Source organism: Microbacterium sp. MYb66, from assembly GCF_002979435.1.
Lineage (GTDB): Bacteria > Actinomycetota > Actinomycetes > Actinomycetales > Microbacteriaceae > Microbacterium.
Map to the genome: position 1 here is coordinate 226,347 of NZ_PCOV01000002.1, position 226,070 is coordinate 452,416.

Consider the following 226,070-nt stretch of genomic DNA (forward strand, 5'->3'; position numbering starts at 1 on the left):
CGCTGCACCAGCACGAAGAAGATCATGACCGGCACGGTGATGATGGTCGAGGCGGCCATGATGCTGCCCCAGTCGTTGGAGTGCAGGCCGAAGAACGACTTCAGACCGATCGAGACCGTGTACTGGTCGGTCTGCGCTCCGAGGATCGTCATGGCGAAGATGAACTCGTTCCACGCCGTGATGAAGCTGAAGATGCTGGTCGCGACGAGGCCGGGCATGACCAGCGGCAGCAGCACCGAGCGGAACATCCGCCACCAGCTGGCGCCGTCGATGTATGCAGCCTCTTCGAGCTCGACCGGGACCGCGGCGACGAATCCGCGCAGCATCCAGATGCCGAACGCGAGGGAGAGGGCGACGTAGACGACCATGAGGCCGAGGATGCTGTTGAGCAGGCCGAGGCTCTTGACCTGGAGGAACAGCGGGATCACGAGAGCCTCGAGCGGCACCATCTGCACGACGAGGATCATCATCAGGATCATGGTGCGGAACTTGAACTTGAAACGCGCGACCGCGACGGCGGCGAGCAGACAGACGAGCGCGCTCACGAGGACCGTGACCAGCGCCACGATCGCGGAGTTGCGCAGGTAGGTGCCGAAGCCGCCGTCGGTGAGGACGAACGCGAAGTTGTCCCACGTGAACTCCTGCGGGAGCAGCGACTGCCCACCGCTGGAGGCCTTGCCGTCGAACGCGCTGGAGACCATCCAGTACACGGGGAACAGCGTGAAGATCAGGACGGCGGCGACCGCGATGCCGAGTCCGATGCGGGAGCGGAGCCTGGGACGCGGGTTCACAGCTCGTCCTCCTTCATGAGGGAGCGGATGTAGACGATCGTGATTCCGATCAGCACGAGCGTGAGCAGCACGGCGAGCGCCGCACCGAAGCCGTAGCGGTTCTGCCCGAAGGACTCCACATACGACCAGACACCGAGATTGAGCACCTGGCGGTTGCCTCCGCCACCGCCGGGCATCAGATACACCTGCGCGAAGACCTTGAAGTCCCAGATGGTCGAGAGGATGATCACGACCGAGAAGACGGGCTTGAGCGTGGGGAAGATGATCTTCCAGAACCGACGCCACGCGCCGGCGCCGTCGAGGGCCGCGGCTTCGAGCATCTCCTTGGAGACGCCGAGCAGGCCGGCGAGGACCGTGATCGCGACGAACGGGAATCCGTGGTGCACGACGTTCAGCAGCACGATGGCGTAGAACGACCACTGGTTCGTGAACCAGTTGACCGGCTCGCTCATCAGGCCGAGGTCGGTGAGCACCGAGTTGAAGATGCCGCGATCGGCATCGAAGATGAAGGTCCAGACGTAGGTGCCGGTCACCGCGGGCATGGCCCAGGCGACCATGATGCAGCTGGAGACGATCACACGCCAGGTGGTGCCGAGGCGCGCGAGCAACAGGGCGACAAGCGTGCCGACGGCCACGGTGACGAAGACCGCGACGGCGGCGAACCCGACCGTGTTGGGCAGCACCACCGTCCACAGAGTCGGGTTGGTGAGCGCCTCGACGTAGTTGTCGAGACCGATCCAGTTGTTCTCCCCGGTGTTGATCTCGCGCAGACCGTAGTCCTGCAGCGAGTAGAGGAACACCTGGACGAGCGGCCAGAGCATGAGCACCGCGAGGATGGCCAGCCCGGGCGCGAGAAGAAGCCAGGGGCGGGCCGCGACGATCGAGAGACCGCGACGCTTCCGGCCGCCGGCCACGGAGGCGGAGGGGGACTCCGCCTTCGTGGCCGGCAGTGGCGCTTGCACCATCGACATGGAAGGGATGCTTCCTTACTGGTTGAGCAGTTCGGTCATCTCGGCAGCGGCGTCCTTCGTCGCGGTCGCGACGTCCTTCTGTCCGCTGAGGATGGCCTGGATCATGGAGTTGGTCGTCTTCTTCGCCTGCACGGCGCCGAAGTTCGGGGTGACCGGAACGGATGCTCCGCCGTCGACCATCTGCTCGGCGAACGGTGCGACGAGCGGGTCGGTCGAGGCGAGTGCCTCCTCCATCGCGGACTGGACGCCCGGGAAGTAGCCGGTCTCGTTCGACCACTGCTCGGCGAACTCGCCGGTGCTCATGAGCTTGACGAACTCCCACGCGAGGTCGGCGTTCTTGGTCGTGTTGAAGACCGAGAGGTGCGATCCGCCGAGCACGGAGGGAGCGATGCCGCCGTCCTCACCGGGGATGACCGCGGCGCCGATCTTGCCCTCGAGGTCGGGGTTCGCCTCGATGAGCGACTTCGGCGTCCACGAGCCCGAGAGCATCATGGCGACGTTGCCCTGCGTGAACGCGTCACGGAGGTCGGTCTCCTTCCAGGTGGTGGCACCCGCGGAGGAGAAGCCGTGCTCGGTGGCGAGGCCCGTGTAGAACTCGATGCCCGCCTGCGACTCCTCGCTGTCGAGCTCGCTGGTCCACGTCTTGCCGTCCTTCGTGGCGATCTCGCCGCCGGCGCCCCAGACCCAGGGGTAGACCTGGAACTCGGCGTCGCCCGCGACCGGGAACGGCAGCATGTCGGGCTTGGCGGCCTTGATGGCCTCACCTGCGGCGACGATGTCGTCCCACGTCTTCGGGGCCTCGAGACCGAGTTCCTCGAACACGTCGGCGCGGTAGACGATCGAACGCACGCCGGCGTACCAGGGCATGCCGTACAGCTCTTCGTCGTAGGTGCCCGCGACCGCGAGACCCTCGACGAGGTCGTCGCGCAGGCCCTTCTCGGCGTCGACGTACTCGTCGAGCGGGAGGAGCGCGCCGGCATCGGCGAACTCGGCGGTCCAGGTCGTGCCGGTCTCGGCGACGTCGGGGGTCGTGCCGCCGGCGATGGAGGTCACGAAGCGGTCGTGGGCGTCGGCCCACTGGATCTCCTCGATGTTGACCGTCGCCCCGGTCTCCTTCTCGAAGGCCTCGGAGACCTTGTCGTAGAAGGCGGTCGCGTCAGGGTTGGTGCCCTTCATGATCCAGACGGTGAGCTCCTGGCCTTCGCCGTCGGCAGAGCCGTTGTCGCTGCCGCCGGCGCAGCCGGCGAGGGCGAGCGTGGCCACGGCGCCGAGCGCCACGGCCGAGAGAATGCGCTTGTGCATTGCGGGGATCTCCTCTTTGAAAAGTCCTGGCAAGCATCGGGTACTCACCGGGGGTTAGGAAAAAGTATCCACGACTAACTAATTACCTGCAAGTTCCTCTCACAATCGTCACGCGGCCGTAACATCGGCCTCCCGGCGCCTTCTCCCAGGGATTGCCCAGGCTCGACCTGCGGTCCGCCCGAAGGTCCCGCCGGTAGGCTCGCGGGCATGCTCCGCCGCGAAGACGAAGCCGACCGTGCCACGGTCGCGCGCCATGCGACCCTGCCGACACCCAGCGCCCTCTCGACCCTGCTGAAGTTCCTGGGAATCGCCCTCGGCGTCGTGACGGTCTCCGCCGTCGCCGTAGGGGCCTTCCTCTTCGTCGACGTGTTCAACCGGGTCGGCGACGACGCGGTCGCACTCGAGGGTGCCCCCGAGGTCGACCCGCCGACGCTCGGCGCCTATCCCGCCGACAAGGCGTTCAGCATCCTCATCATCGGCACCGACGAATGCGGAGCGAAGGCGACGGAGCTGTTCGCCGAGCGATGCTCCGAGGCCGACGAGGGCAGCCGCAACGACGTCAACCTCCTCGTGCACGTGTCCGCGGAGCCGCGCAACGTGACGGTGGTCTCGCTCCCCCGCGACCTGGGCGTCGAGGTGCCGGAGTGCACGCGTCCGGACGGGTCCGTGGCCTCGGCGATGTCGAAGGCGTCCATCAACTCGCTCTTCGACCATGCCGGTCTGTCCTGCGTCGCGAAGACCGTGAGCGAGATGGGCGACATCCCGATCGAGTTCGCCGCGAAGATCAGCTTCGACGGAGTCATGGCCGTCACCGACGCGATCGGCGGTGTGGAGGTGTGCATCGCCGGCAACGGCATCCGCGACCGGCACACCGGCATCGACTGGCCAGCGGGCAACCGCATCGTCTCGGGGGTCGAGGCGCTCCAGTTCATCCGCACCAGACACGGCGTCGGCGACGAGAGCGACCTGGCGCGCATCTCGAACCAGCAGCAGTACATGTCGCGGCTCGCCAAGAAGGTGCTCAGCGAGGAGACGCTCACCGACCCGCCCAAGGTGCTGCGCCTCGCCAGCGCGATCGCCGACAACATCGACCCCAGCGATGAGCTCAGCAACCCCGTCCGCCTGGCCCAGCTCGCGCTCGCGCTGAGAGACGTGCGGTTCAGCGACTTCGTGTTCGTGCAGTACCCGAACGTGACCGACCCCGACGACGATGACAAGGTCGTTCCGAACGAGGTGGCCGCCGACGCGCTGTGGGCCGCGGTGAAGTCGGGTCAGCCGCTCGAGCTCACGGGAGACGTCACCACGCACCGCGGCGTCGAGCTCGTGACGCCCGCTCCCGAGGAGGCGCCGGACCCGAACGCGACAGCGGCACCCGAGGTCAGGACGACGCTGCCGCCGGACATCTCGGGACAGACCCTGGAGCAGGAGACGTGCTCGGTCGGCAATCAGCGGTGAGCCCGGCGCCCAGCGCGTAGGCTCGTGCCCATGGGCCGGACGCGATCGAGAGACACCGAGCATCCGCAGGCTCGACTCGATCACGGCGGCATCGCGCGCATCGTGCCGTCGGAGTTCACCAGCGGCTTCGAGCTGATCGTCGACGACACCCCGCAGTCGCACGTCGACCTCGACGATCCCACCCACCTGCACTTCGAGTACATCGTGCGGATGGGAGCAGTGATCGACCAGCTCCCGGAAGGACCGCTCACCGCCGTTCACCTCGGTGCCGGCGCGCTCACGATCCCCCGCTACATCGACGCCTCGCGTCCCGGGTCCCGCCAGCAGGTCATCGAGCTCGAAGCCCCGCTCGCCCAGCTCGTCCGCGAGCATCTTCCGCTGCCGAAGGGCGCGGCCATCCGGATCCGGATCGGCGACGCCCGTGAAGGCGTGCGCCGCCTGCCGGGTGCCCTGCGCGCGACGTGCGACCTCGTCGTCTCCGATGTCTACTCGGGGGCGCAGACGCCCGCTCACCTCACGAGCGTCGAGTTCTACCGCGAGCTCGCCGAACTGCTCGCACCCCGCGGCGTGCTGCTCGTGAACGTGGCCGACGGTCCCGGCCTGGCATTCGCCCGCCGCCAGGCCGCGACCATCGCGGAGGTGCTTCCGGAGATCGGCATCCTCGCGGACACGCAGGTGCTCAAAGGACGGCGGTTCGGGAACCTGGTGATCGCGGCATCCGCTTCTCCGCTTCCGACCGAATGGCTGCCGCGGATGCTGGCGGCCGGACCCCACCCCGCGAAGATCGCCCAGGGCGCCGAAGTCGACGCGTTCGTGCAGGGCGCGCGCGTCGTCACGGACGCCGATGCCGTCGCCTCCCCTCGCCCCGACGCCTCTCTCTTCCTGCGCTGAAGCCGCCCTCGCCGGGCTCATCGACGACGCATCGACGGCCCCGGCGAGGACCGGAATGGATCCCGAGCGGCGTGTCGAGGACCGGATGCCGCGACCAGGGCGCGCCGCCCCGACGAGTGCGTGACCGGAAGGCACACTGGACGGGGACGCTGCGGAAGGAGAGCAATGAGTTTCATCCGGGGATACGACCAGGAGACCCTCCGCGAGGTGGTCGATCTCGATGAGTGCGCGAGGCGTCTCGCGGAGATCGAATCGCAGCGGAGCCTGCCCGCCCTGCTGGAGCGGGTCTGGCTCCTGAAGGTGCTCGACCGGCTGGACGAGTCGCTCGCGCTGGCCGACGAGACAGTGCGCCAGGCGCGTATGGCCGGCACTCGCAAGGACGTGCTGCGGGCGCGGGTGCTGCACGCCACGGTCCTGCAGTACCGAGGTGCGCACGCCGCCGCCGAGCAGGAGCTCGCGACCTGCGCGACCGAGGCCGAAGGACAGCGGTGGCTGTCGATCGCGGCCTTCGCGTATCAGCATCACGGGAAGAACGCCTACGACGCCGGCGACTACGAGACCGCCCGCGAGAGCTTCAAGCTCTCGCTGTTCCTGCGGCGCGAGTCCGGTGCCGAGGACAGTGAACTCGAGACGGCGCTGCTCGCAATCGAGGCGGCCGAACGCCGCCGTCCGTCCCAGCTCGTCGCCGGCTGAGCCCTCATGCGACCGCGATGTCGGTCGCATGCCTTAACCTGAGCGCATGGCGGAACTCGACCGTGTGCGCGTCTGGGGCGAAGCACTGATCACGCTGCATCTCGATGACAGCTGGAGCTTCGGCTTCGACCATGCCAAGCGTCGTGCCGGACAGTGCGACTACACGAAGAAGCGCATCACCGTCTCCCGCTATCTCGCCGCGCGCTTCGACGACGACGAGATCCACCAGGTGCTGCTGCACGAGGTCGCGCACGCCCTCGCCGGTCACGCGGCCGCCCACGGCCCGGCGTGGAAGCGCGTCGCGCTCGACCTCGGCTACGTCGGCGGCACCACACATCACGGCGAGACGGCGGTCGAGCTCGCCCCCTGGGTGGGCAGCTGCCCCGCGGGACACGTCACCTACCGGCACCGCCGCCCCACGCGAGCGACCTCGTGCGCCCGCTGCTCCCGAACGTTCGACGCCAGGCACGTGTTCGCGTGGACGCGCCGGGAGATCTCCACCGACGCCAAGCTCGCCGCACAGATGCCGCGCTGAGAGCAGTTCAGGCCGGCGAACCGTCGAGGTCCTCGGATCCCTCGTCCGCTGCGTCCGCCGTCGTCGAGCTGCGGCGTCGACGCAGCAGCGCCGCGACGGCACGCCACCCCACCAGGAAGACGCCGAGCACGAGGGTCGCCACGATGATGAAAGGCGCCTCGGCCGTGTCGCCGCTGAGCACCCGGACGAGCATCCCGCCGGCGACCGTCACGATCCAGACGACTGCTCCCCACAGCACCGACCACGGCCGACGCGGCCTGCCGGGGAGCAGCGCGGCGACGAGGTGCCCGACGAGCAGGGCGACCAGGAAGGGCCAGGCGGTGAGCAGGAACCCGGCGGGGTTCTCGTCGTGCGACGCGCGACCGATCGCGGCGAAGATCAGTACGAGCACGACGTCGACGATGACAGCGGGGAGGTACCTCATGCCACGACCCTACGTGGCCTGAGCCGCAGGAGCGCCTGCCCCGCGGCATCCGGCGGATTTCTCCGTGACGGGAAGACGATCCCGCCACGAGAGTCCGCCCCCGCAGGAGTCCTCCCGGACGTTCCGGCCTCACTCGAAGCGCGTGAAGGATCCCTCGCGCAGCACCGGCACGACATCGACGGCGTCGAGCACGGCCGCCTCGGCCACCGACGTCGGCACCAGGCCGGATGCTTCGATGCGGTCGGTGGCATCCACACCGGCGGCGAGCTCGCGACCGGATCCGCTCGCACCGATCATGTGCCGCAGCGCCCCGCGAAGCGCACGGAAGCCCTCGGCAGCGACCGCCGCATCCGGTGCGGTGTGATCGATACCCCGATCCGAGAGGGCGAGGATGATCGCGCCCGCCCCGAGCTGGTCCTCGACCGCGAACCGGAGCGTCCCCGCGGCGTCGGCCTCGCCTGCCGCGATGACCGCGACCGAGGTCCGCTGCTGTCGGCGCTCCTGGATCGTCTGCACGGCCCGCGCGACGGCCGAGGCGTTGCGGATGCCGCCGACGAGCACGGTCGCGCCCGTCGGCGCCGCGGCGGCAACGGCCGCGCCGTTCCGCGACCAGCCCTCGGCATCCGCCAGATCGACCTCGACACCGGCGACCGCCGCATCGATCACCGTGGACGAGAAACGCAGCACGTCGACGACCACGACGATGTCGGCGGGGGCGAGCCGGGCGATTCCCGCGGTACCCCAGTCGAGACGGACCTGATACGTGGACTGATCGAACGGCGACGGCATCCGTCCAGCCTAGGGCTGTCAGTCGGCGGCGAGCGCCTCGACCGGAGCCACGCGCGTGGCCAGTCTGGTGGGTGTCGCGGCGGCGACCAGGGTGAGGACGGCCGTCGCCAGGACGATGATCACCACGGGGACCCACGGGATCTGCGGGGCCACGAGTCCGGCCGGAGTGAACTCCGGCAGGGTCGGGACCGAGCCGAGCAGGGACTGCGCCGCGATCCAGCCGTAGACGACGCCCAGCACGAGCCCGGTCAGCGTCGCGGCAACGGTGATGTGCGTGGCCTCGAGCAGCACCATCGTCCGCACCTGACGGTTGGACAGGCCGATCGATCGCAGCAGCCCCAGCTCGCGACGACGCTGCACGACGCCGATCGTCAGCAGATTGACGAGGCCGACGGCCGCGATCACTGCAGACACCGCGACGAGCACCATCATCACCGCGGCGAAGGCGTCCATCGGCGCGAAGAACTCCTCCGGCACCTCCCCGGTGACCTGGCTCATCATCAGACGCTTGGCGGACTCGAGCGCGACGGCGAACATCGTCACCAGCGTCACGCCCATCACCACGCCGATCGCCATCCGAGACGACCGCTCCGGGTAGCGCAGTGCGTTCTCGGCGGCGAGGCGCGCCGTGGCGCTCGACCCGAACATCCGACCCACCAGACGCAGCACCGGCGGCATGAACAGCACGGATCCGAGGGCGAGGCCCGTGAACGAGAGCACACCTCCGAAGAAGGCGACCACGACGCCGAGCGGTGTCACGAGCCCGATCAGGACTCCCCCGACCAGAAGCGCGGCACCGGCGATCAGCAGCACCCACGCGCCGATGTGCCGCCCTGGCTTGCCGGAGACCTCGTCGTGCGTCCGCTCGACCGAGCCGCCCAGCGCCTGCAGCGGGGTCACCGACAGCACACGCCGGGAGCCGGCCCAGGCCGCCGCCCACGTCGTGAGGGCGACGCCGATCGCCGGAAGCGCGACGAACGGCTGCGCGAGCGAGAAGTCGGTGGGAGCGTTGTCGATCAGCTGGCCGCCGATCTGCACCCCGATCACGGCGAGCACGAGACCGGCCAGCAGGCCGATCGCCGCACCGAGGAGCCCGACGACGAGCCCCTGCTTCCCGACCTGGGCCCGCTGCGCGCGCGCGGTCGCCCCGATCAGCCGCATCAACGCGATGCGCCGGGTGCGGCCGGCGATGATCGTCGAGAACGTGTTCGCCGTGACGATCGCGGCGACGTACATCGCGACCACGGTCAGCAGCACCGAGAGCAGCGCGACGACGAAGGCGAGCGTGCCGCTGTCGCCGATGAAGGGGTCGGCCTGCAGGACGGCTCCGATGTAGGCGGTGATCTCGACCAGCAGCACGCCGAATGCCGCCGACAGGGCGGCCACCAGAATGCTGGCGCCCATCCCCCGATCGCGCAGCCAGTTCAGACGCGGTCCGGTCGCCCGCGTCTCGGGGACGACTGTGGCGACGGCGGTCATGCCGCCACCTCGGCGGCGAGCATGTATGCGGAGATCTGCTCGGCCGTCTGTCGCGGGTGGTCGGCGACGATCCGACCGTCGCCGAGATAGAGCACGCGGTCGGCGTGGCTCGCGGCGATCGCGTCGTGCGTGACCATCGCGATGGACTGTCCGTGCTCACGACTCGCGGTGGCGAGCAGTCGCAGCACCTCGCGCCCGGTCTTCGAGTCGAGGTTGCCGGTGGGCTCATCCGCGAACACCAGATCCGGTGCGGTGGCGAGGGCCCGGGCGATCGCCACCCGCTGCTGCTGGCCGCCGGACAGCTGGTGGGGACGGTGGGCGAGACGCGAGCCGAGACCGAGTGTCTCGACGAGTCCGTCGATGCGCGCTCGCTCGATCGCACTCGGTCGACGGCCGTCGAGTTCGAACGGGAGCATGATGTTGCCGAGCGCGTCGAGGGTGGGCACGAGGTTGAAGGCCTGGAAGATGAAGCCGACACGGCGGCGCCGCAGGATCGTGAGGTCGATGTCTCCGAGCCCGGTGATCTCGGTGTCGCCGATCCAGGCCCGCCCCTCCGTCGGGCTGTCGAGCCCCGCCATGATGTGCATGAGGGTCGACTTGCCGGAGCCGGAGGGCCCCATGATCGCGGTGAACTGCCCGCGGCGGATGCCCACGCTGACGTCGTCGAGCGCACGGACCGTGCCCTCACCGGAACCGTAGGTCTTCTTCAGGTGCTGGACGCGGGCGGCGAGCCCGAGGTCGGTGGTCGTGATCTCCATGCCTTCGACGCTATTTCCGCAGGCCCGCGCGGGTCATCGCCCACCGGGAGCATCCGCATACATCGCAAGGATGATCGTTCCGGTGCCGCCCCACCCCACCGACGAGGCAACAGCGAGGCGGGCGGGGCGATCAGGCGAGGCCGTGCTCGAACGCGAACACGACGAGCTGCACGCGGTCGCGCAACGCGAGCTTGGTGAGGATGCGGCTGATGTGCGTCTTCACGGTCGCCTCGCTCAGGTACTCCCGGCCGGCGATCTCCGCATTCGAGAGGCCTCGGGCGGCGAGCGCGAAGATCTCCCGCTCGCGCTCGGTGAGATCGGAGTACTGCGGGGGCACGGGCTTGGGCGGCTCGGCGAAGTGCTCGAACAGGTCGCGTGTCGCGGAGGCCGCGATGACGCTCGACCCCGCGTGCACCGTGCGGATCGCGGCGAGCAGGAACTCCGGGTCGGCGTCCTTGAGGAGGAAGCCGCTCGCACCCTGTCGGATCGCCCGCGCCGCGGCCTCGTCGAGGTCGAAGGTGGTGAGCATGACGATGCGCGGCGGCTCCGGCCTCGCGAGGATCTCGGCGGTCGCGGTGAGCCCGTCCATGACCGGCATCCGGATGTCCATCAGCACCACGTCGGGACGAGTCGTGCGCACGACCTCGAGCGCCTCCTTGCCGTCGCCCGCCTCACCGACCACGTCGAGGTCGGGCTGCGAGGCGACGAGCATCCGGATTCCGGCGCGGAACAGCGCCTGGTCGTCGACGAGCACGACTCTGATCATTCGGAGACTCCGATCGGGAGCGTGGCGTGGACGACGAACTGCGCCCCGCGATGCTCGGCTTGCAGACTACCGCCGACCAGCTGCGCCCGTTCGCGCATGCCGATGACGCCGTGTCCGCCCGGCGCGACCGACGCACCGCCCTTGACCGTGTTCCGCACGTCGACGTCGACGCGATCCGGAAGCCACGCGAGGTGCACGTCGACGGCTCCGTCGCCATGGCGGATCGCGTTCGTGAGAGCCTCTTGGAGGATGCGGTACACCGCCAGTTGGATGCTCCCCGGCGGCTCCCCCGGCGGCATCGGGTCGACTGTAACCCGGGGCTCGATGCCCGCCTGTCGCACCTGCGCGAACAATGCCTCCAGATCGGCGAGCGTGGGCTGGGGCCCGTCGCCCTGACGGTGGCGCAGCTGCGTGAGCAGCATCCGCACATCGCTCAGGGCCCCGCGGGCCGTATGGGCGATCGTGCCGAGGGCTTCGGTCGCGACCTCCGGCTTCGCAGCGGCGGCGTAACGCGCCCCGTCCGCCTGCGCGATCACGACGGCGAGGGAATGCGCGACGATGTCGTGCATGTCGCGGGCGATGCGCACGCGCTCCTGTTCCTCGACGGCGAGGGACTCCGCCTGCAGCTGAGCAGCGCGAGTGCGGCGGGCACGCAGCACCACCCTCCACAGCAGGCCGCACACCCAGGCGAACCCCAGTGCCATCACCGAGACGATGAGCAGGAGCGTGCCCGCCGTGACCTTCTCCCACCCGGTGCCGGTGCCGAACGCGACGCCGTTCACGATGACCATGTACACCGCGGCGACCAGTCCGCCCGAGAGCGCGGAGGCGAACCCCCACCAGAGCACGCGTCTCGTGCCCCAGGCGGAGGTGGCGTACAGCACAAGCAGGATCGCGAAGTCGATCGGCAGCGGACCGAACCCGGCCAGCATCTGCAGCGCGGCACCGGCCCACGCCGCGGCGAGCGCGAGTCCCGGCGCGAGGCGTCCGATCGCGACGCCGCCGAACATCAGCACGCTCGCGAAGACGATGACGGCGACCGCCGCACCGCCGATCGCGGGGTTCCCGGCCCCCGGGCCGTAGAACACGAGCGACATCGGCGCCAGGACGAGCAAGAGCAGCGCCGCCCCGACGATGTCGAGGGTCAGCGCCATGCGGGAGAGCGGGCGGATCACTCCCCCACGCTACGCGAGCAGTCCGTCACGGACATCCGCCTGGCGATGTATCCCCCTCCTACGCGCGGGCCAGGATCTCGCCGTGCGGCACGAGGAACCATCCGTCGCCGTCGTCGGCCCAGCGCTTCCAGGCGTCACTGATCTCCTGCAGGTCGGCGCCGGTCGCCATCCCGCTGTCGAGGAGCTGGCGGGTGAGCGCGGACTCGAGGATGCGGTCGGCCCACATCCCGCCCCACCAGGCTCGCTCGGCCGGGGACGCGTAGCACCAGGTGGATGCCGTCGCCGTGATGTCCTCGAAGCCCGCGGCGCGTGCCCAGGACAGCAGCCGGCGTCCGGCATCCGGTTCCCCGCCGTTGGCTCGCGCCGCCTCGCGGTAGAGGGTCAGCCAGCGGTCGAGCTCCGGGAGGACCGGGAACCAGACGAAGCCCGCGTAGTCGGCGTCCCGGGCGGCCACCACACCGCCGGGAACGGCGACCCGGCGCATCTCGCGGAGGGCCTGCACCGGGTCGCCGACATGCTGCAGCACCTGATGCGCGTGCACGACGTCGAAGGTGTCGTCGGGGAAGGTCAGCGCGTGGACGTCCTCGATCGAGAAGTCGAGGTTCGTGAGTCCCCGCTCGGTCGCCAGGCTCCGGGAGAGCGACAGGGCTCCCTCGTCGATCTCGGTCGCGGTGACCTGCGCGACGAGCGCTGCGAAGTCGACGGTGATGGTGCCGGGACCGGCTCCGACGTCGAGGAGGCGAGTGGTGGGAGTGAGGTACGGACGGAGATACCCGGCGGAGTTCGCGATGTCGCGCACGTTGTGCGACCGGAGGACGGATTCATGATGTCCATGGGTGTACGAGGCCATGCGGTTCATTCTGGCAGGGACCCGCGTCAGCGCAGGTCCGCCACCGCCCGCCGGATCGCCTCGCGATCGGGCTTTCCGGAGGAGAGGACCTCGATCTCGTCCACCACGATCAGGCGGGTGGGGCGCGCGTGCCTGCCGAGCTCGTCCGCGACGGCTTCGCGCGCGTGCGCGAGCTGCTCGGACTCGCTGCGCCGCAGCACCTCGCCGCGCGCCGCGACGATCACCGATGCCTCACCCCAGTGCTCGTCATCCACGCCGACCACGACGGCCTCATGCAGACCCGCGATACGTCGGACGATCCGTTCCACGCGGTCGAGCGAGATGTTGATCCCGCCCGACACGATCACGTTGTCGGCGCGGCCGTGCACCCGCACCACCCCGTCCTCCACGAGACCGAGATCACCCGTGCGGTACCAGCGGATGCCGTGCTCGTCGCGGACGAAGGTGCGCGCCGTCAGCGACCCGTCGCCCAGGTATCCCTCGGCGAGCATCGGACCGGCGATGCGCAGCTCGCCGTCGACGGTGCGCACGGCGACGGTGTCCAGCGGCACGCCGTCGTAGACGCAGCCGCCGCTGGTCTCGGTCGAGCCGTAGGTGCGCACCAGCCGCGCGCCGAGGTCGGCCGCACGCTCGCGGAGCGGCTCCGGCAGCGACTGCCCGCCGACGAGGATCGCACGGTACGCCGTGAGCGCCGCCCGTACCGCGGTGTCGTCCGACGCCTCGAGCAGGGTCGCGACCTGGGCGGGGACGAGCGAGGTGTAGAGGTCGGGGACGCCCGTGCCGGGCGCGGGGCGCAGCATCGCGAGCGTCGCCTCGGCGAACGAGGTCGGTGAGAAACGGCCGGCCAGCTGTGCGGGCTCGGTGTCGGCCAGGATCGACCGCACGATCACCTGCAGCCCCGCGACGTAACCCGCAGGGAGCGCCAGCAGCCAGCGTCCGCTGCCGATCCGCGCCGCCGTGGCCTCGGCACTCGCTCGCAGCGCCTCGCCGCTCAGCGCCACCCGCTTCGGGATGCCGCTCGACCCGGAGGTCGCGATGACGGCCGCGATGCCGTCCGCCACGTTCTCGGGAGCACCCGCCACCATCCCGAGCCCCAGTGCCGGACCACCCTCGAGCGCACGCTGCAGAGCGTCCCGCAGCAGAGCCGGGTCTTCGGCATCCGTGGGGATCAGCGAGGTCATGAGCGCCTCCGACTCAGTAGTGCCAGGGGAAGGAGGACCAGTCGGGGTCGCGCTTCTCGAGGAACGAGTCGCGGCCTTCGACCGCTTCGTCGGTGCCGTAGGCGAGGCGGGTCGCCTCGCCCGCGAACACCTGCTGACCGACCAGACCGTCGTCGACCGCGTTGAAGGCGAACTTCAGCATGCGGATCGCCGTGGGCGACTTGGTCAGCACCGTGCGGGCCATCTTCAGCGCCTCGCGCTCGAGCTCGGCGTGCGGCACCACCCGGTTCACCGCGCCGGCCTCGTACGCGCGCTGCGCGGAGTACTCCTCGGCGAGGAAGAACACCTCGCGGGCGAACTTCTGACCGGTCTGGCGCGCCATGTACGCGGAGCCGTAACCGGCGTCGAAGCTGCCGACGTCGGCATCCGTCTGCTTGAAGCGGGCTTCTTCGGCCGAGGCGATCGTGAGGTCGCACACCACGTGCAGCGAGTGCCCCCCACCCGCCGCCCATCCGGGCACGACCGCGATGACGACCTTGGGCATGAAGCGGATGAGCCGCTGCACCTCGAGGATGTGCAGGCGGCCGACCGCCGCGCGACTGGCACCGTCGACGATCGCCGTCTCCGCGTCGGAGTACTTGTACCCGTCGCGCCCGCGGATGCGCTGGTCGCCGCCCGAGCAGAACGCCCAGCCGCCGTCCTTCGGGCTGGGGCCGTTGCCGGTGAGCAGCACCGCGCCGATGTGCGCATCCTGCCGAGCGATGTCGAGGGCGCGGTAGAGCTCGTCGACCGTGTGCGGCCGGAACGCGTTGCGCACCTCCGGCCGGTTGAAGGCGATGCGCGCGACGCCGCCGTCGTGCGACACGTGCGCGGTGATGTCGGTGTAGTCCTCAGCGCCGGGTGCGAGCACCCATTCGGCCGGGTCGAACAGGTCGGAGACGAATGCGCTGGTCACGGCATCCACCCTATTCCTCGCCCGCCCCCGCCGACGGAGGAAGCGCCGCCCCGGCGGGGACGGCGCTTCCTCGATCGCACGTGGTCAGCGACGACGAGCGCGGACCGTCTTGATCCAGCCGTCGGCGATGTCCCACCCGACACCCGCGGCGATGCCGAACCCCAGCAGGACGGCGAGGATGCGGAAGACCCCGCCCTCGTCGGCCGATTCGGCCTGTCCTGCCGCGAAGCCCTCGCCGCCCGCCGCCGTGACCTGCGCGAGGAACTCCGGATTCACCAGGTCTCCGGTCAGCAGCAGGACGAGCACCCAGGCGAGGAACGCGAGGGCGAGGATCGTGTTCGCCACGGCCAGTCCCGTGGTCCATCGCCCCCTGCGGTAGAGGACGACCGCGAACACGGCCTCCGCGACGATGAGCAGGAGCAGGACTCCGATCCCCCACGGCCACAGCTGCGGGTTCAGGATCGGCAACGTCTCGCCGTCCACGTGGACGAAGCCGCGATAGCGATCCCAGAGGAGTGCGCCGATCGCGATGCCCAGGAAGACGAGCGACGCGATCAGCTCGCTGCGCCCCACTCCCTTCTCGGTCGGCTCCGGCAGCTGGTCCAGATCCCACTTCTCGATCGCCGTCGTGCTGTTCGAGCGCTCGAGGATGACGAAGACGAGCGTGGTCCAGAAGCAGATGTGGAGGATCGCGCCGCCGGTCGCCACGATCGACGTCGAGATGATCTCGCCCACCGGCGCACCGGAGATGGTCTGCCCCAGTGCGACACCGCCGAGGACGCACACCGGAACGATCATCAGCAGCAGCTTGAGCAGCCGCCACCAGGTCAGATAGAAGCGCGGACCGATGAGATACAACGGGCGATCCGCGTACCCGGCGGCGAGGACTCCGGGGTCGCCGAGCTCGGTGAGGACGGACCGTTCGGCGTCTTCCGGCGCCTCCCCCTGCTCGAGCCGCGCCTCGATCGCGTCGGCGATGGAGGCTTCGAGCTCGGCGCGGACGTCGTCCTGCGCCTCGGGCCGGAGGCTGCGGATCGTCGCGCTGATGTACCGCTCGGTGAGCGTGGCGGTGGTGGTCATGTCAGTTCTCCTCTGCTGAGAGGGAGGCGATCGCCGTGGTGAGCGACCGCCATTCGTCGGTGAGGGTGTCGGCGAGGCGTATGCCGGCATCCGAGGTGCGGTAGAACTTGCGGGGTCTCGCCTCGTCGGTGTTCCACTCGCTCGTGAGGTATTCCTGCTTCTCGAGCCGTCGCAGCAGCGGGTACAGGGTGTTCGCGTCTGTGGCGAACCCACGACGTTCGAGTTCTTCGAGCAGCCCGTAGCCGTAGCCCGGTGTGCGCAGCAGCTGCAGGCACGCCAGCACGATCGTGCCGCGGCGCAGTTCCTGCAGATGCGTGTCGAGGATCTCGTTCATGTCGATCACATTACTGTGCGTCACACACCATTGTCAATCACACGTTTATGCGCGATCCAAGACTCGAGCGAGAAGTACCGTGGAGACATGACGCTCGAGATCACGCGCATCGACCCGTTCGACGCTGCCCTGGTGGATGACTGGTGGGACGCCTACGCAACCGCCGAGCGGGCCGACCGCGGGGACGACATTCCCGTCTGGTCCCGGGAGGAGACCCGCAGCGAGCTTCAGCAGGACTCACGGGTCATCGAGCGGCGCGCGTTCCTCCTGCACGACGGCGGTGTCGTGGTGGGATCGGCCAGCCTCGCACTCCCCCTGAAGGACAACACGCACGTCGCGCACCTCGACATCGATGTGCCGCCCGCCCACCGCCGGCGCGGGATCGGCTCGGCCGCCCTCGCCTTCCTCGAGAGTGAGGCCGCAGCGGCCGGACGCACCGTCGCGCAGGGCGACACGTCGTGGCGGTACGAGCTCGGACCCGACGGCACCGGAGACCCCGGCCGGGAGTTCGCCCGCCGCCACGGCTTCGCGCTCGCCCTCGGCGATGTGCAGAACAGGCTCGCACTCCCCGTCGAGCCCGCGATGCTCGACCGGATCGACGGCGGTGTCGCGGCGGCGATCCAGGGCTACACGATCAGGAGCTGGGTCGGCCCGGTGCCGGATGATGTCGTCGAAGGCTGGGCGATCCTCGATGCCTCGATCGACACCGAGGCCCCCAGCGGCGATCTCGACATCGAACCCGCGAAGCCCGATGTGGAGAGCATCCGCGAGCACGAGGATCTCCTCGTCCGACAGCACCGCCTGTCGATCGGCACGATCGCTCTCACCCCGGAGGGCGATGCCGCCGCCTACACCCAACTGGTGGTGTCGGGTGACGACGGCAACGCCTACCAGTGGGGAACACTCGTGCGCCGCGCCGATCGCGGCCACCGCCTCGGCACCGCGGTGAAGGCCGCCAACCTCCGCCTGCTGCAGCACGCGGCTCCGCAGACGCGGGCCGTCTACACCTACAACGCCGAATCGAACGCCCACATGCTCGCCGTCAACACCCTTCTCGGGTTCACCCCCACCGAACGGATGGGCGAGCTGCAGAAACGCCTGGCCTGACGTGCGGCGGTCAGAGACTCCGCGGGGACAGAATGGGCACATGATCCCGCCACTCGCAGACCTGCTCGACTCGGCCAGGGTCGTCTCCCTTCCGATGCACAGTCGCTTCCGCGGCGTCGACGTGCGGGAGGCTCTTCTCTTCGAGGGGCCGGAGGGATGGGCGGAGTTCTCGCCGTTCACCGAGTACGAGGACGCGGAGGCCGCGACCTGGCTCGCCGCCGCGATCGACTTCGCATGGCGCGAGCAGCCGGCGCCACTGCGCGACCGAATCGGCGTGAACGCGACGGTTCCGGCGATCGAGGCGGCGCACGTGCCCGAGCTGCTGTCGAGGTTCTCCGGATGCCGCACGGCCAAGGTCAAGGTCGCCGAGCCGGGGCAGACCCTCGCCGACGACGTGGCGCGCGTCCGCGCCGTGCGCGAGGTGATGGGCCCCGAGGGGCGCATCCGCGTCGACGCGAACGGAGCCTGGAACGTCGACGAGGCCGAGCACGCCATCCACGCCCTCGGCGAGTACGACCTCGAATACGTGGAACAGCCGTGCGCGACCGTGCCGGAGCTCGCGGATCTGCGCAAGCGGGTCAAGTACATGGGCATCCCGGTCGCCGCCGACGAGAGCGTGCGCAAGTCCTCCGACCCGCTCGCCGTCGCCCGCGCCGGTGCCGGTGCCGCCGACCTCCTCGTCATCAAGGCTCAGCCGCTGGGCGGCATCACCCACGCGCTGCAGATCGTCACGGCGGCGGGCCTGCCGGTCGTGGTCTCGAGCGCACTCGACACCGCCATCGGCCTGTCGCAGGGCGCGGCTCTGGCGGCGGCGCTGCCGACGCTGGACTACGACTGCGGGCTCGGCACCGCGTCGCTCTTCCTCGACGACCTGGCGGACCTGCGTCCCGTCGACGGCTCGATCCCGGTGGGCCGGGTGACGCCGGACGCCGATGCGCTCAGCCGTCTCGCGGCCTCAGATGAGCGCCGTGAATGGTGGGTGGCACGGCTCGCTCGCTGCCACTATGAGCTGTCGACCGCGGCGCACTGAGGCGACCTCTCACGGCTCCGTCGTGACCGGGACGACCTGTCGGAAGCGCGGATGCACCCAGACGAACAGGGTGACCAGCGCCATGATCACCGCGCCGATGATGATGGGCAGCGCCGGCCACACGCCGTAGAGCGTCGTGCCGAGCGTCGGCGCGACCACGAAGGTGAGGCCCGTGGTGGCGCCGACGAGTCCGGCGAGGCCTCCCTGCTCATCACGGCGGACCAGCAGCGTGGGACCCGCGGTGTATCCGGGCATCGCCGTGCCGAGCCCCAGGCCGATGATCAGGATCGCCGCGAACAACGCCACGGCGCCGAGATCGACGATGAGCAGGCCGAAGCCGACCAGGGCCGTGAGGCCGCCGACGCGGAGCAGCGTCGGCGGGGTCCAGCCGCTCTTCGGGACGACCACAGCCTGAGCCGTGACCATGCCGACTCCCGCCGCGAGAAGCGCCCCTCCCGTGACCAGACCGGTCTGCGCGGCGGCGAGGTCCAGGCGGTCCTGCACGATGAAGCCCGTGATGACCTGGATGAAACCCAGCGCGGTGAACATCCCGAATCCGGCGACCAGGAAGGGCCACACGCGCGTGTCGAACGGGCGCACCCGTGCGGGCTTCTCGATCAGCTCGGTACGCGTCTCCCGCCGCAGCCGGAACGCCACGACGCCGAGCCCCGCCAACAGCAGGAACGGGACGACGATCAGCGGCGTGATGAGGCCGAACGCCGAGAGCACGCCACCGACCACGGACCCGGCGATCATCGCGATCCCCTGCACCGCGCCGACTCCGGCCATACCCTTCACCCTGGCCTGCTCGTCGGGGGTCACATCGGCGATGTAGGCCTGTGCGGTCGGCGGCACTGCGGCGAGCGCAGCCCCGAAACCGATCCCGCGCAGCAGGACGAACATCAGGAAGAGGACGGTGCCGCTGATCATGCCGTTCATGCCCCAGAAGGCGGTGAGGGCGAACAGCGCCATGGTCACGACGGCGAGCGTGAAGGCGAAGACCAGGACCGGCTTGCGCCCCCACGACTGCGACCGTCGCCCCCAGAACTGGCTCGTCAGCACGATCATCACCGCCGCGACACTGATGGTGACGCCGATCTGCCACTCCGCGAGCCCGACCTCGCGGGAGAGCGGCGCGATGATGGGATTGAGCGTCATCTGTGCGAGGTAGGCGAGGAACACCGCTCCCAGCAGGAGGGACACCTGCGAGCGTGGGGCGGTGTGGATCGTGGGGACGGAATCGGTGTCCGGGCTGCTCATCGGGAGGTTCCTCTCGTTGTGGTCGTCCGATCGCCGTGGTCGTCTCGCCGGCCGTCGGCTCCATCACCGGCCAGCTCCTGCGCGATCCCCGCCAGGACGATCCGCAGCTTTCCGTGGAACCACTCGAACGGGTCCGCCGTGATGGCGAGGATCATCTCGTCGTGCACCTGTGCCGCGACGCTGTCCGCGCGCTCCGCAGAAGGGGTGCGCCACTGCTTCTCGAGAACCTCGCGCACCTTCCCCTCCTGCGCGAGCATGGGCGCGTCGAGGATCTCGACGCCGCGCCTGCTGTCCGCCGTGAGGTCGAACACGAGGTCGACGGCGAGCACGGCGGAGCGAGCGGTGAACCCGCGCTCGACGAGTGCAGCTCCCACCGTGTCGGAGAGCATCACGATCGACCAGGGCACCACGCCACCGGTCAGCTCGAGCACCGCCCCCGGGTGCTGCTCCCATACTCGCCAGGCGGCGACCGCCCAGCGTTCGAGCAGCGGTCGCCAATCGCCTTCCAGATCCGGCCATTCCGCGGTACGCAGCACACGGTCCAGGCCGAGGCGCACGAGTTCGTCGCGGTTGCTCGCGTGCCGGTAGAGCGTCGCCTGCCCGACTCCGAGCCTCTCGGCGACGGACGCGAAGGTCAGATCGTGAAAGCCCACGCCGATCACGGCGGTCGCGATCGCCTCGGCATCCACTGCCGGCGGTCGTCCGGGACGCCTTCGAGGAACAGGCCGTCCGTCCGGAGAAGTTAGGGTCACCTCACCAGGTTATGAGAGTTAACTCTCATAATCAAGACTCCTCGCAGATCCTCATGATGGAGACCCTCCGAGCGCCTCCGCGAGATGGCGAGTGGCGAGGTCGGCGCCGCGCGAACCATGCTCGCCGCCCGCGCCGAAGATCGTGAGGATCTCCGCGTCGTTCTCCCCGTCGGCGCCGAACCAGTGCGGCGTCCGCGTGTCGAACTCGGCGACCTCGCCCGCCTCGAGCACCACGTCCCGGTCGCCCACGATGAGCCTGATCCGCCCGGTGAGCACGTACATCCACGAAGACCCCTCGTGTGACGTGAGCTTCGGCTCCGACGCATCACGGGGCACGAGGATCTTCCACGCGTGCCGCTCTCCCGGCTGGCGGGTGAGCGCCACCACGGTGCGGCCGTTGACGCGCCGCGGGCGCAGCCGCACCCGGGGGTCGCCGGTCTCGGGCGCGCCGATGAGATCGTCGAGCGACACCCGATACATCCGCGCGAGCGGCAGGAGGAGCTCCAGGCTCGGGCGTCGCTGCCCCGTCTCAAGGCGCGACAACGTGCTCTTCGAGATGCCCGTGACCGACGCGACCTCGGCGAGCGTCTCCCCCCGTCGAACACGCAATGCCTGCAGCCGCGGACCCATCTGCTCCAGCGTGGCGTCGATGACCGCGTCGTTTTCATCCATGCCTCATGACACCACGTGTATCCCGGTTTCAGCAACGTGAGTTGCCGATCGAGCGCACCTCAACCGATGCTGAGGACATGACGGAGACCCCCACCACCTCACCCCTCCTCCGCTCGGGCACGGCCGGACTCGCGCTCAGCGTTCTGGTCGCGTCGCTCGGGACCAGCGCAGCCAACGTCGCGCTCCCCACGATCGCCCAGGAGCTCGACGGCACGTTCTCACAGACCCAGTGGGTGGCTCTCGCCTATCTGCTGGCGATGACGGCGACGAGCCTCACGGTCGGACATCTCGGCGACCTGTTCGGTCGGCGCCGCATCCTGTGGACGGGCATCGCCGTCTTCACCGCCGCCGCCGCCCTCTGCACGATCGCGCCGACGCTGTGGGTGCTGATCGGCGCTCGGGCCCTGCAGGGTGTCGGGGCGGCCGTGATGATGGCCCTCCCCCTGGCACGCGCCCGCGATCTGGTCCCGCCCGAACGCCTCGGACGGGTCATGGGCCTGCTCGGGACGACAGCGGCGGTGGGAACCGCCTCGGGTCCCGCACTCGGCGGTCTTCTGATCACTGTGGCCGGCTGGCCCGCGATCTTCGCCGCCATGGTGCCGCTCGGGCTGCTCGCCGCAGCGTTGGCAGGCCGGAAGGATCGAGACGCGGTCGACATCGGTGCCCCTCGTTGCAGCTTCGACGTCGGCGGCGTCCTGCTGCTGACGGCGGCCGTCGCGCTCTACACCCTCGGCGTGACAGCGCCCGGCCCCGGCGAGTCCTGGCCGACCCTGCCGCTTCTCGGCGGCGCCGTCGTCACGGCCGGCCTCTTCGTGCTGCGGGAATCCCGCGCCTCCCATGCCCTCCTCCCTCCTGCCCTGCTCAGGAATCGCAGCATCTCGATCGGCGCGGTCCTCAACCTGATCGTCGGCACGGTCATGATGAGCACCCTGGTAGTCGGCCCCTTCTTCCTCGCGGACGGGCTGCACCTCGCTCCCGCGGCGATCGGCGTCACCATGGCCGCCGGACCGCTGGCCTCGATCTGCACCGGAGTCCTGGCCGGCAGAGCGGTCGATCGGTTCGGCTCCCGACTCGCGACCACGACCGGACTCGTGGCCATGATCGGCGGTGCACTCGCTCTCGCCCTGCTGCCCGCCTGGTGGGGACTCCCCGGGTACATCACGGGAACCGTGCTGCTGGCGCCCGGTTACCAGCTGTTCCTCGCCGCCAACAACACCGGGGTCCTGAGCTCGACACCCGCCGAGCGCCGCGGCATGGCCTCCGGGCTGCTCGGCCTCTCGCGCAATCTCGGTCTCGTCACAGGGGCATCCGTGCTCGCCGCGCTCTTCGCCGCTGCCTCCGGTGCACCCGACATCACGGGCGCGTCGACGGAGGCGCTCGTCTCAGCGCTGCGGACGACGTTCCTCGTGACGGCCGCGCTCCTGGTCGCCGCCGCGCTGCTCTCGCTCACAGCAGCCCGTGACAGATCCGGCGCCCGGGCGCCTACGGCTCGATGAGCAGCTGGACCAGGCGCCCGAGCTCTTCGCCTCCGGAGTGGCGCAGCTGCGCGTCATCCTGTCCGGCCATCGCGCCACGCACGGTCATGCCCTCCCAGATGATCATGAGCATGCGCGCCGCGGTCTCCGCCGGCAGGCGCAGCCGCAGCAGACCGGCGGTGACGATGTCGTCGACGATCTGAGCGATGCTCGAGACCATCTCGCGCTCCTGCGCGAGGTACGCCTCGCCGAACTTCGCATCACGGAGAGCGCGGATGCGGATCTCGCTCAGCAGCATGACGCCGAGGCGGTCGTCTCCCCCGAGCTCCATGATCTGCTGCACGAGGTCGATCGGATCGCATCCCTCGACCAGAGCGCCGGCGGCGGTCAACTCCTCGACACGGGTGCGCACCGCGTTCACGCGCACCTCGGAGACGCTGGCGGCGAGCATGAGGAACAGCTCGTCCTTGGACTCGAAGTTCGAATAGAACGCGCCGCGGGTGAACCCCGCTCGCTCGCAGACCGCCTCGACAGAGGCGCCGTCGAGACCGACCTCGGCGAAGACCTGCGCGGCGGCCTCGAGCAGTCGCGCGCGCGTGTTCTCCCGACTGCGGGTTGCGGGTATCGACATCGAAGACCTCCTGACCCTTCACTCTCGCACGATTCACACCCCGCACACAGGCTTGGCCGGGCGGGTCACCTTACGATACATCTATGTATCGGATACACCTGTGTATCCACCCCGCACCCCTCGGAGGAACGCGTGTCCACACTCCTGTCGTCGCTCGGACGCTGGTCCTTCCGGCACCCGTGGCGGGTTCTCGTGTCCTGGCTGCTCGCGCTCGGCATCGCGGGCGCCGGAGCGCTCGTCCTGGGAGCGGGCACCGACAACACGTTCTCCATCCCCGGCACCGAATCGCAGGCCGGCCTGGAGCAGCTCTCGCGCTCGTTCCCGCAGGTGAGCGGCACGAACGCGCAGTTCATCGTGGTCGCGGCCGATGGCGACAAGATCACGGATGACGAGTACCGGGACGACATCGAGGGCGCGGTCGACGAGCTGAGCGACCTCGACGGCGTGCTCGCCGCCACCTCGCCGTACGACGAGATGGTCAAGGGCATGGTCAACGACGACGACACCGCCGCCATCGTGCGCGTGCAGTTCGACGGCGAGTCCACCGACGTCTCGGACGAGACGAAGGATGCGCTGCGTTCGGTCGTGAGCGACCTCGACGCCGAGCTCCCCGCGGGATCGCAGACCTCCCTCGGCGGCGACCTCTTCGCGATCTCCATCCCCGGCGTCACGCTCACCGAAGCGGTCGGACTGCTCATCGCCCTGCTCGTGCTGATCGTCACGTTCCGCTCGTTCGTGGTGGCCGGACTCCCCCTGCTCACCGCGATCCTCGGCGTCGGCATCTCGATGGCCGGCATCTTCACCGCGACCGCGTTCGCGACCGTCTCCTCGACCACCCCGCTGCTGGCGCTCATGCTCGGGCTCGCGGTCGGCATCGACTACGCGCTGTTCATCATGGCGCGACATCAGGACCAGGTGCGCGAGGGCGTGGATCCCGAGGAATCCGCCTCCCGGGCCGTCGGCACCGCGGGATCCGCCGTCGTGTTCGCCGGCGTCACGGTGCTCATCGCGCTGATCGGCCTCGGTTTCGCGGGCATCCCCTTCCTGACCACCATGGGCATCGCCGCATCCGCCGCCGTCGCCGTCGCCGTCGCCATCGCCGTCACGCTCACCCCGGCGCTGCTCGGGTTCATGAAGGGCAAGGTCGTCGGGCGTCCGAAGAAGGTCAGGGCGCCGAAGACCACGAAGAGCGCCGCCGGATCGTCGGATGAATCGGAGCCGTCGAAGGACGTCACACCCCCGGTGAAGGGAAGCGCCCGCTGGGTCGGCGGGGTCATGAAGCACCCCGTCCTGGTGTCGCTGGCCGTCGTGCTCGGACTCGGGATCGTCGCCGTCCCCGCCCTGAGCCTCGACCTCGCGCTGCCGAACGCCGGTGTGCTGCCGAAGGACTCCGAGGCCCGCCAGAATTACGACCTCGTCGGCGAGCAGTTCGGCCCCGGCTTCAACGGCCCCATGATCCTCACCGGCACGATCGTCACGTCCACCGATCCGCTCACCCTGATGGAGGACCTCGGGGATGCGGTGGCGAAGGTGCCCGGTGTGAAGGAGGTCGCCCTGGCGACCCCGAACGAGACCGCCGACACCGGCATCGTGCAGATCATCCCCGAGACGGCTCCCGACGACCCGGCCACCGCCGATCTCGTGCGCGAACTGCGCAGCCACCACGACGAGTGGCTCGACGAGTTCGGCATCGACCTCAAGGTCACCGGCTTCACCGCCGTCGGCATCGACATCTCCGACCAGCTGGGCAACGCGCTGCTGCCGTTCGGCATCTTCGTGATCGGCCTCTCGCTGATCCTGCTGACCATCGTGTTCCGCTCGCTGTGGGTGCCGATCACCGCCGCGGTCGGATATCTGCTGTCGATCGTCGCCGCCTTCGGCGTGGTCGGTGCGGTGTTCGAGTGGGGCTGGTTCGCCGACCTGCTGCACGTCGCCAAGGTCGGGCCCATCATCAGCTTCATGCCGATCATCCTGATGGGCGTTCTGTTCGGTCTCGCAATGGACTACCAGGTGTTCCTCGTCTCCCGCATGCGCGAGGACTTCGTGCACGACAAGGATGCAGCGAGCCCGAATCGCGCGACCCGGCGGGCCGCAGCCCTTCGCGCCGTGCGCAGCGGCTTCACGGGCTCGGCGAAGGTCGTCACCGCGGCCGGACTCATCATGTTCGCGGTGTTCGTCGCCTTCGTTCCGGAGGGCGACTCGTCGCTGAAGCCGATCGCACTCGGCCTCGCCGCCGGCATCGCGTTCGACGCCTTCCTCGTGCGGATGACGCTGATCCCCGCACTGATGGCGATCCTCGGCGAGCGCGCCTGGGAGCTGCCCCGCTGGCTGGAGAAGATCCTCCCCCGCGTGGACGTCGAGGGTGAGGCCGTCGAGCGCGAGCGTCACCTCGCCGAGTGGCCGGGCGACGGGTCGGTCGTGGCCGCCGACGACCTCGAGATCAGCGCGGACGCGCCCCTCGTCGAGGGCCTGTCGATGCGCATCCCCACCGGCGGTGCGGTCGTCGCCACCGGCGGCGACCTGCGCACGCGCCGAGCCCTCGCCCTCACGGTCGCGGGGCGTCTGACGCCCTCCGATGGCCGGCTCCGCGTCGCGGGCCACCTGCTCCCCGGCCGCGCGGCGTGGGTGCGGTCGCATGTCGGCTGCGTGCTGGTCGACGACGCGGATGCCGCCCTCGGCGACCTCGCGGAAGCCCTGCGCGGGAAGTCCACGGTCGTCGTGATCGACGGGCTCGACCGCCTGACCGGCGGCCGACGCGACCAGGCGACGGCGATGCTGCGGGATGCCGCGGCGTCCCGCCCGCTCGCGGTCTTCGCCACCGCATCCGATGCCGACGCGGCACGGACCACCCTCGCGGAGGCCGGTTGGCCCGACGCACAGACTCTCGACACGCGTGCTCCGCGCCGGAGCGCCGCAGAATCCACCGAGGTGACCGCATGACCCTCCCCATCGAGCGCGCGCGCTCCCGCAAGCCCATCACGTGGCTGACCATCCTCGGCGTGCTGCTGCTTCCGGCGGCGGTCGGCGGCATCCTGGTCGCGGCCCTGCAGAACCCGACGGAACGTCTGGATTCGATGACCGCGGCCATCGTCAACCTCGACGAGCCCGTGACGATCGACGGACAGGTGACTCCGCTCGGACGCCAGCTCGCCGCCGGACTCGTCGAGGGATCGGACGAGCTGGACTCGAATCTCACATGGGTGATCTCCAACGAGGACGACGCCGCCGACGGTCTCGCGGACGGCTCCTACCAGGCCGTCATCACGATCCCCGAAGAGTTCTCGGCCGCAGCCACCTCGGCCGGCACGGCGATCTCCGACGGGGGCGGCACAGCCGAGCAGGCCACCATCACGGTGACCACGCCGGACGACGGACTCGTCGCCGACGACCTCATCACAGGGCAGATCGCCGACGTCGCGGCCTCGACCATGGGCACCATGCTCACCGAGGCGACGACCGAGAACATCCTGGTCGGCTTCACCACGATCGGCGACCAGATCGGCGAGGCCGCAGAGGGTGCCGTGAAGCTGGCGACCGGCGCGCGGGATGCCGCCACCGGAGCGGCCGCGATCCCCGACGGTGCCACGAAGCTGGCCTCCGGCGCGGGCGAGCTGGGCACGGGCGCGTCTTCTCTGGCGACCGGGCTCGACACGATCGCGGGCAAGACCCGGGAGGCCGCGGCCGGTGCGGGGGCGATCGGCGCGGGGCTGACCGATGGCGGCGCGCAGCTGCAGCAGAACATCGGCGGCACCCAGCAGCTCGTCGGCGCGGTCCAGGGCGCTTCGGCGTCGGCCAGGTCGGCCGCAGACGGCTCCGCTGCTCTGGCGGGGCGGCTCGGCGGGCTGGCGGAGACAGCCTGCGCACCTCCGGTGGCGGACCAGGCGCAATGCGACCTGTACACATCTCTCGCGGCTGACGCGGGTGCCGTGGCCGAAGACGCGGGAACCGCGTCGGGTGTGCTCAACGACCCCAAGGTGGCGGGCGGCATCGCCGCCCTTCCGGGCACCTTCAGCACTCTGGCCTCGAGCATGTCCCAGGCCGGGGCCGGCGCCACGCAGCTCGCGGGCGGGCTCACCCAGCTCGCTGACCAGGGCATCGGCGCGTCCGCCACGGGTGCACGGGGCATCGCATCGGGCGCGACTCAGCTCTCCGACGGCGCGACCGCTCTCGCGGACGGCACCACCGAGCTCGCGACCGGGCTCGACACCCTCGCGACCGGCACCGGAGATCTCGCAGGCGGGCTGCGGACGGCATCCGAATCCCTCCCGTCGTTCAGCGACAGCGAGTCGACCTCGCTCGCCTCGGTGATCGCCGACCCGGTGTCGTCGAACTCCTCGATGGACACGATCTTCGGGCCGACCGCCATCCCGCTGCTCGCGGCCGTCGTGCTGTGGTTCGGCGGACTCGCCTCGTTCATCGTGATGCGCGCGCACACGGCGCGCACCCTCACCTCCCGACGGTCGTCGGCCGCCCTGACGCTGCGCGCGTTCGCACCCGCCGCTCTGATCGGCGCCGGACAGGGCCTGCTGGTCTCGCTGATCGTGCAGATCGTCGCCGGCTACGACGCCGCCGCCTGGTGGGCGTTCGCCGGCACCGCCGTGCTCGCGGGTGTGGTGTTCGCCGCCGTGAACCAGGCTCTCGTCGCCCTGTTCGGCGGCGTCGGGCGCTGGCTCTCCGCCCTCTTCGGGGTGCTCGCCGTCGCCACCGGGTTGATCTCGACCGTGCCTGGCTGGCTCGCGGGCGTCGGTGCCGCGCTGCCGACCGCCCCGGCCTTCGCGGGATTGATCACGGCGAGCGGTTCCGCGGTGGCGGCCCTCGTGGTGTGGGGTGTGCTGTCACTCGTGGCCACCACCCTCGCCGTCACCCTGCGACGGACGACGTCGGCCAAGGCGGTCCTCGCCACGGCCTGACCGAGTTCCGCGCACCCGCGCACCCCTGCACCCCTGCCAGAACGGAGACCATCTGCTCCCGGCCCGACGCGCCGAAGTATGACGCGTCGGGCCGTTCGTGTGTCCGTCTCCGTTTTCGCCCCACCGCGCCGGGACCTAAGCTCTCGGCATGCGCCGACCGTTCATGGCCACCCCCGACCAGCTCGCGAGCCTGGAGGGCCAGCAGTACCTCGTGCTCCGGCCCACCGCGGCGGTCGGCGAGGTCTATCGGGACGTCCAGGACGCCGCGCTCGCACACCTCGGCATCCCGGCACGGCGTCCTCACACCGGGCACGTCACGCTCCGGGGGTTCTCCGAGCCCGAGCGGCGCGAGGAGCTCGCCGAGCTGATCCGCTCCTGGGCAGCACGGCAGTCTCCGATCGAGGTCATCGCGGAGGCCGTGGACGAGTTCCCCGCGCCCTGGCAGATCCTGATCGTGCGCCTCGCGCGCAGCGCCTCGCTCGTGTCGGCGTATTCGACCCTGACCACCGCGCTGGATGCCACGGACTTCCGCCGTCTCGGCGAACTGCCTTTGACCGACTGGACGTTCCACCTGTCGGTGCTCTACGGCAAGACGCTCGACGCGGCGGTGTGGTCGCGTTTCTCGGATGCGGAGGTCCGCGCCCTCGAGCCGGAGCCTGCAGAGATCATCACCGAAGCCGAGCTGGTCTGGTACCAGGACGGCATCGAGCACGCCGAGGTCCTGCCGCTTCGAGGCTGACCCTTCGGCGCCGCCGCTCAGCTCAGCTCAGCTCAGCTCAGCTCAAGCCGGAGTAGGCGTGCAGACCCTTGAAGAAGACGTTCACGATCGTGAAGTTGAAGATCACGGCGGAGAAGCCGACGATCGCCAGCCATGCCGAGGGGTTGCCGCGCCAGCCGCGGGTCGCGCGGGCGTGGATGTATCCGGCGTAGATGACCCAGATCACGAAGGTCCAGGTCTCCTTGACGTCGAAGCCCCAGAAGCGGCTCCAGGCGTAGTACGCCCAGATGGACCCCGCGATGAGCGTGAAGGTCCAGAGGATGAAGCCGATGATCGTGAACATGTACGCCAGGCTCTCCAGGCGCACGGAGGTCGGGAAGGTGCGGAGGAAGCCAGGACCGGTCTTCGCCGCGCCTTCGCCGACGAGACGCTCGCGGCGCGACTGCATGAGCTGGATCACCGAGAGGGCGAACGCGAGCGCGAAGAACGCCGTCGCCAACGAGGCGACGAACACGTGGATGACGAGCCACACGCTCTTGAGCGGGTCCATCAGCGGAGAGACCTCGACGTAGAAGTTCGTGGCGCCCAGGCCGAGCAGCACGACCACGAGCCCGGTGATGAAGGTGCCGAGGAAGCGCAGGTCGATACGGGTGAGCACCACGAGGAACACCGCGACGATGAGCAGCGTGCCCATCATCGCGAACTCGTAGAGGTTGGCCCACGGCACTCGTCCCGCCGCGATGCCACGGGTGACCGCGGCCGCGAGGTGGAAGAGGAACCCGAGCACCGTCAGCGAGGTGCCGATCCGCGCCATGATGAACCGCTGCGGAGCGGCCGCGGTTCCGGAGGCACTCGAAGACGCGGATGCCGGTGCGCCGCCCGCCCCGACGAGCACGGACTCCCGGACCGTCTGCGCATCAGCCGTGGCCTGCGAGCGCCGCGCGAGATCGAAGGCGTAGGCCACGAAGGCCGCCGCGTAGATCGCGATCGCCGTCCAGAGCAGGACCGGCGAGATCACGTTGAGCTCGAGCATGGTGTCAGTCTACTTTCCGGGTGTCGGGTGCCGGGGCGTCCGACTCTGCGGACTCGTCGGCGGTGTCTTCGGCGGTGGGACGCGCGGTCGTGCCGCCCGCTGCGTCGAGCAGCCGGGCGTGACCGGCGACGAGGTCCTCCACGGCGGCCGCGAGGGTGGGGTCCTCGCCACGGGCGAGCGCGGCATACTCCAGCGAGACCGCGCTGTCGTGCGCCGTGGCCTTGACCCAGACGCGTCGGCGCGGCACGAACAGGGCGATCATGAGTCCGCCCAGCGCCAGCAGCGCGAAGCCCAACACCCACACCCCGGATTCGTCGCGATGGATCTGCAGCGACGCGAACCGCTTGACCGACTTCGAGGCATCCGTCGCCCCCGCCGGGGACTCGTCATCGAAGGTCACGGAGCCGAGGCCGTTCGGCAGCTGAGCCGTCTGGCCGGGGACGAGCTCGATCGACTCGACGTCGGTGCTGCGGCCGGTGAGCTTGGTCATCCCGGTCGTGTCGAGCACGTAGACCGAGCGCGGCACCCCCTCGTTGATCCCGAGGTCGCCGGTGTACACGTCGAGTGTGAGCGTCGGGTTGGTGAGATCGCCGTAGGCGGAGAAGAACGCCCCGGTGTCGAGCACACCCGTCGTCGGGTAGAAGAATCCGACCAGGCCGACCTGCTCGGCCAGCCCGTCCGGCACCTTGAGGACACCGAGCGAAGTCATGTTGTTGTCCTGCGGCAGGAAGGGCGTGCTGTTGGTGAAGACCACGTCGCCATCGGGATCGCGCACCGTCACGGTCGGCGCGTAGCCGTTTCCGAGCAGGAACACGTCGTCGTCGGCGACCCCGAGCGGCTCGTTGACCTTGACGGATCCGGTGCGCTCCTCGCCGTCCTCCTTCACGGTGACGTTGGCGGAGAAGTCGCCCGCCTGACCGGAGCCCGGCTCGCCGAACGGCTGGTAGGTCACATCGAACGAGTCCAGGCGCATCGAGTAGGGGGCGAAGGCATCGTCGCCGACGAACCGGCCGCGATTCATCGAGTCGTAGTCGAGGAGCGTGTTCGCGAAGGTCTCTCCCTCGACCAGCACGCGCTGACCGGTGTACGAGAAGCCGCCACCCACGCCGACCGTGACCAGCACGCCGACGAGTGCGAGGTGGAACAGCAGGTTGCCGGTCTCGCGCCAGTAGCCGCGCTCCGCCGACACCGAGTAGGTGTGACCGCGGTCGTAGCGCTCGACCCGGTATCCCAGCGCCTTGAGCTGCTTCGTCGCGACATCGATCGACGCGGCCGCCTCGGTCTCGGCATCACCCGTCCTGGTGCCGGACTCGGCCGCCGCATCGCGCGTCACCGCGCGGTAGTCCTCGAGCCGCTGGAGTCGAGCAGGGGTGCGCGGCGGGCGGGCGCGCAGAGCCTTGGCGTGGTGCTTGATGCGCGGGATCACGCAGCCGACGAGGGAGGCGAAGAGCAGCAGATAGATCGCCGAGAACCACGGCGAGAGGTACACGTCGAACATCTTCAGCGCGTCGAGCACCGGGAAGAGGTCGGGGTTCTCGCGCTGCCACTGGGTGACCCCGTTCGGGTCGGCCATCCGCTGCGGGAAGATCGAACCCGGGATCGCCGCGATCGCGAGCACGAGCAGGAGCACCAGCGCCGTGCGCATCGAGGTCAGCTGCCGCCACCCCCACCGCAGCCAGCCGACGAAGCCGAGTCGTGGCTGGGTGATCGAGTCGTCGCCGTCGACATGGTCGGACGGGCGGAGCGGATCGCTGGAGTCGCTGTTCACGGCACCCTTGTTCTTCGTCTTGGTCTTCTCAGAGCTGTCAGAGCGGGAGGATGACACTGCCGATCACCGCCGTCAGCCGGGACATGATGTCGGTCCAGAGGCCGGTGACCATCAGGATGCCGAGCAGGATCAGCATCACGCCGCCCACGATGTTCACGATGCGGATGTGGCGGCGGAGGAAGCCGATCGCCTTCGTCGCCCAGCCGAAGCCGAGGGCCACGAGCAGGAACGGGATGCCGAGGCCGAGGGAGTATGCCAGCCCCAGGAATCCTGCGCGAGCGGGATCGCCGGCGTTGAAGGAGAGGGCGATGATCGCGGCGAGCGTCGGACCCATGCAGGGCGCCCAGCCGATGCCGAGCGCGACGCCGAGCAGCGGCGCTCCGACGATGCCCGCCTTGGAATCGACGTGGAAGCGGAACTCCTTCTGCGCGAAGCCGAAGAGTCCCAGGAACACCAGCCCCATCGCGATGATGACGAGCCCGAGGATGCGGGTGATCAGATCGCCCCACTGCAGCAGGAAGACACCCGCTGTGCCGCCGAGCACGGTGTACAGGACGAAGACGACCGTGAAGCCGAGGATGAACAGCAGCACGCCCAGCACGAGGCGCCCGCGGGTGGCCGGCTCCGTGGTCTGCGTCGTCGTCCGTCCGTCGGCACCGGTCGTCGTCGTGGACCGCGGCGCGACCGCACCTCCGAGGAAGCCGAGGTATCCGGGCACGAGGGGAAGCACGCACGGGGAGAGGAACGAGACGAGTCCCGCGAGCATCGCGACCGGGATCGCGATCCAGAGGGCCCCGGAGCCGATGATCGCTTCGGGATTCACAACGCTCCCGAGGTGTTCACGAGTCCTCCGCGAGCGCGTCCTTGACGAGCGTGGAGAGAATCGACTTCCCGTCGATCGGCCCGATGATGCGTGCGGCGACTCGTCCCTGCTTGTCGAGCACGAGCGTGGTCGGGGTCGCGGCGATCGGCGCTTCCTTCGCGAACGCGAGCTTCGCCTCGGCGGTGTCGACGTCGATCAGGCTCGGGTACGTGATGTCGTACTCGTCGGCGAAGGCACTCGCAGTGTCGGCCTGGTCGCGGGTGTTGATGCCGATGAAAGCGACGTCCTCGTCGCCGAAGTCCTGCCACACGGCCTCGAGGTCGGCGGCTTCCAGACGACACGGCGCGCAGCCGGCGTACCAGAAGTTGACGACGGTGACCTTGCCGGCGATGTCGTCGCTGTCGAACTTGTCGCCCGACTCGGTGACTCCGCCGAACTCGACGGGCTCACCTCGCTCGGCGACGGGGACCTCGACGATCGCGCCGTCGGCCGCGACGTAGCCGGTGTTCTCCCCGTTCAGGAACGATTCGCTGACCGGATCGGGAGCGCAGGCGCTCAGACCGATGGCGAGTACCGCAGCGAGCGCGGCACCGACCGCACGGCGCGAGGGCCGGGTGCGGGAGGAGCGGCCGCTGCGGATCTGACGAACCGTCGAATCGCGTGGCACGACTCCGAGTTTACGCAGAGGATCCTATGCGCGAGGTGGATGTGGGGCGGCTCGAGACCTCGGTCAGAACCGTGCCAGGACGTCGTCGACACCGGCCCGGAACCGCGGGCAGGTGGCGATGTCATGGGCACGGCAGCCCATCGCGTGCTCGGTCATCTCGCGGGAGCGGCGCATCTCCTCCATGCGCCGATCCAGGTCGTCCAGATGCTGCTGGAGCACCTGGTGGCGCCCGGCGCTGCCGTCGTCCAGCAGCACCCCGATCTGGTCGAGGCTCATGCCCGCCGCCTTGCTGCGCTGAGTACTTCGAGAGCGAGCCGCTAACACGCAAGAGGCGCAAGCTCGCCGAAGGGGCGAGCGCCCTCCGAGCCTCCTCACGACACCTGTATCTGTTCACAACGCCCGCCGGCACACGCGCACGCCTCGGCTCCGCGCACCTCTGGGACCTCACCGACGGGAGTTTCGCACTTCCGGCAGATGTGGACTGCGTCTGGCTCGACAGCCTCAATACGACCGTTCGCCGATTCTCGGCGCCGGAGGGCTGGACTACGTTCTCGCTCTGAGGAGCCGAGCTGCCGAGATTCGGGGGTCGTCACTCGCATTCGCTGACTTCACCAGCCCCACTGTCCCAGCCTGCCCGTACGCTGAGCCCATGCACCCTGAACTCAACCCGTTCACACCGGGATCGGGACGAACTCCGCCACTGCTCGCGGGCCGAGCCGAAGTGGTCGACGCATTCGACCTATTGGTGGCGCGGTCACGCGGACGAAACCGCGGAGCAAGCATCGTGCTGCACGGCTATCGCGGCGTCGGAAAGACGGTTCTGCTCAACGCCATGAGAGCGCAAGCCGAAGGCGCAGGCTGGCTCTGCATCGATGTCGAAGCGCAGACCTCGGATGCCGGACCTGCGGCCATCCGTCAGCGCCTCGGCCGCAAGCTCCACGAGGCCGCCGAGAAGTTCAAGAACGGCAAGAGCTACACGGAAGCCGTGAAGCGCGCGCTCGGCACCCTGACCGGCTTCTCCTTGTCCCTGGGGGTCGTCTCCATCGAGACTGCCCGTGAGCCCGCCACCGGGCGAGCGTCGTCCGGGGTGCTTGAAGTTGACCTTGAAGAACTCATCGAAGACTTTGCGGACGCGCTGCGTGAGTCCCACTCAGCTGTCGGAGTGTTCATCGACGAGATGCAAGACGTCGATGACGAACTGCTCTCCGCGCTTATCACCGTGCAGAACCGCGCCGGCCAGAAGGACATTCCTTTCTACGTGGTTGGCGCCGGCCTGCCGACGCTCCCTGGACGCCTTGCCGGCGCGCGAAGCTACGCCGAACGGCTTTTCGACTACCGTCACATCGGAGCGTTGGACGCGGAGGCCTCGCGCGCCGCGATACGTAACCCCCTCAGCACCCACGGTCTGATAATTGACGACGACGCCCTCGATATCCTGACCAGCGCCGCCAAGGGGTATCCGTACTTCTTGCAACTTTTCGCTCAGGAATCGTGGGACCTCACCCCGACTCGGACGATTGACCTGACGGTCGCACGCCAAGCTCTCGAGAAGGCTCAAAGACAACTCGACCAGGGGTATTTCCGCTCCAGCTGGGATCGCGCAGATGCGGCGGAACGTGCGGTACTCCGCGCGATGGCTGCGGCTGGCGACGACGACGAGTACCCCGTCGATGGTCTCCTCGGCGAATCAGGCCTGGAGCTCTCGCAGTTCAGCGCTGCTTGCGATTCGCTAGAGAGTAAGAGCGTGATCCTTAGATCGGGACCTGGTCGAATCGCGTTCACCACGCCTGGGCTGACCGGGCACGTGCGCCGTCGCGCTGCGGAGAATGTGTAGATTCTGCTCTTGCCTTCGAATCCGGCTGGGACGCTATGCTTGACCCACCTTCGCGCGAGGTGTCACGGAATCGTGCGCGATCCCAATGGGTGAGGCAGATGACCCTTAGTGCTCCGTCGCTACGCGGGCTAAAGGGTTTGACGTGGCGTAGCAGGCGGGGAGCAAGCCGGTTCTGAACGGTAGCTCCCCGCCTTTACAACGCTGCCCCACCCCAACGTCGCGCTTTCGCGACTCCGTCCTCACTCTGAGCCCGGTGTTCCGCACCCGACGGCCGCCCCTGCCCTATCGCTGGTCATGTCATGTCGCGCGCATGCGTGAGACGACCCTGAGATAGGAGAGCTGCGTCTCCACTCCCGACTACGCCTCGAAGAAGGTCTCTACCGACCTCAATGCCGGGCCCTGGGTTCGCGAGAATCGTGCCGACGAGTCCGCGCCGAGGTCTCGGGCATGCGTGCTGGCGTCGCCGCGGCAGAGGCGTTCGACCGTGGCGCGAGCCTGCTCACCCACGCGTTCAACGCGATGCCCGGACTCGAGCACCGCGCCCCCGGTCCCGCGGGCGCGGCGTTGAATCGGGACCATGTCGTCCTGGAAGTCATCGCCGACGGTTCGCACGTTCATCCGACCGTGATCCGCACCCTGTGCGCGACGGCGCCTGGCCGCGTCGCGCTCGTGACAGATGCGATGTCTGCCCCGGGCTCGGCGACGGCAGGTATCAACTCGGTGGACTCGACGTTGATGTGCGTTCAGGGAAGCCCCCCTTGAAAGGGACGGACACCGTGGCGGGATCCACGCTCACCCTCGACCGCGCTGTCGAGGGTGGAACAACTATCAGCCCGCGCGAGCTCAGTCAACGTGCACGGTGTGATGCGGCGCACCGGTCTGGTCGGCGGAAGGGCGCGCGCATAGACCTTCCGAGAGCCCTAAACCCGACAGCCCGGACGTTCCCGTGCGCGGACCGCCAGCAGCACCCAAGATCATCGACGACGCGTGCGAAGATCAACGTGTGCTGCCCTACGCCTCCCGCAATCCGATGTCACCGTCCACGACTGACTACGGGTCTCGTCTGAAGCACGCTCGACAGGTCAGCGCTCAGGTGCCCATCGAACTGGTCGAGCATCTGACGCGCGAGCAGGCGGTGGGGGTTGTCGTGGAGGAGTACGCAGCACCGCCCATCACTCTGCTCCTTGACACGCTGCACATGAGGACTGTGCCTCCGCGTGCGGACCTTGTCCCCTCGCCCACCGAGTACGAACTGGCCATCGACTGTCAGGGGGCTATCGGCGCGCTCCATGACGCCCCCTCCAACCCGCCGCACGCTTCCGTCAGCAGCGGCAACGACTCTACGCTCACTCTTCGGGTGACGCTGAAAGACGACGCCGGCGATGATCCGGAGGCGTTGACAAGATCGCTGCGCGAACTCAACGACACATGGCTGCGACGGTTGACGGACGCTGTCGCGGAGGCGAACGCCGTCCTGGCTGAGCAACGCACCCTCCTATACCGGACCGTCGACGGAATCCTCGGACACCGTCACCACCTTCATACAGTGATGCGAGGCGCTGCGGCTGCCGCTAACGTACCGCTGGGACGTGTTGAGGAGCGTGAGCGCGTGAGCATCCCGATGGTTCCAAAGCGGCTCACCCTCGCGGACGTGGACCGAGGCGCTGTCCCCGGGAACGGGGCCGCCCTCGCTGAGAGCATCGCGGACGACCTCGTCGGCCTGATCAGGTCGTTCTCCGATGCACTGGAGCGAACTCCGACGACGGCGAACAGACTGGTAGACGAGGACGAGGAGACCATCCGAGACGTGCTGCTCTTCCTACTCAACGCCAACTGGAACGGCCTCGTCACCGGCGAGAGCTTCCTCGGCAGCGGGAAGACCGACATCCTCCTCCGTTGGCAGGGACGCGAAGCCTTCATCGGCGAATGCAAGATCTGGAAAGGTCAGAAAAAGTTCGACGAGGGCCTCACTCAACTCCTCGACGGGTACACCGTATGGCGCGCCACACGCGTCGCGATGATCCTCTTCATCCGGGATGCCGCCGACATCACCGCCATCATCGACAAGGCCCGAGCTGTCATCCGAGCACACGCACGGTTCGTGTCGGACGTCGGCGTTGCTGGCCGTGACGCGTACCTGCTGCGCGCACAGCACGATGCTCAGCAGATCGTCACACTCGACCTGGTGCCCGTGGCGATTCCGCGCCATTCGGGCTGACATCGGACGCCGACAGGTCGAGTCGGAAGACTTCTCCGAGTCGGCGGCATCAAGCAGGACCTTCCTATCGTCGTCGGCGAACCACCGTTTGAGCGCTGCTGCGGGGATTGGGTTGACGATGTGGGACTAGTTGACGACGCGAGGGTGCGATACCGCACGAAGGCTCAAGGGGCGTCGTGGTCGAGGTCAGCGAATGAGGCAGAGTGATCCGTATGTCCCCAAAGAAACCGAGAATTCGGCACCGGCGGTTCCTGATGAAGGTGAGCCGTCATCTCGACGCGAACGGCGAGCGTCTACGGGATAGCGAGAGGGAGGTCGCCGTATCATCGGGGGCTGCGGGATCGTGGGAGTCATTCGCGGGGCTTATTGTTCCCGTGGGAGTCGCAGTCGTCATCGCCGTAGCGTCGTTGGCGTTCACATTCCTTGCGACCGGTAATTCCGACCTCACGCAGCCTTTTGCGGTATTCGCAGGGATCCTGTCCGCACTCTTCGTCCTGATGGTCGTATGGATCTTGGTTGGCGGCCGCAACCTGCGTGTTCACATCGCCGTGCGGGAGATCGCCCTGCTACGAAACCAGCATCGCTTCGAGCTCGACATGCACGACAGTGTGGAGCGTGGCCATATTCGTCGGCGCCGCGCGATTGAAGATCCTCTCGTGTTCAACCCGCATCGCAAGCGCTGGTGGGCGCTGAGCTGAGCGTCTGTCGTTGCGGAGCGTGCTCTACCCGAGATGGTTGACCTTGCCCGCGGGGGAAGACCGTTCAGGACTGGCGATGAAGTCGTCTCGTGTCGAATCACATCAGAGCCCGGCGAGGATGGCACACTCATGGCAATGAACACTGGGGGCACTGTGGCTGTCTATCTGATCTCGTACGACCTCGTTGGTCCGCACCGTGACTACGAGGCGGTGACGGACCACATCATGAAGACATACGGGACACGGGCGAAACCACTGGAGAGTGTCTGGCTCGTCAAGACCTCCAAGTCGGCTGCGGAGATCCGAGACGCGCTGCAGCAGCACGTGGACAGCAACGACAAGATCCTCGTCGTCACACTGACACGAGGCTGGGCTACACGGAAGATCAGCAAGGTGGTCACAGACTGGATGCATCAGCACATCTGACTGACACAGTCGGCACTGAGAATGGGAGCGGCGCGGTCCGGAGCTCACCGCGGGTGAACGTCGACAGTGCCTGGACCACCCCGAGACTCGAGGAGCAGCATGTCCCGTAGCGACACTTTGCGGTCAGATATCGCACGGCTCGAAAGCAAGAAGGCGACGCTGTCGGCGACCATCGCCAAGAACGAGAAGGCGGCTGCCACAGCCCGCGTCGCGGCTCAGAAGAAACGCGACGCTGCAGCTCGGACGAAGAACGACAGCACGCGACGGTCGTCGCTGACGGCAGCGTCGCGCGAAGACACCAAGGTGGCCGCGGCGGAGAAGAACATCGCAGGGGCACGCAAAGACCTCGCGACGGTTGATAAGACCATCGCTTCGAAGATGGCATCATTGCGTTCCGCCGAGAGCAGCGAACAGCGTGCGACGGCTACCCGCGCGAGGCAGGAGGCGTCCAGTCGGCGGCAGGCAGAGCTCACCCACGCGCGGGCGGTCGCCCGCGCGAGCGTCCCGACCGTGATTCGATACACGCCTGTTGAACCGCCGAAGCAGGAGAAGCTTCGCGTGCTGTACGTCACATCGAACCCGCGAGCTATCGAGTACGGGGAAGTCGACGAGGACGGCACCGTGAGCTACTCACGCGAGTGGCTGCGCGTGGAGCAGGAGTTGCGCCAGGTCAAGAAGTCACTCCGAGGATCCAGGTACCGCGACCAGGTCGAGGTTCTGCAGTTGCCAGCGGCGACCATCAACGATCTCATCGAGGGACTGAACGACCACCGTCCCCATGTGATTCACTTCTCCGGACATGCCAGTTACACGGGCCTCCTGATGGAGAACGAGGCGGGTGACGAAGACGGTGCGGGGATCGATTTCAAGTTCCTCGCTCGGGTGCTGTCAGTCACCGACTCTCCGCCGGAGCTCGTGGTGTTGAACGCATGCGAGAGCCTCGGCGGTGCTGCCGAGCTTCTGACCGTCGCCCCCGTCATCATCGGAATGTCAGACACCATCGGGGACGACGCGGCGATTGTATTCGCGTCCGCGTTCTACGCCGCCATCGCATCGGCGCAGTCGGTGGGGACCGCGCTCAGACAGGCGAAGGTGAAGATGGAGGCCGAGGGCGTCGGGGACCATCACCTGCCGAAGTTGGGTAGCCGCGACGACGTCGATCCCGACGCCCTCGTACTCGTCGAACCAGCGAATTAGCGGCGGTGTCGGAAATCCTGACTACGGTTCGGAGCGTGGTCGACATCAGAACACAGTCCCGCAAGAACGCAACAGAAATCCGTTTGTTCCGGCGGGGGCTGTTCTCTCATTCACGAGGCGGACTCCTGCGCGTGGGTCGAGTCCGGAGACATTCAGCAGATGCCAGCGCTGAAACTGCTCGGGCCTCTCCCGTCGGTCGCAGATAGGCACGCGGAGCTCACGGTCATCGGCGACACCGTTGACCAAACGGCGATGATGGATGACGCCGCGCTCGATGGCGTGGTGCTCACCTTGTCGGTTGCTGCGCGCCACTGGCTTCTTGGCACCCGTCTGCCCGTCAGCCACGAGGAAGCAGAAGCATGGGTCCGCGAGATCGTCGGGGACGTGTGGGCAGAGCATGTCCTCCCTGCCGGGGCACTGAGCACGAGACGCTCCGAGCGGTCGCGCGCGACGCGTCTGACGACGCAGTTCTTCTACCTGTTCATCGGAGCAGATGGGCGCCCACAGGACGCTCCTGCCTCTTTCATGGAGAGGTTGAGCGCATGACCAAGCTCGCACACGAGGCTCCGAACTGAACGCCTAACACGCTTGCCCAGCCTGCAATCGGGCGCTCATTAGCGCCATCTGCGTGCGCTGAGTCTGTAGATCGACAACCACACATGAGCGGACGCAGCAACCCCTCGCGATGCCGAAGACCAGTTCAGCGCCACCGAGTACGTCCGCGAGATCGCAGGCCTATCGGTGGCCAGCGCCGGCGACACAGACGGCCTGCAACTAGCGGTGCAACGCATCAGCCTGGACCCCTAAGGTCGCGTCCGGCCGTTGGCGGCCCATCGATTCAGACGACTAGACACGAGTGCCGGTCTCTCGGACGCGCAAGGTGGTCACAGCCCCCACCCGCCGTCAACTTCGCTGTACAGTCAGACCGATTGGGGATGGGGACATGGGGACAACAGCGAACTTTCAAGTACTGAGAAGCGCGGTCATCGCGGCGTCAGACGCAGACACCTGGAAGAAGGCGCTGCTCGAGTGGGACGTGACGTCACTGGAGGAGCATCCGACGAGCGATGGCGTGTGCGTATGCGGTCAGACCGGGCTGCTGTGGATGTACACCATCGCCAACGAGGTCAACGGCGCGGAGCTCTACCCGATTGGCAGCTCGTGCGTGGAGCACTTCGGTCGCACCGACCTCAACCGTCGAGTCGATGTGCTCTACAAGCTCGCCTTTGTGCAGGCCGCGGCGAACGCCGGTAAGGCCGTGGAGATGACGACCGAGTTCTTCTCACGTGCAGCGTTGAAGTTTCTCTTCGAGGAAGGCGCGTTCACCCCTGACAGCTACAACTATGGGGACGGGGCGAATGACTATGAGTTCCTACTCAAGATGTTCGGCAAGCGGGACAAGACCACCATCACCTCGAAGCAGCGGTACAAGATCCGTAAGTTGGTCTCGGACAAGATCATCCCGTTCGTCCTGGCTGACCCTCGCGTGGTCTAATACGGCGTCCGAACGTGCCGATCTCCTCGAAGGCCACAGCCTTCCCACGTGAGAGCATCCCGAAGACGCAGTCAGGTCGATTCCCGCAGCCGAATTCCTCGGATCGGCGTCCCCCTAACGTAAGAAGAGCGAACCCACGACTCCGGCGGCAATCGAAGCGACGGCGCCTACAACCGGCGTCGCCCATCTCGCTAGGCTTGCCACCCGCTCCATCTTCTTCAGTGCTTCAGGACTGAGCTCCGACGCTTGTTCGCGGCGGGGGGTGAAAGCCTCCTCTAGTTCATCCCCGAACGCATCGCCTCGTTCCCGGCGCCGCCGCAAGAACTGTTCGACGAGCCGGGCTATACCCTCGGCGCTAACCGCAGCACCGCCCGTGGCCCGTGAACGCTCTTCCCGCACAATGCTGCTTAGGCGTCGCCTCTCAAGGGAGTGGACGAGCAAACGGGTCACCCACCAGATGATTCCAATAACAAGCACCATGGCGATGCCGATGAGGATCGGGATCCCGACAGACGCATCCAACTGCCCCGCGAGCATCAAATAGATCAGCGATGGAACGCCGAGGAGAATCAGCGTGAGCGCACCCGCGATGGTCCGGGTTGCGACTTCGCGCCAAAACTTCTCGTCCCGCGCCCATTCCGCTGGCCAGTCAATCGCGCGCGAGGACCGTGGCGGGGGCGTGTCAGTCATCTCGTCAGAATATCCACACGCGGCCGCAGCGCTAACGCGGCTACTCGCTGTCTCGGCTCCAGAACGGCACGGTCACGATTCGTAGCATCAGCCACCACGAGTACAGCCCCACGACCGAACCACGCATCGAGTCCACGACGAGACCGTGTGCAACGTTGTGTCGAAGGTTCGCGCCGAAACGTCCGGCGAAGACAGTGCGCAGTTCGTAGATGAGGTCCACCCCAAACACGTCTGCGGCCTCAGGCTTGTCGAGCAGCGCTGGCAGAGCGATCTCGTCCTCAATGCCGTCGCGGTCGAGATGAGTGGTGTGCACTCCGGCACCCTTGAGGTGGTGCCGAACCAGAGCTTCCATCCGAGGGACAAGGATGTGCACGGCAGCATCGAGATCCATGTTCCATCCGGCGAACAGCCCCGAGGCAAACAACTGCTCCTGCCCGGATGGAACGACGGCAGAGTCGAACGCCAACTGCACGAAGTCGCTCCTGCTCAACGAGTGCTCTGCTCGGGCAACGCGCAATGCTGGGAGAATCTGACCTAGAACAGCGATGCTACGTCGAGTGTGAGCAAGCTCACCCATCTGTCGTTCGACAGCTTCCTCAGCCGTGGCCTTATCCGCGACGCGCCCATCGTGCGTGAGGCTGGTGGTGGGAAGCATCAGCATGAGGGTGCTATCGAGAATCTGTTCAGCAAGCTCGCGTTCGGCGGCCTCGGTCGTCAGGCTGGCGACTTGCGCGAGACGGAGCAGTGCCTCACCTGCGCCCACGCCGGTCACAACACGGCGGGCAGCTTCCGCATACTCGCCGAGTGGCAATTCTGTAGACGTGAACTCCGTCATCTCGTCGACGGCCTCTTCGCCGAGTTCGGCGATTCGAGAGCGCAGCTCCGCGATGCGACGTTCGACGCTCAAACGCTCTCGATGCTTCCGAGGGATTGAGCGTAGGACTTGAACCGCGGATTCGAGGAAGGAGGCCGCGACAAACGCGCTGCGGGCTGGCGCCTCAAGTCTCGCATCAGCCTCGGCGACCCACAGGTCCGCGACCTCCGCGGTTAGGTCTTGCTTCGAGTCGTCATTGTCCTCCCACAGCTGCAACTCTCGAATTAGATTTCGTTCAAGGCCGTGTTCCCGCGCAGCGGTCGCATCTCGCCGCGCGGTGTTGATGTTGGCTACCACGACGTCACGGTCCTCGGACGATGGTCGAGACACCCTGAGCAGCTCGCAGAGGGCGAGAAGCTCCCCCGGCGACGATGCACCTGCGTCGAGCGACGTGCGCGCGACATCGCGCACACGCGCTATCCGTTCTCCCTTGTCTGAGCCTTGGAATCGCGTTGACAGCTCCAGCGCTCTGTGGAGGAGGTCATCCGCTTTGTGCCAGTCGACGCTGGATGCAAGCTCCAGGTACGCGTCAATGGCGAGATGCACATGCTCGATGCGCTCTTTCCCCTTGGTGAACTCCCACAGAACATCATGCACCCGTGCAGTCACAGCGACGTTGGCGGTCTTCACAGATCGGAGGAGCACGATGTCGTCGCGAGTGATCTGAGCCGTCGTGAAAGTAGAGGTACCTGCGAACTCGCCGAGCGGCTGAAACCTCGCCCGGTCTCCCCCATTCCGTATGAGCATCATCGACGTGACCTTCGCCAGGATGCCGAACTCCGGCGCAGCGTCGGCACGTTCACGGAATTGGCTGAAGAGTTCGTAGTAGTCGGCCGAGTCTCCGGCGACTGAGTCGACCGAATTCGAGTTGTCGTCTGCCATGCGACCACACTATTGGCTGGCTCAGCACCGCAGACGGCGACGCATCTCGCCCTGACAGGCGCTGCCAACGCACCGGCATGGCGGGATCACGCACAGGCGTTTCCCTCCGCTTCGGTCAACCCCTTGTCGAAGTGGCCGGCTCGAAGGATATCGATGGCTCGGGACGGATCGACGTCGGGAAGCGCGCTGCTTAGCCACGGCGCTCACGCCCATCGGCTGGGGTTTCTCCGCCGGTCAACCCCTTGGTATGTCGAAGGATCACGTCCTGAATGAGCTAGTCGAGGGTGCGCCGACCTTCGACGTAGTTCCACCCATCGCGAATAGCGTCCGGAGATGGTTGTAATCCGTCGAGGTGGCAGGAGTGGAACGCTTCGAGGACGCCGTTGAGCCGTTCCTCCCGCGTGCGAATGTGCCCATCATTACTCACCAGGAAAGGCCGCCGCCCTCATCTGCTGGACGGTCGGAACTTCTAGTCGCAACGTGCTCAGATCAAGGAAAGCGAGACCGCCCTGCATCGTGTCACGTCCGAAGCTCGCGACGCGACGCCCATCCTTCTTCGCCCTGCCGCCGGCGACGTGCATGTGGCCGTGCATCAGAAGTTCAGGTTGGACCGCGTCCCAGACCTTTGCCACTCGCGCTCGTGACTCCTGGGACTCCGCCAGCGTCTCTTCTGGGAACCCCATCGGGTTCGTGCGCAGCACCTCACGCACCGCACGCACCGGCGTGCGAGCCGGTGATTCATGGGTCATCATCAGGTCCGCCACACCGCCTTCGATAGCCTTTGCGACATGGTCATCTGCGATGGCCTCGTCCGGCCACCACCCGGCGCCGCTTATGCGCCAGAGCCGGTCAACGGATGCGACGCCTCCAAGCGAGATGACCGAGCGTCCACCGATGGTCAGTCTGGCGGGGCGCGGGAGCAGCCAGGTCGTTGCGGAGACGCGCACCGCCGCTCCTGGCCGTCGCTCAAGCAACGGCGTGATCTCGGACCAAGGCTCGTGGTTGCCCAACGTGACGTAGATCCGGGTGATGCTGGTGCCGGCGAAGACCTCATCTGTGACCGACGGGTCCATCCACCAGTCTCCGAGCTGCAGAATCGTTGTGACCTCAGGCGCGAGCGCGGGCAAGACCTTCGCGAGCGTTCTGAGCCAGCCGACGTTGCCGTGCCAGTCTCCGCACACCGCCACGCGCTGGTCATCCAGCACTATGCGATCTGTGTACTCGAACGCTTCCATGGCCACGCCTCCGTCGGTCGTCGCTGAAGCATAGCAATTCAGCGGATTACATTCCGCAATTCCAGACAGCTTGCCGCTTTCACCCACCTCTGCACTCGTTTCACGCGACGTTCGGCGACCAGGAGGGGGATCCCCGACGAAGACAGCGGTCACCACGCTGCGGGACGCGTCGACGAGCGAGAGACGATGAACGACTTCGTTGACGGGCGCTGCCTATCGGTCGTCTCGCAATCTCGATACCAACGCCGAACCCGATAGGCTCCGAGCCACGGGCTCTGGGAGGAGTCTTGGTGCGCGCCGCAAGCGCCAATGAAACCGAAGGACGAGATTTTGGCGAAGCCACGTGTGCATGAGATTGCTGCCGAACTAGGAGTCGATCCGCGTGAGCTGCTGACTCGTCTGAAGGACATGGGCGAGTTCGTCAAGAGTCCCTCTTCCACCATCGAGCCACCCGTCGCACGCCGACTGGCTGCGACCTACGGGGCAACGCTCGCCTCGCGTCAGTCACCTCCATCACCAGTACGTCGACGTCCTTCGCCTCCGAGGCCGGGTGTAGTAGAAGCACAGCGGAACAAGGTTCGCAATCCCTTCTCGTTGGATCCCGCGGAAGTCCTCGCGGTCGACCCCTCTGCTCCTTCCAGTCGCGAGTTTGGCTGGCACTCGAACCCCGTCAAAGCGCCAACTCAATCAGACCTCGTTGCGGCCATCGCCAAGGCAGAGAGTAAGAACAGCTTCCCCGCGATGGCGGACCATCGAAGCGCTCTTGCGCGGCTCGGTTCGCAGGTTGTATATGTCGCACCAGCGAAGAATCAGACACTCGGCGGGTCGACAGTTGCGCTCGTTCGTTTCAGCGGAGCCATTGAATCCGCGTTCGGCTTCACCCGAGAAGTGATGGTGCTTTACACGCCCTACCCAGATCTCCAGATCCGCACATATGAGGCGGCCTTCGAAGAACTGCGCTCGCTGAAACGCAATGTCACCCCCGACGTGATTTTCATCTGGTCTAGAGATCATCGAGCGCAACTAAAGCTCGACGATTGGTCCGTCCCGGGCAGGCTCGCGATCCCCTGGGCGTTCGACGAAGAAAACCCCGTGGGTCTCGTGTCCCTGCTGAGAGAACACCTACACGCGAGGGATCTGTTCAACGAGACGACGCCGGTGTCCGGGGCGACATTTTTCGGTCGAAAGACCTTGCTTCAGACTCTCAGGGAAGACGTTCTCAGCCAGAGTGTCTCAGGCATCTTCGGGCTGCGGAAGGCAGGGAAGACCAGCGTCCTCTATGAACTTCGCGAGAATCTCGTGGCAGACAACGTCATCTCTGTCCTGATCGACCTTGAGTCATATCCTTCTCCGCCCGAGGACCCAGTCGACGACATCCTCGCCGATGTGCGGGCTCGGCTACTCGACGAGTTACGTCGACGCAAGCTCAGCGCGAGCAAGTTGGCGCAGATCCCCGAATATCCTTCCATCCAGCAGTTCAAGAGCGCGCTCCAGACCCTGGCGCGAAAGCTGGAGCAGGATGACTACCGTCTACTCATCATGCTCGACGAAATCGAGTACCTGACGCCTGCTGGCGTCGACGTGGCCGAGGGCCCGATGCCCCGCATCTCTCAACTTCTCGCCGCACTCCGCGGTGTGGTGCAAGAGAGCTCGAACTTCACCTTCCTGCTGTCCGGACTCACGAGCGCCATACTCGAGAGCGGCCGGCTCTACGGCCGACCAAACCCGCTCTTCTCCTGGGCAAAGCTCAGATACGTCGGCCCACTGGAGTCAGGTGAGGCAGATCGCCTCGCGACAAACTTGGGCGCTCGTATGGGAATCGCCATTGACCCGGGCGCTCTCAGCTCCTTCTACGAAGCGTCTGGCGGCCACGCATACCTCTACCGCAACCTCGCTTCGACGGTTGTGGCGAGTCTTCCAATGGATGTAATGCAACGTCGGATCACACGCGCGACCGTACTCCGCCATTTCGAGGACTGGTCCATTGCGGTACGAGGCCACGTACGCGAAATGCTCGACCACGTGGATCGGTACTATCCCAACGAGGGAGTCGTTCTCACACTCATGCGCGAACATCCTGCGGAGATGGCCGAGCTTGTGAAAGAAGAGCCAGAAGCGGCTCGCCGCCTCCGCAATCTGGGCATCCTGCAGACAGCCGACGGCATCGACGAGCTCAGCGTCCTGTTGGAGCTCGCGTGACCGACGAGACGCAGCAGTCGGAACCGTCATTGAATGGCTGGGTGGAAGGAGCATTGCAACTGTGCGCACGATGGAACATCGTGTTCGCACAGCTCGGTGCTGCGTACCCGCGTGCGCGCGAAGCTCTCGTTCCTCGGATGGACGACGTCCTATCGGTCACGGAGTATTTGGCGCAGCCTGAACTGGACACCGCCCTGAGACTCGTCACCGACCTCGAAGCACTGTTGGAGCCCGACGCCCCCACTCTCGGGCAGTTGCGTGAGCGCGTCAACGCGGATCGTGACGCTGGATCGCGAGTGATTCTCCTGTCACGGGCCCCACGAATCGCTTTCCCTACTGTCCCTGGAAGTCAGGTCCTCCTCGACGCGAAACTGCTGGCACCACCGTGCTACTCCGTCGGCGACCATGATGGTTTCGGAGCAGAGGTTGCGTCAGAAGGCGTGCCAATCGACATCGTCCTGGCAGAGGCCCTTCGTGAGCTCGGCGAAGTCGCGTGCGCAGAACTTGACGCACTGGTGTTCCAGGATGGGCGCGAAGAGCACGACTTCCGCTCTATCGGCGAGCCCGTTCGAGACGCGCTCCTTAGCTCAGGACTGCTCGTACCCGAAACTAACGGACACAGCTGGAACTTCGCAGACGCGGCGACACTGGTTCCGGCCGCGTTGGCGGACGTCATAGCGGGAATGCGCCGCCCTCACATCGAGCTCGGGCAGATCTCCGCCCATTGTTGGACGGCGGAGCGGGCGCTCAAGCAGGCGTTGAGAGCGCGCGCGAAGGCACTATGGGGCAAGGCCTGGGCCATCGAGCTGTTGGGGAACGAGCGCGCTGACGAGGCATTCGCGCGCGCGTCTGTGGCGGCCTACGCGAGTGCGGAGTCTGTCGTTGAACTCCGCGACCCACTCGAATGGCTGAGCCTCGCCGAAACGCTCGATGTGCTTGAGAATGCGGATGTCGGAAACCTCGGTGTAAATCAGGCGATGTGGGCTGTGATGCGTTCGGAACTGCTGCCCGTGAAAGATCGACTCGAACGCAGCCAGCTGATCCGCAAGAGTGATGTCGATGTCGCGCTGAAGTGGGCTCGTCTGCTGACGCAGAAACTGACAATGTCAGGTTCCCGCAGCCACGCGGACTACATCCCCACAGCGCCGAGGACTCAGCGCGAGCTACTCGACAAGCTTAAGAATGAACTCGGTGAAAACTCGGCCTTTGCTGGCGATGCCGAGAAGGACTTCATGTCTCTCATCCACTCCACGGTGCGATTTGTCGCACACGTCTCAGATGTCCGGCCTTCGTATACCGCGCAGTGGGCAAAAGATGAGGATGTCCCATTGGAGCGCGAGGTCCAGGACGCGTTCAAAGCTTTCCTCGACTCGAGTGACTTGGCAGGACGATCCGCGGTGGAGGTCTCGAGCATCGGGGGTGGCCGCGCGGATGTCGTTCTCTACTTCAACGATGGCACGCGGTACGTCACAGAGGTGAAGAGAGACTTCAAACGCACCACCCGGACCGATCTTGAGACGGCCTATCTACCGCAGACTGTCTCCTATCAAACGACCAACGTCCCTCTCGGTCAGCTCCTCGTTCTCGACCTGACGGATCGCCGTCAGGCGAGCTCTGAACGTCTGGATCAGTCGATCTGGGTGACGCACAGCCGCGACGCTGACGGCGTGGTCATTTCGAGCAATGTGATTGCAGTCGTGCGCGGGAACAGGCCGACGCCCAGCGGCAGGAAGGCCTAGCCACCGCATACGCGCTCACCCCTCCCCGGCGACACTTGACGGCAGGGCCGATTGTGAAGGGTTCGCCGACATGAAACCTGGGTCAGAAACGAGCCATCACGTCGGCAACGCCCGCGCGGAAGCGGGAACAGGTCGCGATATCGTGCGACCGACAGTTCATCGCATGCTCAGTCATCGCCCGAGATCGGAGCATGTCCTCCATGCGTCGGTCGATGTCGTCGAGATGCTTCTGCAGCACCTGATGACGCTCGCGGGCACTATCGTCGAGCATCACACCGATCTGCTCCAAGGTCATCCCCGCACCCTTGCTGCGCTGGATGACAGCGATGCGCACGATCTGGTCCTCGTCGTACTTCCGTCGGCCGCCGCTGTCGCGCTCCGGCCTCAACAGCCCCACAGTCTCCCAATGCCGGAGAACGTTGGTGGGTAACCCCATCACCTGAGCGACGTCACCGATACTCATGGCTTTCACTGTCGGCCACCCTCATCCAAACGCCCAGGCCAGAGGGCAACGCCGAGCGCCTCCTCCAGCCGGACAATCGTGCGCAGGTCCGGCCACCGAGAGCCCGACACAATGTTGCGGATCGTCCCCTCATCGACACCCGCAATGTCGGCGACCTTCCGTACGCTTCGATACGGAATCGTTGCCTCCAACCGAAGCGCCAGGAGCCGTGCGACCTCCCCCTCGGGCTCGGTCGACGGAGAGTTAGGCCAGGAGGGGGACAGATCCGCGGGAGTAGCGCGCTGCGACCTAGGCATGGCACTTTCCGCGAGAGAGAGTCGAAACCGCAGAAACACGCGGGTCAACTATGTGGCGCCAGATCATGTCACTCCGAGCGGTGCAGGTTGAAGGTGCAAAGGGGTCGGGTCTGGTGACGATTGATAGGTCGAAGCGGGCGGCGACGTCGCCGACGGACCACGGATGCTCAGCGCTTGACTTCATGTTGACATGAAGTCACAGACTGACGACGAAGACAAGTCCGAACACCGGAAGGATCTCCCCATGTACGACGCCATCGTGATCGGCGCAGGACCGGCAGGACTGCAGGCCGCGCTGACCCTCGGACGCATGCACCGTTCGACGCTGCTGCTGGATTCCGGCGAGTACCGCAACGGCACCGTCCTGCACATGCACAACATGGTCGGCCAGGACGGCGCGCCGCCCGCCGAGTTCCGCGCGACCGCCAGGGCCGAGCTCGCCGCCTACGACGATGTCGAGATCCGCGATGCGGCCGCCACGAGCATCTCGGGCGTCGAGAACGAGTTCCTGGTCGGGATCGCCGACGGCTCGGTGGTCGAAGGGCGCCGGGTCGTCATCGCCACCGGCGTCGCCGACGACCTCCCGGTCGTACCGGGATTGCAGGAGCTGTGGGGCACGAGCGCGTTCAGCTGCCCGTTCTGCGACGGACACGAGCACGCCGGCAAGCCGATCGCTATCCTCGGCGCGGCGCCCCGAGCGGAGCATCTGATCGGTCTGCTGGGGCGCATCGTCGGTGACATCACGGTCGTCCCCGTCGGTGAGGAGTTCACGGCGGAGGACCGGCGGATGCTCGAGGCGAAGGGCGTGCGGGTGAGCAGCGCACGGGTCGCGTCCGTCGAGAAGGACGACGCGGTGCGCATCCGCACGGCGGACGGGGAGCTCACCGTCGCCGGCGTCTTCGTGGCATCGGGGACGATGCGCCAGCGATCGCCCTTCGCCGCTCAGCTCGGGCTGCGGATGCTCGAGTCCGGATCGATCGAGATCGACGACTTCGGCCGCACCTCGACCTCCGGTGTCTTCGCCGCCGGCGACCTCGCCCACCGCGCGAGCCTCCCCGGCCCGATGGCCTCGGTGCTGCTGGCCGCGGCCGCCGGTCAGCTCGCCGCGGTCGGCATCATCCAGTCCCTCGCCTGAGCGGGTCAGACCGCGCCGACGTCGACGGCGCCGCCGATCGCGGCAGGCTCGGCGTAGGCGACCTCGCGCCACACATCGCCGACGCGTTCGAACGAGGTGACGCTCGACAGGGCACAGCGCCGGGTGCGCGGGTCGTGTCGCAGCGGCAGACCCGCCACCCGCAGGTGCGTGATCCAGATCGGGGCCTGGTGCGACACCATCACGACATCGCCCTCGGACGCCGCGTCCCACGCCTCGTCCATGACGCTGAGCATGCGCTCCGCGATCGAGCTGTACGGCTCGCCCCAGCTCGGCAGCGAAGGCCGGCGCAGGTGCCACCAGTTCATCGGGTTCATCAGGGAGCGACGCATCTGCGTCCCCTCGAACACGTTCGTCGGCTCGATCAGACGGATGTCGATCTCGGGCACGAGGTCGAACCGCTCGGCGAACGGCTCCGCCGACTCCTGGGCACGCTCCAGCGGCGAGGCGTACAGCGCGCTCACGCCGCGGTCGAGCGAGGCCACATGGTCAGCCGCCGATGCGGCCATCCCCCGGCCCGCGGCGCTCAGGTGGTAATCGGGAAGCCGGCCGTAGAGCACGCGAGCCGGATTGTGCACCTCGCCGTGTCGGACGAGGTGCAGCCGGGACGCCGTCATGTCACGCCTTGCTGTAGCGGGAGTCGCCGAAGCCGAGGATGAAGTACCCGACGAACGAGAACACGAAGAGCAGGAAGAACGAGAAGACCCCGCCCTTGCCGAAGCGAGCGCCGACCTTGACGGCGACGACGATCGCGAGCACCACGTTGGCGATCGGCACCAGGTAGAGCAGCACCCACCAGCCCGACATTCCGGCGATGCGCAGAAGGAAGATCGCGTTGACGATCGGGATGAGCGCGAGGATTCCGGGGTACCCGGCCTTGGTGAACACCTTCCACCAGGCGACGGCGAGGAGGATGTAGAAGACCAGCGCCACCACACCGGTGGCTCCGGAGAAGATCTGCGTGAAGAAGTCGGGGACGACCGGCACGTCGGCCGCGGGGACGAGAGCGAGATTCATAGGGGTACCTTCCGTTCACAGACACCCTACTGATCGACGACCCGCCCCGCCGGGAGCAGCCGCGCACCCCCGTAGAATGGGCGGGTTCCCCATTTCCCAGATCAGAAGGAATACTCCGTGCTTCGCACCCACTCGGCAGGCTCGCTGCGAGCCGAGCACATCGGTCAGACCGTCACCCTCGCGGGGTGGGTCGATCGCCGTCGTGACCACGGAGGAGTCGCTTTCATCGATCTGCGGGACGCCTCGGGCATTGCCCAGGTCGTCATCCGCGACGAGGAGATCGCGCACCCGCTGCGCAACGAGTTCGTCCTGAAGGTCACCGGCGAGGTCTCGCTGCGTCCCGAGGGCAACGCGAACCCGAACCTGCCGACGGGCGAGATCGAGCTCATCGCGAGCGAGGTCGAGGTGCTCAACGAGTCCGCGCCGCTCCCGTTCCAGGTCTCCACCGCACTCGCCGAGACCGAGACCGTCGGCGAGGAGGCACGACTCAAGTACCGCTACCTCGACCTGCGCCGCCCGGCACCGGCATCCGCCCTGCGCCTGCGCTCGAACGTCTACAAGGCGATCCGCGATGTGCTGCACGCCGACGACTTCACCGAGGTCGAGACGCCGACCCTCACCCGCTCGACGCCCGAGGGCGCCCGCGACTTCCTGGTGCCCGCGCGTCTGAGCCCCGGCAGCTGGTACGCCCTGCCGCAGTCGCCGCAGCTGTTCAAGCAGCTGCTGATGGTCGGCGGCGTCGAGAAGTACTTCCAGATCGCGCGCTGCTACCGCGATGAGGACTTCCGCGCCGACCGCCAGCCGGAGTTCACGCAGCTCGACATCGAGATGAGCTTCGTCGACCAGGAAGACGTGATCACCCTCATGGAGTCGCTCATCGTCGCCATGTGGGCGACGATCGGCGTCGAGGTGGCCACGCCCCTGCCGCGCATGACCTACGCCGACGCCATGGCGAAGTACGGCTCCGACAAGCCCGACCTGCGCTTCGGACTCGAGCTCGTCGATGCGACCGAGTACTTCCAGGACACCCCGTTCCGCGTCTTCCAGGCCGAGTACGTCGGCGCCGTCCGCATGCCCGGTGGCGCGAGCCAGCCGCGCAAGCAGCTCGACGCGTGGCAGGACTGGGCCAAGCAGCGCGGCGCCCGTGGCCTGGCCTACGTGTTGTTCAACGAGGACGGCACTCTCGGCGGACCCGCCGCGAAGAACCTGTCCGAGGCCGAGCAGGCCGGGCTCGCTGAGCTCGTCGGCGCCGAAACCGGCGACTGCGTCTTCTTCGCCGCCGGTTCCACCAAGGAGAGCCGTGCGCTGCTCGGCGCCGCACGCGTCGAGATCGGCCGTCGCCTCGGCTACCTGAACCCCGACGAGTTCGCGTTCACCTGGGTCGTCGACGCCCCGATGTTCGAGCCTGCGGCCGACGCCGTGGCCTCGGGTGACGTGGCTGTGGGCGCGGGAGCCTGGACCGCCGTGCACCACGCGTTCACGGGTCCGAAGCCGGAGTTCCAGGACACGTTCGACACCGACCCCGGTTCGGCCCTCGCCTACGCGTACGACATCGTGTGCAACGGCTCCGAGCTCGGCGGCGGCTCGATCCGCATCCACCGGGAAGACGTGCAGAAGCGCGTGTTCGAGGTCATGGGCATCAGCGACGAGCAGGCCGACGAGCAGTTCGGCTTCCTGCTCGACGCGTTCAAGTTCGGCGCACCGCCCCACGGCGGGATCGCGCTCGGCATGGACCGCGTGCTGCAGCACCTGACCAAGACCGAGTCGATCCGCGAGGTCATCGCGTTCCCGAAGTCCGGAAACGGCTTCGACCCGCTGACCTCCGCTCCGGCGCCGATCACCGACGCGCAGCGCGCCGAGGCCGGAGTCGACTACGAGCCCGAGGACGACGAGGCCTGAGCCCGTCATCACGCGGACTCGCGCCCGGGTCGCAGGGTATCTTCGGATTCCTGCGGCCCGGGCGCTTTTCTGCGACGCTCAGCCGAGGAGCGCGAACGCCGGGAGGATGTTCTCGTTCCAGACGTCGACGCCGAGCTTCGCGATCAGCGCGATCACCACCACGAGGAACACCACGCGGATGAACGTGGTCCCTTTCGAGATCGCCATCCGCGAACCCAGATAGCTGCCCGCCACGTTCGCGACCGCCAGGATGCCGCCCAGCAGCCAGAGCACCGCCCCGTGCGGGATGAAAAGCAGCAGCGCGCCGATGTTCGTCGCGAGGTTGACGATCTTGGCCTTCGCACTCGCCTGCAGGAAGTCGTAGCCGAGCAGCGCGACGAGGGTGATCACGAGGAAGGTGCCCGTACCCGGTCCGATCATCCCGTCGTAGAAGCCGATCCCGAGTCCGGCCGCGCCCGCCATGATGTGGTGTCTGCGCCCGTGGAAGCGCAACTGCGTCGCTGCCCCCATCTGCGGTCGGAATGCGGTGAACAGCGCCACCGCGAGCAGCGCGATGACGATGATGGGCTTGAAGGCGGCGGGGGGCAGCACGGTCGCGACGGCAGCGCCCCCGAAGGAGCCGATCAGTGCGATCGCGGCCATCGGCAGCGCCGTGCGGATATCGGGTTTCGCTCGACGGTAGTAGGTGGCGCTGCTGGTCGCGGTGCCGAAGACCGAGGCGAGCTTGTTGGTCGCGAGAGCCTGCACCGGCGAGATGCCCGGGATCAGCAGCAGTGCGGGCAGCTGCAGCAGCCCTCCCCCGCCGACGACCGCGTCGATCCAGCCCGCGCAGAACGCGGCGATGACCACGAGCAGCAGCATCCCCCAGGTGAGCTGCTCCAGTCCGAGCACGGCGCCGATATCCACTCGGCCATGATTCCAGAGAGTCGGCCGGGCGCCGGCATCCGCTCCGCCCGCTGGCAGACTGGGCGCATGCTCGCCGCCCTCCCGCTGCCCCACTCGTTCGAATCGCGCATCGGGACGGCGCTGCTGCGACGCGCGACGGGCGACGATACGGATGCCGTGATCGCCCTGCTCTCGGACGACCCGATCAGCGCGGCGCGCGGCGATGTGGCCTCGGCGGAAGATCGTCCGGCGTACGCGCAGGCGCTCCTCGAGATCCTGGCCGAACCCTCGAACGACCTGCTCGTCGTCGAACTCGACGGAAAGGTGGTCGGCACCCTGCAGCTCACCTCGATCCCCGGGATGGCGCGTCGGGGTGCACGCCGGCTCCTGGTCGAGGCCGTGCGGGTGCAGAGCGGCCTCCGCTCCTCGGGCATCGGCTCGGCGGCGATGCGCTGGGTCGGGGAGGACGCGGCGCCCGCGGTCGGCGCGGCGATGGTGCAGCTCACCTCGGACGCCGCCCGCATCGACGCCCACCGCTTCTACGAGCGCCTGGGCTACGTCGGCTCGCACCGCGGCTTCAAGTACACGGTGCCGCAGGGCTGAGCGGCGCGGCCCCGTCCCGCCACCGGCGCGCCACCGTCCGTTCACCGGAGCCGCGACGGTCGGCAACCTCCGCCTCATAGTGTCCTCTCGCAACCCGAAACCGGCTCACAGCGCCGGACACCGAGAGGACACTCATGGCTCGCTCCACCCGCCGCGCGCGCATCGGCGCCGGCATCGCCCTGGCCACCACGGCCGCACTCGCGCTGACCTCCTGCGCGACCGCCACGGACGCTCCGGCCGCAGGCTCCGACGCCGTCGACGCCGCCGCCGCGACCTCTGTCGCCGACTTCGGCACCTTCGCCGACCTCGAGGCCGCCGCCAAGGCCGAGGGCGCGCTCAACGTCATCGCCCTGCCCCGTGACTGGGCGAACTACGGCGAGATCCTCGATCTGTTCGCCGAGAAGTACCCCGAGATCACCATCGACGAGGCCTCGCCGGACGTCTCGAGCGCCGAGGAGATCCAGGCCGCGAAGACGAACGAGGGCCTCGACACCGCACCCGACGTGTTCGACCTCGGGCTCACGGTCGCCCTGCAGAACACCGATGTGTTCGCCCCCTACAAGGTGCAGACGTGGGACGACATCCCCGAGGAACTGAAGGAGCCGACCGGCCTCTTCGTCGGCGACTACGGCGGCTACATGTCGATCGGCTACGACTCGTCGAAGTTCGATGCTCCGTCCGAGCTCGCCGACCTCCTCTCGGCCGACTACAAGGGCTCCGTGGCCATCAACGGCGACCCGACCCAGGCCGGCGCCGCGTTCGCCGCGGTGGGACTCGCGACCGTGCAGTCCGACGGCACGCTCGACGATTTCCAGCCCGGCATCGATTTCTTCTCCGAGCTGCAGAAGGCCGGCAACCTGCTCAAGGTCGACGTCACGCCCTCGACGATCACCAGCGGCGAGACCCCTGTCGTCTTCGACTGGGACTACCTGAACGCCTCGCACTCGGCCGAGAACGAGGACTGGAAGGTCGTCGTGTTCGACGGCACGGGTTACGCCGGGTACTACAACCAGGCCATCAACGCCGACGCTCCGCACCCGGCGGCGGCCCGCCTGTGGCAGGAGTTCCTCTACAGCGACGAGGTGCAGAACCTCTGGCTGAAGGGCGGCGCTCGCCCGGTGCGCATGGAGGCCATGACCGAGGCCGGCACGATCGACGCCGACCTCGCCGCTGCGCTTCCCGAGGCTCCGGAGGAGACGGTGGTGCCGACCGAGGAGCAGTCGACGAATGCCGGCACGCTGCTCGGCGAGAAGTGGGCCGCGGCGGTCCAGTGACCACCCTCACCGCAACGGGGGCGGATGCCGCGGCATCCGCCCCCGTCACCCCCGCCGGGTCCTCGCAGCACGCGAGGGCCCGGCGGTCCGCTCCCTCCCCGGCCTGGCTCGGGCTCGTCCCGTTCGCGGGCTACGTCGTGCTGTTCCTGGCGGTGCCGACGATCCTGTCGATCGGCTCCGGCTTCTTCACGAAGGACGGCACCTTCACCGGGGCGAACCTGTCGGCCCTCGCCGACCCCGTGGTGCTGAACACCTTCGCCGACTCGGCCGGCCTCTCGCTGCTCACCGCCGTCGTCGGCGCAGTCGTCGGCGCCCTCGTCTGCTACGCGCTGCTCGGCATGGACCCCGAGGGCAGGACCCGCTCCGCGGTGGATGCCGCCGCGGGTGTCCTCGCGCAATTCGGCGGGGTGATGCTGGCGTTCGCCTTCATCGCGACGATCGGCATCCAAGGCGTCGTCACCGTGTTCCTGAAGGATTCGCTCGGCGTCGACATCTTCGCGAACGGCACCTGGCTGTATGAGCTGCCCGGCCTCGTCCTCCCCTACATCTACTTCCAGATCCCGCTCATGGTCATCACCTTCATGCCCGCCCTCGCCGCGCTCAAGCCGCAGTGGGCCGAGGCGAACGTCACCCTCGGAGGCACCAGGGCGAGCTTCTGGCTGCGCATCGGCATCCCCGTACTCGCCCCCTCGTTCCTCGCCAGCCTGCTGCTGCTGTTCGCGAATGCGTTCTCGTCGTACGCCACCGCCGCCGCACTCGCGAGCCAGGGAGCCCAGATCGTGCCGCTGCAGATCCGCACCGCTCTCACGAGCGAGACGTTGCTCGGGCGCGAGAACCTCGCCGGCGCTCTCGCGCTCGGCATGATCGTGATCGTCGGGATCGTGATGGCGCTGTACTCGCTCGTGCAGCGACGAGCCGCGAGGTGGCAGTCGTGAACCGGCTCGGTCCTTCCCTCGCCACCCGGTGGGTGATCGGCATCCTCGTCGGGGCGTTCTTCGCGATCCCTCTGGTGTCGACGTTCCTGTTCACGCTGCGCGATCCCGCGGGCGGATCGTCGTTCGCCCGCTGGACCGCACTGTTCGATCCCGCAGCCGCCGCCACGCTCAAGCCGATCTGGACGGGTCTCGGCAACTCGCTGATCCTCGCGGTCGTCACGGTCGCGATCGTGCTGCTCCTCCTCGCGCCGACCATGATCCTGGTGAACCTGCGCTTTCCCCAGCTCAAGCCCGCCTTCGAGTTCGCGGTTCTCCTGCCGATCTCGATCCCGGCGATCGTGCTGGTCGTCGGGCTCGCGCCCATCTATCTGCAGATCGGCCGCGCCTTCGGCACCGGCACATGGACGCTCGCGTTCGCCTACGGGATCACCGTGCTCCCGTTCGCGTTCCGTTCGATCCAGGCATCGATCGATGCCGCCGATCTGCGGACTCTCTCCGAGGCGGCGCGTTCGCTCGGTGCGAGCTGGCCGTCCGTCGTCCTGAAGGTGCTCGCTCCGAACCTGCGCCAGGGTCTGCTCGCGGCTTCCCTCATCTCCATCGCCGTGGTGCTCGGCGAGTTCACGATCGCCTCGCTCCTGAACCGTCAGGTGTTCCAGACGGCCATGGTCGTCGTGAACAAGCAGGACCCCTACGCACCGGCGATCTTCACGCTGCTGGCACTGCTGTTCGTCTTCCTCCTGCTCCTCGTCATCGGCCGCGTCGCCCGCGGCAACGGAAAGGCCCGCTCATGACCCTCGACCAGACGCTGCCGCGCACCAAGGACAACCTGTTGCTGGCCGGGGCCGGCGAGGGAACCCGCGTCGAGCTCAGGGGCATCGTCAAGAGCTACGCCGGCAACAGGGTCCTGCACGGGGTCGACCTCGACATCGCGCCCGGTGAGTTCGTCTCTCTGCTCGGACCCTCCGGCTGCGGAAAGACCACCCTGCTGCGCGTGCTCGCGGGCCTCGAGGGGGCAGATGAGGGCTCGGTGCTCCTGGGCGGCGGCGACGTGTCCCGAGTGCCGACCAACAGGCGGGACATCGGCATGGTGTTCCAGTCGTACTCGCTGTTCCCGCACCTGCGCGTCGCCGAGAACACCGCCTTCGGTCTGCGCCGGCGGGGCGTCGGCAAGAGCGAGGCCGCGCGGAGGGCCGTCGATGCCCTCGCGCTCGTCGGTCTCGCCGATTTCGCCGACCGCTTCCCGCATCAGCTCTCCGGCGGGCAGCAGCAGCGGGTGGCGCTCGCGCGCGCCCTCGTGACCGAGCCCAAGGTGCTGCTGCTCGACGAGCCGCTCTCCGCACTCGACGCGAAGGTGCGCGTGCAGCTGCGCGACGAGATCCGACGCATCCAGCTGCGGCTCGGCATCACCACGGTCTTCGTCACGCACGACCAGGAGGAGGCGCTGGCCGTGTCCGACCGGATCGCGGTCATGAGCGCGGGCCGGATCGAGCAGATCGGCTCCCCGGAGCAGTTGTACACGACTCCCTCCACGGCCGGTGTCGCGGCGTTCGTCGGTCTCTCCAGCGTCGTCTCCGGAGTCGCCGAGGGCGACCACGTCATGGTGTGGGGGCAGCGACTCCCGGTGCAGTCACCGGCGGACGGCCCGGTCGACGTGTACCTCCGACCCGAGAACGTGTACTTCGCATCCGAGCACGACGCGTCCACCGAGGCCCTGGTCGAGGAGAGCACCTTCCTCGGCAGCATGCGCCGCACACTCGTGCGTACCGAGTCCGGCGAGCTCGTGCGCGTGCAACACGCCCCGGGGACCCACCCCGCCTTCGGTGATCGTGTGCGCATCGCGATCGCTCCCGAGCCCGTGGCCGTGCACCCTCGCGGCTGAGCACCCGCTCTTCCCTCCGATATACGGGTCGGGATAGCGTGAGGCCCGAGGGGCGTCGCTCCCTCGATCCGACAGAGAAAGGACGCCTCATGGCAGGCACGTTCGAGCTGTACACCGACAAGTCCGGCGAGCACCGGTTCCGTCTGAAGGCCGGCAACGGCGAGGTCATCGCGACCAGCGAGGGCTACTCGTCCAAGTCCGCCGCGCTGAACGGCATCGACTCCGTCCGTCGGAACGCCGCCGACGCCGAGGTCGTCGAGGCCTGACCTTCATCCCCGCTTCACGACGAGACCCCCTGCCGCAGATCTGTCTGCGGCAGGGGGTCTCGATCTGTGCGATGGGATGTCCGCGCACGCGCTCCGAGGATTCAGAGCACGCGCGCGAGGAAGTCCTGCGTGCGGGGATGCTGCGGGTTGCCGAGCACTTCGCGAGGGTCGCCCTCCTCGACGATGCGGCCACCGTCCATGAAGATGAGGCGTGATCCGACTTCGCGGGCGAAGCCCATCTCGTGCGTGACGACGAGCATCGTCATCCCCTCGTCTGCCAGCGACCGCATGACCTGCAGCACTTCACCGACGAGTTCGGGATCGAGCGCCGACGTGGGCTCGTCGAACAGCATCATGTCGGGGTTCATGCACAGCGCCCTGGCGATGGCCACGCGCTGCTGCTGTCCTCCCGACAGGTGCCCGGGGAAGGCATCCGCTTTCTCGGAGAGACCGACTCGCTTCAGCATGGCGTGCGCGATCAGCTCGGCTTCCTTCTTCGACCGCTTCTTCACCCGCTGCTGCGCGATGGTCAGGTTGCCGAGCACGTCGAGGTGCGGGAACAGGTTGAAGCTCTGGAACACCATGCCGATGCGGGTGCGCACGCGGTCGATGTCGACGTCGGGGTCGGTGATGTCGATCCCCTCGATCAGCACCTTGCCGGCGGTCGGCTCCTCGAGCAGGTTGACCGACCGCAGCAGGGTCGACTTCCCCGAACCCGACGGCCCGATCACGCAGACGACCTCGCCCTTGGTCACGGTGAGGTCGATGCCCTTGAGCACCTCGTTGTCGCCGAACGACTTCACGAGCCCCTGCACGTCGATCGCGGGGGCGTGCACATCAATCAGTTCCGTGATCATCGCTGCCTCGCCATCCGACGCTCCAGCCACGCGCTGAAGCGCGTGAGCGGGATCGTCACGATCAGGTAGAGGATCGCCGCCATGATCAGCGGCGTTCCGTTCGCGTTCTGCGTACTCGCGTCACGGGCGAAGTTCGTGAGCTCCTTCGACCAGATGAACGAGCCCGCCACGAAGAGCAGCGACGTGTCCTTCAACAGGAGGACGAACTCGTTGGTGAGCGGCGGGATGATGATCCGGAATCCCTGCGGCACGACGATCCAGAACGTCGTCTTCATGGGCGACATGCCCAGGGAGCGCGCCGCCTCCGTCTGCCCCTTCGGAACGGCCTGGATGCCGGCGCGGATCGTCTCCGCCATGTAGGCCGAGGCGACGAGGATCAGACCGATGAGACCGAGGACGACCGGTCCGCCGAGCTTCGTGGCCGGCACACCGAGCCCGATCGGCAGGATGAACGCGATCGCGAAGATCGTGAGGATCGCGGGAAGTCCGCGGAACAGCTCGATCCAGCAGGTCGCGATCCACCGGAAGGGCCCGATCGCCGACAGCTTCATCAGGGCCAGCAGGACGCCGAGCAGCAGGCCGCCCACGAACGCCACCGCCGTGAACCACAAGGTGTTCACGAGTGCCGTGGTGATGATGCCCGGAAGCATCTTCACCGCGACCTCGGGGTTGAAGTACAGCTGTCCGATCCTGGCCCAGTCGGTGCTCACGATCACCCAGACGGCGATCGCGATCAGCACCGCGTAGACCGAGTACCGATACAGCTTGCTCTTGGTCGTACGCCTCAACGCCATCGTCGAGGTCCTCCCGCCCTACCGACGCCGCCGGTCACTTGGCCGCGAGGTACTCGTCGTAGATCTTCTGGTACCCGCCGTCGTCCTGGAGTTCCTTCAGCGCCTTGTTGACCGCCTCGCGCAGCTCGTCCTTCTCGCCCTTGGCGAAGGCGAAGCCGTACGTCTCATCGGTCGGGTACGTCTCGACGATCTTGTAGTCGGGGTCGTCCTGCTCGTGGACGTAGTTGACCGGCTGGTCCTGCAGGATGGCGTCGATCTGGCCCGCCTGCATCGCCGGCCACAGCTCGCCGTCCGAGGGGTACTGCACGAGCTGCGCACCCGGGGCGTTCTCGCTCGCGTACGTCTCGCCGGTGGTGCCCTGCTGCACGCCGACGTTCTTGCCGTCGAGGTCGTCGATGGACTTGATGTCCGAGTCGGCGCGGACCAGCAGGGACTGCAGGGAGTCGACGTACGGGTCGGAGAAGTCGATGTTTGCCTTGCGCTCTTCCGTGATCGTCATCGCGGACGCGCCGATGTCGCACTGTCCGGCGGCGAGTGTCGTTCCCGACTGGAGGGCATCGAAGCCCACGTCCTGCACGGAGAGCTTCAGGTCGATCTTCTCGGCGATCGCCGCGAGCAGGTCGATGTCGAAGCCGGAGTACTGGATGTCGCTGGACGGGTCCTCGACCTCGAACGGCGGGTAGGGCACGTCGGAGCAGACCGTCAGGACGCCCGCCTCGACCAGACCGTACTTGTCGTCTGCGGCGGGAGCGTCACTGCTGCCCGCATCGGTCGAGCCGGTCGCGCAGCCGGCGAGGGCGAGGGTGGCGGTCGCCATGAGGGCGAGGCCGGCGAAGATGTGACGACGAGGCATGTCAGCTCCTGTGAGACGAGGGCAGGGCCCTGGCGGGTAGGAGATCATCTAAACATGCGGCTCGTCGGGTGACCAATGACATCGGCCCCACGCGTATCACGTTTGTGTTGCAAGTCCACCCCGCTCGGACTCCGAAACGGAGTCTCTTCGAGGGTGGAACGCCGTCTCAGACCTCGAAGTCGACGGCGACGCGCGACGCGACGACCGAGCGGATGTAGCCGGCGACCTCTTCATGCGCCGGATGCACTTGATACTCCTCGATCGCGGCGACGGAGGCGAAGTCCGCGACGAGCGTCACATCCCAGTTCGTCTCCGGGTACGCCACGTTCGCGCCGGCGGAGATCGAGAGAAGCTGTGGCACGACACCGTCGAGGGCGTTCAGGCGCCGGGCCACCTCGGCCGCGTGCGACGCGCGCTCCGCGGCGTCTTCCGCGGCGAGCTTCCAGGTCACGACATGGCGGATGGTCACAGGGACTCCTTCAGTTCGGTCGTCGCGTCGCCGCGGACAGCGTTCTCGAGCGCATTCCGCAGACGCTCCGGCGACAGCCGCCAATGGGCGTGCAGCTCGCCGTCGATCAGCACGACCGGGATCTTCTCCCACCACAGCTCATAGAGCGAGGGGTCTTCCTGGATGGATGCCTCGACGATCTCGATCCGCTCGGCGGCCGCGTCCGGCAGTTCGGCGACGACGGCATCGATGATCTCGGAGGCGACATCGCACAGGTGGCAGTCGGGCTTCCCGATCAGGGTCAGCGTGGTCACGCCGACGGCACCTCGACAGCACGTCCCTGTGAGATCCACTCACCGGTCCCGCCTTCGACGTTGGTCGCGTCGAAGCCGCGCGACTCGAGCGCCTCCACCACGCGCGCCGATCGTCCGCCTGCCTGGCAGATGACATCGAACGCCTCCGCAGGCAGCTCATCGAGCCGATTGCCGATCTCGGACATCGGGATGTTGACGGCGCCGGGCACGTGACCTGCGGCGAACTCGTCCACCTCCCGCACATCGATGAGCGGGATACCGGTGCGCTCGGCGAGCTCGGTGACGGTGATCGACTTCATGACATCCTCTCGGCGGGACGGAGATGCGGGCAGAGACACAAAGCGCCCGTCCGAAGACAGGCGCTCGTGTCTGGTCGCTTACTTCTTGTTGCGACGCTGGTGGCGAGTCTTACGAAGCAGCTTGCGGTGCTTCTTCTTCGCCATGCGCTTGCGGCGCTTCTTGATGACAGAACCCACGGAAACCTCACTAAGTCAGTGGCTGGGTGTCGCCGAAATCGGACACCCGGGTACGGGCACGGAAAATGCCTCGGGTCAGTCTAGCAAACCCGACGGCCTCGACTGTCACACGCATCGTTCGCCGGAAGCCGGCACGACAGGAGACAACAGGCGACGTCAGCCGACGTCGGCGATCGGACGCTGCAGCGCGTCGGCCACGGCCGACTCGGGGACGCGGTAGCTGCGCCCGAACCGTACGGCGGGCAGTTCACCGGCATGGACCAGTCGATACACGGTCATCTTGGACACGCGCATCAACTCGGCGACCTCAGCCACGGTGAGGAATCGGACGTCAGGAACCTCGGGCATCCCACGTACCCCTTTCTCGATGTGCACACTCTATGGGGTAGCTGGGACGCGTGTAAACCCGTGTGGCTCATGTGATCAATGGGGCCAGGGGCGCGTCGAGATCGGCTCAGACGGACTTCTTCGCCCTCGCCACCCGGTCCCGGGCCTCACGCAGCGCCTGCCGCTCGGCCTTCCGCGCCGCGCGCAGCGCCTTCTCGGCCTCGCGCACCACCTTCTGCGCCTCCCGGAGTCGACGGTCGCCTGCGACTTCCGCCGGGTCGAGGTCGATCCACTCGGTCGGGTCGGCACGCTCCGCGCCCCGGTCGAGTCCGGCGATGTAGGCGGCGACACCGTCGAGGGTGCGCTCGACGGCGAAGCGGAACGGGTCTGCGGCGGAGAGGAACACGTCGTCCTCGATCGCGCGCCGGAGGGCGGGGAACTCCTCAGCGGTGATCACCCTGTCGAAGAGGGCGGCCTCTCGCACGGCCACTTCGTCGGGCGTGAGCCCGCTGCCGCGGGACTGCTCGGTGTACCCGGCCTGCACGATCCCGCACCAGCGCGCATGCCCGGTCACCGCGAGCGCGACCGCCAGGCGCTCCTCGGCCGTGAGCGGAGTGCCCTCGAGTGCCGCGAGCCCGGCATCCAGCCACGCGGAGCTGTTCGGTGTGATCGGCGAGCCCGTGATCGGCAGGGAGAGCATCCACGGGTGGCGCAGATAGAGAATGATCTGCTCCTCGTAGAGGGCGAGCAGCCGCCCTCTCCAGCCATCGACCTCGAGGTGGCTCTCGGGCGGGAGCCCGGTCGCCTCTTCCTGCATGAGCAGGAGGAGATCGTCTTTCGCGGTCACGTAGCGGTAGAGCGACATCGGGGTGAAACCGAGCCGTGCGGCGACGGCCGCCATCGACACGGCGCCGATCCCCTCGGCATCGGCGAGCTCGACCGCGGCGTCCACGATCTTCTCCACACTCATCTCGCGCTTGGGCCCTCGCTGCGGATTCGCGGCGACGCCCCAGGCGAGTGCGATGCCCCGCGGCAGCTCCGGCGGCTCGATGTCTGTCATGCGCCCATCCTACTTCTGTTTATTAGCTAAACAGTGTGTTACCGTCATACACAGTTGCGTTGGTCATACACAGTTTTTGACATATACAGAAAGGAGCGCCTGATGGACACAGCCATCGAGGTGCGGGGCCTGCACAAGGCCTTCACGGAGAAGACCGTCGTGGACGGCCTGGATTTCACCGTCGCGCGCGGCGAGGTGTTCGCCCTGCTCGGGCCGAACGGCGCAGGCAAGACGACGACGATCAACATCCTCACGACGCTCGCCTCCGCGGACTCCGGATCGGCGACGGTTGCCGGCTGGGACGTCCGCACCCAGGCGATCGAGGTCCGGCGACGGATCAGCCTCACCGGGCAGGCCGCCGCTGTCGACGACGCCCTGACCGCGACCGAGAACGTCGTCATGTTCGCCCGTCTCGCCGGCCTCGGCCGCGCCGAGGCGAAGCGTCGTGCCGCCGACCTCATCGCCCAGTTCGATCTGATCGACGCCGCGTCCCGCGTCGTGCGCACCTTCTCCGGAGGCATGCGCCGTCGGCTCGATCTCGCGCTCAGCTTCGTGGTGACCCCCGAGGTGCTGTTCCTCGACGAACCCACGACAGGCCTCGACACCCGCAGCCGTCGCTCTCTCTGGGACATCATCCGGATGCTCGCGAGCGCGGGGACGACCGTGTTCCTCACGACGCAGTACCTGGAGGAGGCCGATCAGCTCGCCGACCGGATCGCCGTGCTGCACGACGGCAGGATCGCCGCCCTCGGGACTCCCGCCGAGCTGAAGGCGCGGGTGGGCGGCGACACGGTCGAGCTGCACGATGGCCGCGGCGAGCTCCGCAGGGAGATCCCCACCGACGGCACGGTCGCCGGCCTCCGTCGCGCGCTCGATCTGCTCGATGAAGACGGGGAGGACGGCGTCATCACCCTCCGCCGCCCCACGCTCGACGACGTCTTCCTGGCAGTCACCGCCCCCACTGCGCGGACCCACGTCGTGAAGGAGCTCGCATGAACATCACCCTCGCCGCGCCTCGCGCCACGGCATCCGCTCTCCCCGCTCCCTCGCCCCGTCCCCGCCTCCGCGGCATCACCGCCGAGACAGTGTTCGTCGGTCGCAGCCTCCGCCACTCTCTGCGCGACGGTGAATCGCTGCTCATGGCGATCATGCTGCCCGTGATGCTCATGCTCATGTTCACCTGGGTGTTCGGCGGGGCCATCGATCCCTCCGGCGCCTACGTCGACTACGTGGTCCCCGGCATCATCCTCACCTGCGCCGGGTTCGGGGCCTCCTCGACCGCCGTATATGTCGCGAACGACATGCGCACCGGCATCATCGACCGCTTCCGCACCATGCCCCTCAGGTCCGGGGCCGTGCTGACGGGGCATGTCGTCGCCAGCGTGCTGCGCAATCTCATCGCAACCGCGATCGTGATCGGAGTCGGCGTGCTCGTCGGATTCCGTCCGAGCGCGAACGGGTGGGAGTGGCTCGCGCTGGCAGGGCTGATCGCGCTCTACATCCTCGCGATCACCTACCTGTTCGCGGCGATCGGCCTCGCGGCCGGGAGCCCGGAGGGGGCGAACGGCTACGGCTTCGTCCTGCTCTTCCTCCCTTACCTGTCCAGCGCGTTCGTACCCGTGGTCAGCATGCCGGAATGGTTGCAGCCGGTGGCGGCCAATCAGCCGATCACGCCGATCGTCGAGACGATCCGCGGACTCCTCACGGATGCACCGCTGCAGGGCGAAGCGTGGTGGGCGATCGGCTGGTGCCTGGCGATCCTCCTGGTCGCCGCGCTCTGGGGCGCGTGGCTGTTCCGCCGCAAGGCAGCACGGCGCTGACCGCACGCCGCACCGCCGACCGCAGAGTCACAGCCGGACCATAGGCGTTCTCGGTCGTTCCCCCAGGCGCGACTGCCATCCTCCTGACAGGACTTGTGCCGGCACCGCCGAGTCCACGCGGGTCTGGGGACCCGCACCTCGCCCCTGACGACAAGCCCCCCTGTCGTCAGGGGCGAGTGCCACTCGAGCGCCAGGTGGAGTCAGGCGCCGAGCCGCTTGAGCGCCGTCGCGACCACATGCTTGGCGGAGGCGGCAGCCCGCCCGACGACCTCGGCAGCGTGCGCCGCGCTGTCCGGCAGCGGGATTCCCGGGTAGGCGATGTCGGGGGCACCCGCGCCGAAGGCGTCGACCAGGAACGGCACCAGCCAGTCGTCCACCACCTCGAGCGGCTCGACCGCGAGGCTGTAGAAACGACGCTGACCGTCTTCGCGCACCGTGACGAGTTCGGCATCCCTCAGCACCTTCAGGTGCTTCGAGACGGTGGGCTGGCTGATGCCCAGGTCGGCGACGATCTGGCTGACGCTGGTGCCGGTCTCTCCTTCGGCCGTGCGTCGCAGCAGGAGCTGGAGGATGTCGCGCCTCGTACCGTCTGCGATCACGTCGAAGATGTCCGTCATGAGATCAGGGTAGTCGCCCCCGGCACGGAGTACCATGACGAAGGCTCGGCGACGGACGTCCGGGCGCGCAAGCGGAAGAACAGAAGGGGGCAGCGATGTCGGGCATCGTTTCGGCGTCGTCCCCACGGCAGAGCCTCAAGACTGCCGCCAGCTGGGCGAAGCACCTCGTCACGTCCTCCCCCTCGCGCTTCGCGATCGTCATCTTCGCGCTGCTGATCCTCGTCTTCACGGTGCTGCTCTCCTTGCCGATCGCCTCGGCCAGCGGCACGGTCACACCGCTGAGCGACGCACTCTTCACCGCTGTCTCGACGATCTGCGTCACCGGTCTCGCGACGGTCGACATGGCGAACCACTGGTCGCCGTTCGGCCATGTCCTCGTCTTCCTCGGGGTGAACATCGGCGCCCTCGGCGTGCTCACGCTCGCGTCGCTCATGGGCATGCTCATCTCCAAGCGCCTCGGGCTGCGCGCGAAGCTGATGGCCGCCGGCGACACGAACCCGCTGCGCGCGCACGGCGGCGTGGTGAACGAGAGTCAGACCGTCCGCCTCGGCGAGGTCGGTCAGCTGCTTCGCACCGTCGCCGTCTCGGCACTCATCATCGAGGCCTCGCTCGCGGCGCTCCTGTACCCCGCCCTGGTCATGGCGAAGGTCGACCCGATCGCCGCGCTCTGGGAGGCTCCGTACTTCGCAGCGATGGCCTTCACGAACACCGGATTCGCCCCGAACGACGGCGGCGTCGCGGTCTTCGCCGACGACTATCTCGTGCTCTTCCTGCTGATGGTGGGCGTCTTCCTCGGCAGCATCGGCTTCCCCGTCATCTACACGCTCGCCAAGCACGTCTGGCACGTGAAGCGCTGGTCGCTGCACTCCAAGCTCACCATCGTCACCACCGTGCTGCTGTTCATCCTGGGCGCGGCGGTCTTCGTGATCCTCGAGTTCGACAACCCGAAGACCTTCGGGTCGATGGATGCCGCGGACACCACCTTCCAGGCCTTCTTCCTCTCGGCGATGACCAGATCCGGCGGCTTCAACGTGATCGAGATGGACGACCTGAACGGCTCGTCCCTGCTCGCCGCCAGCATGCTGATGTTCGTCGGCGGCGGCTCGGCGTCGACCGCAGGCGGCATCAAGGTCACGACACTGGCCGTGCTCGCCATCGCAGTCTGGTCGGAGGCGAAGGGACGTCAGTCGGTCGAGGCGTTCGGCCGCCGCATCCCGAGCGACGTGCAGCGCGTCGCCCTCAGCGTCGTCGCGTGGGGTGCGACCATCGTCGCCCTCTCGACCATCGTCATCGCCCAGATCACCAAGGACGACATCAGTCATGTCCTGTTCGACGTGATCTCCGCGTTCGGAACCGTCGGACTGACCACCGGACTCACCGCCGACCTCCCGGACGCCGGCTCCTACGTGCTCGCCGCCACGATCTTCATGGGGCGCGTTGGTACAGTGACTCTCGCCGCGGCAGTCGCCGCGACATCGCGAACGCAGTACTACTCACTGCCCGTGGAAAGGCCGATCGTTGGTTGAAGTCCTCCGGGGCGACGCGCCCGTCCTCGTCATCGGCCTCGGCCGATTCGGCGCCGCCTGTGCCGGGGAGCTCGACCGCCTCGACCGCGAGGTGCTCGCGATCGACGACAACCTCGAGCTCGTCCAGAAGTGGTCGGACCGGGTCACGCACACCGTGCAGGCCGACGCGAAGAACATCGACGCGCTGCGCCAGATCGGCGCCCAGGACTTCCAGGTCGCCGTCGTGGCCGTCGGCTCGTCGATCGAGGCGTCCGTGCTGATCACCGCGAACCTCGTCGACCTGAAGGTTCCGCAGATCTGGGCCAAGGCGGTCTCGCAGTCGCACGGCAAGATCCTCGCCCGCGTCGGCGCCAACCATGTCATCTACCCGGAGCGCGAAGCCGGCGAGCGTGTCGCCCACCTCGTGAGCGGGCGGATGCTCGACTTCATCCGCTTCGACGACGACTTCGTGCTCGCGAAGATGTATCCGCCGAAGTTCATCCGGGGCGTCGGCCTGAACGAGTCCGGCGTCCGCTCGAAGTACAAGGTCACCGTCGTCGGAGTGAAGAGCCCGGGCAAGCCGTTCCGCTACGCCGAGGCGAACACGATCGTCACGAACCACGACCTCATCATCGTCTCCGGCACCAACAGCGACATCGAGCGGTTCGCCGGCCTCGACCGCTGACGCGGTACCGGACGATCCTCGACTCCCCCTCGCGGCGGATGCCCCGGCATCCTTCGTCATGGTGGGATGGGAGTCATGACCGACCACACAGCGGCCCCGCCCGTCCTCGCCCTTCGCGGGCTCCGCAAGCAGTTCGGGCCGAAGGTCGCCGTCGACAACCTCTCCCTCGACGTCCCCGCAGGCTCCATGCTCGGGCTGCTCGGCCCGAACGGCGCGGGCAAGACCACGACTCTCGCGATGACGACGGGCCTGCTGCGCCCCGATGCCGGAACCGCGTGGGTGCTCGGCGCGGACGTATGGCAGAACCCCGCCGAGGCGAAGGCGCGCATGGGTGTGCTCCCCGACGGCATCCGCATGCTCGACCGGCTCACCGGCGCGGAGCTGCTGCGCTACACCGGACTGCTGCGAGGAATGGCGGAGGCCGACGTGGTGTCGCGCACGGGCGACCTCCTCGAGGCGCTCGGCCTCACCGAAGCACGGGACACGCTCGTCGTCGACTACTCGGCGGGCATGCGCAAGAAGATCGGCCTGGCCTGCGCGCTGATCCACGCACCACGACTCCTCATCCTCGACGAGCCCCTGGAGGCCGTCGACCCCGTGTCGGGTGAGACCATTCGTCAGATCCTGCGGTCGTTCGTCGACGGCGGTGGCACCGTGGTGCTGTCCAGCCACGTGATGGAACTCGTGGAATCGATGTGCGATCGGGTCGCCATCGTGGCCGAGGGACGTCTCCTGGCCCACGGTCCCCTCGACGAGGTTCGGGCCGGCCTGTCGCTGCAACAGCGGTTCCTCACGCTCGTGGGGGCGCACGATCTCGGGACGGAGACGCTCGCATGGTTGCGCTCCTCGTAAGCCTGCGCTGGCGCCAGCTCCGCCACCAGCTGGGGCGCAACCCCTGGATGATCGTCACGCTGATCATCACCGGGATGATCGCGCTGGGCTTGCTGGGAGGCCTCACCGCAGGGCTCGTGGCGCTGCGGTTCGCGGCACCGGCCGCCGCCGTGACCGTCCTCATCCTCGCCGGCGCCGTGATCGTGCTCGGGTGGTGGATCGGCTCGATCTTCGTCAGTGCCGACGACTCCCTCGCGCCTGAGCGGTTCGCATTGCTGCCCGTGACCGCCCGCGCGATGCTGCCGGGATTGGTCGTCGCGGGCGCGACCACCATCGGCGGCATCGGGACCGCCGCCGCCCTGCTGCTGATGCTCCTCGGCTGGTCGGTGAGCCCGCTCGCGCTGGCCGCCGCGCTGGTCATGATCCCGGTCGCGGTCGTCACGTGCGTGCTCGGAGCCCGCGTCGTCAGCGGAGTGCTCGCGCACTGGCTGGCTCGGCGCAGCACCCGCGACCTGGTGCTGACGCTCGGCGTGCTGCTCGCGGCATCCTCCGGGCTGCTCCTCAACCTCGGGATCGGCGCGCTCACGACCGTGACCGATGTCGGCGGGTCCTTCACCGCGATCGCCGACGTCGTCGCCTGGACCCCCGTCGCCGCGGCGTTCGGCGTGCCGGGAGCACTCGCTCACGGCGACTTCGCGGCCGCGGGGTTGCGACTGCTGATCGCCCTCGCCACCGTGATCGCCCTGTGGCTCGCCGCGCAGGGACTGCTGGCCGCACGCCTCGTCGCTCCGATCCAGAGCAGCGGCGGCGGTCGGGTGCGCACCGGACGCCTGCTCGATCGGATGCTGCCCGCGAACCCGGCCGGCGCCATCGCGGCACGCTCGCTGCGGTACTACCGACGCGATCCCCGCCAGCTCGTCAACATCGTCATGCTCCTGCTGCTCCCGGCGATCTTCGTCGGCATAGCCCTCATGAACGGCCTCCAAGACGAGGCGATCGGCTTCGGGCCGGTCATCACCCTGATCCCGGCGATCAACGCCCTGCTCGCCGGAACGATCGTGCAGATGGCGATCGCCTACGACAACGACGCGGTCGCGCTCCATGTCCTCACGGGTGTCACGGGCGCCGCCGACCGTGCCGGGCGACTGCTCGGGTTCGGCCTGATCGCCGTTCCCGTGACGATCGCGTTGTGCGTGGCGACCTGCTTCCTCGCGGGGCGGCCCGATCTGCTGCCGGGGAGCATCGGGGCCTCGCTCGGTCTGACGGCGATCGCTGCAGGAGCCGGAGCCTGGGTGGGCGGATTCCTCCCCGGTCGGGCTCCCGCGCCGGAGGCGAATCCGTTCGGCCGCGGCTCGTCGGGCGGGGTGCAGTCGCTGCTCGCGATGATCATCATCGGGCCGATCACGCTGCTGCTCGGCGCCCCGGCATTCGGGTTCGCGATCGCCGGGATCTGGAATCCCGTGCTCGGCTGGGTCAGCCTCGTCCTCGGCCTCGTGATCGGTGCGCTCGTCCTGTGGGGCGGCACCGTGCTCGGAGGCAGCATCCTGAATCGACGCTGGCCCGAAGTGCTCGCCGAGGTGTCCAGCGAGAGCTAGCGTCGTTCAGGCTCCGGCAGCCAGCTCCTTGGCCCGCGCGAGGGCGGCGGCCGTGGCGTCGGCGAAAGTGCGGTCGAGGTGCGCGTCCTGCAGCACCGCGACGGCGCGCTCGGTCGTGCCCTTGGGGCTCGTGACACGGCGACGCAGCTCGGCGGGCACCTCACCCGAAGCATCCAGCAGAGCGGTCGCGCCGATGAAGGTGTGCTCCACCATCAGCCGGGAGTCCGCCTCGCTGAAGCCCATGCCGACGGCGGCCTTCGTGAACTCCTCGATCAGCAGGTACACGTAGGCGGGACCGGAACCGGAGATCGTGGAGAGTGCGTCGATCTGCGACTCCGGCACCTCGACCACCGCTCCGACCGTCTCGAAGAGACTGCGCACCAGGGCCAGGTCCTCGGTCGTGGCGGCGGCGCCGGCAGCGAGTCCCGTGACCCCCTTGCGCACGGTCGACGGCGTGTTCGGCATGGAACGGATGACACGAGCCTCCGCCCCGAGCACATCGGCGAAGGTCTGGAGTGTCACGCCCGCAGCGACGCTCACCACGATCGCGTCGGCAGCAAGGTGCGGTGCGATCTCGCGGAGCAGGTCGGGCACCATCGCCGGCTTCACGCCGACCAGCACGATGCGCGCCCCCGCCACTGCTTCGGCGTTGCCGTCCGGCCTCTCGGCGAGCGCGATGCTCGTGACGCCGTCGAGGTCGGAGAAGCTCTCCGCCTTCTCTGCAGAACGGTTGGTCGCGGTGATCCCACCCTCGATCCGGATGCCGGAGGCGACCACTCCGCGGAGGATCGCACCGCCCATCGATCCGGCACCGAGGAAAGCGAGCGAAGGAAGGGAGTCAGCCATGTCGTAATCCTACGGCGGGCGCTCCGATATCCCACGGCAGGCGGTTCTAGACTCAGATCATGAGTGCATCCGGAGGCAACAAGGCCATCGTCGCGGCGTTCCTGGCGAACCTCGGTATCGCCATCGCGAAGTTCATCGCCTGGGCACTCTCCGGCTCCGCCTCGATGCTCGCCGAGGCGATCCACTCCGTCGCCGACTCGGGCAACCAGCTGCTCCTGATGCTCGGCGGACGCAAGGCCGAGCGGGAGGCCGACCGCGCGCACCCGTTCGGCTACGGGCGCGAGCGGTACGTGTACGCGTTCGTCGTCTCGATCATCCTCTTCTCCGTCGGCGGCCTGTTCGCGATCTACGAGGGCGTCGACAAACTCACGAACCCGCACGAGCTCGACAAGACGTGGTGGTGGCTGCCGCTCGTCGTGCTCGTCATCGCGATCGGCCTCGAGTCGTTCTCGCTGCGCACCGCGGTCCGCGAGAGCAACCTGGTGCGGGAGAAGGGCCAGTCGTGGGTGTCGTTCGTGCGTCGTTCGAAGGCTCCCGAGCTGCCGGTGGTGCTGCTCGAAGACGTCGGCGCGCTGACCGGCCTCACGTTCGCGCTGCTCGGCGTCGGACTCACCCTCCTCACCGGCAACCCGGTCTTCGACGCCCTCGGCACCGTGATGATCGGCGTGCTGCTGGTGCTGATCGCGATCGTGCTGGGCGTCGAGACCAAGAGCCTGCTGGTCGGCGAAGGCGCCACTCCGGCCGATCACGACCGCATCGTCGACGCGATCAACGCCGGCGATGAGATCGAGAAGATCATCCACATGAAGACGCTCTACCTGGGTCCGGACGAGCTGATGGTGGCCGCGAAGATCGCGCTCAACGCAGACAAGCCGCTGCGCGAGGCGGCTGACGACATCAACGCGATCGAGGCGCGCATCCGCGAGGCGGTACCGGTCGCGCGCATCGTCTACATCGAGCCGGACGTCTATCGCCCCGCGATCGACCCCGAACCCTCGACCGACGTGTTCGTGCTCAAGTCGTCCGACTGATCCGGACCGGCGCGCTCAGCGACGCTGCTCGAAGAAGGTGCGCAGCAGTGCCGTCGCGGCATCCTCTTCGATCCCGCCGACGACTTCCGCACGATAGGGCAGTCGCCGGTCGCGAAGCACGTCGTACATCGAGCCCGCAGCTCCCGCCTTGTCATCCCAGGCGCCGAACACCACGCGGCCGATGCGGGCCTGCAGGATCGCCCCGGCGCACATGATGCACGGCTCGAGGGTCACCACGAGCGTGTGCCCTTCCAGGTTCCAGGAGCCGACGGAGGCCGCGGCACGGCGCAGCGCCTCGATCTCCGCGTGGCCGGTCGGATCGTGCGTGGCTTCGCGGGTGTTGCGTCCCTCGGCGATGATCCGTCCCGCGGGATCGACGACGACCGCGCCGACGGGGATCTCCGACGCCGCCGCCGCCTCGGCCGCGAGCCCGAGTGCGCGCTGCATCGCGAGGTCGTCGACAGCAGTCATGCGTCGAGCCTACGACAGCACCCGGCCAGGACTGCGGGAGCCGATGTCGTGACCGGCCCCGCGGCGCATTACCCTGTATCCATGCGTGTTCACGTGGCCGACCACCCTCTCATCACTCACAAGCTCTCGGTGCTGCGCGACGTGCGCACGCCGTCACCGGTCTTCCGGCAGCTCACGGAGGAGCTCGTCACGCTGCTCGCGTACGAGGCGACCCGCAGCGTGAAGGTCAGCCCGGTCGAGATCACCACTCCGGTGACGAAGACCATGGGCGTGAAGATCTCGGAGCCGCGGCCGATCGTGGTGCCCATCCTGCGTGCCGGACTCGGAATGCTCGAGGGCCTCGTCAAGCTGCTCCCGACCGCCGAGGTCGGATTCCTCGGGATGGTGCGCGATGAGGAGACGTTCGAACCGACGACCTACGCGGAGCGCCTCCCCGACGACCTCAGCGACCGCCAGTGCTTCGCCATCGACCCGATGCTCGCCACCGGCGGCTCGCTCGCCGCGGCGATCCAGTTCCTGTTCGACCGCGGCGCGAAAGACGTCACCGCCATCTGCCTGCTCGGGACCCCGGAAGGCGTCGCCGCGATCGAGGCGATGGCGGGCGACCGTGACGTGACCCTCGTGCTCGGCGCGCTCGACGAGCGTCTCAACGAGAAGGGGTACATCGTCCCCGGGCTCGGCGACGCCGGCGACCGGCTCTACGGCACGGTCTGATCGGGCACGCCCCGAGGCTGTCCGCCTCTCGGGTCGCGGGGAACTCGGTGCACGGCGTGACGTCGCCGGGACGGGCAGACCGACGCGGTCACACCTTCACCCGGTAGGCCCGTTCGTCGCCGAAGTGCCGGAAGCCGACCCTCCTCAGGATCGGAGCCGAGGTCGCGATGCGCCCCTTCACCAGGGCCGTCGTCGCGCCCCGTTCAGCGCTGGCCCGCAATCGTTCGGCGAGGACGGCCCGATAGGCGCCGTGACCTCGCGCCTCTGCCAGCGTGGCCGCACCCCAGAGCCGGGTGAATCCGTCGACGATGGTGGACCCGCCGGTGCTCACTGCGCGCCCGTCGAGGCGTCCCAGGACTCGCACGCCTGCTCCGGAATCCAGGTTCGACACGACCTCCTCGAGTTCGACACGGAGCCCGCCCTCGTCCAGGGCTGCCTGTTCCCACACGGGCACGTTGATCGCATCGACCTCACGAACCTGCGCGAGCGTGCTCACGATCTCGGCCGTGACGTTCGCGGGGACATCGACGTCGAGTTCGGCGATCCCGCCGGCGAGCACGGCAACCGTGTCGATGTGCTCGGCACCGCGCCGTCGCAGCTCATCTTCGAGATCGGGCGAGTCGGAGGGGTTGGTCCAGAACGTCAGCTGCGACTCCCCCCACGACCGTGTGCGCTCGATCGCGTGATCGAGCACCGCAGCTGCATTCCCCGAGGACCGGACCTGCGACGCGCGCACCCCGCCGCCGAACCGCGGCGGGTATCGCACCAGTTGCAGATGATCGTTCGCCTGCTCGCTGTCTCGGGGGAACCAGACCCATGCCGCCGAGGCGCGGAGAACGTCGTCGGGCGTGTGGATGCTCATTCCGCTGCTCCCACCAGACGGGCGAAGGCGCTGAGTCGGGCGACCCCCTCGGGGGTGTACGGCAGGTCGTCGAGCAGGGCGGGCGAGTGGATGAGGTAGGCGACGACCTGGGCGCGGGAGATCGCCACGTTGAGCCGATTCTGCAACAGCAGGAACTCCGGGCCCCGCGGGGCGTCCCGGCCGCTGGAGGCGGCGAGCGAGGTGATGGATACGACCGCCTCCTTGCCCTGGAAATTGTCGACCGTCCCGACGGGGACGTCGGGGAAGCCCGCCGCCGCGAGCGCATCGAGCACCAACTGCCGCTGCGCGTTGTACGGCGTCACAACGATGATGTCGGACTCCGTGAGGGGCCTGGCCGACGCCTCCGGATCGTTGTCGGTGAAGGTCCGTCCGATCAGATCTCCGACGAGCCGCACGACCTCGGCTGCTTCCTCCGGGGACTGGGTCGCGTTGCCCCGGTGTCGGAGGGGGATGACGTGCAGACCCGGATCGATGCCGTCGAGCGAACGGAGCTCGGTGCCGAGGGCCGACGCCAGCTGACCAGCATAGGCGAGCTTCGACACCGGGGCCGCGACGAAGGGATGCATCCGCCACGAACGTGCCAGGAAGTAACCGTATTCGGGCCGCACGACCGGGTCGCTGTCCATCACCCAGCCGAGCGCCGAGGTGTCCACCGGTTCGGGGTGGGCACCCTGACTCACCTGCGGCAGCTGCTGAGGGTCACCGAGGAGCAGCAGCCGCTTCGCCCCGGCTGCGACCGCGATGGTGGAGGCGAGCGAGAACTGCCCGGCCTCGTCGATCACCAGCAGGTCGAGGCCCGCCCGATCGACCCGCTGGGTGTTGCTGAAATCCCAGGCCGTGCCGCCGACGACGGCCCCCTCGTCGGCGTGCTCGGCGAGGAAGGGCGCCATGCCGTTCTTCGGGATCGCCGTGTACGGGGGTTCCGAACCCGGGTCCTTGGGCGCTTTCGCCACCTGCGCGGGCGCGACGCCGTCGGCGACGACCCGCGCCAGGAGAGTCTCGATGATCGCGTGCGACTGGGCGACGACGCCGATCTTGAAGCCGTGGTCGTTCACGAGCCGCGCGATCACTCGCGACCCGGTATAGGTCTTGCCCGTTCCCGGGGGGCCCTGCACCGCCAGATAGCTCCGGTCGAGGTCGAGGATGCCGCGCACGATCGCATCGATCGTGTCGTCCCCGGCAGCCGGCACCGTGCTTCCCGAGACCGTGCGCGGGGGGATCCTGCGCAGGATGTCGGTCGCAGCGTCTGCAGGGAAGCCCGGAGCCGCCGTGTGCACGGCGTCCGCCCACTCGTCGATCGCACCCTGCAGCGACACCACACGCGGGGGCGCGGCGGGTGTGAGCGCCAGCGGCAGCTCCTCCCAGGTCTGCCCCTGGACGGCCGATTCCGTGACGAGATAGCCGTCGTCGAGCACCTCGGTCACGGTGACCGTGTGCGGCACGTGGACGGCGCGCGACGGCGCCTCGGTGTCGAACGGCGCAGGCACCTCATAGAGGGCGAACGGCTGGGACCCCGCGCCGAGCGTGGTTCCCGGTGACACCTCGCCGCGGATCTCGAGGTCGCGGGACATCACCCGACGCCCCTCGCCGATGCTCCAGTCCCGGCGCACGGTCGACGACGGCCGGTCCACCCGAACCACGTCACGCGTTCCATCCCACATCGTCACCGGCTCGCGCAGGCGCTGGAAGTGCGACACCCAGAAGCTCTTCGCCTCGCGCGGGAAATAGTCGATGGCAGCGGCGGCGATGCGATGCACCAGACCGTCGCCGCCGGCCTCCACCGCCCGCTCGGCATCGGCGAGCAGCGCGACCGATCGCGGAGACGGCTCGTAGATGATCTCGTCGGCGTCGTCAGGCGGTGCGGGGGTCACGCCCTTCTGACGGGCGATGTCGATGAGCCAGTTGCGCAGTCTGCGTGTCGACACGCAGTCATAGCGGTTGTAGTCCGCGAGGTCTGCGAGCACCGCATCGGCTTCGACCCGCTCCCCCGCGGCGGCGAGCTCACGCGCCGCGACGTACTGGACGATCGAGTCGTCGCCCTTCTGCACGTCGCTGGTGCGCACGTCGTCGCCCATGTAGAGCGGTTCGAGCTTCTTGATCGAGTATGACCGGGAGCCGACCCGAACGGTCCGCAGCACGAGCGGGTAGAGGTCGACGAACACGCCCTCGCGCAGCAGCCGATCGACCTCGCCCTCACGCACGCCGTGCCGCGCGGCCATGGCCACGAGATGCGAGGTCTCGTACGGCGCGTAGTGGTAGATGTGCATGCCGGGGTGCGCGGCCCTGCGCACGTTCACGAAATCGAGAAAGGCCTCGAGGGCACGTTTCTCTTCAGCGAACGTGTGCGCCCACAGCGCCGAGTACTGGTCGGCGTTGTCGACCCAGCCGAACAGGTAGTCGATCCCCCAGTGCGCCTCCCCGTCCGGCGCGGGTTCGGTGTAGAGCGGATCACCTTCGAAGTCGAAGAAGATGTCACCGTGACTCGGCAGCGGAAGGGTGTGGATCGCCGCCGCGTAGTGCACGTCGAAGGTCGGCACCCCCTCGACGTCGGCGCGCAGCTGCAGACGAGCCTGAGCGCGGAGAGTCTCGAAGGTGTCGGCGTTCATACCCGTCGGAGCCTCGGATGCCTCGGCCAGCGCATCGATCGTCTCGATGCCGGATGCCCGCAGGCGTGCACGCTGCACCGGGCGCATCCGGGCGACCATCAGCAGGTCTCGGTGGGCGAGCACCTGCTCTTCGCACGTCGCACACCGGCCGCAGGCCACGATCTGGAGGTCGCCGCGGTCGTCGCCCCAGGCGAGGGGGGCTCCGGTCGCACCGTCGGCGACGGCCCGATCGGCGATGAGGGCGCGCAGTCGCGCCCGCCGCACCTGGAACAGCGGCAGAAGGTCGTCGACGGCATGCGTGCTGAGGCTGCTGTCTCCGAGGATCAGGTCGACCTCGTCGGAGCGCGGGATGCCGAGACGGTCGAGCTGATCGACATATGCCGCGAGCTGCATGAGGGCGGTGACCCGAGCCTTGCGCGCCAGCTTCGAGTCCTGCACACGCCAGCGGCCGTCGTCGTCTTTGCGGAGGAAGTCGGCGAATCCGACGAACTCGTCGGTGGCGAACGCCGCCTGGAACACGACCAGCGCGTCCGAGCGCAATGCGTTCACCGTCTCGTCGATCGCGGCGGCCAACGCCTCGGAGTCGACCGAGGAGACCTTCTCGACGCGGTGGACCTTCGCTTCGCCGAGGTCGTCGATGTATCGGGCGAGCACGTTCTGCTCGTGCACGTCTCCCAGCTGTGCCGCGCGCTTCAGGGTCGCGTCTTCCGGCTCCTCGACCGCGGGCACCCGTCCCAGTTTCGCGTCGATCGCGCGACACCATGCGAACTCGCATTCGGCGGCCGCTTTGAGGTCGCTCGCGCTCCAGATGACGCGCTGCGCCTGAGTGTCGATCCGCACGATGCTCCCGTTCTGTCGGATGCTTCGACACTATCCGCGGCATCCGACACGGGCGAAGCGGGAAGCCGCTTCTGTGGAGCGTTCAGCGCCACCAGGTGTCGTCGGGCGTGACCGGCAGATGCCGCTTGTGCTGCGTCGCGAGGTAACGCGCCTCGATACGGCCCGCGACGTCGGCGTCGACCTCACGACCCTCGAGGAAGTCGTCGATCTGCTCGTAGGTGAGGCCGAGCTCGTCCTCGTCGGCGCGGCCGGGCTGGCCGTCGAGCAGGTCGGCCGTCGGCACCTTGAACGCGAGCCGATCCGGAGCGTCGAGGAACTGCAGCAGCGAGCGCCCCTGCCGCTTGCTGAGTCCGGACAGCGGCAGGATGTCGGCCGCCCCGTCGCCGAACTTCGTGTAGAAACCCGTGACGGCCTCCGCGGCGTGGTCCGTACCGATCACCAGCATCCCGTCATGGCCGGCGAGTGCGTACTGGGTGACCATGCGCACGCGCGCTTTGATGTTGCCCCGGTTGAAGTCGCTGATATCACTCGTGACCGCGAACTCGATGTCCTCCTCGACCCCGTCGACGCCGTTCTGGATGTTGACCTCGACCGAGGAGTCGGGCGCGATGAACCCGAGGGCGGCCTCCGCGTCCGAGGCGTCGTGCTGCACGCGATATGGCAGCCGCACGGCGAGGAATCTCGCTTCGCCGCCCTCGGCTCGCACCCGCTCGACCGCGAGCTGTGCGAGTCGCCCGGCCAACGTCGAATCCTGCCCCCCGGAGATGCCGAGCACGAAGCCTCGCGCACCGGTCCCGCGGAGATAGTCGACGAGGAACCCGACGCGGCGCTCGACCTCGGTCTCGGGGTCGATCTCGGGCCGCACGCCGAGGTCTTCAGAGATCTGCTGCTGCAACGACATGTCATCCTCCGGTCTTGTCCTCGAATCAGTATCACCCCTCCGTGTTACACCCGGGTGACGCCGCGGCGTTCGGATGCTCCTGCCAGTCGCGACCTGAGAGAATGGGGCAGTGAAACTCCTCCTCGCTGCTCTCGCTTCCGAACTGTCCGCATTCCCGGAGGAGCTCGACGGCTTCGACCGTCTCGTGACCGGTCCCGGCAAGCTGCAGGCGACGTACGCCTTGACCCGCGCGCTCGACGCCAACGTCTACGACGAGATCGTGGTCGTCGGCACGGCGGGCGCGATCGATCCCGATCTCGAGGCGACGGTGCACGAGGTCGGCACCGCCTTCCAGCACGATGTGACCGACCTCGACGGCGTCTCGGGTCAGCATGTCTCGCTGCCGGCGCGCGTCTCGACCGGGCGCGAGGGCGTGCTGATCGCGACGGGTGACCACTTCGTCGAGGATGCCGAGGTCACCGCCGTGATCCGTCCGTCCGGAGCGGCGCTGGTCGACATGGAGACCTACGCCTACATCTGGGTGGCAGGGCAATTCGATGTGCCGATCCGCGTGTTCCGGGCCGTCTCGGACCAGGCCGAGGACGGCGCGCTCACCGACTGGCGTGAGGCCGTCGCCCGGTGCAGTGTGCAGCTGCGCGAGTTCATCCGCACCGAGTACGGGGTCTGAACCCCGCCCGACGGCCACGATCCTCCTCGCCTCAGCGAGCCTCGATCAGGCTGGGCCCGTTCGGCAGCGCCCGCACCGTGAGCTGCGCCGGGATCTGCTCCTGCATGGCCTCGACGTGACTGATGACTCCGACCGTGCGGCCTCCCTGACGCAGTTCGTCGAGCGTGCGCATGGCGACGTCGAGGGTGTCGCCGTCGAGGGATCCGAAACCTTCGTCGATGAAGAGCGTGTCGAGGCGGATGCCGCCGGCCCGCGCCGTCACGACCTCCGCCAGACCGAGGGCGAGGGCGAGCGAGGTGAGGAAGGTCTCGCCTCCCGACAGGGACTGCGGCGGTCGGGTCTGCCCCGTGAACGCGTCGAACACCACGATGCCGAGGCCGGAGGCGGCCCCTCGGGCGGCGAGCGCATCGGAGTGCTGCAGCTGGAAGCGCCCCGTCGACATGTCGTGCAGTCGACGGTTCGCCGCCTCCACGATCTCTTCGAGCTCGGCGGCGAGGACGAACGTCTCCAGTGTCATCTTGCGCGTGTTGGCTCCGCGACCCGCGATCGTGTCGGCGAGGTTCTGCAGTACCTCGAACTCGGCGGCGGCGTCGGCGGTGCGCGCGTGCTCGGTCGCCGCGGACTCGATCAGCGCCCCGAGTCGTTCGGCAGCCCCCTTGGCGCGCGCCGCCTCGTCGACGGCGGTCGTCCAGATCGCGCGGGCAGCTGCCGACGCCTGCTCGGCGGGAGCGAGGTCGATGGGGTCTTCGGGCAGCGTCCGCAGTTCCAGATCGAACAGGATGGCCCGTTCCTTCTCCCGCTGCACCGCGTGCTGCGCGATCGTCGTCTCGAGTGCCTCCTGCGTCGACGCCGAGCGCAGCGCGACTTCGGCAGCGGCCGCGTCGTCGAACACGGAATCGGCGAGCGCCGCATCCCGCTCGGCTTCTGCTTCCGCGAGAGCCTGCGTCCTGCGCACGCGCTCCGCCACCGCCTCGGCCAGGGCCCGCGCCGCGACGATCTTCGCCTCCGTGTCCTCGATCCGGCCGGCGACCGTGTCGAAGTCGCCCCGAGCCTCGGCGATCAGCTCGTGAGCCTCCGCGCTCCGTTGCCGTAGGAGAGCCAGGTGCTCCCGCGCCTGCGCGAGGGCCGCGGCGTCCGCGGACTTCTCGGCCTCGAGTCGTCCGACGCGGGCGAGGAGTTCGCCGAGCTGCGAATCGAGCCGACGCAGCTGCTCCGCCGCCGCGAGACTGACGTCGCGCGCGGCGACGGCTGCGGCGTACTCGGTCTCGGCCTGCTCTCTGCTACGCCCATCGGCACGAGCCGCGACCGCTGCCAGCTCCGCACGCAGGGCCGATGCGGTCGAAGCCAGCTCGCGCTCGCGCTGCGCGGCCGCGTCTCGGGCCTCCTCTGCGCGGGTGATGTCCTCCGGTGAGACGGGGTCGGAGTGGGTGGCGGGTGCCGGATGCTCGATCGCGCCGCAGACGGGACAGGGGTGTCCGCGTCGAAGGCTCGATGCGAGTTCTCCGGCCATCCCGTCGGTTCGACGCTGCCGCAACCGGGCGAGTTCCGTCTGCGCGGAGGCGTGTGCGGCCGTGGCCTCGGTGAGCTCGATCTCGGCCGAGGCCTGCACGGCTTTCAGCCGCTCTTCCTCGTCTGCTGCCCTGCGTCGCGTCTCCGCGGTATCCAGCGCCGCCTTCAGGTCGTCCGCGCGGTCGGCCAAACGGCGGGCCTCGTCGCGCTCGGCTGTCAGGGCAGCGGTCGCCGCCGGGAGGGAGGCACGCTCCGCTTCCCCCGCTTCGATACGCGCGGCCACGTCTGCGACGGCGTTCTCGGCCGACTGGAGGTCGGCCTCGAGCCTCGGCGCCTGCGTCTCCAGATCGCGCGCCCGCTCCCAGGCACCACTCTCCCTGGTTCGCGCAGCCGCCCACGCTTCGAGGTCTTCTTCGACGGGGATGCCGAAGACATCCCACACCTCGCGCGCCGATCGCTCCTTCTCCACCGCATCCGCCGCGGCGCTCTGCGCGCGCTGCGCAGCGATGATCGTCGATCGCAGCACCTCGGCCGCGCGCGCGGCCGAGAGCTCCTCGCGAGCCTCGTCGATCGCCGGCGTCTCCGCATCGAGTCGCTCGATCGCCGCACGCGCGCGATCGCGTTCGCGCTGAGCATGCTGCTCCTCGCGGGTCGATGCGAGTTCGGCATCGGCGTCCGCGGATCGCTGCTGTGCATCCGCCTGGTCGGAGGCTCGGCGCTCCGCACGGTAATCGGCACGCGCCTTCGCTCGACGAAGGGATTCGAGCCGCTCATCGACCGACGACGGGGCCGTCTCCGACGAAGGCGCCGCCTCATCTTCCGCGTCTGGGGACAGCTCCTCGTCGGCCACCAGACGCTCGGCCTCCCCGACACGAGCGTCGACCGTGGCGAGTCGGGCCCCGAGAGCCTGCTGCGCTTCCCGGCGACGGTCGTCGAATCGCGCCTGCACGTCTTCGAAACGCTGGGTGCCGAACAACCGGCGCAGCAGCACCTGTCGGTCTCTGCTGCCGGCGAGCAGGAACTCGGAGAACCGGTTCTGGGCCAGCAGGATTACCTGGAGGAACTGCTCGCGACTGAGCTGCAGGATCTCGTCGAGCTCGTTGCCGACGTCGACCGCCCGCGCCGCACGGCCGACCCACCCGGATTCGGTCCACTCGTCGAGCGCGACGGCCGCAGCCTGCTTCGTCATGCCTCCGCCACGCTTGGCCGGCCGGAGGTACTCCGGCGACCGGGTCACGCGGAAGCGCCCCGACGGCGTGCTGAACTCGACGACCACCTCGGACGGGTCGTCCGGCTCGCAGTGGTCGCTCCGGAGCCGCTTCTCGCCGCCGTCGTACCGCGGCACTCCGCCGTAGAGGCCGAAGCAGACGGCGTCGAGGATGCTCGACTTGCCGGCGCCCGTGCGACCGGCGATCAGGAAGATGCCGTCGTCGGCGAAAGCATCGAAGTCGACGGCCTGCCGCGAGCGGAAGGGTCCGAACCCCTCGACCTCCAGGCGATGCAGACGCATCTAGACGAGCGCCTCGGCGCGCACCCGCTCGTCGAGCACCGCGCGGATCAACTCGTTCTCGACCTCGGTCGGTCCGTGGCCCGCCCTGACGTGCTCGAGGAAGGCCTCGATGCGGTCTGCATCGGTGACGGCGGCGCGCAGCCGCTGCACATACGATCGCTCGCCGGCCTCGGCGGTGATCTCAGGCTGGTGCTGGACCATGGCGCAGAAGGGGTAGCTCTCGCGCAGGCGGCGCATCGGCTCGGCCTGCGGCACGGAGTCGGTGTAGATCGCGCAGACCCAGTCGCCGGCGTGCTCGGCCACCAGCGCGGTGGACAGGATCTCTTCGAGCGTTCCCGTGAGCGTGACGAGCCTGCGAGGCACCGGCAGCTCGATCCATTCGACCGAAGCCAGGCCGTCGGCGTCGAGCTCGACGAGCCAGGACCCGCGCGGCTTGTGCTGCTCCCCGAAGCTGTAGTGCAGGGGAGCCCCGGCGTAGCGCACGCGATCACTGATCTGCTGCCGTCCGTGGATGTGTCCGAGGGCAACATAGTCGGGGCCGTCGAAGACGCTGAGCGGGACGACGTCGAGCCCGCCCTGGCGCACCTCGCGCTCGAGTCCGACCGTCGCGTCGACGCCGGCGGCGAAACAATGCGCGATCGCCACCGATCGGCCCTCGTGTGCGCCCATGCCGGCGCGGACCAGGTCCATCGCATGAGCCATGGTCTGCGCCTGCGTGCGCAGCTGGCGTCCGGAGCTGTCGCCCTCGGGCCAGTGCTGGCGGACGATCGCCGGCTCGAGGTAGGGGATGCCGAAGAAGTGCACCGGTCCGTCGGCGTCGGCCACCGTCACCGGCACGCCCACGGCGAGGGGATCGGTCAGCACGTGGATGCCCTCGCGCAGCAGCCGGGCCTGGAAGCCGAGCCGTGCGGCGGAATCGTGGTTGCCGCTCGTCACGATGACGCGGGCGCCCGTCTCATGCAGCGCCACCAGCGCGTCGCCGAGCAGCGTGTAGGCGGCAGCGGACGGCGTCGCAGAGTCGAAGACGTCTCCCGCGACGACCACGACGTCGACCGCATTCCGGCGCACCTGCTCCGTGAGCGCGCCCAGCACCTCGGCCAGGGCGTCCATGGTCGAGTTGCCATGGAACGTCCGGCCGATATGCCAGTCGGAGGTGTGCAGGATTCGCATACTCACACGGTACGAACCACCTCCGACATTCCGTCCGAGGCGTGCCGCGGCATCCGTTCCTGGCCCGAGGATCATCGGGGCCGCGCCTCGGAGCGGATGCCGCGGCGTCGTCTCAGTGCGCAGCGACGGTCGGCTCCACCTGCGCCGGCATCAGCTCCTCCTTCGTGCCGCGCACCAGGAGGATCGCGATCAGGGAGGCGGCGACCATGAAGATCGCCGCGACGACGAAGGTCCAGCCGTAGGCGTCGGTCAGCTGCGTGGGCGTGACGTCGGTCTGCGCGCGGCCGCCGACGGACGCCGCGTACACGGCGGTGAACACGGACAGCCCGATCGACCCGCCGATCTGCATGGCGGAGTTCGCCATGGCGGAGGCGACCCCGGCATCGTGCGGGGCGACCCCGGTCAGCGCCAGGTTCTGGAGAGGGATGAAGATGAACGCCATGCCGACGCCGAGGGCCACGAGCGCCGGGGCGACCTGCAGGAAGTACGAGCCGTCCGGGGTGATGCCCGAGAGGTAGATCATTCCGCCGGCGGCGAGCAGCGGTCCGACGATGAGCATCGGGCGCGGGCCGATCACGGGCAGCAGCCTGGTCGCGATCGGCGCGATGACCATGGTCGCGATCGGCAGCGGCAGGGTGGCGATCCCCGCGTGGAAGGCCCCCATGCCGAGCACGAACTGCAGGTGGAACGTGAGGTACATCGTGGCGCCGATCATGATGGCTCCGGCGACGCCCTGGATGAGGAACGCCCCACCCCGGACGCGATCGGCGACGATCCGCAACGGCAGCAGCGGCTGCGCGACCCGGCTCTCGATCCAGACGAAGACCGCGAGCAGGACGACGCCGAGCACCACGAATGTGATCGTCAGCGGATCGCCCCATCCGTGCTCGGCCAGGCTGAACCCGTAGACGAGTGCGCCGAGCCCGAGGGTCACCGTGATGGTCCCCCAGACGTCGTACCGGTTCTCCCCCTCGGCCTTGCTCTCGGCGAGGAAGAGAGCACCTCCGATGAGCCCGATCGCGACGAAGAAGAGGTTCACGAAGAGACACCAGCGCCAGTCGGCGAACTCGGTGAGCAGGCCCCCGAGGAGGAGCCCCACCGCCGCACCCGTCCCGGCCACCGTGCCGAACACCGCGAAGGCCGTGTTGCGATCGCGGCCGGACGGGAAGGTCACCGTGAGCAATGCCAGCGCGGCCGGGGCCAGGAGAGCCGCGAAGACTCCTTGGAGCCCGCGGGCGAGGATGAGCTCCCATCCCTGTTGAGCGAATCCGCCGTAGAGCGATGCCGCACCGAATCCGATCATGCCGATCATGAAGATGCGTTTGCGTCCGATGTAGTCGGCGAGGCGGCCGCCGAAGAGCAGGAGGGCGCCGAACGCGAGGGCGTAGGCCGTGACGACCCACTGCCGCTGCCCGTCGGAGAGGCCGAGAGATGCCTGTGCGCGCGGAAGCGCGATGCTCACGATGGTGCCGTCGAGCACGACGACGAGCTGGGTGAGGGAGATGACGATGAGTGCCCACCACCGGGAACGTGGATGGGCGCGCAGGGACGAAGACATGGAAAAACCTCCGGTGTCTGATGAGGATGCCGGAGGTTTCGAGCCTCGGATCAGCCCGCCTCTCGGCGCCTGACCACCTCAGCCGACGGGGCTGAGCAGAACTACATTCTATCGCATGATGTTCGAGGAGGAAGCGGAAGGTCCCCTGACCCACCCTCGTCGCGACGATCGGCACGCGGTGATGCGAGATGCATCGTGCACCTTCACCTGTGCGGCGTGCGGGGCTGCGCGATGCGAGATCAGGGCTGCCCTCCGCCCGACAGGTGCCGGCTTGCCCCGCCGGCTGAGGGTTGTGCCCGCCTCGTCGTGACTACCGACTTCCGCTCTCCTCCTCGAGGTCGTTCGACCAGTTCGCCTGCTGGATCCGGTTGTCGAGCTCCCGCAGCTCCTGCGCGACGGTGTCGGCCCCCGATCGCAGCTGCGCGACCGGAAGCGCCGAGACCTGCCGCAGCTCCGACCGCATCTGGCGTAGGTACTGGTCGTTCGATCCGGATGCCGCCGCAGCCGCATCCGTCAACACAGAGTGGCGTAGACGCAGCACGTCACGGGCGGCGAGCGCATCCGTCATCGTGCCGTCCGCGCCGAGATCGAGCCGCGCGTTGGTCGCGTTGATGCGTCGGATCAGGTCGCGCAGCTGCGTCAGCGCGGCGTCCGCTTCGACGATGAGCGCCGCGGCGTCCTCGGCCGGCTCCTCACCCTCCTGGTAGCGGGCGTTCGCGACGATGCGGGCGCGCAGCTGCTCGATGCGGCGCTGCAGATCGGCGCGTGCGGTGAGGGCCTCGGCGAGTTTCATGGCCTCATCCTCGCAGCAGGTGCCCGTAACACGGCGTCACACAGCGGGCGAGTCAGCGCGAGCGCAGCAGCGGAGCGTGCTCGGGGTGCGCGGAGAACCAGTCTGCGACGTACCAGCAGACGGCGTCGACCTTGCGGTCTCCGCGCTCCTCGATATCGGCCACCGCCCCCTCGACGACCTTCCCGGCGTAGCCGTTGCCGCGGAAAGTCGGGACGGTGAAAGCTCTGGTGAGAGCGATCGTGTGACCATCGTCGCGATAGTCGAGCACGCTCACGAGCTTGCCGTCGCGCATGAGCGTGTAGCGCGACGCATCCTTCTCATCGGTCAGGAGGAAACCGCCGACAGTGTGCGAGATCGTCATTCGAGCTACGTTACGCCCGCTGCGAGCGCCCGGGCGTTTTGACATGAGGGGTCACGATCGGACATAATCCCCCCATGACCACCAACGCAAGCCCTTTGTCCGCCCAGGAGGCGAACAGGACTGCCGGGATGATGATGCCCGGTCGCGTTGGCATGTGTTGCCGAATGTGTCGCTGAACGAACAGCCACCCCGCCTGACCTGAACTCCTCGCCATCTGCGAGGTCAGTGTCACCGAGCATCCACCCTTTGCTCGCTTCCCGGCTCCGCCGGTCATTCATGCAACGCATCAGAGCCCCGCTCGATTCGGGCTCACGTCCTGAGGACTCATCATCATGTCGAACACCGTACTTCTCGAGCGTCCCGCCACCACCGCCGCGATCCGCACCCAGCCCGACGCCGCCGCTCCGCTGGCCACCGCCGGAGCCGACCTCCCCGCCGTCCGCTCGCCGCGCGGCTTCGCCCTCTACGTCGGTCTGGACGAGATCAAGGCCGCCGAAGCCGGCGTCAGCCTCCCCCTCCTCGTCGACGCACTGCGTCGCACCCTCGCCGAGCTCGCGCCGGGTGCCGAGACCCACGCCACCGTCGCCCTCGCACCGCACGGCTCCGGAGGACGCGACCTCGACGTCGTCCGCCTCGCCCTGCAGGAGCCGGGCGCGATCGCCCGCACCAAGGCCGCGGCCGAGGAGGACACCACGGAGGAGGAGAGCGGCGTCACCGTCGACATCTCCCGCAAGCGCGTCCTGATCGACGGAGAGTCCGCCGCCTTCACGTACAAGGAGTTCGAGCTGCTGCAGTACCTCGTCCTTCGCGAGGGTCGCACGATCGAGCGCAGCGAACTGGTCTCCGCTCTCTGGCAGGCACAGGACGACGAGACCCCCGGCGAGCGCACCATCGACGTCCACGTGCGCCGTCTGCGCGCGAAGCTCGGCCGCTACGAGGACATCGTCCGCACGGTGCGCGGCATCGGCTACCGTTTCGACCGGCACGCCGACGTCGTCATCCGTTACGGCCACGGCACCCCCTCGCCCGACCGCTTCTGAGTCCGGGCCACGCGCGCGTGGTTCACGATCCAGGAGCATCGCGCCCGCAGCAGCTCCTCCCCCGGCTGTGCGCCGCCCCGCGCGCAGGGTTCCTGAGGGTGTGAGCACTGCGCGGACATCGACCGGTCGACCCGGTGTCAGGGCCGGCGCGTAGGGTGGGCGCATGACCCTGACAGCGGACTCCGCACCGGCTGACGCCGCTCGCGCGGACCTCGCTCGGGAGACCGTCTATCGTCCGCCGCACGACCTCGACCTCCACCGCACCGTCGGCATGCTCCGCCGCGGCCGCAACGACCCGACCATGGTCATCGACAGCCCCGTGCTCTGGCGTGCGATGCGAACTCCCCATGGGCCGACCAGCCTCGCGCTGCGGATGATCGGCCAGGAGGTGCACGCGACCGCGTGGGGGCCGGGCGCCGATGCCGCGCTCGCCCTCGTGCCCGCACTCTGCGGCGCGCACGACGACGCCGGGGACTTCGACGCGTCGCTTCATCCGCTCGTCGCCGAGTCGGCGCGCCGCAATCCCGGCCTGCGCCTGACGCGCACCGACGAGGTGTTCGACGCGCTCGCGTGCGCGATCATCGAGCAGAAGGTCACCGGCATGCAGGCCTTCGGCGCCTGGCGGTGGCTGGTATCCCGCTACGGCGAGCGAGCACCCGGCCCGACGCCGCGCCCGATGTTCGCAGCGCCCTCCCCCGAAGAGTGGTTCCGCATCCCGTCGTGGGCCTGGCACCGTGCCGGGGTGGAGCCGCCGCAGTCCCGCACCATCGTGCGCGCCGCGGCACGCGGCGATCGCGTCGCACGCGCCGTGCGGGACGCCGCCGACGGGGCCGGCCGCGACCGTGTGCTCACCAGCCTTCCCGGCGTGGGGGTCTGGACCTCGGCTGAGACCCGCATCCGCTCGCTCGGCGATCCGGATGCCGTCAGCGTCGGCGACTACCACCTCGCGCACGAGGTCGGTTTCGCCCTCACGGGAAAGCGCACGGACGACGACGGGATGGTCGAGCTCCTCGCCCCGTGGACCGGTCAGCGGCAGCGCGTCATCCGTCTCCTCTTCGCCAGCGGTGTGCACGAGCCGCGCCGGGGTCCTCGTCTCGCGCCGGAAGACCATCGCCACCGCTGACGCCGCGGCCTAAGCTGGGGCCATGTCCCGTACCGCGCTGCGCATCTCCGTCACCGTCGGCCTGCTGATCGTCGGCGTCGTGGTCGGGCTGATCTTCCAGAACGTCTGGCTGGGCGTGCTGCTCGCAGCGATCGTGTGGCTCGGCTGGTTCCTCGGCTACGAGTCCCGCCGCGGGAACAACGCAGGCGTCAACGACGAGGATCACGGCATCGAGCTCTGACAGCCGGCGCCTCAGTAGTAGACCGCGAGCGGGCCGGAGGGCCCCTCGATCACGCGGACAGGGGTGTCGAACACCCGCGTGAGCACGTCGTCGGTCATGATCTCGGTCGGCGGGCCGAACTCCACGACCGCGCCGTCCTTCATGGCGCAGATGTGGTCGGCGTAATGGCCGGCGAAATTGATGTCGTGCAGCACGATGACGATCGTGCGCCCGAGCTCGTCCGCCGCCCGCCGCAGGTGCTTCATCATCTGCACGGCGTGCCGCAGGTCGAGGTTGTTCAGCGGCTCGTCGAGCAGCACGAACTCGGTGTCCTGTGCCAGGACCATCGCGACGTACGCGCGTTGACGCTGTCCGCCGGAGAGCTCGTCGAGGTAGCGACTCTCCAAGGCGCCGAGGTCGAGGAAGTCGATCGCGCGGCTGATGATCTCCTCGTCGGCCCTGTTCAGGCGCCCCTTCGAATGCGGGAAGCGTCCGAAGCCGACGAGTTGGCGCACGGTGAGCCGAGTGACGAAATGGTTCTCCTGCCGCAGGATCGACACGACCTTCGCGAGGTCCTTCGACCTGGTCGATGCCACGTCGAGGCCGGCGATCTCGATCGCACCGGCATCCATCCCGCTCAGGCGCCCGATCATGGTGAGCAGCGTGGACTTGCCCGCGCCGTTCGGTCCGATCAGCGCCGTGATGCCGCCGGCGGGGATCTCGAGGTCGACGGGGCCGATCGCGACCTCGCTGCTGTAGTCCCGGCGGACGCCGTCGAGTGCGATCACAGCCTGCCCTTTCTGAGGATGACGATGAGGAACACGGTGCCGCCGACCAGCTCGATCAGGATCGATACCATCCCCTGCGCGTAGAAGATGTTCTTCATCACGAAGGAGGCTCCCGCGAGGATCGTGAAGGCCGTGAGCACCGCGACGGGGAAGATCAGCCGATGGTCGTGGGTGTCGGCGAACTGGTACGCGAGGGTCGCCACGAGGAAGCCGAGGAACGTCATCGGCCCGACCAGCGCGGTCGACGTCGCCATCAGCACCGCGACGAGGAACAGCACGATGAACAGCTCCCGGCGGTGGTCCAGGCCCAGCGAGCGGGCCGCATCCGGTCCGAGGGCCATCAGGTCGAGCCGGCGCGAGCGTACCCACAACAGGGCGGATGCCGCCACCACGAGCGGGATCGCCAGCGGAAGGTAGGAGGCGTCCGCATTCGACACGTTGCCGAACAGGCGCGCGGCGAGCACGTCGAACTCGCTGGGGGTCAGCAGGCGCTGCATGAAGGTCGCGATCGCGCCGAGGCCGCCCCCGATCACGATGCCGACCAGGAGCATGATCTGCAGGTTGCCGTACCGTCCCGAGAGCAGCCATCCGTACAGCGCTACGGCGAGCCCCACCATGATCGCCACCTGGATCGCGAACTGCCCGATGCCCTGGATCGCCACGAGTCCGGCCACCCCGAACAAGTAGACGGTCGAGGTCTGCACGACGCGGTACAGGGACTCGAAGCCCATGATCGACGGTGTGATGATGCGGTTGTTGGTGACGGTCTGAAAGCTCACCGTCGCGATCGCCTGGGCGACCGCGACGAGCGCCATCACGGTGACGTCGGTGGCGCGGTGCTGCGCGATGCGCCAGAACCCGGTCGACCCGACGGGCATCGGGTTGCCCCAGGCGAGCAACCCGAAACCCGAGCCGACGGTGAGAGCGAGCAGGATGCCGAGCACGATCAGATAGCGCCTGCGCGCACGCGGGGTCGTGAACGAGCCGGTCGATCGAACCGCGACTCCCGCCGTCGCGTCGCTCGCCACGCCGCTAGCCACGTCGGCGCTGCCTGAGCAGGAGGAGCACGAAGACCACGGCACCGACGACGCCGAGAATCAGCGAAACCGGCACCTCGAACGGCATGATGATCGTGCGCCCGATGATGTCGCACACCGTGACGATCGCGATGCCGAGCAGGCACACCCACGGCAGGTTGCTGCGTAGATCGTCTCCGCGCACCATCGAGACGATGTTGGGCACGATCAGTCCCAGGAAGGGGAGGTTGCCCACGACCACCGTGACGACGCCGGTCGTCACCGCGATCAGCACCGTCCCGAGGAGGATGATCCGGTTGTAGTTCACGCCCACGTTCGTGGCGATCTCCTCGCCGAGCCCCGCGATGGTCAGCCGGTCGGCCACGAGGAACACGATCACTCCGATGACGGCGACGATCCACAGCATCTCGTACTGCCCGCGCATCACCGAGGTGAAGCTGCCGGCGAACCAGACGCCGATGATCTGCAGCGAGTTGGTGACCAGCGCGAGGTACGTCGACAGTGCACCGACGACGGCGCCCAGCATGATGCCCACGATCGGGACGATGAGCGACGACCTGAGGGCCACGCGCCGGAGGAAGGCGAAGAACACCATCGTGCCGACGAAGGCCGCGAGCACGGCACCGGCCATGCGCAGCGGGAGCGAAGGCTGGGGCACGAGGATCATGACCATCAGGAGCCCGAGCCCCGCCCACTCCGTGGTTCCGGTGGTCGTCGGCTCGACGAAGCGGTTCTGGGTGAGCAGCTGCATCACGAGACCGGCCATCGCCATCGAGGCACCGGCGAGCACGAGTGCGATCGTGCGGGGCACGCGCGTGATCTGGAACATCTGGGCACCGTCGTCCGCGCCCGCGACGTCGTACACCCCTGTGAAGAGCGAGATCACGAGCAGCACGGCGACGATGAGCACGCCGACGAGCAGCTTCACGTCGAAGAGCCGCCCGGCATGACGGGGCGGCGGAGCGATGTCGGTGGAGAGCATGATGGCGGTGCGGCGGCATCCGGATCATCCGGATGCCGCCGCGCGACGTCAGTTCGTCGCGCTCTTCTCGAGGGCGTCGGCGAGGTCGTTCAGGAACGTCGTGTACGTCTGGATGCCCTCGTTCAGGTAGGTGTCGGTGGGCATGTAGACGATCTGCTCGTCCTTCACCGCGGTGACTCCGGCGAGCGCCTCGGAGCTCTCCAGGATCTCGGCCGCCTGCACGTAGTCGGGGGTCTCGGCGGCGAACACGGCGTCGCGATCGAGCACGAGGATCCAGTCGGGATTCGAGGCGGCGATCGCCTCGACCGAGATCTCATCACCCTGATGGTCGTCGGTCGCATCGTCGACCTCGAGTGCGGGAGTGAGGCCGAGGATGTCGTAGATCGGACCGAGCGAGCGCCCGACGGTCGGGGCGAGGTAGCCGATCTCGCCGCCGGAGGTGTTCACGGCCATGACCGTGTCGGCGTCGTCGTAGGCGGCCTTGGCGCGTTCGACCGCGGCGTCGAAGTCGTCGACGAGCTTCTTCGCCTCGTCCTGCTTGCCGAAGACCTCGCCGAGCGCGGTGACCTGACGCTTGAGCTCCTCGTCGAAGGGCTCGCCCTCGCGCGGCTCGAGGTCGATGATCGTGGCGTCCGGCACGAGGTCGGCGATGGCGGCGTTGTGCTGAGTGAAGCGCTGACCGCTGATGATGAGGTCGGGCTCCACGGCGACGACCGCTTCGAGGTTCGGCTCGCTGTGCAGTCCGATGTCGACGATCTCATCGTCCTTCACGTAGGACACGGTCTCGGGCATGAGGGCGACCGCCCCGGCGGAGAGTTCCACACCCCAGTCGGAGAGCGTCTGGAAGGTGCGGTTGTCGAGAGCGACGACGGATGCCGGAGGAGTCGCGATCTCGTGCGTGCCGGTGTTGTCCTCGATCGTGACGGACGCGGCGGCCGGTTCGGTCTTCTCGGGTTCCGCCGTGCTGCCGGAGGCGCAGCCGGCGAGGGCGAGGAGGCCGACGAGTGCGGCGCTCGTGGCGGTGAGGGTTCTGGGCACGGACATGGAGAGACTCCTGTTCTGCGGGATCGTCGCGCACACGAAGGGGCGCCGGACAGCGAGGTTAGGACACCCTTCCCTCGCTTTATTTAGGTTAGCCTTACTTTATGAGCGATACGAAATCCGGCTTCTCGATCGAGCGACGCGGCCTCGAGCTGCGCTTCCGCAACGTGACCCTGAGCGCACGCGAATGGCTGGCACCGGACTTCGTGCGCGTACGGCTGACGGGTTCCGACCTCGCCGGCTTCGACTCCCTCGGCTCCGACGACCACATGCGACTGTTCTTCCCCGCAGGGCCGGTCGGCTCGGTCGAGGAGCTGCGCGCGGCCCCGAGCCGGGAGTACACCCCGCTGGCCTGGGGCGAGGACTGGCTCGACGTCGAGTTCGCCGTGCACGGTGATCAGGGCGTCGCCGCTCCATGGGCCGCGACCGCGCCGCTCGGATCCGCGATCGGCGTCGGCGGCCCCCGCGGGTCGGCCGTGCTGGTCGGCGAGCCCGATGCATGGCTGCTCGTGGGCGACGAGACGGCGATCCCCGCGATCCGCCGCTTCGCCGCGCGGATCCCCTCCGGCACCCCGGCACGCATCGTCGTGGAGACGGTCAATCAAGGCCGCGAGTTCGACATCGAGGCGCCGGTCGACATCGAGTGGCTGCACCGCGGCACGGCGCCGTCCGGCTCCGCCCTCATCGCTTTCCTCGAAGACCTGACCGCCGAGGACGCCGTGGGCTCCGATCCGTTCGTCTTCATCGCTGCCGAGCAGTCGATCGTCAAGCCGGGCAGGGCGCTGCTCGATCGCTGGGGCGTCGATGCCGCGAACGCCGTGGTCAAGGGCTACTGGAAGCGCGACGAGGCCGAATACCACGCTCCGCACTGACCCTGCCTCCGACGCCGCCGCTCTCTTGTCGGTGGAGGTGAGTACCGTGGTTCACGCCGTGGTCTCTCGCTGTCTCGAGGTTGGAGTGCTCATGAAAGGTGACCGCCTGCAGCAGTGCGCGCGCGACCGCGCCGATGAACTGCCGGGATCTCGTCTCGAGCATCCCTTCGGTCCGGAATGGGACGTGTTCAAGGTGCGCGACAAGGTGTTCATGCTGCTCACCGCGGTCACCGGAGCGGAGATCGTGACCCTCAAGGCGGCGCCCGAAGACGGCGACGCGCTTCGCCGGCAGTTCGATGACATCACCCCCGGCTATCACATGAACAAGAAGCACTGGATCACACTCCGCCCGGGCGGGAAGCTGCCGCCGGATCTCGTCCGGGAGCTGGTGACCGAGTCGTACCTCCTCGTCGTGGAGAACCTCCCCCGTCGCCAACGGCCCGTCGACCCCGCCAGCTTCGGGAAGATCGTCCCCTGACCCTGTCGGACCCTTCTGCAACACTGGGGGCATGGCTCTTCTGGATCATCTGGGCATCACCGTCGACGACCTCGAGCGCAGCCGGGCGCGGTTCCATCCTGTCCTCACCGCTCTCGGGTATCGGAGCGGGGGCGCGAACGATCATTCGATCTCATGGAACAACGGCGACGAGACCGAGATCATCCTCTACACCTGGGATGAAGACTCCACCCCGCATCGGCATGGCCGCATCGGCTGGCAGCACATCGCCTTCGCCGTCCCGTCGCGGGACGAGGTCGAACGCCTGCACACGATCGCGCTGGATGCGGGGTGGACAGCCGTCCGCGAGCCCAAGGAGTACCCGCGCTACTCGGATCGGTACTACGCCTCGTTCGTCGAAGACGCCGACGGCATCCGGATCGAGTTCATGTATAACCCGCCGCGCGAGACGGCTTGACTCCCGGGCGTGTCGCGCCCTAGTGTGGCAAAGCTGTGCCGATCGGCGCAGCACGCCGGCCGAGGAGTCGACGGATGACCGCCCAGCGGAACCTTCCCATCGCAGCGGTGTTGCCGTTTCAGCAGAAGCGCAATGACCGCTACGAGTCGTACCCTCCGGCGCGCGCCGTGTGACAGCATCCGCTCTCGCAACGCTCCGCACCGTCAGGTCCGGGGCGTTTTTCCGTTGGAGAGCCCCCTGACCTGTGGCTGGACACCACCACAAGGAAAGGAATCATGGAGAGGCTCTCCGCACGGCTGCTGTCGTGGGCGTCGCTGATCGACGAGAAGACACTCGCTCAGGCGCACACCACGGCTCGCATGCCGTTCATCCACCCGCACCTGGCGCTGATGCCGGATGCGCACCTCGGCAAGGGGGCGACGGTCGGCTCGGTCATCCCGACGCTCGGCGCGATCATCCCCGCGGCCGTCGGCGTCGACATCGGCTGCGGCATGATCGCCGTCCGCACCCGGTTCACGAGAAGCGACCTCGAAGGTCGCGACCTCGCCGAGCTCCGGGAGCAGATCGAGCGCGCCATCCCCTTGTCGGCCGGCCGGTACAACCGCAAAGTGGTCGCCACCGCCGAGCCCCGCATCGCCGAGCTCGAGGAGCTTGCCGAGAAGAGCGGGTTCGACCCTGCGACCTACGCCGGGAACTGGCGGCTGCAGCTGGGCACTCTCGGCTCGGGCAACCACTTCATCGAGGTGTCGGTCGACGAGCTCGACCGGGTCTGGCTGTTCCTGCACTCGGGTTCACGTGGTGTCGGCAACAAGATCGCCGGGCACCACATCGCGGTCGCCCAGCGGCTGGCGCGGCAGTGGTGGATCGAACTCCCCGACCCCGACCTGGCGTACCTGGTCGAGGGCACGCCGGAGTTCACCCGGTACATCCGGGAGCTCCGGTGGGCCCAGCGCTTCGCCCTGCTCAACCGGGAGGAGATGATGGATCGGGTCATCCGACAGGTGTCGGAGTTCCTCGACACCGCGGTGGACGAGCAGGAGCGCATCAACTGCCACCACAACTTCACCGAGTCGGAGAAGCACTACGGCAAGCAGGTGTGGGTGTCGCGGAAGGGCGCGATCCAGGCGGGCGCCGGTCGCCCGGGGCTCATCCCCGGGTCGATGGGCACCGCCTCCTACGTGGTGGAGGGCCTCGGCGACCCGCAGTCGCTGAACTCCTCCCCGCACGGCGCGGGGCGGGAGTACTCCCGGTCGGCCGCGAGGCGGACGTTCACACACGACCAGCTGCGCGAGGCGATGACGGGTATCGAGTTCCGTGACACGGACGCCTTCATCGACGAGATCCCGCAGGCGTACAAGCCGATCGACCGAGTGATGGCGGATGCCGCAGGCCTCGTGTCGATCCGACACACGCTGAGGCAGCTCGTCAACGTGAAGGGCGACTGAGCAGGGCCGGGCGGTGGGAACCCCACCGCCCGGCTCGTGCACGACCGCACGTCGGGGTGTGACTGCTCCTCCCCCGACATACGCGAAAACGTCTTTTCCCCCGTCCGCGGGGCACCGATATCTTCGCTGCTCGTGCTCTGGCAGGCTGGCGGAATCGATGCGACGATGACGGGGTGGGATTCATGAATGACGCGCAGATCTGGACCATGATCGGGTCATTCACCGCGCTGATGTTCAGCACCCTGACCGTCGTGTCCACGCTGTTCATCCGCGTCGTCCGCAGCGAGATCGGCGGGCTCCGCAACGAGATGAACGGCCAGATCGGCGGCCTCCGCAACGAGATGAACGGCCAGATCGGCGGCCTCCGCAACGAGATGAACGCCCGCTTCGATGCGGTGAACACCCGCATCGACGGACTCGATCGCGACGTGCAGGCCATCGTGAAGCGCACGTTCGGCCTCGACCGCGACTGATCCGGTCGAGAGTCAGATGACCGGGGCGGCCTCGGTCTCGACCGACCGGTCGGTGAACGCCGTCTTCGGCACGAACACGAGGATCACCGCGGCGACGAGCGCGGTGACGCCGCAGACGATCCACACCGTGAAGTAGCCGGCGAGAGATCCGGCGGTGCCCTCCGTCGCACCTGCCGTGCTCGCGACGCCGTGCAGCAGCGCGATGCCGAACACGCACGAGGCGATCGCCCCGCCCACGGTCTTCACCGAGTTGGTGAGCCCGGTCGCCACGCCCGTCTGCGAGGCGGGAGCGGCGGATGCCGCGGCTGCGGGGAGCGCTGCGACCAGCGCACCCGAGCCGAGCCCCACCACGACCATGTTCGTGATGACCTGCACGTATGTGTCATGGAACGGAAGGAAGAGGAGGAAGCCGACACCCACCAGGACCGAGGCTCCCATCAGCGTCACCCGCGGGCTGGCCCACCGCGCGACCGTCGGGAAGAGGAGCGCTCCCGCGATCATGGCGATGAGGTAGACGCCGATGATCAGCGATGTCGCGAAGCCGGTCGTCCCCAGACCGTAGCCGTACACCGTCGGGTCGGTGCGCGCGAACGTCGACAGCGGCGCCTGCGCCCCCAGCACGCTCACGCCGAAGAGTCCGGCAGTAAGGAAAACCGGGCCGAGCGCGGGCGAGCGGAACATGCGGACGTCGATCAGCGGGTCATCGGATCGGAGCTCCCACAGCACGAATGGAACCACGAGCAGGACCCCGAGGATCACCACGGCCCACGACCACGGGTTGACCAGGCCGCCCTCGAGACGAAGCAGGCTGAGACCACCGGTGAAACAGACGAGCGCGAGCGAGATGAGCACGAGACCGACCGTGTCGAAGATCCCGCCGGTGGGCTCCGGCGATTCCTTGACCCCGAACAGGATCACGAAGAAGCAGACGACGATGAGGACCGCCGGCACCAGCAGCACGACGGCGAGGGGGAGCACATCGATGAGTGCACCACCGACGAGAGCACCGATGATCGCGCCGCCTTCGAGGGCCGCGACCAGGAGCCCGGCCGCCTTCGCCGTGATCGAGGAGCGCCCCTCCATGCGCCGCGAGCGCGACCAGATCAGCGCGATCTCGAGGGGGAGCCAGACCACGTAGAAGCCCATCAGCGCCCACGCCGCGAGGAACACCGCGAACGAATCGGTGAACGGCAGCACGAGCGCGGCCGCGGCAGTGACGGCGGTCGAGATCAGCAGCATCCGCTTGTGGCCGACCATGTCGCCGAGCTTCGCGAAGGCAGGTACGACGAGCGCCGACAGCATGAGCTGCGCGCCCTCGAGCCAGTTCACGTCGGCGTCGTGGATACCGAGATGGCGAGCGATGTCGGTGAGCATCGGCGTGTAGTAGCCCTGCAGCACACCGCTCGTGAACTCCACGAAAGCGAGGAAGCCGACGACGACGGCCAGGGTGCCCAGTGTGCGGGTGCGCGTCATCGCGTCTCCTGCTTCTCGTTCAGTTTCCGAGACCGGGTCTCGGGTCGGGTGAGATCACACTAGCCGTTCGAGCAGCGCCCGATGGAATCGCTCTCCGCGCTCCAGGGCGGCGATCTCGACGCTCTCGTCGACCCCGTGGATCGACGCGCGCTGGGCGTTCGACATGTCCAGCGGTGCGAAACGGTAGACGGCGGGCGAGAAGCGGTGGAAGTGCCGCGAATCGGTGGCCGCCATCATCACGTACGGCACCGCGGGGACGTCGGGATGGGAGACACCGAGCGCCGCGGCGAGCAGGGCGAACTGGTCGTTGTCGGTGGGCGATTCCGGCGACGGCTCGCTCGCTTCGACGACCTCGACGGCGACGAGCGGATCGCGGATGCGGCGGCGCACACGGAACACGGCCTGCTGCGTCGTCTCCCCGAGCGCGATGCGCAGGTTGACCGTGGCGGACGCCTGGGAGGGCAGGACGTTCGCCGCCGTCCCGCCGGACTGCATGGTCGGAGCGACCGTGGTGCGGACGAGCGCTGCCGGTTCTCCCCCGAGCGCCGCGAAGACCTGCGCCGTGAGCAGCGGTGCGGATCCGAGGAGCCGCAGCAGATGCCGCGCGGGCCCCGGTGTTCGTGCGGCCAGCCGCGACAGCATCCGGAGGATCGCGGTCGAGGCGTGGGGACGGAACGTGGTGGGCCCCAGCCGGTCGACGGCTCGGGCGATGCGACGAACAGCCGTGAACGACGGTGGCGCCGACGCATGGCCGCCCTCACCCCGCGCCGACAGCTTCACCGTCATCACACCCTTCTCGCCGACCCCGATCATCGCCGCGCGGCCCGGCACGAAGGGCAGAGGCGCGTCGACCACGGCACCACCCTCATCGACGACGAGCCATGGCACGATGCCGCGCTCGCGCAGCACGCGGGCGATCTCCTCGGCGGCCTTCCCGTAGGTCTCCTCGTTGCCCCCGAACGAGAGGTAGACGTCGCGGGGCGGCACGAACCCGTCGGCGAGCAGATTCTCGACCGCCTCGAGGACCACGATCAGGGGACCCTTGTCGTCCAGCGCACCCCGGCCGTGCACCGAGCCGTCGGCGATCACACCGGCGAAGGGAGGATGAGTCCAGGCGTCGCTCTCGTCCACCGGGACGACGTCGTAGTGCGCCATCAGCACGACGGGGCCGCCGGGTACGGCTCCGCTTCCCGCCCAGTGGAACAGGAGTCCGAAGTCGGTGTGCCGTTCGAGGCGCAGCTTCTCGTGCACGAGCGGATACAGGTCGGCGATCAGTGCGACGAAGTCCTCGAACGGAGCGCGGCCACGCTCCTCGAGCTCGGCCGAGACCGTCGGGATCCGGATCATCTGCGAAAGCCGTTCGGCGATGCCGGGGCGCGCGGTCGTGGGGGTCACAGTCGTCATCGTACCGAGCGGCCGATGACGGCCACTGCGCGAACATGTCGGGTTTGTGAGGATCCCCGAGGTGCCGATTCCACCGATGCCCGACATTCGGCGGCCTGCATCGTCGAGGAAGGAGAAAGATGGACAGAGACGAAGGAGCACACATGAGAATCGCTGTCGCCGGAGGAACCGGAGTCGTCGGTCGGCACACCGTGGACGCGGTGCGCGCCGGTGGTCACGAAGCGGTGGTGCTCAGCCGCTCGCACGGGGTCGACCTCGTCACGGGGCGCGGACTGGATGCGGCGTTGGACGGTGCCGACGCCGTGATCGACGTCGCGAGCATCGAGACGCTGAAGGCGAGCGCAGCGATCGAGTTCTTCACGGCGGCGACCGGGAACCTCGTCTCGGCGGCGGGGGATGCCGGTGTCGGGCACGTCGTGCTCCTGTCGATCGTCGGCATCGACCGCATCCCCTACGACTATTACGCCGGCAAGGTCGCGCAGGAGAAGGTCGTCGAAGCATCGCGGGTGCCCTGGACGATCCTGCGCGCGACGCAGTTCCACGAGTTCGCGGAGCAGATGTTCGAGCGGGCGAAGCTCGGACCGCTGCACCTCGCCCCGAACGCCCGCACCCAGCCCGTGTCGGCCCGGGAGGTCGGCGAACGGCTCGCGGCTCTCGCTGCCGGGGGACCTCAGGGGCGGGTGCGCGATCTGGCGGGCCCGCGCGAGGAGCGCCTCGCCGACATGATCCGCGCGTTCGCCCGTCGTGAGGGATATCGCGGATGGATTCCGGCGCTCAACGTACCGGGACCGCAGATGGCGGGGATGCGCGCCGGACTCGCGCTTCCCGGCCCTGATGCCGATCTCGGTCGACAGACCTTCGCCGAATGGCTGGCCGCGGACTCGCGCCCTTGACCGCTGCGGGAACAGCGCGGCGAGCCCGGCGGTTGCATCTCTGAGACCGACGCGAATCCGAGGAGGCACGGATGCAACTGACTCTGGTCTCCTCGTCCGTCTGCGGGGCCTGCGCACGCACCCGATCCGTGCTCGCGGACGCGGCGCGCTTCCTCCCGGACGCGACGATCACGGAGATCGACGTCGCTCGCGACCCGGATGCCGCGGAGGCGCTCGACATCCGCTTCACGCCGACGGTCATCATCAGCGACGACGGCGGGACCGTGGTCTTCCGCGCGGAAGGTGTGCCGACGGTCCCCCAGGTGCTCACCGCCGCCGTGCGAGCCCTTCCGGACTGACGCGGAGGGGGGGCAGGGCCGGTCTGACCGAGACGACGGCGCACCCTCTTGCGATGGGCATCGGCCCGGCGCAGACTGAGGCTGCGCAGGGGGGCCGCTCAGACAACCACCACATCCAGGGAGCAACCATGGCGAACCTCAATCCCTACCTCTCGTTCCGCACCGAAGCCCGTCAGGCGATGGAGTTCTATCAGAGCGTCCTCGGCGGCGACCTCGTGATCAACACGTTCGGGGAGTTCCCCGACATGGTGCAGGATCCGAGCCAGAAGGACCTCGTCATGCACGCGCAGCTGGACACTCCGGACGGGCTCGTGCTGATGGCGTCGGACTCTCCCGACGGGATGCCGTACGAGAAGCCGCAGGGGTTCTCGGTGTCGCTGAGCGGAAACACACAGGACGCCACCCGCACCGTCTGGGACAAGCTTTCCGAAGGCGCGACGATCACGATGCCGCTCGACACGCCTCCCTGGGGCGGAACCTTCGGCATGCTGGTCGATCGCTTCGGCATCCCGTGGATGCTGCACGGCGACCCGGAGTGATCACAGCGCGGGGTCAGCGCGGCAGCACGGCTCGGCAGGCCAGGTGCAGGGCGAGACGCGCTTCGGGATCGCTCATGTCGATGCCGAGCAGTTCCTGCACGCGCCGGATGCGCACCGCGACCGTGTTGCGGTGGAGCCCCAGGGCGGTCGCGGTCGCGGCGATGCCCGACTCATGGTCGAGGTAGGCCGACAGCGTCGTGAGGAGATCGCCGCCGCTCTCCTGCAGCGGCGCGAGGAGGGACTCTGCGGCGGGGACGAACGTGTCGTTCCCGGTCCAGGCGAGCAGAAGCTGCTCCAGCCCGAGGCTGTCGACCCGGACGAACCATCCGGTAGCGGACCGGGCGGCGGCGATACGTGCGGCATCGCCGGCTTCGTCGAGCGTCGTCGCCAGCCCTTCGCGTCCTCCCTGCAGGGAGCCGACCCCGGTCGCGACGGCGAAGTCCCGCAGCGCTCCCAGGTGCAGCTCCCGGAGCGCGGCGACCGCTCGCTCCACTCGGTCCGGACCCGGGGCCTCGGGGAACGAGAGCCAGCCACTGATGCCCCGCCCTGCCGTCGTCGCGTGCGCCTCGGCATCGATCGCGACGAGGCCTCCGCTGATCGAGCGCAGGAGCGAGAACGGGTCCACCCGCCCTCGGGCCACGGTACGGAAGCCGATGTGATGGCCGCCCGTACGCCAGCCGCGCTCCGCCATCCGGCGCTCCACTTCGGCGTCGGCGGCGCCGCGCAGGTCGACGAAGTCCCTGAGCAGTCCGGAGGAGGCCGCCACATCGTTGACGGCGGCGACCTCGTCGATGAGGATCCTCGCCGCGACGGCCGGCATCGCGACCTCGGCGGCGACCGAGAGCGACTGCAGCTGCGCCTCGCCGAGGCCCCGCCCGAAGAGCACGAGTCGCAGGCCGCTGCGCCCGGGGCTGTCCACGCGCACCGACGCCGCCGCCCACTCTCCGATGGCGGCCTCATCGATCCAGGACTCGAAGCGAATCGCGGCGTGCAGCTCCTCCCCCAGGTGTCCCCCGGCCTCCTGGAGCACTCCGGTCGCGTCGACGAGGGCGACGCCGGTACCGAGGTTCGCGGCGAGGTGCCCGAGCAGATCGCCCAGGTCGTCCGCGGCGTACTCGAACGACTGCGCGACCTTGCGCACGCGATTGAGCGTGAGCGCGTCGCGCGCCTCGATGAGCATCCAGCACGCCTTCGCCAGCTGCACCGGCCGCACCACATCGAGCAGGCAGAGTCCGATCCGGTCGGCCAGACGGAACGCTCCGGCATCGACGTCCGCGGCGCCGGGCAACGCCAGCCCCGTGAACCCGCGGTCGCGGACGCGGCGCAGCATCGCGTCCTGCTGCCAGGTCGTCGGCGGCGCACCTGCGGTCAGGATCGCGAGACGGCCGTCCCCGCTCTCCGGGAGGTCTTTCTCCCCGGCTTCGATGGTGACGGCGTCCCACGCGGCGGTCGGCGGACCTGCGACGCGGCGCAGTCCGCCGTTCTCGGCGTGCGCCAGGAGTGCGCTCAGCGGCAGACGCTCACTCATGCGGCATCCAGATCTTCGAGCCCGTAGGCGGAGGGCACGACCCGCGCGCGCCGCTCGGGGCGGGCATTCCACCACTCCGGTGCGGGGAGACCGAGGACGGCGACGTTCCGGGCGAGCCCGAGGTCGGTCACCTCGAGGATCTCCCGCGAGACGGCGTCGATGATCACGATGATGGTCGGCGCGGAGGCGACGAGCCGGCCGTCGGTGAGCACGGCCAGCGTCTCGGACCGGGTGATCACGCGGTGCACCGCGCCGGCCGCCCCCGCGATCTCGACGGCGTTCACATGCGCATCGATCGCGGAGGTCGTGACCGAGGCGATCCGCCCCTCGGCGAGCACCTCGCCGCCGAGGACACCGGCGAGCTCCGCGAGGGGCGCCCCGGCTGAAGAGAGGAACGCGCGACCGAGATCGAGGGCGCGTGCGAGATGTCCTTCGATCGCGTGCTCGCGGAGATCGCCGACCGTGAACCCCGCGAGTACCGCGCACCCGACGCCGCCCGCCTGGATGATGGCCGAGCGCACGACCCGCTCGGCGTCGATCGCCCTGGCGGCTTCCACCAGCGCCACCCCGCCCGCGCCGGTGTCGCATGCGAAGACGAGACCGGGGACCCGGTCGACGAAGAGCGACATCTGATCGAGCCCCGGCACGGCACGGCCCGTGCAGTCGGCGTCGACGACGGTATGGGACGCCGCGAGCGTCAGGGGCGCGAGTCCGTTCATGCCCCCGCCTTCCAGCGAGCAAACGACGGGCACCGGGTGCCCGAGCCAGCGCTCGACGGCCGCGAGCAGCGCGGCGAACGGCTCTGCGCCCGGCATCCGCTCGCCCAGCAGCATCGTCGATCCCACGAAGGCGACCCCCAGACACGGGGTCGCCGGGTCGAGTGAGGACACTGCGGCGACGTCGATCGGCCACACGTCCGACCCCCCGACCATGAGTTCGAGCATCGTGGTCGCGCCACCGCCACCGGATCCGAGGAGCGCGTACCCGCGGGCGAGCGCCTCCAGATCGTCGTGCGCCAGCTTCATGGGCACCAGCCTAGGGCGCGGCCAGCTCCTCGACCGGGACGAACGCCTCCCCCAGGCCGAAGGCCGAGGGGCCGAACGCCGCGAGGGCATCGGGCGTGCGCATCATCTCGGGAGTCGAGATGCCCAGCACCCGCACACGCTGTCCGTACCGCAGCCCCTCGGTGGTGATCGGTTCCGCCGTCTCGTGGTCGACGACGCAGATCAGGTCGGGCACGATCGCCACGAGCGTCTCCCCGCGGTGGGCGATGAGGTTCTCGTTCTGGAAGGAGATCTCGAAGGTGTCGCCCTCGTCCGCGTCGAGCGGTGCGATCACCGCGCGCCCCTTCGCGAAGCCTTCGGTCGTGCGCCGTTCGACGTCGACGACCTTGCCGACGCAGAGCTCGCGCAGGTGGGGGTAGAGGGTGGTCGAGAGCGTCTGCGCGATCGCCTCGAACGGAGAGCGGTGCTCCTCACGGGCGACGCGGATCGCGCGGCCGAGCGCGAGCGCCATCGAGATCGTGCGGGGCACGGCCGTGCGTCGAACGTCGGCTCCCGTCATCGCATACTCGGCGATGTGGCCGACGCCGCCGAGGCGGATCGTGATGCCGCGGGCGAGCCATTCCATCTGCCGGTCGTCGTCGCCGGTGTCGATCACGACCTGCTCGCCGCGCTCCCCCGCAAGGGCCAGCGGCGAGCCGTGCACGCCGTACACCGCGAAGGTCTCCATCGACAGCTCGGGGAACGCACGTCCCATGCCGTCGGCATCCACCACCGGCAGCCCCGTCTCGGCCGCGACGATGAGCGGGATCATCGAGTTGATGCCGCCGCACTCGATCGGCATGGTCGCGTCCGCCTTGCGCCCGAGGTGCTCCTCGAGCGTGCGCAGGGCGAGCGTGGGCTCCGTGCCGGCCGGGATCTTCTCGATCATCACGGTCGGCGCGCCCATCTGGGCGGTCGGGATCACGAACAGGTCGTCGGGGAGCTCGTCCGGGTCGAGGATCGTGATGCTCCCCTCCCCCAGCACACGCTCGACGAGCATCTTGCCGATGTACGGATCGCCTCCGCCCCCGGTGCCGAGCAGCGTCGCACCGCGGGCGAGGTCGGGGAGGTCGGCGGCGGTGAGCTGCCAGCTCATACCGCTGCTCCGCTCGAGATGCTGCCGTCGAAGCGATGCGCGGCCATGTCGTACCCGAAGTAGCCGGGGCCGACCATCGCGAGGGCGTCGGCGGAGTGCCAGCGCTCGTCGGCCGGTGCCGCGATCACCCGCACCCGCTGTCCGTAGCGCAGGCCCTCGGTGGTGATCGGCTCGCCGGACTCGCCGTCGAGCACCATGATCAGGTCGGGCGTGGTCGCGAGGACCTCGCCGTCGGCTTCGGCCACGAGGTGCTCGTTCTGGAACTGCAGGGTCAGCGTGGTGCCGGCATCCCCGTCGATGCGGGCGCGTCCGCGCGCGAAGCCGGTCGTGGTGGCGCGGTGCACATCGACGACCTTGCCGTCGAACAGCTCCCGTCCGCCGAGCAGCTCGACCACGGCTGCGACCGCATCCGTCTTCTCCTCGCGCGCCGTCGCGATGCGCTGTCCGATCTCGATGCAGCGGGAGAGCGAGCCCGAGACGAGCGACTCCCGCGCGGCGGTGCCCGACATCGAGAACCCGGAGATCATGACCGAGCAGCCCATCTCGACGCACGCCACCCGTGCGATCCGCTCGGTCCAGGAGTTGTCGGCCGTCTGCAGCACGCCGGTGTTGCCCTTCTCGTCGCTGAACGCCAGAGGCGACGCGGTGACGCCGTAGAGCGTCGGGAGCACCATCTGCAGCTCGGGGAATGCACGACCCATGCCGTCGGCGTCGACCAGCGGCAGGCCGAGCGCGGCGGCCGCGGCGATCGGGATGGTCGAGTTGACCCCGCCGACCTCGGCGCACGCGATATGGGTGACCGGACGACCGAGGTGGATGGCGAGAGCCTTGACGGGCTCGACCACCTCGGCGAGGCTCGGGAGCTTCTCGACCATGACGGTCGGGGCGCCCATCATCGCGACGAACAGGATGAGCGCGTCGTCGGGCACCTCGTCGAGTCCGACGACCGTGACGTCGCCGGAGGCCAGGGCCTGACGGGCGAGGAGCGCGCCGATGTACGGGTCGCCTCCGCCGCCGGTGCCGAGCACGGCCGCACCGCGGGCGAGTCCGTCGATGTGGGCGGGAGTGATGGTCCAGCTCATGTCACACTCCCATGTCGAGGTCGCCGACAGCCTTGACGCGGATGCGCGTCGCGTTGCCGGGGAGGTAGGGGATCGGCACCTCGTCGAAGTCGATGATCGACACGGTCGACGGTTTGGCGCCGGCCGCGATCGCCTTGTCCACGGCCTCGGCACGCACCTCGGCCAGCGTCTCGTCACGACGACCGGGCTCGATCGCATAGACCTTGTCGATCTCGCCGCCGACCTGCGCGATGGAGGCGCCGATGGCGTTCGCGACCGCGTAGTTCTCGGGGCGGTGCACAGTGCCGAACAGCGGCAGCTCGTCGGGGAGAAGGATCGATCCGCCGCCGACCGCGACGACCGCGATAGGGTCGGGCGAGGTGCGCATCCGGTCGACGGCCTCGGACACCCGCTCGGCGATGCGCGCGAGAACGCGCTCGACGAAGGCGGGATCGAGGTGCGCGACCTTGCTCGCATCGCCCACTTCGGCCCGCCCCGCGGCGACGGCGATGTCGGTGGCGGTCAGTGTCGAGCCGCCGAAGACCAGCGCCTCGGTGGTCAGCTTGTATCCGACGGAGGCCGGACCGACCTCGGCGGTCTCCTCGTCGACGATGCTGCCGCCGCCGATGCCGAGCGAGAGCACATCCGGCATCCGGAAGTTGGTGCGGATGCCGGCGACCTTGACCTCGTTCGCGGTCTCCCGCGGGAACCCGTTGATCAGCAGCCCGATGTCGGCGGTGGTGCCGCCCACGTCGATCACGGCGCAGTCGTCGAGCCCGCTGGTCGCAGCGGCACCGCGCATCGAGTTGGTCGGGCCCGAGGCGAAGGTCGCGACCGGGTAGCGACGCACGTACTCCTCGTCCATGAGCGTGCCGTCGTTCTGGCTGAGGAAGATCGGCGCCTCGATGCCCTGTGCACGCACCGCGGAGGTGAGGCCGTCGACGATCTCGGAGGCGAGCTCGCGCAGCGCGGCGTTGATGATCGTCGCGTTCTCGCGCTCGAGCAGACCGATCCGCCCGATCTCGTGCGACAGCGAGATGGCGGCATCCGCGCCGAGCACTTCGGCGACGATCTCGGCCGCCCGCACCTCGAGATCGTGGTTGACCGGACTGAAGACCGACGAGATGGCGACCGAGCGGATGCCGTGGGCCTTCATGTCCTCGGCGTGCGCACGGATCTCGTCGGGGTCGAGCGGGGAGATCGGGCGGCCGTCGAACTCGTAGCCGCCGTGCGCCAGGTAGCTGCGCGCCTGCGTCGCCTCGACCAGCACCTCCGGCCAGTCGATCAGCGGCGGAAGGGCCCGCGTCGCGGGCAGCCCGAGCCGGAGTGCCGCGACCGGGGCGAGTCTGCTGGCCTGCACGAGTGCGTTGATGAAGTGCGTCGTGCCGATCATGACGGCATCGATGTCGGCGCCCTCGAAGGCGTGGCCGGCCCGCAGATCCTCGATGGCCCGGATGATGCCATCGGTGACATCCGGGGTGGTCGAGTGCTTCACCCCCGCGAGGGTGCGGGTGCCGTCCATGAGGACTGCGTCGGTGTTGGTGCCGCCGACGTCGATGCCGATGTGCATGATTCTCGCTTTCCTGAAGGGTGAGGGATGTCTGCGGTGCGCGGCTCAGGCCGTCGCGGCCTCTTCGACCGGAGCCGCCTGCCGCGTGGTCGCGACGCCGACGCCGCGGACCCAGCCGAGCTTGCCCGCCACGATGTACAGCACCATCGAGAGGAAGAGGCTGAGCAGTGAGGGGATGCCCCACGTGACGAAGTAGCCGACCAGCGCGGAGACCAGCCACACGACGATCGTCGCCGGGACGATGCGGGGAGCGGTCGCGGGGAGGGTGCCCGCCTCTCGCGTCGCGTCGAGGTCGGGACGCCAGCGGCGCACGACGTAGTACTCGGCGACCATGATGCCGGCGATCGGCGGGAAGGCGACGCTCAGCACGATCAGGAACTCGGTGAACTGACCGAGGATGCCGACTGCGGCGAGGATGGATCCCACGATGCCCAGCACGATCGTCGTCGTCACGCGGTGCAGGTTCTTGCCGAACGCGGTGGAGATGAAGTTCACGAGCCCGAGGGTCGAGGAGTACAGGTTCCAGTCGTTGATCTTCAGGGTTCCGGTCAGCACGATGAACAGGCCGATGAATCCGACCGAGGAGGTCACGATCGCGACGATGTCGCCCGTGGCGGCGGCGTGGGCCAGCAGCACGCCGGCGAGGCCGATGACGAACTCGCCCAGCGAGACGCCGAGGACGGTCTGCTTGATGACGTCGGCGCGCGAGCGGTTGAAGCGGGTCATGTCGCCCGTGATGATCGCGCCGACGATGAGGCCACCCGCGACGATGCCGGTGCCGGCCCAGACGCTCATGGTGGGACCGGGAGCGGGACCCGTGAGCAGTTCGCCGATGTCGTGACGGCTCAGCTCGGTGATGACCGACCAGCCGACCAGGATCAGGAACAGCGGCACGGTGATGTTCGCCAGCCACTGCATCCCGACGAAGCCGAAGGCCACGATCGCCGTGACCGCGAGACCGAAGATGAGACTCCACGCCCACACCGGCAGTGCGCCGGGCATGAGGGCGTCGAGCGACTGCGCCGAGATCGCGGACTGGATGCCGAACCAGCCGATCAGGCTGATGCCGATCGCGAGCCCGACCAACGAGGCTCCGATCTCACCGAAGCCGGTCCAGCGTGCCAGGAGTGCGGTGTTCAGGCCCTCGCGCTGGCCGATGAACCCGACCACGCACATGATCACCTCGAGGATGATCGAGCCGAAGAGGAAGGCGAGGACGGCCTCGCCGAAAGTCATGCTGTAGCCGAGGGTCGCGCCGAGGAGGAACTGCGAGAGGGCCGAGACCTGGCCGAATCGCTGCACTGCGATGCCGAACCAGGGTCTGCGGGCTTCGGGAGTCACTCGGGAGAGCGCGAAGTCGTCTGCGTGCGCCGTGCGTGCCATGAGGATCCTTCGGGAGGAGGAGGAGGAGGGAACGGGTTGTGCGCCACAGTAGCCACGCTCTCTCCTCCACCGACATGTGCAATCCGCACGAGCCTTGCATGCGGATGTGCAGATCGCACACTCCTCCCGAGGTCAGCCTCTGCTCTTACGCCGAGACCCCCTCCTGCAGATCAGCAGGAGGGGGTCTCGGCGCGGAGCGCTGATCTCGGAGGAAAGCGAGGTCAGTGCAGCGCGTTCGTCTCGATGAACGCGCGGAGGGCCTGCTCGTCGTCCCCCATCTCGGTCACGTGCTGGGGAGCGTCGAGCATCTCCTGCAGCTCGGGCGCGTAGCCCAGCTCGACGCCGATGGCCTCATGGATCGTCTCGGCGAACTTCTCGGGCTTGGCCGTCTCGAGCACGAGCATCGGCACTCCGGGCTCGACGTATTCGCGGGCGACCTTGACGCCGTCGGCCGTGTGGGGGTCGATGACCTCGCCCGTCGTCTCGTACACCGCGCGGATGGTCGCGAGTCGGTCCTCGTGCGTCGAGGTGCCGCTGACGATGCCGAACTCCTCGAGGAAGCGCTCCTGCTCGGCGGAGAAGTCGAAATGCCCCTGCGCTTCGAGGTCGTCCCAGGCGCCCACGACGCGGGCGGGGTCGCGTCCGACCAGCTCGAACATGAAGCGCTCCAGGTTCGATGCCTTGGAGATGTCCATCGACGGGCTCGACGTCGCGAGCGTCTGCGCGGCGCTGCGCGGGCGGTAGACACCGGTGCGGAAGAACTCGTCGAGCACGTTGTTCTCGTTCGCGGCGAGCACGAGGCGACGGATCGGCAGGCCCATCTGCTTCGCGAAGAAGCCGGACAGGATGTTGCCGAAGTTGCCGGAGGGCACCGTGAAGGACAGTTCGGTCCAGCCACCGGCATCCGTCGCCCGCAGCCAGGCCCAGAAGTAGTAGACGGTCTGCGCCGTGATGCGGGCGAGGTTGATCGAGTTGACCGCCCCCAGGTGCTGGGCGCGCTTGAAGTCGAGGTCGCCGGCGAGCTTCTTCACGAGGTTCTGGCAGTCGTCGAAGACGCCCTCGACCGCGATGTTGTGCACGTTCGCATCGTCGAGCGAGAACATCTGCGCCCGCTGGAACGCGCTCATGCGGCCCTGCGGCGACAGCATGAACACCGCGACGCGCTCCTTGCCGCGGAGGGCGTGCTCGGCCGCGGAACCGGTGTCACCCGAGGTGGCCCCGAGGATGTTGAGCACCGCGTCGTTGCGCTCCAGCGTGTACTCGAGCACCTGCCCGAGGAACTGCATGGCCATGTCCTTGAACGCGAGCGTCGGTCCCTCGGAGAGTCCGACCAGCGTCAGGTCGTCGTCGATGGCCCGAAGCGGCACCACCCCGTCGGGGAAGTCCGCGTAGGCGGCATCCGTCATCCGCGCCAGGTCTGCGCGGGGGATGTCGGTCGCGAACAGGCCGAGCACCTCGGTCGCGAGCTGCGGGTAGGTCAGCGCGCGCCAGCGCTCCAGCGTCTCGCCGTCGACGGTCGGCATGACCTCGGGCACCGCCAGTCCGCCGTCGGGCGCGAGGCCCTCCAACAGCGTCTCGCTGAACGACTGCGGCTGCATGCCGCCGCGGGTGGAGATGAACTGCACGTTGGCTCCTCGGCTCGGGACTCGGCACGTCCATTCTCGCAGGGTGTTCCGTGCTCGATTGACGGGATGACGGCGGCCGGGCACCTCCGCTCAGAAGAGCGAGGTCGGCAGCGCCCCTTCGTGCTCCAGCAGCCAGCGCTTGGTCTCGAGCCCGCGTCCTGGATCGCCACCGGAGTATCCACCCAGTCCGTCGCCGGCGACGACGCGGTGGCAGGGCACGATCAAGGGGACCGGATTGGCCCCCATGATCGAGCCGATCCCCCGGGCCGGAACCTCGGTGCCGCTGCGCGCGGCGAGTCCGCCGTAGGTGACCGTCTCGCCGTGTCCGACCGTCTCATGCAGCGCGGTGAGGACCGCTCTGGTCGCCGTCGTCTGCACGCCGAGATCGACCGGGAGATCGAAGCGGCGCAGGGTGCCGTCGAAGTAGGCGGCGAGTTGCGCGAGGGCTTCGACGAGCAGCGGATCGGCGGCGGGATCGGACGGGACGACACTGCCTTCGGGCGGAGTCGATCGCCACGTGACGCGGGTGACCGCCACGCCGTCGCTCACGACACCGATGACGCCGACCGGCGTCGCGAGCGTTCCGAAGGCGGACATGCGTCGAGGTTACCGCCCGGTAGCGGTGTGTCATCGCCGCGAGATCTGGTCCCAGAGCGCGGCCCAGTGCTCCGGGCGCAGATCACGGGGAAGGCGACGCTCCACCGCTCCGGCCGCCGTCACGACTCGTCGCGCCCGAGACATCGGGACGCGTGCGGCGGTCGCCACGACCGCGGGAAGGCTGCCTCCCCGCCCCGTGAACATCGCGCGCACGAACGCCTCATACGCCCGGCGGTCGGACGCCGGGACGAGCGGTGATCCGCGGCGGGTGATGGCGAGCAGACCGCCGTCCACGCTCGGCTGCGGCGAGAAGCCCCACGCCGGGACTCGGCCTTCGAGCGAGAACTCGAACCACGGCGCGGACTGGCGGTCATCATCGTGCCGCCGCCGACACCGGCCCGTTTGCGCGCCACCTCCCACTGCGTCAACAGGACGGCCTGACTCCACCGGCCGCTCGACAGCAGCCGACGGAGGATGGGCGTCGTCACATGGAAAGGGATGTTGCCGACGACGACGTCCGCGTCGAGCGGATGACGGGTCGCATCGCCGACCTCGATGCGCACACCGGGCAGCGCCTTTCGGAGCCGATGCACCCGGTGCTCGTCGATGTCGATCGCCGCGACGGGCCTGCCGAGCTCAGCCAGCGAGCGGGTGAGGGCACCATCACCGCATCCCAGTTCGAGGATCGAGCCCGAGGTGCGCCCGACGAGGGCGGAGATGCGGGCGAGGGTCGGGCGGTGGGTGAGGAAGTTCTGGCCGAGTTCGTGACGGCCGCCATGGATTGAACGAGGCATGAGTGCGCTCCAGAAGAAGAATCGGAGCACCTCGAAGGAGGGGACGACGCGAAGTGGCGTCGAGGATGCTGCCCGTCCCGAGGTGCGATGACATCTCGGTGGACGGCGCGCAGATGCGTGCGGTGAGCGAGCGCGCCGTCAGGCGCGGCGGTCGCGTACCACGAAGGTGCGCCCCATCATGGGCGCGGCGAATAGTGTTCCCATGGTCGCCAGCATATCGGCAGTCAGATCCAGCCGCGCTCCTCGGCGATGAGCACGGCCTGCTGACGCGTGCCCACCGAGAGCTTCCCGAGGATGACGGAGATGTGGTTGCGCACGGTCCCGGGCGCGAGGGAGAGCGCCCGCGCGATCTGCCCCGTCGTCTCGCCGCGTCGACCGGCGCGGAGCACGTCGAGCTCGCGATCGGTCAGCGGCGAGCGCTCGTCGCTCAGTGCGTCGGCGGCGATCTCGGGGTCCACGTAGCGTGCGCCGGCGGCGACGCGACGGATCACGGCCGCCACCTCGTCGGCACCGCGGGACTTGGGCAGGAAACCGGCCACCCCCGAAGCCAGAGCACGGCGCAGCACACCGGGCCGCGCATGCCGGGTGACGACGATGCAGCGCGTCGCGATCGGGCGGTTCAGACGCTCCGACACCTGCACGCCGTCGAGCCCGGGCATCTCGAGGTCGAGCAGGCACACGTCGGGCAGCAGCCGCAGAGCCTCGGCGACGGCCTGCTCCCCGTCCTCGCACTCCGCGATGACCTCGATGTCGTCCTCGAGTCGGAGCAGCGCGGCGAGCGCCGACCGGATCATCGCCTCGTCGTCGGCCAGCAGCACACGGATCACCGGGCCTCCTCCGCGTCCGCCGGCACCGTCACCGTCACCGTGAACTCGCCGCCGTGCCGGTTCACCTCGAGGGCGCCGTGGGCTTCGTCGATCCGCCGTCGCACGCCGTCGAGGCCCGAACCCGCGGCATCCTGAGCGACGTCGCCGACGACGTCGTTGACGATCGTGTACCGCCACCCGTCGTCGGTGCGCGTGAGCACGAGACGCGCACGGCGCCCCCCGCCGTGGCGGAGCACGTTGGTCGTCGTCTCGCGGATGACGGGGCCGAGGGCGGACGCGGGCGCCGCGCCGGAATCCGCGGGGATCACCGCTTCGACCTCGAGTCCCGCGGCGCGGAGCAGGTCGCGGGCGTTGGCGATCTCGTCGCCCAGCGGGACGGAGCGGAACCGCAGGGCGAGGTCGCGAGTCCCCTGCCGCGCCTCGTCGACGCTGATCCGTGCTGCGCGGAGCTGCTCCATGCCGGCGTCCGGGTCCGTCGGCAGGAGGCGCTCCGCCAGTTCCAGCTGCAGCGCGATGACCTGCAGGTGGTGCCCCTGGAGGTCGTGCACGTCGGTCGCGACCCGCAGTCGTTCCTGAGTCGCGGCCAGGCGCGCCTCGGATGCCCTGGCCCGATCCAGCGTGATGAGCACGTCCCACCACCAGAGCGAGCTCACGGTCATCGCCGGAAGGAACAGGGTGTAGACGACGGGAACCAGGAGCGGGATCTCGTCGGAGACATCGAGAGCGGAATCGACGACGGCAAGACAGGCGAGGATGATCGTCGCGGCGATGACCACCTTGTACCGCACCCCGCGCGGCCAGTTCAGCAGCACGAGCGACTGCACGACGGGCATCAGGGCGAGCTGCCAGCTGCCGACCACTGCACCGGCGGCGATCCCGTATGCCACCGCGATGAGGAGGGGCACGACCAGTCGCAGCCAGCGCACGCCGGGTTCCGCGTCGAGCCGGTGCCGGTAGTCGAACAGCAGCGGAATCGTGGAAGCGCACCAGAGCAGGCCGCCGACGCCCACGATCAGGCCGCCGATCCCACGCAGATCGCTCGCGAGGGTCAGCAGCGCCCACGACGCGACCAGAGCGAGCTCGAAGGCCATGACCGCCGTGACGGTGTACCACCACGTGGCGGTGATGCCGCGCGACAGCTGTCGCGCCCCCGGACTCGGTTCGACGGGGGCGAGGGGCTCGGCGGGGCTGCTCACGCTCTTACGATACGGGCGTGACAGTTGTCACGGATGCGTCATGCGATCCACCTGGAAAGCGGTGACGGCCCGACACTGCCGGCGCTGACCGCTCTGGGCTGGACTGGAGTCATCCCGGCGGAGACACCGTCGGCACCGATATCCGGGAGCATCCCATGAACCTCGTCGAGACCTTCCAGAACCTGGTCGCCCAGGTCCCCGAACTCGTGCAGCCCCTCATCGTCGCACTCGCCGGCGCGATCCCGTTCGTCGAGGGCGAGGGCGCGGTGACCATCGGCATCGTCGGCGGCATCCCTCCGGTTGTCGCCGCCATCGCCGCCATCGCCGGCAACTTCCTGTGCGTGGTCGTGGTGGTGCTCGTCAGCTCCGGCGCGCGCGCCGCCGTCGTCAACCGCGCGAAGGCGCGGGAGGTGGCGCTCGCGAACGGCGGGACCACGGCGGAGACCCCTGTCGGCACGACGGACGCCGACCGCGGCACCGGTCGCAAGGAGAAGTTCCAGCGGGCGTTCGAGCGCTACGGCGTCCCCGGGGTGAGCCTGCTCGGACCGCTCCTGCTGCCGACGCAGTTCACCGCGACGATGCTCGCTGCGGCCGGCGTCGGCAAGGCGCGCATCCTCTTCTGGCAGGCGCTCGCGATCATCGGGTGGACCACGGTCTTCGCCGTCATCGTGGGCAGCGCGGTGTACGCCATCCGTTGAGCGATCCCGGTGGGGAGCGTCGGTCATCCGACGCTCCCCACCTCTCGATTCATGCTTTTCTGAATACAGCATCTTCTGTACAGTGAGGGTGTGACGACCGCCCTCGCCTCACTCACCCACACCGCAGCAGTCGCCCGGCTCGGCCACGCGCTCTCCGATCCGACCCGCGCCGGCGTCCTGCTCGCCCTGCGAGAAGCCCCCCGCTACCCCGCCGAGCTCGCCGATGCACTCGGCGTCTCGCGCCAGGTCATGTCGAACCACCTCGCCTGCCTCCGCGGGTGCGGCCTCGTCGAGAGCATCCCCGACGGTCGACGCAGCAGCTACCGGCTGGCCGACCGCCACCTCGCGCCGGCCCTCGACATGCTCATGCGCGTGACGCTCATCGTCGAACCGGACTGCTGCTCGGGCGAAGGATGCACCTGCTGATGTCGACGGCGGCAACCGAGGCGCGCCGGGACACCCTGCACCGTCGCATCCGCATCATCGTGGGCATCACGATCGGTTACAACCTGATCGAGGCGGTCATCGCTCTGGCCGCCGGATCGGTGGCCTCCTCCGCGGCACTCATCGGCTTCGGACTCGATTCGACGATCGAGGTCCTCTCGGCGGCCGCCGTCGCCTGGCAGTTCACCCGCCGAGACCCGCAGCGCTGGGAGAAGCCCACCCTGCGCGTGATCGCGGTCGCGTTCTTCGCGCTCGCGATCTACGTCACGGCGACATCCGCGACCGCCCTCATCACGGCGGAGCGCCCGGAGCACAGCACGATCGGCATCGTCCTGACCGCCGTCAGCGTCGCCGTGATGCCCTTCCTGTCGTTCGCCGAGCGGCGCGCCGGGCGGGAGCTGGGCTCGGCCACGGCGATCGCGGACTCGAAGCAGACCCTCATCTGCACGTATCTCTCGGCGGCGGTGCTGCTCGGGCTGGTCGCCAACTCCCTGTTCGGGTGGTGGTGGGCGGATGCCGTCGCCGGGCTCGTGATCGCGGCCTTCGCCGTGCGCGAGGGAATCGAGGCCTGGCGAGGGGACGCATGCGCCACCTCCGTCGGCATGCTCCTCGAGGACGACGAGCACGACCATGACGATCACCACGAGCACTGAGTCCGGGGGCGCGCCTCGGCTCCGGCTCTCCCTGCGCTCCGGCGCGTAGGTTGAAGGGATGGATGCAACCTCCGACCTCCGCGGACGCACCGCCCTCGTCACCGGCGCCAACGCCGGGATCGGCTACTGGTGCGTCGAGCAGCTCGCCGCACGGGGCGCACGGGTCGTGCTCGGTTGCCGTTCCCCCGAGCGTGCCAGGACCGCCGTCTCCGCGATCCGGACACAGGTGCCGGCGGCCGACCTCCGTGTCCTCCCCCTCGATCTGGGCTCCCTCGAGAGCGTGGCCGCCGCAGCGGTGGACCTCGACGAGCGCGTCGATGCGGTGATCTGCAACGCGGGGGTGAAGGCCGCCGACCGCGGCGCGCGCACCGGCGACGACTTCGATCTCATGATGGGCACCAACTTCCTCGGCCACTTCGCACTCGTCGCGCAGGTCGAGTCCCTCCTCGCACCGGACGCCCGCGTGGTCGCCGTCGGCTCGATCGCGCACCGCTTCGCGCACCTCGACCCGGCCGGGATCGATGCGGAATGGCGCGGCTCCTCCCTCCGGCAGTACGGACGGTCGAAGGCGGCGCTCATGACCTTCGCCTTCGAGCTGGCGCGGCGCTGGTCCCGCTCCTCACGCATGGCCGTCTGCGCACACCCCGGCTACGCGGTCGATCCGCTCACTCCGCGACGGCCCGGGCTCGCCCAGGTGCCCGGTCTCGTCCGCGCCCTGGCCGCCCCCAGCCGCATTCTCGTGCAGGGCAAGGACGGCGGCGCGCTGCCGATCGTGCATGCGGCGACCGCGGCCGAGGTCTTCAGCGGCGACTACTGGGGGCCGGGCGGCCCGCTCGAGTTCCGGGGCGCTCCCGCGCGGGTCGTCGCCTCCGACGGCGTCCGATCATCATCGGCCGGAGAGGCGCTGTGGAGCGCCGCGGAGTCCCTCACCGGGGTGCCGTTCCCGAGCTGAATCCTCGCCGGCGGACGATGTCCGACACCCGGAGCAGGATGACTGCATGATCACAGTGCTCTCCGCTCCCTCGAACCTCGGACTGCGCCCGCCGGAGCCGGGGAGCGTGCCCGGTACGGCCAAGTCGCCGGAAGCCCTGCGCGAAGCGGGGCTGTTCGCCCGGTTCGCCGAGTTCGGCGCCACCGACGCCGGAGTGGTGCTGCCGGGACGGTACGTGGACGACGATGCCGCGCGCCCTGCCGGCCGGGTGCGGAACGAGGAGGCGCTGGTCGCCCACTCGCGTCGCCTCGCGTCCCGCATCGGAGCCGCACTCGACGCGGGAACCGCGACACTGGTGATCGGCGGAGACTGCGCGATCCTGCTCGGTGCGGGCCTCGCCACCGCGAGCCGTGGCGGCGTCGGTCTCGTGCACGTCGACGGTCATACCGATTTCCGTCACCCCGGCAACAGCGACGAATGCGCGAGCCTGGCAGGAGAGGCTCTGGCCGCCGCCGTCGGGAAGCACTGGCAGTCCGTCGCCGACATCGACGGCCTCGGGCCGTACTTCCCCGCCGCCCGCACCGCCCACATCGGGCATCGCGACGACGACGAAGACCAGGACGAAGTGCGCGGCATCCTCGGCGGTGTCATGTCGGCCTCGCACGTCCGCGCCCGCGGGGCGGCCCGCATCGCCGCGGAAGCCGTGGCCGTCGCCGGTTCGAGCTACTGGCTCCAGGTCGATGTCGACGTGCTCGACCCGTCGATCATGCCGGCGGTCGACAGCCCGGACCCCGGAGGACTCAGCGCCGACGAGCTCACACTGCTTCTCCGCGAACTCGCACCGCACGCGGTCGGCGCCTCCATCACGGTCTTCGACCCCGACCTCGACCCCGACGGGAGCTGTGCGCGACTGCTCGTCGACATCCTCACCGAGGGCCTGAGCGCACTCGGGAGCCGAGTCCCGCCGACCTGACCCACCCGGACGGGGGAGGTCAGCCCGCCGGTTCGGACTCCGCGTGCAGGGCGACCCGCACGCGGGAGATGCGCCGACGGTCGAGTTCCGCGACCTGGATCGTGGCGCCGGGCACCTCGACCGCATCACCGACCACGGCGAGGCGGCCCAGCTGCTCCGTCACGAAACCCGCGATGGTGTCGGACGACCCCCGTGGCATCGCGAGGCCCGTGGCCTCTTCGAAGTCCTGCAGGTTGAGCCGCCCGTCGATACCGTCGTCGGTGGCGATGAACACCTCCGCGTCGTACTCGTCGAAGATCTCGCCGACGACCTCCTCGACGAGATCCTCCAGCGTCACCAGTCCGTCCGTCCCTCCGTATTCGTCGACGACGACGGCGATGTGATGCCCCTCGGCCCGCATCCGGGTCAGGGTGGGCAGGACGCCGGCGGTCGACGGGATGTAGGGGATGTCACGGACCAGCGCGCCGAGAGGGCGCAGCGGGTCGTCCGCTGCCGCCTCGAAGAGGTCGCGCACGTGCACGAATCCGGTGAGGTCATCGATCGACGTGTTCGAGACGGGATAGCGCGAGAACGGCAGGTCGCGCACCTGGGCCACGGCATCCCCCACGTTCGCCGCCTCGTCCAGCGCGACCACCTCGGGTCTCGGACGCATGACCTCGCTGACCTGCCTGCCGCGGAGCGAGAGCACATCATCGAGGATGCGCCGTTCGTCTTCGGGCAGGCCCTGGTGACTGGCGACGATGTCCCGCACCTCTTCGTCGGTCATCTCGTCACTGGTCTTGTGGGGGTCGCCGCCGAGCAGACGCACCAGGGCGTTCGTCGACACCGAGAGCAGCCAGATCACGGGACGCATGACCGTCGCGAACACGTTGAGCGCGGGCGCCACGGCGTAGGCGAACTGCGCGTTGCGCTGGATGGCGAGCCGCTTGGGCACGAGCTCGCCGAGCACGAGAGACAGGTAGGCGATGACCAGGGTGAGCACCAGCGTCGCGACCGTGAGGGCGACCGCCGGCGCCAGACCCCACGACGTCAGCACGGGGACCAGCGACGGCGCGATCGAGGTGGCGCCGTACGCGGCCGACGCGAAGCCCGCGACCGTCACTCCGATCTGCACCGCCGAGAGGAAGGTGTTGGGGTTGCGGGCGAGCGCGGCGACCTTCGCGCCGCGGCGACCCCGCTGACCGATCGCGTTGATCTGACTCTCGCGCAGCGTGACCAGCGCCATCTCCGTCGCGGCGAAGACACCGCCGATCAGCACGAACGCGAAGACGAGGGCGATGTTCCAGACCAGGTCGCCCATCAGCGGGCAGCCTCGTCCGTCTCGGGGTGAGCGCCCGGGATGAACCGGGCGCTCGTACTGTCGGAGTCCGAAGAGTCAGAACAGTGCGCGCTCAAGAATGCTCCTTGTGGGTGATGGTGGGGGTGGTGCCGGTGGACGATGCGATGGATTCCGGGGTGCGCCGCGTCTTGATGAGACTCGCCGCTGTGGCCACGGCGATGGTCGCGCCGATGAACAGCAGCGAGAACCAGATCGGGATCTCGGGCGCCCACTCGACGCCCTGACCACCGTTGATGAACGGAAGCTCGTTGACGTGCAGGGCGTGCAGGACGAGCTTGACGCCGATGAAGCCGAGGATCACCGCGAGGCCCTGCGCGAGGTAGACGAGTCGTTCGAGCAGTCCGCCGATGAGGAAGTAGAGCTGGCGCAGCCCCATGAGCGCGAAGGCGTTGGCGGTGAAGACGATGTAGGCCTGGTCGGTGAGCCCGTAGATCGCCGGGATCGAATCGACCGCGAAGACGAGGTCGATGAAGCCGATCGCGATGATCGTGAGGAGCATCGGGGTGACGAAGCGCTTGCCGTCCTTGACGACCGTCAGACGGTCGCCGTTGTACTCGTCGCTGACGGGCAGGTGCCGACGCACGAACGTCATGAAACGCCCGTTGGCGGGGTTGCTCTCGTGATTGCTGAACGCCTGACGGTAAGCGAGCACGAGGAGCAGCGCACCGAACAGGTAGAAGATCCAGGAGAAGTTCTCGATGAGCGTCGCACCGACGGCGATGAAGATCCCCCGCAGGATCAACGCGATCACGATGCCGATCATCAGCACCTTCTGCTGGTAGATCTTCGGCACGGCGAAGCCGGTCATGACGATGAGGAAGACGAAGAGGTTGTCGATCGACAGCGCCTTCTCGGTGAGGTAGCCGGCGAAGTACTCGCCGCCGAACGTCCAGCCGGAGAAGACGCCGATGCCGACGCCGAAGAGCAGCGCGAGGCTGATGTAGAAGATCGACCAGCGCGCGGACTCCGCGATCGTCGGCTCATGGGGTGTGCGCACGTGCGCGAAGAACTCGTAGACGAAGAAGGCGATCGTGATCGCGATCGTGATGATCCAGATCAGCGGCGTGATATCCAAACGGAGACTCCAGACTCGGGGTGCGACAGCACCGCCAAAGTCTTCTCCATTCCTGAACAGGAACCGGTGGCCCGGGATGCGACGTGCATCCGTAATGACGACCCGACCGTATCGGAGTACTCCCCTTGGGATCTCCAGAATACGAGACGGAACCGGCAGATCCCTGAATGCGAGCCCGAAACGTGTCGGCCGGGCGTGTCGGACCGCGCCGGACCGCGCGCACCGCCGATCACGAAATATCGATCTGAAGCGATTCCGCGACTAACATTTCAGAGGGTAGAAGGACAGAGGCCTCGTCACGCCTCATCAGAGCGGCGTCACACGCTCGACCGATCAGACAGGAGACTCAACGACGAACTCTGGGAACGACGCGGTGGAAGACACCGCACGCGACGTCGAGAACGAACGGGAACGCCTGGGAGACGTCACCTCGTCGGTACAGGACTTCTCCCACGAGCAGGCGGGGTACAGGACTTCCCTCAAGGCCAGACACCTGCAGATGATCGCGATAGGCGGCGCGATCGGCACCGGCCTCTTCATGGGCGCGGGCGGACGGCTGCACTCGGCCGGGCCGTTGCTCGCCATCTCCTACCTCGTCTGCGGCGTCTTCGCCTTCTTCATCCTGCGGGCGCTGGGCGAGCTCGTCATCCACCGGCCGTCCTCCGGCTCCTTCATCTCTTATGCGCGCGAGTTCTACGGCGAGAGACTCGCTTTCGCCGCAGGGTGGCTCTACCTCCTGAACTGGGGCATGGTGGCCATCGTCGACTGCACAGCGGTCGCGCTGTACATCCACTACTGGTCGATGTTCGAGGTCGTGCCCCAGTGGCTGCTCGCGCTGATCGCCCTGATCGTCGTCGTCGGGCTCAACGTCGCCTCCGTACGCCTGTTCGGCGAGATGGAGTTCTGGTTCTCGATCATCAAGGTCGCCGCACTCGTGCTCTTCCTCATCATCGGCGTGCTCTTCCTCGCCGCCGGGTGGCAGACCGATCAGGGCCCGACCGGTTTGCAGATGCTTGCCGACAACGGAGGCTTCATGCCCGAAGGGGTGCTCCCGGCGGTGATCGTCATGCAGGGGGTGGTGTTCGCATACGCCTCGATCGAGCTGATCGGGACGGCGGCCGGAGAGACCGAAGACCCGGCCAAACTCATGCCTCGCGCGGTCAATTCGGTCATCATCCGCATCGGGGTCTTCTACGTGGGCTCCGTCCTGCTGCTCGCGTTCCTGCTGCCGTACACGGTCTACCAGGCGGGCGAGAGCCCGTTCGTGACCTTCTTCTCGCACATCGGCGGACCGCAGATCGGCGCACTCGCCGGCAGCGTGATGAACTTCGTCGTGATCACGGCCGCCGTCTCCGGGCTCAATGCCGGCCTGTATTCGACGGGTCGCGTGTTCCACTCGCTCGCGGCCTCCGGTGCAGCTCCCCGCGTGACAGGCGTGATGAGCAAGCGCGGCGTCCCGGTCGGGGGAATCCTCTTCACGGCGGGATTCGCCTTGATCGGCGTCCTCCTCAACGCGGTGGTCCCCGAGCAGGCGTTCGAGATCGTCCTGAACATGTCGGCGCTCGGCATCATGGCCGCGTGGGCCACCATCATCCTCTGCCAGCTCCGACTGCAGAAGTGGGCGAAGGAGGGCCGCCTGGAACGACCGGCGTTCCGGCTGTTCGGTGCGCCGTTCACGTCGTACCTCACGCTCGCGTTCCTGGCATCGGTGGTGATCCTGATGGCGGTCGACTACCCGACCGGCACCTGGACGGTGGGGAGCCTGGTCGTCATCGTTCCGGCTCTCATCGGCGGGTGGTTCCTCGCTCGCGGTCGGATCCGCCGGATCGCGGCGCTGCGGACCACAGGCGTCTTCGCCGCCGTCTCCGCCCGCACGGACGGGGCCCCCGACCTCACCTGATCGGAGGTCGCTTCGGGCATGGCGCCGTCCGCGATACGCCACGAGCGCACCGCGGGCGGCGTTCCCGTGTGCGCCTCGCGCCGGCGGGCGCTCAGTCGGCGGTGGAGGATGCGACGGCGCCGGCGCGCTCCTCGTCGATGACGGCGAGCCCCTCGGCCTCGGCGCGGTCGATGATCGCGGGGAGGACGTCATCGAAGAGGGCGACGAGGGCGGCCCGGGTCTTCGCGGCGTCGCGCTGCCGCACCGCTTCGCGCATCTCGCTCGCGAAGGCGGCCGCACCGTCCCAGTCGAACGCATCCCGCGCGTGCTGGGAGAATCGCCGGATCTGCGGCCCGAGACGCTCGATGATCGTCGCGCGCGTCACGTTCCCCTCGATGCGTGCGAACTCGGTGGCGATCCCCCGCATCCCGAGACCGAAGGCCGCGACATCGCGAGAGGTGACCGACGAAGACATCTCGTCGGTCAGAGCGGAGAGGGCGGCGATGTCGTCGTCCTGAAGCCGGGGCATGACGTGGCGCACCGATCCGATCCACACGTCTCCGAAGAGGTCGACCGCGTTCCGGACCTGCTCGAGATCGATCGGCGCGACGCGGGTGTAGCGATTGCGCTGCATCTCGACGAGGCCGTGATCGGCCAACCGGTCGAGGGCATGACGGATCGGCGTCTTCGACGTTCCGAGTCGCTCGGCGAGCTCGTAGTCGCGCAGACGCTCACCCGGGAGGAGCTCACCGCTGATGATCGCGTCCTGCAACCGGGTGTACGCCTCGTCGCTCATCGATCTGCGTTCGAGGGGTCCGCCTGAGAGTGCCATGTGTCCTCCACTCGAGCACGAAAGCCTAGTAGAGCCTGAAGTTCTACCTACATAGCAATGTATCGCATTCGGTGCGACCGCCAGGAAAAACCAGGGCCGGGAGGCGGCCCCGCACGTTCGCGGCGTGGATCACGGCGCCGCCGACCAGCCGAAGAGCGCGATGACCTCGGCCGCGTGCTCCTTCGCCGCGGCGAGATCCGGAGCAGGCGTGAGGCTCAGCAATCGTCGTCGATGACGTTCGCCGAGCAGAAGACCGAACAGAGCCTCTGCCTTCGACGCGGCATCCGACTCACCGTCCCGCTGCGGGATCCGCTGCTCTAGGAGCGCGATGTAGCCCCGCGGGCCACTGTCGTAGAAGCGCTCGGCGAGATCGGGGAACTGCGAGGATTCGCCGATCATCAGCCGGTGCAGGCCCACGGCGTCATCCGAATGCAGCACGAGGACGAGCCGAGCCGCGAGTTCCTCGAGCGTCTGCCCCCCGTCCCCGAGATCTGCGAGGGCTCGACCACGGAACCGTTCGACGGCGGCGGTGAAGACCTCGGCTTTGTCGCCGAAGTACGTGTAGATGGTCCGCTTCGTGACGCGCGCGGCGGCGGCAATCTCATCGATCGTGACCTGCCCGTATCCCTGAGCGACGAACAGCCCGACCGCGGCGTCCAGGATCTGCTCCCGCCGCTCCTCGCGCTCGCCCTCGGTCGGACGCCCCCTCTTGCGCGGCACAGTCGAGGTGCGCTCGCCCATGGTGCCCCTTCCGATCCGGGGCCCGTGTCGATGCCCGCTCGGATCCATTCTATAATGAGACGAAACAGTTTCATTTAGCGCCCGCGACTCGGGCCATCGATCGGTCCGGGCCCCGAAACGCCCGCACGAGGAGCACCCATGGCCACCCGGAGATCCGCAGCCCCGAAGAAGAGAGGGCCCGTCGTGGACGACGACGTCCTCCACGACTTCTACCGGCAGATGGTGCTGATCCGCCGGTTCGAAGAACGAGCCGCCCGCGCGTACACCCAGGCCGAGATCGGGGGCTACTGCCACCTGAATCTGGGCGAGGAGGCCACCGTCGCCGGCCTCATGGCGGCGATGGAACAGGACGACTACCTCTTCACCAACTACCGCGAGCATGGATACGCCCTCGGGCGAGGCATCGCCCCGGGACGGATCATGGCGGAGCTCTACGGGCGCCGCGATGGCGTCTCCAAAGGCTGGGGCGGCTCGATGCATCTGTTCGATCTGGAAGCTCGTCTGCTCGGCGGCTACGGCATCGTCGGCGGGCAGGTGCCGCTCGCCACCGGCGCCGCCCTCGCGATCGACTACCGCGGCGGGAGCGAAGCGGTCGTCTGCGTGATGGGAGACGGGACGACGAACATCGGCGCCTTCCACGAGTCACTCAACATCGCCGCGCTGTGGAGTCTCCCCATCGTCTACGTGGTCGTCAACAACGGCCTCGGGATGGGCACCACGGTGGAGAAGGCATCCGGTGAGCCCGAGTTGTACAAGCGCGCTTCGTCCTACCGGATGGCGTCCGAGCGCGTCGACGGCACCGACCCGATCGCTGTGAGAGAGGCGTCGCTGGCGGCGCTCGCCGGCGCTCGAGCAGGCAAACCCTTCCTCCTGGAGACCGTGAGCGAACGCCTGAAGGGACACTCGGTGGTGGACCCGGCGAAGTACCGCACAGCGGAGGCTGCCGAAGCGCTCAAGGCCAATGATCCCGTCGCGGCATTCGCAGCACGGATGACGGAGTGGGGACTTCTGACGGACGAGTCGATCGCCGATATCGATGCGTCGTCGATGCGGATCGTCGCCGACGCGGTCGCCTTCGCAGAGGCGAGCCCGCACCCGTCGGTGGACACGCTCTTCGACCACACCTATGCCACCCCCGTGCCCAACGACTCGCGGCGCCTCCCCGGGCAACCGCTGTTCGCACCGGCGCCGTTCCCCACGATCGGAGCACCCGCATGAGCATCATGACCTACCGTCAAGCGCTGCACGACACCCTGCGCGCCGAGATGCAGCGCGATGAGGACGTGATGCTCATCGGCGAGGAGATCGGCGTGTTCGAAGGCTCGTACAAGATCACGGCCGGTCTCCTCGCCGAGTTCGGCGAGAAACGCGTCCGCGACACCCCCATCGCGGAAGAGGGGTTCACCGGCGCGGCGGTCGGTGCCGCGATGCTCGGCCTGCGCCCTGTGGTGGAGATCATGACCATCAACTTCTCCCTTCTCGCCCTGGACCAGATCGTCAACCACGCCGCCAAGATCTACGGCATGTTCGGCGGACAGGCCCGCGTGCCGCTCGTGATCCGCACTCCCGGAGGCGGCGGCCAGCAGCTCGGGGCCACCCACTCGCAGAACGTCGAGCTGTACTACGCATTCGTCCCCGGCCTGAAGGTCGTCGCGCCCTCCAATCCTGCCGATGCGAAGGCACTGCTGCTCGCGGCGATCCGCGACGACGACCCCGTCCTGTTCCTGGAGAACCTTGCGCTGTACAACACGAAGGGCGAAGTCCCCGACGACGAGACCCCCGCGGAGATCGGACGTGCTGCGATCACACGGCCCGGCACGGACATCACCGTCGTCGCCTACTCGCGCATGGCCGCCGTGGCGTTGCAGGTCGCCGAGGAGCTGGCCGCGACCGACGGCATCGACGTCGAGGTCGTCGACCTGCGCAGTCTTCGCCCTCTCGACCGCGAGACCGTGATCGCCTCGGTGAAGAAGACCCACTGCGCCGTCGTCCTCGAAGACGATTGGCTCACCTACGGCATCGGCGCCGAGATCGCGGCGACGATCTCGGACGGCGCCTTCGACTGGCTCGATGCTCCCGTGCGGCGCGTGGCGATGGCCGAGGTGCCGCTCCCCTACTCCAAGCCGCTGGAGACCGCGGCGCTCCCCTCGGCAGAAGACGCCGCCGCTGCCATCCGGCAGACCCTCGCCGCCGTCGCCCGCCGCGCCTAGAAGGACACCCCTCATGATCGACATCCTCATGCCACGCCTCTCCGACACCATGGAAGAGGGCGCCATCGCGGTCTGGCACAAGAAGCCGGGCGACCGGGTCGACGTCGGCGACGTGCTCGTCGAGATCGAGACCGACAAGGCGACGATGGAGTACGAGGCCTACGAGGCCGGCATCCTCCACGACGTCCTGGTTCCCGAAGGCGACCTGGCCACCATAGGCATGATCATCGCCCGCCTCGACGACGGCTCCCCGCAGGCCTCCGCTTCCCCCGCTCCTGCGCCCGAGGTCGCCTCCGCACCGGCACCCGTCGCACCGGAGGAAGACCATCCCGCCCAGGGCGACGTCGCGTCGAGCGCGGAACGCGGGCGTGTTCTCGCGACCCCTCTCGTACGCAGACTCGCCCACGAGAGCAACATCGACCTCGCTCTCATCGCGGGCTCCGGACCCGGCGGTCGGATCGTGCGAGCCGACCTGGAGGAGGCCCTCGAGCAGCGGCCGACCGCCGCCCCTGCGTCCGCGGACCGCGACACTCCCCGTCCCGTTCCGGCCGGACCGCTCGGGGACTCGGCCGACACCCGGGCCTCGACCCGCGTGCCTTTCGACAGGACACGAGAGGTGATCAGTCGTCGCCTCGCGGAGAGCAGCAGCGCCACACCCCACTTCTCGGTGACCGCGGTGGCGGATGTCGAACGCCTCCTGGCGCTGCGCGCCGACCTCAACGCGCGCCAGGAGGCGAAAGACCGCTCGCGCCTCAGCGTCAACGACCTCGTGATCAGGGCCGCCGCCGTCGCCCTGCGGGAGCACCCCGGGGTGAACGCCTCGTACTCCGCGGAAGGTCGCGGACAGACGCTCCTGCACGGACACGTCAACATCGGGATAGCAGTCGCCTCGCCCACCGGACTCGTCGTCCCCGTGATCTCCGCCGCCGACCTCAAGACCGCCTCGCAGATCGCGGAGGATTCTCGTCGGCTGGCCTCGCTCGCCCAAGACCGCGGGCTCGGAGCTGCCGATATGAGCGGCGGAACCTTCACGGTCAGCAACCTCGGGATGTTCGGCGTCGAGCAGTTCACCGCGATCATCAATCCCCCCGAGGGCGCGATCCTCGCGGTCGGAGCGGCGCTGCCGGAGCCGGTCGCGATGGACGGGGCAGTGGAGATCCGCAGGCGGATGAGACTCACCCTCTCCGCCGACCATCGCATCATCGACGGAGCACTCGCTGCCCGGTTCCTCGCCACGCTCACCGAGCTGCTGGAGCATCCGCTGGACCTCCTCGTCTGAGCTCCGCTCCCATGCGCACCACGAGGCTCCGGGGCGAGCCCCCTCGCTCGAGCCTGTGAGCGCATGCAGGTTGGGCGCGTACCGTCGACGGTGAACCCACCGTCCTGCGAGGGCCGCCTCCGACGACGACCGGGAATCGATGATGACTGGGTCGCAGAACGCGGTGCCGCCGCAGCGGTCGGCGCCGGAGAAGAGGTCATCATGGACGGCATCCGTCCGACCATCCGCACCCGCCCGCGCGACAGCGCGCCCCGCGCGTCGAGCACCTTCACGGAACTCGCCCAGCAGGTCCGGGGGCGAGGGCTGCTCCACCGCCGATACGGCTACTACTGGACGAAGCTCATCGCCGCCCCCATCGTCGTGGGGGTCTGCCTCCTTGCCTTCGTGTGGATCGGCGAGAGCTGGTGGCAGCTGTTCACCGCCGTCGTGCTGGCGATCGTCTTCACCCAGATCGCCTTCCTCGGACACGACGCCGCTCACCGGCAGATCTTCGTGTCCGGCCGATGGAACGACTGGATCAGCATCATCCTGGGCGATCTGCTGGTCGGCATGAGCTACGGGTGGTGGCAGCACAAGCACACCCGCCACCACGCCAACCCCAACAAGCTCGGATCGGACCCCGACACCGAGCTCCCCGTCATCGCCGTCTCCGCCGAGGCCGCAGCGAGGCATCAGGGACCGGCCATCACGTGGCTGCGCGGACACCAGGGTCTGCTGTTCTTCCCGATCCTGCTCCTCGAAGGACTCTCCCTGCACGCCTCGAGCGTGCGACGCATGTTCATGCGGGGTCGGCTCGAGCGGCGGTGGGCGGAGATCGCGTTCCTCAGCATCCGCATGATCGGGTACCTGGTGCTGGTGTTCATCGTCCTCTCCCCCGGGATCGCGTTCGTCTTCCTCGCGGTGCAGCTGGGGCTGTTCGGCTTCTACATGGGCATCGCCTTCGCTCCCAATCACAAGGGGATGCCGATGGTGCCGAGGGACATGACCCTGGACTTCCTCCGACGCCAGGTCCTGATGAGCCGCAACGTCCGAGGAGGCCGCTTCCTCGACATCGCGATGGGCGGCCTGAACTACCAGGTCGAACACCATCTGTTCCCGTCGATGCCGCGCCCGCACCTGCGCCGGGCCGCGCCCCTCATCGCCGAATACTGTCGAGCGCACGATGTGCCGTACACGCAGGTCGGTCTGTTCGCCTCCTACGCGATCGTGATCCGCTACATCAACCGCGTCGGACTCGGCGAGCGCGACGTGTTCACCTGCCCCCTCGTCGAGCAGCGCAGCCTGAGCGCGGTGGTCGGATGACACGGCGTACGGCTGACCGGTCTGCCCCTGTTCACGAGGCCTGCGGGATCGGGGCGCATGCGCGTCAAGGTGACGATTGAGCTGTCAATTCAGCGCATCGGGCACGGTGACGACCGGCAGGTGATAGACCTGCGATCAGGCGCGGACCTGTTGACCGCAGTTGATGACGATGCCCCTCCCGAACGGAAGGCTCGTCATGTCCCGCATTCGTGCACGTGCAACCCTGGCTGCCGCGGCAGTCGCCGTCGCCGGCGCGCTCGCCCTGGCACTGGTGCCGACCGCTGCCATGGCCGCGACGACGATCGATGGTCCGATCGACCTCGGCACCGCGGCACCGTTCTCGGTGCTCGCGTCGTCGACGGTCACCAACACCGGGCCGTCCGTGATCAACGGCGACGTCGGACTGAGCCCGGGAACCTCGATCACGGGATTCCCGCCCGGCATCGTCAACGGGACGACTCATGCCACCGACACGGTCGCTGCTCAGGCCCGGGCCGACCTCACCACGGCGTACAACGTGGCGGCAGGGCTCACACCCGTCGCCTCGGGTCTCGGTGACCTCACCGGCGCGTCGCTGACTCCAGGGGTGTATGCGGGAGGCACGCTCTCGGTGACGGGTGAGCTGACGCTGGCCGGCACCGCCGAGTCGGTCTGGATCTTCCAGGCCGCGTCGACTCTGACCATCGGCACGGGCGCGATCGTCACCGTGACCGGCGGCGCGAGCGCCTGCAACGTCTTCTGGCAGGTGGGCAGCTCAGCGCGAATCGGTTCCGGTGCCCAGTTCGTCGGGACTGTGATGGCGGACATCTCGGTCACCGCAGAAACCGCGGCGACGGTCACCGGCCGCCTTCTCGCACGTACCGGCGCCGTGACTCTCGATACCAACACGCTCAACGCCCCGACGGGTTGCACCACGCCCGTCGGCACGGTTCGCACGAGCCCCGAGATCACCTCCGCCGCGCCCGCCCCGGGGCAGGCCGGCGTGGACTACGGACACACGATCACATCGTCCGCCCAGCCCCAGGCCGCGTACGCCATCGTCAGCGGCGCGCTTCCGCCGGGCCTGACCATCGACTCGGCGACCGGGGTCATCTCCGGCCGGCCGACGACTCCCGGCACCTACTCGTTCACGGTGAGCGCAGGAAACGGAACACTCCCCGATGCGACGGCGTCCTACACGATCACCATCGCCGCGGCCGCGTCCCCTGCCGGCGCACCCCTCGCCGGCGCCGGGGCCGGTGGCGAGTTGGCGGAAAGCGGTATGGAGGTCGGCTCTGCTCCGTTGACGGCGATCGCCGCGATCGCCCTCGGCGCGGTCATCCTCCTGGTCAACAGCCGAGGGCGTTCTCGCGTCGCGAACTGACCGGCTGAGCGGCGGCACGACCCTGCCGGAGATGCGGGTTCACGGCCACAGAGGATTCCCGCGGACTGACCGGTGAAGCGAGGCAGCGGCCAGGAGTACGGCGGTTGGCTGGAGTGCACTGCGCCATATCATGACGGTGTGATCCCGCGCGCTCTTCAACCAGACCTCGAGACCGCCGAAGCGCGGCACGATGCCGTGCTGCACGAGCTGCACGCGTACACGCGATTCGTCGACGAGCACGGCGACGAGAACGGATCAGCGTACGAGTCGATGTCGGCCCGGATCCGGCAGCTGACAGGAAAAGACACCAGCTCCGTCAACCTCGCGGAATGGTGGGAAGGCGAAGGCGCCGAGGTGCTGGCCTTCCGGCTGTCGCTTCCCGACCCGCCGACCGCCGCACTCGGAAGCGACGACATCCGCGCCATCGTGCACTGGCTGAAGGCGCCCCGGCTGCCGCGCTCAGGCTCCTTCGCCGAAGACTTCGAGATCTATCTCGATGACTACTACTACGAGCTCCTCCGCCGGAACTGCAGCCGCTATGACCATCGGCTGCTGTTCGGTTCCCGGCGGAGCCCCGACGGTACGAGAACCGAGATGACGGTGGAGGAAGCGGTGGAATGGTTGCTGGCCCCCGCGAAATCTCTCCGTCCTCCCGAGGTTTGACGGAGCGTGAGGCGCCTGAGCACGGGCACCGGAACGACCGAGTCGATCGCGGGGCTCACAGCATCGCAGTGAGCACCCCTCCGTCCGCCCGCAGAGCCGCCCCGTTCGTGGCCGACGACAGCGGGCTCGCGAGGTACGTCACGAGGTGCGCGATCTCCGTCGGCTCGATGAACCGTTCGAGCAGGGTGGTGCGATTCTGGGCGATGATCGCGTCCTTCATCGCCTCGACCGGGAGCGACTGCGCGTCCGCCACCGTCGCCACGGATGCGGCCACTCCGTCCGAGAACGTGGGCCCCCCGAGGACCGTGTTGACCGTCACCGATGTTCCTCGGGTGAGCTTCGCCAGCCCGTTGCCGACCGCGAGCATCGCCGCCTTGGTCATGCCGTAATGAACCATGTCCGCCGGCACGTTCACTCCCGACTCACTGCTGATGAATACCACTCGCCCCCAGCCGCGCTCGATCATCCCGGCGAGCAGGGCGCGCGACAGACGCACGCCGCTCATCACGTTCACTTCGAAGTAGCGGGCCCAATCCTCATCCGTGATCGAAGCGAACTCAGCGAGCCCGAACAGGCCGACGTTGTTCACGAGGATGTCGACCTGCCCCAGCGACTCCACGAGGCGCGCCACGTCGACCGCATTCGAAAAGTCAGCGGCAATGCCCGAGATCCTCGCATTCGGCTGCTCGGACCGCAGACGCTCGACGGCAGCGTCCAGCCGGGGAGCGTCGCGCCCGTTGAGCACGACCGATGCACCTTCGGCAGCCAGAGCCGCTGCGATCGCGTATCCGATCCCCTGCGTCGAGCCGCTGATGAATGCCTTCTTCTCTTCCAACTGCAGATCCATGAAATCTCCCGTGATGGACGCCTCACTCGGCGCCAATTACTTGCCTAGGAAACTCACCGTAGTCTTTTCAACTTGCTCAGGCAAGTCAAAGCTCTGTCGCACACTAGTATCGAGGCATGACCGAGAACGCGGAGATTGCCTCGCTGAGCCCTCAGGAACTCGACATCTGGGCAGGCGTCGCGACCCTGCTCGAGCGGCTCCCCGCGGCGCTCGACGCACAGCTGCAGCAGGACAGTGGACTCACGAACTTCGAACACGGCATCCTCTTCGCGCTGTTCTCCGCCCCCGACTCGTCACTACGCCTCAGCGTGCTCGCCAGTTACGCCAGCTGCACTCTCTCCCGACTGTCACGAGCGATCTCACGCCTCGAGGCACGAGGATGGGTGCGTCGAGAACTCGATCCCACCGACGGGCGATTCACCTTCGGCGTCCTGACCGACACCGGCCGCGCGAAGGTGATCGAATCGACCCCTGCCCACCACGCTCTGATCCGTCATCTGATCTTCGACAGCATCTCCGCAGCCCAGGCGAAGAGCCTCGGCACGATCACGAGGAGGATCTCCGCGACGATCGGGCCGGACGACGGCTGGCGCCCTCAGGAGATCGAGAGCTGAGGGCGACGCCCGCCCACAGCTCATCACGCGAGGCCTCCAGTTCGAGCTCCTCGCTCAAGCGAACGATCCCGCCACGAACTTTCCGTGACCAAACCGTTGCATTCGTTATCGGGCCGTTATACAGTGATCACACGGTGAATGTTTGCTGTGGCATCCACCGCATGTGATTGCAGGACACTCTTGGTGCAAGGGACAAGGGCCGGTCGGGAGCCTCTCCGACCGGCCCTTTACTGTTCCCACTATTCTGTGAGGATGACCGATCGCAAGCTCGCCCTGGAGGCCTGGGAGAGCCTGTTCCGCGCGCAGCACGAGTTGTTCACCGAGATGATGACCGACTTCGAGCACAGCGACATCGCACAGGCCGAGTACGACGTGCTGCTCACCGTCACCCGCTCCCCCGGCATGACCGCGCGGCTGCGCGACATCACCTCGAACATGCTGATCAGCCAGCCCAGCGTCTCGCGCCTGGTCGACCGCATGGTCACCCGCGGACTCGTGGCCAAGTGCGCCGACCCCGACGACGGACGCGGTGCGCTGATCCGCGCGACCGACGAAGGCGCGCGGGCGTTCCGCTCCCTCGCCACCGTGCACGGGCGCTCGATCGCCGACCGCATGTCCCGCCTCGACGACGACGAACTGCGCACCCTGCGCGATCTCGCGGAGAAGCTCCGCACCCGCTGATCCGCTGCCGCGAGAACGACCCCCGTCCTTTTCTGGCAGGGTGGAAACCGTACGCCCGCTGTGTCGCGGGCACGTCAGACCGCCCCCTCGGGGGGAACCAGGGAGGTCATCCATGGAGATCGCCGGAATCGTCGGCATCCTCGTCATCGTCGGAATCGCGGTCGTCGTCGCCGTCGTCCTGCTCCTCATCCTGCTGCTGTTCGCACGCAGCTGGATCAAGGTCGCTCGAGCCGACGAGGCCCTCGTCATCTCGGGACGCAAGCAGAAGGTGCAGACCGCAGTCCTCTCGGCAGACGGCTCGAGCAGGTCCGAGATGTCGGAGTCGCCCGTCACCGTCATCGTGAACGGCAAGTCGCTCGTCAACCCGATCACGCAGCGCCACGAGATCATCTCGCTGCGCTCGCGCCAGGTCTCCCTCAACGCCGAAGCGCAGTCGCTCGACAGCGTCACCCTGAACGTCGACGGTGTCGCGATCGTGAAGATCGGCTCCGACCCGATCCTGGTCCGCCGCGCGGCCGAGCGCTTCGCCTCGCAGGACAAGGCCATCGAGCAGTTCACGACCGAGCAGCTCGAAGGTGCACTCCGCGGCATCGTCGCCACGCTCTCGGTGGTCGAGCTGATGCGCGAGCGGAAGAAGTTCTCCGACCAGATCGCCGCCGACGTCTCGCAGGAGCTCGCCGAGCAGGGCCTCATCCTGGACTCGTTCCAGATCAAGGGCATCACCGACAAGGTCGGCTACATCCAGTCGCTGGGCGCCCCGGAGATCCAGGCGAAGCGTCAGTCCGCCGAGATCTCGCAGACCAACGCCGACCGCGCGATCAACCAGAAGAACATCGCCAACCAGGAAGCCAACCTGATCGAGCAGACCGCGCTCGACACCAACACGGCCAACTCCGACTCCGGCATCGGTCGCGCCCGCGCCGAAGCCGAGCAGGCCGAGGCCCTGGCCCGCGCCCAGGCCGAGCAGGCCGTTCTGCAGCAGCAGGCCGAGAACAAGCAGGCCCAGCTCGATGCCGACGTGAAGCGCGTCGCCGACGCACAGCGCTACGAGGCCGAGACCCGGGCACAGGCCGAGCTCTACACCCGCGAGCGCGCCGCCGAGGCTGCCGCGATCGAGCAGGTCAAGCAGGCCGAGGCCCGCACCCGCATCGCCGAGCAGCAGGCCCAGGCCGACAAGGCCCGCGCCGACGGTGAGGCCGCCGCCGCGATCGCCAAGGCCAGCGGTGAGGCGAATGCCCTGCGCGCCCAGGCCGAAGCCGAGGCCGAGGCCCGCCGCCTGCGCGCCAGCGCCGAGGCCGACGCCATCCGCGCCGAGGGTGACGCGCGCGCCGCAGCCCTCGAGGCCGAAGCCAAGGCCATCGCCTCGAACCAGGACGCGTTCCTGTCGCAGCGGGTGCTCGAAGTGCTGCCGTCGATCATGGCCGAGTTCTCGAAGGGCTACGCGGCGATCGGCAACGTGTCGATCATCGGGAGCTCCGGCGAAGACGGCGCCTCGAACGTCGTCGGCGCCGACAGCGCGAAGGCTCTGGCCTCGGTCTTCGGCAGCGTCCACTCGGCGACGGGGCTCGACCTCGCCGGCATCATCCAGGGGCAGGCCGTCGGTCGCGGCTTCGGTGCAGGAGTCGCGGAGGCCACTGCTCCGGCATCCGCACCGCGCGTTCCGACGCCGACCACTCCGCCGCCGCCTGCACCGCCGGCTCCCGCAACGGAGTAGTCACCACACGACAGCGGATGCCGCGGCCGGTTCGGTCGCGGCATCCGCTGTTTCCTGTCCGGGTTCCCGCGTTGTGGACGATTCCGGGGGTCGACCCGACCAGGCAGACTGGACGGATGACGCCCGCCGCTTTCGACCTCGACGTCATCGGCGCGGGCCTCTCTTTCGCGGCTGCCCTCGACGAGCTCTCCGCAGCGCTCGATGCGAGCGGGTCGGTGGTGGTGACCGCACCACCGGGCACGGGCAAGACCACACTCGTGCCCCCGCTCGTGGCATCGCGGTCCACCGGTCGGGTGATCGTCACCCAGCCTCGCCGTGTCGCCGCCCGCGCCGCAGCCCGCCGCCTCGCCCACCTCGACGGCTCTCCACTCGGCTCACGCGTGGGCTTCACCGTCCGCGGCGAGCGCTCCGCGGGGTCTGCGACACAGGTCGAGTTCGTCACGGCCGGCGTGCTCCTGCGGCGCATGCTCGACGACCCAGGACTCGACGGTGTGGATGCCGTGATCATCGACGAGGTGCACGAGCGCGCGCTCGAGACCGACCTGCTGATCGGCCTGCTCTCGGAGGTGCGCGAGCTGCGGGACGACCTCGTGGTCATCGCCATGTCCGCCACCCTCGACGCGGCGCGCATCGCCGCCGTGATCGGCACGGAGGAGCTTCCCGCGCCGATCGTCGACCATGACGTCGCCGCCTTCCCGCTTACCGAGCGCTGGGCTCCGAGCCCCGTGCCGCGCCTCGATGAGCGCGGAGTCACCTGGGGGTTCCTCGACCACGTCGCGAGCGTCACGACATCCGCGGCCCTGGATCTGATCCGCGAAGACCCGCAGGCCGACGTGCTGGTCTTCGCACCCGGCGCCCGCGAGGTGGCGGAGATCGCCCGCCGCGTCCGCGCCGCGAGCGACGGGTTCGATGTGCGGGAGCTCCACGGCCAGATCCCCCCGGCGGAGCAGGATGCGGTGATCCGCGGCCGCACGTCGCAGGACCTGCCACGCATCATCGTCACGACCTCTCTCGCGGAGTCGTCGCTCACGGTGCCGGGGGTGCGTCTGGTCGTGGACACCTGCCTGTCGCGGCATCCGCAGCGCGACGCCGCCCGCGGCATGACCGGCTTGGTCACCAGCGCAGCCTCCCGCTCGTCGTGCGTGCAGCGCGCGGGCCGCGCCACCCGCCAGGGCCCCGGCGCCGTGATCCGCTGCGTCGACGAGCGCACCTATGCGGCCGCTCCTGCCCGCCCGGTCCCCGAGATCGCCGTGATCGACCTCGCGGATGCCGCACTGCTGCTCGCGTGCTGGGGCGCCCCGAGCGGGACCGGACTGCGGATGATCGACCCGCTGCCCGCCGAGAACCTGGCCGATGCCCTCGCGGTGCTTCGCGGTCTCGGAGCCATCGACGACGACGGTCGCGCCACTGCGGAGGGTCGTGTCCTGGCACGCATTCCCACCGATCCGCGGCTCGCCCGTGCTCTCCGCGACGGCAGTCCGGCGGTGGGCAGCCGGCTCGCAGCCGAGGTCGTCGCGCTGCTGGGGGGCGACCTGCGGGTCCCCGAGGCCGACGTGGCGCAGGCACTCGTCGCGCTGCGCGGCGGACGAACGCCGGAATCCCGCCGCTGGCGCGACGATGCGAATCGTCTCGAGCGCATGGTCCGTCCGACGCCCAGCGTCCGCTCGGATCTCGACGGCGTCGGCCTCGTGATCGCGCTGGCCTTCCCCGAGCGGATCGCCCACCGCGTCGAGCGCACCGCCGAGGGAGCGACGTTCCTCTTGGCGTCCGGGACCAGGGCGGGGTTGCGGGGTTCGCTCGCCGCGGTCGAATGGGTCGCGGTCGCCGATGTCGCGCGCGCCTCCGGACGCGCGACGGCCGGGTCCGGTGCGATCATCCGCGCCGCCGCGGTTCTCACCGAAGCGCAGATGGAGCACGCCGCGAGCCATCTGATGACCGACCGTGTCGAGGCGGAGCTCGCCGGAGGGCGGGTCCAGGCTCGGCGCGAGCGCCGGGTCGGCGCGATCCTGCGGTCCTCTGCACCCGTGAAGGCATCGGCACAGGAAGGCCGCGATGCCGTGCGCCGCGCGCTCCGCCGCGACGGGCTCGGCATGTTCACCTGGTCCGACACCGCAGGCGCCCTGCGCCGTCGGCTGGCTCTGCTGCGGCGGGAGCTCGGGGCCCCCTGGCCCGATGTGTCGGATGCCGGACTGGTCGAGACCCTCGACGTGTGGCTGGCACCCGAGCTCGATCGCCTTGCTTCCGGCACCCCCGCGGCACGGGTGGAACTGGCCTCACCTCTTCGCCGTCTGCTGCCGTGGCCTGAAGCAGCGGGCCTCGATGAGCTCGTGCCGGAACGCCTCGAAGTCCCCAGCGGATCCCGTGTCCGCATCATCTACCCGGAACCCGACGGCGACCCGAGTGCACGGCCTGTCGTCGCCGTGAAGCTGCAGGAGTGCTTCGGCTGGGCGGAGACGCCCCGGCTCGTCGACGGGCGGGTACCGGTCCTGTTCCACCTCCTGTCCCCCGCGGGGCGTCCGCTCGCGGTCACCGACGACCTCGCCTCCTTCTGGTCCGGTCCCTACGCTCAGGTGCGCGCCGAGATGCGCGGGCGCTACCCCCGGCATCCATGGCCCGAGGATCCGTGGGCCGCCGCACCGACCAAGCACACCAAGAACCGCGCCGCGCGCTGAGTGGCGACCCTGGCCCTCGGATTCAGCGCGTGCGTCGCCGCAGCGTCAGCGACGCGAGCACCAGGGCCCCCACAGCGAAGGCCACGACGATCAGCAGCGGACCGAACACGTCCCAGCCCTCGTCCCCCGCGGCGACGGCGTTGATGGTGTCGATCGCGTAGCTCAGCGGCAGCCAGTCCGAGATGGCGTGCAGCACGTCGGGCATCTGGTCGCGCGGCATGAAGAGGCCGCCGAGGATGATCTGCGGGAACACCAGCAGCGGCATGAACTGCACCGCCTGGAACTCGGTCTGCGCGAAGGCGCTCGCGAGCAGTCCGAGAGCCGTGCCGAGAAGCGCATCCACGACCGCGACCAGGCCCAGCTGCCACAGCGGACCGTCGACGTCGAGTCCGCACACCCCGACCGCGAACGACACGGTGATCACCGCCTGGAGCAGGGCCATCAGTCCGAACGCGAGCGCGTAGCCGAGGATGAAGTCGGCTTTCTCGAGGGGTGTCGTCATCAGCCGTTCCAGCGTCCCCGATCGGCGCTCGCGCAGAGTGGTGATCGACGTGATGAGGAACATCACGATGAACGGGAACAGTGCCAGGATCGCACCGCCGAACTGGTCGAAGACGCCCTCCTGGTCGCTGAACAGCCACGCGAAGAGGCCGACCAGCAGACTCGGTGCCACGAGCATCAGGGCGATCGACCGCGGGTCGTGCCGCAGCTGGGCGAGCACGCGGCCGGAGGTGGCGAGCATCCGGCGGCCGTTCATTCGCCGGCCTCCTCGTGCTGGCCGCGCGCTTCTCGGCGCGATCGCCGCGTATCCCCGCCGCCGGCCGCGCGGTCGCGCTCGATCAGCGCCAGGAATGCCGCTTCGGCGTCGGCCGTGCCGGTGTCGGCGAGGAGCGAGGCCGGAGTCGTGTCGGCGATGATCCGCCCCTCGCGCATCAACAGCAGTCGGTCGCAGCGCACGGCCTCGTCCATCACATGGCTCGAAACGATGAGCGTGACGCCCCGTTCGGCGAGCCGCCGGAACAGGGCCCACACCTCGGCCCGCAGCACGGGGTCGAGCCCGACCGTCGGCTCATCCAGCACGACGAGTTCGGGGGAGCCGATCAACGCGACGGCGAGCGACACCCGTGTCGCCTGCCCACCGCTCAGCGAGTCGACGAGCTGTCCCGCCTGCGGGCCGAGACCGACCTCGTCGATGACCCGCTCGACATCACCCTTCGGCGCTTTCAGGAGCGACGCGAAGTACGAGAGGTTCTCGCGCACGCTGAGGTCGCCGTAGACCGATGCCCCCTGCGTGCCATACGCCACACGGTGCCGCAGCCGGCGTGAGCCACCCGGCTCCCCCAACACCGTCACGTCGCCCGAAGCGATCTTCTGCACTCCGACGATCGACCGCATGAGGGTGGTCTTGCCGCATCCCGAAGGCCCGAGCAGACCGGTGATCTGTCCGCGGGGGACTGCGAGGTCGATCCCGTCGAACACGTGCACGGCTCCGCGGCGCACGCGCAGCTGCGAGATCTCCACAGCCGATTTATTCATCATGTGATGAATTATGCGCCTGCGACGTGGCCAGGTCAACGGGATCCGCACCGCGACCCGCACGATGTCGGAGTCGGCACGGAACTCCGATATCGCGCGGAACGGCGGCGGGGTCGGTGGGCGGGGTGGGAGCCGTCGTCCGGGTCAGTCGAAGAGGTAACGCTGCACGGTCGGGCCGACGCGGTCGACGAGCTCGTCGACCGACGCGGCGGCGAGCGCCGGGAGCCGCAGCACATAGCGGGTGATCAGCATGCCGGCGATCTGCGAGGCGACGAGGGATGCGCGCAGATCGGCGTCGTCCACGTCGAGGCTCCGCGCGACGCGGGAGAGGAGCTCGCGCGAGAGGAAGCCCGCCAGCAGCGGTGTCGTGAGCCGACTGCCGATCGCGGTGCGCAGCAGCATGACTCCGCGCCGCCGCACCTCGGGCTGCTCGAACGACTCGAGCACGTAGCGGATCAGCCGCTCACCGATCTCGTCACGGGGCCCGGCGAGGATCCCCGGGACGTCGACGTCCGGCCGCAGGGGGATGCCGACCGCCTCGGCGAAGAGGTCGGCCTTGGTTCCGAAGTAGTGGTGCACGAGCGCGGAGTCCACACCGGCCCGGGCGGCGATCGAACGGATCGTCGCCGCGTCGTACCCCTTCTCACCGAAGTCGTCGACCGCCGCCGCGATGATGCGCGCTCGCGAGTCGGAGCCGCCCCTCGGGCGCCCTCGCCGACGCGGTGGCTTCTGCTCGGTCATGCCCGCCAGCCTACGACCCGCTGCGGACGACCGATCTCGAGCCGGGCTCAGTCGAGCAGATGGCGGAGGTAGCGTTTCGGATGCTCGAGGAACGAGCGCCAGTGGTTCACGATCTCGAGGTCGCTCCACTCGGCCGGGCGGACGCCCCACTCCCCGACCTCGAGGATCTTCGCCCCGGGAAGAGCTGCCAGCACCGGCGAATGCGTCGCGCACAGCACCTGGCCACCCTCGTCGGCGATGCGGCGGAGCACGGCGATCAGCGCGAGCGTGGAGTTGAACGACAGCGCCGCCTCCGGCTCGTCGAGACAGTAGAAGCCGGGCTCGTCGAAGCGGCTCTCCAGCAGTGCGAGGAACGACTCCCCGTGACTCATCTCGTGGAACGGCACATCGGGCGCGCTCATCGACGGGTTGTCTTCGAGGTAGGTGTAGAACGAGTGCATCGTCTCGGCTCGCAGGAAGAATCCCCACCGGCTGGCACCCACGCCGCGCTGCAGCCGCAGCCACTCCGACAGCGGCGATTCGGTCGCACGTGTCGTGTGCCTGGCCTGGCGGGAGCCACCCTCCGGCGAGAGTCCGTACGCGATCGCGACGCCCTCGACCAGGGTCGACTTGCCGCTGCCGTTCTCGCCCACGAGGAACGTGACCCCGGGGTCGAGGTCGATCCCCTCGCGAAGCACCTGGGCGACGGCCGGGATGGTGGTCGGCCACTCTTCTCCCCCCGTCGGGGCGTCGTCGTTCGGGCGCACCGCCACGACGGGTTGCTGGCGTCGGCGGCGGGAGGTCGGCTCCCAGAACTCATCCATCGTGCTCCTCCGCGCGTGTCGTCTCGTGGAGGCTACCGGCATCCTCGGACACGGTCGAGCCACCCCCTTCTGCGTGAGCCACCCCTCTGCGTGCGTACGCAGAGGGGTGGCTCACACGCAGAGGGGCGGTTCGGCCCGGAACGGAGTCCGGACCGTCAGCACTCGATGACGTTGACCGCGAGGCCGCCCTCGCTGGTCTCCTTGTACTTCGTCGACATGTCCGCCCCGGTCTGGCGCATCGTCTCGACGACGGCATCCAGCGAGACGTAGTGGCTGCCGTCGCCGCGCAGGGCGAGGCGTGCGGCGGTCACGGCCGTGGAGGCGGCGATCGCGTTGCGTTCGATGCACGGGATCTGCACGAGCCCGCCGATCGGGTCGCAGGTGAGACCGAGGTGGTGCTCCATCGCGATCTCGGCGGCGTTCTCGATCTGCCTGTTCGTGCCACCCATCACCGCGGTGAGGCCGCCGGCCGCCATGGCGCAGGCGGAGCCGACCTCGGCCTGGCATCCTCCCTCCGCTCCGGAGATCGACGCGTTGGCCTTGAACAGCGACCCGAGGGCCGTCGCGGTCAGCAGGAAACGACGGATGCCGCGGCGACGGTTCGCCTCGGCGGTCTGCTCCTCGTCGAGCTCACTCCCGTCGCTCACCGCCCGCACGTCGGACTCGAATCCCAGGAGCGCACTGCCGACGAGCTCGCCGTACGGAGTGACCGCGTTCCCGGCCCCGAGCCCGGAATCGGCGAGGAACCGCCACCAGTACATCGCCACCGCAGGGAGGATGCCGGCGGCGCCGTTCGTCGGCGCCGTGACGACTCTCCCGCCCGCGGCGTTCTCTTCGTTGACCGCCAGCGCGAAGGCGCCGAGCCACTCACCCGGAAGCTCACGATGCCCGTCGGCCTCGACCTCTTCGAGCTGGCCGCGGATCACGCCGGCCCGCCGCTTGACCTTGAGGATGCCGGGAAGGGTGCCATCGGCGTGGAGTCCGGCGTCGACGCACCCCGACATCGCATCCCAGATCGCGTCGAGCCCGGATGCGACCTCCTCCTCGCTGCGCAGCGAGGTCTCGTTGAGACGCGCGACCTCGGCGATCGAGAGTCCGTGTTCATCGCACAGGGCGAGCAGTGAGGCGGCATCCGTGAACGAGTAGGGGAATCCCGCCGTCGTGAGCTCGGCTTCTTCGCCGTCGCGCCGGATGAAGCCTCCGCCGATCGAGTAGTAGGTCTCCTCGGCGACCACCGCGCCGTCGGCGGCCCAGGCCGTGAGCGTCATCGCGTTCGGGTGACCGGGGAGTCGCGTGCGCGGGGCGAAGACGATGTCGGCCTTCGCGAACGGGACATCCTGCGCGCCGTCGATCGACAGCATCCCGCCCTCCGGGAAGTCCGTCCATGCCGACCGCACGTCCCCCGGGTCGCACGCTTCCGGCGAGAGTCCGCGGAGCCCGGCCACGACCGCATCCGGTGTGCCGTGACCGATGCCCGTCGCCCCGAGCGACCCGTACAACGTGCTGCCGACGCGGACCACCTGCGAGAGCACCCCGGTGGCGGTGAGTCGTCGTGCGAAGTCGAGAGCGGCTCGCATCGGTCCGACCGTGTGGGAGCTCGAAGGCCCCACTCCGATGGAGAAGAGGTCGAATGCCGAGACGTACGCTGTCACCCCTCAAGGCTACGCCGCATCGTGCGCGCCGGTTCACCGCGGTTAACCGGCGCCTCGTCAAGCCCCTTCAGTCCGGTGCGCGGCCCGGGCATCCTGATCGGACGACATCGCCGAAAGGGGCATCATGACGAACAGCACTCCCGAACCGGAGCCCACCGAAGAGCCCTCGCCCGAGGCGCAGACGCCGACCCCCACACCGGCCTCGGACACGAGCGAGGGCGAGGTCACGACTCCGGCCGAGGCCGAGTCACCCGAAGACGCCGACCCGAGCGAGGTGCCCGACACCGAGGAGCTCCAGGAGCCGAGCACCGAGAAGGATCCGGGTGAGGAGCCCAAGGCTCCGAAACGCGAGGAGCCCGAGCCCGACCATGAAGCCGTCGGCATCGGTGTGGTCGACACCGAGGAGCCGCAGGCCGGCTGAGCTTCTCACTGAGACCCCGGGAGACCGTCGAGACCCCGCCCTGCAGACATGAGCAGGGCAGGGTCTCGGCGAGGCCTACTCGACGAGCTTGCCGGCGGTGTCGACCTCGCGCATGAGCTCGGCGATCTCGGACGAGATCTCCGGGATCGCTTCGCGGGTCACGCCGTCCTTCGGCGACCACACCAGGTTCACCTGCAGGGTCGGATCGCTGTCGGGAAAGTCGCTGCGGTTGTGGCATCCGCGAGTCTCCCGTCGCTCTAGCGCCGCCTCGAGCGTGGCACGGGCGGCGAGCGCCGAGGCCTTGAGGTCGAACGCGTGAGCGAGGTCCTGGAACCCGGCGATATCGGGGTGGATGCCGATGTCCTCCATGCGCCCCTCGATCATGTCGAGGTCGGCGAGGCCGGCGAGCAGCCCCTCCTCCGAGCGCACCACACCGGCGTACTCGGTCATGAGGTTGCGGATCGCCCGCTGCAGGGCGCGCACGTTCTCACGCCCCTCGGCGGCGAGCAGGTCGTCGATCTCCGCGCGCGCCTCGGCCACCGCCGCCGCCGACCGACGCTGCGCATCGAGACCGGCCGCATGCTCCATCGCCGCCTGTCCGACGATGCGCCCGTACACGAGCAGCTCGATCAGCGAGTTGCCGCCGAGGCGGTTCGCGCCGTGCAGCCCGCTGGACGCCTCGCCGATCGCGTAGAGCCCGTCGACATCGGTCTGGTGATCCTCGGGACGCACCCAGACCCCACCCATCGAGTAGTGCGCGGTGGGGGCGATCTCGATCGGGTCGGTCGTGATATCGAGCATCTGCAGCTCCATCATCGTCTGATAGACGCGGGGCAGACGGGTCATGATCGTCTCGCGCGGCAGGTGCGACACGTCGAGCCAGACACCGCCGTTCTCGGTGCCGCGTCCTTCCTGGATCTCGGTGTACGCGGCGAGCGCGACACGGTCGCGGGTCGACAGCTCCATGCGCTCCGGGTCGTACTTCGCCATGAACCGCTCGCCGAGCGCGTTGCGCAGGATGCCGCCCTCCCCGCGTGCGGCCTCGGAGATCAGGGTTCCCGCGGCACTCTCCGGCTCGATGATCCCGGACGGGTGAAACTGCACGAGCTCGGGGTCGCGCAGGCGTGCACCGGCGTCGACCGCGAGGCGGAAGGAGTCGCCGGTGTTCTCGTCGCGACGGGACGACGTGCGACGCCAGATGCGGTTGTGTCCGCCGGCGGCCAGGATCACGGCGTCCGCATGGATCAGGTAACGGGTGCCGTCCGCCTGGTCGAAGCCGTAGGCGCCGAACACGACGTTGTCACGCACGAGCAGACGGGTGATGTAGACGTGATCGAGGATGGGCACCTCGAGCTGCTCGGCCTTGCGCACCAGCGTGCGCTGGATCTCGAGGCCTGTGTAGTCACCGGCGAACGCCGTGCGGCGGAAGGTGTGGGCGCCGAAGAAGCGCTGCGAGATGCGACCGTCGTCTTCGCGGGCGAAGTCCATGCCCCAGCGCTCGAGGTCACGGATGCCGCGCTCGGCACCCTGCGTGACGATCTCGACGGTGTGCGGGTTGGCGAGCAGATAGCTCTCCTTGATCGTGTCGGCGGCGTGCTGCTGCCAGCTGTCGTCGGCATCCATCGTGCCGAGGGCCGCGTTGATGCCGCCGGCCGCGAGCGAGGTGTGCGCGTCCTGCCGTGGGCGTTTGCCGACGGCGAGGACGTCGACGCCGTGTTCGGCGATCTCGATCGCCGCCCGCAGCCCGGATCCGCCGGTGCCGATGACGAGGACGGTGGTGGATATCTGTCGTTCGCGCGTAGCCATGCGGTCAACGGTAGTTAGGTCACCCTAATTACTCCAATGCATAGTTTGCCTGGAAACGATGCGGCTAGGCTATGGCCATGAACCTCGAGCAGCTCCGCGGGTTCGTCGAAGTCGCCCGACTCGGACACTTCACCCGCGCCTCTGAGCACCTGCACCTGGCACAACCGTCGTTGAGCCGTCAGATCTCCACGCTCGAGCGCGAACTCGGTGCCGAGCTCTTCCACCGTGCTCGCGGCCACATCGCCCTCACCGCTGCCGGCGAGACACTCCTCCCCCGTGCACAGCGCATGCTCGCCGAAGCGGACGCCATCCGCGACGAGATGGGCGAGCTGGCCGGACTCCGCCGTGGACGCGTGCGCCTGGGGGCGCCGCCCACCCTGTGCATCAGTCTCGTCGCCGAGGCGATCCGGTCGTTCCACTCCGCCCACCCCGGCGTCGACCTGCATCTGACCGAGAGCGGCTCCCGCCGGCTCGTCGAGCAGCTCGCCGTCGGCGCGGTCGACATCGCACTCATCACGGAATCCGACGGCCCTCCCCCCTCGGGATTCAGCCTCACGCGGACGCCGCTGCTCACCGAGGAGCTCGTGGTCGTCTCCGCCGCGACCGAACCGCCGGTGTCGTCCTCGGCGTCGATGACCGTGCACCACCTCGCCACCCTCCCGCTCATCGCGCTCGACGAGACCTACGAGCTCCGCGCGACGACGGATGCCGCCTTCCGCGCGGAGGGGCTCCGGCCCACGCACGTGCTCGAGGGCGCCGAGATGGATGCGGTCCTGCGCTTCGTCGAGCGAGGTGTCGGCGTCGCGGTGGTTCCGGCGATGGTGCTGCTCGATCGCCCGGCCCTTCGGTCAGTGCGGTTGACGCACCCGATGATGACCCGCACCGTGAGCCTTGCTCACCGTGCGGATGTCACTCCCGCCGTCGCCGTCGCGGCGATGCGTCAGGCCATCCTGTCGACCGCCGCCGAGGTGGCCGACCGCGACCCCGCGATCACGAGCCTTCTCTAGCCGGCATCGACCAGCGCCTCGAGACAGGGATCTGGGAGAGCAGAAACCCCCGCCGCTTTCGCGACGGGGGTTTCTGTACTGTCTCAACACAGTGTGCGCCCGAAGGGACTCGAACCCCTAACCTTCTGATCCGTAGTCAGATGCTCTATCCATTGAGCTACGGGCGCCCAGCCCGCTCAGCGGGCCGTGGAACAGCCTACAACAGTCCCGACGCGAAAGCGAAACGAGGCTCAGCCCTCCGCTGCGGCGGCTTTCTGCTGCTTCTTCCGACGCTTCGCCTTCGCTCTCTGTTCGGACGAGAGAGCCTGCAGATCGACGAGTCGCAGCGCCTGCATCCGCGCTTCGCGCATGCGGCCGTAGTCAGGATCCTGCTCGGGACGCATGCCCTCGACCCGCAGCCGTCGGTCGAGGTTGTGACGCACGTCGGCCCATGCCGCGTCTCTGGCCTCCTCGACGATCTCGGCGAGACGCTCCCGGTCCTGCATCATCTCGCGCAGTCGCACGGCGACCCCGGTGGACTGCTTGGCTCGCCGACGGAGGTTGCGCACGTCGCGGTCACGGTAGTCGTGGGTGCCCACCGGATCGGAGTGCCGGCCTCGGGCCCGCTTGCGCAGCGCAGTGACCGTGGCGGCTGCCTCTTCCGCTTCTTCGGCCATCGCTCGAAGCGCCTCACGCGCGTCGTCGATGTACTTGTCCATGTCGAAGACCCCGTCTTCGGCGATGGTGCCGATGAGGATGTGGTTCTTCACGGCGAGGCGCGCCGCAGCGGTCGCGATCGCGACGCCTTCGGCGATGGCATCCGCTGTCCGTCCCACCGGTACCTCCTCTCCTCGAGCGTACCGGTATCACTGCGGCCCGGTGTCGGCCAGAATGGTTCGGAATCAGCTTGCCCCACCCCTCAGACATCCGCGGGTTCGCCCCCGGATCGCGCGCCGCAGGAGACTCATGAAACACCTCGATCTCGCCGGCAGCACCACCGTGATCACCGGAGCCGCGAACGGCATGGGCGCCGACATCGCCCGCCTGCTGGCCGCCCGAGGCACGCACCTCGCCCTCCTCGATCACGACGGCGCAGCGCTCGCGTCCGTCGCCGCGGAGCTCGGCGGCACGCGGGTGACCACGCACATCGTCGACCTCCGCGACGACGACGCCGTGTTCACCGCAGCCGCCGAGATCGGCGAGGCGCATCCGCAGATCAACGCCCTGATCACGTGCGCCGGCTCCTCGATGCTCGGCGACCTCGACCAGCTCACGATGGAGGAGATGCGCTGGCTCACCGACGTGAACCTCTGGGGCACCGTGTCCATCACCAAAGCTCTGCTTCCTGCACTCCGCGCCGCTCCGGCCGCTCACATCACGCACCTCGCGAGCGTCTACGCCCTGGCCGCTCCGGCGGGGCGGATCCCCTACGCGATGAGCAAGTTCGCCGTACGGGCCTTCTCCGAAGCGCTGCGGCACGAGCTCGAAGGGACATCGGTCAGCGTCGGCGCCGTCTACCCTGCCGGCGTGCGCACCGGCATCATCCTGCACGGCCGATACGCGGCGGCGATCGACCCCTCCGTCGCCGCTCGTGCCGCGGAGGCGCAGGCCGCGATGTACCACACGGAGCCCGCGGAGGCCGCTGCGCGCATCGTGCGGGCGACCGAGCGACGGGCGGCCCGCACGATGGTCGGACGCGAGGCCCGACTGATCGATGTGCTCACGCGGCTCGCGCCCTCGTCGTATTGGCGGGTGATGCGGCGCCCGCTGCGGGAGGCGATCGACACGACGACGCCCGCGCGGTGAGTCGTCACGGCACCTGGGGCCGGAGTCAGCGGACCGCGCCGACCCAGATGCCCGAGGCCCACGCCTGCTGCTCGCCGTTGCAGCCGACCGAGCCCGGATAGCCCCGGACGACCGCCATGCAGTTGGCGAGGAACTCCGGATCGTTGCCGAACAGCGCCCCGTACGCACCGGACGACGTGAGGGCCCCCCACACCCGGAACTGATAGATGTGCGCGAGTTCGTGCGCCATCGCCCAGTTCAACCGGCCGGAGCTCCAGTTCACGATGTCGGCGCGGTACTTGATGTACCCGTTGCTGTTGGCGCAGGCCGGGGCGTTGCCGCCGGCACAGGACGATGATTCGTACAGCCCGACTCCGCCGCCGCCGACGAGATCGAGTGCGGCTCGCACGCGCGCGTATCCGTCCGGGCCGCTCGTCGACCAGGCGGGACCGCCGGGTCCGGAGCTCTGCGCCGCCTGCCAGGACGCGACCTCGGTTCCGACCTTGTCCACCAGTGCGTGGACCGTCGCGGTGGCCGCCGTCACCGTGTCGGGGTTCACCTTCTCGGCCAGCACGGTCTGCTGCGCCGAGAGCGCCGAAGCCAGATGCGCGGAGGTGTCGACCATCCCCTTCGCACGCTCGAGCGCGGTGCCCAAGGCAGCGATCTCGGTGAGGAACGCCGGACGGACCGCGAGCACGGATGCTCGGTCCGCTGTGTCCCGCTCGGCCCGTGCGACGGCTCCGTCCAGATAGTCGGTGCGCTGGCCGGCGTCGTGATACTGGTCGGTCAGAGCACGCAGTTCGGCCACGGCGGACGCGCGCTCCTGTTCGAGACCGTTCGCCCTGGCGTACACCCCGGCGGCCAGCAGGACCGATGCCGCGACCGCCACCGCCAGCGCACGCCGCATCACTGCAGGAACCCCGTCGTGTCGGCGATCTCCGCATCCTGTTCAGCGAGTTGCGAGCGCAGCGCCGTGAGCTTCTCCGCCAACGCGAGGTTCTCGCCGCGGGACTCGTCCAGGGCACGCTCGACCCGCACGATCTCCGCCTTGACCGCGGCGATCGCCGTCAGACGCTCCTGATCGGCGATCGCGACGAGCGCGACTCCGCCGAGAAGCAACAGGCATCCGACCGCGACAGCAAGATTCCGCATCTCGCTCCCCCAGGACAGCGCAACAGTTCCGGACCCACTCCGATCGCACCAATATACAACCGGAGGTGCCGCCGTTGTCCCCCGACTGCGCGCGACACAGGGCCGAGGCGGTCAGACCACCAGGTCGCTGCCGTCGGCGAGTCGTCGTTCGGCGGCGGACTGGCCGCTGGCGAGGTGGGCCGGGACGATCCGTCGCAGCGCGTCGGTGTCGCGCGCCTCCATCGCCTCGAGGATGATGCGATGCTCGTCCGCCATCGCGAGCAGATCGTCGTGCTGGCCGAACAACCATCGCAGACGGGTGAGGAAGACTGCGATGAGCTCGCCCAGCATCTCGTTCGCCGCGAGCTCGACGGCGATCTCGTGGAACTCCGCCGCCGCGATCCGCGCCGACTCCGAGTCTCCGGTGCGGGCGGCCTCGAGTTCGCGCTCGTAGGCATCGCGGATGCGAGTGATGCCGAGCTCGTCGTGCCGTTCGGCGGCGAAGACGAAGATCAGGGTCTCGATGGCCTCGCGCACTTCGGCGAAGTCCCGGATGTCACGGTGCGTGAACTCGCGCACCACCGCCCAGGTGCGAGGCCGAGCGACCACGACGCCCTCGGCGACGAGCGTGCGGATGGCCTCGCGAACAGGAAGGCGGGAGACGTTGAGCTCGGCCGCGATATCGCGCTCGACCAGTCGGGATCCCGGGACCCGTCGGCCCAAGACAATGTCGTCGCGCAGGATCCTCGTGACCCTGACCGACTCGAGCTCAGTGCTCGCCCCCATAGCCCCCGCCATCTGGGCATTCTCGCACTTCCCACGGTGTTCCTCAACTTTTGGTATCCCAACACGCCCGGGCCGCCGTCGGGCGCACGAGGGTTCCCACGATCCCTCGCCCGCCCGAGGCGGTCGAGGTCAGGGCAGGCGGTTCGCGAGGGCGAGGTTCGCGGTCAGCTCATCGGAGTTCTGCTTCACCACGTACGCCGGACGGTCGCGCTCGACCCGCCACGACTCGCTGAGCGGTCCGACGTTGACGGTGTCGAATCCGGCCTCGTCGTAGAAGCGCGTGACGAAGGCGACGGCTTCGGCGTCATCCCCGGCCGTGGCGAGAGCGCGCCGATCGGGAGCCCCCGCAGGGCGGGCATCGGCGGTGATCTCCGATGCGTAGATGTGGTTGAACGCCTTCGCGATCTTCGACGTGGGAAGGGCGCGCTGCACCAGCTCCGAGGTCGTGGTCTCCCCCTTGTCGAGGGCTTCGATGTGCCCGTCGCGCTCGAAGTAGTAGTTGTTGGTGTCGAGGACGATCTTTCCGGCGAGCTGCTCGGCCGGGAGCTCGCCGATCGCGCGCAGCGGCACCGTGACGACCGCGATGTCGGCCGCCGCCGCGGCGTCTTCGGCAGTGGCGGCCTTGGCCCGCGGTCCGAGCTCGGCGACCAGATCGGCGAGCGTCTCCGGTCCGCGCGAGTTCGCGATCACCACGTCATAGCCGTTCGCCACCGCCACGCGGGCGACCTGGCTGCCGATGTGTCCTGCACCGATGATTCCGAGAGTTGTCATGCTGGGCCCAACGTCCGACGCGCGGGACTATTCCCCTCGCGTCTTCCGTGACCGGAACTCAGAGAGCGCGCAGCAGGCTCTCCTCGGTGCGGCGGTATCCGAGCCCCTCGTAGAGCTCGACGGCCGCCGTGTTGAAACCGAACACGTGCAGGCCGATCGAATCGGCACCGAGCCGGCGGGCCTCGCGCTCGGCAGCATGCATGAGCTCGCGCCCGTACCCCTTGCGCCGCTGATCCGCAGCGACCTCGATGTCGAGGATGAACGCGTGCGGCCGACCGTCGCGCACCCGCATGCCGAGCCAGAGGATGCCGACCTCGGTGCCGTCGACGGATGCCGTGAACAGCTTCTGCCCCTCGGTGTCCAGCCCGTCCGGCAGCTCCTTCACCATCTGACGATGCGATTCGGCCGCCGCGCCCTCCGGCGTGTACCGGCCGGACGCGGCGAGGTCCCGGGCGAATCCCTCCTCGGACGCCTCGAGGAAGCGCGGGAACCGCTCCGGTGTCATCGGCGACACCTGGACGTGCGGGGCGACCTCGCGATCAGGCAGGGGCTCGATCACCATCTGTATCGAGGCGACCTCGAACCCGCGCCCGCCGACGAGGGCACGACCGGCCGCATCCTGGGGGAAGAGCGGCGCGCCGATCTGGGTGGCACCCATGTCACCGGCGATGGCGAGGAGCCTCCCGAGCAGACCGTCGTTCTGCGCATCGGTCAGTGCCGTCCCGACGACGAGGTCGAGGAGGAACAGCCTCTGACCGCTGAGGACCAGCCAGAGCGTGCCGAGCTCGCCCTCCTCATCGTCGACGATGCGCAGGATCCGGGCGGTCGGAGTGGCGTGACCCTCCGGCAGCAAGCCCTCGAGGTAGCTGTCGGCGTAGTCCACGGCATCGGCCCCGACGCGCATGCCGGAGGCCCTGTTGCCGTCGATGAGACGCTGCCGTGCGGCTGTCCGCCACTCGTCGAAGCGTTCGGCGGGCAGCGGCGTCAGGTGCAGGGACATGCGTCCATCCTGCCTCTCAGCTGCGGGTGAGCGCGTCTTCCGCTGCGACCCAGGCGAGCATGGCGCACTTGACGCGTGCGACGTACTTCGACACCCCGCCGAGTGCGGCGGCGTCGCCGAGCAGCTCCTCATCGGGCTCGATCTTCCCGCGGGAGCGCATCGCTTCGCGGAAGGCCGCGATCCGGACCTCGAGATCCTCGACCGTGAGCCCCTCGGCGAGCTCGGCGAGCAGCGACGCCGACGCCTGGGAGATCGCGCACCCGTGACCCTCCCACGCGATCGCCTCGACACTGCCGTCCGCATCCCGATGCACCTGCAGGGTGATCTCGTCTCCGCATGTCGGGTTCAGCTGGTGCGACTGCGCCGCGATCTCCTCCCGCAACCCGTAGCCGTGCGGGGTGCGCGAGTGGTCCAGGATCAACTCTTGATACAGGTTCTGCAGGTCGCTCATGCGCCCCTCCGGAAGAAGTCGATGGCACCGGCGACGCCTTCGATCACGGCATCCACCTCGGCATCGGTCGTGTACAGGTAGGTGCTCGCCCTGGTCGAGGAGGTCACACCGAGACGCCGGTGCAGGGGCTGGGCGCAGTGGTGGCCGACGCGCACCGCGATGCCCAGGTCGTCGAGGAACTGCCCCACATCGTGGGAGTGGATGCCGGCGACGTCGAAGCTCGCGAGTCCGACCCGAGGCAGGTCGATCCCGGCGCCGAGCACGCGGACGCCGTCGATCGCACTCAGCCCGTCGACGAGGCGCCGGCCGAACGCGGCCTCGTGCGCCGCGATGCGGGGCATGCCCACCTCGGTCAGGTAGCCCACTGCCGCGGCGAGCGCGATCGCCTGGGATACCCGCTGGGTCCCGGCCTCGAAGCGCTGCGGCGGCGGGAGGTACTCGGCCTCGGTCGTGGTGACCGTCGTGATCATCGACCCCCCGGTCAGGAACGGGGGCATCGCGGCGAGCACGTCGCGGCGGCCGTAGAGGGCACCGATGCCGGTGGGGCCGAGCATCTTGTGCCCGGACAGCACAGCGAAGTCGACGTCGAGCGCGCGGACGTCGAGCGGCAGGTGCGGTGCCGACTGGCAGGCGTCGAGCAGCGTCAGCGCGCCGACTCCGCGGGCGAGCGCGACCAGGGTGTCGACCGGGTTGATGACGCCGAGCACGTTGGAGACGTGGGTGAAAGCGACGAGCTTCGTCCGCGCGGTGATGAGATCCGCGGCGACGTCGAGCCGCAGCGCTCCTTCGTCGTCGAGGGGGATGACCTTCAGGGTCGCGCCGGTGCGGGCCGCGAGCTCCTGCCACGGGATGAGGTTCGCGTGGTGCTCCATCTCGGTGGTCACGATCTCGTCGCCCTCGCGGAGACGAAGTCGCTCTGCGGCTGCTCCCCCGCGCCCGAGCGAGGCGTTCGACAGCGAGTAGGCGACGAGGTTGATCGCCTCGGTGGCGTTCGAGGTCCAGACGATCTCGTCGTCATCGGCGCCCACGAAGCGGGCGACGGCCGCCCTGGCATCCTCGAACAGCTCCGTCGCCTCGGCGGCGAGCGTGTGCGCGCCGCGGTGCACGGCGGAGTTCATGGAGGTCGCGAAGTCGCGTTCGGCATCCAGCACGGCGATCGGACGCTGAGACGTCGCGCCGGAATCCAGGTAGACGAGCGGGTGACCGTGCACCTGCGCGGCGAGGATCGGGAAGTCCCCGCGGATGCGCCGCACCTCGGCTTCGTTCAGCGGGGCGAGCACGTCGACTCCAGGAGAAACGCTCATCGTTCCAGTTTCCCACCTGCGAGGGGCGGGAGGGCGCAGTCCGTCAGCGTCCGTCACTCAGGAGCGGGTCGAGCGTGCGGCGGTCGGCCTCTTCGTCGTAGCGATCCTGCGCGAGCCGCACGTCCTCGACATGCGACTCCGCCCAGACCTGCAGCGCCTGGAGCGGCTCGTGCAGCGTGCGGCCGAGCGGGGTGAGCCGGTAGCGGGAGTGCCCGTCCGCATCCGTCGCGCGGTCCACCATCCCGTCCCGCTCCAGCGCGCGGAGGGTGTCGACGAGGACCTTCTTCGCGATGCCGTCGACCCGGTGGTGCAGCTCGCCGAAGCGCAAGGGCTCCTCGTGCAGGAGAACGACGATCATCGCCGTCCACTTGTTCGCGATCCGCGCGAGGGAAGCCCGGGAAGGGCATCGGGCCGAGAAGACCGTCCACTCCGTCGACATGCGCCGCTCCTCCCGGTGACGTTGAAGTAACCACGCCCTGATCGAGACGCTGGATGCCCACAGTACAGACCCATCGAGGAGGAGCATCATGTCGGCGATCGACGTCGTAGGACAGTACGGTGCGGCCATGGCCGCAGGAGACATCGAGGCGCTTGCCGCGACCTTCCAGCCGGATGCCGTATGGCACCAGCCCGGCGCGAACCAGGTGTCGGGAGACCACGTCGGACTCCACGCGATCCTCGCCCACCTCGGTCGGTTCATGACGCTGAGCGGAGGAACGTTCGTGCTCGAGACCGACTCGGCCACCGAGAGCGGCGACCTCGTGTCGGCGACCGTGCGGTTCCGCGCACAGCGGGCAGGTCACGACGACCTCGATCAGCACGGTGTCGATGTCTTCCGTGTCGTCGACGGCCGGATCGCGGAGGTCTGGCTCATGAGCGAAGACCAGGACGCGGAGGACCGCTTCTGGGGTCAGGTCTGACAGTGCGTCCAGGGGTGCTCGCGCCGCGGCTCGTGCACCCCTAGGCTCGCACCATGTTCAGCGCCGAGACCCTCGCGACCTTCGTGGTCGCGGCCTTCATCATGGTCGCGATCCCCGGCCCGACCGTGCTGTTCACGATCGGGCGCGCGATGGCTCTGGGCCGTATGGGCGGGTTCCTCAGCATCCTCGGCACCGCCGTCGGTTCGATCGTCCTGGTCGTGGCGGTCGCGCTCGGCGTCGGCACGGTCATCGCCCAGTCCGTCGTGCTGTTCACGATCGTGAAGGTACTGGGAGCCGGGTACCTGATCTTCCTCGGCATCCAGGCCATCCGACATCGGAAGGATGCCGCCCGCGCCATCGCCGCCCCGCCGGTGAGGCGCTCCGGACCGCGCCTGCTGATCGAGGGTTTCGTCGTCGGCGTCACGAATCCGAAGTCGATCGCCTTCTTCCTCGCGATCCTGCCGCAGTTCGTCGACCTGCACGCCGGGTCGGTGGCGCTCCAGCTCTTCGTTCTGGGCGCCATCGTCGTGACGATCGGCGTCGCCTGCGATGCCGTGTGGGTTCTGCTCGCGAGCGCCGCCCGCGACTGGTTCGGCCGATCTCCGCGCCGCCTCGAGGGGATGGGCGCGACGGGCGGGGCGCTGATGATCGGGCTCGGAGCATTCCTTCTGGTGTGGAGCGAGAAGCCCGCGACGACGTGACCGCCTGACCGCGCCTCGCACCGTTCACATGCGTGCGAAGCGCGCCCGAGCGATGCAGAAGACGCCGTAGACCGCGAAGCCCGCGCCGACCGCACCGAGGACGAGACCGCCCAGCGGCAGCTCCAGAAGGCTGTGCAGCGCGGCATCCAGTCCTGCCCCCTTCTCCGGGTCCTGCGTCACCGCAGCCACCACGAAGAGCACACCGGTCACCGCCACCGCGATGCCCTTGCCGAGGTACCCGATCACGCCGAGCGTCACGATGCCGCCGCGTGCGACGCCCGAGGGCAGATCGAGCAGCTTCTCAAAGCCGCGTGTGAAGCCGCCGACGACGAATCCCACGCCGACGCCGACCACGGAGAGGCCGATGACGACGAGAATCGCGACGCCGCCGGGAGCCGCGAGCACGACGGCGCTCAACGTCTTCGATGCCTCCTCGGACTCGGCGTCGCCGCCCAGGGCGTAGATCAGGGCCATACCCGCGACCACGAGGTAGGCGAGCGCGATGCCGAACAGCTTGACGCGCTGACCCCACTTCTTCGTCTCCGCGGGGTCGGCGGCGAGGAACGCACTCGCGATCTGCCACACGGCCAGCGCGATCAGACCGGCGGCGACGAGCACGAGCAGCAGCCCTCCGACGGGATTCTGTCGGAGCTGCTCCATCGCGCCGTCCTGATCGGCATCGCCGGAGGCGCCGGCCGCGATGGAGATCGCGATCGACCCGATGATGACGTGGATCAGGCCGAGAACGACGAAACCGACGCGGGCGACCCGACGGAAGGCCGACGATCTCTGGGCGACGCGTGCGGCGTGCTTGACCGTGTTCATATCGATGAAGCGTATCCGTCTCGCCGGAACGCGCAGAGGGGCTTGATTTCCCGGCGTCCGCCGGTCAGGCGCGCGGCGCGACCGGCTGACGGAGGATGGTGCGCAGCTTCGACGGGTCGGTGCGTCGCATGTCGCTCAGGTAGATCTCGTGGTGCAGGCCCCGCATCTGGAGTCCGTGCTCGGGGATGAAGCGGTGGTGCAGGTCGTCGAGCACCGGTCCTTCCTCGTCGAAGGGACCGACATGCAGCGTCTGCACGCAGGTGCCCTCGTCGAGGGTCTCCAGCCGCACGGCGTCCAGGGACGGAATCGGCTCCTTCTTCTTCGCCGCCTTCTGCGCGACGATCTCCACGGCCTCGGTGAACATCGGCGCGGTGACGTGGTCGCCGACCATGATCATCATCGTCCACAGCCAGGCCGACTTGTCGCGCCGCGAGGTGAAGGACTCCATGTCGGGCGCATGCCAGAGACCTTCGAGCGGCATCACCACGGTGTCGATGCCGAGGTCTTTCCGGCTCGCGAACTTCAGCGCGTAGGCCACCGGGAACAGCGCCGAGACGGCATCCCGGTAGGCAGGAGAGGTGTTCGGGTCTCCCTCGCCGTCGATCATCAGATACGGCATCGGCGGCACCTCGAGGATGCGGAACTCGCCCCGCTTCGCCCGGTACGCGCCGAGTGTCTTCTTGGGGTCGATCGCCGCCATGACGTGCCTCCCTGGATCGTGGCCCCAGTGTCGCATGGAGTGCGGACATCGGTCCGGCCGCCGGATGCGCCGGCCGGACCGATGAGAGCCTCAGCCCTGCTCGACGGGCAGCCAGAGCTCGCACGACGCGAAGTCGCCCGTGAACTCGAGGTAGCGCACGATGGAGGGTCCGGGCCGCAACCGCCAGGGGTTCGACGGGAACCACTCCGTCGCCGTGGCCGCCCACAGGTTCTGCAGCGTCGCGGGGAACGGACCGCGGGCGGCGAAGACCGCCCACGCCCCGTCGTCCAGCCGGAGCGCGTCGAGACCGTCGGGCACCGGGGTCCCGGCCTGCAGCGCGACACCGTGCAGGTAGGTGAGGAGGCTGCCCTCCGGGGCATCGGGCTCGACATCCGCCGTGACAGCGAGGATGCCCGACGGCTCGGCATCGCCGAGTTCCTTGAGTCGCACATGCTCCTCCGGCGGGATCGCAGCGATGTGGGCCTGGATGTGCGGGTTGACGCCCTCGTGGATCAGCGGCACCTCAGCGGCGTGGCCGACGAGGACGAGTGCGGGCAGGTGGGTGATGGTGACATCCATCGGGGTGCTCCCTTCGACGCTCAGGCGGAACCGGAGCGTGGGTTGTGTACGGAGAGGACCGCCTTCTCGGCGCGCATCGGCCGGGCTCAGTCCGTGCACGGCACGGAATGCGCGAGCGAACGCTTCGACCGAACCGTACCCGTGGCGCACGGCCACATCGAGCAGGTTCGAGGCACCCGCGGCGAGCTCGGCTCCCGCGAGCGTCATCCGACGACGCCGCACGTATTCCGAAAGCGGCATCCCCGCCAGCGCCGAGAACATCCGGCGCAGGTGATACTCGGTGGTGCCGCGCTCGCGTGCGAACCCGGCGACGTCGATCTCCTCCGTGGAGTCGGTGGCGTCGACCAGGTCGACCAGGGCGTTGAGCGTGCCGATCATGAGATCCTCCTTTCCCACCATCGTGTCCGCCCCCCGCGGCGGGCACCCGATCATTCTGGCCGGATGCGATCGATCAGACGGATGCGATCGGTCGGACGGCGGCCGGCATTCGCGCTGCAGATCTCGCGTCGACGGAGCAGAGCGTCGCCCCGGGCCCGGACGAGTGGCCGGCGCGACCTCCGACACGACGAAAGAACCCCCGGCGGGCTTTCGCCTGACGGGGGTTCCAATGTCTGAGACTCTGCGGAGACGAGGGGATTTGAACCCCTGGTCCCCGTGAGGGGACTCCACCTTAGCAGGGTGGTGCACTCGGCCGGACTATGCGACGTCTCCAGGCATCCGACCCGAAAGCACGGATGCACCTAGCCATCATAACGGGTCGGGCGAGCGGTGACGAACCAGCGCCCAGGACCCTCTTCTGACCGACGCGCACCGCGGCTGGCAGGCGATGCGGACCGACGCTGGGATACTGACCGCACATCGCGGGCTTCGCCCGTCCAGCGCGGAAGAGGAGCGAGCATGCCCGGGACAGAGACGGCGACTCCGGAGCACGCGGCTCCCTCATCCGGCCGCCGGTGGGACGATCACGGCATCGGCTACGCGATCGTCCTCGGGCTGCTCATCGTCTCGTACGGCCTGTGCGCCATCCAGCCGAGCACCGACCCGAGCCCATGGGCTTTCCTCGCCATGCTCGCCACCGTCGCGATCGTGTTCCACGTGACCAGGGCCCGGCGCCTGGTCCAGCGCGTGTCCTGGGTCGTGCTCTCGGTCGCGGGAGCGGCTGCCGTCATCGCGACGGCGTTCGGCGTCGACGGCCCGGTGCTGGCCATCCCGCTCTCCGCGGCCTCGATGATCGCCCTGCTGGTCGCGCCCTGGGCGATCATCGCTCATCAGGTCACCCGGCGCGGCCTGGATCTGGAGGCGCTGCTGGCGGCGGCGACCGCCTACATCCTCGTCGGGATGTTCTTCGCGTTCGTGTACAACCTGATCTCCCAGATCTCTCCGTCACCGATGTTCGGCGAAGAGAGCCTCGACTCGCTCGGCAACCAGCTGTTCTTCTCGTTCACGGCGCTGACCACGACCGGCTACGGCAACCTGGTGCCGGTCGGCGCCGGCGGTCAGGCGATCGCCATCGCGGAGGGGATCACCGGCCAGCTCTTCCTGATCACCGCGGTCGCCCGCATCATGCGGGGCGCGAGCGCGAAGCGGAGCACACCCACCGCTGCCTGAACGGCCGGGGCGCGGTGTTCGGGCCGCCCGTCGGACACCTCGCCCGAAAAGGGTGACGCCCCTCCCGCGATCTCGCCGCGAACTGTCACGATGAGCGGTGCGACGCCGCCCGCACCCGGCCCGGAGACCCCTCCGGCCCTCCGGCTCCCGCGCCGTCGACGGACGGGAGTGCGAGGTCGACATGGCGGGACACGGATTCCCAGACGAGAGAGATGAGCTCGCAGCTCCGGATGCCGTCGCGCCGGAGTTCGTCACCCGGCGAAGCCGCGGCCGGGACGCCCGCGTCCGGGCACCCCGATCGCGGCAGGGTCCATGGCGCCCCGGCGCGCATCGCGCCGACCCGGTGACGCTCCTGGAGGGGCAGGCCGCCACTCGGGACCGCGACATCGTGCCCCTGCGATACGAGCGGATGTCGACCTCGCCGTTCGCGTTCTTCCGCGGAGCGGCGCTGCTCATGGCGTCGGACCTCGCGACCGCACCGCACACCGGCGTCACGGTGCAGTTGTGCGGCGACGCCCACCTGTCGAACTTCGGCCTGTTCGGCACCCCGGAGCGTCGGCTGATCTTCGACATGAACGACTTCGACGAGACGTTCCCCGGCCCGTTCGAATGGGACCTGAAACGCCTCGCGACGAGTTTCGCGGTGGCCGGGCGGCATCGCGGCTTCTCCGAGGACGAGATCGACACCAGCGTCCGCGCATCGGTCGCCGGGTACCGCAGCGCCATGCGGCATGCAGCGGATGCCCACGTCCTGGACGCCTGGTACGACCGCTTCGACGCCGAGGACGCGCGTCGGCGGATCCGCGCAGAACGGGATCGGCGGCGGGCCGACGACGACACGGTCGCGCGGCTGGACGCCGTCGTGAAGAAAGCCCGCAAGCGCGACCGGATGCGGTCGTTCGCGAAGCTCGTCGAGATCGTCGACGGGCAGTTGCGGATCATCGCGAATCCCCCGCTGGTCACCCCGGTCGAAGACCTTCTGCCGGAGCCCGGCCTGCTGCGGGACGAGGTGAGCATCATGCGCGAGCTCCTCTCCGCCTACCGGACCACACTGCGCGAGGAACGGCATCCGCTCTCCGAGTACCGGTATCGGCACATGGCCAGGACGGTCGGCGGGATCGGCAGCGTCGGCACGCGCGCCTGGGTCATCCTCCTGAGCGGTCGAGATGACAGCGACCCCCTGCTGCTGCAGGCGAAGACCGCCCAGCCGTCTGTCTTCGAACGATTCCTCGGCGCGGGCTCGCACCGCAGCGAGGGGGAGCGCGTCGTGCGGGGGCAGCGGATGATGCAGGCAGCCAGCGACATCTTCCTGGGCTGGCATCAGGTGACCGGCGCCGACGGTGTCACACGCGACTTCTACGTGCGCCAACTCCATGATTGGAAAGGTGGTATCGACCCGGACACGATGACGCCCCGGGGTGCCGCCCTCTACGCGCGTATCTGCGGGGAGACGCTCGCCCGCGGCCACGCCCGTAGCGGGGATCGTGTCGAGATCGCCGGCTATCTCGGTCGAGGCCGTGCGTTCGAGGAGGCGATCTGCGCCTTCGCCGACACGTACGCCGAGCAGAACGAGCAGGACTTCGCGACCTTCCGGGCCGCGCTCGCGGGTGGCCGGCTGCCGACCATGAGCTCCGGGGAGCGGGAGACGTGAGCCAGGAGTCCGCAGGCCATGCGACGACGACGAACCACGCCCGCTCCTCCCCTGCACTCCTCGGCGGGGTGTCCGGGTACGCGATCATCCTCGCTCTGCTCGTCGTCTCCTACGGGCTGTGCGCCGCGCAACGCGAGACGAACCCGAGTCCCTGGGCATTCCTGGTGATCCTCGTGACCGTCGCCGTCGTGTTCCGAGTCACGGGGGCCCCGGCGATGGTCCAGCACGTGGCATGGGTGATCCTGTCCGTCGCCGGCATCGCCACGATCGTCGCGGCGCTCCTCGGCGCGAGCGGCCACGTGCTCGACATCCTCTTCTCCGCGGCATCGATGACGGCCCTTCTCGCCGCGCCCGTCGCCATCATCGGCCATCAGGTGAAGCGCCGGGGCCTCAATCTCGAGGCCCTGCTCGCGGCCGTCACCGCCTATGTGCTCGTCGGCCTGTTCTTCACCTTCGTCTTCAACCTGATCTCCCTCGTCGTGCCCGAGCCGATGTTCGACGGCCCCGACGGCGACTCACTCGCCAACCAGCTCTTCTTCTCGTTCACCACGCTCACGACGACGGGCTACGGCAACCTCGTCCCGGTGGATGCGATCCCGCAGGCGGTCGCGGTCGCGGAGGCGATCACAGGCCAGCTGTTCCTCATCACCGCCGTCGCCCGCATCATGCGCGGCGCCGGCCCCGCCGCCGCTCCGGCTGCGTCACCGAAGGAGTCATCGTGAAGAGATGGGGCGTCATCGCCGTCCTCGGGTCCGCCCAGTTCGTGATGGTGCTGGACGGCACCGTGATGAACGTGTCGATCTCGACGGTGGTCTCCGATCTCGACACCACTGTCGCCGCGATGCAGGGCGCGATCACGTTCTACACCCTCACCATGGCGGCGTTCATGCTGCTGGGCGCGAAGCTCGGCGATGTCTGGGGGCGCCGCAGGGCCTTCGTGATCGGATCATGCGTGTACGCCGCCGGCTCGCTGATCACAGCTCTGAGTCCCGATGTGCGCTTCCTCTTCCTGGGCTGGTCGGTCATCGAGGGCCTCGGTGCCGTTCTCGTCATCCCGGCCATCGCCGCCCTCGTCGCGGACAACTATCGCGGCCGCGAGCGCATCACCGCCTTCGCCATCATCGGCGCGGTCTCCGGCGCGGCGGTCGCGGCGGGACCGCTGATCGGCGGCTTCGTCACGACCTACTTCGACTGGCGCTACGTGTTCGTCGCCGAGGTCTTCATCATGATCGGCGTGGTGCTGTGCGCGCGGATCATCACGGATCCGACGCCGAGGCAGAGCGTGCGCATCGACGTCGTCAGCGTCGCACTCTCGTCGGTCGGACTCGTGTCGGTGGTGTTCGGGATGCTGCAGAGCAAGACCTGGGGATGGGTCCTGCCGTTGAATCCGCCGGAGATCGGCGGGGTCGTCATCGCACCGCTCGGCATCTCCCCCGCCGCCTGGTTCATGGTCCTCGGAGTCGTGCTCCTCGCCCTGTTCCTCTCTCGGCAGCGTGTCCTCGAACGCCTGGATCGTTCGCCGCTCGTGCATGTCGGCATGTTCTCCATCTCCTCCCTCCGCAGCGGACTGTCGGTGCTCGGAGCGCAGTACGCGGTGACCGCCGGCCTGTTCTTCATGGTGCCGGTGTACCTGCAGATGACGCTCGGCCTCGACGCGCTGGAGACCGGCATCCGAATCTTCCCGCTGTCCATCGCCCTCGTGCTGTTCTCGATCGTCGGCACCCGGCTTTCGCGCCGCTTCTCCCCGCGGACCATCGTGCGGATCGGCCAGCTGATCCTCGTCGGCAGCGCCGTGATCCTGCTCGGCTCCGCCACCAGTGACCTGCGCAGCGGGCTCTTCGCCGCCGGGATGTTCCTCGCCGGGTCGGCCCTCGGTCTGCTCGCCTCTCAGCTCGGGAACGTGAACATGTCGAGCGTGACGGAGAAGGAGACGAGCGAGGTCGGCGGTCTGCAGGGGGTCTTCCAGAACCTCGGCTCATCGCTGGGGACGGCGCTCATCGGCTCGATCCTCATCGGCGCCCTGTCCACGTCGTTCGCGTCGGCTGTCGCGGCGAGCGATCTGCCCGACGCCACGAAGACGGCGGTGGCCAGCGCCACCGAACACGGAGTCACCATCGTGCCGGCAGCCGACGTGGTCGCGATCGCGGAGGATGCCGGTTTGGAAGACGCCGACGCCGACGCCCTCTCGGCGATCTACCGCGACTCGCAGCTGTCGTCCCTGCGCATCGCATTCTTCGGACTGATCCTCATCAGCCTGCTGTCCCTCTTCTTCTCGAAGGGGATACCGAGCGCGAACGAGATGCGCAGACGGCACAGCGAGACGACCACGACCTGATGACAGCGTCCGGTCGAGAGCTCAGCCCACGGTGGACTGCCGCACGACCAGCTCGGGGCGGAACCGCACGCGACGGTCGTAGTCGCCGTCCGGATCACGGATCGACCGCAGCAGCAGTTCGACCGCCGTCCGTCCGATCAGCTGCGCCGGCTGGCGTATCGAAGTGAGCGGCACGACCGTGGCCGTCGCGAAGTCGATGTCGTCGTACCCGACCAGTGCGATGTCCTCCGGTACGCGCAGCGTGCGGAACATCGTCAGCGCCTGCAGCAGCCCCACCGCCAGGAGGTCGTTCGCGGCGAAGATCGCGTCCGGCCGATCCGCCCCCTCCCGGGCGGCGATCTCCTCGCCCGCCGCCCTGCCGTGCAGCACGGTGAGGGCAGGCATCCGGATCACCTCGAGCGTCGCTCCCGGCACTTCGTCGACCGCACGTCGAGCGCCTTCGAGACGGTGGGCGACCTGCGTGATGGAACCGGGGCCGCCGACGAAGACCAGGCGCCGCCGCCCGATCTGCAGGAGATGCTGCGCGGCGAGAAAGCCTCCTTCGACGTCGTCGACCGAGACCGAGCAGAACGCGGATCCCGCGACCTCGTGGTCCACGAGGACCACCGGGATCCCCGCCGACTGCACGCGCACCAGCTTGTCGACATCGTCGGATGCCGGGGTGATGAGAACCCCGTTCACCCGCTGCTCGCGGAACAGGTCGAGGTAGTTGTCCTCCCGAACCGGGTCCTCGTCGCTGTTGCCGAGGAGCACGGACAGCAGGTCGTCGTCAGCGCGGGCCTCCGCCCCTCGAGCCACGTCGGCGAAGAACGGGTTGCCGGCGTCGGGGACGACGAGTCCGATGCTGCGGCTGCGTCCGGCCCGAAGCTGCCGCGCGGCGTCGTTCCTCACGAACCCGAGCTCGGCGATCACCGCCTGCACCCGCTGCACGGTCGCCGCCGCGACCTTGTCCGGCTGGTTCAGGACGTTCGACACCGTGCCGACCGACACCCCTGCTGCTGCCGCGACGTCACGCACACTCACTGCCACTGCTGCTCCTCGCCGCTTCCGGATGCTGTCCGAGAGTGTACGGCACCGGCCCAGACCGCAGCGGCCCGCCGACGACCCCTCGATACGGGTTGACGCGTGCCGGAGGATCCGCCTAGCATGTGAGTTGAAACGATTCAGATCTCACCCGTCACCACCCGGCAGAGGAGCCCGAATGACGCGCGTCGGCTTTCGATTGCAGGTTCGGCCCGAACTCCTCGACGAGTACCTCGCCAGGCACTCCCCGGTCCGGCCCGAGATGCTCGCCGAGATCGCCCGGGCCGGGCGACGCAACTACTCGCTGTTCCTCGGCGAGGGCGGAACCCTCATCGGCTACTACGAGACCGACGACGATGCCGCCGCTCAGGCCTACCTCGCGGCTTCCCCCATCGCCGCCCGCTGGGAGGCCGAGATGAGCCGGTTCTTCCTCGGCCTCGACGGACGCCCGGATCAGGCCGCGACGCCCCTCACCGAGGTGTTCCATCTCGAAGACCAGCTCGCCGACTCCGGCGAGGGCTCCACCCCCGACGACGACAACGACAACGACAACGAAAGCAGTTCATCGTGAGCATCCTCTCTTCCGACACCCTCGCCGCCCTGGAGAAGCAGAGCATCGAGTTGCCCAGCTGGGCGTTCGGCAACTCCGGCACGCGGTTCAAGGTGTTCGGCACACCCGGCACCCCGCGCGACCCGTACGAGAAGATCGCGGATGCTGCACAGGTGAACGCCTACACCGCCCTCGCCCCGTCGGTCGCCCTGCACATCCCGTGGGATCTGGTCGACTCGTACGACGACCTGCGCAAGCATGCGGAAGACCTGGGCGTGACGCTCGGCACCATCAACTCGAACACCTTCCAGGACGACGACTACAAGTTCGGTGCGCTCACGCATGAGGACGCGGCGATCCGCCGCAAGGCGATCGACCACCACCTCGCCTGCATCGACGTGATGGACGCGACGGGGAGCCGCGACCTGAAGATCTGGTTGGCCGAGGGCTCCAACTATCCGGGACAGGCAGACCTCCGCGGCCGTCAGGACCGCCTGCAGGAGTCGCTGCAGAAGATCTACGCGCGCCTCGGCGACGACCAGCGCCTCGTGCTCGAGTACAAGTTCTTCGAGCCGGCTTTCTACCACACCGATGTCCCCGACTGGGGCACGTCCTACGCGCAGGTCAGCTCCCTCGGCGACAAGGCCATGGTCTGCCTCGACACGGGGCATCACGCCCCCGGCACGAACATCGAGTTCATCGTGATGCAGCTGCTGCGGCTCGGCAAGCTCGGCTCCTTCGACTTCAACTCCCGTTTCTACGCCGACGACGACCTGATCGTCGGCGCCGCCGATCCCTTCCAGCTGTTCCGCATCCTCTTCGAGGTCATCCGCGGTGGCGGTCTGAACAACCCCGACGTGGCGTTCATGCTCGACCAGTGCCACAACGTCGAGGACAAGATCCCCGGCCAGATCCGCTCGGTGCTCAACGTGCAGGAGATGACCGCACGCGCACTGCTCGTCAACCACGATGCGCTCACCGCCGCGCAGAAGTCCGGCGACGTGCTCGCTGCCAATGCCGTCTTCATGGACGCTTTCTACACCGACGTCCGTCCGGCGCTGGCCGAGTGGCGCGAGTCGCGCGGACTCGCCGCCGACCCGATGGCCGCCTACGCCGCATCCGGCTACCAGCAGAAGATCGCCGCCGAGCGGGTGGGCGGCGTGCAGGCCGGCTGGGGCGCCTGAGGTCACCGCGTCGCCTGCGACGGAATCCGTCCGCACGACGCATCACTTCGAGAAGCTCGGCACACCCGAGCACCGAGCAGCCCGTCGTCGCTACGCAACGACCGGGCCCGACTACTGACGTTCCTACCACTGTCCGATAACGACGCCTCTGCGCCCCTACCGTGGTCACGTCCACCGTCACCTGATGATCAGAGCGTGCCTCATCAGGCGCGGTGGACACCCACGAACTGCCGATCGAACTTCGATTCGGCAGGGTCGCACGCTCCGGTGCGATCGCGAGGGAGCACCCCGCTTCCTCGCGCGGAGGCCTCCCCGCCTCCGAAGCCCCAACGCCTACCCCTGCCAGGCGTTGGGGCTTCGTCACGGAGATCTGCAGAGAGGACGTCGTGCACGAACCCATGGTGACCAACGAGGCCGCGCCGCCATCCCCCTTCACGAACGCGGTCCCGAGGACTAGGTTCGCTAGCAACGGTGCCGATTCGTGAGAAAGCGATCACCCATGATCGTGGGACGCAAGCAGAGTCTGGATCGTGCGGTCGAACTGGTGCAGGCGGGGATCAGCGTGGAGATCGTCGGCGGCAGGGGAAGCGGTCGCACGGCCTTCTTGAACGCGCTCCGCTCGCGTCTGGACGAGAGCGGATGGACGGTCGTGTCGGTGCGGGGCATCGCCTCACTGCGGCAGCATCCTCTCGCCGCGTTGCATCTGGCGGGCATCGGCGGCGGCACCCGCCCTGCGGGCGGTCTCCACGAGACGGCGGAAGCGCTGCGCAAGACGCTGCTGCACGCACGCTCGGCGCTTTTCCTCGACGACTGGGACGACCTGGACGAGTCGTCGTGGGGCGTCGCCGTGTCCGTCGGGCTGACGGCGGGCGTGGCCCTGGTGGTGTCCCGACTCGACGGGCCGCGCGCCCGCAATGCCACAGGCGGCCGCCCCGGCTCGTCGCTCGAGTCCCCGTACTTCATCGACATGAGTCCGCTGCGCTTCGAGGACATGGAGAAAGCGCTGAGCGCGTACCTCAAGGCACCGATCGAGTCGACGACGATGAGCCGGATCTACGCGAAGTCGGGTGGGAACATCGGACTCGCCGTGAGCATGATCGACTCGGCCACCCGGGAGGGCCAGCTGGTCAGGCGCGCCGGCGGCGAGTGGGTCGCTTCCCGGGACCTCTGGAGTCCGGCGCTGCGGACCGTGGTCGAGGGATACCTCGAGAATCTCGATGCCGCCGCGCGCGACGCACTGGAGATCATCGCCCTCGTCGGACTCGCGTCCGTCGACACCATCCGCAAGCTCGTCGAATGGGAGACCCTGGAACTCCTCGAGGAGCGCTCGATGGTCGCGTTCGTGGAGAGCGGGCAATCCCAGCTCATCACCGTGGTCCCACCGCTGCTCGTCGAGTTCTTCCGACACGAGGCACTGAGCGCGCGGAGAATGCGACTCACGCAGCTCATCATCGAGCGCCTCGGCACCGACGACCCTGTGACGGCGGTACTCGGGGAACCGGACAGGCGTCACGCGGTCGGCGCGGAAGGAGAAGCGCTCTTCGTGCGGCTTCTCCACGAACGGGCACGGGCCATGCGCCTCGTGACCGCGACGGAGTGGGAGGCCGCGCGCACCCCGGAGAACGCCGTCCGCTACATCATGGCGCTGCGCCAGACCTTCACCCCGGGGGTCAGGGAGACGGTCCGCCGCGTCCTGGCGGAGACCGATGCGGATGCCGGGGATGCCTCCGACCGGGCGCAGCTGGCCGCGCTGCGCGCTCGCTGGTCCGCCTACGTCGATCATGAGGTGGACGCCGCCGTACGGGACCTGCGCGACGCCCGCGAGGGACTCGATGCGCATGTCGGGCTGCTCGACGCCGCGGAAGTCGAGATCGAGGTGAACCTCCGAGGCGTGCCCGAGGGCTTCTCCGATCGGCTGGAGGTCTCCGACGAGATGCCGGATGCGGTGAAGATCGAGCTGCTGCAGACGCAGCTGCTGATCCTGGTGAGCGCCGCCCGATTCTCCGATGCGCAGCGCGTCTACGCCGACCTCGAACGCATCGGTCCCCCGTCGACGACGGCGCGGGTGCTCCAGGCCATCGCATTCCTCGGCATGGCCGAACAACCCTCTGCGCTCGAGATCGTGAACCGCGGATTCGGCGAAGCGCACAGCAACCTCGACATCGAGGGGGTCCGCTCGTTCGGCGCCGCCGCTCTCCTGTGTCACGTCTATTCGGGCAACATCCACGAACTCGACGAGCTCATCGACAGCGTGTCGGCCGCGGGAGAGCCGACCCCGTTCCCCGCGGGCTATCAGCTGGCGCTCCTCTCGGTGGGCGCGCTGACAGCGATCCGCCGCGGCCAGGTGGCGACGGGCGAGCGTCTGGTCGCCGAGGTCGATCAGCTGGGAGTGCCCGACGGTCCGCTCCCCGGCCAGTCCAGCGCCTGGGGGCACGCACAGCTGCTCCTGTTCAACGGGCGCACCTCGGAGGCCGCGGATCTGTTCTGGGAGTCGTCGGAGCGACTCTGGGAGCGGCAGGCGCACTTCGGCGCGCTGATGGGGCTCCTCGGCGCCGTGGAGATCGAGCCGACGGAATCCCGTCTCGCAGCGATCCGTGCGCACCTCCGGTCGATCGAGGAGCCGACCATCCTCCACACGCAGGCAGCGTTCTTCGAGGCAGTTTTCGCCGACGACGTCGAAGGCATAGAACAGGCGGGACAGGAGTTCGAGAGGACGCATCGGGTCGGTCTCGCCCTCAGCGCGTATCTGCAGCTCACCGCGCTCGCCGAGCGACTCCAGGACACGGCGAGCGTGGAACGAGCGGCTCAGCGCATCGAGTCCATCCGCCGTCGCCACGGCGCGGTGGCGTTCGACGTCGGACGATTCTCCTCCAGCGCCGTGCTCCTCACCGAGCGCGAGCGCGAGGTCGCGGCCCTCGCCTCCGGCGGATACTCCAACCAGGAGATCGCCACCCGCCTCGTGCTGAGCGTGCGAACGGTCGAGAGCCACATGCATCGGATCATGCGCAAACTCGGCGTCAGCAGCAGGCACGCGATCGACGTCAGCTCCCCCGGGGTCGCCTGACCACCGCGGCCGCCGGCGCCTGTCGCGCCCACCACCACCGCACGGGCGGAACCGCGCCACTGCACACCACCCATCGACGTACGGTGTGACCTCGATCGACTACGGAAGCTCTCCGATCCCGCCCGTTCGCGCTCGCCGCGTTGCCTAGCGTGTAAATCGCATATGACCGGGCGAATGCACGGCGCAGAAGAGTCATCTGGCGATCGACTGGGGAATCACGGTCCATTCTCGGACGCCTTCTGCAGCCTCGTCCGCACCTCTGCTGGGCTTTCCGGGGTGCGCGACTGCGGCATTCGACGGATGTGAAGTCACCCTTCCCCGTCTGTGCTCCCACCCGAATCGACTGTGCCTCGCGCACGTTTAAGGACACACCATGACGACCACCTCCGCCGCCGCTCCGGATCGGGGTGCCCTGCGGGGCAACCGGTTCCTGGCCATGGCGATCGCACTGATCCTCGCGGTCATCGGCGTGATCGGAAGCGCCACCGGCGCATCCGCAGCGCCCACCGTGACCTATCCGGGGGCCATCGACGATCTCGTTCTCGAGGCCGCCGACGGCAGCTCCGGCCCACTGACCCAGTGGGACACCGTCAAGATCTCCGGCACCTGGGCCGTCCCGGACAGGGCCGTCGCAGGTCAGACGTTCGGAATGACGCTGCCGAAGGAGTTCCAGCGCTACGCCGCCGGCTCCTTCGACCTCCCCGACGATGAGACCGGAGAGGTCCTGGCCACCTGTCAGGTCGCCGACGGACACGGCCCCGATCTGGTCTGCACACTCACGGCGGCAGTCGACAGCCTCGAGAACGTCGGAGGAACGTTCTGGATGGAGGGGACCGCCTCGGGCACCACCGACAGTGAGACCGTCGAGTTCGACACGGGCAACACCATCGTGGTCGTCGACCTCCCCGGCGAGGGCGGGATCATCGACGAAGACACCTCCGAGCCCACTGAGCCGTTCAAGTACGGCACGGCGACCGCGACGGACGGCGTGATCGAGTGGACGATCGGCATTCCCAGCAGCTACGTCGCCGACGGCGGCTTCACGATCGCGGACCAGCTCGACATGTCCAGCGAGTACCACCACTACACGGGCACGGTGCGGCTCGACCAGCACCCCGTCGAGAACGGCAAGCTCGTCGGCGACTGGAGCGCTGTCGGCAGCGAGTACTTCGACACGGCCTTCGCAAAGGACGGACGCTCGTTCGAGTTCACCGCCCACGACCTTCCCGCCTCGGGATTCACGTATCGACTGCACTACGACACCCAGGCCGACGGGATGGTGTTGAACGGCGACGTCTTCGGCAACACCGCCAGGGTGAACTCCACCGAGACCAGCAGCACGTTCACGGTCACCGAGTCCGGTGGCGGCGACGGCAGCGGCGACCAGTACACGCGCTTCACCCTGACGAAGGCGATCACCGGCGACGAGGCGGATGCCGTGCGCGGTGCCGTCTTCACCGTGCGGTACAACATGGAGGGGGCGACGACCCCCGCGAAGACGATGTCCCTGTCGGTGGGCAAGCCCGTCCGGAGCGACCGCTTCCCGTTGGGCTCCACCTTCGTGATCGAGGAGATCGATCTTCCCGTCGTCGACGGCGTCGAGTGGGGAACGTGGGAGCTCTCCGGCACCGGGGTGACGCGCGAGGCGAACGGTACCTACGAGGTGACCCCCGAGAGCGCCGATGGAATCGCGCTCGTCCTCACCAATCACGCCGATGCCGCCCCCGTGGTCGGCAGCCTGTCCTGGACGAAGGTCGGACCCGATGCCGCCGCACTCGCCGGTTCCGAGTGGTCGCTGACCACCCCGAACGGCGAGATGACCGTGATCGACAACGGCGAGGCCGACGAAGACCCGGCCGCTGGTTCCCTCTCGGTGACGAACCTGCCGGCGGGCGAATACACGCTCGCCGAGACGAAAGCCCCGACAGGATACGACCGCACGTCCGCGACCTTCACCGCGACGATCGATCGGGATCACGCTTCCGCCACCTTCGGCAGCATCGTCAACACCCCGACGCCGACGCCGCCCGCGCCGCCCACGCCCACGCCTCCGGCTCCGACGCCGCCCACGCCGCCCACGCCGACGCCGCCCGCCGGACTGGCGATCACCGGTGGTGAGTTCGGTGCCGCATCTGCGCTCATCGCGCTCGCTCTGCTGCTCACAGGTGGGACAGCGGTCATCGTCGGACGACGCCGCGCGTCACGGGCCGCCGCCTCCAGCGAAGAGCTGTGACGACATGCGGCTGGGGCGGTGCTCCGCCCCAGCCGCAGCTTCGAGCCGCCTCATCTTCCGTATCGGCCCCTGGCTCTCAGGACCCCGACTCCCCACGAAAGCGAGACAGAAAATGACCCGACGCACTCCCCTCCGACGCCGCGGCTTCGCCCTCGGCCTCGTCGCGGCGATCGCCCTCACCGGGTGTGCTGCGGAATCCGCCGCCACTTCGGGTGCATCGACGAAACCGAGTCCGTCCGCCAAGTCCGACAAGGACAGCGGCCTTGCGACGGTACCCGGCTACGACGTCGGCGAGTTCCCGCCGGTTCCGCTCTTCGTCCTCCCCGATCTCTCGCTGCTCGACGATTCGGCCAACGCCTTCGCGATCGAGTTCAACGACGACCTCGGGGACATCCCCGGCGTCACGGCCACGCCCGCGTCGTGCGATGAGACCGGCGCGGTCGTGAACAGCAATTCCACGTTCCTCTACGGCGACGGGTCCGGCAGCTACACGGGGCCGGACGGCACCAAGCAGAACTTCGGAGACGGCGGCGGCGCTTCCACCATCAACGGCGTCACGATCGTGAACACCGGCGACGGCGCTGGGATGTACAGCGACGGGACCGTGACGATTCTGAACCTCGGTGATGGATCGGGGACCTACGCGGACGCGACGACGTCCGTGGAGATATGGGGCAACGGCGGCGGCACGTACGCCGACGACAAGAAGTCGATCAAGAACAGCGGCGACGGCATCGGCACGTACACGAATGGCTCCGTGTCGATCGAGAACTTCGGCAACGGCTCCGGAAGATATGTGGACGGCGACCTCGTCATCGAGAACTTGGGTGACGGCACCGGTGCGGTCAACAGCAAGCCGGTGAAGGTCGACCCGTTGCCGCCGGTCCCGAAGCTCGGTGTGTTCCCTCCGCTCGCGGCACTCGCGCCGATGGAGTCCTGCGGCACGACCCTCACGTTCGAAGACGGCGTGCTGTTCGACTTCAACAAGAGCGACATCCGCGCCGACGCGGCCACGACTCTGGACTCCGTGGCTGCCGTCCTCACGAAGCTCGGTGTGACGTCGGCGACCATCTCGGGACACACCGACGCGATCGGCTCCGACACCGAGAACGAGAGCCTCTCCCAGGACCGGGCCGACTCCGTCGCCGCCGATCTGATGGAGCGTGACGTCCCGACGGTGTTCACCGCGGAGGGCTTCGGCGAGAGCCGCCCCGTCGCCCCCAACGAGATCGACGGCGTGGACAACCCCGCCGGACGCCAGCTCAACCGCCGCGTCGAGATCTTCATCCCCGCCGTCTGATACCCCAGCCACACTCAAACGAATCGAGAAGAACATGCGAAAGTCGACACTCACCGCGCTCCCCCTCGCCGCCCTCGTCCTGGTCACCGTACTCAGCGGATGCAGCGAAGCCGGCGCCCCTCCGACCTCCGACGCCCCCTCTGCCGCAACAGAGCAGAGCGGCGACCTTGCAGAACTCCGGGAGGCTGCGATGGAGGGGGCGACGATCGTGTCCTGCCCGACGAAGCCGATCACGCAGATGGGTGTGGTCCTCCGCATCGAGGGCGATTGCGACGTGGTGGACCTCGAGCTCACCGGCGGTGTCGTGATCGTCGATGACGTGGAGACGCTCACCGTCTCCGGCACCGGCAACGTCGTCTACGCCGAGGACCTCGGCACCCTCACCGTCAGCGGATCCACCAACGTCGTCACCTGGGCAGGCTCCGGCACTCAGATCGAAGACACCGGCACCGCAAACGTGCTCACACACGGCTGAGGCGGAGACCGTCACCGGCTCGCGGTGACGGTCTCCGCAGATCACCGGCTCCAACCCCCAGCCTCAGGACCCTGTCATGACCGGTATCCCCGACTTCCCCGCCTCGTCCGCATCACCCGTTCCCCCGGTTGTCTCTGCCGAGGAGACATTCCTGCGGGAGGAAGCCGCCGAGCTGCCTCCCGCAGGGACGGGCTACATCCGTTTTCTCCGCGGTCCCCAGGCACGCACGCGTCGGGGAGCATTCGCCATCGCGCTCGCACTGGCGGACTACTTCGTCGTGGGGTCGATCGTTCTCGTCCCCCTGTTTCTCTTGCCCGGTATCCTCCCTCCGCGCGTGTGGGAACAGTGGGGTACGCCACTCAGCACCATCGTGCTCCTCCTGAGCGTCGCGCTGACCCTGCCGCTGCTCTTCCCGATCCAACGCGCGGTCTTCCGGATCGACGGACGATGGCTCCACTCCGTGGCGGGGCGTTTCCGATGGTCGCTGGCTCTGCGGGCCGCGCTGATCTCCACGGTCGTGCTCGCACTCACCGCCTTCGTCCAAGCCCTGGTGTCTCGCACCCCGATCGCGCCGGACCTGTCCGTTCCGGCGATCGTGGGCGCGGTCGGCGCCGTGGTCCTCGTCCCGTTCCAAGCGGCCGCCGAGGAGTACTTCACCCGGGGCATCATCGCCCGGTCGGTCGCTTCCTGGTTCCGCTCGCCTTTTGCGGGACTCCTGGTCAGTGCCCTGAGCAGCTCTCTCGTCTTCGCACTCCTGCATGGAAATCTTCTGCCGGGCTTGATGCTCTACTACATGGTCTTCGGCGTGCTGCTCTGGGTCGTGGTCTGGTTCACGGGCGGCCTCGAAGCAGCGATCGCCGTCCATGCCGTCTTCAACATCAGCGCTTTCGTCCAGTCGTTCCTCTTCGCTGAGCCTGCCGCCTTCTCGACGACGATCACGGCCGAAAGCCAGTTCTCCGGAATGTGGATGCTCGCCGTGATGGCGCTCCTGGTCGCGGTGCTGATCTGGTGGTTCCGCCGCAGCGGAGTGCAGCGAATCTATCGGCCATCCGACTACACGACCACGACCACGACCACGACCACGACCACGGAGAAAGGTGACTCATGAACACCGCAGACCCGTCAACCCCCGGCAGCTTCCGATTCTGGCTCTTCCCCTGGGCCGTGTGGATCCTGTCGGTCAGCATCCTCGCCGGACTCGTGCGTCCGCGACACACCGGACCGCGCTGGTGGGTCTACCCGCTCGCGCTCTTCAGTTGGCCGCTGCTCTTCCTCGGAGCGCTGCCCTACGCCTCCCGGAAGACGCTCTTCCTCGACGACGACCGACGCACCATCCTGATCCTCGATCGAAACCCCTCGTGGCGCCTGACCCTCGGCGGTGCGCTCGGGGTCGCCGTCACCCTGGTGGGCGGATGGGTGCTCGGCGGCATCTACATCCTGCTGCTCTGCCTCTACCTCTTCGCCGTTTCGGCCCTCCTCCTCGCCGCCACATCCGTCGACTCCGTGGTCGCTGATTTCGAGCTTCTGTTCGCGCCCCCACGGGAGACGTATCGGACCGTCAACTACCTGGGATCGCTCTCCGGAAAGACGCCGGACGCGCGCCGCTTCGCCACGCGGGTCGTGCGCGATCTCGTCCGGGCCGGCGATCTCATCGCTGTCGTGGCTGACAACCAGCAAGACGCCAAGGCGTACGAAGAATACGGATTCGTGAGGAAGAACGTCGAGGGGCTTCTCCTCTCCGCCCGTCGCTGACCCCCGCGCCCTCACCGCGCAGGCCCCTTGCGCCCGCGGGGGCAGAGGATCAGAATGCTCGCAATGTCACCAGAATATTGCGATCATTCTGAGGAGCCGGCATGCACAAGCGATCGACGCGGTGGGCCGCTCCCGCCGCGCTCGTCACGATCCTGGCCGCGAGTCTGCTGCCGGCCGGCGCCGCGCAGGCAGTCGACCTCGACGGCATCACCTCCGTCACGATCGTCGAACCGACCGACACCCTCACCGTCTTCGAGAACTTCCGGCTCGAGGCGACCTGGGTCGTCCCCGACACCGCAGTTCCCGGAGACACCTTCGGATTGACGTTCCCCAGCACGCCTCTGCTCGTGGGCGTCACCGATTCCTTCATCCTGGAGTCGCCTGATGCGGAGGAAGTCGGCTCGTGCACGGTCACCAGCACCGGCATCGAGTGCGTGCTCGGCGACTACGTGCTCACCCACGACAACGTCAGCGGCAGTCTCTTCTTCTGGGCCCAGGCGCAGGAGACCAGCGACAGCGACACGCTCACCTTCACCACCAGCGGCGGCCGTTCGATCGACGTTGCCGTGCCGGGCGGCGAGATCGTCGACAAGGACGCGTGGGGCCCGCCCGCAGAAGCCGAGAAGGCCGGTGTCGTCACGACCGACGGCGACCACCTCGAATGGGACGTCTATGTGCCGAGCAATCAGATGACGGCCGGTGAGGTCATCACCGACACCTTCACACCCGGCCTGACCTTCGTCCCCGCCTCCATGCAGGTCGGCTACGTGCTCATCGCGGATTGGAACGGCGGCGCGTTCACCGATGCGGACTTCGTCGTCCTCACGGAGCCGGCCGACTACGTCATCGCCGACGATCCCCCCACATCGTCATTCACCCTGACGCTGAACGGCCCGGTGCCCGCTGACGCGATCTACCGTCTCCGCTACCGGATGTCAGTCCCTCCCGGCACCGTCGCGGGCGACGTCTTCACCAACACGGTCTCCGGCGTCGGATTCACCGCGGCGTCAGGGTCGATCACGTACATCGGCTCGGGAGGGGGCGGTGAGGGCGACGAGCCCGGCACCTTCACCGTCAGCAAGACACTCTCGGGTTCCGGCACCGCACTCGTGCCGGCCGACACCGCGTACTCGATCACCTACTCCTACCCGGCGGCAGGCGGCCCGGTGACCGGCGTCATCGACGTGGTCGCCGGGCAGACGAGCGCAGCGATCGGGCCGATTCCGCCAGGGACGGTCGTGACCCTCACCGAGACCCCGCCGGCGCCCGTCGAGGGTGCGACCTGGGGTACGGCGACGTACAGCGGAACGGGGGTGAGTCCGACCGCGGGAGGCGCACAGGTCACGATCGTGACCGGTGCGAACGTCGATGTGGCGGTGCAGAACTCCGTCGAGCTCGTGCCGCCGCCCGACCCCGGCACGTTCACCGTGAGCAAGGCACTTTCCGGCTCGGGGGCATTGCTCGTACCGGGAGACACGGCGTACACGATCGCCTACTCGTACACGTCACCGGGCGGGACGGTCACGGGGGCGGTATCTCTTCTGGCGGGAGAGACGAGCGCACCGATCGGACCGGTGGCCGAAGGAACAGTCGTCAGGATCGAGGAGGCCGCACCCGCACCGATCGCCGGAGTGACCTGGGGTGCGTCGACGTACGTGGGCAGCGGAGTGACAGCGGCCGGAGCCGGGGCGACGTTCACGATCGTGACAGCCACGAACGTGGACGTCACCGTGCAGAACACCGCCGAGCTGGTGCCGCCACCGGACGTCCCCGACGAACCGTCTCAGGGCCTGGCCCGGACCGGCGGCGAAGTGTGGGGTCTTCCGCTCGCCATCGCCTTGCTCATCGGTGGCTTCGTGCTCGTCAGGGCCCGGTCGGTGCGCCGCGCCTCCGCGTGAGCAGAAGGCCGACCAGAAGGAGCCCGGCGCCTGCCAGGAGGCTCGCCGCGGGGTCGATTCCCGTCGTGGGCAGCGAGCCCTCGGCATCAGGCGTATCGGGCGGGACAGGCGGAGTGGGCGGGACGACCACCTCGACGCGCTCGCTGTCCTCGGTCGTCAGCGTCTGCCCGGCGGGGGTGAGCGCGGTGACCGTCGCGACGTTCACGACGGAGGGTGCCGACGCTGCCGTCAGACGCACCGTGCAGTCGCTCGTCTCGGTCGCGCCGGCAGCGAGCGCCCCGATCGCCACGGTGCACGCGGGGAAGAGCGGGTCGTCGATGACGACGTCCGTCAGATCGACCTCCCCGGTGTTGGTGACGGTCAGGCCGAAGGTCACCTGCTGCCCGGCGGTGACCGAGTCACGGTCGACCGTCTTGCTGAGCTCCACACCGCTGACCGCGGCGGATGCGGTCGCCGCGGTGTCCACCGACAGGCCGCCGGTGGACCGCGAGGCCGAGGCGAGTTCGGCAGTGTTGGTCATGCCCTCCTCCAAGACCGACGTGCAATCGACCGTGGTCGTGGACAGCGGCGCGAGAGTGCCGAGGACTCGATCGCAGCCGGGCGCCGCAGCGTCGGCGACCTCCACCGATTCGAGCGGAACGGTGCCGGTGTTCACCACGGTGATCGTCCAGGTGACGGCGCTGCCACGGGGCACGTCGGCCGCAGAGGGCGTCTTCGACAGGCTCACCGCGAGAAGTCCGACGACGGTGGGAGCACCGTCGGCGACCTCGGCTCCCGAAGGATCGGCCGCGCGGGCCTCGAAACAGCCGATCACCGCCCCGGCCGCGGGTGCGGCGCACTGCAGCACGATGGTGGCATTGCCGTTCAGCACCGCGAACCCGGTGATGGTGTTCCCCTCGAGCACCGCGCCCGGCGGCAGACCGCTGCAGGATGAGAGGGCGATCGGCGACGTGATCGTGAGTGCGCTGAGCGGGACGGAGCCGGGGTTGCGGACCACCACGTCGAAGGAGGATGCCTCGGCAGACGTCCGCACCTGGGTCGGTGTGACGGTGATGTCGAGGTCGGACACCGGGAGCGAAAGCACCACGTCCATGATCGTGAAGCCGTCGCCGCCGGTGCCGAACTGGAATGTGAGCGAGGTGTCCCCGGGGGCGAGGCCGGAGAGCGGACTTGTCGCGATGTCGACGGAGGCGTTGGTGAAGGGAGTCGCCGCTGCATAGTCGGGGAAGGGCACGCCACTCGGCGCCCGCGAGATCGCGATATTGTTCGTCGCTCCCTCATCGTTCTGCAACCGGGTCGGCGTGGTGTTCGACGACGTCGTGTACTGCCCGAAGTCCCCGGAGTCGGCGTGGTCGCCTTCGGCGAGGAAGTACCCGACCCGCGCGCCGGATCCGGCAGCGGTGAAGCCGGTGAGCGAGAAGTTCCGGTTGCCGCCCGGGGCCAGGTCCTGCGAGCCGCGGTAGATGACGACGCGGTGCGAGGCGGTGGTCGAGTCCGTCGGCTCGAACGCCCCGTGGTCGTAGACGACTGTGAGGCTCCATCCGGCGAAGCACGAGCGCCCGGTCCCCGTCCAGAGGTTCCCGACCGAGATCGTCTCCTCGGTCCCGCTCTCCCCGCTCTGGAACAGCGACGTCACGTCGGCGTTGGCGACGTAGATCCCCGCCCGGCCCGCGGCCGGCGGCGTTCCCCCGTCGATCATGTCCGGTGCGACCGCCGAGATCGGTCCGGACGCCCCCCGCTGCACCATGATCTGGCGATCGGCGGGGATGCCCGCCGGCACGCTGCAATAGATGCCGGTGCTGTTGGTGGGTGTCGCTCCGGTGGACACCCCGCTCGACCCCATCCAGGAGAGCTGCGCGTAGACCACGTTCGCCCCGGCGGGGATCGTGAGGCGCGCACTGGAGCTGTTCTCCGCACCGGCATCCGTCAGCTGCGGGACGGCGCGGGTATGGGTCATGTCGGTGACGTTGTTGTGCACGCCGCCTGCGCCGCTGTGCAGTTGATTGCAGGTGTTGGTTCCCACGGCGGCGCACTCCAGCACGCCGTTGCCCGCCATGAGGAAGTCGCCGTTGACGACGGCGTCGTAGGCCACGGCGTGAGGGAACGCGGCGGCTGCGGGAGGAGCGGCCGAGACGAGTGTCATTCCCAGCACCCAGAGAGCGACCGCCAAGACGGACGCACTCCACCGGACACTCCGCTGTCCACGTCGATCGGCGAGGACCGGCGAGGTCGGAGATGCGCCACCGGCGGCCACTCGCATGTTCACACAGTAGACCCGATCAGGCCGGCCGTCATCAGGCAGAAATCGGCCGCCGAAACGAGGGAGCGATACCGGGCGCACCATGCCACGAGGCCACGTCCTCAACGAGGTTGCTCGCCGCAGTCGATGGAATCGTGGCCCAGCGTCCACTCCTGAAGACGGCTCCCTCCGTCCATGCGGGCGAATCCCCGGACGGTCGAGGAACCGGCGGCCGCTTCGGCGCCGGCCGCGGTGAACGTCACGCTGCGACTCGCCCCGGCCGGCACCTTGGCGAACAGCTGTTCCCCGAGCGGCGAGATCACGCGAATGTCCGCCGTCGCGGTCGAGGCGTTCTGCACTCGGAACGTCAGAGACGCTCGGGAGTCGCTCGTGCACCCGGCCGCGACCGATCGAGTGATATCGAAGACGGAAGGGGAAGCCGTGGCCGTCGGCGTCGGCGTCGGCGTCGGCGTGGGCGTGGGTCCGCTGCCCGCGTCGTGGACGGCGTACGCGATCCGAGCATCCAGGCGCGTCCCGCCCTCATAGAACAGGTACGTCCGCGATCCGACCGTCACCACTTCGGGGGAGGCGACACGTCCGGCGTCCGGCGCGACCCCCGACGCCTTGTGCAGGTTCACTGCCGCACCCACGTCGGTGAGGGTCGCGTCGATCGGTCGCGCCGAGATGCGCCCGGAGGAGCCGTGATAGATGACGTACAGCTGGTCGTCCCACTCCCAGAGGTTGGCCGCCGAGACGTTGCCCGCATCGAGCGCACCCGGGACCACGATCGGATCGGGGCGCACCGTCCACGATCGTCCGTCGACCGACTCGGCGATGCGGATCCGGCGGGAGTTCGCCGAGGTGTTCTCCATATAGAACATCCCGTATGCGAACGCCGAATCGGGATCAGGGTGCTCGAACACGCGGGCATACGCGGTCTCGGTCGTCTTCGCGCCGCCCATCGCGTTGTCCACCGCGACGCCGCCGTAGGCGAAGGTCACCCCGTCGTCCGAAGTCGCGTAGCGGGTCGCGTCATTGCCTCCGTGGAAGTAGAGGAACATCGTGTCCTCCGCCGTGTTCCAGATGGCGTCGCCGCTGGAGACGTGATTGACGGAGTAGTGCGGCGCCCAGACGTTGGCGATGACGGGGTTCTTCTCGTACTCGGTCCACGGGCCGTCGAGCGAGTCCGCGTACATGAGTGAGATGCCGCCTGGATTCTCGTGCGGCGCGTAGTAGAGATACCACTCGCCGAGAGGAGACTCCAGGTGTGCTCCGGCATGGAACACACTGGGGAAGATGAACTCCCCGGTCGGGTTGTAGCTCAGCGCAGTGGCGGCGGTCACCTCGCCGGCGTAGCTGAAGGTGGGTGGCGCGGCCGTGGCCGCCGTCGCCGGGTTCGCGATGACGACCGCAGCGATCAGCACCCCGAGGCTGAGCACGCCGGCGATCACTCGGCGATACGCGGCGGTGAGCAGTGGGGTCTGCGGCTTCGACACGATGGGGTTTCTCCTCGGGTGGTGGTGGACGTCAGCTGCATCGGCTCTTCCGATTCTGTTTCCGGGACTCGAGCCGCGGTGTCCGCAGCCCCGTATATCGGTACGGCTTCGCCGGAGCTCTGTAGCGGTTCGCGCGACGCACGTAGGTCGCACGCCGTCGGTCGGTGCGGCGGGCCCGAGCGAGCACGGTTCGGCGGCTCCCCGCGGGCACCGGATAGATTCCTCCCATGGCTCTTTCCGGCAACCTCGAGGCGCAACGACGTCGCGACGAACTCGTCGAACTCGCGAACAGTCCCCAGGGCGTCATGATCGAGGCGGCCGCCGAGCTCTTCTCCGTCTCGTCGATGACGATCCGCCGGGACCTGCTCGAGCTGGAAGCCGAGGGCAGGGTGCGGCGTGTCCGGGGCGGAGCCGCCGCGGCTCCGAAGGCCCGCCCGTTCGATGCTCGCCGTGCCATCCGCGCGAGCGCGAAGCGGGCCATCGCCGAGAAGGCACTGCAGCTCGTCCCCGATCAGGGCAGCATCGCCCTCGACGCCTCGACCACGGTGAACATGCTCGCCTCGACGATCGGTCCGCGCGCCGGACTCACGGCGTACACGAACTCCTTCGAGTCGTTCCAGCTGCTGCACCCGCTCGACGGCGTGACGGCGGTGATCTCCGGAGGCACCGCCGAGCCGACGACCGGGAGCCTGGTCGGCCCCATCGCGCGCCGAAGCATGCGCTCGGTGTATTTCGACATCTTCTTCTCCTCGGCGGATGCGCTCGACAGCGCGGACGGCACCTCCGAGGTCTCGGTGGAGGAAGCCGAGCTGAAACAGGCGATGGCGGCGAACGCCGGGACCACGGTCGTCTGCATCGACTCCAGCAAGCTCGAGCGCCGCTCGGTCGCCCGCGCCCTGGAGCGCGAGGAGATCTCGGTTCTCGTCACGGAGCTCGATCCCGCAGACGAGCGGCTGGATGTGTTCCGGGCGACAGCCGACATCCTCTGATCCTTCTCTTGAAGGTTGGTTCATGTTATATTTCACAAGAAGTAACACCACCGGTACGCGCCGCCGTGCGCGCCGCCCTCTTCTTGGAGAATCGTGACCAACGCCACCGCCGCCGCCCTCATCGCCCGGTCGAACCGCCTCGGCGCCGACCCGAAGAACACGAACTACGCCGGCGGGAACACCTCCGCCAAGGGCACCGACACCGATCCCGTGACGGGCCGGCCCGTCGAGCTGATGTGGGTCAAAGGATCGGGCGGAGACCTCGGCACGCTGAAGGAGAGCGGCCTCGCGGTTCTGCGCCTCGACCGGATGCGCGCGCTCGTCGACGTGTATCCCGGCATCGAGCGTGAAGACGAGATGGTCGCGGCCTTCGACTACTGCCTGCACGGCAAGGGCGGCGCGGCCCCCTCGATCGACACCGCCATGCACGGCCTCGTGGATGCCGCGCACGTCGATCACCTGCACCCCGACTCCGGCATCGCGATCGCCACCGCCGCCGACGGCGAGGCGCTGACCTCGACCATCTTCGGCGACAAGGTCGTGTGGGTGCCGTGGCGCCGCCCCGGATTCCAGCTCGGGCTCGACATCGCGGAGATCAAGAAGCAGAACCCGCAGGCGATCGGCACGATCCTCGGCGGTCACGGCATCACCGCCTGGGGCGACACCTCGGAGGACGCCGAGGCGAACTCCCTCTGGATCATCGACACCGCGGCCGCCTACATCGCGGAGCACGGCAAGGCCCAGCCGTTCGGTGAGGTGCGCTCCGGCTTCGAAGCTCTCGCTGCGGCGGAGCGGAAGGAGCGCGCGGCAGCCCTCGCCGGCACGATCCGCGGCATCGCCTCGACCGACAGGCCGATGGTCGGACACTTCACCGACGCCGACGAGGTGCTCGACTTCCTGGCATCCGAGAAGGCCCCCGCCCTGGCGGCTCTCGGCACGAGCTGCCCCGACCACTTCCTGCGCACCAAGGTGAAGCCGCTGATCCTCGACCTGCCCGTCACGGCATCCGTCGACGAGCAGATCGCCCGCCTGCACGAGCTGCACGAGCAGTACCGCGCGGACTACCAGGCCTACTACGACGCGCACGCGACGTCCGAGTCTCCCGCCATCCGCGGCGCCGATCCGCTCATCGTGCTGGTGCCCGGGGTCGGAATGTTCTCCTACGGCGCCAACAAGCAGACGGCCCGGGTCGCCGGCGAGTTCTACGTCAACGCGATCAACGTGATGCGCGGCGCCGAGGCGCTGTCGACCTACTCCCCCATCTCGGACGCCGAGAAGTTCCGCATCGAGTACTGGGCGCTGGAAGAGGCCAAGCTGCAGCGGATGCCGAAGCCGAAGTCGCATCAGGGGCGCATCGCCTTCGTCACAGGTGCCGCATCCGGCATCGGCAAGGCGATCGCCACCCGCCTCGCCGCGGAAGGCGCCTGCGTCGTCATCGCCGACCTCGACCTCGAGAAGGCGCGCGCCGCCGCAGCCGAGCTCGGGAACACGGATGTCGCGATCGGCGTCGCTGCGAACGTCGCGGATGCCGATGCCGTGCAGGCCGCGCTGAACGAGGCGGTGCTCGCGTTCGGCGGTGTCGATCTCGTCGTGAACAACGCCGGCCTGTCGCTGTCCAAGCCGCTGCTGGAGACCACCGAGAAGGACTGGGACCTGCAGCACGACGTGATGGCGAAGGGCTCCTTCCTCGTGTCGAAGGCCGCGGCGCGCGTGCTCATCGACCAGAAGCTCGGCGGCGACATCATCTACATCTCGTCGAAGAACTCGGTCTTCGCGGGGCCGAACAACATCGCCTACTCCGCGACGAAGGCCGACCAGGCCCACCAGGTGCGACTGCTCGCGGTCGAGCTCGGCGAGTACGGTATCCGTGTGAACGGCATCAACCCCGACGGCGTCGTCCGCGGCTCCGGCATCTTCGCCTCGGGCTGGGGTGCGAACCGTGCCGCGACATACGGGGTCGCGGAGGAGGACCTCGGCCAGTTCTACGCGAACCGCACGATCCTCAAGCGGGAAGTCGTGCCCGAGAATGTGGCAGACGCGGTGTACGTACTGACCGGCCCCGAGCTCAGCCGCACCACGGGCCTGCACATCCCCGTCGACTCCGGCGTGGCCGCGGCGTTCCTGCGATGATCCTCGATCGGCCCGCTCCCGTTCGACCCGCCCGTGGTCGAGGCGGAGCCACCCCCTTGCATGCGAGCGGCCCCCTCGTTCGCAGCGAACCAGGGGGCGGCTCGCACGCGAAGGGGCCGGTCGACGGGAGGGCGAAGCGATGACCGTGCGCGCGGTCGCGGCCGTCGACCTCGGCGCCACCAGCGGACGCGTGATGATCGGTCGCGTCGGCGACGGGAGGCTCGACCTCGAACTCGTCTCGCGGTTCCCCAACGGCCCCGTCGAGCGCGAGGACGGCCTGCACTGGGACTTCGCGGCCCTGTACGAGCACGTCGTCGCGGGTCTCGCCGAGGCGGTGCGTCGGGAGCCGGACATCGAGAGCATCGGCATCGACTCCTGGGCCGTCGACTACGGCCTGCTGAAGGACGGCGCGCTTCTCGCCGAGCCGTTCCACTACCGCGACGACCGCACGGCACGCGGCGTCGCCGAGGTGCACGGGATCACTCCCTTCGCGGACCTCTACACCCGGAACGGCCTGCAGTTCCTCCCGTTCAACACCCTGTACCAGTACCGCGTCGAGGAGCGCCTCGCCGAGGCCGACGTCGCACTCCTGATCCCCGACCTCATCGCGTTCCTCCTCACCGGAGTCGCGGTCGCCGAGCGCACGAACGCCTCGACCACCGGCCTGCTCGGAGTCGCGGACACCGAGTGGGACACGAACCTGGCCGAACGCCTCGGCATCCCCTCCCGCATCCTGCCGCGACTCGTCGACCCCGGCTCGACGGTCGGCACCGTCCGCCCGGAGATCGCCGCCCTGCTCGGCAAGGATCTCCCCGTGATCGCGGTCGGCTCGCACGACACCGCATCCGCCGTCGTCGCGGCGCCGCTCTCGACTCCGCACTCCGCCTACATCTCCTGCGGCACCTGGGGTCTGGTCGGCATCGAGTTGACGGCGCCGGTGCTGACGGATGCCGCACGCGAGGCGAACTTCACGCACGAGCTCGGAGTCGACGGCCGCTACCGGTTCCTGCACAACGTCACGGGCCTCTGGCTGCTCAGCGAGACGGTGCGCGCATGGGAGACGGAGGACGGCGCGGGCATCGACCTGCCGGAGCTGCTGTCCGCGGCATCCGAGGTCACCGGAGAGGTGCCGGTGTTCGACGCGAACGACTCGTCGCTCGGCTCCCCCGGCGACATGCCCGCGAGGATCGCCGCTCTGCTGGGCGCAGCGGCCCCGACCACCAGGGCGGCATTCGCGCGCTCGATCGTGGAGTCGATCGCCGCCGCGTTCGCTGATGCCGTGCAGACCGCCGCGGACCTCTCCGGTCGTGAGCTCGACGCCATCCACCTGGTGGGCGGCGGGTCGCTGAACCGGCTCCTGTGCCAGGCGACCGCCGACCGCACGGGACTGCCGGTACTCGCCGGGCCTGTCGAGGCCACCGCGCTCGGCAACGTGCTCGTGCAGGCGCGTGCGCTCGACGCCGCCCCCGCCACTCTCGAGGAGCTGCGCGCCCTGGTCGCCGCGACCCACGCCCCGGAGCGCTTCGACCCTCGCTGACCGCGGTCGGCGGGACGACGCCTGTGGCGGAGTTCCCGCCGTCGGGCGGACGATCGAGTGACCGCCATCCGCCCGTCGCCGAGAAGTCCGCCCCTCACCGCGTGGCGCACGAAGAGGGCGCCGGAGCCGAGGCCCCGACGCCCTCCTGCGAGGCGACTCAGAAGTCGAACTCGCCGATGTTGTCCGCGGTGAACACGAACGGGTCGCCGAGCAGGACGACGCCGTCCGCGCCGACCGTGTACTCACCCAGGTCGCCCGCCTCGAAGGTGTCGCCCTCCTTGCCGGTGATCTCGCCCTCGACGAGCGCCTTCGCTGCGAAGGCCGACAGGTAGCCGAGGTCGGCCGGGTTCCACAGCGCGAACGAGGTGACGGTGCCGTCCTCCACGTACTCGCGCATCTGGTTCGGCGTGCCGAGCCCGGTCAGTGCGACCTTGCCCTTGTAGTCCGAGGTGGACAGGTAGCGCGCCGCAGCCGCGATGCCGACCGTGGTGGGCGAGACGATGCCCTTCAGTTCGGGGTGGCTCTGCAGCAGCGCGGCCGTCTTGTCGAACGAGGTCTGGTCGTCGTCGTCACCGTAGACCGTCTCGACGATCGTGATGTCGGGGTAGTCGCTCGCGACGTACTCCTTCATCAGGTCGATCCAGGCGTTCTGGTTGGTGGCGTTCGCGGATGCCGACAGGATGGCGATCTCGCCGGCCCCGCCGATCTGCTCGGCGACCTGGTCGATCTGCACCTTGGCGATGCCCTCGGAATCGGCCTGGTTGATGAACACGTCGCGGCACTCGGGGTTGGTGTCGGAGTCGAAGGTGACGACCTTCACACCGGCGTCCCGCGCCTCGTTAAGCGCGTCGCAGATGGCCTTCGGGTCGTTCGCCGAGACGACGAGCGCGCCGACCGCCTGCTGCGTGGCGGTGTTGATGTAGCTCACCTGGGCGTCGGGGGTGGCTTCGGCCGGGCCGACTTCGGCGAACGTTCCGCCGAACTCCTCGACGGCCTTCTTGCCTCCCTCGCTGGAGGTGTCGAAGTAGGGGTTGCCGAGGTTCTTGGGCAGGAACGTGATGGACAGGTTGTCGGACCCGCCGCCCTCGCCCGAGCCCGAGTCGCCCGACCCGCTGCCGGTGTCGGCGCAGCCGGTCAGCACGAGCGCTGCGGCGACGGCCACGGCGGCGAACGCCCCGACCCTCTTGCGTGCAAACGTCATTGTTCTTCCTTTCGTGATGATCACCGCAGGCGGATGCCGACGGCGAGAGGCTGCCTCATGGTGCGGGAGAGGCTGCGACGCGGAGCGGTGGGCCCGCTTTCGCGCGGACGCGGTGCGCCCAGGCGAGGACGCTGGCTGCGACGACCGAGAAGATCAGCAGACCACCGGTGATGATGTTGATGACGTCGGAGGTGACTCCGGCGAGACGGAGGCCGCTACCGAGCACTCCGATCAGGAGCACTGCCGCGACGACGCCGTGCAGATGGCCGCGCCCGCCGAACACCGACACCCCGCCGAGGACGACGGCCGCGATGACCTGGAGCTCGAGGCCGGTGGCGTTGTCGCCGCGGGCGCTGCCGAAGCGCAGCGTGTAGAAGATGCCGGCGAAGGCCGCGACCACCCCCGAGAGGATGAACAGGATGAACTTCGTCCGCTCGACGTTCACGCCCGAGAACCGGGCGGCGTCCTTGGAGAGCCCGATCGCGTAGATGCCGCGACCGAAAGGGGTGAAGTGCAGCACCACCACGAAGATCGCGAGCAGGATCAGGAACGGGATCACGATGTAGGGGATCGTGGTGCCGGCGATCTTGGCCTTCGCGAGCGCCGTCCACATCTCCGGGAAGTCCGTCACGGCGGTCGTCCCCAGCAGGCCGACGGCCAACCCGCGGAACAGCGCCAGGGTGCCGATGGTGACGGCGAGCGACGGAAGGCCGACGACCGTGACCAGGAATCCGTTGAACGCCCCGCCGATGACGCCCACCGCGAGAGCGGCGAGGGCGGCGACCTCGAACGGCGCCCCCGATTCGGTGAGCACACCCGTGACGACGCTGGCCAGTCCCACCATCGAGCCGACCGAGAGGTCGATCTCGCCGGTGATCATGACGAGCGTCATCGGCAGGGCGATCAGCAGGATCGGAGCGACGTCGAGCAGCAGGTAGTTGACGGTGATCGGCTGCGCGAAGCCGCGGATCGACACGGCGGAGACGATCACGACGAGCACCAGCAGGGCGATGATGGCGAACTCGCGGTTGACGACGATGCGCCGCCACAGCGGTCGGTCGTAGTCCCGGATCACCCGGGTCGTGGCTGTCGTCGTGGTGGTCATGATTCGTCCCTTGCCTCGATGAGCTGCCGTCTCTGCCGCACGGCGAGCAGCCGGTCGAGCACGATCGCACCGATGATGAGCACACCCACCACGGCGCGCTGCCAGAAGTCCGGGATGCCGAGGATCGGCAGGGCCCGGTTGATGGTCATCAGCAGCATCGCGCCGATGGCTGCACCCCACACGGAGCCGACGCCGCCGGTGATCGCGATGCCGCCGATGACGGCCGCACCCACGGCGTCCAACTCCCAGCCCGAGCCGACCTGCGAGCTCACCGACCCGTACCGGGTCACGTAGAAGACCCCCGCGAGACCGGCGAGTGCCCCCGAGAGGACGAAGGCACTCAGCACGCGCCGCGTGGTCTTGAGCCCGTACAGCTCGGCGGCCGCCGGGTCGGAGCCGATGGCGTAGTACTCGCGGCCGCCGCGGGTGTTGCGCATGTACCAGGCGGCGAGCGCGAGGACGATGATCGCGACGATCGACAGCACCGGGATCGTGAGGATCTGCTGCGTGCCGAGGCGCAGGAAGTCCTTCGGGAGGTCGGAGGGGTGCACCTGGTCGCTGCCGGTCCAGAGCACGTTGATGCCGCGGTAGGCATACAGCGTGCCCAGCGTGATCACCATCGCCGGGACCTTGGCGAACGCCACCAGAGCGCCGTTGACCAGTCCGAGGAGGGCGCCGAAGATCACGGCTGCGATCACTACGAGGGGGATCGGGATGCCGGGGATGTCGATGAACAGACGCCCGGTGAGGAAGGCCGTGAGTCCCATGATCGATCCGACCGAGAGGTCGACGTTGCGGGTGATGATGACGATCGCCTGGCCGACGGCGACGAGCACGAGGATCGACGGCGTCAGCAGCAGGTCGCGCCAGCCGTCGGTGCTGAAGAGGAAGTTCGGGTTCTTCACGGTGGCGGCGACGACGACCAGGACGAGGGCGGCGAAGATCCCGAGCTCGCGGGCGCGGCCGATACCTCCCGGCTTCTTCGCGATCGCCGGGGCGGATGCCGCGAGTGCGGTGTTGCTCATGCGTGCTGCTCCGATGCGTGGGTCGCGGCGAACATGACGTTCTCGCTGGTGGCGTCCTCACGGTCGATCTCGGCGGTGATCCGCCCTTCGCGCATGACGAGCACGCGATCGGCCATGCCGAGCACCTCGGGGAGCTCGGACGAGATCATCAGGATTCCCATCCCCTCGCCCGCCAGCTGCGAGAGCAGGCGGTGCACCTCGGACTTGGTGCCGACATCGATCCCTCGGGTCGGCTCGTCGATGATGAGGACGCGCGGGTCGGTGGCGAGCCACTTGGCCAGCACCACCTTCTGCTGGTTGCCGCCGGAGAGCGTCGCCGCCACCGTGTCGAGCGCGTGCGTCTTGACCTCGAGCCGAGAGGCCCAGACCTTGGCCGCGCGGTTCTCGATGCCGGTGGTGATCAGGCCCCACTTGGCGAGGTTCCTGCGGATCGCGAGGGTGATGTTGCCGCCGACGCTGGCGTCGATCACGAGGCCCTGCTTGCGGCGGTCCTCCGGCACGAGAGCGAGGCCGTTGCGCATGGCGGCCGTCGGGTTGCGCCTCGGCACCACGGAGCCCCGCATCCGCACCTCCCCCTCACGGTAGGCGTCCACTCCGAACACGGCCCGTGCGACCTCGCTGCGACCGGCACCGACGAGGCCGGCGAGCGCGACGATCTCGCCCGCGCGGACCGTGAACGAGATGTCGTGGAAGACACCGGGGCTCGTGAGCCCCCTCACCTCGAGCAGCGGTTCACCGACCTCCGCCTCCTGCTTCGGGAAGAGCTCGGTCACGTCGCGGCCGACCATCTGGCGCACCAGGTCGTCGACGGTCGTCTCGGCGATCGGCGTCGTGTCGATGTACGCGCCGTCGCGCATCACGGTGACGGTGTCGCACAGGTCGAACACCTCGTCGAAGCGGTGCGAGATGAACAGGATCGCGCGACCCTCGTCGCGCAGGCTCCGCGCGACCGCGAACAGCCGATCGACCTCGACCCCGCTGAGTGCGGCTGTCGGCTCATCCATGATCAGCACGCTGGCGTCGAGCGAGATTGCCTTCGCGATCTCGATGATCTGCTGGTCGGCGATCGAGAGGCCCTCGGTGATGCGGTCGGGATCGAGCGCGACGCCGAGGCGGCGGAAGATCTGGTCGACCTCGGTGCGCATGGCCTTGCGGTCGATGCGGCCCAGGGCTCCCGTCGGCTGCCGGCCCATGAAGATGTTCTCGGTGACCGACAGGTCGGGGAAGAGCGTCGGCTCCTGGTAGATCACCGCGATGCCGGCGGCCTTCGACTGCGCCGTGCTGGTGAAGTCGACGTCTTCGCCGTGCAGACGGAAATCTCCCGAGTCGCGACGGTAGAGCCCGGCCATGATCTTCACGAGCGTCGACTTTCCGGCGCCGTTCTCGCCGATGAGGGCATGGATCGACCGCGACTGCAGCGTGAGGCTTCCGGAGCGCAGCGCGATGACCGGCCCGAAGGACTTCACGACGCGATGCAGCTCCAGCGCGGTGGGGGGAGCACTGCGGGCGGGTGCTTCGTCGACCACTGGCTTTCCTCTCCGTTGAGGGGGATGATGTTCGGAATGAATCTACCTGAATCGATTCAGGTGGGTTTCAGGCTAGTGTATGTGATGCGGGCCGCAGGTCAACCCCTGGTGCCCGAACCGTGATCCACCCGACGACGAGAGGACAGACGTGCCGGTCAGCATCCGCGATGTCGCCCTCCGCGCCGGGGTGTCCGTCGGCACCGTCTCGAACGTCCTGAACCGTCCGGAAGAGGTCTCGAGCGATTCGGTCGCGCGCGTCAGCCGGGCGATCGAGGAACTCGGATACGTGCGCAACGACGCTGCACGAAAACTGCGGGCGGGCATCAGCACCACGGTCGGGTTCGTGGTCCTCGACGGGCAGAACCCCTTCTACAGCGATGTGGTCCGCGGCGCCGAGGACGAGGCCTCCAGCCACGGCATCGCGATCCTCTACGGCAACACCGACGACGATCCGTCCCGAGAGAAGGTCTACCTCGACCTCTTCCGCGAACAGCAGGTGCGCGGGCTGCTGATCGCCCCGTACGGCGACGTCATGACGCAGCTGCGCCGGTTCCGCGCCAGCGGCATCGCCACCGTCCTCGTCGACAGGTTCAGCGCCGACAGCGGGTTCTCATCCGTCTCCGTCGACAGCGTCGCGGGCGGACGGCTCGCGGTCGAGCACCTGATCGAGGCAGGACGCCGTCGCATCGCCTTCGTCGGCGGCCCCTTCGACATGCGCCAGGTCACCGATCGACTCGCCGGTGCGCGCGCCGCCGCCGAGAACGCGTCAGTGCACATCGATCTCGAAGTCGTTCCCACCTCGGCGATGACCGTGGAGGAAGGAGCCGCCGCCGGCGCGAGGCTGCTCACCCGCCCCCGCCGCGAATGGCCGGATGCGCTCTTCGCTGCCAACGACCTGCTCGCGCTCGGCCTGCTGCAATCCCTCGTCGCCGGGGGTCGCGTGCTCGTCCCCGACGAGATCGCGCTGATCGGCTTCGACGACATCCCGTTCGCCGCGGCCGCAGCCGTTCCGCTCTCCTCGATCCGCCAGCCCAGCCGGATGATCGGCCGCACGGCGCTGCGCATCGTGTTGGAAGAGGCGTCCGATCCCGAGAGCATCCCCCGGCAGACCGTCTTCCCGCCGGAGTTGATCGTGCGGCGCTCGACGACCGGTTGAGCACGACCGAACCCCCGCACGGATCTGCGCGGGGGCTCAGCCTCGGTGGGACGATCGGGCGGCCGGATCAGTCGACGGCGTGACCGTCGGCGTTCGCTGCGGCCACCAGCTGCTCGATCTGCTCGAACGTGACGGGCAGACCGGGGAACCCGGCGAGGCGACCGATCGGGAACGAGGCCATCATCTTCTGCATCGCCTCGTCGTTCGGCATCATCGAGGCCGCGGCCGTATCCCCGCCGCCGCCCAGCAGACCGCCGAGGGCCTGCTGCACGATCGGACCCGCGACCGGATGCGACATCAGATCGCCGATCGAGGAGTTCATGGTGAGCTCCTGGTGCACCTCGTCGCCCTCGACCCCGACCGTCACCGACGAGCGGATGTCACGGCTGGAGGCGGCGACATCGAGCGTGTAGGAACCGCTCTCGACGACCCACCGGTCGACCCGCACATCCCAGTACGCGAGGTCTTCGCGACGGACGACGAGCTCGACCGCGCGGGTCTCCCCCGCGGCGAGCGCGACGGAGGCGAAGGCCTTGAGCTCACGCGGCGCCCGCTGCACGAGGGACTTCTCCGGCGCGACATACACCTGGACGATCTCGCGACCGTCGCGGTCGCCGGAGTTCGTGACGTCGAGGCGCACGGTGATGTCGCCGCCCGCACCGACCTCGGCCGCTGCCGAGCCGTACTCGAACGTCGTGTAGGAGAGTCCGTGGCCGAACGGGAAGGTGACCTCGAGGCCCTTCGCGTCGTACCAGCGATAGCCGACCAGGAGGCCTTCGCCGTAGCGCACGTGCCCGAACTCTCCGGGGAAGTTCCCGAAGGACGGGTTGTCCTCCAGCCGCACGGGCACCGTCTCGGTCAGCTTGCCGGAGGGGTTCACCGCCCCGTAGAGCACGTCGGCGACAGCGCTGCCACCGGCCTGGCCGAGCAGCCAGCTCTCGATGATCGCCGGCACGCGGTCGGCGAAGGGCAGCGCGACCACGCCGCCGTTCGACAGCACGACCACGACCCGGGGGTTGACCTCGAGCACCGCGTCGAGCACGGCGAGCTGCTCCGCGGGCAGGTCGATGTGGTCGCGGTCGAAGCCCTCCGACTCCTCCACGGCGGGGAGACCGAGGAAGAGCACGGCCACATCCGCCGCCGCCGCGACGCCGACGGCCTCGGCACGCAGCTCCTCCGCCTTCCGACCGGATGCCGCGACAGCACCGCCCTCGACCGCGAAACCTGCCGCGTAGGCGATGTTCTCCCCACCGACGGCACGGAGCTCGTCCAGCGCCTTGTCCACGCGTGTCGGGTTGATCAGCGACGAGCCCGCACCTTGGAAGCGGGGCTCGGTCGCGAACGCCCCGATCACGGCGATCCGCTGGTCGGCCGCGAGGGGCAGCAGCGCGTCGTCGTTCTTGAGCAGCACGATCGACCGGCCGGCGGCCTCGCGGGCCAGCGCGTGGTGCGCGTCGACATCGAGCGGACCGTCGACGGCAGGCCGCTCCCCCGCCTTTCGGACGAGGTCGATGGCGCGGGCCGCCGCGGTGTCGAGCACGCTCTCCTCGAGCGTCCCGGCGCGGACGGCCGCGACGAGCTGCGCATCCGTTCGTCCACCCGAGGCGGGCATCTCCAGGTCGAGGCCGGCCGCGACGCCCGCGACCCGGTCGTTGACGGCTCCCCAATCCGAGACGACGAGGCCGTCGAAGCCCCAGTCATCGCGCAGCACGCTGGTGAGCAGCCACGGGTCCTCCGAGGTCCACACCCCGTTGAGCTTGTTGTACGAGCACATGACCGTCCAGGGTGCGGCATCCTTCACGACGCGCTCGAACCCGCGGAGGTAGATCTCGCGCAGGGGGCGCGGGTCGACATCGGAGCTCGCGCGCATCCGGTCGAACTCCTGGTTGTTGGCGGCGAAGTGCTTGAGCGAGGTGCCGACGCCCTGCGACTGGATGCCGCGTACCGAGGCGGCCCCGAGGATGCCGGAGACGATCGGGTCCTCCGAGAAGTACTCGAAGTTGCGTCCGCACAACGGCGAGCGCTTGATGTTGATGCCGGGGCCGAGGACGACGGCGACGTCTTCGATCGCGGCCTCCACACCGATGGCCGCGCCCACGCGCTCGATGATCTCCGGGTCGAAGGAGGAGCCGAGGCCCACCGCGGGTGGGAAGCAGGTGGCCGGGACGCTGGCGGCGAGACCGAGGTGGTCGGTGCTGCCGGATTGCTTGCGCAGCCCGTGCGGTCCGTCGGTCATCATCACCGAGGGGATGCCGACGCGGTCGATGGCCTTCGTCGTCCAGAAGTCCGCACCGCTGGTCAGCGACGCCTTCTCCTCGAGGGTGAGGTCGGAAGCCGAGTTCTCGGTCATGGTGGTCCTTTCGCGGGCGACGTCGATGTCCTTGCGAAAACCTTATGCCCTTCAGTATTAGATTCCAAACGCCATTCAGGATTAATGTCGAGTCATGGCACGACGAGGTTCATACGCGAAGGGCGTGGCACGGCGCGAGGAGATCCTGGAGAGCGCCCTCGACGTCATCGGGCGCAAGGGCTATCAGAACGCCTCGCTCAAGGAGATCGCCGAGGTCGTCGGTGTCACTCCCGCCGCGCTGCTCCACTACTTCGGATCGAAGGAGGAGCTCTTCACCGAGGTGCTCCGCAAGCGCGACGAGCAGGACGGACTCGATCCCGCGGGACTCAACGACGATCAGGCCAGGACGGCGTTCATCGACGTGATCCGCCACAACACGGAAGTCCCGGGGCTCGTCGCCCTGTTCTCGCGCCTCTCGGTGGACGCGGCCGACCCCGAGCATCCGGCCCACCGCTACTTCCTCGACCGCAGCGAGCGCCTGCGAGAGTCGATCGCCGACAACTTCGGGGCCGACGGAGGACGCTCCTCCCTCGACCCCGACACCCTCGCCCGCGTGATCCAGGCGGCCTCGGACGGACTCCAGCTGCAGTGGATGATCGATCCCACCGTCGACATGCCCGGCATCATGGCCGCACTCATCGACGCCCTGCATCCCGCGGAGTCGTCCGCCGCGGACTAGCCCTTCACGGCTCCTCCGAGCCCGGCCGAGCGCAGGAACACCGACTGGAAGATCAGGAACATCGCGATCGGGATCAGTGTCGCGATCGCCAGCGCGGCCAGGAACACGTCGAGCTCGGTCTGCGACTGCACCGCGGGAAGACGGACCGACAAGGGCTGCACCGACGGATCCGGCAGCACCAGCATCGGCCACAGGTAGTCCTTCCAGGCGGCGATGATCGCGAACACCGACACCACGCCGAGGATCGGCTTCGACATCGGCAGCACGATCGACCAGAAGAGCCGGAAGGGACCTGCGCCATCGGTGCGCGCGGCCTCGAAGACCTCGCGGGGAAGGCTGTCGAAGAACCGCTTCACCAGCAGGATGTTGAACGCGTTCGCCCCCATGGGCAGCCACACGGCGAGGTAGTTGTTGAGCAGGCTCACATCCCCCAGCAGCGGCGGGTGCACGATCGTCAGGTACAGCGGCACGAGCAGCACGATCCCCGGGATGAACAGCGTCGCCAGCACCAGCGCGTTCAGCAGCGGCGCGTACGCCGGACGCAGCACCGAGAGCGCATAGCCCGCCGTCGTCGCGATGAACAGCTGCACGAACCAGGCGCCGAGCGCGATGATCACCGTGTTGAAGAAGTACTGGTCGATGTGGATGTCGTTCCACGCGGTCGACAGGTTCTCCCAGTCCATGCCGTTCGGCCAGAGGGCGAACGGCTGCTGCAGCGTGTCCTGGGTCGGCGTGATCGCCGACTTCGCCAGCCACAGGATCGGACCGAGGCCGGCGACGATCAGCCCGACGGCGAGGAACACGTGCGTGACCGACATCCCGACCCGGATGCCGGGACGACGGCGCTCCGAGTCCGAGATGACCGTGCGATCGCCGACGCGGTCGGCGGCCTTCTCCGCCGCCTTCTCCGCGGCGCGGGTCGAGAGGCGGGTGGTGAGGCTCACGTCGTGCTCCAACGGTCGGTCAGCTTGAAGTACAGCCAGGAGAGGAGGGCGAGGACGATCGCGAGCAGCACCGAGACGGCCGTCGCCTCGCCGTAGTCGCCGCCCAGACTGTTCCGGAAGGCCTTGTCGTAGATGTACAGGAGCACGGTCTTGGTCGCTCCGGCGGGGCCGCCGCCGGTGAACAGGAACGGCTCCAGGAAGACCTGCGCGGTGGCGATCACCTGCAGGATCAGCATGATGAAGAGGATGCCGCGCAGCTGCGGCAGGGTGACGTGCCAGATCTTCTTCCAGATGCCGGCGCCGTCGACCTCGGCCGCGTCGTACAGCTCCGGCGGCACGCCCAGGAGCGCGGCCAGGTAGATGATGATCGAGCCGCCGGCCCCGGCCCAGGTGGCCTCGAGCACGAGCGAGGGCATGGCCTGCACGGCGTCCTGGATCCAGGGCTGCGGGGGGATCCCCACGAACCCGAGCACGGTGTTGAACACACCGGACGGATCGGCGCTGTAGAAGAACTTCCACAGCAGCACCGCGACCACGGGCGGGATGACGACGGGGAGGTAGGCCAATGCGGAATACAGCCCCTTGCCCCGGCGCACCTCGCTCATCAGCACCGCCATCAGCAGCGGCAGCGGGAACCCGAACAGCAGGGCGAGCACGGCGAACCACAGCGTGTTGATCACGGCACGGCCGAGCTCGGGGTCGCCGATCACGGCGAGGTAGTTGTCGAACCCGACCCACTCGGAGACGATCAGGTTCGTCTTCTGGAGGCTCATGATCACCGACTGGACGATCGGCGACCACGAGAAGAACACGAACACGAACAGCATCGGAAGCACGAACAGGAGGTTCGCGACCCCGCCGCCGCGGAACCAGGTGAGTGGCGTGCGGCGGCGGGTTCGGCGCACAGCGGGCGGCGGAGAATCCTCCACCGCCGCCCGCTGCTCGGAGAGCGTCATCGTCATGGAGTGCTACTCGTCGAGCTTCGCCTGCGCATCGGTCTGCACCTGGGCGAGCAGAGCGTCGATGTCGGCGTTCTGATCGGTGAGGACCTTCTGCACGACCGTGTCGAGAAGCGCATAGACCTCCTGCGTCTTGACCTTGGGCTCGCCCACCGGCGTCTGGTCCCAGATGCGATCGCTGAACGGAGCCATCTGCTCGACCGGGACGTTGATGTAGTCCGCGATCCAGACGAGGGACTCCTCGTAGAGCTCCCGGCTGAGCACCGGCAGCAGCGGGGTTCCCACGGCCTGGCCGGACTCGTTCAGCGTCTTCGCGTCGAGCACGGCAGCGTCCTCGTCCATCAGCTTCTGCATGTAGTACCAGTCGATCCAGGTCACCGCGGCGGCCTTGGTCTCGTCATCGACCGTGGGGCTGATCACGGCGATGTCACCGCCGCCGAGCGTGCCGGGGTCGTCGCCTTCCATCGGCACGACCGTCATGCCGTAGATCTCCGAGTCCATGCCGAAATCGCGCACGAGTGCGGTGTAGATGTCGGATCCCGAGGTGTACATGCCGATGTTGCCGGCCGCGAACTCCTGGTTGATCGTGCCCCAGTCGAGGTCGACCTTCGACCCGAAGGCGCCGTCTTCCCACTTCACGTCGTGCAGGAACTGCAGCGCGGCCTTCGTGGCCTCGTTGTCGATCGTCGACTCGGCCGTGCCGTCGCCGTTGTCGGTCTGCGTGCGGCCGCCGCGTGCCACGGTCTGCGAGGTCAGCTGCCAGCCGCCGGTGTTGTTGATCGCCATCTGGGCGTAGCCGGCCTTGCCCGTCGCATCCGTGATGGCCTTGGCCGCCTCGCGGATCTCGTCCCACGTCTCCGGCGGGTTGTCGGGGTCGAGGCCGGCCGCTTCGAACAGGTCGCGGTTGTAGTGCAGAGCGGCCGCGTACGCCTGACGCGGGAAGCCGTAGATCTTCCCGTCGGCGCCGGTGACGCCGTCGAGGATGATCGGGTTGAACTTGTCGGTGTACCCGAGCTTCTCGATCGCATCGGTCACGTCCATCAGCTGCCCGTTCTCCAGCAGCGTCTTGGAGTCCGTGAACGGAACCGTGAAGACGTCGGGCAGGCTCCCGCCGGCGAGCTGCACGGCGAAGGTCGGCCCCTCCCACTCGTACTCGACACCGATGATGTCGATGTCGGGGTGCTCCTTCTCGAACTGCTTCTCCTGAGCGGCGAATGCATCATAGGCAGCCGCGTCCGCCCCCGGGGGGAACGTCGCGACGCGCAGCTCGGTCTTGCCGTCGGCGCTGTCGCCTTCGCCGCTCGAGGTGCATCCGGCGAGGGCGCCGACCGTCGCGAGCACGGCGATGCCGGCGACCACGACCTTCGTTGGTGACTTCATTGTCTGTCCTTCCATGTGGTGCTGATTCGGGTGGTGCAGGGCTTACTTCTGCGCTCGCGAGGAGTGCTCGGGGGCGGCTCGGAGAGCGAGCCAGGCTGTGGCATCGGGGGGCAGCACGCCGTCCAGGGACGCGCTGGCGAGGAGCACCTCGTGATGCGCGGGCAACGGAACCGCGGCCGCGCCGAGATTGGTGATGCTGACGGTGCCGTCGCCGCGTCGGAACGCGAGGACATCGGCGCCGAGCTCGAGCCACTCCAGATCGCTTCCGGCGAGGTCGTCGAGACGGCGACGCAACGCGATCGCTGCGCGGTACAGGTTCAGGGTCGAGTCGGGGTCGCGGTCTTGCGCATCGACCGCGAGCGCCGCCCAGTCCGCCGGTTGCGGAAGCCACGGGGCTCCACCGAAGCCGTAGGGGCTCGTATCGCCCGCCCAGGGCAGCGGCACGCGACATCCGTCCCGTCCGGGGTCGACGCCGCCCGAGCGGAAGTGCATCGGGTCTTCGATCGCATCGAGCGGAAGCTCGACCTCGGGAAGACCGAGCTCGTCGCCCTGGTAGATGTACAGGCTCCCCGGCAGTGCGGCCACGAGGAGAGCGGCAGCCCGGGCTCGGCGCGCTCCTCGTGCGGCGTCGGTCGCGGTGCCGAACCGCTTGCGCTCGAACGCGAACGAGGAATCAGCCTGCCCGTATCGCGTGACAGGTCGGGTGATGTCATGGTTCGAGAGCACCCAGGTCGCGGGAGCACCGACCGGAGCGTGCTCCGCGAGCGTGCGCGTGATGGAGTCGCGCATGGCCTGCGCGCTCCACGGCTGGGTCATGAAGCCGAAGTTGAAAGCGGTGTGCATCTCGCCGGGGCGCAGATACCGGGCGAAGCGCTCGGCATCGTCGAGCCACACCTCGCCGACGAGCACGCGTTCGCCGTCGTATTCGTCCGCGACGGCACGCCAGTCGCGGTAGATGTCGTGCAGTTCGTCACGATCGATGTGCGGATGCCCTGCCGTCGGAGCGGTGCCCGGCGGCAGATCGGGCAGCTCCGCATCCTTGACGGGAAGGGCCGCGGAATCGATGCGGACGCCGGCGACCCCGCGGTCGAACCAGAACCGGAGGACGTCTTCGTGCTCTCTGCGCACGTCGGGGTGGTTCCAGTTGAGATCGGGCTGCTGCGGAGTGAACAGGTGCAGGTACCACTCGCCGACGGTGCCGTCGGGGTTCGTCGTCCGCGACCAGGTCTCTCCCTGGAAGCTCGAGACCCAGTTGGTCGGGATGCCGTCGCCCTGATCGCCGCGGCCGGGGTGGAACCAGAAGCGCTCGCGCTCGGGGCTGCCCGGTCCCGCGGCCAGCGCCTGCTGGAACCACTCGTGCTGGTCGGAGATGTGATTCGGCACGATGTCGACGATCGTGCGGATGCCGAGCTCGAGCGCCTCCGCGATCAGCTGCTCCGCCTCCTCGAGCGTCCCGAAGCGAGGGTCGATCTGCCGGTAGTCCTGAACGTCGTAGCCGCCGTCGGCGAGCGGGCTCTGGTACCAGGGGGTGAACCAGAGCGCGTCGACTCCGAGGCTCTTGAGGTACGGCAGCCGGGAGCGGACCCCGGCGAGATCGCCGATGCCGTCGCCGTTGCCGTCCGCGAAGCTGCGCACGTACACCTGGTAGATGACGGCTGTGCGCCACCAGTCCTCCCCCGCGGGCATCGTCAGGGTGCGGGCGGGCGCCGCCGTGCGCAGAACATCAGTGTCCACGGAACTCCTCGTCGTCGGTGGCGATGAGTCGAATGTAGCTTTTCTTTTGTTTTGACGCAAGAACTAAACAGAAAGTAGGAAAATTACGATCACTTGCGGGCATGCGGAAGGTCGGCCCGTGTGGGCCGGCGACGGATGCGATCAGGCCAGCGGACCCGTCGAGGCGCGCAGCACCAGCTCCGGCTCGAACAGCAGCTCGTCACTCGGCTGCGCAGTGCCGGCGATCTGTGCGAGCAGCAGAGCGATCACCGCGCGACCCATCGACTCGATCGGCTGACGGACCGTCGTGAGAGGCGGCTCCGTGCAGCTCATCAGCGCCGAATCGTCGAACCCGACGATGCTCACGTCCCCCGGCACCGTGAGGCCGGCCCGACGAGCCGCGCGCACGGCTCCGAGCGCCATCGGATCACTCGCGCACACGATCGCCGTGGCGCCCGCGGCGAGAAGACGCGTCGCCCCGGCCTGCCCCGACTCGAGCGAGTACATCCCCCGCACGACGAGGTCGTCCGCCAACGGAGCTCCGAGCGACTCGAGCAGTCTCCGCGCGGAGTCGAGCTTGCGCTGAGAGGGGACGTGATCCTGCGGGCCCAGCAGCAGCCCGATCCGGCGATGCCCCAGCTGGTGCACGTGCAGCACCGCCTGCTCGGCCGCCGCCGCATCATCGGTCGACACCGTCGCGAACTGCAGCTCCGGCACGCGGGCGTTGACGAGCACGGTCGGCAGGTTGACCTGACGCAGCCGCTCGTAGTGTTCGTGCGCCGCATCCGCCTGCGTGTAGTTGCCGCCGAGGAAGATGACTCCGGACACCTGTTGCGCGAGGAGCAGATCGACGTAGTCCGACTCCGTCACGCCGCCCGCGTTCTGCGTGCAGAGCAGAGGCGTGTAGCCGTTCTGCGTGAGCGCTCCTCCGACGATCTCCGCGAACGCCGGGAAGATCGGGTTCTGCAGCTCAGGGAGAACCAGCCCGACCAAGCGGGCGCGTTCACCGCGCAGCTTCGTCGGTCGCTCGTAACCGAGGACATCCAGGGCGGTCAGGACCGCCTGCCGCGTGGCATCGGACACACCGGGCTTGTCGTTGAGCACACGGCTGACCGTGGCTTCACTCACACCGACCTTGCGGGCCACCTCGGCCAGTCGCTTCGACATGGGGTCAGCTTACGCAAGATCTTGCATCTCAGCGCAAGCAGGTTGCGTGAATCTCGCTCGAACTCAGCGGACGTTGCCGTTCGAGCAGGTCTGCTGCGCGGCCGAGTTGCCCTTGATCGAGTCGGGAAGCGCGACCACGGTCGACGGCGTCGCGTCGGGATCCGGAGTCGCCCCATCGACCGGAGCCGCGGGCTCCTGCACGACGACACCGTCGTTGCTGTTGTTCTGATGCGTGATCTGCAGCTGCGCGTTCGCCTCGATCGCTTCCCACATCACCGACGCGGCCTGCTGGTTGGGGACCACCTTGTTCGGGTCCGCACTATCGCCGACCGTCGGGTACTGGAGGAAGACGATGTCCTCGAACGGCACCGACTTCACGGCCAGCGCGATCTGCACGATCTTCATCGGGTCGGCGAGCGAGGTGCTGGTCTCGAGGTTGTTGAGACCGATGTTGGCGAGCTTCAGCATCACGGGAACGTTGCCGAGCGTGTCGGTGCTGATCAGCGCGCGGGCCAGCACCGTCATGTACTGCTGCTGGTTGCCGATCCGGCCCAGGTCGCTGCCGTCGCCGACGCCGTGCCGCGTGCGCAGGAACTGCAGCGCCTCCAGGCCCTGCAGGTAGTGCATGCCGGCATCCATGTCGAGGCCGGTGTACCGGTCCTTGATGGGGTTGGCGAGGCAGACCTCGACGCCGCCGATCGCGTTCGTGATCTCGATCACGCCGCCGAACGTCACCGACGCGGCGAACTGGATCTCCTGCCCGGTGAGCTCGGAGATGGTCTTGGCGACGCAGTTCAGGCCGCCGTCCGTGTACGCCGTGTTGAGCGGCTGCTTGCTCATGGCCGAGTGCACGTTGCCGTCATCGTCCGTGCATTCCGGAATCGGGATCATCAGGTCGCGGGGGAAGCTGACGACGGTGATGCGCCGCGGCTCCTGCGAGACGTGCACCAACAGGTTCACGTCGTTGAGAGTGCCCCCGGCGTCGCGACCGGTGCAGCGGTCGCCGAAGAGGTCCTTGTACTTCTCCTCGCAGGTGTCCACACCCGTGAGGACGAGGTTGAATCCGCCCTTGTACTCGCCGATGTCCGGCGGCAGATCTTCCTGACCCTCGAGATCGACCGCGTTCGCGGAGACCGTGCTCGAGAAGTCGTAGAGGATGTAGGCTCCGACTCCGAACCCGCTGACGAGCACCACGGCCAGTCCGATCGCGATGAACTTCAGCAGCTGGCCGACCGTTCCCGGGGTCCGCTGCTGTCCGTGTCGCGCGATGGTATGACGGCGTCGGGTGTTCTCGCTCACTCGGGCCCTTTCGGATTCAGCGTCGATGCGGGGTCATCGTGCTCAGTATGCGGAGGGTGTGGGATTCGAACCCACGAGACATCTCTGCCCACTGGTTTTCAAGACCAGCTCCATCGGCCGCTCGGACAACCCTCCCGACAGACGCTTCTGTCGACCAGGCGTGAGTCTAGCCGAGTTCTATTCTCCCGCGTTGACCTGGGCGGGGGCTGGAAGCGTGTCGAGTGCCCGGGCGAGACCGCCGTCCACGACGTCCGTGGTGACCTCGCCGGCCGCATCCTTCACCTCGTCCGGAGCCTGCCCCATCGCCACTGCCCGACCGCCCAGAGAGCGGGCCCAGCCGAACATGCCGATGTCGTTGCGCCCGTCACCCGCGACGAGGATGCGCTGGCCGTCGAGGCCGAGCTCGGTGCGCACCTGCTCCAGCGCCGTGCCCTTGTCGACGCCCTGCGGCGCGATGTCCAGCCAGGCCGTCCAGCCGATCGCGTACGACACCTCGTTGAGACCGGCGTCCGCCACCAGACGGTGGAAGTCGTCTTCGTCATGGCCGGGCGAGACGACCACGATGCGCGAGACGGGCAGTGCTCCGAGCTCGTCGAAGTCGACCTGTCGCCCGCCGTCGAGCGTCCAATCGTCGAGCTGCTCGGTGTAGAGCCGCTGCCCCGAGGCGAGCTCGACCATGTATCTGGCCTCGGGAAGCCGGTCGCGGAGCAGCCCGAGGACCGGCGTCGGGTCGAAGGTCTCGACGTTCCAGCGCTCCCAGTCGTCGCCCGCACGCCGCATCGTCACGGCGCCGTTGGAGCACACGACGTAGTCGGCGATCAGACCGAGCTCCTCGACGTAGCGCCGGGTGGCCATCCAGCTGCGTCCCGTGGCGATGGTGACGACGTGACCCGCGTCGCGCACCCGGGCGATCGCTTCGGGGACACCGGGACTCATGGTCTCGTCCTGCAGGATGATCGTGCCGTCGACGTCGAGGCCGACCAGCCAGGGCGCTGTCATCTGGCGGCCCGCCCGCCGGCCAGCGGCTGGATCACTTCGAGGCCCCCCAGGTAGGGGCGCAGGATCTCCGGAACGCGCACGGACCCGTCCGCCTGCTGGTGCGTCTCGAGCAGCGCGACGATCCAGCGCGTGGTGGCCAGGGTGCCGTTCAACGTGGCGACGGGCTGCGTCTTCGCCGCACCCTGCGCGGCGCCGGCGCCATCGGCGGCGTCGACGACCGGACGGTACCGGACATCGAGGCGGCGCGCCTGGTACGTCGTGCAGTTCGAGGTCGACGTGAGCTCGCGGAACGCCCCCTGCGTGGGAACCCAGGCCTCGATGTCGTACTTGCGGGCGGCGCTGGAGCCGAGATCTCCCGCGGCGACGTCGATCACCCGGTAGGCGAGGCCGAGGGAGGTCAGCATCTCCTCCTGCAGCGCGACCAGGCGAAGGTGTTCCGCTTCGGCATCCTCCGCCGTCGTGTAGACGAACATCTCGAGTTTGTTGAACTGGTGCACGCGCATGATGCCGCGGGTGTCCTTGCCGTGCGACCCCGCCTCGCGGCGATAGCAGGTCGACCAGCCGGCGTAGCGGAGCGCGCCGTCCGCGAGGTCGACGATCTCGTCCTTGTGGTATCCGGCGAGGGCCACTTCGCTGGTGCCGACCAGATACAGGTCGTCGTCCTTGTCGAGGTGGTAGACCTCGTCGGCGTGCTCACCGAGGAACCCGGTGCCCTGCATGATCTCCGGACGCACGAGCGTCGGGGTGATCAGCGGCACGAAACCGTTCTGCAGCGCCTTGTCGAGCGCGAGGTTCATGAGCGCGATCTCGAGGCGGGCTCCGATGCCGCGGAGGAAGTAGAAGCGCGCTCCCGACACCTTCGCGCCACGCTCCATGTCGATGGCGCCGAGGATCTCCCCCAGCTCGAGGTGGTCACGCGGCTCGAAGTCGAACGCCGGGACGTCTCCGACACGGCGCAGCTCGACGAAGTCCGCCTCGCCACCGGCCGGGACACCGTCGATCACGACGTTCTCGATCCGCGCGAGAGCTACGGATGCCGCCTCGGCGGCCTCGTTCGCCGCGTGCTGAGCCTGCTTGACCCGCTCGGCGAGGTCCTTCGCCTGCGCGACGAGCGCCGCCTTCTCGTCCTTGGGGGCCTTCGCGACCTGCTTGCCGAAGGCGTTCTGCTCGGCGCGCAGCTCCTCGAACGCGGCGAGCGCTGCGCGGCGCGATCGATCGGCCTCGAGTGCGACGTCGACGGTGCTCTGGTCGTTTCCACGAGCAGCCTGCGAGCGGCGGACGATCTCCGGGTTTTCGCGGAGGAGTGCGAGGTCGATCATCCACCAAGTCTACGGTGCGCTGCCGGGGCCGTGAGCGGGCCCCGCGCCTGATCCGCGCGCCCGTCGGACCGTCGCGCGCAGGGGACGACGGGGTCCCCCGCCGAGAGGGCGTGCAGCAACCTCGGAGTCACGCTCACGCTTCTCGTCGCACCCGAACGGAGTCATTCGTTCCGGATGAGAGCCCCTGGGCACATCCCGGCTTAGAGTAGCGCCATGACCACCAGCGCCCCCGCCCAACGACAGGCGGCGCTCGTCTACAACCCGATCAAAGTCGATGGCAAGCAGCTGCGCGCCACGGTGCGCGATCTCTCCCGCGACGCGGGGTGGGCGCATCCGGCCTTCTACCCCACGACGGTCGAGGATGCCGGGCAGCATGCCACCGCCCAGGCGCTCGGGCGCGGCGTGGACGTGGTGCTCGTCGCGGGCGGCGACGGAACCGTCCGTGCGGTGTCCGAGGCGATCGCGAACACCGGCGTGCCGTTGGCGATCCTGCCGAGCGGAACAGGCAACCTCCTCGCCCGCAACCTCGGGCTGCCGCTCGCCGACCCGGCGGAGATGATCCGCGCGGCTCTCGGAGACTTCCGGCATCCGATCGACATCGGCTGGGCGCGACTCACCCGCGAGGACGGCGAAGAGGCCGAGCATGCATTCGTGGTGCTCGCCGGAATGGGCCTGGACGCGGACATGATCGCGAACACGCGTTCCGACCTGAAGAAGTCCGTGGGGTGGATCGCCTACGTCGACGGCGCAGCGCGGTCGCTGCCTCGCGCCAAGCCGTTCCGCGCGGTCTATCAGATCGACGACGGGCGCCTGCATTCGCACAAGGCCTACAGCATCCTCTTCGCGAACTGCGGCACCCTCCCGGCCGGCATCTCGCTGATCCCCGAAGCCTCCATCACCGACGCCGCTCTCGACGTCGCCGTCATCCAGCCCACCGGAGTCCTCGGCTGGTTCGCGGTGTGGCGGAAGATCTGGTGGGACAACTCCGTGCTGCGACGGTTCCGCGCCGGACGCCGGGTACTCGAACGCCGGGGGAAGAACGCCTCGGTGCACTATTTCCACGGGGCGGTCGCAGAAGCCGCAGCCCCCGACCCGATCCCGATCGAGCTCGACGGCGATGAGTTCGGCGAGGCCGTGCGCATCACCTGCAGGGCCGATCCCGGCGCTCTGCTGCTGGCGCTCCCCTACGGCCATCCGGTGCACATCCTCTGAGCACCGGACTCCTTCCTGCGGCTAGCGGACCTCGACCGTGCCGTCGAGCCCGCCGCCGACCAGGGTGAGGGTGAAGGTGCCGTCGTCCTCGATCGTGTCCTCGCCGAAGGCGAGGATGGTCGCGCGCGGCGCCATGTCCATCGTGCAGACCTGGGTGTCGTCGGTCACGAAGGTGGCCGTGCCGGCATTGCCCGCCCCTTCGAGGGACTCGACCACCGGCGGGCAGGATGACGAACCCCATGTGAGCAGCACGAGGCCGTCGTCGTCGAACCATCCGGCGGACGGCTGGAACTCCGTCGAGGTGCCGGGGGTGCCGGTGGCGTTCGGGTCTCCGTCCAGGTCGACATCTTCGGTGAGGTCGCCGTAGCTGATCTGCAGCGTGATCTCGGACTTCGGGTCCACCCCTTCGGGCAGTGCGCCGATGGTCGCCCGCGGGGCGAGATCGGCCGTGCAGGCCTTCTCTTCGCCGTCCCCCTCGGGATCGACGAGCGTCATGCTCACGGTCTGCCCCTGAGCCGCGACCTCGTCCACCTGGGGAACGCACGTCGACGATCCCCACGTGATGACGGCGAACATCCGTCCATCGTCGAGCAGCGCACCCTCGAAGTCGTTCTGATCATCCGCGTTGCCTGCGCTCGGAGCAGGAGAGCTGGTCGGCGTCTCTGCTCCTGGCCCCGCCGTGCACCCTGCGACCAGGAGCGCAGCGGCGACGAGGCCGACGACGGACACGAGAGGACGCAGCACGGAGGTCATGCTCACAGGGTAGCCCGCGAAGATATCGCCGGGATAGTCCGGTCCTACTGCAGCGCGGAGGTGAGACGAGCGAGGTTGTCGAGCACGGTGGACCGGAGCGGCTGCTGCATCCACTCCTCCAGCGTCAGCTCGCGGCTGAGCGATCGGTACTTGTCCTCGACCTCGCGCATCTCGGAGACGAACTCCTCGCCGCGCACCAGCATGGACACCTCGAGGTTCAGGCCGAAGGAGCGCATGTCCATGTTGCTCGAGCCGATGACCGCGACCTCGTCGTCGATCGTCAGGGTCTTGGTGTGCAGGATGTACGGCTTGCGATACATCCAGATGCGGACGCCGGCTTTCAGCAGCACCTCGTAGTAGCTGCGCTGCGCGTGATAGACCATCGCCTGATCGCCCTCTTCCGAGACGAAGAGCTCGACCTGCACCCCGCGGTCGACGGCGGCGGTCACCGCGAGGAGGAGCGCCTCGTCCGGCACGAAGTAGGGGCTGACGATCATGATCTTCTTCTTCGCCGCATAGAGCAGGCCGAGGAAGAGGCGGAGGTTGTTCTCGACCTCGAACCCGGGTCCGGAAGGGACCACCTGGCAGTCGAGGTCGCCCGAGCCGATGTTCGCGTGGGCGATGTCGATGCCCTCGAGCACCGTGTCGGTCTCGCTGTACCAGTCGGCCACGAAGATCGCGTTCACGCTCAGCACCACGGGGCCGTCGAGGCGGACCATGAGATCGACCCAGTGCAGACCGCGCTTGATGTTCTTCTTCAGGTTGTACGTCGAGTCGGTGATGTTCTGCGACCCGAGGAAGGCGATGTTGCCGTCGACGACGAGGAGCTTGCGGTGGTTGCGCAGGTCGGGGCGCTGCATCTTCCCCTTGAGCGGCTGCACGGGGAGCATCAGGTGCCAGTCCGCACCCATCGCGTTGAGCCGCGCGACGGTCTGCTTGTACCGGGGCTTGCCGCGGTTCGCCCAGTGGTCGAGCAGCACGCGGACCTCGACGCCGCGCGCCGAGACCTCTTCGAGGGCGCGGAAGAAGTTGTCGGTGGCCGTATCCGACTGCAGGATGTAGAACTCCACGTGCACGTAGTCCTTCGCCGTGCGGATGGCCTCGGCCATCTCGTCGAGCGATTCCTGATAGTCGGAGATCAGGTGGGCGCCGTTGTCACCGGAGAGCGGCAGTGCGCCCAGCCTCTGGTTCATCTGCACGATCGGGCCGAACCAGGCCGGGGCGTTCGGGCGGAGCGTGCCGAAGTGCAGGTGCTCGCTGGTCTCGGCGATGTACTCGTTGATCTGATCCTGCTTGCGCCTTCGCGCACGCGGCAGCCGCGGGTTGCCGATCACGAGGAACAGGAAGACCCCGACGAACGGGATGAAGAACACGGCGAGGAGCCAGGCCATCGCGGCGGTGGGGCGACGGTTGCGGGGGATGACGATGATCGCCGTGACACGGATGATGATGTCGAGCACCAGCAGGAAGGCGGCGAACCACCATCCCCAGGTCTCCGCAGTCATCGTGCCCCCTCGCCACCGCAGTGACCATCACGTTCGCAGCGCCCCGGTGCCGGTGCGCTGGCTTCACAGTAGCGGATGGGTCGGACTCAGGCGCGCGGCGGAAGGCCCCGTGCGGCGCGCTCCTCGGCCTCGATCTGCGCGTGTACCTTGCGCTCGGTGCGATCGAAGCGCAGGATGCCGCGGACCACGAAGAAGAACACGATGCTCACCCCGACGGTCGGCAGAAGCGACCATGCGGCGGCGACCCAGAAGTTCTCCATCTCCCCATCGTACGCGAGCGACTCTTCGTGCACATTCGTCGTCTCCCAGGATCTGCGTCCACAGCCACCCGTTTCTCCTCCGGCGAGCAGTCCGGTCGGCAACACTCTCGGCATGACAACAGTTCTCCGCGCCACCGATTCCTCCACCTTCCTCGGCGTCGTCCCCTCCCTCGCGGGCTTCACTCCGCGCCGGAGCATCGTGCTGCTCCCCTTCCGCGGCACGAGGACAGACGGAGCGATGCGTCTCGACCTCCCGCACGACGGCACCGATCTGGAGGCGTACGCCGATGCGGCGGTCGGCTTGCTCGCCCGGGTCGCAGGGACGGATGCCGTCGCGGTGGTCGTCTACACCGACGACGAGCCGCAGGCCACCCGCGACGGCCTCGTTCTTCCGCACGCGGTCGCCATCGATGAGGTGCTCGGATGCGCCGAGGACGCCGGCCTCCGCGTGGTCGACGCGCTGTGCGTGACCCCATCCGGATGGTCGAGCTACCTCGAGGACGAACCCGAGCTCCGACCGCTCGCGCAGATCTGCAGCCCGCCCGACCTTCCGACCGTGGACGACGTCTCCGGTGATCAATCCGCCGGGGCCGGCCTCCCCGCGGTCGATCTCGCAGAGACGGAGCGCGTCGGGCGCGCGGCGCTCGAACTCGCCGCCGTGCTCGACCGAAAGGTGCATGGGCGCCTCACCGGTCGGGAGAATCCGCAGCTGATCGCGGCGCTCGTGCTGCTCGAAGACATCCCCGCCTTCTTCGAGTCCGTGCTGGCGGCCCCCGACGGCCTTCCGCCGTTCGCGACGGCAGCGCTGCTGTGGTGTCTGGAGCGTCCTCTGCTGCGCGATGTGGCGATCGGCCAATGGGCGACCGACCTCGAGGGCGGCATCCGCACGCTCGACGCCCAGACCGCGTTCGCCGAGTCCGGCACCATGGTTCCCGATGAGGTGGGCCGGGTGTTCCTGGGGCAGGGCCCGGCCCCCGACGTCGATCGGTTGAAGCGGGCGCTCTCCGTCGTCCGCGAGGCCGCCGCTCGTGCCCCTCGAGGCGCGCGACCGGCGCCGCTCACCGCGGCGGCGTGGTTGTCCTGGGCGCTCGGACGCGCGACCCACGCCGGCCGCTACCTCGAGATGGTGCGCGAGATCGACCCGCGCTACTCCCTCGCCGCACTGCTGGAGACGATGATCGGCGGTGCGATGCTGCCGGAATGGGCGTTCCGCAGAGGCCCGTCGGCGTGAGCGTGGGCGGTGCGGGCTACTTGACCAGCGGGAAGAGGATGGTCTCGCGGATGCCGAGTCCGGTGATCGCCATGAGCAGTCGGTCGATCCCCATTCCCATTCCGCCCGACGGCGGCATGCCGTGCTCGAGGGCCCGAAGGAACTCGTCGTCGACGGGCATCGCCTCGACGTCGCCGCGCGCGGCGAGCTTCGCCTGCTCGACGAATCGCTCGCGCTGGATCACGGGGTCGACCAGCTCGGAGTATCCGGTTGCCAGCTCGAAGCCACGGATGTACAGGTCCCACTTCTCGACGACGCCGGCGATCGAGCGGTGCTCGCGGACCAGCGGCGAGGTGTCGACCGGGAAATCCATCACGAACGTCGGGCGAACGAGGTCACCCTTCACGAAGTGCTCCCACAGCTCCTCGACGAGCTTTCCGTGGGTGGCCTGCGGAGGAAGGTCGACCCCGCTCTCCTCTGCGAAGGCGATGAGGTCTTCGACGGAGTCCTGCGGAGTGACGGTGCGACCCGAGGCAGCCGAAAGCGACTCGTACATCGAGATACGGTCCCACTCGCCGCCCAGGTCGTAGTCGGTCCCGTCCGCCCAGGTCACCGTCGTGGAACCCGAAACGGCGATCGCCGCCTTCTGCACGAGTTCCTGCGTGAGCGCGGCCATCTGGTTGTAGTCGCCGTACGCCTGGTAGGCCTCGAGCATCGCGAACTCCGGGCTGTGCGTGGAGTCGGCGCCCTCGTTGCGGAAGTTCCGGTTGATCTCGAAGACCCGCTCGATACCGCCGACGACCGCACGCTTGAGGTACAGCTCCGGCGCGATGCGCAGGTAAAGGTCGGTGTCGAAGGCGTTCGAGTGCGTGATGAACGGGCGAGCGGAGGCCCCACCGTGCTGCACCTGCAGCATCGGGGTCTCCACTTCGAGGTAGTCGTGGCTCGTGAAGGTCGAGCGCAGGCTCGCGTTCACCGCGGCGCGAGCACGGACCGTGTTGCGCGCCTGCTCCCGGACGATCAGGTCGAGGTAGCGGCTGCGCACGCGACCTTCCTCGCTGAGCTCGGAGTAGGCGTTGGGGAGCGGCAGGATGGCCTTCGACGCGATCGCCCAGCCGTCCGCCATGATCGACAGCTCACCCCGGCGGCTGGAGATGACCTCACCGTGCACGAAGACGTGGTCACCCAGGTCGACGTACTCCTTCCAATCCGCGAGCGACTCCTCGCCGACGTTCGCCAGGGAGATCATCGCCTGGATGCGCGCGCCGTCGCCGGCCTGCAAAGTGGCGAAGCAGAGCTTGCCGGTGTTGCGGCTGAAGACGACTCTCCCCGCGACGCCGACGACGACTCCGGTCTCGGCGCCGGCCTCGAGAGCGCCGTACTCCGCACGCAGCGCCGGAATGGTGTGGGTGACCGGAACGGCGACCGGGAACGCCCCGCCGCCGGCATCCGTCCGCTTCTCGATCAGGCGCTCGCGCTTGGCGAGTCGCACGGCCTTCTGCTCGTGGACGTCGTCGAGGGAAGGGTCGGTCGAGGCCGATTCGGGCGCGGCGGACGCGTCAGTCATGTGCGGGGCTCCTTGGAAGTCCCTCCCAGTTTACCGAGGCGGCGCCCCGCACCTCGGCGCAGGCTGGGTAGCCTCGAAGAATGGCCCACACACGGATCCTCCGCGCGTTCGCTGCACTCTCCCTCGCCGTTGCGGGGGTCGCCTTCCCTGCCGCAGCTGCGGTCGCATCCGATGGTGATCCCGCCGCGGCCTCATCGTCGCTTCGGCCTGCGTCGGCAGCCACCGATGTCGACGACTTCTCGTACAGCTCATGGGACGCCGTGTACGAGATCGGCCTCGATGACGAGGGCCGCGCACGCATGCACGTGACCGAGACTCTGGTGGCCCGCTTCCCGGACTTCGACCAGAACCACGGCATCGTCCGCGGGCTGGTGACCTCGTATGAAGGAGCGAGCACCGAGACCACGCTCCTGTCCGTCACCGACGAGAACGGCGAAGAGGTACCGCACGAGACCGACGAGGAGGACGGGCTCCTCCTCGTGCTCACCGGCAATGACGACGACTACGTGCAGGGGCTCAGAACCTACGTGATCGAGTACGAGATGCGCGATGTGATCCTCGCGACCGAGCCGGAAGCAGGATCGTCGGCGCCGCCGGCCGACGAGTTCTACTGGGATCTGCTCCCCCTCGACAGCACTCAGCCCATCGACCGCTTCCGCGCCGAGGTCGTGTTCGACTCCGCGATGAGTGCCGCGCTCAATGGGGCCACCCGCTGCTACACGGGCCCTTCCGGCTCGCAGGACGAGTGCGAGCTGGACGGTCCGACCAGCGACGGCGGCGACGCGACGTTCCGTGTCGAATCGGGCGCTCTGCCCGCCGGCGACGGGGTGACCGTCGCCATCGGCTTCGAACCGGACACGGTCGTTCAGCCCCTGGCCCGCACACCGGACCCGGTCGCCGACGTCGTTCCGATCGTCGCTGCTGTCGGCGCGCTCGGGGTGTCGGCCGGCAGCTGGGTCGCCGTCTCGGCGTTCGCCCGCCGTCGGCGCACCGCCACCGGCATCGTCGTCGCGCAGTACGACGTGCCGGATTCGCTGCCGCCGCTGCTCGCCGCCGCCATCGTTCCCGGGCCCAAGGACGTGATCCCGTCCGAGATCGTGCACCTCGCCGTCAGAGGAGCCCTTCGCATCGAGGAGGGAGCCGAAGCCGAAGAACCCCGGTTGCGCCGTTCGCCCGGTGCGCGTGTCCCCGACCAGCTCGATGCCGATGCCCTCGACGCGCTCTTCCTCGACGCCGACGACGTGGTCGATCTCCCCGCCGCCGACGAAGCCTTCGCGGCGCGAATGACCGCGCTCCAGCAGAGCGGGACGACCGAAGCGCAGAACCGCGGCCTCACCGAGAAGGTGCGCAGTCGCGGCGCCATGATCCTGCAGTGGTGCGCGATCGGCATCGCCGCCGTCGGTCTGGTGCTCGGGATCTGGGGAGCGGCGACCGGTCGGCTCTCCGCGATCCCCGCACTCGTCGCGATCTCCTTCGGCGCATTCCTCGTGCTGCTCTCGAGCCTCTATGCGTTCTCGAAGCACACGGTCCTCACCGCCGAGGGAGCACAGGCGTACGAGTACCTGGAGGGCGTGAAGGAGTTCATCCGGGTCGCCGAAGCCGATCGTCTGCGCATGCTGCAGTCGTACCGCGGCGCCGAGCGTCGGCAGGACGGCAGCGCCGACGTCATCCACGTGTACGAGCGACTTCTCCCCTACGCGATGCTCTTCGGCATGGAGCGCGAATGGGGAGACGTGCTCGAGCAGGCATACACGCGCGAGCAGCACGGCCCGACCTGGATCGGCGACCCCACGTCTTTCGCGCTTCGCGCACAGCTCGCGGCGTTCATGGCGTCGTCGCACTCGGCGGCGACGTACTCGGCCCCCTCGGCGAGCAGCTCGTCGAGCGCGGGCGGATCGTTCGGCGGAGGCTTCTCCGGGGGCGGCGGAGGCGGAGGCTTCTCGGGCGGTCGGTGACGACTCGGCGCGCTCAGACCAGCGGCGGCACGTCGGATGCCTCGCGCAGAGCCCGTTCCACCGTCGACTGCACGAGCGCCGACAGATAGCCGCCGGGGTTCTCGACACCGATCTCGCGCAGCCGCGCCGTCGACTGGCCGATGATCGACCGTGAGAACTCGGTGGCCGTGGCGATGGCATCCGCGTAGGCAGGCCGGTCCGCCTCAGCGATCACGACCGGCTCGCATCCCATCTCCACAGCGAGCGCCTGCGCGATCGGCAGCACCGCGGCCGGCGCCGTCACGGCCGCGAACCCGGCCTGCAGCTGACGGAGGTCGATCGAAGTGCCGGTGAAGGTGATGGCCGGGTGCACGGCGAGGGGGATCGCCCCGCGCTCGGCTGCGGGACGCAACACATCGATGCCGTAGGCGGGATCGGTGTGCAGCACGAGCTGCCCGATCTGCCATCCGCCGACTTCTGCGATGCCCGCGACCAGCGAAGGCAACTGGTCCGAAGGGACCGCGATGATCACGAGCTCGGCTCGACGCACGACTTCCAGCGCTTCGAGCACCGGAACGTCCGGCAGCACGGCCGATGCCCGCTCGTCGTCGGATCCGCTCGTGATTCCGATGACGGCATGTCCCGCACCGCCGAGCGCCGCACCGACCACCGGTCCGACTCGTCCCGCACCGATGATGCCGACGCCCAGGCGGCCGTCACGGACCACCGTCACTCCCCCGTCTGAGTAGGCGGTGCAGGCGGCGGGGTCACCGGAGGCATGGGCGGGAGACTCGGAGGCACGGGAGGCGACACGACCGGAGACCCCGTCGGCGGCGCAGGCGGCGTCAGGGGAGGCGGAGTCGGCGAGACCGGCGGCGCACCCGTGTACGGAGGCGGAGCCACCGGCGGCGCACCCGTGTACGGAGGCGGAGCCACCGGCGGCGCACCCGTGTACGGAGGCGGAGCCACCGGCGGCGCACCCGTGTACGGAGGCGGAGCTACCGGAGGCGCCACAGGAGCCGCCGCGTGCTCGCTCCACCGATGGGTCGTGTCACGCGATGCCGCCTCTGCGGCCGCACGACTGACGTCGTTGAGCAGCGCCAGCGCGTCGGCGCGCTCGAGTCCGGAGAGATACCCCGTGATGGGTCCGGGCACGGTGTGCACCTGCGCACCGGAGACGCGCTGCTTCCGGTCGATCGGGCCCTGGTTGAGGGAGACGCCCTGCAGGCGGGCGAGGGGGAACACCGCGAGCTTGCGCCATACGACGCCTCGGCGCAGCAGCAGGCCGAAGTCGGCCACCGTGTAGCCGTGGCGCTTCCACGAGAAGGGCCGCCGCCACCACGCGCGGCGAGGCATGGTGCGGTAGGGGTCGTCGCCCTCGGCGGGACCGACGACGCCCTGATCCCAGAGGGCGGGGATGCTCTCCGGCGGCACATCCGGAAGCACCAGAGCGAGAACGCGCTCGACGTCGGCGCGCTTGCCGACGGGCAGCACCACGTTGAACTGCTGACCGCTGCCGGAGGACTGCTGGGCTGCACTCTTGCCGCTCATCCGGTTGATCTTGATGGACCACCAGCCGAAGGGGCGCCACAGCAGCGACTGCGAGACCTCGACCGCGAAGATCCGGCCGGGTGGGAGCGTCTCGGTCACGGTCGTCAGAAGACCGTAGGTGATCCGCACGCCGTCCGGCGTCGGAGCGATCGAGTAGCGCAGCGACTTCGAGATCTGCGCCCAGGTGATACCGACGACCGCGATGACCATCGGCACGCCCATGCCGAAGCCGAGCCCCAGAAGCACGACGCCGCCGCCCGTGTCGCCGTCGGCGATCATGCCGATCGTCGCGCTGCCGATCGCGATCGCGAAGATCGCGCCGAAGAACACGAACCACAGCAGCCCCGAGATCAGCTGGGAACCGACCAGGCGACCGGTCGGGATCTTCACGACGCTCTCCGGGACGACATCGGCGAGATCGACACCGGTGATGAGTCCGGTGACACCTGCGTTCATCGACCCCACGAGCTGGGCGCGAGCGGATGCCGACACGGTCGGAGCCGCCCCATCCGTCCCCACGGCGCCGGGGTTCAGAGCCGCATGGCGAGCGGCCCGCGCGCCGGAGGCCAGGCGCAGGATGTCTGCCCGCACGGACTCGGCGCGGGGCGTGGCGAGGTATTCCAGCTCGACGTTCGCGTCGTTTCCGGCGCCGACGACCTCGAGCTTCGCGAGACCGATGATGCGGGCCGGGAACGGGCGGGTCAGGTTGACCCCCTGCACGCGGTCGAGAGGTGCGCGGCGGTGGGAGCGGAAGATCAGTCCCTTGCGGACCTCGACGTGGTCGCCCGTGATCCGGAACTGCTGGAATCGCCAGACGAACCAGAAGATCAGCACCAGCACCACGACGAGTCCCAGCACGCTGAGCAGCGCGACCAGGATCAGGTTGTTCGAGAGCACCCAGTCGACGGGGTCGCCCCCGCTGTAGTCGCCGTAGTGCGCCTCCTCCGGAGCGAAGAGCGCCACCACCCACGTGATGAGGCGATCCCGCATGTTCGCGATCACGATACCGGCGATGATGATCAGCGCCAGCCCGCCCTTGAAGAGCGGGGTGAGCGGATGCATCCGGTGCCACTCGCCGTTCGCGAGGGTCGTCGACGGCTCGCCGGCAGGTGCCTGAGCACTCGGCGAGAGAGGGAGCTGCGGCTCGCTCACAGGCCGGTCCGGCGGGTCTCGGCGACGTGGATGAGGGTGTCGCGCAGCGCCTCCGCCGCATCCTGGGTGAGTCCCGGAATCTGCACACCGGTCGTCGCGGCGGCCGTCACCATCTTGAGCTGGGTGACGCCGAATGCGCGATCGAGCGGACCCTGGGTGATGTCCACGAGCTGCATGCGGCCGTAGGGCACGGCGATCATGCGCTGCCAGAGGATGCCTTTGCGGAAGACGATGTCATCGGCGCGGAGCATGTAGCCGATCGCCTTCGCCTGACGCGGGAGGATGATGAGCGTGATCAGGGTGATCAGCAGGATGACGCCTGCGGGGATCCACACCCATGTCTGGTGCAGCACCACGTTCAGCACGACGGCAGCGACCGCGACGATCACGAGGAAGATCGCGTTCTGCACGATCTGGGAGACCACGTAGCGCGGCGAGATCTGGTGCCACTTGCCGTCGAGTTCCAGCCGAGCCTCGTTCCGAGCCGTGCGCAGCTGCGTGTACGTCCCGTTGTCGAGGGCGTCGAGGTCAGTGCCCTCCGCCGGGTTCAGGGGCGCGGTCTCTGGGTTCTGAGTCATCAGGATCCTTCGGCAGGGTACAGAACTGTTCGGCGACGAGCGCGGCGATCACGAGGACGATCGCGCTCGCGATCAGGGCCAGCATGGCCACAGTCGACCCTACCTGTGGAACGACGGGGCGCGACAGGAGGAACACCAGCAGTCCGGCGCCGAAGCCCGCCATGATGGCGCCGAGCAGGCTCGAGGCCCGTGCGAGCGTCGCCGCTCTGAGCGCACGGAACGGATCGATGCGAACGCCTGAGCGCACGCTGCGCCGCACCGGCCAGGCGACTCCGAGCGATGCGGCCGCGATCAGCAGAAGGAGCACCGGCAGCAGCAGGGACGGAGTGAACGTGACCCGCCCTGCCGCGGTGAGCAGGTGGTCGAGCAGGAACCCGCCGCCTCCCGCGATCAGCGCGAGGACGACGAGGAGACCGACCGAGGTACGCCTCATCCGTCGCCCCGGGCATGCAGCTCGGCCGCGAGATCGGCCACTCTGCCGCGGCCGAACAGCTCCGCATCCGGGTCGACGTCCTGCCAGGGATCGAGCACGAACAGTCGCTCCGCGGCGCGCGGATGCGGCAGCTGCAGGGAGGGTTCGTCCGAGACGACGTCGCCGTACGCGATGAGGTCGAGGTCGAGGGTGCGGTCGCCCCAGCGCTCCCGGCGTTCCCGGCCGTTCTCGTCTTCGATGGCGTGCAGCATCCCGAGGAGGATCTCGGGGGCGAGGCGCGTGGTCACCAGCGCGACGGCGTTGACGTAGCCCGGCGCTTCGGGGTCAGGGCCGTCGAGCCGGAGCGCGACCGTCTCGAACAGCCGGGAGAGACGCACGTCGCTGACCAGGGGCAGCCGCGCGATCCGATCGGCGGCCGCGCGGATGGTCTTCTGACGATCGCCGAGGTTGGCTCCCAGTGCGACCACCGCGACGGTCTCGGGGCGTCCTGGTCGAGGGCCCGGGATCTCGGGCGGTTTCGCGAGGTTGCGGCTCATGCGGTGATGTCCTCCAGCGTGTCGGGCGTCCGCGTGCGGTGCACGGTGACGGCGACATCGGCGAAGCTCAGCGCGATCGGGGCGTGCGGCTTGTGCACCGTCACGGTCACGTCCTGCACGCGGGGGTCTTCCAGCCCGACGGCGGCGATGCGCTCCGCGAGGGTCTCGATCAGGTTCACCGGGTCACCGGCGACGACGGCTGCGACCTTCTCGGCCAGCTCCCCGTAGTGCACGGTGTCCGCCACATCGTCGGTCGACGCGGCCTGCTCCAGCGAGAGGCGCAGGTGCAGGTCGATCGTGAACTCCTGTCCGTCCTCCCGCTCGTGCTCGTACACGCCGTGACGGCCGAAGACGGTCAGACCGGTGAGGACGATCTCGTCGAGGGAATCCATGTCTCTAGCGTACGGGGATCGTCCCGCCACGCCCTCAGCCTTCCCAGGCGTGCGCGACGGCGAGCGCGTCGCGCGTGCCGGCGACATCGTGCACCCGCACGGCCCAGACGCCCGCGCGCGCCGCGAGGGCACTGGTCACCGCGGTCGCGAGGTCGCGACGGCGCTCGGAGACCTCGTCATCCGTCCCGGCATCCTGACGCAGCGTCTCGGCCAGGAAGCGCTTGCGCGACGTGCCGACGAGCACCCGCGGACCGAGGGCGACGATCTCGTCGAGACCGCGCAGCACCTCCCAGTTCTGCGCACCCGCCTTCGCGAACCCGATGCCCGGGTCGACGATCAGCCGCGACGGGGCGATGCCGGATGCCGCGGCCTCGCCGATGCGCTCCTGGAGCTCGCCGGCGACCTCACGGGCGACCCGTCGGTACTCGGCGTTCGCGTACATGTCCTCGGAGAAGCCGCGCCAATGCCCGATCGCGAAATCCGCACCGGACTCGGCGACGGCCGCCCGCATGTCGGGATCGGCGAGTCCTCCGGAGACGTCGTTCACGATCCTCGCCCCCGCCCGCACGGCGGCCGCGGCCGTGGCGGCGCTCAGCGTGTCGATGCTGACGGGTGCGCCCGCTGCGGCCAGCTGCTCGATGACCGGGATCACCCGTTGCTGCTCGATGTCGGCCCCGACGCGATCGGCGCCGGGCCTGGTCGACTCGCCGCCGATGTCGAGCACCGCCGCGCCTTCTGCGCGCAGCCTCAGACCGTGGGCGACCGCCCGATCGACGTCGAGGTAACGGCCGCCGTCGCTGAAGGAGTCGGGGGTGACGTTGACGATGCCCCAGATGCTCGTCATCAGTGCGCTGCTCCGGGCCCCGCCGACGCGCCGATCAGCGTGATCAGCTCGGTCCTGGCGGCAGCGTCCGTGTACTCCCCGCGCGCCGCGATCGTGAGGGTCGACGCTTCGGGCTGCCGTCCGCCGCGCATGGTGACGCAGCCGTGGGAGGCGTCGAGCACGACGAGGACTCCCCGGGTGTCGAGGTGCTCCGCGATCGTGTCGGCGATCTGCTCGCCGAGACGCTCCTGCACCTGCGGACGGGCGGCCAGGATCTCGACCACGCGCACGAGCGCACCGAGGCCGACGACCTGCTCGCCGGGGAGGTACGCGATGTGCGCATGCCCGGCGAAGGGCAGCAGGTGGTGCTCGCAGACCGAGCGGAAACGGATGTCGCGCAGCAGCACGGCCCCGGAAGGCAGGGTGTCGGGTGCGGGTCCGCGGGCGACGCTGATGGTGCGCGCGAGCGGCTCGGCGGCATCCTCCCCGACTCCCTCGAAGAACTCGGAGTACAGCTCGGCCATCCGCGAAGGGGTCTGCTTGAGCCCCGGGCGGTCGGGATCCTCACCGATCGCTTCGAGCAGCTCTCTGGTCAGTCGCTCGACACGCTGCCTGTCGACGGTCACGTCAGGCCGTCGCGGGTCGCGGGTTGCTCGCTCCCGCCGATCCCTGCTGCGGTCGCGCTGACGGCGCGGGCGCCTCGACGGAGGCCGCGAGCGACACGTCCTTCTTCGGCACCTCGATCGGCGGACGCTCCGACACGGGACGGTCTTCGCTGGACAGCCACAGCGGACGCTCCGGAAGCTTCTTCACCTCGGTGAAGATCTCGGCGATCTGGTTGTGGTCGAGGGTCTCCTCCTCGAGCAGCGCCAGAGCGAGCTTGTCGAGGATGTCGCGGTTGGCGCTGATGACCTCGTAGGCCTCGTTGTGCGCCTGCTCGATGAGCGCGCGCACCTCGGCGTCGACTCGCTCGGCGACCCGCTCGGAGTACTCGCGGCCGCGGCCCATGTCGCGGCCGGCGAAGGGCTCGCCGCCCTCGCTGCCGAGCTTGACCGGTCCGACCTGTGTGGTCATGCCGTACTCGAGCACCATCTTGCGGGCGATCGAGGTCGCCTTCTCGATGTCGTTCGAGGCTCCCGTGGTCGGGTCGTGGAAGATGATCTCCTCCGCGACGCGGCCGCCCATGGCGTAGGTCAACTGGTCCTGCAGCTCGTTGCGGGTGACCGAGTACTTGTCGTCCAGCGGCAGCACCATCGTGTATCCGAGGGCCTTGCCGCGGGGCAGGATCGTGATCTTGGTGACCGGGTCGGTGTAGTTCATCGCCGCCGCGGCGAGTGCGTGTCCACCCTCGTGGTACGCGGTGATCAGCTTCTCCTTGTCCCGCATCACACGGGTGCGACGCTGGGGTCCGGCGATCACCCGGTCGATGGCCTCGTCAAGGGCACGGTTGTCGACCAGCTGCGCGTTCGAGCGCGCGGTGAGCAGAGCGGCCTCATTGAGCACGTTCGCCAGGTCGGCACCGGTGAACCCGGGAGTCTTGCGGGCGACGACCTCGAGGTCGACGCTCTTCGCGAGCGGCTTGCCCTTGCTGTGCACCTCGAGGATCTTCTGGCGGCCCTTGAGGTCGGGGGCGTCGACGCCGATCTGGCGGTCGAAACGACCGGGGCGCAGAAGCGCGGGGTCGAGGATGTCGGGGCGGTTGGTCGCCGCGATCACGATCACGTTCGCGTTCGGATCGAAGCCGTCCATCTCGACCAGCATCTGGTTGAGGGTCTGCTCGCGCTCGTCGTTTCCGCCGCCCATGCCGGCGCCACGATGGCGACCGACGGCGTCGATCTCATCGATGAAGATGATGGCCGGGGCGTTCTCCTTGGCCTGACCGAAGAGGTCACGCACACGCGAGGCGCCGACGCCGACGAACATCTCGACGAAGTCCGATCCGGAGATCGAGTAGAAGGGGGCGCCTGCCTCGCCCGCGACCGCCCGCGCGAGGAGGGTCTTACCGGTTCCGGGAGGGCCGTACAGGAGCACGCCCTTCGGGATGCGAGCGCCGATCGCCTGGAACTTGGCGGGATCCTGAAGGAACTCCTTGATCTCGTGGAGCTCCTCGATCGCCTCGTCGGCACCGGCGACGTCGGCGAAGGTGACGGTCGGGGTCTCCTTGTTGACGAGCTTGGCCTTGGACTTGCCGAACTGCATGACCTTGCCGCCGCCGCCCTGCATCGACGACAGCAGCCACCAGAACAGGAGGCCGAGCAGCACGAGCGGGAGGAGGAGCGAGAGGAAGCCGTCGAACCATGTCGCGCGCGGCACCGCGTCGTTGAAGCCGTCCTTGGGAGCCGCCTCGTTGATCGCGCTGACCACTTCGTCGGCGCGGGCGTCGACGTAGTAGAACTGCACGTTCTCGGAGCCCTCGAACGCCTTGGAGAGCGTCATGTCGACGCGCTGGTCGCCGTCGGTGTTGACGACCTCGGTGACCGTGGTGCCGGAGAGGAGCTTGAGCCCCTCCTGTGTCGTGATCTGCTTGGGCGCACCCAGATTCGAGATCAGCAGGAATCCGCCGAAGAGCAGGACGCCGATCAGCGCGACGTAGATCAGCGGATTCCGGGTGAGCTTCTTCACATCCATGATCGGATCAGCGTATCGCGCGCGCCCTAGGGGGTCGCTGTGCGTTCACCCACGGCGTAGCGTGGCGAGGCGTCAGGAGTAGACGTGCGGTGCGAGTACCGCGACGTCGCGCAGGTTGCGGTAGCGCTCGTCGTAGTCGAGGCCGTATCCGACGACGAAATCGGTGGGGATGTCGAAGCCGACGTACTTGCAGTCGATGTGGACCTTCGCCGCTTCGGGCTTGCGCAGGAGCGCGAGCACCTCGATCGACTCGGCTCCGCGGGATCCGAAGTTCTCGAGCAGCCAGCTGAGGGTCAGACCCGAGTCGATGATGTCCTCGACGATCAGGACGTGCTTGCCGTTGAGGTCGGTGTCGAGGTCTTTGCGGATCTGCACCACACCGCTCGACTTGGTGCTGGCGCCGTAGCTCGACACCGCCATCCAGTCCATCGGGGCGTGGAACGGCAACGCCCGGGCGAAGTCCGCCATGACCATGACGGCCCCTTTGAGGACGCCGACGAGTACCAGGTCCTTGCCCTCGTAGTCCTGGGCGACCTGCGTCGCCAGCTCATCGAGCTTGGTGAGGATCTCCTCCTCTGTGACGAGGATCTGAGCAAGGTCGTCCTGGATCTCCGCGGCGCGCATGGATCGATTTTAGGTGACGGAACCGGATGCTCCGGTTCAGGGTTCGCCGTTGCGATCAGGGTCGCTGTCGACGCGTGCCGTCTCCGGGCTCACCATGAGGACGCGCCGGCTCCTGCCGTGCCTCGGTCAGGAGGAGATGTCGTCATGGTCTCCGCGCACCGTCGTCGGGCTGACAACCGAGATGTCGAACCGTTCGACCTTGCCTGGTTCAGACTTCACCCACGCGATCTCCACGTACCAATCGTCCCTTCGGAAGCCGTCCGTGATCGTGCGGCCTTCGCTTGTCTCGCGGACGCGCTCCACCGTCCAGCCATCCGACTTCATGGCCTCCGTGACGGCGGCAATCGCCTCAGCCGCTGCACCCTCCCGCTCCACGAGGCTGACGTAGGCCTGAGCCTGCCACCAGGCGGGATCGCCCGGACGTTTCTCAGCGGTGACACCGTTCTGCGGCGCCTGCCCCCGCGACTCCAGCTCAGTATCGAGCGCCGGCTCCAGGTCAACGGGGATGAGCTCCACGACGCTCATCGCGAGCGTCTCACTCTCCGCCTTGTACTCGTCGAGTCGGCTCTCCGGTGTCGGTGTCACCGCGCATCCTCCCAGAATCAGCACGCAGACGAGCGCGATCGTCAGTCCGGTCAGTCTTCGCATCACTAGACAGTCAAAAACGACCGCACGACCTCAGCGTGAGGAACTCGACGGAAGGCGATGAGGACGATCACCGCGCAGGGACCGCATTCGACTTCAGGAGTGAATCTCGTCATGGTCACCGCGGGTCGTCTTGGGGCTGAGCACACCGATCTCGATGGTCTCGTACTTGCCCTCTTCGGAGCGGACCCAGGTCACCTCGACATACCAGTCGTCTTTGCCGTAGGCGTCGGCGATGCGTCGCCCCTCCGACGTCTCACGTGCATCCGTGTGCTCCCACCCGTCTGCGAGCAACTGCGCCGCCATCGCCTTCGCGGCCTCTTCAGAAGCCCCGTCGCGCTGAACCGGCTCAACATAGGTGTCGACCTGCCACCAGACGGAGTCCTCGGCAGACGGTTCGGCAGATACCGGGTTCTGAAGCATCCGTCCTCGAGACTCGACGTCGGGAGTCGTCGACGGCGCAAGGTCCGCCGGGATCATCCCCACGATCTCCTCCGCCAGCGCCTCAGCCTTCACCTGATATTCATCGAGGCGACTCTCGGCCGTCATCGCACACCCTCCCAGAGCCAACGTCACGAGCAGCCCTGTGGCCAGGGCGGCGACACGTCCGATGTTCTTCATCATTCGATCTTCTCGTATGCCGGAGCGAAACCCGACTTGTCGATTCCATCCGTCTGAACCGGCGCCTGGATGATAGGCCCGGAACCGGGCACGATGATCGGCCGCGGGTTATATACCTCGTCCGGGGCGTAGAGCATTGCTTCGCCTCCGGTGATGACGGCGATGATGTTGTCGAACGCCACCGATCGCGGGTCGTACACCGAGGTGTGGCTGTCGATACCACGAGGCGTGCCGTTGCCCTTGATGTTGTAGTCCTCGAGGTCGACGACCCTTCCGCCTTGCTCGTCCTGAATCCAGCCCGTCTCCAGTCGGATCACGCCGTCCGCGGTGAGAGGCGACTGACCGTGCATCTGGTCGGGGCCGTTGCCCTGGATCAGGCCGACGACCAGGTCGCCTCGCGCCATCATCGAATAATGCGGCACGTCGCCCGTCTTCGGGAAGTCCGACAGACCGGACACTCCGGCCCCCATGCCCGCCGGCGAGACGTAGAAGATCCGGTCCGCCTCGAGGCCCGCCTTCTCGGCCAGGCCAAGGGCCGCCGCACCATAGCTGTGGGCGACGACCGTGAGCGTCGACGAGGCCGGTTGTCCGATGCCCGCGACAAAGTCCCTGAGCTTCGGCGCGAGATCCTGCGCAAAGGATGCGTCCGTCGGTCCCGGTAGCTCGAGCTGCGGGAACGTGCCACCCGCCCACTGGAAGACGGCTGAGTTCGGGCCGGCGGCATTGTAGAGTTCCGCTCCGGTGCCGTCCCCGAAGCTGGTCATGGTCGTCGTGGTGCCCGGCACTGACACGGCGACATTGCGGATCCACGCGGGGATGTCGCCGGTCACCGGGTCGATCGGCCCGTGATAAGTGGCCACCGCATCGGCGTTCGGGTCGAAGACGACGACCCGAGCTCCGGCTCCCTTGTCGGTGTGCTGGCGCTCGCTCTCGTCCCACCAGACATAGTCCTGGTCGAGCAGGCTCTGCCAGTAGTCGATCGGCTCGCGGAGTTTGTCGATCTCGTCGAGGTAGCCCTTGGCTGTCCAGGCGTCCGCGCGGTTCCCCGTCTTGAGACCTTCGACCAGGGCTTCGAGCCGGGCGATCTCGGCTTCCCGGCGCGCGATCTCGTCGCGGATGTTGTTGTGGTTCGCGGTGACGCGGTCGCGGATCGGGATGCCGTTGAGGTTGCCGATGATCAGCGGCGACGCGGCGATCAGCGCGTCTCTCGTCGCCGCATCCATCGAGTTCCACGTCTCGCGGATGATGTCGGGGTCGCCGAGTCCGGCGAGCGATTCGGCGGTGATCGCGTTGACGTCACCCGCCCATGCGAGGCTGGCGGCCGCGAATCCCGCACCGCCGACCTTCCCGCCCTGGGTGACGGCCGAGATGAGCGGCACCGCGGCGAGCGCGTTCACCGCCCGCTGGTCGATCGCGGTGCGCTCCTCGGCCAGCGCGTTGTAAGACGAGCGGGCGGTGTAGTAGTCGTCGATCGCGTCCTGCCAGCGACGCAGGTAGCTCGGGTCGTCGACGTACATCCACGACGGCAGGACGGCATCCCAGCCGAGCGCCCACCCCGTCACGAACTCGCTCGCCGCGCTCAGCGCCTCGGCTCGGCGCACGAAGATGTGGTCGTACGCGTTCTGCGCGGCGCGAAGCCTCCGCGCGGCCTCGCTCTTCAGCCCTTCGAGATCGGTGGCGTAGGCGGAGATCGCGGTCGAGATGCCATCGAGTCCTTCGGCCGCCTCGCCGAAGCGCTGCGAGAGGAGCACGACCCGCGCACCGAGCGCATCGGCCGACGACGCGGTCATCGAGGTGATGCTCGCGAGCGCGGCATCCGCGTCGCCCTTGCGCTCCCGCGACGACCCGGCCCGCGTGGAGAAGGTGGTCGCGTAGCCGTTGACGGTGCCGACGTCGCCGCGGGCGGGATCGTCGATCAGTCCGGGGAGGTTCATCGCGCCGCCTGCGCGAGAGCCTCGTCGGAAGCGGTGAAGGTGCTGTCCACGGATGCCGCATCGGTCGCGGAGTTCGTCGCCGTCTGCGCGAGCGCCGACAGGATCTGGGTGAGCAGCGATTCAGCCTCGCCCAGCGCACCTTCCACCGCGGACGACCCGGTGCCGCCGAAGGACAGACACGACGTGACGATCGGCGCGGCCCCCGCCGTCAGCCGAGCCTGCGCCGCGTCGAGCGCCTCTTTCTGCACATCGAGATCGGTCACCGCTGTTCCTTCCCCCCGGAAGCTTCCACCATAGAACGTGCGGCCGACGGTGGCGATGGGCAGATCTCCCCATGCCCGTGGCATCCGCACTACTGTGAGCGGAGATGCGGGCGGATGCCCCCGACGGAAGGACTCACCATGGCTCTTGACGACATCCTCACGCAGGTGCCGATCGACGACATCGCAGAGAAGCTGGGTGTCTCGCGAGACGAGGCGAAGGTCGCGGTCGAGCAGGGCGGCGCCGTGCTGCTGGGCGGTCTCGCGAAGAACGCCGAGACCGACGAAGGCTCCGCCGCGATCCAGAACGCCCTCAAGAAGCACGTGGGCACCGCGGGCGCTTCGAAGGTCGACGACATCGATCAGGCCGACGGCGGCAAGATCGTGGCGCACATCCTCGGCTCGAAGGAGAAGGAGGTCACGAAGGAGCTCACCGAGTCGAAGGCGACCCCCGGCATCGACTTCGGCAAGCTCCTCCCGATCCTGGCCCCGATCGTGATGGGCCTGATCGCGAACGCCAACAAGGACAAGACCGCGAAGGCGGATGCCGGGGCCGAGCAGTCCGGCGGCATCGGCGACCTCATCGGCGGCATCCTCGGCGGCGGCGACAGCGGCAGCTCGAGTGGCGGCGGCATCGGCGACGTGATCGGTGGACTTCTCGGCGGCGGCAAGAGCGGCAGCTCGGGCGGCGGCATCGACCTCGGCGGCATTCTCGGCGGGCTCTTCGGCGGTAAGAAGTAGCCCCTCAGCCGCGGCATCCGGTCGTGGGGCGCGTACGCCCGCGGTGAGACGCGCTCAGCGACCGGATGCGGTGAAGACGATTCTCCCGCCCTGGCGCACGGCCGAGCATCCCGGGAGATCGATCGGCCCCTGACCGCTCCATTCGGTCACCAGGCGCGCGACCTCGATCGTCTGCGTCCTCGTGAGGCTCACGCCGAACTCGCTGTCGACCACGAGACGGATGATGCGGTTCCGCAGTGCCGCGGGGTTCGCGGCGAGAGCCGCCACGCTGACCGAGATGCCCGCCTCCGCGTGCTCGACGATGTCCTCGATCGTCTCGTGGATCATCTCGTCGAACGCCTCGGCGTCCTCTCGCAGCTGCTCGGCGGTGCGGACGAGCGCCTCGGCGATGCCCGGCCCGAGTTCCGTCTCCAGCACCGGGAGCACGCGCTCGCGAACCCGCACCCTGGCGAACCGGTCATCGAGGTTGTGCGGATCGCTCCACGGCGAGAGGTCGGCTGCGGTGCAGAACGCCCGCGTCGTCTCCCGCCGCACACCCAGCAGCGGGCGCACCCAGCGCAGCCCGTCGTCGTCCTCGCGCATCGGCGCCATGCCCTGCAGGCTCGCCGCTCCCGACCCTCGGGCGAGCCCCAGGAGCACGGTCTCGGCCTGGTCATCGAGCGTGTGTCCGAGCAGCACGGCGGCGGCGCGGACATCGGCGGCCGCATCGCGGAGCACGCGATACCGGGCGTCACGCGCCGCAGCTTCGGGTCCACCCTCGCCGTCCACCTCGACGCGCACGATCAGCGCGTCGAGTCCGAGCTCCCCCGCCGCCCGTGCCGCACGGGATGCGACCCCGGCGGAATCGTCCTGCAGGCCGTGGTCGACCGTCAGCGACGCCACCCTGATCCCCCGCTTGGGCGCCTCGAAGGCGGTGGCCGCGGCGAGCGCGAGCGAGTCCGCCCCTCCGGAGAGTGCGACGACGACGGTCGATCCCTCGGGCAGGTCGGCGAGCGCAGTGCGCACGGCCAGGCGGATCTCGGCGATGGCAGGGGAGAGAGACGGCACGGTTCCACGGTAGGGCACGGGTCCGTCTCGCGCGTCCGACCATCGTGCGGCGGAGAACCACCCGGGGCTATCCTGGCGCCGTGACCGATATCCCGCGCACGCGGCCGTTCCGGACCGAGCGGTTCAAGGCCTTCGTCGACGCCGTCGTGGCGATCGCCATGACGCTGCTCATCCTCCCGTTGATGGAGTCCGTCTCCGATGCCGCATCCGGCCACATGAGCACGGCCGAGTTCCTGGACGAGCATGCGGGACAGCTGCTGAGCTTCGGGCTGAGCTTCCTCCTCATCGCCACGTTCTGGATGGGTCACCACCGTCAGTACCGTGACGTGGAGTGGGTCACCGGACCGCTCCTGTGGATCAACGTCGCGTGGATGGCGACGATCGTCTGGCTGCCGGTCCCCACGGCGATGATCGGGCAGATGGATTCCGACGCCCTCCAGGCCGTGGTCTACATCGGCACGCTGATCATGACCCAGGTCACGACCCTCGCCGGCTGGCTGTATCTGGCGCGTCATCGCGAACTCGGCGACGTGGCACCCGAGACGATCCGCGCGGGGGTGATCGGCGACCTCGCCGCGATCATCCTGTTCACCGCAGCTCTCGCCATCGCGGTCGTGGCTTCTCCGAACGGCTACGCCGGACTGTTCCTGCTCCTCCTCAGCGATCCGGTGAGCCGTCTGCTGAATCATCTCTTCCGGAGACGGCGGAGCGAGCCGCCGGCGCCGGCAGCCGACTCCGGATCCTGAGCGGTCGCGGCCCACGGAGCCTCGAGCGCCGCGGGTAGGCTAGTCCGCGGCATCCAACCGAACTTTTCCTGAGGAGCACACGCATGGGCG

The 226,070-nt window shown here is 68.6% G+C and carries 218 protein-coding genes, 3 tRNA genes and 1 pseudogene (2 of these 222 cut by a window edge); 93 read left to right on the forward strand and 129 right to left on the reverse strand.

Features of this window, described 5'->3' with window-relative positions; all coding sequences use genetic code 11:
- The 3 genes in view from CQ045_RS04900 to CQ045_RS04910 are tightly spaced (at most 15 nt apart) and all read right to left on the reverse strand, a layout consistent with a single transcriptional unit that may run on beyond the window.
- On the reverse strand, nt 1–791 hold the 5' portion of the coding sequence (locus CQ045_RS04900) for a carbohydrate ABC transporter permease (RefSeq protein WP_105721567.1). 43 nt of this gene lie to the left of the window's left edge; 791 of the gene's 834 nt are visible here — the first part of the coding sequence; the start codon lies at nt 789–791; its stop codon lies beyond the left edge, outside the window.
- Complete coding sequence (locus tag CQ045_RS04905) at nt 788–1,762, reverse strand: carbohydrate ABC transporter permease (protein WP_105721568.1); 975 nt, start codon at nt 1,760–1,762, stop codon at nt 788–790. Before CQ045_RS04905 ends, CQ045_RS04900 begins: the two co-directional genes overlap by 4 nt.
- 15 nt (nt 1,763–1,777) lie before the next feature.
- Entirely contained in the window at nt 1,778–3,064 is a 1,287-nt protein-coding gene (locus CQ045_RS04910) for a sugar ABC transporter substrate-binding protein (RefSeq protein ID WP_105721569.1), read from the reverse strand.
- Nucleotides 3,065–3,271: 207 nt separating this feature from the next.
- Between CQ045_RS04910 and CQ045_RS04915 the strand changes: the two genes are divergently transcribed.
- The 4 genes from CQ045_RS04915 (at nt 3,272) to CQ045_RS04930 (ending at nt 6,638) form a co-directional block, all read left to right on the forward strand.
- The gene (locus tag CQ045_RS04915) at nt 3,272–4,519 is read left to right on the forward strand and encodes an LCP family protein (protein ID WP_105721570.1); all 1,248 of its coding nucleotides are present in this window, start codon (nt 3,272–3,274) and stop codon (nt 4,517–4,519) included.
- Nucleotides 4,520–4,549: 30 nt separating this feature from the next.
- Nucleotides 4,550–5,410, forward strand: coding sequence for a spermidine synthase (locus CQ045_RS04920; protein WP_105721571.1), 861 nt, complete (start codon nt 4,550–4,552; stop codon nt 5,408–5,410).
- Nucleotides 5,411–5,575: 165 nt separating this feature from the next.
- Entirely contained in the window at nt 5,576–6,103 is a 528-nt protein-coding gene (locus CQ045_RS04925; RefSeq protein WP_105721572.1) for a hypothetical protein, read from the forward strand.
- Between the two features lie 46 nt (nt 6,104–6,149).
- Nucleotides 6,150–6,638, forward strand: a complete 489-nt coding sequence (locus CQ045_RS04930; protein WP_105721573.1) for a SprT-like domain-containing protein — start codon at nt 6,150–6,152, stop codon at nt 6,636–6,638.
- A 7-nt stretch (nt 6,639–6,645) separates the two neighbouring features.
- Here CQ045_RS04930 and CQ045_RS04935 read toward each other — a convergent pair whose 3' ends face one another.
- The 11 genes from CQ045_RS04935 to CQ045_RS04985 all read right to left on the reverse strand — a co-directional run bounded on the left by CQ045_RS04935 (nt 6,646) and on the right by CQ045_RS04985 (nt 16,408).
- A complete protein-coding gene (locus tag CQ045_RS04935) occupies nt 6,646–7,062 on the reverse strand; it encodes a DUF3054 domain-containing protein (protein WP_105721574.1) in 417 nt (138 codons plus the stop codon).
- Between the two features lie 129 nt (nt 7,063–7,191).
- Nucleotides 7,192–7,851, reverse strand: coding sequence for a 2-phosphosulfolactate phosphatase (locus CQ045_RS04940; protein WP_105721575.1), 660 nt, complete (start codon nt 7,849–7,851; stop codon nt 7,192–7,194).
- An 18-nt stretch (nt 7,852–7,869) separates the two neighbouring features.
- Entirely contained in the window at nt 7,870–9,330 is a 1,461-nt protein-coding gene (locus CQ045_RS04945) for an ABC transporter permease (RefSeq protein WP_105721576.1), read from the reverse strand.
- Entirely contained in the window at nt 9,327–10,088 is a 762-nt protein-coding gene (locus CQ045_RS04950; RefSeq protein WP_105721577.1) for an ABC transporter ATP-binding protein, read from the reverse strand. Before CQ045_RS04950 ends, CQ045_RS04945 begins: the two co-directional genes overlap by 4 nt.
- Nucleotides 10,089–10,218: 130 nt before the next feature.
- Nucleotides 10,219–10,854: a response regulator transcription factor gene (locus CQ045_RS04955; RefSeq protein ID WP_105721578.1), complete on the reverse strand. Its 636-nt coding sequence runs from the start codon at nt 10,852–10,854 to the stop codon at nt 10,219–10,221.
- The gene (locus tag CQ045_RS04960; protein WP_105721579.1) at nt 10,851–12,029 is read right to left on the reverse strand and encodes a sensor histidine kinase; all 1,179 of its coding nucleotides are present in this window, start codon (nt 12,027–12,029) and stop codon (nt 10,851–10,853) included. Before CQ045_RS04960 ends, CQ045_RS04955 begins: the two co-directional genes overlap by 4 nt.
- A gap of 58 nt (nt 12,030–12,087) precedes the next feature.
- A complete protein-coding gene (locus tag CQ045_RS04965) occupies nt 12,088–12,879 on the reverse strand; it encodes a class I SAM-dependent methyltransferase (RefSeq protein ID WP_105721580.1) in 792 nt (263 codons plus the stop codon).
- 26 nt (nt 12,880–12,905) lie between these two features.
- The gene (locus CQ045_RS04970) at nt 12,906–14,060 is read right to left on the reverse strand and encodes an AMP-binding protein (RefSeq protein ID WP_105721581.1); all 1,155 of its coding nucleotides are present in this window, start codon (nt 14,058–14,060) and stop codon (nt 12,906–12,908) included.
- Between the two features lie 13 nt (nt 14,061–14,073).
- On the reverse strand, nt 14,074–14,994 hold the full coding sequence (locus tag CQ045_RS04975) for a 1,4-dihydroxy-2-naphthoyl-CoA synthase (RefSeq protein ID WP_105722148.1): 921 nt from the start codon (nt 14,992–14,994) through the stop codon (nt 14,074–14,076).
- Nucleotides 14,995–15,078: 84 nt separating this feature from the next.
- Nucleotides 15,079–16,074 carry a permease prefix domain 1-containing protein gene (locus CQ045_RS04980; RefSeq protein ID WP_105721582.1) on the reverse strand — a complete coding sequence of 332 codons (996 nt, stop codon included), beginning with the start codon at nt 16,072–16,074 and terminating at the stop codon, nt 15,079–15,081.
- Between the two features lies 1 nt (nt 16,075).
- Nucleotides 16,076–16,408 (reverse strand): PadR family transcriptional regulator, encoded by a 333-nt coding sequence (locus CQ045_RS04985; RefSeq protein WP_105722150.1) that lies wholly within the window; start codon nt 16,406–16,408, stop codon nt 16,076–16,078.
- Nucleotides 16,409–16,495: 87 nt separating this feature from the next.
- Here CQ045_RS04985 and CQ045_RS04990 point away from each other — a divergent pair, with 87 nt between their 5' ends.
- Together CQ045_RS04990 and CQ045_RS04995 are read left to right on the forward strand one after the other, a co-directional pair.
- Entirely contained in the window at nt 16,496–17,515 is a 1,020-nt protein-coding gene (locus tag CQ045_RS04990) for a GNAT family N-acetyltransferase (protein WP_105721583.1), read from the forward strand.
- 40 nt (nt 17,516–17,555) lie between these two features.
- The gene (locus CQ045_RS04995; protein ID WP_105721584.1) at nt 17,556–18,545 is read left to right on the forward strand and encodes an o-succinylbenzoate synthase; all 990 of its coding nucleotides are present in this window, start codon (nt 17,556–17,558) and stop codon (nt 18,543–18,545) included.
- 9 nt (nt 18,546–18,554) lie between these two features.
- Here the strand turns inward: CQ045_RS04995 and CQ045_RS05000 are convergent, their stop codons facing one another.
- Genes CQ045_RS05000 through CQ045_RS05010 form a run of 3 tightly spaced genes read right to left on the reverse strand, consistent with a single transcriptional unit; the run spans nt 18,555 to nt 21,229 of the window.
- Nucleotides 18,555–19,805, reverse strand: coding sequence for an MFS transporter (locus CQ045_RS05000; RefSeq protein ID WP_105721585.1), 1,251 nt, complete (start codon nt 19,803–19,805; stop codon nt 18,555–18,557).
- Nucleotides 19,802–20,557 (reverse strand): TetR/AcrR family transcriptional regulator, encoded by a 756-nt coding sequence (locus tag CQ045_RS05005; protein ID WP_105721586.1) that lies wholly within the window; start codon nt 20,555–20,557, stop codon nt 19,802–19,804. The genes CQ045_RS05000 and CQ045_RS05005 overlap by 4 nt, the downstream gene beginning before the upstream one ends.
- 51 nt (nt 20,558–20,608) lie before the next feature.
- Nucleotides 20,609–21,229, reverse strand: coding sequence for a helix-turn-helix domain-containing protein (locus CQ045_RS05010; RefSeq protein WP_105721587.1), 621 nt, complete (start codon nt 21,227–21,229; stop codon nt 20,609–20,611).
- Between the two features lie 77 nt (nt 21,230–21,306).
- Between CQ045_RS05010 and CQ045_RS05015 the strand changes: the two genes are divergently transcribed.
- Entirely contained in the window at nt 21,307–22,725 is a 1,419-nt protein-coding gene (locus CQ045_RS05015; protein WP_105721588.1) for an MFS transporter, read from the forward strand.
- Here the strand turns inward: CQ045_RS05015 and CQ045_RS05020 are convergent.
- Nucleotides 22,712–23,335 (reverse strand): TetR/AcrR family transcriptional regulator, encoded by a 624-nt coding sequence (locus CQ045_RS05020; protein WP_105721589.1) that lies wholly within the window; start codon nt 23,333–23,335, stop codon nt 22,712–22,714. The two genes, CQ045_RS05015 and CQ045_RS05020, sit on opposite strands and share 14 nt — an antisense overlap.
- Nucleotides 23,336–23,467: 132 nt before the next feature.
- Between CQ045_RS05020 and CQ045_RS05025 the strand changes: the two genes are divergently transcribed.
- From CQ045_RS05025 to CQ045_RS05035, 3 genes are all read left to right on the forward strand, one after another.
- A complete protein-coding gene (locus CQ045_RS05025) occupies nt 23,468–26,275 on the forward strand; it encodes an efflux RND transporter permease subunit (protein WP_105721590.1) in 2,808 nt (935 codons plus the stop codon).
- Nucleotides 26,272–28,245, forward strand: coding sequence for a YhgE/Pip domain-containing protein (locus CQ045_RS05030; protein ID WP_105721591.1), 1,974 nt, complete (start codon nt 26,272–26,274; stop codon nt 28,243–28,245). Before CQ045_RS05025 ends, CQ045_RS05030 begins: the two co-directional genes overlap by 4 nt.
- A gap of 148 nt (nt 28,246–28,393) precedes the next feature.
- On the forward strand, nt 28,394–28,984 hold the full coding sequence (locus tag CQ045_RS05035; RefSeq protein ID WP_258130955.1) for a 2'-5' RNA ligase family protein: 591 nt from the start codon (nt 28,394–28,396) through the stop codon (nt 28,982–28,984).
- A 37-nt stretch (nt 28,985–29,021) separates the two neighbouring features.
- Here CQ045_RS05035 and ccsB read toward each other — a convergent pair whose 3' ends face one another.
- The 5 genes from ccsB to CQ045_RS05060 form a co-directional block, all read right to left on the reverse strand.
- Nucleotides 29,022–29,996 (reverse strand): c-type cytochrome biogenesis protein CcsB, encoded by a 975-nt coding sequence (gene ccsB, locus CQ045_RS05040; protein WP_105721593.1) that lies wholly within the window; start codon nt 29,994–29,996, stop codon nt 29,022–29,024.
- A 4-nt stretch (nt 29,997–30,000) separates the two neighbouring features.
- Entirely contained in the window at nt 30,001–31,764 is a 1,764-nt protein-coding gene (locus tag CQ045_RS05045) for a cytochrome c biogenesis protein ResB (RefSeq protein ID WP_105722152.1), read from the reverse strand.
- Between the two features lie 37 nt (nt 31,765–31,801).
- Nucleotides 31,802–32,587, reverse strand: coding sequence for a cytochrome c biogenesis CcdA family protein (locus tag CQ045_RS05050; protein ID WP_105721594.1), 786 nt, complete (start codon nt 32,585–32,587; stop codon nt 31,802–31,804).
- A gap of 16 nt (nt 32,588–32,603) precedes the next feature.
- Nucleotides 32,604–33,254 carry a TlpA disulfide reductase family protein gene (locus CQ045_RS05055; RefSeq protein WP_105721595.1) on the reverse strand — a complete coding sequence of 217 codons (651 nt, stop codon included), beginning with the start codon at nt 33,252–33,254 and terminating at the stop codon, nt 32,604–32,606.
- Nucleotides 33,255–33,317: 63 nt separating this feature from the next.
- On the reverse strand, nt 33,318–33,629 hold the full coding sequence (locus CQ045_RS05060) for a MerR family DNA-binding protein (protein ID WP_308737004.1): 312 nt from the start codon (nt 33,627–33,629) through the stop codon (nt 33,318–33,320).
- A gap of 274 nt (nt 33,630–33,903) precedes the next feature.
- Here CQ045_RS05060 and CQ045_RS05065 point away from each other — a divergent pair, with 274 nt between their 5' ends.
- The 8 genes from CQ045_RS05065 (at nt 33,904) to CQ045_RS05100 (ending at nt 41,122) form a co-directional block, all read left to right on the forward strand.
- On the forward strand, nt 33,904–35,088 hold the full coding sequence (locus CQ045_RS05065) for an ATP-binding protein (RefSeq protein WP_105721596.1): 1,185 nt from the start codon (nt 33,904–33,906) through the stop codon (nt 35,086–35,088).
- Nucleotides 35,089–35,535: 447 nt separating this feature from the next.
- Nucleotides 35,536–35,850: a hypothetical protein gene (locus CQ045_RS05070; RefSeq protein WP_181156446.1), complete on the forward strand. Its 315-nt coding sequence runs from the start codon at nt 35,536–35,538 to the stop codon at nt 35,848–35,850.
- 331 nt (nt 35,851–36,181) lie between these two features.
- On the forward strand, nt 36,182–37,306 hold the full coding sequence (locus tag CQ045_RS18615) for a hypothetical protein (RefSeq protein ID WP_146115185.1): 1,125 nt from the start codon (nt 36,182–36,184) through the stop codon (nt 37,304–37,306).
- 212 nt (nt 37,307–37,518) lie between these two features.
- Nucleotides 37,519–38,004: a hypothetical protein gene (locus CQ045_RS05080; protein ID WP_146115186.1), complete on the forward strand. Its 486-nt coding sequence runs from the start codon at nt 37,519–37,521 to the stop codon at nt 38,002–38,004.
- Nucleotides 38,005–38,037: 33 nt separating this feature from the next.
- Nucleotides 38,038–38,430: a hypothetical protein gene (locus CQ045_RS05085; protein WP_146115187.1), complete on the forward strand. Its 393-nt coding sequence runs from the start codon at nt 38,038–38,040 to the stop codon at nt 38,428–38,430.
- Between the two features lie 99 nt (nt 38,431–38,529).
- On the forward strand, nt 38,530–39,627 hold the full coding sequence (locus CQ045_RS05090; protein WP_105721600.1) for a CHAT domain-containing protein: 1,098 nt from the start codon (nt 38,530–38,532) through the stop codon (nt 39,625–39,627).
- 159 nt (nt 39,628–39,786) lie between these two features.
- Nucleotides 39,787–40,173: a hypothetical protein gene (locus CQ045_RS05095; RefSeq protein WP_105721601.1), complete on the forward strand. Its 387-nt coding sequence runs from the start codon at nt 39,787–39,789 to the stop codon at nt 40,171–40,173.
- A gap of 397 nt (nt 40,174–40,570) precedes the next feature.
- Nucleotides 40,571–41,122 (forward strand): hypothetical protein, encoded by a 552-nt coding sequence (locus CQ045_RS05100; RefSeq protein WP_105721602.1) that lies wholly within the window; start codon nt 40,571–40,573, stop codon nt 41,120–41,122.
- Nucleotides 41,123–41,236: 114 nt separating this feature from the next.
- Here CQ045_RS05100 and CQ045_RS05105 read toward each other — a convergent pair whose 3' ends face one another.
- From CQ045_RS05105 to CQ045_RS05115, 3 genes are all read right to left on the reverse strand, one after another.
- Nucleotides 41,237–41,812 (reverse strand): hypothetical protein, encoded by a 576-nt coding sequence (locus tag CQ045_RS05105; RefSeq protein WP_105721603.1) that lies wholly within the window; start codon nt 41,810–41,812, stop codon nt 41,237–41,239.
- 40 nt (nt 41,813–41,852) lie between these two features.
- The gene (locus CQ045_RS05110; protein WP_105721604.1) at nt 41,853–43,568 is read right to left on the reverse strand and encodes a DUF4209 domain-containing protein; all 1,716 of its coding nucleotides are present in this window, start codon (nt 43,566–43,568) and stop codon (nt 41,853–41,855) included.
- A gap of 419 nt (nt 43,569–43,987) precedes the next feature.
- The gene (locus CQ045_RS05115; RefSeq protein WP_105721605.1) at nt 43,988–44,803 is read right to left on the reverse strand and encodes a metallophosphoesterase; all 816 of its coding nucleotides are present in this window, start codon (nt 44,801–44,803) and stop codon (nt 43,988–43,990) included.
- 309 nt (nt 44,804–45,112) lie between these two features.
- On the opposite strand from CQ045_RS05115, the gene CQ045_RS19145 reads away from it, so the two are divergent.
- Together CQ045_RS19145 and CQ045_RS05125 are read left to right on the forward strand one after the other, a co-directional pair.
- Entirely contained in the window at nt 45,113–47,002 is a 1,890-nt protein-coding gene (locus CQ045_RS19145) for a translation initiation factor IF-2 N-terminal domain-containing protein (RefSeq protein WP_374955015.1), read from the forward strand.
- A complete protein-coding gene (locus tag CQ045_RS05125) occupies nt 46,999–48,741 on the forward strand; it encodes a hypothetical protein (RefSeq protein WP_146115189.1) in 1,743 nt (580 codons plus the stop codon). The genes CQ045_RS19145 and CQ045_RS05125 overlap by 4 nt, the downstream gene beginning before the upstream one ends.
- Nucleotides 48,742–48,823: 82 nt before the next feature.
- Here CQ045_RS05125 and CQ045_RS05130 read toward each other — a convergent pair whose 3' ends face one another.
- Both CQ045_RS05130 and CQ045_RS19150 read right to left on the reverse strand, forming a co-directional pair.
- Nucleotides 48,824–49,204, reverse strand: a complete 381-nt coding sequence (locus tag CQ045_RS05130) for a MerR family transcriptional regulator (RefSeq protein ID WP_105721607.1) — start codon at nt 49,202–49,204, stop codon at nt 48,824–48,826.
- A 5-nt stretch (nt 49,205–49,209) separates the two neighbouring features.
- Nucleotides 49,210–49,500 (reverse strand): helix-turn-helix transcriptional regulator, encoded by a 291-nt coding sequence (locus CQ045_RS19150; protein WP_105721608.1) that lies wholly within the window; start codon nt 49,498–49,500, stop codon nt 49,210–49,212.
- Nucleotides 49,501–49,744: 244 nt separating this feature from the next.
- On the opposite strand from CQ045_RS19150, the gene CQ045_RS05140 reads away from it, so the two are divergent.
- Nucleotides 49,745–50,635, forward strand: a complete 891-nt coding sequence (locus CQ045_RS05140) for an NAD(P)/FAD-dependent oxidoreductase (RefSeq protein ID WP_105722156.1) — start codon at nt 49,745–49,747, stop codon at nt 50,633–50,635.
- Nucleotides 50,636–50,640: 5 nt separating this feature from the next.
- Here the strand turns inward: CQ045_RS05140 and CQ045_RS05145 are convergent, their stop codons facing one another.
- A complete protein-coding gene (locus CQ045_RS05145; protein ID WP_105721609.1) occupies nt 50,641–51,270 on the reverse strand; it encodes a histidine phosphatase family protein in 630 nt (209 codons plus the stop codon).
- A gap of 1 nt (nt 51,271) precedes the next feature.
- Nucleotides 51,272–51,670 carry a DUF5684 domain-containing protein gene (locus tag CQ045_RS05150; RefSeq protein ID WP_219844395.1) on the reverse strand — a complete coding sequence of 133 codons (399 nt, stop codon included), beginning with the start codon at nt 51,668–51,670 and terminating at the stop codon, nt 51,272–51,274.
- A gap of 117 nt (nt 51,671–51,787) precedes the next feature.
- Between CQ045_RS05150 and aspS the strand changes: the two genes are divergently transcribed.
- Complete coding sequence (gene aspS / locus CQ045_RS05155; protein WP_105721610.1) at nt 51,788–53,569, forward strand: aspartate--tRNA ligase; 1,782 nt, start codon at nt 51,788–51,790, stop codon at nt 53,567–53,569.
- Nucleotides 53,570–53,647: 78 nt separating this feature from the next.
- Here aspS and CQ045_RS05160 read toward each other — a convergent pair whose 3' ends face one another.
- Nucleotides 53,648–54,475: a TSUP family transporter gene (locus tag CQ045_RS05160; protein WP_105721611.1), complete on the reverse strand. Its 828-nt coding sequence runs from the start codon at nt 54,473–54,475 to the stop codon at nt 53,648–53,650.
- Between the two features lie 66 nt (nt 54,476–54,541).
- Here CQ045_RS05160 and CQ045_RS05165 point away from each other — a divergent pair, with 66 nt between their 5' ends.
- From CQ045_RS05165 to CQ045_RS05190, 6 genes are all read left to right on the forward strand, one after another.
- A complete protein-coding gene (locus tag CQ045_RS05165; protein ID WP_105722160.1) occupies nt 54,542–55,057 on the forward strand; it encodes a GNAT family N-acetyltransferase in 516 nt (171 codons plus the stop codon).
- A gap of 134 nt (nt 55,058–55,191) precedes the next feature.
- Nucleotides 55,192–56,331, forward strand: coding sequence for an ABC transporter substrate-binding protein (locus CQ045_RS05170; protein WP_105721612.1), 1,140 nt, complete (start codon nt 55,192–55,194; stop codon nt 56,329–56,331).
- Nucleotides 56,328–57,266: an ABC transporter permease subunit gene (locus CQ045_RS05175; RefSeq protein WP_258130958.1), complete on the forward strand. Its 939-nt coding sequence runs from the start codon at nt 56,328–56,330 to the stop codon at nt 57,264–57,266. Before CQ045_RS05170 ends, CQ045_RS05175 begins: the two co-directional genes overlap by 4 nt.
- Nucleotides 57,263–58,057: an ABC transporter permease gene (locus tag CQ045_RS05180; RefSeq protein WP_105722162.1), complete on the forward strand. Its 795-nt coding sequence runs from the start codon at nt 57,263–57,265 to the stop codon at nt 58,055–58,057. Before CQ045_RS05175 ends, CQ045_RS05180 begins: the two co-directional genes overlap by 4 nt.
- Nucleotides 58,054–59,145 carry an ABC transporter ATP-binding protein gene (locus CQ045_RS05185; protein WP_105721614.1) on the forward strand — a complete coding sequence of 364 codons (1,092 nt, stop codon included), beginning with the start codon at nt 58,054–58,056 and terminating at the stop codon, nt 59,143–59,145. The genes CQ045_RS05180 and CQ045_RS05185 overlap by 4 nt, the downstream gene beginning before the upstream one ends.
- A gap of 89 nt (nt 59,146–59,234) precedes the next feature.
- Complete coding sequence (locus CQ045_RS05190; protein ID WP_105721615.1) at nt 59,235–59,411, forward strand: YegP family protein; 177 nt, start codon at nt 59,235–59,237, stop codon at nt 59,409–59,411.
- Nucleotides 59,412–59,512: 101 nt separating this feature from the next.
- Here CQ045_RS05190 and CQ045_RS05195 read toward each other — a convergent pair whose 3' ends face one another.
- The 9 genes from CQ045_RS05195 to CQ045_RS05235 form a co-directional block, all read right to left on the reverse strand.
- On the reverse strand, nt 59,513–60,268 hold the full coding sequence (locus CQ045_RS05195) for an amino acid ABC transporter ATP-binding protein (protein WP_105721616.1): 756 nt from the start codon (nt 60,266–60,268) through the stop codon (nt 59,513–59,515).
- Complete coding sequence (locus tag CQ045_RS05200) at nt 60,265–61,062, reverse strand: amino acid ABC transporter permease (RefSeq protein WP_105721617.1); 798 nt, start codon at nt 61,060–61,062, stop codon at nt 60,265–60,267. Before CQ045_RS05200 ends, CQ045_RS05195 begins: the two co-directional genes overlap by 4 nt.
- A gap of 34 nt (nt 61,063–61,096) precedes the next feature.
- The gene (locus CQ045_RS05205; RefSeq protein ID WP_105721618.1) at nt 61,097–61,915 is read right to left on the reverse strand and encodes a basic amino acid ABC transporter substrate-binding protein; all 819 of its coding nucleotides are present in this window, start codon (nt 61,913–61,915) and stop codon (nt 61,097–61,099) included.
- Nucleotides 61,916–62,081: 166 nt separating this feature from the next.
- Nucleotides 62,082–62,384, reverse strand: a complete 303-nt coding sequence (locus CQ045_RS05210; protein ID WP_105721619.1) for a Dabb family protein — start codon at nt 62,382–62,384, stop codon at nt 62,082–62,084.
- Nucleotides 62,381–62,677 (reverse strand): glutaredoxin family protein, encoded by a 297-nt coding sequence (locus CQ045_RS05215; RefSeq protein WP_105721620.1) that lies wholly within the window; start codon nt 62,675–62,677, stop codon nt 62,381–62,383. Before CQ045_RS05215 ends, CQ045_RS05210 begins: the two co-directional genes overlap by 4 nt.
- A complete protein-coding gene (locus tag CQ045_RS05220) occupies nt 62,674–62,976 on the reverse strand; it encodes a rhodanese-like domain-containing protein (RefSeq protein ID WP_105721621.1) in 303 nt (100 codons plus the stop codon). The genes CQ045_RS05215 and CQ045_RS05220 overlap by 4 nt, the downstream gene beginning before the upstream one ends.
- Nucleotides 62,977–63,054: 78 nt before the next feature.
- Complete coding sequence (locus CQ045_RS05225) at nt 63,055–63,153, reverse strand: 30S ribosomal protein bS22 (RefSeq protein WP_003792170.1); 99 nt, start codon at nt 63,151–63,153, stop codon at nt 63,055–63,057.
- Between the two features lie 156 nt (nt 63,154–63,309).
- Complete coding sequence (locus tag CQ045_RS05230) at nt 63,310–63,501, reverse strand: helix-turn-helix domain-containing protein (protein WP_017204627.1); 192 nt, start codon at nt 63,499–63,501, stop codon at nt 63,310–63,312.
- Nucleotides 63,502–63,607: 106 nt separating this feature from the next.
- Entirely contained in the window at nt 63,608–64,540 is a 933-nt protein-coding gene (locus CQ045_RS05235; RefSeq protein WP_105721622.1) for a TetR/AcrR family transcriptional regulator, read from the reverse strand.
- Nucleotides 64,541–64,642: 102 nt separating this feature from the next.
- On the opposite strand from CQ045_RS05235, the gene CQ045_RS05240 reads away from it, so the two are divergent.
- Complete coding sequence (locus CQ045_RS05240; protein ID WP_181156449.1) at nt 64,643–65,536, forward strand: ATP-binding cassette domain-containing protein; 894 nt, start codon at nt 64,643–64,645, stop codon at nt 65,534–65,536.
- The gene (locus CQ045_RS05245; RefSeq protein ID WP_105721623.1) at nt 65,533–66,360 is read left to right on the forward strand and encodes an ABC transporter permease; all 828 of its coding nucleotides are present in this window, start codon (nt 65,533–65,535) and stop codon (nt 66,358–66,360) included. Before CQ045_RS05240 ends, CQ045_RS05245 begins: the two co-directional genes overlap by 4 nt.
- A 200-nt stretch (nt 66,361–66,560) precedes the next feature.
- Here CQ045_RS05245 and CQ045_RS05250 read toward each other — a convergent pair whose 3' ends face one another.
- Nucleotides 66,561–66,977: a helix-turn-helix transcriptional regulator gene (locus CQ045_RS05250; protein ID WP_105722166.1), complete on the reverse strand. Its 417-nt coding sequence runs from the start codon at nt 66,975–66,977 to the stop codon at nt 66,561–66,563.
- 95 nt (nt 66,978–67,072) lie between these two features.
- Here CQ045_RS05250 and CQ045_RS05255 point away from each other — a divergent pair, with 95 nt between their 5' ends.
- The 4 genes from CQ045_RS05255 to CQ045_RS05270 all read left to right on the forward strand — a co-directional run bounded on the left by CQ045_RS05255 (nt 67,073) and on the right by CQ045_RS05270 (nt 71,593).
- Complete coding sequence (locus CQ045_RS05255; protein ID WP_105721624.1) at nt 67,073–68,503, forward strand: TrkH family potassium uptake protein; 1,431 nt, start codon at nt 67,073–67,075, stop codon at nt 68,501–68,503.
- Nucleotides 68,496–69,167, forward strand: coding sequence for a TrkA family potassium uptake protein (locus CQ045_RS05260; protein ID WP_021198064.1), 672 nt, complete (start codon nt 68,496–68,498; stop codon nt 69,165–69,167). Before CQ045_RS05255 ends, CQ045_RS05260 begins: the two co-directional genes overlap by 8 nt.
- Nucleotides 69,168–69,242: 75 nt before the next feature.
- Nucleotides 69,243–70,019, forward strand: coding sequence for an ABC transporter ATP-binding protein (locus tag CQ045_RS05265; protein WP_105722168.1), 777 nt, complete (start codon nt 69,243–69,245; stop codon nt 70,017–70,019).
- Nucleotides 70,001–71,593, forward strand: coding sequence for a hypothetical protein (locus CQ045_RS05270; protein WP_105721625.1), 1,593 nt, complete (start codon nt 70,001–70,003; stop codon nt 71,591–71,593). The genes CQ045_RS05265 and CQ045_RS05270 overlap by 19 nt, the downstream gene beginning before the upstream one ends.
- A 6-nt stretch (nt 71,594–71,599) precedes the next feature.
- Here the strand turns inward: CQ045_RS05270 and proC are convergent, their stop codons facing one another.
- On the reverse strand, nt 71,600–72,439 hold the full coding sequence (gene proC, locus CQ045_RS05275) for a pyrroline-5-carboxylate reductase (RefSeq protein ID WP_105721626.1): 840 nt from the start codon (nt 72,437–72,439) through the stop codon (nt 71,600–71,602).
- Nucleotides 72,440–72,498: 59 nt separating this feature from the next.
- Here proC and CQ045_RS05280 point away from each other — a divergent pair, with 59 nt between their 5' ends.
- Nucleotides 72,499–73,470 (forward strand): cation diffusion facilitator family transporter, encoded by a 972-nt coding sequence (locus tag CQ045_RS05280; protein WP_105721627.1) that lies wholly within the window; start codon nt 72,499–72,501, stop codon nt 73,468–73,470.
- Nucleotides 73,471–73,485: 15 nt separating this feature from the next.
- Here CQ045_RS05280 and tadA read toward each other — a convergent pair whose 3' ends face one another.
- Nucleotides 73,486–73,941 carry a tRNA adenosine(34) deaminase TadA gene (gene tadA, locus CQ045_RS05285; protein ID WP_105721628.1) on the reverse strand — a complete coding sequence of 152 codons (456 nt, stop codon included), beginning with the start codon at nt 73,939–73,941 and terminating at the stop codon, nt 73,486–73,488.
- Nucleotides 73,942–74,022: 81 nt separating this feature from the next.
- On the opposite strand from tadA, the gene upp reads away from it, so the two are divergent.
- The gene (upp, locus tag CQ045_RS05290) at nt 74,023–74,655 is read left to right on the forward strand and encodes a uracil phosphoribosyltransferase (protein ID WP_105721629.1); all 633 of its coding nucleotides are present in this window, start codon (nt 74,023–74,025) and stop codon (nt 74,653–74,655) included.
- Between the two features lie 88 nt (nt 74,656–74,743).
- Here the strand turns inward: upp and CQ045_RS05295 are convergent, their stop codons facing one another.
- The 3 genes from CQ045_RS05295 to nadE form a co-directional block, all read right to left on the reverse strand.
- Nucleotides 74,744–75,517, reverse strand: a complete 774-nt coding sequence (locus tag CQ045_RS05295; RefSeq protein WP_105721630.1) for a GNAT family N-acetyltransferase — start codon at nt 75,515–75,517, stop codon at nt 74,744–74,746.
- Complete coding sequence (locus tag CQ045_RS05300; protein WP_105721631.1) at nt 75,514–78,984, reverse strand: bifunctional RecB family nuclease/DEAD/DEAH box helicase; 3,471 nt, start codon at nt 78,982–78,984, stop codon at nt 75,514–75,516. The genes CQ045_RS05295 and CQ045_RS05300 overlap by 4 nt, the downstream gene beginning before the upstream one ends.
- A gap of 82 nt (nt 78,985–79,066) precedes the next feature.
- Nucleotides 79,067–79,885, reverse strand: a complete 819-nt coding sequence (nadE, locus tag CQ045_RS05305) for an ammonia-dependent NAD(+) synthetase (protein WP_105721632.1) — start codon at nt 79,883–79,885, stop codon at nt 79,067–79,069.
- 109 nt (nt 79,886–79,994) lie between these two features.
- Between nadE and CQ045_RS05310 the strand changes: the two genes are divergently transcribed.
- Nucleotides 79,995–80,552, forward strand: a complete 558-nt coding sequence (locus tag CQ045_RS05310; RefSeq protein ID WP_105721633.1) for a nucleoside phosphorylase — start codon at nt 79,995–79,997, stop codon at nt 80,550–80,552.
- Between the two features lie 31 nt (nt 80,553–80,583).
- Here CQ045_RS05310 and CQ045_RS05315 read toward each other — a convergent pair whose 3' ends face one another.
- The 5 genes from CQ045_RS05315 to CQ045_RS05335 all read right to left on the reverse strand — a co-directional run bounded on the left by CQ045_RS05315 (nt 80,584) and on the right by CQ045_RS05335 (nt 87,453).
- A complete protein-coding gene (locus CQ045_RS05315) occupies nt 80,584–83,571 on the reverse strand; it encodes an AAA family ATPase (protein ID WP_105721634.1) in 2,988 nt (995 codons plus the stop codon).
- Entirely contained in the window at nt 83,572–84,741 is a 1,170-nt protein-coding gene (locus CQ045_RS05320; protein ID WP_105721635.1) for an exonuclease SbcCD subunit D, read from the reverse strand.
- Between the two features lie 112 nt (nt 84,742–84,853).
- On the reverse strand, nt 84,854–86,299 hold the full coding sequence (locus CQ045_RS05325; protein ID WP_105721636.1) for an MFS transporter: 1,446 nt from the start codon (nt 86,297–86,299) through the stop codon (nt 84,854–84,856).
- A gap of 310 nt (nt 86,300–86,609) precedes the next feature.
- The gene (locus CQ045_RS05330; RefSeq protein ID WP_105721637.1) at nt 86,610–87,092 is read right to left on the reverse strand and encodes a DIP1984 family protein; all 483 of its coding nucleotides are present in this window, start codon (nt 87,090–87,092) and stop codon (nt 86,610–86,612) included.
- A 52-nt stretch (nt 87,093–87,144) separates the two neighbouring features.
- The gene (locus CQ045_RS05335) at nt 87,145–87,453 is read right to left on the reverse strand and encodes a GNAT family N-acetyltransferase (RefSeq protein ID WP_105721638.1); all 309 of its coding nucleotides are present in this window, start codon (nt 87,451–87,453) and stop codon (nt 87,145–87,147) included.
- Between the two features lie 332 nt (nt 87,454–87,785).
- On the opposite strand from CQ045_RS05335, the gene CQ045_RS05340 reads away from it, so the two are divergent.
- From CQ045_RS05340 to CQ045_RS05350, 3 genes are all read left to right on the forward strand, one after another.
- Nucleotides 87,786–88,493: a winged helix-turn-helix domain-containing protein gene (locus CQ045_RS05340; RefSeq protein WP_105721639.1), complete on the forward strand. Its 708-nt coding sequence runs from the start codon at nt 87,786–87,788 to the stop codon at nt 88,491–88,493.
- Between the two features lie 163 nt (nt 88,494–88,656).
- Nucleotides 88,657–89,616 carry a DNA-3-methyladenine glycosylase gene (locus CQ045_RS05345; protein WP_105721640.1) on the forward strand — a complete coding sequence of 320 codons (960 nt, stop codon included), beginning with the start codon at nt 88,657–88,659 and terminating at the stop codon, nt 89,614–89,616.
- 22 nt (nt 89,617–89,638) lie between these two features.
- The gene (locus tag CQ045_RS05350) at nt 89,639–89,836 is read left to right on the forward strand and encodes a hypothetical protein (protein WP_105721641.1); all 198 of its coding nucleotides are present in this window, start codon (nt 89,639–89,641) and stop codon (nt 89,834–89,836) included.
- 11 nt (nt 89,837–89,847) lie between these two features.
- Here CQ045_RS05350 and CQ045_RS05355 read toward each other — a convergent pair whose 3' ends face one another.
- The 4 genes from CQ045_RS05355 to CQ045_RS05370 are packed head-to-tail and all read right to left on the reverse strand — an operon-like array spanning nt 89,848 to nt 93,666.
- Nucleotides 89,848–90,603 (reverse strand): ABC transporter ATP-binding protein, encoded by a 756-nt coding sequence (locus CQ045_RS05355; protein ID WP_105721642.1) that lies wholly within the window; start codon nt 90,601–90,603, stop codon nt 89,848–89,850.
- A complete protein-coding gene (locus CQ045_RS05360) occupies nt 90,600–91,631 on the reverse strand; it encodes an iron chelate uptake ABC transporter family permease subunit (protein WP_105721643.1) in 1,032 nt (343 codons plus the stop codon). Before CQ045_RS05360 ends, CQ045_RS05355 begins: the two co-directional genes overlap by 4 nt.
- Nucleotides 91,632–91,635: 4 nt before the next feature.
- A complete protein-coding gene (locus CQ045_RS05365) occupies nt 91,636–92,622 on the reverse strand; it encodes an ABC transporter permease (RefSeq protein WP_105721644.1) in 987 nt (328 codons plus the stop codon).
- Between the two features lie 48 nt (nt 92,623–92,670).
- The gene (locus CQ045_RS05370; RefSeq protein ID WP_105721645.1) at nt 92,671–93,666 is read right to left on the reverse strand and encodes a siderophore ABC transporter substrate-binding protein; all 996 of its coding nucleotides are present in this window, start codon (nt 93,664–93,666) and stop codon (nt 92,671–92,673) included.
- A 101-nt stretch (nt 93,667–93,767) separates the two neighbouring features.
- On the opposite strand from CQ045_RS05370, the gene CQ045_RS05375 reads away from it, so the two are divergent.
- From CQ045_RS05375 to CQ045_RS05395, 5 genes are all read left to right on the forward strand, one after another.
- The gene (locus CQ045_RS05375) at nt 93,768–94,535 is read left to right on the forward strand and encodes a siderophore-interacting protein (protein ID WP_105721646.1); all 768 of its coding nucleotides are present in this window, start codon (nt 93,768–93,770) and stop codon (nt 94,533–94,535) included.
- A 91-nt stretch (nt 94,536–94,626) separates the two neighbouring features.
- The gene (locus CQ045_RS05380) at nt 94,627–95,013 is read left to right on the forward strand and encodes an MmcQ/YjbR family DNA-binding protein (RefSeq protein WP_105721647.1); all 387 of its coding nucleotides are present in this window, start codon (nt 94,627–94,629) and stop codon (nt 95,011–95,013) included.
- A 31-nt stretch (nt 95,014–95,044) separates the two neighbouring features.
- A complete protein-coding gene (locus CQ045_RS05385) occupies nt 95,045–95,449 on the forward strand; it encodes a VOC family protein (protein WP_105721648.1) in 405 nt (134 codons plus the stop codon).
- A gap of 275 nt (nt 95,450–95,724) precedes the next feature.
- The gene (locus CQ045_RS05390) at nt 95,725–96,894 is read left to right on the forward strand and encodes an RtcB family protein (protein ID WP_105721649.1); all 1,170 of its coding nucleotides are present in this window, start codon (nt 95,725–95,727) and stop codon (nt 96,892–96,894) included.
- A gap of 182 nt (nt 96,895–97,076) precedes the next feature.
- On the forward strand, nt 97,077–97,367 hold the full coding sequence (locus CQ045_RS05395; protein ID WP_258130960.1) for a hypothetical protein: 291 nt from the start codon (nt 97,077–97,079) through the stop codon (nt 97,365–97,367).
- 12 nt (nt 97,368–97,379) lie between these two features.
- Here the strand turns inward: CQ045_RS05395 and CQ045_RS05400 are convergent, their stop codons facing one another.
- Together CQ045_RS05400 and CQ045_RS05405 are read right to left on the reverse strand one after the other, a co-directional pair.
- The gene (locus tag CQ045_RS05400; protein ID WP_105721651.1) at nt 97,380–98,840 is read right to left on the reverse strand and encodes an MFS transporter; all 1,461 of its coding nucleotides are present in this window, start codon (nt 98,838–98,840) and stop codon (nt 97,380–97,382) included.
- 54 nt (nt 98,841–98,894) lie between these two features.
- Complete coding sequence (locus tag CQ045_RS05405) at nt 98,895–100,244, reverse strand: M20/M25/M40 family metallo-hydrolase (protein WP_181156450.1); 1,350 nt, start codon at nt 100,242–100,244, stop codon at nt 98,895–98,897.
- Nucleotides 100,245–100,387: 143 nt separating this feature from the next.
- Between CQ045_RS05405 and CQ045_RS05410 the strand changes: the two genes are divergently transcribed.
- The 3 genes from CQ045_RS05410 (at nt 100,388) to CQ045_RS05420 (ending at nt 102,014) form a co-directional block, all read left to right on the forward strand.
- On the forward strand, nt 100,388–101,137 hold the full coding sequence (locus CQ045_RS05410; protein WP_105721653.1) for an SDR family oxidoreductase: 750 nt from the start codon (nt 100,388–100,390) through the stop codon (nt 101,135–101,137).
- Between the two features lie 71 nt (nt 101,138–101,208).
- Nucleotides 101,209–101,475 carry a thioredoxin family protein gene (locus tag CQ045_RS05415; protein ID WP_105721654.1) on the forward strand — a complete coding sequence of 89 codons (267 nt, stop codon included), beginning with the start codon at nt 101,209–101,211 and terminating at the stop codon, nt 101,473–101,475.
- 128 nt (nt 101,476–101,603) lie between these two features.
- On the forward strand, nt 101,604–102,014 hold the full coding sequence (locus tag CQ045_RS05420) for a VOC family protein (RefSeq protein WP_105721655.1): 411 nt from the start codon (nt 101,604–101,606) through the stop codon (nt 102,012–102,014).
- A 13-nt stretch (nt 102,015–102,027) separates the two neighbouring features.
- Here CQ045_RS05420 and CQ045_RS05425 read toward each other — a convergent pair whose 3' ends face one another.
- From CQ045_RS05425 to CQ045_RS05475, 11 genes and pseudogenes are all read right to left on the reverse strand, one after another.
- Entirely contained in the window at nt 102,028–103,542 is a 1,515-nt protein-coding gene (locus tag CQ045_RS05425; protein ID WP_105721656.1) for a helix-turn-helix domain-containing protein, read from the reverse strand.
- Nucleotides 103,539–104,567: a DUF917 family protein gene (locus CQ045_RS05430; protein WP_105721657.1), complete on the reverse strand. Its 1,029-nt coding sequence runs from the start codon at nt 104,565–104,567 to the stop codon at nt 103,539–103,541. The genes CQ045_RS05425 and CQ045_RS05430 overlap by 4 nt, the downstream gene beginning before the upstream one ends.
- 10 nt (nt 104,568–104,577) lie before the next feature.
- Nucleotides 104,578–105,681, reverse strand: a complete 1,104-nt coding sequence (locus tag CQ045_RS05435; protein ID WP_105721658.1) for a DUF917 domain-containing protein — start codon at nt 105,679–105,681, stop codon at nt 104,578–104,580.
- A complete protein-coding gene (locus CQ045_RS05440) occupies nt 105,678–106,763 on the reverse strand; it encodes a DUF917 domain-containing protein (protein WP_105721659.1) in 1,086 nt (361 codons plus the stop codon). The genes CQ045_RS05435 and CQ045_RS05440 overlap by 4 nt, the downstream gene beginning before the upstream one ends.
- A 1-nt stretch (nt 106,764) precedes the next feature.
- On the reverse strand, nt 106,765–108,312 hold the full coding sequence (locus tag CQ045_RS05445) for a hydantoinase/oxoprolinase N-terminal domain-containing protein (protein WP_105721660.1): 1,548 nt from the start codon (nt 108,310–108,312) through the stop codon (nt 106,765–106,767).
- A 45-nt stretch (nt 108,313–108,357) separates the two neighbouring features.
- A complete protein-coding gene (locus CQ045_RS05450) occupies nt 108,358–109,695 on the reverse strand; it encodes a cytosine permease (RefSeq protein ID WP_105721661.1) in 1,338 nt (445 codons plus the stop codon).
- A 221-nt stretch (nt 109,696–109,916) separates the two neighbouring features.
- Nucleotides 109,917–111,320 carry a threonine synthase gene (gene thrC, locus CQ045_RS05455; protein WP_105721662.1) on the reverse strand — a complete coding sequence of 468 codons (1,404 nt, stop codon included), beginning with the start codon at nt 111,318–111,320 and terminating at the stop codon, nt 109,917–109,919.
- Between the two features lie 90 nt (nt 111,321–111,410).
- Nucleotides 111,411–111,917, reverse strand: a complete 507-nt coding sequence (locus CQ045_RS05460; protein ID WP_105721663.1) for a methylated-DNA--[protein]-cysteine S-methyltransferase — start codon at nt 111,915–111,917, stop codon at nt 111,411–111,413.
- 30 nt (nt 111,918–111,947) lie between these two features.
- Nucleotides 111,948–112,711 (reverse strand): annotated as a pseudogene (erm, locus tag CQ045_RS19155) (23S ribosomal RNA methyltransferase Erm).
- A gap of 224 nt (nt 112,712–112,935) precedes the next feature.
- Nucleotides 112,936–113,538: a response regulator transcription factor gene (locus CQ045_RS05470; RefSeq protein ID WP_105721664.1), complete on the reverse strand. Its 603-nt coding sequence runs from the start codon at nt 113,536–113,538 to the stop codon at nt 112,936–112,938.
- Complete coding sequence (locus CQ045_RS05475; protein WP_258130962.1) at nt 113,535–114,734, reverse strand: sensor histidine kinase; 1,200 nt, start codon at nt 114,732–114,734, stop codon at nt 113,535–113,537. The genes CQ045_RS05470 and CQ045_RS05475 overlap by 4 nt, the downstream gene beginning before the upstream one ends.
- Before the next feature lie 155 nt (nt 114,735–114,889).
- Here CQ045_RS05475 and CQ045_RS05480 point away from each other — a divergent pair, with 155 nt between their 5' ends.
- From CQ045_RS05480 to CQ045_RS05500, 5 genes are all read left to right on the forward strand, one after another.
- Nucleotides 114,890–115,432 carry a small multidrug efflux protein gene (locus tag CQ045_RS05480; protein ID WP_105721665.1) on the forward strand — a complete coding sequence of 181 codons (543 nt, stop codon included), beginning with the start codon at nt 114,890–114,892 and terminating at the stop codon, nt 115,430–115,432.
- Nucleotides 115,433–115,522: 90 nt separating this feature from the next.
- Nucleotides 115,523–115,858 carry a helix-turn-helix transcriptional regulator gene (locus tag CQ045_RS05485; protein WP_105721666.1) on the forward strand — a complete coding sequence of 112 codons (336 nt, stop codon included), beginning with the start codon at nt 115,523–115,525 and terminating at the stop codon, nt 115,856–115,858.
- Nucleotides 115,858–116,529: a cation transporter gene (locus tag CQ045_RS05490; RefSeq protein WP_105721667.1), complete on the forward strand. Its 672-nt coding sequence runs from the start codon at nt 115,858–115,860 to the stop codon at nt 116,527–116,529. Before CQ045_RS05485 ends, CQ045_RS05490 begins: the two co-directional genes overlap by 1 nt.
- Before the next feature lie 58 nt (nt 116,530–116,587).
- Complete coding sequence (locus CQ045_RS05495) at nt 116,588–117,481, forward strand: SDR family NAD(P)-dependent oxidoreductase (RefSeq protein WP_105721668.1); 894 nt, start codon at nt 116,588–116,590, stop codon at nt 117,479–117,481.
- Nucleotides 117,482–117,527: 46 nt separating this feature from the next.
- The gene (locus tag CQ045_RS05500) at nt 117,528–118,433 is read left to right on the forward strand and encodes an arginase family protein (protein ID WP_105721669.1); all 906 of its coding nucleotides are present in this window, start codon (nt 117,528–117,530) and stop codon (nt 118,431–118,433) included.
- Nucleotides 118,434–118,452: 19 nt separating this feature from the next.
- On the opposite strand, the gene CQ045_RS05505 is transcribed toward CQ045_RS05500, so the two are convergent.
- Complete coding sequence (locus CQ045_RS05505) at nt 118,453–119,733, reverse strand: hemolysin family protein (RefSeq protein ID WP_105721670.1); 1,281 nt, start codon at nt 119,731–119,733, stop codon at nt 118,453–118,455.
- A gap of 91 nt (nt 119,734–119,824) precedes the next feature.
- The gene (locus tag CQ045_RS05510; RefSeq protein ID WP_105721671.1) at nt 119,825–120,847 is read right to left on the reverse strand and encodes a TerC family protein; all 1,023 of its coding nucleotides are present in this window, start codon (nt 120,845–120,847) and stop codon (nt 119,825–119,827) included.
- Nucleotides 120,848–121,262: 415 nt separating this feature from the next.
- On the opposite strand from CQ045_RS05510, the gene CQ045_RS05515 reads away from it, so the two are divergent.
- Nucleotides 121,263–122,747 (forward strand): amino acid permease, encoded by a 1,485-nt coding sequence (locus CQ045_RS05515; protein WP_258130985.1) that lies wholly within the window; start codon nt 121,263–121,265, stop codon nt 122,745–122,747.
- A gap of 91 nt (nt 122,748–122,838) precedes the next feature.
- On the opposite strand, the gene CQ045_RS05520 is transcribed toward CQ045_RS05515, so the two are convergent.
- Complete coding sequence (locus tag CQ045_RS05520) at nt 122,839–123,558, reverse strand: GntR family transcriptional regulator (protein WP_258130963.1); 720 nt, start codon at nt 123,556–123,558, stop codon at nt 122,839–122,841.
- 129 nt (nt 123,559–123,687) lie between these two features.
- The gene (locus CQ045_RS05525; RefSeq protein ID WP_105721672.1) at nt 123,688–124,299 is read right to left on the reverse strand and encodes a TetR/AcrR family transcriptional regulator; all 612 of its coding nucleotides are present in this window, start codon (nt 124,297–124,299) and stop codon (nt 123,688–123,690) included.
- A gap of 138 nt (nt 124,300–124,437) precedes the next feature.
- Between CQ045_RS05525 and pdhA the strand changes: the two genes are divergently transcribed.
- The 6 genes from pdhA (at nt 124,438) to CQ045_RS05555 (ending at nt 131,116) form a co-directional block, all read left to right on the forward strand.
- Nucleotides 124,438–125,517 (forward strand): pyruvate dehydrogenase (acetyl-transferring) E1 component subunit alpha, encoded by a 1,080-nt coding sequence (gene pdhA, locus CQ045_RS05530; RefSeq protein WP_105721673.1) that lies wholly within the window; start codon nt 124,438–124,440, stop codon nt 125,515–125,517.
- Entirely contained in the window at nt 125,514–126,509 is a 996-nt protein-coding gene (locus CQ045_RS05535) for an alpha-ketoacid dehydrogenase subunit beta (RefSeq protein WP_105721674.1), read from the forward strand. The genes pdhA and CQ045_RS05535 overlap by 4 nt, the downstream gene beginning before the upstream one ends.
- A 13-nt stretch (nt 126,510–126,522) precedes the next feature.
- On the forward strand, nt 126,523–127,788 hold the full coding sequence (locus CQ045_RS05540) for a dihydrolipoamide acetyltransferase family protein (RefSeq protein ID WP_105721675.1): 1,266 nt from the start codon (nt 126,523–126,525) through the stop codon (nt 127,786–127,788).
- Between the two features lie 201 nt (nt 127,789–127,989).
- Nucleotides 127,990–129,090, forward strand: coding sequence for an acyl-CoA desaturase (locus CQ045_RS05545; RefSeq protein WP_105722176.1), 1,101 nt, complete (start codon nt 127,990–127,992; stop codon nt 129,088–129,090).
- A gap of 196 nt (nt 129,091–129,286) precedes the next feature.
- Nucleotides 129,287–130,453, forward strand: a complete 1,167-nt coding sequence (locus CQ045_RS05550; protein WP_181156451.1) for an ice-binding family protein — start codon at nt 129,287–129,289, stop codon at nt 130,451–130,453.
- A gap of 138 nt (nt 130,454–130,591) precedes the next feature.
- A complete protein-coding gene (locus CQ045_RS05555; RefSeq protein WP_105721677.1) occupies nt 130,592–131,116 on the forward strand; it encodes a hypothetical protein in 525 nt (174 codons plus the stop codon).
- 55 nt (nt 131,117–131,171) lie between these two features.
- On the opposite strand, the gene CQ045_RS05560 is transcribed toward CQ045_RS05555, so the two are convergent.
- Nucleotides 131,172–131,963, reverse strand: a complete 792-nt coding sequence (locus tag CQ045_RS05560; RefSeq protein WP_105721678.1) for an SDR family NAD(P)-dependent oxidoreductase — start codon at nt 131,961–131,963, stop codon at nt 131,172–131,174.
- 116 nt (nt 131,964–132,079) lie between these two features.
- Between CQ045_RS05560 and CQ045_RS05565 the strand changes: the two genes are divergently transcribed.
- The 4 genes from CQ045_RS05565 (at nt 132,080) to hrpB (ending at nt 137,644) form a co-directional block, all read left to right on the forward strand.
- The gene (locus CQ045_RS05565) at nt 132,080–132,577 is read left to right on the forward strand and encodes a MarR family winged helix-turn-helix transcriptional regulator (RefSeq protein WP_105721679.1); all 498 of its coding nucleotides are present in this window, start codon (nt 132,080–132,082) and stop codon (nt 132,575–132,577) included.
- 252 nt (nt 132,578–132,829) lie between these two features.
- Nucleotides 132,830–133,258, forward strand: coding sequence for a MarR family winged helix-turn-helix transcriptional regulator (locus tag CQ045_RS05570; RefSeq protein ID WP_105721680.1), 429 nt, complete (start codon nt 132,830–132,832; stop codon nt 133,256–133,258).
- Between the two features lie 112 nt (nt 133,259–133,370).
- Entirely contained in the window at nt 133,371–134,972 is a 1,602-nt protein-coding gene (locus CQ045_RS05575) for a flotillin family protein (protein ID WP_105721681.1), read from the forward strand.
- Between the two features lie 116 nt (nt 134,973–135,088).
- Entirely contained in the window at nt 135,089–137,644 is a 2,556-nt protein-coding gene (gene hrpB, locus CQ045_RS05580) for an ATP-dependent helicase HrpB (RefSeq protein WP_105721682.1), read from the forward strand.
- Nucleotides 137,645–137,666: 22 nt separating this feature from the next.
- Here the strand turns inward: hrpB and CQ045_RS05585 are convergent, their stop codons facing one another.
- The 5 genes from CQ045_RS05585 to CQ045_RS05605 all read right to left on the reverse strand — a co-directional run bounded on the left by CQ045_RS05585 (nt 137,667) and on the right by CQ045_RS05605 (nt 142,376).
- Nucleotides 137,667–138,401: an ABC transporter permease gene (locus CQ045_RS05585; RefSeq protein WP_105721683.1), complete on the reverse strand. Its 735-nt coding sequence runs from the start codon at nt 138,399–138,401 to the stop codon at nt 137,667–137,669.
- Nucleotides 138,398–139,183 (reverse strand): ABC transporter ATP-binding protein, encoded by a 786-nt coding sequence (locus CQ045_RS05590; RefSeq protein ID WP_219844396.1) that lies wholly within the window; start codon nt 139,181–139,183, stop codon nt 138,398–138,400. Before CQ045_RS05590 ends, CQ045_RS05585 begins: the two co-directional genes overlap by 4 nt.
- Nucleotides 139,184–139,324: 141 nt before the next feature.
- Entirely contained in the window at nt 139,325–139,921 is a 597-nt protein-coding gene (locus tag CQ045_RS05595; RefSeq protein WP_105721684.1) for a TetR family transcriptional regulator, read from the reverse strand.
- Nucleotides 139,922–139,968: 47 nt separating this feature from the next.
- Nucleotides 139,969–140,724 carry an AAA family ATPase gene (locus CQ045_RS05600; protein WP_105721685.1) on the reverse strand — a complete coding sequence of 252 codons (756 nt, stop codon included), beginning with the start codon at nt 140,722–140,724 and terminating at the stop codon, nt 139,969–139,971.
- Nucleotides 140,725–140,879: 155 nt separating this feature from the next.
- Nucleotides 140,880–142,376, reverse strand: a complete 1,497-nt coding sequence (locus tag CQ045_RS05605; protein WP_105721686.1) for an L-serine ammonia-lyase, iron-sulfur-dependent, subunit alpha — start codon at nt 142,374–142,376, stop codon at nt 140,880–140,882.
- A gap of 124 nt (nt 142,377–142,500) precedes the next feature.
- Here CQ045_RS05605 and CQ045_RS05610 point away from each other — a divergent pair, with 124 nt between their 5' ends.
- Nucleotides 142,501–142,797, forward strand: coding sequence for a hypothetical protein (locus CQ045_RS05610; protein WP_105721687.1), 297 nt, complete (start codon nt 142,501–142,503; stop codon nt 142,795–142,797).
- Between the two features lie 75 nt (nt 142,798–142,872).
- Here CQ045_RS05610 and CQ045_RS05615 read toward each other — a convergent pair whose 3' ends face one another.
- On the reverse strand, nt 142,873–144,603 hold the full coding sequence (locus CQ045_RS05615; protein ID WP_105721688.1) for an L-aspartate oxidase: 1,731 nt from the start codon (nt 144,601–144,603) through the stop codon (nt 142,873–142,875).
- Nucleotides 144,604–144,674: 71 nt separating this feature from the next.
- Between CQ045_RS05615 and CQ045_RS05620 the strand changes: the two genes are divergently transcribed.
- Nucleotides 144,675–145,610, forward strand: coding sequence for a LysR family transcriptional regulator (locus CQ045_RS05620; protein ID WP_105721689.1), 936 nt, complete (start codon nt 144,675–144,677; stop codon nt 145,608–145,610).
- A 94-nt stretch (nt 145,611–145,704) separates the two neighbouring features.
- Here the strand turns inward: CQ045_RS05620 and CQ045_RS05625 are convergent.
- Nucleotides 145,705–145,777 (reverse strand) — tRNA-Arg (locus CQ045_RS05625).
- Between the two features lie 63 nt (nt 145,778–145,840).
- Complete coding sequence (locus tag CQ045_RS05630; protein WP_105721690.1) at nt 145,841–146,425, reverse strand: asparagine synthase; 585 nt, start codon at nt 146,423–146,425, stop codon at nt 145,841–145,843.
- A gap of 130 nt (nt 146,426–146,555) precedes the next feature.
- Between CQ045_RS05630 and CQ045_RS05635 the strand changes: the two genes are divergently transcribed.
- Nucleotides 146,556–147,395: an SDR family oxidoreductase gene (locus CQ045_RS05635; protein ID WP_105721691.1), complete on the forward strand. Its 840-nt coding sequence runs from the start codon at nt 146,556–146,558 to the stop codon at nt 147,393–147,395.
- 25 nt (nt 147,396–147,420) lie between these two features.
- On the opposite strand, the gene CQ045_RS05640 is transcribed toward CQ045_RS05635, so the two are convergent.
- From CQ045_RS05640 to CQ045_RS05675, 8 genes are all read right to left on the reverse strand, one after another.
- Nucleotides 147,421–148,281, reverse strand: coding sequence for a hypothetical protein (locus tag CQ045_RS05640; RefSeq protein WP_105721692.1), 861 nt, complete (start codon nt 148,279–148,281; stop codon nt 147,421–147,423).
- Nucleotides 148,281–148,526 (reverse strand): hypothetical protein, encoded by a 246-nt coding sequence (locus tag CQ045_RS05645; protein ID WP_105721693.1) that lies wholly within the window; start codon nt 148,524–148,526, stop codon nt 148,281–148,283. The genes CQ045_RS05640 and CQ045_RS05645 overlap by 1 nt, the downstream gene beginning before the upstream one ends.
- 111 nt (nt 148,527–148,637) lie before the next feature.
- Nucleotides 148,638–149,291 (reverse strand): GntR family transcriptional regulator, encoded by a 654-nt coding sequence (locus CQ045_RS05650; RefSeq protein WP_258130964.1) that lies wholly within the window; start codon nt 149,289–149,291, stop codon nt 148,638–148,640.
- Nucleotides 149,292–149,420: 129 nt separating this feature from the next.
- Complete coding sequence (locus CQ045_RS05655; RefSeq protein ID WP_105721695.1) at nt 149,421–150,062, reverse strand: NADPH-dependent F420 reductase; 642 nt, start codon at nt 150,060–150,062, stop codon at nt 149,421–149,423.
- A 58-nt stretch (nt 150,063–150,120) separates the two neighbouring features.
- Nucleotides 150,121–151,062 carry a GNAT family N-acetyltransferase gene (locus CQ045_RS05660; RefSeq protein WP_181156453.1) on the reverse strand — a complete coding sequence of 314 codons (942 nt, stop codon included), beginning with the start codon at nt 151,060–151,062 and terminating at the stop codon, nt 150,121–150,123.
- A gap of 16 nt (nt 151,063–151,078) precedes the next feature.
- Nucleotides 151,079–151,513: a Fe-S cluster assembly sulfur transfer protein SufU gene (gene sufU, locus CQ045_RS05665; RefSeq protein WP_105721697.1), complete on the reverse strand. Its 435-nt coding sequence runs from the start codon at nt 151,511–151,513 to the stop codon at nt 151,079–151,081.
- On the reverse strand, nt 151,510–152,817 hold the full coding sequence (locus CQ045_RS05670) for an aminotransferase class V-fold PLP-dependent enzyme (RefSeq protein ID WP_105721698.1): 1,308 nt from the start codon (nt 152,815–152,817) through the stop codon (nt 151,510–151,512). Before CQ045_RS05670 ends, sufU begins: the two co-directional genes overlap by 4 nt.
- Before the next feature lie 43 nt (nt 152,818–152,860).
- Nucleotides 152,861–153,256 (reverse strand): helix-turn-helix domain-containing protein, encoded by a 396-nt coding sequence (locus CQ045_RS05675; protein WP_105721699.1) that lies wholly within the window; start codon nt 153,254–153,256, stop codon nt 152,861–152,863.
- Between the two features lie 88 nt (nt 153,257–153,344).
- Between CQ045_RS05675 and CQ045_RS05680 the strand changes: the two genes are divergently transcribed.
- Nucleotides 153,345–153,737 (forward strand): nuclear transport factor 2 family protein, encoded by a 393-nt coding sequence (locus CQ045_RS05680; RefSeq protein ID WP_105721700.1) that lies wholly within the window; start codon nt 153,345–153,347, stop codon nt 153,735–153,737.
- A 53-nt stretch (nt 153,738–153,790) separates the two neighbouring features.
- A complete protein-coding gene (locus tag CQ045_RS05685; RefSeq protein ID WP_105721701.1) occupies nt 153,791–154,438 on the forward strand; it encodes a LysE family translocator in 648 nt (215 codons plus the stop codon).
- 24 nt (nt 154,439–154,462) lie between these two features.
- On the opposite strand, the gene CQ045_RS05690 is transcribed toward CQ045_RS05685, so the two are convergent.
- The 4 genes from CQ045_RS05690 to CQ045_RS05705 all read right to left on the reverse strand — a co-directional run bounded on the left by CQ045_RS05690 (nt 154,463) and on the right by CQ045_RS05705 (nt 157,253).
- Nucleotides 154,463–155,263, reverse strand: a complete 801-nt coding sequence (locus tag CQ045_RS05690) for a DUF1206 domain-containing protein (protein WP_105721702.1) — start codon at nt 155,261–155,263, stop codon at nt 154,463–154,465.
- A 64-nt stretch (nt 155,264–155,327) separates the two neighbouring features.
- Complete coding sequence (locus CQ045_RS05695; RefSeq protein ID WP_105721703.1) at nt 155,328–155,963, reverse strand: GyrI-like domain-containing protein; 636 nt, start codon at nt 155,961–155,963, stop codon at nt 155,328–155,330.
- A gap of 90 nt (nt 155,964–156,053) precedes the next feature.
- On the reverse strand, nt 156,054–156,920 hold the full coding sequence (locus tag CQ045_RS05700) for a GyrI-like domain-containing protein (RefSeq protein ID WP_105722181.1): 867 nt from the start codon (nt 156,918–156,920) through the stop codon (nt 156,054–156,056).
- Between the two features lie 244 nt (nt 156,921–157,164).
- Nucleotides 157,165–157,253 (reverse strand) — tRNA-Ser (locus tag CQ045_RS05705).
- Nucleotides 157,254–157,439: 186 nt separating this feature from the next.
- Here CQ045_RS05705 and CQ045_RS05710 point away from each other — a divergent pair.
- From CQ045_RS05710 to CQ045_RS05725, 4 genes are all read left to right on the forward strand, one after another.
- Nucleotides 157,440–158,150 (forward strand): potassium channel family protein, encoded by a 711-nt coding sequence (locus tag CQ045_RS05710; RefSeq protein WP_105721704.1) that lies wholly within the window; start codon nt 157,440–157,442, stop codon nt 158,148–158,150.
- 181 nt (nt 158,151–158,331) lie between these two features.
- Nucleotides 158,332–159,801, forward strand: a complete 1,470-nt coding sequence (locus CQ045_RS05715) for a DUF2252 domain-containing protein (RefSeq protein WP_105721705.1) — start codon at nt 158,332–158,334, stop codon at nt 159,799–159,801.
- Nucleotides 159,798–160,523 (forward strand): ion channel, encoded by a 726-nt coding sequence (locus tag CQ045_RS05720; RefSeq protein WP_258130965.1) that lies wholly within the window; start codon nt 159,798–159,800, stop codon nt 160,521–160,523. The genes CQ045_RS05715 and CQ045_RS05720 overlap by 4 nt, the downstream gene beginning before the upstream one ends.
- Nucleotides 160,520–162,136 carry an MFS transporter gene (locus CQ045_RS05725; protein WP_105721707.1) on the forward strand — a complete coding sequence of 539 codons (1,617 nt, stop codon included), beginning with the start codon at nt 160,520–160,522 and terminating at the stop codon, nt 162,134–162,136. The genes CQ045_RS05720 and CQ045_RS05725 overlap by 4 nt, the downstream gene beginning before the upstream one ends.
- Before the next feature lie 21 nt (nt 162,137–162,157).
- Here the strand turns inward: CQ045_RS05725 and CQ045_RS05730 are convergent, their stop codons facing one another.
- Entirely contained in the window at nt 162,158–163,165 is a 1,008-nt protein-coding gene (locus tag CQ045_RS05730; RefSeq protein WP_105721708.1) for a LacI family DNA-binding transcriptional regulator, read from the reverse strand.
- Nucleotides 163,166–163,337: 172 nt separating this feature from the next.
- On the opposite strand from CQ045_RS05730, the gene CQ045_RS05735 reads away from it, so the two are divergent.
- The 9 genes from CQ045_RS05735 (at nt 163,338) to CQ045_RS05775 (ending at nt 175,615) form a co-directional block, all read left to right on the forward strand.
- Complete coding sequence (locus CQ045_RS05735) at nt 163,338–163,730, forward strand: L-rhamnose mutarotase (protein WP_105721709.1); 393 nt, start codon at nt 163,338–163,340, stop codon at nt 163,728–163,730.
- The gene (gene rhaI / locus CQ045_RS05740; protein ID WP_105721710.1) at nt 163,727–164,893 is read left to right on the forward strand and encodes an L-rhamnose isomerase; all 1,167 of its coding nucleotides are present in this window, start codon (nt 163,727–163,729) and stop codon (nt 164,891–164,893) included. Before CQ045_RS05735 ends, rhaI begins: the two co-directional genes overlap by 4 nt.
- 499 nt (nt 164,894–165,392) lie before the next feature.
- Nucleotides 165,393–167,957 carry a helix-turn-helix transcriptional regulator gene (locus CQ045_RS05745; protein ID WP_105721711.1) on the forward strand — a complete coding sequence of 855 codons (2,565 nt, stop codon included), beginning with the start codon at nt 165,393–165,395 and terminating at the stop codon, nt 167,955–167,957.
- 373 nt (nt 167,958–168,330) lie between these two features.
- Nucleotides 168,331–170,190, forward strand: coding sequence for a SpaA isopeptide-forming pilin-related protein (locus tag CQ045_RS05750; protein WP_105721712.1), 1,860 nt, complete (start codon nt 168,331–168,333; stop codon nt 170,188–170,190).
- Nucleotides 170,191–170,302: 112 nt separating this feature from the next.
- The gene (locus CQ045_RS05755) at nt 170,303–171,490 is read left to right on the forward strand and encodes an OmpA family protein (RefSeq protein WP_105721713.1); all 1,188 of its coding nucleotides are present in this window, start codon (nt 170,303–170,305) and stop codon (nt 171,488–171,490) included.
- 34 nt (nt 171,491–171,524) lie between these two features.
- Complete coding sequence (locus CQ045_RS05760; RefSeq protein ID WP_105721714.1) at nt 171,525–171,965, forward strand: DUF3060 domain-containing protein; 441 nt, start codon at nt 171,525–171,527, stop codon at nt 171,963–171,965.
- A 76-nt stretch (nt 171,966–172,041) separates the two neighbouring features.
- Nucleotides 172,042–173,073, forward strand: coding sequence for a CPBP family intramembrane glutamic endopeptidase (locus CQ045_RS05765; protein ID WP_105721715.1), 1,032 nt, complete (start codon nt 172,042–172,044; stop codon nt 173,071–173,073).
- Nucleotides 173,070–173,717, forward strand: a complete 648-nt coding sequence (locus tag CQ045_RS05770; protein WP_105721716.1) for a hypothetical protein — start codon at nt 173,070–173,072, stop codon at nt 173,715–173,717. Before CQ045_RS05765 ends, CQ045_RS05770 begins: the two co-directional genes overlap by 4 nt.
- A gap of 101 nt (nt 173,718–173,818) precedes the next feature.
- Nucleotides 173,819–175,615 carry a DUF5979 domain-containing protein gene (locus tag CQ045_RS05775; protein ID WP_105721717.1) on the forward strand — a complete coding sequence of 599 codons (1,797 nt, stop codon included), beginning with the start codon at nt 173,819–173,821 and terminating at the stop codon, nt 175,613–175,615.
- Here the strand turns inward: CQ045_RS05775 and CQ045_RS05780 are convergent.
- The gene (locus CQ045_RS05780; protein WP_181156454.1) at nt 175,581–177,758 is read right to left on the reverse strand and encodes a DUF11 domain-containing protein; all 2,178 of its coding nucleotides are present in this window, start codon (nt 177,756–177,758) and stop codon (nt 175,581–175,583) included. The two genes, CQ045_RS05775 and CQ045_RS05780, sit on opposite strands and share 35 nt — an antisense overlap.
- Nucleotides 177,759–177,976: 218 nt before the next feature.
- Complete coding sequence (locus CQ045_RS05785) at nt 177,977–179,350, reverse strand: hypothetical protein (protein WP_105721719.1); 1,374 nt, start codon at nt 179,348–179,350, stop codon at nt 177,977–177,979.
- 227 nt (nt 179,351–179,577) lie between these two features.
- Between CQ045_RS05785 and CQ045_RS05790 the strand changes: the two genes are divergently transcribed.
- The 3 genes from CQ045_RS05790 to CQ045_RS05800 all read left to right on the forward strand — a co-directional run bounded on the left by CQ045_RS05790 (nt 179,578) and on the right by CQ045_RS05800 (nt 184,006).
- Nucleotides 179,578–180,339: a DeoR/GlpR family DNA-binding transcription regulator gene (locus CQ045_RS05790; protein WP_105721720.1), complete on the forward strand. Its 762-nt coding sequence runs from the start codon at nt 179,578–179,580 to the stop codon at nt 180,337–180,339.
- A gap of 93 nt (nt 180,340–180,432) precedes the next feature.
- A complete protein-coding gene (locus CQ045_RS05795) occupies nt 180,433–182,469 on the forward strand; it encodes a bifunctional aldolase/short-chain dehydrogenase (RefSeq protein WP_105721721.1) in 2,037 nt (678 codons plus the stop codon).
- Nucleotides 182,470–182,608: 139 nt separating this feature from the next.
- On the forward strand, nt 182,609–184,006 hold the full coding sequence (locus CQ045_RS05800; RefSeq protein WP_105721722.1) for a rhamnulokinase family protein: 1,398 nt from the start codon (nt 182,609–182,611) through the stop codon (nt 184,004–184,006).
- 157 nt (nt 184,007–184,163) lie between these two features.
- On the opposite strand, the gene rhaS is transcribed toward CQ045_RS05800, so the two are convergent.
- Genes rhaS through CQ045_RS05820 form a run of 4 tightly spaced genes read right to left on the reverse strand, consistent with a single transcriptional unit; the run spans nt 184,164 to nt 188,863 of the window.
- Entirely contained in the window at nt 184,164–185,207 is a 1,044-nt protein-coding gene (gene rhaS, locus CQ045_RS05805; protein WP_105721723.1) for a rhamnose ABC transporter substrate-binding protein, read from the reverse strand.
- A gap of 55 nt (nt 185,208–185,262) precedes the next feature.
- The gene (locus CQ045_RS05810) at nt 185,263–186,312 is read right to left on the reverse strand and encodes an ABC transporter permease (protein ID WP_181156455.1); all 1,050 of its coding nucleotides are present in this window, start codon (nt 186,310–186,312) and stop codon (nt 185,263–185,265) included.
- The gene (locus tag CQ045_RS05815; protein ID WP_105721724.1) at nt 186,309–187,337 is read right to left on the reverse strand and encodes an ABC transporter permease; all 1,029 of its coding nucleotides are present in this window, start codon (nt 187,335–187,337) and stop codon (nt 186,309–186,311) included. The genes CQ045_RS05810 and CQ045_RS05815 overlap by 4 nt, the downstream gene beginning before the upstream one ends.
- Nucleotides 187,334–188,863 carry a sugar ABC transporter ATP-binding protein gene (locus CQ045_RS05820; RefSeq protein WP_105721725.1) on the reverse strand — a complete coding sequence of 510 codons (1,530 nt, stop codon included), beginning with the start codon at nt 188,861–188,863 and terminating at the stop codon, nt 187,334–187,336. The genes CQ045_RS05815 and CQ045_RS05820 overlap by 4 nt, the downstream gene beginning before the upstream one ends.
- 148 nt (nt 188,864–189,011) lie before the next feature.
- Here CQ045_RS05820 and CQ045_RS05825 point away from each other — a divergent pair, with 148 nt between their 5' ends.
- Nucleotides 189,012–190,019 carry a LacI family DNA-binding transcriptional regulator gene (locus CQ045_RS05825; protein ID WP_105721726.1) on the forward strand — a complete coding sequence of 336 codons (1,008 nt, stop codon included), beginning with the start codon at nt 189,012–189,014 and terminating at the stop codon, nt 190,017–190,019.
- A 67-nt stretch (nt 190,020–190,086) separates the two neighbouring features.
- On the opposite strand, the gene CQ045_RS05830 is transcribed toward CQ045_RS05825, so the two are convergent.
- Nucleotides 190,087–192,369 (reverse strand): glycoside hydrolase family 3 C-terminal domain-containing protein, encoded by a 2,283-nt coding sequence (locus CQ045_RS05830; RefSeq protein WP_105721727.1) that lies wholly within the window; start codon nt 192,367–192,369, stop codon nt 190,087–190,089.
- Between the two features lie 94 nt (nt 192,370–192,463).
- Between CQ045_RS05830 and CQ045_RS05835 the strand changes: the two genes are divergently transcribed.
- Nucleotides 192,464–193,048 (forward strand): TetR/AcrR family transcriptional regulator, encoded by a 585-nt coding sequence (locus CQ045_RS05835; RefSeq protein ID WP_105721728.1) that lies wholly within the window; start codon nt 192,464–192,466, stop codon nt 193,046–193,048.
- Here the strand turns inward: CQ045_RS05835 and CQ045_RS05840 are convergent.
- The 9 genes from CQ045_RS05840 to serS all read right to left on the reverse strand — a co-directional run bounded on the left by CQ045_RS05840 (nt 193,045) and on the right by serS (nt 202,828).
- On the reverse strand, nt 193,045–193,992 hold the full coding sequence (locus CQ045_RS05840; RefSeq protein ID WP_105721729.1) for a carbohydrate ABC transporter permease: 948 nt from the start codon (nt 193,990–193,992) through the stop codon (nt 193,045–193,047). The genes CQ045_RS05835 and CQ045_RS05840 overlap by 4 nt on opposite strands.
- On the reverse strand, nt 193,989–194,954 hold the full coding sequence (locus CQ045_RS05845) for a carbohydrate ABC transporter permease (protein ID WP_181156456.1): 966 nt from the start codon (nt 194,952–194,954) through the stop codon (nt 193,989–193,991). Before CQ045_RS05845 ends, CQ045_RS05840 begins: the two co-directional genes overlap by 4 nt.
- Nucleotides 194,955–194,960: 6 nt before the next feature.
- Nucleotides 194,961–196,331 (reverse strand): ABC transporter substrate-binding protein, encoded by a 1,371-nt coding sequence (locus tag CQ045_RS05850; RefSeq protein WP_105721730.1) that lies wholly within the window; start codon nt 196,329–196,331, stop codon nt 194,961–194,963.
- 42 nt (nt 196,332–196,373) lie between these two features.
- Nucleotides 196,374–198,017 (reverse strand): glycoside hydrolase family 13 protein, encoded by a 1,644-nt coding sequence (locus CQ045_RS05855; RefSeq protein ID WP_181156478.1) that lies wholly within the window; start codon nt 198,015–198,017, stop codon nt 196,374–196,376.
- Nucleotides 198,018–198,206: 189 nt separating this feature from the next.
- Nucleotides 198,207–199,211: a LacI family DNA-binding transcriptional regulator gene (locus CQ045_RS05860; protein WP_105721732.1), complete on the reverse strand. Its 1,005-nt coding sequence runs from the start codon at nt 199,209–199,211 to the stop codon at nt 198,207–198,209.
- A gap of 63 nt (nt 199,212–199,274) precedes the next feature.
- Nucleotides 199,275–200,510 carry an LCP family protein gene (locus CQ045_RS05865; RefSeq protein WP_105721733.1) on the reverse strand — a complete coding sequence of 412 codons (1,236 nt, stop codon included), beginning with the start codon at nt 200,508–200,510 and terminating at the stop codon, nt 199,275–199,277.
- 50 nt (nt 200,511–200,560) lie between these two features.
- Nucleotides 200,561–200,645, reverse strand: a tRNA-Ser gene (locus CQ045_RS05870).
- Between the two features lie 42 nt (nt 200,646–200,687).
- Nucleotides 200,688–201,509: an HAD family hydrolase gene (locus CQ045_RS05875; protein WP_105721734.1), complete on the reverse strand. Its 822-nt coding sequence runs from the start codon at nt 201,507–201,509 to the stop codon at nt 200,688–200,690.
- Nucleotides 201,506–202,828: a serine--tRNA ligase gene (gene serS, locus CQ045_RS05880; RefSeq protein WP_105721735.1), complete on the reverse strand. Its 1,323-nt coding sequence runs from the start codon at nt 202,826–202,828 to the stop codon at nt 201,506–201,508. The genes CQ045_RS05875 and serS overlap by 4 nt, the downstream gene beginning before the upstream one ends.
- A 213-nt stretch (nt 202,829–203,041) precedes the next feature.
- On the opposite strand from serS, the gene CQ045_RS05885 reads away from it, so the two are divergent.
- Nucleotides 203,042–204,040 carry a diacylglycerol kinase family protein gene (locus CQ045_RS05885; protein ID WP_105721736.1) on the forward strand — a complete coding sequence of 333 codons (999 nt, stop codon included), beginning with the start codon at nt 203,042–203,044 and terminating at the stop codon, nt 204,038–204,040.
- Nucleotides 204,041–204,061: 21 nt separating this feature from the next.
- On the opposite strand, the gene CQ045_RS05890 is transcribed toward CQ045_RS05885, so the two are convergent.
- The 3 genes from CQ045_RS05890 to CQ045_RS18770 form a co-directional block, all read right to left on the reverse strand.
- Entirely contained in the window at nt 204,062–204,793 is a 732-nt protein-coding gene (locus CQ045_RS05890; protein ID WP_105721737.1) for a hypothetical protein, read from the reverse strand.
- Nucleotides 204,794–204,837: 44 nt separating this feature from the next.
- Nucleotides 204,838–206,298: a cardiolipin synthase gene (cls, locus tag CQ045_RS05895; RefSeq protein WP_105721738.1), complete on the reverse strand. Its 1,461-nt coding sequence runs from the start codon at nt 206,296–206,298 to the stop codon at nt 204,838–204,840.
- Between the two features lie 86 nt (nt 206,299–206,384).
- Complete coding sequence (locus tag CQ045_RS18770) at nt 206,385–206,558, reverse strand: hypothetical protein (protein WP_181156457.1); 174 nt, start codon at nt 206,556–206,558, stop codon at nt 206,385–206,387.
- 112 nt (nt 206,559–206,670) lie between these two features.
- Here CQ045_RS18770 and CQ045_RS05905 point away from each other — a divergent pair, with 112 nt between their 5' ends.
- Nucleotides 206,671–207,789 carry a DUF4192 family protein gene (locus CQ045_RS05905; RefSeq protein ID WP_105721740.1) on the forward strand — a complete coding sequence of 373 codons (1,119 nt, stop codon included), beginning with the start codon at nt 206,671–206,673 and terminating at the stop codon, nt 207,787–207,789.
- A gap of 16 nt (nt 207,790–207,805) precedes the next feature.
- Here the strand turns inward: CQ045_RS05905 and lysS are convergent, their stop codons facing one another.
- Nucleotides 207,806–209,335, reverse strand: coding sequence for a lysine--tRNA ligase (gene lysS / locus CQ045_RS05910; protein WP_105721741.1), 1,530 nt, complete (start codon nt 209,333–209,335; stop codon nt 207,806–207,808).
- 80 nt (nt 209,336–209,415) lie between these two features.
- Between lysS and CQ045_RS05915 the strand changes: the two genes are divergently transcribed.
- Nucleotides 209,416–211,290, forward strand: coding sequence for a DUF2207 domain-containing protein (locus CQ045_RS05915; RefSeq protein WP_105721742.1), 1,875 nt, complete (start codon nt 209,416–209,418; stop codon nt 211,288–211,290).
- 13 nt (nt 211,291–211,303) lie between these two features.
- On the opposite strand, the gene CQ045_RS05920 is transcribed toward CQ045_RS05915, so the two are convergent.
- The 14 genes from CQ045_RS05920 to CQ045_RS05985 all read right to left on the reverse strand — a co-directional run bounded on the left by CQ045_RS05920 (nt 211,304) and on the right by CQ045_RS05985 (nt 223,449).
- Complete coding sequence (locus tag CQ045_RS05920) at nt 211,304–211,996, reverse strand: DUF2520 domain-containing protein (protein WP_105721743.1); 693 nt, start codon at nt 211,994–211,996, stop codon at nt 211,304–211,306.
- A 2-nt stretch (nt 211,997–211,998) separates the two neighbouring features.
- Nucleotides 211,999–213,972, reverse strand: a complete 1,974-nt coding sequence (locus tag CQ045_RS05925; RefSeq protein ID WP_105721744.1) for a PH domain-containing protein — start codon at nt 213,970–213,972, stop codon at nt 211,999–212,001.
- Nucleotides 213,969–214,550 (reverse strand): PH domain-containing protein, encoded by a 582-nt coding sequence (locus tag CQ045_RS05930; RefSeq protein ID WP_105721745.1) that lies wholly within the window; start codon nt 214,548–214,550, stop codon nt 213,969–213,971. The genes CQ045_RS05925 and CQ045_RS05930 overlap by 4 nt, the downstream gene beginning before the upstream one ends.
- Nucleotides 214,501–214,983 (reverse strand): DUF3180 domain-containing protein, encoded by a 483-nt coding sequence (locus CQ045_RS05935; protein ID WP_105721746.1) that lies wholly within the window; start codon nt 214,981–214,983, stop codon nt 214,501–214,503. The genes CQ045_RS05930 and CQ045_RS05935 overlap by 50 nt, the downstream gene beginning before the upstream one ends.
- The gene (gene folK, locus CQ045_RS05940; protein WP_105721747.1) at nt 214,980–215,519 is read right to left on the reverse strand and encodes a 2-amino-4-hydroxy-6-hydroxymethyldihydropteridine diphosphokinase; all 540 of its coding nucleotides are present in this window, start codon (nt 215,517–215,519) and stop codon (nt 214,980–214,982) included. The genes CQ045_RS05935 and folK overlap by 4 nt, the downstream gene beginning before the upstream one ends.
- Nucleotides 215,516–215,911, reverse strand: coding sequence for a dihydroneopterin aldolase (folB, locus tag CQ045_RS05945; protein ID WP_105721748.1), 396 nt, complete (start codon nt 215,909–215,911; stop codon nt 215,516–215,518). The genes folK and folB overlap by 4 nt, the downstream gene beginning before the upstream one ends.
- Before the next feature lie 34 nt (nt 215,912–215,945).
- On the reverse strand, nt 215,946–216,755 hold the full coding sequence (gene folP / locus CQ045_RS05950; RefSeq protein ID WP_105721749.1) for a dihydropteroate synthase: 810 nt from the start codon (nt 216,753–216,755) through the stop codon (nt 215,946–215,948).
- Nucleotides 216,755–217,360 (reverse strand): GTP cyclohydrolase I, encoded by a 606-nt coding sequence (gene folE / locus CQ045_RS05955; protein WP_105721750.1) that lies wholly within the window; start codon nt 217,358–217,360, stop codon nt 216,755–216,757. The genes folP and folE overlap by 1 nt, the downstream gene beginning before the upstream one ends.
- Before the next feature lies 1 nt (nt 217,361).
- Entirely contained in the window at nt 217,362–219,362 is a 2,001-nt protein-coding gene (ftsH, locus tag CQ045_RS05960) for an ATP-dependent zinc metalloprotease FtsH (protein ID WP_105721751.1), read from the reverse strand.
- A 72-nt stretch (nt 219,363–219,434) separates the two neighbouring features.
- Nucleotides 219,435–219,986, reverse strand: coding sequence for a hypoxanthine phosphoribosyltransferase (gene hpt, locus CQ045_RS05965; protein ID WP_105721752.1), 552 nt, complete (start codon nt 219,984–219,986; stop codon nt 219,435–219,437).
- A gap of 126 nt (nt 219,987–220,112) precedes the next feature.
- The gene (locus CQ045_RS05970) at nt 220,113–220,634 is read right to left on the reverse strand and encodes a hypothetical protein (RefSeq protein WP_258130967.1); all 522 of its coding nucleotides are present in this window, start codon (nt 220,632–220,634) and stop codon (nt 220,113–220,115) included.
- Between the two features lie 93 nt (nt 220,635–220,727).
- Entirely contained in the window at nt 220,728–221,255 is a 528-nt protein-coding gene (locus CQ045_RS05975; protein WP_105721753.1) for a hypothetical protein, read from the reverse strand.
- Nucleotides 221,252–223,186: an alpha/beta hydrolase gene (locus CQ045_RS05980; protein ID WP_105721754.1), complete on the reverse strand. Its 1,935-nt coding sequence runs from the start codon at nt 223,184–223,186 to the stop codon at nt 221,252–221,254. Before CQ045_RS05980 ends, CQ045_RS05975 begins: the two co-directional genes overlap by 4 nt.
- Nucleotides 223,183–223,449 carry a hypothetical protein gene (locus CQ045_RS05985; RefSeq protein WP_105721755.1) on the reverse strand — a complete coding sequence of 89 codons (267 nt, stop codon included), beginning with the start codon at nt 223,447–223,449 and terminating at the stop codon, nt 223,183–223,185. Before CQ045_RS05985 ends, CQ045_RS05980 begins: the two co-directional genes overlap by 4 nt.
- Before the next feature lie 138 nt (nt 223,450–223,587).
- Between CQ045_RS05985 and CQ045_RS05990 the strand changes: the two genes are divergently transcribed.
- Nucleotides 223,588–224,187, forward strand: a complete 600-nt coding sequence (locus tag CQ045_RS05990) for a DUF937 domain-containing protein (RefSeq protein ID WP_105722189.1) — start codon at nt 223,588–223,590, stop codon at nt 224,185–224,187.
- 54 nt (nt 224,188–224,241) lie between these two features.
- Here CQ045_RS05990 and tilS read toward each other — a convergent pair whose 3' ends face one another.
- On the reverse strand, nt 224,242–225,234 hold the full coding sequence (gene tilS / locus CQ045_RS05995) for a tRNA lysidine(34) synthetase TilS (protein WP_105721756.1): 993 nt from the start codon (nt 225,232–225,234) through the stop codon (nt 224,242–224,244).
- Nucleotides 225,235–225,314: 80 nt separating this feature from the next.
- Between tilS and CQ045_RS06000 the strand changes: the two genes are divergently transcribed.
- On the forward strand, nt 225,315–225,980 hold the full coding sequence (locus tag CQ045_RS06000; protein WP_105721757.1) for a TMEM175 family protein: 666 nt from the start codon (nt 225,315–225,317) through the stop codon (nt 225,978–225,980).
- Nucleotides 225,981–226,063: 83 nt separating this feature from the next.
- Nucleotides 226,064–226,070 carry the start of an inorganic diphosphatase gene (locus CQ045_RS06005; RefSeq protein ID WP_105721758.1) on the forward strand. Its footprint extends 485 nt past the window's final position, so 7 of the gene's 492 nt are visible here — the first part of the coding sequence; it begins with the start codon at nt 226,064–226,066; its stop codon lies off the right edge, out of view.

Coding starts and splice junctions, on each gene's coding strand:
- CQ045_RS04905 (WP_105721568.1), bottom strand. CDS start 1,762: ATGTCGATGGTGCAAGCGCCACTGCCGGCCACGAAGGCGGAGTCCCCC.
- CQ045_RS04910 (WP_105721569.1), bottom strand. CDS start 3,064: ATGCACAAGCGCATTCTCTCGGCCGTGGCGCTCGGCGCCGTGGCCACG.
- CQ045_RS04915 (WP_105721570.1), top strand. CDS start 3,272: ATGCTCCGCCGCGAAGACGAAGCCGACCGTGCCACGGTCGCGCGCCAT.
- CQ045_RS04920 (WP_105721571.1), top strand. CDS start 4,550: ATGGGCCGGACGCGATCGAGAGACACCGAGCATCCGCAGGCTCGACTC.
- CQ045_RS04925 (WP_105721572.1), top strand. CDS start 5,576: ATGAGTTTCATCCGGGGATACGACCAGGAGACCCTCCGCGAGGTGGTC.
- CQ045_RS04930 (WP_105721573.1), top strand. CDS start 6,150: ATGGCGGAACTCGACCGTGTGCGCGTCTGGGGCGAAGCACTGATCACG.
- CQ045_RS04935 (WP_105721574.1), bottom strand. CDS start 7,062: ATGAGGTACCTCCCCGCTGTCATCGTCGACGTCGTGCTCGTACTGATC.
- CQ045_RS04940 (WP_105721575.1), bottom strand. CDS start 7,851: ATGCCGTCGCCGTTCGATCAGTCCACGTATCAGGTCCGTCTCGACTGG.
- CQ045_RS04945 (WP_105721576.1), bottom strand. CDS start 9,330: ATGACCGCCGTCGCCACAGTCGTCCCCGAGACGCGGGCGACCGGACCG.
- CQ045_RS04950 (WP_105721577.1), bottom strand. CDS start 10,088: ATGGAGATCACGACCACCGACCTCGGGCTCGCCGCCCGCGTCCAGCAC.
- CQ045_RS04955 (WP_105721578.1), bottom strand. CDS start 10,854: ATGATCAGAGTCGTGCTCGTCGACGACCAGGCGCTGTTCCGCGCCGGA.
- CQ045_RS04965 (WP_105721580.1), bottom strand. CDS start 12,879: ATGGCCTCGTACACCCATGGACATCATGAATCCGTCCTCCGGTCGCAC.
- CQ045_RS04970 (WP_105721581.1), bottom strand. CDS start 14,060: ATGACCTCGCTGATCCCCACGGATGCCGAAGACCCGGCTCTGCTGCGG.
- CQ045_RS04980 (WP_105721582.1), bottom strand. CDS start 16,074: ATGACCACCACCGCCACGCTCACCGAGCGGTACATCAGCGCGACGATC.
- CQ045_RS04985 (WP_105722150.1), bottom strand. CDS start 16,408: ATGAACGAGATCCTCGACACGCATCTGCAGGAACTGCGCCGCGGCACG.
- CQ045_RS04990 (WP_105721583.1), top strand. CDS start 16,496: ATGACGCTCGAGATCACGCGCATCGACCCGTTCGACGCTGCCCTGGTG.
- CQ045_RS04995 (WP_105721584.1), top strand. CDS start 17,556: ATGATCCCGCCACTCGCAGACCTGCTCGACTCGGCCAGGGTCGTCTCC.
- CQ045_RS05000 (WP_105721585.1), bottom strand. CDS start 19,805: ATGAGCAGCCCGGACACCGATTCCGTCCCCACGATCCACACCGCCCCA.
- CQ045_RS05010 (WP_105721587.1), bottom strand. CDS start 21,229: ATGGATGAAAACGACGCGGTCATCGACGCCACGCTGGAGCAGATGGGT.
- CQ045_RS05015 (WP_105721588.1), top strand. CDS start 21,307: ATGACGGAGACCCCCACCACCTCACCCCTCCTCCGCTCGGGCACGGCC.
- CQ045_RS05020 (WP_105721589.1), bottom strand. CDS start 23,335: ATGTCGATACCCGCAACCCGCAGTCGGGAGAACACGCGCGCGCGACTG.
- CQ045_RS05030 (WP_105721591.1), top strand. CDS start 26,272: ATGACCCTCCCCATCGAGCGCGCGCGCTCCCGCAAGCCCATCACGTGG.
- CQ045_RS05035 (WP_258130955.1), top strand. CDS start 28,394: ATGCGCCGACCGTTCATGGCCACCCCCGACCAGCTCGCGAGCCTGGAG.
- ccsB (WP_105721593.1), bottom strand. CDS start 29,996: ATGCTCGAGCTCAACGTGATCTCGCCGGTCCTGCTCTGGACGGCGATC.
- CQ045_RS05065 (WP_105721596.1), top strand. CDS start 33,904: ATGCACCCTGAACTCAACCCGTTCACACCGGGATCGGGACGAACTCCG.
- CQ045_RS05070 (WP_181156446.1), top strand. CDS start 35,536: ATGCGTGCTGGCGTCGCCGCGGCAGAGGCGTTCGACCGTGGCGCGAGC.
- CQ045_RS05080 (WP_146115186.1), top strand. CDS start 37,519: ATGTCCCCAAAGAAACCGAGAATTCGGCACCGGCGGTTCCTGATGAAG.
- CQ045_RS05085 (WP_146115187.1), top strand. CDS start 38,038: ATGGTTGACCTTGCCCGCGGGGGAAGACCGTTCAGGACTGGCGATGAA.
- CQ045_RS05090 (WP_105721600.1), top strand. CDS start 38,530: ATGTCCCGTAGCGACACTTTGCGGTCAGATATCGCACGGCTCGAAAGC.
- CQ045_RS05095 (WP_105721601.1), top strand. CDS start 39,787: ATGCCAGCGCTGAAACTGCTCGGGCCTCTCCCGTCGGTCGCAGATAGG.
- CQ045_RS05100 (WP_105721602.1), top strand. CDS start 40,571: ATGGGGACAACAGCGAACTTTCAAGTACTGAGAAGCGCGGTCATCGCG.
- CQ045_RS05105 (WP_105721603.1), bottom strand. CDS start 41,812: ATGACTGACACGCCCCCGCCACGGTCCTCGCGCGCGATTGACTGGCCA.
- CQ045_RS05110 (WP_105721604.1), bottom strand. CDS start 43,568: ATGGCAGACGACAACTCGAATTCGGTCGACTCAGTCGCCGGAGACTCG.
- CQ045_RS05115 (WP_105721605.1), bottom strand. CDS start 44,803: ATGGAAGCGTTCGAGTACACAGATCGCATAGTGCTGGATGACCAGCGC.
- CQ045_RS19145 (WP_374955015.1), top strand. CDS start 45,113: ATGAAACCGAAGGACGAGATTTTGGCGAAGCCACGTGTGCATGAGATT.
- CQ045_RS05130 (WP_105721607.1), bottom strand. CDS start 49,204: ATGAGTATCGGTGACGTCGCTCAGGTGATGGGGTTACCCACCAACGTT.
- CQ045_RS19150 (WP_105721608.1), bottom strand. CDS start 49,500: ATGCCTAGGTCGCAGCGCGCTACTCCCGCGGATCTGTCCCCCTCCTGG.
- CQ045_RS05140 (WP_105722156.1), top strand. CDS start 49,745: ATGTACGACGCCATCGTGATCGGCGCAGGACCGGCAGGACTGCAGGCC.
- CQ045_RS05145 (WP_105721609.1), bottom strand. CDS start 51,270: ATGACGGCGTCCCGGCTGCACCTCGTCCGACACGGCGAGGTGCACAAT.
- CQ045_RS05150 (WP_219844395.1), bottom strand. CDS start 51,670: ATGAATCTCGCTCTCGTCCCCGCGGCCGACGTGCCGGTCGTCCCCGAC.
- CQ045_RS05165 (WP_105722160.1), top strand. CDS start 54,542: ATGCTCGCCGCCCTCCCGCTGCCCCACTCGTTCGAATCGCGCATCGGG.
- CQ045_RS05170 (WP_105721612.1), top strand. CDS start 55,192: ATGGCTCGCTCCACCCGCCGCGCGCGCATCGGCGCCGGCATCGCCCTG.
- CQ045_RS05185 (WP_105721614.1), top strand. CDS start 58,054: ATGACCCTCGACCAGACGCTGCCGCGCACCAAGGACAACCTGTTGCTG.
- CQ045_RS05190 (WP_105721615.1), top strand. CDS start 59,235: ATGGCAGGCACGTTCGAGCTGTACACCGACAAGTCCGGCGAGCACCGG.
- CQ045_RS05195 (WP_105721616.1), bottom strand. CDS start 60,268: ATGATCACGGAACTGATTGATGTGCACGCCCCCGCGATCGACGTGCAG.
- CQ045_RS05200 (WP_105721617.1), bottom strand. CDS start 61,062: ATGGCGTTGAGGCGTACGACCAAGAGCAAGCTGTATCGGTACTCGGTC.
- CQ045_RS05205 (WP_105721618.1), bottom strand. CDS start 61,915: ATGCCTCGTCGTCACATCTTCGCCGGCCTCGCCCTCATGGCGACCGCC.
- CQ045_RS05220 (WP_105721621.1), bottom strand. CDS start 62,976: ATGAAGTCGATCACCGTCACCGAGCTCGCCGAGCGCACCGGTATCCCG.
- CQ045_RS05230 (WP_017204627.1), bottom strand. CDS start 63,501: ATGCCCGAGGTTCCTGACGTCCGATTCCTCACCGTGGCTGAGGTCGCC.
- CQ045_RS05235 (WP_105721622.1), bottom strand. CDS start 64,540: ATGACAGACATCGAGCCGCCGGAGCTGCCGCGGGGCATCGCACTCGCC.
- CQ045_RS05240 (WP_181156449.1), top strand. CDS start 64,643: ATGGACACAGCCATCGAGGTGCGGGGCCTGCACAAGGCCTTCACGGAG.
- CQ045_RS05245 (WP_105721623.1), top strand. CDS start 65,533: ATGAACATCACCCTCGCCGCGCCTCGCGCCACGGCATCCGCTCTCCCC.
- CQ045_RS05250 (WP_105722166.1), bottom strand. CDS start 66,977: ATGACGGACATCTTCGACGTGATCGCAGACGGTACGAGGCGCGACATC.
- CQ045_RS05255 (WP_105721624.1), top strand. CDS start 67,073: ATGTCGGGCATCGTTTCGGCGTCGTCCCCACGGCAGAGCCTCAAGACT.
- CQ045_RS05265 (WP_105722168.1), top strand. CDS start 69,243: ATGACCGACCACACAGCGGCCCCGCCCGTCCTCGCCCTTCGCGGGCTC.
- CQ045_RS05270 (WP_105721625.1), top strand. CDS start 70,001: ATGGTTGCGCTCCTCGTAAGCCTGCGCTGGCGCCAGCTCCGCCACCAG.
- proC (WP_105721626.1), bottom strand. CDS start 72,439: ATGGCTGACTCCCTTCCTTCGCTCGCTTTCCTCGGTGCCGGATCGATG.
- CQ045_RS05280 (WP_105721627.1), top strand. CDS start 72,499: ATGAGTGCATCCGGAGGCAACAAGGCCATCGTCGCGGCGTTCCTGGCG.
- tadA (WP_105721628.1), bottom strand. CDS start 73,941: ATGACTGCTGTCGACGACCTCGCGATGCAGCGCGCACTCGGGCTCGCG.
- upp (WP_105721629.1), top strand. CDS start 74,023: ATGCGTGTTCACGTGGCCGACCACCCTCTCATCACTCACAAGCTCTCG.
- CQ045_RS05295 (WP_105721630.1), bottom strand. CDS start 75,517: ATGAGCATCCACACGCCCGACGACGTTCTCCGCGCCTCGGCGGCATGG.
- nadE (WP_105721632.1), bottom strand. CDS start 79,885: ATGTCGTTGCAGCAGCAGATCTCTGAAGACCTCGGCGTGCGGCCCGAG.
- CQ045_RS05315 (WP_105721634.1), bottom strand. CDS start 83,571: ATGCGTCTGCATCGCCTGGAGGTCGAGGGGTTCGGACCCTTCCGCTCG.
- CQ045_RS05320 (WP_105721635.1), bottom strand. CDS start 84,741: ATGCGAATCCTGCACACCTCCGACTGGCATATCGGCCGGACGTTCCAT.
- CQ045_RS05325 (WP_105721636.1), bottom strand. CDS start 86,299: ATGTCTTCGTCCCTGCGCGCCCATCCACGTTCCCGGTGGTGGGCACTC.
- CQ045_RS05330 (WP_105721637.1), bottom strand. CDS start 87,092: ATGAAACTCGCCGAGGCCCTCACCGCACGCGCCGATCTGCAGCGCCGC.
- CQ045_RS05335 (WP_105721638.1), bottom strand. CDS start 87,453: ATGACGATCTCGCACACTGTCGGCGGTTTCCTCCTGACCGATGAGAAG.
- CQ045_RS05340 (WP_105721639.1), top strand. CDS start 87,786: ATGTCGAACACCGTACTTCTCGAGCGTCCCGCCACCACCGCCGCGATC.
- CQ045_RS05345 (WP_105721640.1), top strand. CDS start 88,657: ATGACCCTGACAGCGGACTCCGCACCGGCTGACGCCGCTCGCGCGGAC.
- CQ045_RS05350 (WP_105721641.1), top strand. CDS start 89,639: ATGTCCCGTACCGCGCTGCGCATCTCCGTCACCGTCGGCCTGCTGATC.
- CQ045_RS05365 (WP_105721644.1), bottom strand. CDS start 92,622: ATGCTCTCCACCGACATCGCTCCGCCGCCCCGTCATGCCGGGCGGCTC.
- CQ045_RS05370 (WP_105721645.1), bottom strand. CDS start 93,666: ATGTCCGTGCCCAGAACCCTCACCGCCACGAGCGCCGCACTCGTCGGC.
- CQ045_RS05375 (WP_105721646.1), top strand. CDS start 93,768: ATGAGCGATACGAAATCCGGCTTCTCGATCGAGCGACGCGGCCTCGAG.
- CQ045_RS05380 (WP_105721647.1), top strand. CDS start 94,627: ATGAAAGGTGACCGCCTGCAGCAGTGCGCGCGCGACCGCGCCGATGAA.
- CQ045_RS05385 (WP_105721648.1), top strand. CDS start 95,045: ATGGCTCTTCTGGATCATCTGGGCATCACCGTCGACGACCTCGAGCGC.
- CQ045_RS05390 (WP_105721649.1), top strand. CDS start 95,725: ATGGAGAGGCTCTCCGCACGGCTGCTGTCGTGGGCGTCGCTGATCGAC.
- CQ045_RS05395 (WP_258130960.1), top strand. CDS start 97,077: ATGAATGACGCGCAGATCTGGACCATGATCGGGTCATTCACCGCGCTG.
- CQ045_RS05400 (WP_105721651.1), bottom strand. CDS start 98,840: ATGACGCGCACCCGCACACTGGGCACCCTGGCCGTCGTCGTCGGCTTC.
- CQ045_RS05405 (WP_181156450.1), bottom strand. CDS start 100,244: ATGACGACTGTGACCCCCACGACCGCGCGCCCCGGCATCGCCGAACGG.
- CQ045_RS05410 (WP_105721653.1), top strand. CDS start 100,388: ATGAGAATCGCTGTCGCCGGAGGAACCGGAGTCGTCGGTCGGCACACC.
- CQ045_RS05415 (WP_105721654.1), top strand. CDS start 101,209: ATGCAACTGACTCTGGTCTCCTCGTCCGTCTGCGGGGCCTGCGCACGC.
- CQ045_RS05420 (WP_105721655.1), top strand. CDS start 101,604: ATGGCGAACCTCAATCCCTACCTCTCGTTCCGCACCGAAGCCCGTCAG.
- CQ045_RS05425 (WP_105721656.1), bottom strand. CDS start 103,542: ATGAGTGAGCGTCTGCCGCTGAGCGCACTCCTGGCGCACGCCGAGAAC.
- CQ045_RS05430 (WP_105721657.1), bottom strand. CDS start 104,567: ATGAAGCTGGCGCACGACGATCTGGAGGCGCTCGCCCGCGGGTACGCG.
- CQ045_RS05435 (WP_105721658.1), bottom strand. CDS start 105,681: ATGAGCTGGCAGCTCACCGCCGCCGACCTCCCCGACCTCGCCCGCGGT.
- CQ045_RS05440 (WP_105721659.1), bottom strand. CDS start 106,763: ATGAGCTGGACCATCACTCCCGCCCACATCGACGGACTCGCCCGCGGT.
- CQ045_RS05445 (WP_105721660.1), bottom strand. CDS start 108,312: ATGCACATCGGCATCGACGTCGGCGGCACCAACACCGACGCAGTCCTC.
- CQ045_RS05450 (WP_105721661.1), bottom strand. CDS start 109,695: ATGGCACGCACGGCGCACGCAGACGACTTCGCGCTCTCCCGAGTGACT.
- CQ045_RS05460 (WP_105721663.1), bottom strand. CDS start 111,917: ATGTCCGCCTTCGGAACGCTCGCGACGCCGGTCGGCGTCATCGGTGTC.
- CQ045_RS05480 (WP_105721665.1), top strand. CDS start 114,890: ATGAACCTCGTCGAGACCTTCCAGAACCTGGTCGCCCAGGTCCCCGAA.
- CQ045_RS05490 (WP_105721667.1), top strand. CDS start 115,858: ATGTCGACGGCGGCAACCGAGGCGCGCCGGGACACCCTGCACCGTCGC.
- CQ045_RS05495 (WP_105721668.1), top strand. CDS start 116,588: ATGGATGCAACCTCCGACCTCCGCGGACGCACCGCCCTCGTCACCGGC.
- CQ045_RS05500 (WP_105721669.1), top strand. CDS start 117,528: ATGATCACAGTGCTCTCCGCTCCCTCGAACCTCGGACTGCGCCCGCCG.
- CQ045_RS05505 (WP_105721670.1), bottom strand. CDS start 119,733: ATGGGCGACCTGGTCTGGAACATCGCCCTCGTCTTCGCGTTCGTGCTG.
- CQ045_RS05520 (WP_258130963.1), bottom strand. CDS start 123,558: ATGGCACTCTCAGGCGGACCCCTCGAACGCAGATCGATGAGCGACGAG.
- CQ045_RS05525 (WP_105721672.1), bottom strand. CDS start 124,299: ATGGGCGAGCGCACCTCGACTGTGCCGCGCAAGAGGGGGCGTCCGACC.
- pdhA (WP_105721673.1), top strand. CDS start 124,438: ATGGCCACCCGGAGATCCGCAGCCCCGAAGAAGAGAGGGCCCGTCGTG.
- CQ045_RS05535 (WP_105721674.1), top strand. CDS start 125,514: ATGAGCATCATGACCTACCGTCAAGCGCTGCACGACACCCTGCGCGCC.
- CQ045_RS05540 (WP_105721675.1), top strand. CDS start 126,523: ATGATCGACATCCTCATGCCACGCCTCTCCGACACCATGGAAGAGGGC.
- CQ045_RS05545 (WP_105722176.1), top strand. CDS start 127,990: ATGGACGGCATCCGTCCGACCATCCGCACCCGCCCGCGCGACAGCGCG.
- CQ045_RS05550 (WP_181156451.1), top strand. CDS start 129,287: ATGTCCCGCATTCGTGCACGTGCAACCCTGGCTGCCGCGGCAGTCGCC.
- CQ045_RS05560 (WP_105721678.1), bottom strand. CDS start 131,963: ATGGATCTGCAGTTGGAAGAGAAGAAGGCATTCATCAGCGGCTCGACG.
- CQ045_RS05565 (WP_105721679.1), top strand. CDS start 132,080: ATGACCGAGAACGCGGAGATTGCCTCGCTGAGCCCTCAGGAACTCGAC.
- CQ045_RS05570 (WP_105721680.1), top strand. CDS start 132,830: ATGACCGATCGCAAGCTCGCCCTGGAGGCCTGGGAGAGCCTGTTCCGC.
- CQ045_RS05575 (WP_105721681.1), top strand. CDS start 133,371: ATGGAGATCGCCGGAATCGTCGGCATCCTCGTCATCGTCGGAATCGCG.
- hrpB (WP_105721682.1), top strand. CDS start 135,089: ATGACGCCCGCCGCTTTCGACCTCGACGTCATCGGCGCGGGCCTCTCT.
- CQ045_RS05585 (WP_105721683.1), bottom strand. CDS start 138,401: ATGAACGGCCGCCGGATGCTCGCCACCTCCGGCCGCGTGCTCGCCCAG.
- CQ045_RS05590 (WP_219844396.1), bottom strand. CDS start 139,183: ATGATGAATAAATCGGCTGTGGAGATCTCGCAGCTGCGCGTGCGCCGC.
- CQ045_RS05595 (WP_105721684.1), bottom strand. CDS start 139,921: ATGACCGAGCAGAAGCCACCGCGTCGGCGAGGGCGCCCGAGGGGCGGC.
- CQ045_RS05600 (WP_105721685.1), bottom strand. CDS start 140,724: ATGGATGAGTTCTGGGAGCCGACCTCCCGCCGCCGACGCCAGCAACCC.
- CQ045_RS05610 (WP_105721687.1), top strand. CDS start 142,501: ATGACGAACAGCACTCCCGAACCGGAGCCCACCGAAGAGCCCTCGCCC.
- CQ045_RS05615 (WP_105721688.1), bottom strand. CDS start 144,603: ATGGCTACGCGCGAACGACAGATATCCACCACCGTCCTCGTCATCGGC.
- CQ045_RS05620 (WP_105721689.1), top strand. CDS start 144,675: ATGGCCATGAACCTCGAGCAGCTCCGCGGGTTCGTCGAAGTCGCCCGA.
- CQ045_RS05635 (WP_105721691.1), top strand. CDS start 146,556: ATGAAACACCTCGATCTCGCCGGCAGCACCACCGTGATCACCGGAGCC.
- CQ045_RS05640 (WP_105721692.1), bottom strand. CDS start 148,281: ATGCGGCGTGCGCTGGCGGTGGCGGTCGCGGCATCGGTCCTGCTGGCC.
- CQ045_RS05645 (WP_105721693.1), bottom strand. CDS start 148,526: ATGCGGAATCTTGCTGTCGCGGTCGGATGCCTGTTGCTTCTCGGCGGA.
- CQ045_RS05650 (WP_258130964.1), bottom strand. CDS start 149,291: ATGGGGGCGAGCACTGAGCTCGAGTCGGTCAGGGTCACGAGGATCCTG.
- CQ045_RS05655 (WP_105721695.1), bottom strand. CDS start 150,062: ATGACAACTCTCGGAATCATCGGTGCAGGACACATCGGCAGCCAGGTC.
- CQ045_RS05660 (WP_181156453.1), bottom strand. CDS start 151,062: ATGTCCCTGCACCTGACGCCGCTGCCCGCCGAACGCTTCGACGAGTGG.
- sufU (WP_105721697.1), bottom strand. CDS start 151,513: ATGAGCGACCTGCAGAACCTGTATCAAGAGTTGATCCTGGACCACTCG.
- CQ045_RS05670 (WP_105721698.1), bottom strand. CDS start 152,817: ATGAGCGTTTCTCCTGGAGTCGACGTGCTCGCCCCGCTGAACGAAGCC.
- CQ045_RS05675 (WP_105721699.1), bottom strand. CDS start 153,256: ATGTCGACGGAGTGGACGGTCTTCTCGGCCCGATGCCCTTCCCGGGCT.
- CQ045_RS05680 (WP_105721700.1), top strand. CDS start 153,345: ATGTCGGCGATCGACGTCGTAGGACAGTACGGTGCGGCCATGGCCGCA.
- CQ045_RS05685 (WP_105721701.1), top strand. CDS start 153,791: ATGTTCAGCGCCGAGACCCTCGCGACCTTCGTGGTCGCGGCCTTCATC.
- CQ045_RS05690 (WP_105721702.1), bottom strand. CDS start 155,263: ATGAACACGGTCAAGCACGCCGCACGCGTCGCCCAGAGATCGTCGGCC.
- CQ045_RS05695 (WP_105721703.1), bottom strand. CDS start 155,963: ATGGCGGCGATCGACCCCAAGAAGACACTCGGCGCGTACCGGGCGAAG.
- CQ045_RS05700 (WP_105722181.1), bottom strand. CDS start 156,920: ATGATCGGCACGCTCAACGCCCTGGTCGACCTGGTCGACGCCACCGAC.
- CQ045_RS05710 (WP_105721704.1), top strand. CDS start 157,440: ATGCCCGGGACAGAGACGGCGACTCCGGAGCACGCGGCTCCCTCATCC.
- CQ045_RS05715 (WP_105721705.1), top strand. CDS start 158,332: ATGGCGGGACACGGATTCCCAGACGAGAGAGATGAGCTCGCAGCTCCG.
- CQ045_RS05735 (WP_105721709.1), top strand. CDS start 163,338: ATGACGCGCGTCGGCTTTCGATTGCAGGTTCGGCCCGAACTCCTCGAC.
- CQ045_RS05745 (WP_105721711.1), top strand. CDS start 165,393: ATGATCGTGGGACGCAAGCAGAGTCTGGATCGTGCGGTCGAACTGGTG.
- CQ045_RS05750 (WP_105721712.1), top strand. CDS start 168,331: ATGACGACCACCTCCGCCGCCGCTCCGGATCGGGGTGCCCTGCGGGGC.
- CQ045_RS05755 (WP_105721713.1), top strand. CDS start 170,303: ATGACCCGACGCACTCCCCTCCGACGCCGCGGCTTCGCCCTCGGCCTC.
- CQ045_RS05760 (WP_105721714.1), top strand. CDS start 171,525: ATGCGAAAGTCGACACTCACCGCGCTCCCCCTCGCCGCCCTCGTCCTG.
- CQ045_RS05765 (WP_105721715.1), top strand. CDS start 172,042: ATGACCGGTATCCCCGACTTCCCCGCCTCGTCCGCATCACCCGTTCCC.
- CQ045_RS05770 (WP_105721716.1), top strand. CDS start 173,070: ATGAACACCGCAGACCCGTCAACCCCCGGCAGCTTCCGATTCTGGCTC.
- CQ045_RS05775 (WP_105721717.1), top strand. CDS start 173,819: ATGCACAAGCGATCGACGCGGTGGGCCGCTCCCGCCGCGCTCGTCACG.
- CQ045_RS05780 (WP_181156454.1), bottom strand. CDS start 177,758: ATGACACTCGTCTCGGCCGCTCCTCCCGCAGCCGCCGCGTTCCCTCAC.
- CQ045_RS05790 (WP_105721720.1), top strand. CDS start 179,578: ATGGCTCTTTCCGGCAACCTCGAGGCGCAACGACGTCGCGACGAACTC.
- CQ045_RS05800 (WP_105721722.1), top strand. CDS start 182,609: ATGACCGTGCGCGCGGTCGCGGCCGTCGACCTCGGCGCCACCAGCGGA.
- rhaS (WP_105721723.1), bottom strand. CDS start 185,207: ATGACGTTTGCACGCAAGAGGGTCGGGGCGTTCGCCGCCGTGGCCGTC.
- CQ045_RS05810 (WP_181156455.1), bottom strand. CDS start 186,312: ATGACCACCACGACGACAGCCACGACCCGGGTGATCCGGGACTACGAC.
- CQ045_RS05815 (WP_105721724.1), bottom strand. CDS start 187,337: ATGAGCAACACCGCACTCGCGGCATCCGCCCCGGCGATCGCGAAGAAG.
- CQ045_RS05830 (WP_105721727.1), bottom strand. CDS start 192,369: ATGACCGAGAACTCGGCTTCCGACCTCACCCTCGAGGAGAAGGCGTCG.
- CQ045_RS05835 (WP_105721728.1), top strand. CDS start 192,464: ATGGCACGACGAGGTTCATACGCGAAGGGCGTGGCACGGCGCGAGGAG.
- CQ045_RS05845 (WP_181156456.1), bottom strand. CDS start 194,954: ATGACGATGACGCTCTCCGAGCAGCGGGCGGCGGTGGAGGATTCTCCG.
- CQ045_RS05850 (WP_105721730.1), bottom strand. CDS start 196,331: ATGAAGTCACCAACGAAGGTCGTGGTCGCCGGCATCGCCGTGCTCGCG.
- CQ045_RS05855 (WP_181156478.1), bottom strand. CDS start 198,017: ATGCCCGCGGGGGAGGACTGGTGGCGCACAGCCGTCATCTACCAGGTG.
- CQ045_RS05860 (WP_105721732.1), bottom strand. CDS start 199,211: ATGTCGAAGCGACTGGCCGAGGTGGCCCGCAAGGTCGGTGTGAGTGAA.
- CQ045_RS05875 (WP_105721734.1), bottom strand. CDS start 201,509: ATGACAGCGCCCTGGCTGGTCGGCCTCGACGTCGACGGCACGATCATC.
- serS (WP_105721735.1), bottom strand. CDS start 202,828: ATGATCGACCTCGCACTCCTCCGCGAAAACCCGGAGATCGTCCGCCGC.
- CQ045_RS05885 (WP_105721736.1), top strand. CDS start 203,042: ATGACCACCAGCGCCCCCGCCCAACGACAGGCGGCGCTCGTCTACAAC.
- CQ045_RS05890 (WP_105721737.1), bottom strand. CDS start 204,793: ATGACCTCCGTGCTGCGTCCTCTCGTGTCCGTCGTCGGCCTCGTCGCC.
- cls (WP_105721738.1), bottom strand. CDS start 206,298: ATGACTGCGGAGACCTGGGGATGGTGGTTCGCCGCCTTCCTGCTGGTG.
- CQ045_RS18770 (WP_181156457.1), bottom strand. CDS start 206,558: ATGGAGAACTTCTGGGTCGCCGCCGCATGGTCGCTTCTGCCGACCGTC.
- CQ045_RS05905 (WP_105721740.1), top strand. CDS start 206,671: ATGACAACAGTTCTCCGCGCCACCGATTCCTCCACCTTCCTCGGCGTC.
- lysS (WP_105721741.1), bottom strand. CDS start 209,335: ATGACTGACGCGTCCGCCGCGCCCGAATCGGCCTCGACCGACCCTTCC.
- CQ045_RS05915 (WP_105721742.1), top strand. CDS start 209,416: ATGGCCCACACACGGATCCTCCGCGCGTTCGCTGCACTCTCCCTCGCC.
- CQ045_RS05930 (WP_105721745.1), bottom strand. CDS start 214,550: ATGACTCAGAACCCAGAGACCGCGCCCCTGAACCCGGCGGAGGGCACT.
- CQ045_RS05935 (WP_105721746.1), bottom strand. CDS start 214,983: ATGAGGCGTACCTCGGTCGGTCTCCTCGTCGTCCTCGCGCTGATCGCG.
- folK (WP_105721747.1), bottom strand. CDS start 215,519: ATGAGCCGCAACCTCGCGAAACCGCCCGAGATCCCGGGCCCTCGACCA.
- folB (WP_105721748.1), bottom strand. CDS start 215,911: ATGGATTCCCTCGACGAGATCGTCCTCACCGGTCTGACCGTCTTCGGC.
- folP (WP_105721749.1), bottom strand. CDS start 216,755: ATGACGAGCATCTGGGGCATCGTCAACGTCACCCCCGACTCCTTCAGC.
- ftsH (WP_105721751.1), bottom strand. CDS start 219,362: ATGGATGTGAAGAAGCTCACCCGGAATCCGCTGATCTACGTCGCGCTG.
- hpt (WP_105721752.1), bottom strand. CDS start 219,986: ATGCGCGCCGCGGAGATCCAGGACGACCTTGCTCAGATCCTCGTCACA.
- CQ045_RS05970 (WP_258130967.1), bottom strand. CDS start 220,634: ATGCGAAGACTGACCGGACTGACGATCGCGCTCGTCTGCGTGCTGATT.
- CQ045_RS05975 (WP_105721753.1), bottom strand. CDS start 221,255: ATGATGAAGAACATCGGACGTGTCGCCGCCCTGGCCACAGGGCTGCTC.
- CQ045_RS05980 (WP_105721754.1), bottom strand. CDS start 223,186: ATGAACCTCCCCGGACTGATCGACGATCCCGCCCGCGGCGACGTCGGC.
- CQ045_RS05990 (WP_105722189.1), top strand. CDS start 223,588: ATGGCTCTTGACGACATCCTCACGCAGGTGCCGATCGACGACATCGCA.